General features: G+C 67.5%; 213 protein-coding genes (2 of these 213 only partly in view). 122 read left to right on the top strand and 91 right to left on the bottom strand.

The annotated features are described in order from the left end of the window. The 4 genes from ACIA8C_RS14530 to ACIA8C_RS14515 all read right to left on the bottom strand — a co-directional run. Positions 1–417: the start of a TIGR02680 family protein gene (locus ACIA8C_RS14530; protein ID WP_397134632.1), read on the bottom strand. The gene continues 3,768 nt to the left of window position 1, outside the view; 417 of the gene's 4,185 nt are visible here — the first part of the coding sequence; it begins with the start codon at positions 415–417; its stop codon lies off the left edge, out of view. 4 nt (positions 418–421) lie between these two features. Then, entirely contained in the window at positions 422–1,831 is a 1,410-nt protein-coding gene (locus ACIA8C_RS14525; RefSeq protein WP_397134775.1) for a TIGR02678 family protein, read from the bottom strand. Continuing rightward, the gene (locus ACIA8C_RS14520) at positions 1,831–3,492 is read right to left on the bottom strand and encodes a TIGR02677 family protein (RefSeq protein ID WP_397134773.1); all 1,662 of its coding nucleotides are present in this window, start codon (positions 3,490–3,492) and stop codon (positions 1,831–1,833) included. The genes ACIA8C_RS14525 and ACIA8C_RS14520 overlap by 1 nt, the downstream gene beginning before the upstream one ends. Before the next feature lie 205 nt (positions 3,493–3,697). Continuing rightward, on the bottom strand, positions 3,698–4,837 hold the full coding sequence (locus tag ACIA8C_RS14515) for an XRE family transcriptional regulator (protein WP_397134630.1): 1,140 nt from the start codon (positions 4,835–4,837) through the stop codon (positions 3,698–3,700). A gap of 328 nt (positions 4,838–5,165) precedes the next feature. Here ACIA8C_RS14515 and ACIA8C_RS14510 point away from each other — a divergent pair, with 328 nt between their 5' ends. Beyond that, a complete protein-coding gene (locus ACIA8C_RS14510; RefSeq protein ID WP_397134628.1) occupies positions 5,166–5,471 on the top strand; it encodes a hypothetical protein in 306 nt (101 codons plus the stop codon). Here ACIA8C_RS14510 and ACIA8C_RS14505 read toward each other — a convergent pair. Then, positions 5,418–8,006: an AMP-binding protein gene (locus ACIA8C_RS14505; protein WP_397134626.1), complete on the bottom strand. Its 2,589-nt coding sequence runs from the start codon at positions 8,004–8,006 to the stop codon at positions 5,418–5,420. The genes ACIA8C_RS14510 and ACIA8C_RS14505 overlap by 54 nt on opposite strands. Positions 8,007–8,084: 78 nt before the next feature. Next, a complete protein-coding gene (locus ACIA8C_RS14500) occupies positions 8,085–8,969 on the bottom strand; it encodes a PAC2 family protein (RefSeq protein WP_396990781.1) in 885 nt (294 codons plus the stop codon). 149 nt (positions 8,970–9,118) lie between these two features. On the opposite strand from ACIA8C_RS14500, the gene metH reads away from it, so the two are divergent. From metH to ACIA8C_RS14470, 6 genes are all read left to right on the top strand, one after another. Continuing rightward, positions 9,119–12,748: a methionine synthase gene (gene metH / locus ACIA8C_RS14495; RefSeq protein ID WP_397134624.1), complete on the top strand. Its 3,630-nt coding sequence runs from the start codon at positions 9,119–9,121 to the stop codon at positions 12,746–12,748. 476 nt (positions 12,749–13,224) lie between these two features. Continuing rightward, positions 13,225–14,958, top strand: a complete 1,734-nt coding sequence (locus ACIA8C_RS14490) for a protein kinase (protein ID WP_397134622.1) — start codon at positions 13,225–13,227, stop codon at positions 14,956–14,958. Next, positions 14,955–15,647, top strand: a complete 693-nt coding sequence (locus tag ACIA8C_RS14485; RefSeq protein ID WP_397134620.1) for an HAD family hydrolase — start codon at positions 14,955–14,957, stop codon at positions 15,645–15,647. The genes ACIA8C_RS14490 and ACIA8C_RS14485 overlap by 4 nt, the downstream gene beginning before the upstream one ends. Before the next feature lie 149 nt (positions 15,648–15,796). After that, positions 15,797–16,660: an arpA protein gene (locus tag ACIA8C_RS14480; protein WP_397134618.1), complete on the top strand. Its 864-nt coding sequence runs from the start codon at positions 15,797–15,799 to the stop codon at positions 16,658–16,660. A 57-nt stretch (positions 16,661–16,717) separates the two neighbouring features. Then, a complete protein-coding gene (locus ACIA8C_RS14475; RefSeq protein ID WP_397134616.1) occupies positions 16,718–17,554 on the top strand; it encodes a class I SAM-dependent methyltransferase in 837 nt (278 codons plus the stop codon). After that, on the top strand, positions 17,551–19,365 hold the full coding sequence (locus ACIA8C_RS14470) for a choline/carnitine O-acyltransferase (RefSeq protein WP_397134614.1): 1,815 nt from the start codon (positions 17,551–17,553) through the stop codon (positions 19,363–19,365). Before ACIA8C_RS14475 ends, ACIA8C_RS14470 begins: the two co-directional genes overlap by 4 nt. Here ACIA8C_RS14470 and ACIA8C_RS14465 read toward each other — a convergent pair whose 3' ends face one another. Further along, the gene (locus ACIA8C_RS14465) at positions 19,366–20,340 is read right to left on the bottom strand and encodes an NAD(P)H-dependent flavin oxidoreductase (RefSeq protein WP_397134611.1); all 975 of its coding nucleotides are present in this window, start codon (positions 20,338–20,340) and stop codon (positions 19,366–19,368) included. Between the two features lie 71 nt (positions 20,341–20,411). Here ACIA8C_RS14465 and ACIA8C_RS14460 point away from each other — a divergent pair, with 71 nt between their 5' ends. The 4 genes from ACIA8C_RS14460 to ACIA8C_RS14445 all read left to right on the top strand — a co-directional run bounded on the left by ACIA8C_RS14460 (position 20,412) and on the right by ACIA8C_RS14445 (position 23,023). Beyond that, positions 20,412–20,693, top strand: coding sequence for a phosphoribosyl-ATP diphosphatase (locus tag ACIA8C_RS14460; RefSeq protein WP_174412539.1), 282 nt, complete (start codon positions 20,412–20,414; stop codon positions 20,691–20,693). A 48-nt stretch (positions 20,694–20,741) separates the two neighbouring features. Next, on the top strand, positions 20,742–21,593 hold the full coding sequence (gene hisG, locus ACIA8C_RS14455) for an ATP phosphoribosyltransferase (protein WP_397134609.1): 852 nt from the start codon (positions 20,742–20,744) through the stop codon (positions 21,591–21,593). 99 nt (positions 21,594–21,692) lie between these two features. Further along, complete coding sequence (locus ACIA8C_RS14450; RefSeq protein ID WP_379290350.1) at positions 21,693–21,827, top strand: hypothetical protein; 135 nt, start codon at positions 21,693–21,695, stop codon at positions 21,825–21,827. Next, a complete protein-coding gene (locus tag ACIA8C_RS14445) occupies positions 21,827–23,023 on the top strand; it encodes a YeiH family protein (protein WP_397134606.1) in 1,197 nt (398 codons plus the stop codon). The genes ACIA8C_RS14450 and ACIA8C_RS14445 overlap by 1 nt, the downstream gene beginning before the upstream one ends. Here ACIA8C_RS14445 and ACIA8C_RS14440 read toward each other — a convergent pair. From ACIA8C_RS14440 to ACIA8C_RS14430, 3 genes are read right to left on the bottom strand one after another with little or no spacing between them, the layout of a single operon-like run. Then, positions 23,013–24,173 (bottom strand): oxygenase MpaB family protein, encoded by a 1,161-nt coding sequence (locus ACIA8C_RS14440; RefSeq protein WP_397134604.1) that lies wholly within the window; start codon positions 24,171–24,173, stop codon positions 23,013–23,015. The two genes, ACIA8C_RS14445 and ACIA8C_RS14440, sit on opposite strands and share 11 nt — an antisense overlap. 53 nt (positions 24,174–24,226) lie before the next feature. After that, positions 24,227–25,279 carry a polyprenyl synthetase family protein gene (locus ACIA8C_RS14435; RefSeq protein ID WP_397134602.1) on the bottom strand — a complete coding sequence of 351 codons (1,053 nt, stop codon included), beginning with the start codon at positions 25,277–25,279 and terminating at the stop codon, positions 24,227–24,229. After that, positions 25,272–25,553: a hypothetical protein gene (locus ACIA8C_RS14430; RefSeq protein WP_397134599.1), complete on the bottom strand. Its 282-nt coding sequence runs from the start codon at positions 25,551–25,553 to the stop codon at positions 25,272–25,274. Before ACIA8C_RS14430 ends, ACIA8C_RS14435 begins: the two co-directional genes overlap by 8 nt. Positions 25,554–25,842: 289 nt before the next feature. On the opposite strand from ACIA8C_RS14430, the gene ACIA8C_RS14425 reads away from it, so the two are divergent. Next, positions 25,843–26,001 carry a hypothetical protein gene (locus ACIA8C_RS14425; RefSeq protein ID WP_397134597.1) on the top strand — a complete coding sequence of 53 codons (159 nt, stop codon included), beginning with the start codon at positions 25,843–25,845 and terminating at the stop codon, positions 25,999–26,001. 1 nt (position 26,002) lies between these two features. Here ACIA8C_RS14425 and ACIA8C_RS14420 read toward each other — a convergent pair whose 3' ends face one another. After that, a complete protein-coding gene (locus ACIA8C_RS14420) occupies positions 26,003–26,914 on the bottom strand; it encodes a RecB family exonuclease (protein WP_397134595.1) in 912 nt (303 codons plus the stop codon). A 99-nt stretch (positions 26,915–27,013) separates the two neighbouring features. Between ACIA8C_RS14420 and ACIA8C_RS14415 the strand changes: the two genes are divergently transcribed. Continuing rightward, complete coding sequence (locus tag ACIA8C_RS14415) at positions 27,014–27,847, top strand: tRNA (adenine-N1)-methyltransferase (RefSeq protein ID WP_357389253.1); 834 nt, start codon at positions 27,014–27,016, stop codon at positions 27,845–27,847. A gap of 47 nt (positions 27,848–27,894) precedes the next feature. Here ACIA8C_RS14415 and ACIA8C_RS14410 read toward each other — a convergent pair whose 3' ends face one another. Continuing rightward, positions 27,895–28,443 (bottom strand): hypothetical protein, encoded by a 549-nt coding sequence (locus tag ACIA8C_RS14410; protein ID WP_397134593.1) that lies wholly within the window; start codon positions 28,441–28,443, stop codon positions 27,895–27,897. A gap of 140 nt (positions 28,444–28,583) precedes the next feature. Between ACIA8C_RS14410 and arc the strand changes: the two genes are divergently transcribed. From arc to ACIA8C_RS14380, 6 genes are all read left to right on the top strand, one after another. Beyond that, entirely contained in the window at positions 28,584–30,344 is a 1,761-nt protein-coding gene (arc, locus tag ACIA8C_RS14405) for a proteasome ATPase (RefSeq protein WP_397134591.1), read from the top strand. A gap of 181 nt (positions 30,345–30,525) precedes the next feature. Beyond that, the gene (locus ACIA8C_RS14400) at positions 30,526–31,767 is read left to right on the top strand and encodes a carboxylesterase family protein (protein WP_397134589.1); all 1,242 of its coding nucleotides are present in this window, start codon (positions 30,526–30,528) and stop codon (positions 31,765–31,767) included. 18 nt (positions 31,768–31,785) lie between these two features. Then, positions 31,786–32,421 carry a TetR/AcrR family transcriptional regulator gene (locus tag ACIA8C_RS14395; RefSeq protein ID WP_397134587.1) on the top strand — a complete coding sequence of 212 codons (636 nt, stop codon included), beginning with the start codon at positions 31,786–31,788 and terminating at the stop codon, positions 32,419–32,421. Then, entirely contained in the window at positions 32,414–33,928 is a 1,515-nt protein-coding gene (locus tag ACIA8C_RS14390) for an ArnT family glycosyltransferase (protein WP_397134584.1), read from the top strand. The genes ACIA8C_RS14395 and ACIA8C_RS14390 overlap by 8 nt, the downstream gene beginning before the upstream one ends. Before the next feature lie 326 nt (positions 33,929–34,254). Beyond that, a complete protein-coding gene (locus ACIA8C_RS14385) occupies positions 34,255–34,995 on the top strand; it encodes a class I SAM-dependent DNA methyltransferase (protein ID WP_397134582.1) in 741 nt (246 codons plus the stop codon). A gap of 318 nt (positions 34,996–35,313) precedes the next feature. Continuing rightward, the gene (locus ACIA8C_RS14380) at positions 35,314–37,248 is read left to right on the top strand and encodes a CocE/NonD family hydrolase (protein ID WP_397134580.1); all 1,935 of its coding nucleotides are present in this window, start codon (positions 35,314–35,316) and stop codon (positions 37,246–37,248) included. A gap of 99 nt (positions 37,249–37,347) precedes the next feature. Here ACIA8C_RS14380 and ACIA8C_RS14375 read toward each other — a convergent pair whose 3' ends face one another. Both ACIA8C_RS14375 and ACIA8C_RS14370 read right to left on the bottom strand, forming a co-directional pair. Beyond that, positions 37,348–38,076, bottom strand: coding sequence for a peptidylprolyl isomerase (locus ACIA8C_RS14375; RefSeq protein ID WP_397134577.1), 729 nt, complete (start codon positions 38,074–38,076; stop codon positions 37,348–37,350). Positions 38,077–38,338: 262 nt separating this feature from the next. Then, positions 38,339–39,751, bottom strand: coding sequence for a PLP-dependent aminotransferase family protein (locus ACIA8C_RS14370; protein ID WP_397134574.1), 1,413 nt, complete (start codon positions 39,749–39,751; stop codon positions 38,339–38,341). A 320-nt stretch (positions 39,752–40,071) separates the two neighbouring features. Between ACIA8C_RS14370 and ACIA8C_RS14365 the strand changes: the two genes are divergently transcribed. The 7 genes from ACIA8C_RS14365 (at position 40,072) to ACIA8C_RS14335 (ending at position 47,424) form a co-directional block, all read left to right on the top strand. Next, positions 40,072–40,908: a nitrilase-related carbon-nitrogen hydrolase gene (locus tag ACIA8C_RS14365; protein ID WP_397134571.1), complete on the top strand. Its 837-nt coding sequence runs from the start codon at positions 40,072–40,074 to the stop codon at positions 40,906–40,908. 16 nt (positions 40,909–40,924) lie between these two features. Then, the gene (gene hydA, locus ACIA8C_RS14360; protein WP_397134569.1) at positions 40,925–42,346 is read left to right on the top strand and encodes a dihydropyrimidinase; all 1,422 of its coding nucleotides are present in this window, start codon (positions 40,925–40,927) and stop codon (positions 42,344–42,346) included. A gap of 39 nt (positions 42,347–42,385) precedes the next feature. Further along, a complete protein-coding gene (locus ACIA8C_RS14355) occupies positions 42,386–43,420 on the top strand; it encodes a TIGR03842 family LLM class F420-dependent oxidoreductase (protein ID WP_397134567.1) in 1,035 nt (344 codons plus the stop codon). A 151-nt stretch (positions 43,421–43,571) separates the two neighbouring features. Then, positions 43,572–44,453, top strand: a complete 882-nt coding sequence (locus ACIA8C_RS14350; protein WP_397134565.1) for an ABC transporter permease — start codon at positions 43,572–43,574, stop codon at positions 44,451–44,453. 186 nt (positions 44,454–44,639) lie between these two features. Next, positions 44,640–45,512: an ABC transporter ATP-binding protein gene (locus ACIA8C_RS14345; RefSeq protein WP_397134563.1), complete on the top strand. Its 873-nt coding sequence runs from the start codon at positions 44,640–44,642 to the stop codon at positions 45,510–45,512. Continuing rightward, positions 45,512–46,285, top strand: a complete 774-nt coding sequence (locus tag ACIA8C_RS14340) for an ABC transporter permease (protein WP_397134561.1) — start codon at positions 45,512–45,514, stop codon at positions 46,283–46,285. Before ACIA8C_RS14345 ends, ACIA8C_RS14340 begins: the two co-directional genes overlap by 1 nt. Next, positions 46,282–47,424 (top strand): ABC transporter substrate-binding protein, encoded by a 1,143-nt coding sequence (locus tag ACIA8C_RS14335; RefSeq protein ID WP_397134559.1) that lies wholly within the window; start codon positions 46,282–46,284, stop codon positions 47,422–47,424. Before ACIA8C_RS14340 ends, ACIA8C_RS14335 begins: the two co-directional genes overlap by 4 nt. 125 nt (positions 47,425–47,549) lie before the next feature. Here ACIA8C_RS14335 and ACIA8C_RS14330 read toward each other — a convergent pair whose 3' ends face one another. Further along, positions 47,550–49,031 carry a bifunctional phosphatase PAP2/diacylglycerol kinase family protein gene (locus ACIA8C_RS14330; protein ID WP_397134557.1) on the bottom strand — a complete coding sequence of 494 codons (1,482 nt, stop codon included), beginning with the start codon at positions 49,029–49,031 and terminating at the stop codon, positions 47,550–47,552. A gap of 91 nt (positions 49,032–49,122) precedes the next feature. Between ACIA8C_RS14330 and ACIA8C_RS14325 the strand changes: the two genes are divergently transcribed. Then, a complete protein-coding gene (locus tag ACIA8C_RS14325) occupies positions 49,123–49,491 on the top strand; it encodes an arsenate reductase family protein (protein ID WP_397134555.1) in 369 nt (122 codons plus the stop codon). 63 nt (positions 49,492–49,554) lie between these two features. After that, on the top strand, positions 49,555–50,235 hold the full coding sequence (locus ACIA8C_RS14320; protein ID WP_397134553.1) for a TIGR00266 family protein: 681 nt from the start codon (positions 49,555–49,557) through the stop codon (positions 50,233–50,235). 208 nt (positions 50,236–50,443) lie between these two features. Here ACIA8C_RS14320 and ACIA8C_RS14315 read toward each other — a convergent pair whose 3' ends face one another. Continuing rightward, positions 50,444–50,989, bottom strand: coding sequence for an NUDIX domain-containing protein (locus ACIA8C_RS14315; RefSeq protein ID WP_397134551.1), 546 nt, complete (start codon positions 50,987–50,989; stop codon positions 50,444–50,446). Between the two features lie 52 nt (positions 50,990–51,041). Between ACIA8C_RS14315 and ACIA8C_RS14310 the strand changes: the two genes are divergently transcribed. The 4 genes from ACIA8C_RS14310 (at position 51,042) to ACIA8C_RS14295 (ending at position 52,876) form a co-directional block, all read left to right on the top strand. Beyond that, positions 51,042–51,425 carry a nitroreductase family deazaflavin-dependent oxidoreductase gene (locus ACIA8C_RS14310; RefSeq protein ID WP_397134549.1) on the top strand — a complete coding sequence of 128 codons (384 nt, stop codon included), beginning with the start codon at positions 51,042–51,044 and terminating at the stop codon, positions 51,423–51,425. 82 nt (positions 51,426–51,507) lie between these two features. Next, positions 51,508–51,879 carry a VOC family protein gene (locus tag ACIA8C_RS14305; RefSeq protein WP_397134547.1) on the top strand — a complete coding sequence of 124 codons (372 nt, stop codon included), beginning with the start codon at positions 51,508–51,510 and terminating at the stop codon, positions 51,877–51,879. Between the two features lie 209 nt (positions 51,880–52,088). After that, positions 52,089–52,436, top strand: a complete 348-nt coding sequence (locus ACIA8C_RS14300; RefSeq protein ID WP_397134545.1) for an ArsR/SmtB family transcription factor — start codon at positions 52,089–52,091, stop codon at positions 52,434–52,436. After that, entirely contained in the window at positions 52,433–52,876 is a 444-nt protein-coding gene (locus tag ACIA8C_RS14295) for an SRPBCC domain-containing protein (RefSeq protein ID WP_397134543.1), read from the top strand. The genes ACIA8C_RS14300 and ACIA8C_RS14295 overlap by 4 nt, the downstream gene beginning before the upstream one ends. Before the next feature lie 38 nt (positions 52,877–52,914). On the opposite strand, the gene yidC is transcribed toward ACIA8C_RS14295, so the two are convergent. The 13 genes from yidC to ACIA8C_RS14230 all read right to left on the bottom strand — a co-directional run bounded on the left by yidC (position 52,915) and on the right by ACIA8C_RS14230 (position 68,737). After that, a complete protein-coding gene (gene yidC / locus ACIA8C_RS14290; protein ID WP_397134541.1) occupies positions 52,915–53,838 on the bottom strand; it encodes a membrane protein insertase YidC in 924 nt (307 codons plus the stop codon). Positions 53,839–53,935: 97 nt separating this feature from the next. Further along, positions 53,936–54,235, bottom strand: coding sequence for a DUF6412 domain-containing protein (locus ACIA8C_RS14285; protein WP_397134539.1), 300 nt, complete (start codon positions 54,233–54,235; stop codon positions 53,936–53,938). 136 nt (positions 54,236–54,371) lie between these two features. Beyond that, positions 54,372–55,163: a helix-turn-helix transcriptional regulator gene (locus ACIA8C_RS14280; protein WP_397134537.1), complete on the bottom strand. Its 792-nt coding sequence runs from the start codon at positions 55,161–55,163 to the stop codon at positions 54,372–54,374. Between the two features lie 196 nt (positions 55,164–55,359). After that, positions 55,360–56,739, bottom strand: a complete 1,380-nt coding sequence (locus ACIA8C_RS14275) for a condensation domain-containing protein (protein ID WP_397134535.1) — start codon at positions 56,737–56,739, stop codon at positions 55,360–55,362. Between the two features lie 2 nt (positions 56,740–56,741). After that, on the bottom strand, positions 56,742–58,193 hold the full coding sequence (locus tag ACIA8C_RS14270) for a condensation domain-containing protein (RefSeq protein ID WP_397134533.1): 1,452 nt from the start codon (positions 58,191–58,193) through the stop codon (positions 56,742–56,744). Then, complete coding sequence (locus tag ACIA8C_RS14265; RefSeq protein ID WP_397134531.1) at positions 58,187–59,632, bottom strand: condensation domain-containing protein; 1,446 nt, start codon at positions 59,630–59,632, stop codon at positions 58,187–58,189. The genes ACIA8C_RS14270 and ACIA8C_RS14265 overlap by 7 nt, the downstream gene beginning before the upstream one ends. Before the next feature lie 421 nt (positions 59,633–60,053). Continuing rightward, positions 60,054–60,422 (bottom strand): CocE/NonD family hydrolase, encoded by a 369-nt coding sequence (locus ACIA8C_RS14260; protein ID WP_397134529.1) that lies wholly within the window; start codon positions 60,420–60,422, stop codon positions 60,054–60,056. A gap of 168 nt (positions 60,423–60,590) precedes the next feature. Continuing rightward, positions 60,591–61,763, bottom strand: a complete 1,173-nt coding sequence (locus ACIA8C_RS14255; protein WP_397134527.1) for a PucR family transcriptional regulator — start codon at positions 61,761–61,763, stop codon at positions 60,591–60,593. Positions 61,764–61,783: 20 nt separating this feature from the next. Then, on the bottom strand, positions 61,784–63,589 hold the full coding sequence (locus tag ACIA8C_RS14250) for an AMP-dependent synthetase/ligase (RefSeq protein ID WP_397134525.1): 1,806 nt from the start codon (positions 63,587–63,589) through the stop codon (positions 61,784–61,786). A 333-nt stretch (positions 63,590–63,922) separates the two neighbouring features. Continuing rightward, positions 63,923–65,545 carry a hypothetical protein gene (locus ACIA8C_RS14245; protein ID WP_397134523.1) on the bottom strand — a complete coding sequence of 541 codons (1,623 nt, stop codon included), beginning with the start codon at positions 65,543–65,545 and terminating at the stop codon, positions 63,923–63,925. A gap of 217 nt (positions 65,546–65,762) precedes the next feature. Beyond that, on the bottom strand, positions 65,763–66,044 hold the full coding sequence (locus ACIA8C_RS14240; protein ID WP_379290415.1) for a DUF427 domain-containing protein: 282 nt from the start codon (positions 66,042–66,044) through the stop codon (positions 65,763–65,765). A 39-nt stretch (positions 66,045–66,083) separates the two neighbouring features. After that, positions 66,084–67,841: a DUF4873 domain-containing protein gene (locus ACIA8C_RS14235; RefSeq protein ID WP_397134520.1), complete on the bottom strand. Its 1,758-nt coding sequence runs from the start codon at positions 67,839–67,841 to the stop codon at positions 66,084–66,086. After that, a complete protein-coding gene (locus ACIA8C_RS14230; protein ID WP_397134518.1) occupies positions 67,838–68,737 on the bottom strand; it encodes a diiron oxygenase in 900 nt (299 codons plus the stop codon). Before ACIA8C_RS14230 ends, ACIA8C_RS14235 begins: the two co-directional genes overlap by 4 nt. Positions 68,738–68,837: 100 nt before the next feature. On the opposite strand from ACIA8C_RS14230, the gene ACIA8C_RS14225 reads away from it, so the two are divergent. Beyond that, the gene (locus ACIA8C_RS14225) at positions 68,838–69,548 is read left to right on the top strand and encodes a TetR/AcrR family transcriptional regulator (protein WP_397134516.1); all 711 of its coding nucleotides are present in this window, start codon (positions 68,838–68,840) and stop codon (positions 69,546–69,548) included. A gap of 5 nt (positions 69,549–69,553) precedes the next feature. Here ACIA8C_RS14225 and ACIA8C_RS14220 read toward each other — a convergent pair whose 3' ends face one another. Continuing rightward, a complete protein-coding gene (locus ACIA8C_RS14220; RefSeq protein WP_397134771.1) occupies positions 69,554–70,087 on the bottom strand; it encodes an NUDIX hydrolase in 534 nt (177 codons plus the stop codon). Between the two features lie 70 nt (positions 70,088–70,157). Between ACIA8C_RS14220 and ACIA8C_RS14215 the strand changes: the two genes are divergently transcribed. After that, positions 70,158–70,913 (top strand): DUF6882 domain-containing protein, encoded by a 756-nt coding sequence (locus ACIA8C_RS14215; RefSeq protein WP_397134514.1) that lies wholly within the window; start codon positions 70,158–70,160, stop codon positions 70,911–70,913. Between the two features lie 9 nt (positions 70,914–70,922). On the opposite strand, the gene ACIA8C_RS14210 is transcribed toward ACIA8C_RS14215, so the two are convergent. Continuing rightward, the gene (locus ACIA8C_RS14210; RefSeq protein ID WP_397134512.1) at positions 70,923–72,134 is read right to left on the bottom strand and encodes a DUF418 domain-containing protein; all 1,212 of its coding nucleotides are present in this window, start codon (positions 72,132–72,134) and stop codon (positions 70,923–70,925) included. Positions 72,135–72,291: 157 nt separating this feature from the next. On the opposite strand from ACIA8C_RS14210, the gene dop reads away from it, so the two are divergent. The 6 genes from dop to ACIA8C_RS14180 all read left to right on the top strand — a co-directional run bounded on the left by dop (position 72,292) and on the right by ACIA8C_RS14180 (position 77,988). Continuing rightward, on the top strand, positions 72,292–73,791 hold the full coding sequence (gene dop, locus ACIA8C_RS14205; protein ID WP_397134510.1) for a depupylase/deamidase Dop: 1,500 nt from the start codon (positions 72,292–72,294) through the stop codon (positions 73,789–73,791). A gap of 315 nt (positions 73,792–74,106) precedes the next feature. Then, the gene (locus ACIA8C_RS14200; protein WP_150404595.1) at positions 74,107–74,301 is read left to right on the top strand and encodes a ubiquitin-like protein Pup; all 195 of its coding nucleotides are present in this window, start codon (positions 74,107–74,109) and stop codon (positions 74,299–74,301) included. Further along, the gene (gene prcB, locus ACIA8C_RS14195) at positions 74,298–75,158 is read left to right on the top strand and encodes a proteasome subunit beta (RefSeq protein ID WP_397134508.1); all 861 of its coding nucleotides are present in this window, start codon (positions 74,298–74,300) and stop codon (positions 75,156–75,158) included. The genes ACIA8C_RS14200 and prcB overlap by 4 nt, the downstream gene beginning before the upstream one ends. Further along, complete coding sequence (gene prcA, locus ACIA8C_RS14190) at positions 75,155–75,925, top strand: proteasome subunit alpha (protein WP_397134506.1); 771 nt, start codon at positions 75,155–75,157, stop codon at positions 75,923–75,925. Before prcB ends, prcA begins: the two co-directional genes overlap by 4 nt. A 210-nt stretch (positions 75,926–76,135) precedes the next feature. After that, on the top strand, positions 76,136–77,494 hold the full coding sequence (gene pafA, locus ACIA8C_RS14185) for a Pup--protein ligase (RefSeq protein WP_397134504.1): 1,359 nt from the start codon (positions 76,136–76,138) through the stop codon (positions 77,492–77,494). A gap of 101 nt (positions 77,495–77,595) precedes the next feature. Further along, positions 77,596–77,988, top strand: coding sequence for a nuclear transport factor 2 family protein (locus tag ACIA8C_RS14180; RefSeq protein ID WP_397134502.1), 393 nt, complete (start codon positions 77,596–77,598; stop codon positions 77,986–77,988). Here ACIA8C_RS14180 and ACIA8C_RS14175 read toward each other — a convergent pair. Beyond that, positions 77,970–78,266: an MTH1187 family thiamine-binding protein gene (locus ACIA8C_RS14175; protein WP_364730859.1), complete on the bottom strand. Its 297-nt coding sequence runs from the start codon at positions 78,264–78,266 to the stop codon at positions 77,970–77,972. The two genes, ACIA8C_RS14180 and ACIA8C_RS14175, sit on opposite strands and share 19 nt — an antisense overlap. A 112-nt stretch (positions 78,267–78,378) precedes the next feature. Between ACIA8C_RS14175 and ACIA8C_RS14170 the strand changes: the two genes are divergently transcribed. From ACIA8C_RS14170 to ACIA8C_RS14140, 7 genes are all read left to right on the top strand, one after another. Beyond that, a complete protein-coding gene (locus tag ACIA8C_RS14170; protein ID WP_397134499.1) occupies positions 78,379–79,374 on the top strand; it encodes a helix-turn-helix transcriptional regulator in 996 nt (331 codons plus the stop codon). A 108-nt stretch (positions 79,375–79,482) separates the two neighbouring features. Then, complete coding sequence (locus tag ACIA8C_RS14165) at positions 79,483–80,460, top strand: helix-turn-helix transcriptional regulator (RefSeq protein WP_397134497.1); 978 nt, start codon at positions 79,483–79,485, stop codon at positions 80,458–80,460. Then, positions 80,457–81,482, top strand: a complete 1,026-nt coding sequence (locus tag ACIA8C_RS14160) for a 2-dehydropantoate 2-reductase (protein ID WP_397134495.1) — start codon at positions 80,457–80,459, stop codon at positions 81,480–81,482. Before ACIA8C_RS14165 ends, ACIA8C_RS14160 begins: the two co-directional genes overlap by 4 nt. Before the next feature lie 112 nt (positions 81,483–81,594). Then, positions 81,595–81,870: a Sec-independent protein translocase subunit TatA gene (tatA, locus tag ACIA8C_RS14155; RefSeq protein WP_397134493.1), complete on the top strand. Its 276-nt coding sequence runs from the start codon at positions 81,595–81,597 to the stop codon at positions 81,868–81,870. A 123-nt stretch (positions 81,871–81,993) separates the two neighbouring features. Then, on the top strand, positions 81,994–82,947 hold the full coding sequence (gene tatC / locus ACIA8C_RS14150) for a twin-arginine translocase subunit TatC (protein WP_397134491.1): 954 nt from the start codon (positions 81,994–81,996) through the stop codon (positions 82,945–82,947). 2 nt (positions 82,948–82,949) lie between these two features. Beyond that, positions 82,950–85,694: a DEAD/DEAH box helicase gene (locus tag ACIA8C_RS14145; RefSeq protein WP_397134489.1), complete on the top strand. Its 2,745-nt coding sequence runs from the start codon at positions 82,950–82,952 to the stop codon at positions 85,692–85,694. 152 nt (positions 85,695–85,846) lie between these two features. Next, positions 85,847–86,536, top strand: coding sequence for a DUF4333 domain-containing protein (locus ACIA8C_RS14140; RefSeq protein WP_397134487.1), 690 nt, complete (start codon positions 85,847–85,849; stop codon positions 86,534–86,536). Positions 86,537–86,742: 206 nt separating this feature from the next. Here the strand turns inward: ACIA8C_RS14140 and ACIA8C_RS14135 are convergent, their stop codons facing one another. After that, complete coding sequence (locus ACIA8C_RS14135) at positions 86,743–87,711, bottom strand: 5'-3' exonuclease H3TH domain-containing protein (RefSeq protein ID WP_397134485.1); 969 nt, start codon at positions 87,709–87,711, stop codon at positions 86,743–86,745. A 254-nt stretch (positions 87,712–87,965) separates the two neighbouring features. On the opposite strand from ACIA8C_RS14135, the gene ACIA8C_RS14130 reads away from it, so the two are divergent. Next, the gene (locus ACIA8C_RS14130) at positions 87,966–89,093 is read left to right on the top strand and encodes a M24 family metallopeptidase (protein ID WP_397134483.1); all 1,128 of its coding nucleotides are present in this window, start codon (positions 87,966–87,968) and stop codon (positions 89,091–89,093) included. A gap of 122 nt (positions 89,094–89,215) precedes the next feature. Here ACIA8C_RS14130 and ACIA8C_RS14125 read toward each other — a convergent pair whose 3' ends face one another. Next, positions 89,216–89,644: a PPOX class F420-dependent oxidoreductase gene (locus ACIA8C_RS14125; protein WP_397134481.1), complete on the bottom strand. Its 429-nt coding sequence runs from the start codon at positions 89,642–89,644 to the stop codon at positions 89,216–89,218. Between the two features lie 63 nt (positions 89,645–89,707). Here ACIA8C_RS14125 and ACIA8C_RS14120 point away from each other — a divergent pair, with 63 nt between their 5' ends. From ACIA8C_RS14120 to ACIA8C_RS14105, 4 genes are all read left to right on the top strand, one after another. After that, the gene (locus tag ACIA8C_RS14120) at positions 89,708–90,463 is read left to right on the top strand and encodes an SDR family NAD(P)-dependent oxidoreductase (protein ID WP_397134479.1); all 756 of its coding nucleotides are present in this window, start codon (positions 89,708–89,710) and stop codon (positions 90,461–90,463) included. A 316-nt stretch (positions 90,464–90,779) separates the two neighbouring features. Continuing rightward, positions 90,780–92,024, top strand: coding sequence for a precorrin-6y C5,15-methyltransferase (decarboxylating) subunit CbiE (cbiE, locus tag ACIA8C_RS14115; RefSeq protein WP_397134477.1), 1,245 nt, complete (start codon positions 90,780–90,782; stop codon positions 92,022–92,024). A gap of 102 nt (positions 92,025–92,126) precedes the next feature. Beyond that, positions 92,127–92,750, top strand: coding sequence for a DUF6861 domain-containing protein (locus ACIA8C_RS14110; protein WP_397134475.1), 624 nt, complete (start codon positions 92,127–92,129; stop codon positions 92,748–92,750). Further along, the gene (locus ACIA8C_RS14105) at positions 92,747–93,490 is read left to right on the top strand and encodes a cobalt-precorrin-6A reductase (protein ID WP_397134769.1); all 744 of its coding nucleotides are present in this window, start codon (positions 92,747–92,749) and stop codon (positions 93,488–93,490) included. Before ACIA8C_RS14110 ends, ACIA8C_RS14105 begins: the two co-directional genes overlap by 4 nt. Here the strand turns inward: ACIA8C_RS14105 and ACIA8C_RS14100 are convergent. From ACIA8C_RS14100 to ACIA8C_RS14080, 5 genes are all read right to left on the bottom strand, one after another. Next, complete coding sequence (locus tag ACIA8C_RS14100) at positions 93,467–93,997, bottom strand: PadR family transcriptional regulator (RefSeq protein ID WP_397134473.1); 531 nt, start codon at positions 93,995–93,997, stop codon at positions 93,467–93,469. The two genes, ACIA8C_RS14105 and ACIA8C_RS14100, sit on opposite strands and share 24 nt — an antisense overlap. Positions 93,998–94,069: 72 nt before the next feature. After that, positions 94,070–94,336, bottom strand: a complete 267-nt coding sequence (locus ACIA8C_RS14095; protein WP_396990708.1) for a hypothetical protein — start codon at positions 94,334–94,336, stop codon at positions 94,070–94,072. 32 nt (positions 94,337–94,368) lie between these two features. Next, the gene (locus ACIA8C_RS14090; protein WP_397134471.1) at positions 94,369–96,114 is read right to left on the bottom strand and encodes a precorrin-2 C(20)-methyltransferase; all 1,746 of its coding nucleotides are present in this window, start codon (positions 96,112–96,114) and stop codon (positions 94,369–94,371) included. Beyond that, entirely contained in the window at positions 96,111–96,746 is a 636-nt protein-coding gene (locus tag ACIA8C_RS14085) for a precorrin-8X methylmutase (protein ID WP_397134469.1), read from the bottom strand. Before ACIA8C_RS14085 ends, ACIA8C_RS14090 begins: the two co-directional genes overlap by 4 nt. A 178-nt stretch (positions 96,747–96,924) precedes the next feature. Then, entirely contained in the window at positions 96,925–97,362 is a 438-nt protein-coding gene (locus tag ACIA8C_RS14080) for an Lrp/AsnC family transcriptional regulator (protein ID WP_396990704.1), read from the bottom strand. A 138-nt stretch (positions 97,363–97,500) separates the two neighbouring features. Between ACIA8C_RS14080 and ddaH the strand changes: the two genes are divergently transcribed. After that, positions 97,501–98,343: a dimethylargininase gene (ddaH, locus tag ACIA8C_RS14075; RefSeq protein WP_397134467.1), complete on the top strand. Its 843-nt coding sequence runs from the start codon at positions 97,501–97,503 to the stop codon at positions 98,341–98,343. 96 nt (positions 98,344–98,439) lie between these two features. Here the strand turns inward: ddaH and ACIA8C_RS14070 are convergent, their stop codons facing one another. Beyond that, positions 98,440–99,675 (bottom strand): precorrin-3B synthase, encoded by a 1,236-nt coding sequence (locus ACIA8C_RS14070; protein ID WP_397134465.1) that lies wholly within the window; start codon positions 99,673–99,675, stop codon positions 98,440–98,442. 142 nt (positions 99,676–99,817) lie between these two features. On the opposite strand from ACIA8C_RS14070, the gene ACIA8C_RS14065 reads away from it, so the two are divergent. From ACIA8C_RS14065 to ACIA8C_RS14055, 3 genes are all read left to right on the top strand, one after another. Beyond that, complete coding sequence (locus ACIA8C_RS14065; protein ID WP_397134463.1) at positions 99,818–100,258, top strand: nuclear transport factor 2 family protein; 441 nt, start codon at positions 99,818–99,820, stop codon at positions 100,256–100,258. 243 nt (positions 100,259–100,501) lie between these two features. Continuing rightward, positions 100,502–104,317 (top strand): cobaltochelatase subunit CobN, encoded by a 3,816-nt coding sequence (cobN, locus tag ACIA8C_RS14060; protein WP_397134461.1) that lies wholly within the window; start codon positions 100,502–100,504, stop codon positions 104,315–104,317. A 173-nt stretch (positions 104,318–104,490) separates the two neighbouring features. Continuing rightward, positions 104,491–105,021, top strand: coding sequence for a hypothetical protein (locus ACIA8C_RS14055; RefSeq protein ID WP_397134459.1), 531 nt, complete (start codon positions 104,491–104,493; stop codon positions 105,019–105,021). Positions 105,022–105,118: 97 nt separating this feature from the next. Here ACIA8C_RS14055 and ACIA8C_RS14050 read toward each other — a convergent pair whose 3' ends face one another. The 8 genes from ACIA8C_RS14050 to ACIA8C_RS14015 form a co-directional block, all read right to left on the bottom strand. After that, positions 105,119–105,763 (bottom strand): helix-turn-helix transcriptional regulator, encoded by a 645-nt coding sequence (locus ACIA8C_RS14050; protein ID WP_397134457.1) that lies wholly within the window; start codon positions 105,761–105,763, stop codon positions 105,119–105,121. 52 nt (positions 105,764–105,815) lie between these two features. Then, positions 105,816–106,094 carry a hypothetical protein gene (locus ACIA8C_RS14045; protein WP_397134455.1) on the bottom strand — a complete coding sequence of 93 codons (279 nt, stop codon included), beginning with the start codon at positions 106,092–106,094 and terminating at the stop codon, positions 105,816–105,818. Positions 106,095–106,241: 147 nt separating this feature from the next. Then, complete coding sequence (locus ACIA8C_RS14040) at positions 106,242–107,201, bottom strand: RimK family alpha-L-glutamate ligase (protein ID WP_397134453.1); 960 nt, start codon at positions 107,199–107,201, stop codon at positions 106,242–106,244. 197 nt (positions 107,202–107,398) lie between these two features. Beyond that, on the bottom strand, positions 107,399–108,043 hold the full coding sequence (locus ACIA8C_RS14035; RefSeq protein ID WP_397134767.1) for a formylglycine-generating enzyme family protein: 645 nt from the start codon (positions 108,041–108,043) through the stop codon (positions 107,399–107,401). A gap of 5 nt (positions 108,044–108,048) precedes the next feature. Further along, entirely contained in the window at positions 108,049–108,579 is a 531-nt protein-coding gene (locus ACIA8C_RS14030; protein WP_397134451.1) for a GtrA family protein, read from the bottom strand. Between the two features lie 558 nt (positions 108,580–109,137). After that, positions 109,138–110,055 carry an esterase/lipase family protein gene (locus ACIA8C_RS14025; RefSeq protein WP_397134449.1) on the bottom strand — a complete coding sequence of 306 codons (918 nt, stop codon included), beginning with the start codon at positions 110,053–110,055 and terminating at the stop codon, positions 109,138–109,140. A gap of 24 nt (positions 110,056–110,079) precedes the next feature. Further along, positions 110,080–110,505 carry a VOC family protein gene (locus ACIA8C_RS14020; RefSeq protein WP_397134447.1) on the bottom strand — a complete coding sequence of 142 codons (426 nt, stop codon included), beginning with the start codon at positions 110,503–110,505 and terminating at the stop codon, positions 110,080–110,082. Between the two features lie 213 nt (positions 110,506–110,718). After that, complete coding sequence (locus ACIA8C_RS14015; protein WP_397134445.1) at positions 110,719–111,087, bottom strand: hypothetical protein; 369 nt, start codon at positions 111,085–111,087, stop codon at positions 110,719–110,721. Positions 111,088–111,340: 253 nt separating this feature from the next. Between ACIA8C_RS14015 and ACIA8C_RS14010 the strand changes: the two genes are divergently transcribed. Further along, on the top strand, positions 111,341–111,727 hold the full coding sequence (locus tag ACIA8C_RS14010; RefSeq protein WP_397134444.1) for a PPOX class F420-dependent oxidoreductase: 387 nt from the start codon (positions 111,341–111,343) through the stop codon (positions 111,725–111,727). A gap of 18 nt (positions 111,728–111,745) precedes the next feature. Here ACIA8C_RS14010 and ACIA8C_RS14005 read toward each other — a convergent pair whose 3' ends face one another. Beyond that, entirely contained in the window at positions 111,746–112,009 is a 264-nt protein-coding gene (locus ACIA8C_RS14005; RefSeq protein ID WP_397134442.1) for a helix-turn-helix transcriptional regulator, read from the bottom strand. A gap of 204 nt (positions 112,010–112,213) precedes the next feature. Here ACIA8C_RS14005 and map point away from each other — a divergent pair, with 204 nt between their 5' ends. After that, positions 112,214–113,011, top strand: coding sequence for a type I methionyl aminopeptidase (map, locus tag ACIA8C_RS14000; protein ID WP_397134439.1), 798 nt, complete (start codon positions 112,214–112,216; stop codon positions 113,009–113,011). Positions 113,012–113,161: 150 nt separating this feature from the next. Here map and ACIA8C_RS13995 read toward each other — a convergent pair whose 3' ends face one another. Then, entirely contained in the window at positions 113,162–113,881 is a 720-nt protein-coding gene (locus tag ACIA8C_RS13995; RefSeq protein WP_397134437.1) for a VOC family protein, read from the bottom strand. Positions 113,882–113,996: 115 nt separating this feature from the next. Between ACIA8C_RS13995 and ACIA8C_RS13990 the strand changes: the two genes are divergently transcribed. Both ACIA8C_RS13990 and ACIA8C_RS13985 read left to right on the top strand, forming a co-directional pair. Beyond that, positions 113,997–114,548: a PadR family transcriptional regulator gene (locus ACIA8C_RS13990; protein WP_397134435.1), complete on the top strand. Its 552-nt coding sequence runs from the start codon at positions 113,997–113,999 to the stop codon at positions 114,546–114,548. Between the two features lie 24 nt (positions 114,549–114,572). Then, positions 114,573–114,956, top strand: coding sequence for a PPOX class F420-dependent oxidoreductase (locus ACIA8C_RS13985; RefSeq protein WP_397134433.1), 384 nt, complete (start codon positions 114,573–114,575; stop codon positions 114,954–114,956). A 70-nt stretch (positions 114,957–115,026) separates the two neighbouring features. On the opposite strand, the gene ACIA8C_RS13980 is transcribed toward ACIA8C_RS13985, so the two are convergent. Then, positions 115,027–116,439 carry a metallopeptidase TldD-related protein gene (locus ACIA8C_RS13980; protein WP_397134765.1) on the bottom strand — a complete coding sequence of 471 codons (1,413 nt, stop codon included), beginning with the start codon at positions 116,437–116,439 and terminating at the stop codon, positions 115,027–115,029. Positions 116,440–116,450: 11 nt separating this feature from the next. After that, complete coding sequence (locus ACIA8C_RS13975; RefSeq protein WP_397134431.1) at positions 116,451–117,980, bottom strand: TldD/PmbA family protein; 1,530 nt, start codon at positions 117,978–117,980, stop codon at positions 116,451–116,453. 303 nt (positions 117,981–118,283) lie between these two features. Here ACIA8C_RS13975 and ACIA8C_RS13970 point away from each other — a divergent pair, with 303 nt between their 5' ends. Next, positions 118,284–118,823 carry a TetR/AcrR family transcriptional regulator gene (locus ACIA8C_RS13970; RefSeq protein ID WP_397134429.1) on the top strand — a complete coding sequence of 180 codons (540 nt, stop codon included), beginning with the start codon at positions 118,284–118,286 and terminating at the stop codon, positions 118,821–118,823. On the opposite strand, the gene ACIA8C_RS13965 is transcribed toward ACIA8C_RS13970, so the two are convergent. After that, on the bottom strand, positions 118,824–119,591 hold the full coding sequence (locus ACIA8C_RS13965) for a TSUP family transporter (protein WP_397134763.1): 768 nt from the start codon (positions 119,589–119,591) through the stop codon (positions 118,824–118,826). Positions 119,592–119,742: 151 nt separating this feature from the next. Here ACIA8C_RS13965 and ACIA8C_RS13960 point away from each other — a divergent pair, with 151 nt between their 5' ends. The 11 genes from ACIA8C_RS13960 (at position 119,743) to ACIA8C_RS13910 (ending at position 144,323) form a co-directional block, all read left to right on the top strand. Further along, positions 119,743–120,915, top strand: coding sequence for a sensor histidine kinase (locus tag ACIA8C_RS13960; protein ID WP_397134427.1), 1,173 nt, complete (start codon positions 119,743–119,745; stop codon positions 120,913–120,915). A 34-nt stretch (positions 120,916–120,949) separates the two neighbouring features. Further along, a complete protein-coding gene (locus ACIA8C_RS13955; RefSeq protein WP_396990680.1) occupies positions 120,950–121,609 on the top strand; it encodes a response regulator in 660 nt (219 codons plus the stop codon). 140 nt (positions 121,610–121,749) lie between these two features. Then, a complete protein-coding gene (locus ACIA8C_RS13950) occupies positions 121,750–122,448 on the top strand; it encodes a TetR/AcrR family transcriptional regulator (protein WP_397134425.1) in 699 nt (232 codons plus the stop codon). A gap of 9 nt (positions 122,449–122,457) precedes the next feature. Beyond that, entirely contained in the window at positions 122,458–123,597 is a 1,140-nt protein-coding gene (locus ACIA8C_RS13945; RefSeq protein ID WP_397134423.1) for an FAD-dependent oxidoreductase, read from the top strand. A gap of 88 nt (positions 123,598–123,685) precedes the next feature. Then, on the top strand, positions 123,686–124,168 hold the full coding sequence (locus tag ACIA8C_RS13940) for an FxsA family protein (protein WP_397134421.1): 483 nt from the start codon (positions 123,686–123,688) through the stop codon (positions 124,166–124,168). A 77-nt stretch (positions 124,169–124,245) separates the two neighbouring features. Beyond that, complete coding sequence (locus ACIA8C_RS13935) at positions 124,246–124,488, top strand: hypothetical protein (protein ID WP_397134419.1); 243 nt, start codon at positions 124,246–124,248, stop codon at positions 124,486–124,488. 117 nt (positions 124,489–124,605) lie between these two features. Next, the gene (locus ACIA8C_RS13930; protein WP_397134417.1) at positions 124,606–126,201 is read left to right on the top strand and encodes an amidohydrolase; all 1,596 of its coding nucleotides are present in this window, start codon (positions 124,606–124,608) and stop codon (positions 126,199–126,201) included. Between the two features lie 131 nt (positions 126,202–126,332). Next, positions 126,333–127,943, top strand: a complete 1,611-nt coding sequence (gene lnt / locus ACIA8C_RS13925) for an apolipoprotein N-acyltransferase (RefSeq protein WP_397134415.1) — start codon at positions 126,333–126,335, stop codon at positions 127,941–127,943. A gap of 360 nt (positions 127,944–128,303) precedes the next feature. Next, complete coding sequence (locus ACIA8C_RS13920) at positions 128,304–142,169, top strand: amino acid adenylation domain-containing protein (protein ID WP_397134413.1); 13,866 nt, start codon at positions 128,304–128,306, stop codon at positions 142,167–142,169. A gap of 313 nt (positions 142,170–142,482) precedes the next feature. After that, complete coding sequence (locus ACIA8C_RS13915; protein ID WP_397134411.1) at positions 142,483–143,478, top strand: ATP-binding cassette domain-containing protein; 996 nt, start codon at positions 142,483–142,485, stop codon at positions 143,476–143,478. A gap of 62 nt (positions 143,479–143,540) precedes the next feature. After that, positions 143,541–144,323, top strand: a complete 783-nt coding sequence (locus ACIA8C_RS13910) for an ABC transporter permease (protein ID WP_397134761.1) — start codon at positions 143,541–143,543, stop codon at positions 144,321–144,323. A gap of 292 nt (positions 144,324–144,615) precedes the next feature. Here ACIA8C_RS13910 and ACIA8C_RS13905 read toward each other — a convergent pair whose 3' ends face one another. Beyond that, entirely contained in the window at positions 144,616–144,951 is a 336-nt protein-coding gene (locus ACIA8C_RS13905) for an RNA polymerase-binding protein RbpA (protein WP_040731279.1), read from the bottom strand. Between the two features lie 268 nt (positions 144,952–145,219). Here ACIA8C_RS13905 and ACIA8C_RS13900 point away from each other — a divergent pair, with 268 nt between their 5' ends. Then, positions 145,220–145,555, top strand: coding sequence for a hypothetical protein (locus tag ACIA8C_RS13900; RefSeq protein ID WP_397134759.1), 336 nt, complete (start codon positions 145,220–145,222; stop codon positions 145,553–145,555). Positions 145,556–145,664: 109 nt separating this feature from the next. On the opposite strand, the gene ACIA8C_RS13895 is transcribed toward ACIA8C_RS13900, so the two are convergent. From ACIA8C_RS13895 to ACIA8C_RS13865, 7 genes are all read right to left on the bottom strand, one after another. Further along, the gene (locus ACIA8C_RS13895; RefSeq protein ID WP_397134409.1) at positions 145,665–146,753 is read right to left on the bottom strand and encodes a hypothetical protein; all 1,089 of its coding nucleotides are present in this window, start codon (positions 146,751–146,753) and stop codon (positions 145,665–145,667) included. Between the two features lie 369 nt (positions 146,754–147,122). Beyond that, positions 147,123–147,533 carry a YybH family protein gene (locus tag ACIA8C_RS13890; RefSeq protein ID WP_397134407.1) on the bottom strand — a complete coding sequence of 137 codons (411 nt, stop codon included), beginning with the start codon at positions 147,531–147,533 and terminating at the stop codon, positions 147,123–147,125. Positions 147,534–147,720: 187 nt separating this feature from the next. Then, positions 147,721–149,124, bottom strand: a complete 1,404-nt coding sequence (locus tag ACIA8C_RS13885) for an APC family permease (RefSeq protein WP_397134405.1) — start codon at positions 149,122–149,124, stop codon at positions 147,721–147,723. Between the two features lie 159 nt (positions 149,125–149,283). Continuing rightward, the gene (locus ACIA8C_RS13880; RefSeq protein WP_397134403.1) at positions 149,284–150,429 is read right to left on the bottom strand and encodes an LLM class flavin-dependent oxidoreductase; all 1,146 of its coding nucleotides are present in this window, start codon (positions 150,427–150,429) and stop codon (positions 149,284–149,286) included. 11 nt (positions 150,430–150,440) lie between these two features. Beyond that, a complete protein-coding gene (locus tag ACIA8C_RS13875) occupies positions 150,441–151,445 on the bottom strand; it encodes an ABC transporter substrate-binding protein (protein WP_397134402.1) in 1,005 nt (334 codons plus the stop codon). Continuing rightward, a complete protein-coding gene (locus ACIA8C_RS13870; protein WP_397134400.1) occupies positions 151,442–152,284 on the bottom strand; it encodes an ABC transporter ATP-binding protein in 843 nt (280 codons plus the stop codon). Before ACIA8C_RS13870 ends, ACIA8C_RS13875 begins: the two co-directional genes overlap by 4 nt. Then, positions 152,257–152,994: an ABC transporter permease gene (locus tag ACIA8C_RS13865; protein WP_397134757.1), complete on the bottom strand. Its 738-nt coding sequence runs from the start codon at positions 152,992–152,994 to the stop codon at positions 152,257–152,259. The genes ACIA8C_RS13870 and ACIA8C_RS13865 overlap by 28 nt, the downstream gene beginning before the upstream one ends. Positions 152,995–153,313: 319 nt before the next feature. Between ACIA8C_RS13865 and ACIA8C_RS13860 the strand changes: the two genes are divergently transcribed. Beyond that, the gene (locus tag ACIA8C_RS13860; protein ID WP_397134398.1) at positions 153,314–154,819 is read left to right on the top strand and encodes a flavin-containing monooxygenase; all 1,506 of its coding nucleotides are present in this window, start codon (positions 153,314–153,316) and stop codon (positions 154,817–154,819) included. Between the two features lie 58 nt (positions 154,820–154,877). On the opposite strand, the gene ACIA8C_RS13855 is transcribed toward ACIA8C_RS13860, so the two are convergent. Further along, positions 154,878–155,591: a TioE family transcriptional regulator gene (locus ACIA8C_RS13855; RefSeq protein ID WP_397134396.1), complete on the bottom strand. Its 714-nt coding sequence runs from the start codon at positions 155,589–155,591 to the stop codon at positions 154,878–154,880. 82 nt (positions 155,592–155,673) lie between these two features. Here ACIA8C_RS13855 and ACIA8C_RS13850 point away from each other — a divergent pair, with 82 nt between their 5' ends. Next, a complete protein-coding gene (locus ACIA8C_RS13850) occupies positions 155,674–156,837 on the top strand; it encodes an erythromycin esterase family protein (protein WP_397134394.1) in 1,164 nt (387 codons plus the stop codon). Here ACIA8C_RS13850 and ACIA8C_RS13845 read toward each other — a convergent pair. Beyond that, positions 156,818–157,384: a TetR/AcrR family transcriptional regulator gene (locus ACIA8C_RS13845; RefSeq protein WP_397134392.1), complete on the bottom strand. Its 567-nt coding sequence runs from the start codon at positions 157,382–157,384 to the stop codon at positions 156,818–156,820. The two genes, ACIA8C_RS13850 and ACIA8C_RS13845, sit on opposite strands and share 20 nt — an antisense overlap. A 143-nt stretch (positions 157,385–157,527) precedes the next feature. Here ACIA8C_RS13845 and ACIA8C_RS13840 point away from each other — a divergent pair, with 143 nt between their 5' ends. Together ACIA8C_RS13840 and ACIA8C_RS13835 are read left to right on the top strand one after the other, a co-directional pair. Then, complete coding sequence (locus tag ACIA8C_RS13840; protein ID WP_397134390.1) at positions 157,528–158,547, top strand: NAD-dependent epimerase/dehydratase family protein; 1,020 nt, start codon at positions 157,528–157,530, stop codon at positions 158,545–158,547. A 111-nt stretch (positions 158,548–158,658) separates the two neighbouring features. Beyond that, on the top strand, positions 158,659–161,832 hold the full coding sequence (locus tag ACIA8C_RS13835; protein WP_397134388.1) for a carboxyl transferase domain-containing protein: 3,174 nt from the start codon (positions 158,659–158,661) through the stop codon (positions 161,830–161,832). A 107-nt stretch (positions 161,833–161,939) separates the two neighbouring features. On the opposite strand, the gene ACIA8C_RS13830 is transcribed toward ACIA8C_RS13835, so the two are convergent. Beyond that, on the bottom strand, positions 161,940–163,106 hold the full coding sequence (locus ACIA8C_RS13830) for a serine hydrolase domain-containing protein (protein WP_397134386.1): 1,167 nt from the start codon (positions 163,104–163,106) through the stop codon (positions 161,940–161,942). Positions 163,107–163,282: 176 nt separating this feature from the next. Here ACIA8C_RS13830 and ACIA8C_RS13825 point away from each other — a divergent pair, with 176 nt between their 5' ends. The 3 genes from ACIA8C_RS13825 to ACIA8C_RS13815 all read left to right on the top strand — a co-directional run bounded on the left by ACIA8C_RS13825 (position 163,283) and on the right by ACIA8C_RS13815 (position 165,654). Continuing rightward, on the top strand, positions 163,283–163,684 hold the full coding sequence (locus ACIA8C_RS13825) for a YciI family protein (protein WP_397134755.1): 402 nt from the start codon (positions 163,283–163,285) through the stop codon (positions 163,682–163,684). Between the two features lies 1 nt (position 163,685). After that, positions 163,686–164,939 carry an RNA polymerase sigma factor gene (locus ACIA8C_RS13820; protein WP_397134384.1) on the top strand — a complete coding sequence of 418 codons (1,254 nt, stop codon included), beginning with the start codon at positions 163,686–163,688 and terminating at the stop codon, positions 164,937–164,939. 67 nt (positions 164,940–165,006) lie between these two features. Further along, positions 165,007–165,654: a pentapeptide repeat-containing protein gene (locus ACIA8C_RS13815; protein ID WP_397134382.1), complete on the top strand. Its 648-nt coding sequence runs from the start codon at positions 165,007–165,009 to the stop codon at positions 165,652–165,654. A gap of 29 nt (positions 165,655–165,683) precedes the next feature. Here the strand turns inward: ACIA8C_RS13815 and ACIA8C_RS13810 are convergent, their stop codons facing one another. Beyond that, positions 165,684–166,451, bottom strand: coding sequence for a TetR/AcrR family transcriptional regulator (locus ACIA8C_RS13810; RefSeq protein WP_397134380.1), 768 nt, complete (start codon positions 166,449–166,451; stop codon positions 165,684–165,686). A 228-nt stretch (positions 166,452–166,679) separates the two neighbouring features. On the opposite strand from ACIA8C_RS13810, the gene ACIA8C_RS13805 reads away from it, so the two are divergent. The 11 genes from ACIA8C_RS13805 to ACIA8C_RS13755 all read left to right on the top strand — a co-directional run bounded on the left by ACIA8C_RS13805 (position 166,680) and on the right by ACIA8C_RS13755 (position 180,915). After that, the gene (locus ACIA8C_RS13805) at positions 166,680–167,681 is read left to right on the top strand and encodes an AraC family transcriptional regulator (RefSeq protein WP_397134378.1); all 1,002 of its coding nucleotides are present in this window, start codon (positions 166,680–166,682) and stop codon (positions 167,679–167,681) included. 89 nt (positions 167,682–167,770) lie between these two features. Further along, the gene (locus ACIA8C_RS13800) at positions 167,771–169,189 is read left to right on the top strand and encodes an MFS transporter (protein ID WP_397134376.1); all 1,419 of its coding nucleotides are present in this window, start codon (positions 167,771–167,773) and stop codon (positions 169,187–169,189) included. A 103-nt stretch (positions 169,190–169,292) separates the two neighbouring features. Further along, entirely contained in the window at positions 169,293–170,540 is a 1,248-nt protein-coding gene (locus ACIA8C_RS13795; protein WP_397134374.1) for a hypothetical protein, read from the top strand. Beyond that, positions 170,537–171,502: a glutamate ABC transporter substrate-binding protein gene (locus ACIA8C_RS13790; protein WP_397134372.1), complete on the top strand. Its 966-nt coding sequence runs from the start codon at positions 170,537–170,539 to the stop codon at positions 171,500–171,502. Before ACIA8C_RS13795 ends, ACIA8C_RS13790 begins: the two co-directional genes overlap by 4 nt. Further along, on the top strand, positions 171,499–172,683 hold the full coding sequence (locus tag ACIA8C_RS13785; protein ID WP_397134370.1) for a hypothetical protein: 1,185 nt from the start codon (positions 171,499–171,501) through the stop codon (positions 172,681–172,683). Before ACIA8C_RS13790 ends, ACIA8C_RS13785 begins: the two co-directional genes overlap by 4 nt. Then, positions 172,680–175,076 (top strand): tetratricopeptide repeat protein, encoded by a 2,397-nt coding sequence (locus ACIA8C_RS13780; protein ID WP_397134368.1) that lies wholly within the window; start codon positions 172,680–172,682, stop codon positions 175,074–175,076. Before ACIA8C_RS13785 ends, ACIA8C_RS13780 begins: the two co-directional genes overlap by 4 nt. Further along, positions 175,073–176,101, top strand: a complete 1,029-nt coding sequence (locus tag ACIA8C_RS13775; protein WP_397134366.1) for a protein phosphatase 2C domain-containing protein — start codon at positions 175,073–175,075, stop codon at positions 176,099–176,101. Before ACIA8C_RS13780 ends, ACIA8C_RS13775 begins: the two co-directional genes overlap by 4 nt. Further along, positions 176,098–177,384 (top strand): VWA domain-containing protein, encoded by a 1,287-nt coding sequence (locus ACIA8C_RS13770; protein ID WP_397134364.1) that lies wholly within the window; start codon positions 176,098–176,100, stop codon positions 177,382–177,384. Before ACIA8C_RS13775 ends, ACIA8C_RS13770 begins: the two co-directional genes overlap by 4 nt. Beyond that, on the top strand, positions 177,384–178,052 hold the full coding sequence (locus ACIA8C_RS13765) for an FHA domain-containing protein (RefSeq protein ID WP_397134362.1): 669 nt from the start codon (positions 177,384–177,386) through the stop codon (positions 178,050–178,052). Before ACIA8C_RS13770 ends, ACIA8C_RS13765 begins: the two co-directional genes overlap by 1 nt. Before the next feature lie 79 nt (positions 178,053–178,131). Next, entirely contained in the window at positions 178,132–178,995 is an 864-nt protein-coding gene (locus tag ACIA8C_RS13760) for an SDR family oxidoreductase (protein WP_397134360.1), read from the top strand. 18 nt (positions 178,996–179,013) lie between these two features. Next, positions 179,014–180,915, top strand: coding sequence for a CocE/NonD family hydrolase (locus ACIA8C_RS13755; protein ID WP_397134358.1), 1,902 nt, complete (start codon positions 179,014–179,016; stop codon positions 180,913–180,915). Between the two features lie 80 nt (positions 180,916–180,995). Here the strand turns inward: ACIA8C_RS13755 and ACIA8C_RS13750 are convergent, their stop codons facing one another. Continuing rightward, positions 180,996–181,457, bottom strand: a complete 462-nt coding sequence (locus ACIA8C_RS13750) for an NUDIX domain-containing protein (RefSeq protein WP_397134356.1) — start codon at positions 181,455–181,457, stop codon at positions 180,996–180,998. A gap of 236 nt (positions 181,458–181,693) precedes the next feature. On the opposite strand from ACIA8C_RS13750, the gene ACIA8C_RS13745 reads away from it, so the two are divergent. The 3 genes from ACIA8C_RS13745 (at position 181,694) to ACIA8C_RS13735 (ending at position 183,575) form a co-directional block, all read left to right on the top strand. Beyond that, positions 181,694–181,981: a muconolactone Delta-isomerase family protein gene (locus ACIA8C_RS13745; RefSeq protein WP_397134354.1), complete on the top strand. Its 288-nt coding sequence runs from the start codon at positions 181,694–181,696 to the stop codon at positions 181,979–181,981. A 163-nt stretch (positions 181,982–182,144) separates the two neighbouring features. Then, positions 182,145–183,323: a hydroxylase gene (locus tag ACIA8C_RS13740; RefSeq protein ID WP_397134352.1), complete on the top strand. Its 1,179-nt coding sequence runs from the start codon at positions 182,145–182,147 to the stop codon at positions 183,321–183,323. A gap of 42 nt (positions 183,324–183,365) precedes the next feature. Then, positions 183,366–183,575 (top strand): hypothetical protein, encoded by a 210-nt coding sequence (locus tag ACIA8C_RS13735; RefSeq protein ID WP_397134350.1) that lies wholly within the window; start codon positions 183,366–183,368, stop codon positions 183,573–183,575. A 67-nt stretch (positions 183,576–183,642) separates the two neighbouring features. Here the strand turns inward: ACIA8C_RS13735 and ACIA8C_RS13730 are convergent, their stop codons facing one another. Together ACIA8C_RS13730 and ACIA8C_RS13725 are read right to left on the bottom strand one after the other, a co-directional pair. Continuing rightward, entirely contained in the window at positions 183,643–184,251 is a 609-nt protein-coding gene (locus ACIA8C_RS13730) for an HAD family hydrolase (protein WP_397134348.1), read from the bottom strand. 35 nt (positions 184,252–184,286) lie between these two features. Next, positions 184,287–184,676 (bottom strand): VOC family protein, encoded by a 390-nt coding sequence (locus ACIA8C_RS13725; protein WP_397134346.1) that lies wholly within the window; start codon positions 184,674–184,676, stop codon positions 184,287–184,289. Between the two features lie 98 nt (positions 184,677–184,774). Between ACIA8C_RS13725 and ACIA8C_RS13720 the strand changes: the two genes are divergently transcribed. Further along, a complete protein-coding gene (locus tag ACIA8C_RS13720) occupies positions 184,775–185,299 on the top strand; it encodes an AAA family ATPase (RefSeq protein ID WP_397134344.1) in 525 nt (174 codons plus the stop codon). Positions 185,300–185,331: 32 nt separating this feature from the next. On the opposite strand, the gene ACIA8C_RS13715 is transcribed toward ACIA8C_RS13720, so the two are convergent. Beyond that, positions 185,332–186,843 (bottom strand): FAD-dependent oxidoreductase, encoded by a 1,512-nt coding sequence (locus tag ACIA8C_RS13715; protein ID WP_397134342.1) that lies wholly within the window; start codon positions 186,841–186,843, stop codon positions 185,332–185,334. Between the two features lie 117 nt (positions 186,844–186,960). Between ACIA8C_RS13715 and ACIA8C_RS13710 the strand changes: the two genes are divergently transcribed. Beyond that, complete coding sequence (locus ACIA8C_RS13710; protein ID WP_397134340.1) at positions 186,961–188,037, top strand: P1 family peptidase; 1,077 nt, start codon at positions 186,961–186,963, stop codon at positions 188,035–188,037. On the opposite strand, the gene ACIA8C_RS13705 is transcribed toward ACIA8C_RS13710, so the two are convergent. From ACIA8C_RS13705 to ACIA8C_RS13685, 5 genes are all read right to left on the bottom strand, one after another. Then, on the bottom strand, positions 188,030–188,191 hold the full coding sequence (locus tag ACIA8C_RS13705; RefSeq protein ID WP_396990633.1) for a hypothetical protein: 162 nt from the start codon (positions 188,189–188,191) through the stop codon (positions 188,030–188,032). The two genes, ACIA8C_RS13710 and ACIA8C_RS13705, sit on opposite strands and share 8 nt — an antisense overlap. A 50-nt stretch (positions 188,192–188,241) precedes the next feature. After that, a complete protein-coding gene (locus ACIA8C_RS13700; RefSeq protein WP_397134338.1) occupies positions 188,242–188,559 on the bottom strand; it encodes a hypothetical protein in 318 nt (105 codons plus the stop codon). 2 nt (positions 188,560–188,561) lie between these two features. Continuing rightward, positions 188,562–188,999, bottom strand: a complete 438-nt coding sequence (locus tag ACIA8C_RS13695) for a hypothetical protein (RefSeq protein WP_397134336.1) — start codon at positions 188,997–188,999, stop codon at positions 188,562–188,564. 25 nt (positions 189,000–189,024) lie between these two features. Then, positions 189,025–189,366 carry a hypothetical protein gene (locus ACIA8C_RS13690; protein ID WP_397134334.1) on the bottom strand — a complete coding sequence of 114 codons (342 nt, stop codon included), beginning with the start codon at positions 189,364–189,366 and terminating at the stop codon, positions 189,025–189,027. Between the two features lie 65 nt (positions 189,367–189,431). After that, positions 189,432–190,406: a glycosyltransferase family 9 protein gene (locus ACIA8C_RS13685; protein ID WP_397134332.1), complete on the bottom strand. Its 975-nt coding sequence runs from the start codon at positions 190,404–190,406 to the stop codon at positions 189,432–189,434. 294 nt (positions 190,407–190,700) lie between these two features. Between ACIA8C_RS13685 and ACIA8C_RS13680 the strand changes: the two genes are divergently transcribed. Further along, positions 190,701–191,201 (top strand): DUF6328 family protein, encoded by a 501-nt coding sequence (locus tag ACIA8C_RS13680; protein ID WP_397134330.1) that lies wholly within the window; start codon positions 190,701–190,703, stop codon positions 191,199–191,201. Between the two features lie 10 nt (positions 191,202–191,211). Here ACIA8C_RS13680 and ACIA8C_RS13675 read toward each other — a convergent pair whose 3' ends face one another. Together ACIA8C_RS13675 and ACIA8C_RS13670 are read right to left on the bottom strand one after the other, a co-directional pair. Further along, entirely contained in the window at positions 191,212–192,432 is a 1,221-nt protein-coding gene (locus ACIA8C_RS13675; RefSeq protein WP_397134328.1) for a glycosyltransferase, read from the bottom strand. A 158-nt stretch (positions 192,433–192,590) separates the two neighbouring features. Further along, entirely contained in the window at positions 192,591–192,836 is a 246-nt protein-coding gene (locus ACIA8C_RS13670; protein WP_397134326.1) for a DUF6480 family protein, read from the bottom strand. A gap of 336 nt (positions 192,837–193,172) precedes the next feature. Between ACIA8C_RS13670 and ACIA8C_RS13665 the strand changes: the two genes are divergently transcribed. From ACIA8C_RS13665 to ACIA8C_RS13650, 4 genes are all read left to right on the top strand, one after another. Next, positions 193,173–193,580 (top strand): STAS domain-containing protein, encoded by a 408-nt coding sequence (locus ACIA8C_RS13665; protein ID WP_397134324.1) that lies wholly within the window; start codon positions 193,173–193,175, stop codon positions 193,578–193,580. A 98-nt stretch (positions 193,581–193,678) separates the two neighbouring features. Next, positions 193,679–194,353 carry a PAS and ANTAR domain-containing protein gene (locus ACIA8C_RS13660; protein ID WP_397134753.1) on the top strand — a complete coding sequence of 225 codons (675 nt, stop codon included), beginning with the start codon at positions 193,679–193,681 and terminating at the stop codon, positions 194,351–194,353. 187 nt (positions 194,354–194,540) lie between these two features. After that, entirely contained in the window at positions 194,541–194,972 is a 432-nt protein-coding gene (locus tag ACIA8C_RS13655; protein ID WP_397134322.1) for an ATP-binding protein, read from the top strand. Next, on the top strand, positions 194,962–195,747 hold the full coding sequence (locus ACIA8C_RS13650) for an RNA polymerase sigma factor SigF (protein ID WP_397134320.1): 786 nt from the start codon (positions 194,962–194,964) through the stop codon (positions 195,745–195,747). Before ACIA8C_RS13655 ends, ACIA8C_RS13650 begins: the two co-directional genes overlap by 11 nt. Positions 195,748–195,766: 19 nt before the next feature. Here ACIA8C_RS13650 and ACIA8C_RS13645 read toward each other — a convergent pair whose 3' ends face one another. Continuing rightward, positions 195,767–196,033, bottom strand: coding sequence for a hypothetical protein (locus ACIA8C_RS13645; RefSeq protein WP_397134318.1), 267 nt, complete (start codon positions 196,031–196,033; stop codon positions 195,767–195,769). 229 nt (positions 196,034–196,262) lie between these two features. On the opposite strand from ACIA8C_RS13645, the gene ACIA8C_RS13640 reads away from it, so the two are divergent. From ACIA8C_RS13640 to ACIA8C_RS13605, 8 genes are all read left to right on the top strand, one after another. Then, positions 196,263–196,670 carry a hypothetical protein gene (locus ACIA8C_RS13640; protein ID WP_397134316.1) on the top strand — a complete coding sequence of 136 codons (408 nt, stop codon included), beginning with the start codon at positions 196,263–196,265 and terminating at the stop codon, positions 196,668–196,670. 398 nt (positions 196,671–197,068) lie between these two features. Then, positions 197,069–197,779 carry a response regulator transcription factor gene (locus tag ACIA8C_RS13635; protein ID WP_397134314.1) on the top strand — a complete coding sequence of 237 codons (711 nt, stop codon included), beginning with the start codon at positions 197,069–197,071 and terminating at the stop codon, positions 197,777–197,779. Next, a complete protein-coding gene (locus ACIA8C_RS13630; protein ID WP_397134312.1) occupies positions 197,766–198,845 on the top strand; it encodes an ATP-binding protein in 1,080 nt (359 codons plus the stop codon). The genes ACIA8C_RS13635 and ACIA8C_RS13630 overlap by 14 nt, the downstream gene beginning before the upstream one ends. Positions 198,846–198,923: 78 nt before the next feature. Further along, positions 198,924–199,526 (top strand): diaminobutyrate acetyltransferase, encoded by a 603-nt coding sequence (ectA, locus tag ACIA8C_RS13625; RefSeq protein ID WP_397134310.1) that lies wholly within the window; start codon positions 198,924–198,926, stop codon positions 199,524–199,526. Next, entirely contained in the window at positions 199,523–200,800 is a 1,278-nt protein-coding gene (ectB, locus tag ACIA8C_RS13620; RefSeq protein ID WP_397134308.1) for a diaminobutyrate--2-oxoglutarate transaminase, read from the top strand. Before ectA ends, ectB begins: the two co-directional genes overlap by 4 nt. Next, a complete protein-coding gene (locus ACIA8C_RS13615) occupies positions 200,797–201,195 on the top strand; it encodes an ectoine synthase (RefSeq protein ID WP_150404705.1) in 399 nt (132 codons plus the stop codon). The genes ectB and ACIA8C_RS13615 overlap by 4 nt, the downstream gene beginning before the upstream one ends. A gap of 8 nt (positions 201,196–201,203) precedes the next feature. Continuing rightward, on the top strand, positions 201,204–202,109 hold the full coding sequence (gene thpD / locus ACIA8C_RS13610) for an ectoine hydroxylase (RefSeq protein ID WP_397134307.1): 906 nt from the start codon (positions 201,204–201,206) through the stop codon (positions 202,107–202,109). A gap of 541 nt (positions 202,110–202,650) precedes the next feature. Next, positions 202,651–204,702: an AMP-binding protein gene (locus ACIA8C_RS13605; RefSeq protein ID WP_397134751.1), complete on the top strand. Its 2,052-nt coding sequence runs from the start codon at positions 202,651–202,653 to the stop codon at positions 204,700–204,702. A 25-nt stretch (positions 204,703–204,727) separates the two neighbouring features. On the opposite strand, the gene ACIA8C_RS13600 is transcribed toward ACIA8C_RS13605, so the two are convergent. The 3 genes from ACIA8C_RS13600 to ACIA8C_RS13590 form a co-directional block, all read right to left on the bottom strand. Then, on the bottom strand, positions 204,728–205,894 hold the full coding sequence (locus ACIA8C_RS13600; protein ID WP_397134305.1) for a lactate 2-monooxygenase: 1,167 nt from the start codon (positions 205,892–205,894) through the stop codon (positions 204,728–204,730). Next, a complete protein-coding gene (erm, locus tag ACIA8C_RS13595) occupies positions 205,891–206,742 on the bottom strand; it encodes a 23S ribosomal RNA methyltransferase Erm (RefSeq protein WP_397134303.1) in 852 nt (283 codons plus the stop codon). Before erm ends, ACIA8C_RS13600 begins: the two co-directional genes overlap by 4 nt. A 262-nt stretch (positions 206,743–207,004) precedes the next feature. Continuing rightward, positions 207,005–207,751, bottom strand: a complete 747-nt coding sequence (locus tag ACIA8C_RS13590) for a tyrosine-protein phosphatase (RefSeq protein WP_397134301.1) — start codon at positions 207,749–207,751, stop codon at positions 207,005–207,007. A gap of 86 nt (positions 207,752–207,837) precedes the next feature. Between ACIA8C_RS13590 and ACIA8C_RS13585 the strand changes: the two genes are divergently transcribed. Further along, a complete protein-coding gene (locus ACIA8C_RS13585; protein ID WP_397134299.1) occupies positions 207,838–208,404 on the top strand; it encodes an NADAR family protein in 567 nt (188 codons plus the stop codon). On the opposite strand, the gene ACIA8C_RS13580 is transcribed toward ACIA8C_RS13585, so the two are convergent. From ACIA8C_RS13580 to ACIA8C_RS13565, 4 genes are all read right to left on the bottom strand, one after another. Continuing rightward, positions 208,389–209,729 carry a hypothetical protein gene (locus tag ACIA8C_RS13580; protein ID WP_397134297.1) on the bottom strand — a complete coding sequence of 447 codons (1,341 nt, stop codon included), beginning with the start codon at positions 209,727–209,729 and terminating at the stop codon, positions 208,389–208,391. The two genes, ACIA8C_RS13585 and ACIA8C_RS13580, sit on opposite strands and share 16 nt — an antisense overlap. Before the next feature lie 233 nt (positions 209,730–209,962). Further along, the gene (locus ACIA8C_RS13575) at positions 209,963–212,215 is read right to left on the bottom strand and encodes a serine/threonine-protein kinase (RefSeq protein ID WP_397134295.1); all 2,253 of its coding nucleotides are present in this window, start codon (positions 212,213–212,215) and stop codon (positions 209,963–209,965) included. A gap of 79 nt (positions 212,216–212,294) precedes the next feature. Next, complete coding sequence (locus tag ACIA8C_RS13570; protein WP_397134294.1) at positions 212,295–212,627, bottom strand: hypothetical protein; 333 nt, start codon at positions 212,625–212,627, stop codon at positions 212,295–212,297. A gap of 236 nt (positions 212,628–212,863) precedes the next feature. Then, the gene (locus ACIA8C_RS13565; protein ID WP_397134292.1) at positions 212,864–213,070 is read right to left on the bottom strand and encodes a hypothetical protein; all 207 of its coding nucleotides are present in this window, start codon (positions 213,068–213,070) and stop codon (positions 212,864–212,866) included. A gap of 261 nt (positions 213,071–213,331) precedes the next feature. On the opposite strand from ACIA8C_RS13565, the gene ACIA8C_RS13560 reads away from it, so the two are divergent. Together ACIA8C_RS13560 and ACIA8C_RS13555 are read left to right on the top strand one after the other, a co-directional pair. Then, complete coding sequence (locus tag ACIA8C_RS13560) at positions 213,332–214,411, top strand: dihydrodipicolinate reductase (RefSeq protein WP_397134290.1); 1,080 nt, start codon at positions 213,332–213,334, stop codon at positions 214,409–214,411. Then, entirely contained in the window at positions 214,408–214,896 is a 489-nt protein-coding gene (locus ACIA8C_RS13555) for a carboxymuconolactone decarboxylase family protein (RefSeq protein WP_397134288.1), read from the top strand. The genes ACIA8C_RS13560 and ACIA8C_RS13555 overlap by 4 nt, the downstream gene beginning before the upstream one ends. A 7-nt stretch (positions 214,897–214,903) precedes the next feature. Here the strand turns inward: ACIA8C_RS13555 and ACIA8C_RS13550 are convergent, their stop codons facing one another. Continuing rightward, on the bottom strand, positions 214,904–215,614 hold the full coding sequence (locus tag ACIA8C_RS13550) for a hypothetical protein (RefSeq protein WP_397134286.1): 711 nt from the start codon (positions 215,612–215,614) through the stop codon (positions 214,904–214,906). A 62-nt stretch (positions 215,615–215,676) separates the two neighbouring features. Further along, positions 215,677–217,233, bottom strand: coding sequence for an amino acid permease (locus tag ACIA8C_RS13545; protein WP_397134284.1), 1,557 nt, complete (start codon positions 217,231–217,233; stop codon positions 215,677–215,679). A 158-nt stretch (positions 217,234–217,391) separates the two neighbouring features. Between ACIA8C_RS13545 and ACIA8C_RS13540 the strand changes: the two genes are divergently transcribed. Further along, a complete protein-coding gene (locus tag ACIA8C_RS13540; RefSeq protein ID WP_397134282.1) occupies positions 217,392–218,762 on the top strand; it encodes an FAD-dependent oxidoreductase in 1,371 nt (456 codons plus the stop codon). Between the two features lie 3 nt (positions 218,763–218,765). Here ACIA8C_RS13540 and ACIA8C_RS13535 read toward each other — a convergent pair whose 3' ends face one another. Genes ACIA8C_RS13535 through ACIA8C_RS13525 form a run of 3 tightly spaced genes read right to left on the bottom strand, consistent with a single transcriptional unit; the run spans position 218,766 to position 220,447 of the window. After that, positions 218,766–219,158 (bottom strand): ankyrin repeat domain-containing protein, encoded by a 393-nt coding sequence (locus ACIA8C_RS13535; RefSeq protein WP_397134280.1) that lies wholly within the window; start codon positions 219,156–219,158, stop codon positions 218,766–218,768. 30 nt (positions 219,159–219,188) lie between these two features. Then, positions 219,189–219,818 (bottom strand): UdgX family uracil-DNA binding protein, encoded by a 630-nt coding sequence (locus ACIA8C_RS13530; protein WP_397134278.1) that lies wholly within the window; start codon positions 219,816–219,818, stop codon positions 219,189–219,191. After that, complete coding sequence (locus tag ACIA8C_RS13525; protein WP_397134276.1) at positions 219,818–220,447, bottom strand: flavodoxin family protein; 630 nt, start codon at positions 220,445–220,447, stop codon at positions 219,818–219,820. The genes ACIA8C_RS13530 and ACIA8C_RS13525 overlap by 1 nt, the downstream gene beginning before the upstream one ends. A gap of 128 nt (positions 220,448–220,575) precedes the next feature. On the opposite strand from ACIA8C_RS13525, the gene ACIA8C_RS13520 reads away from it, so the two are divergent. The 4 genes from ACIA8C_RS13520 (at position 220,576) to ACIA8C_RS13505 (ending at position 224,818) form a co-directional block, all read left to right on the top strand. Continuing rightward, complete coding sequence (locus ACIA8C_RS13520) at positions 220,576–221,844, top strand: glycosyltransferase 87 family protein (protein ID WP_397134274.1); 1,269 nt, start codon at positions 220,576–220,578, stop codon at positions 221,842–221,844. 100 nt (positions 221,845–221,944) lie between these two features. Further along, complete coding sequence (locus ACIA8C_RS13515) at positions 221,945–222,139, top strand: general stress protein (RefSeq protein ID WP_378725710.1); 195 nt, start codon at positions 221,945–221,947, stop codon at positions 222,137–222,139. Between the two features lie 67 nt (positions 222,140–222,206). Continuing rightward, a complete protein-coding gene (locus ACIA8C_RS13510) occupies positions 222,207–223,217 on the top strand; it encodes a DNA topoisomerase IB (protein ID WP_397134272.1) in 1,011 nt (336 codons plus the stop codon). Between the two features lie 71 nt (positions 223,218–223,288). After that, a complete protein-coding gene (locus tag ACIA8C_RS13505; RefSeq protein WP_397134270.1) occupies positions 223,289–224,818 on the top strand; it encodes an FAD-dependent oxidoreductase in 1,530 nt (509 codons plus the stop codon). A gap of 1 nt (position 224,819) precedes the next feature. Here the strand turns inward: ACIA8C_RS13505 and ACIA8C_RS13500 are convergent, their stop codons facing one another. After that, positions 224,820–225,935 carry a hypothetical protein gene (locus tag ACIA8C_RS13500; protein WP_397134268.1) on the bottom strand — a complete coding sequence of 372 codons (1,116 nt, stop codon included), beginning with the start codon at positions 225,933–225,935 and terminating at the stop codon, positions 224,820–224,822. Positions 225,936–226,154: 219 nt separating this feature from the next. Continuing rightward, positions 226,155–226,817, bottom strand: coding sequence for a TetR/AcrR family transcriptional regulator (locus ACIA8C_RS13495; RefSeq protein WP_397134266.1), 663 nt, complete (start codon positions 226,815–226,817; stop codon positions 226,155–226,157). A gap of 103 nt (positions 226,818–226,920) precedes the next feature. On the opposite strand from ACIA8C_RS13495, the gene ACIA8C_RS13490 reads away from it, so the two are divergent. From ACIA8C_RS13490 to ACIA8C_RS13470, 5 genes are all read left to right on the top strand, one after another. Beyond that, positions 226,921–228,390 (top strand): cytochrome P450, encoded by a 1,470-nt coding sequence (locus ACIA8C_RS13490; RefSeq protein ID WP_397134264.1) that lies wholly within the window; start codon positions 226,921–226,923, stop codon positions 228,388–228,390. Next, positions 228,387–228,569, top strand: a complete 183-nt coding sequence (locus tag ACIA8C_RS13485) for a ferredoxin (protein WP_397134262.1) — start codon at positions 228,387–228,389, stop codon at positions 228,567–228,569. The genes ACIA8C_RS13490 and ACIA8C_RS13485 overlap by 4 nt, the downstream gene beginning before the upstream one ends. Positions 228,570–228,685: 116 nt before the next feature. Then, positions 228,686–229,276: a hypothetical protein gene (locus tag ACIA8C_RS13480; protein ID WP_397134260.1), complete on the top strand. Its 591-nt coding sequence runs from the start codon at positions 228,686–228,688 to the stop codon at positions 229,274–229,276. After that, entirely contained in the window at positions 229,273–230,049 is a 777-nt protein-coding gene (locus tag ACIA8C_RS13475) for a hypothetical protein (protein WP_397134258.1), read from the top strand. Before ACIA8C_RS13480 ends, ACIA8C_RS13475 begins: the two co-directional genes overlap by 4 nt. A 25-nt stretch (positions 230,050–230,074) precedes the next feature. Next, positions 230,075–230,686: the 5' portion of a lysophospholipid acyltransferase family protein gene (locus ACIA8C_RS13470; protein ID WP_397134256.1), read on the top strand. It continues 264 nt past the right edge of the window; the window shows 612 of its 876 coding nt (coding positions 1–612); it begins with the start codon at positions 230,075–230,077; the stop codon falls past the right edge of the window.

Genomic DNA, 230,686 nt, shown 5'->3' with positions numbered 1-230,686 from the left:
CAGCGAGAAATCGATGCCGACCCGGCCGTCCGCGACGAAGTACCAGCGCGTCACCTTGTCCGAGGAGCGGGTGGCGCGCATGCCGATGCCGACGGTCACCGCCTCCGCGTCGTCCCAGTCGCCGCGCGCGAACTCCATCCAGACATAGGAGTAGGCCGATTCCTGCTTGCGGTACAGCAGGTTCGACTTCATGGTGCGCTCTTCACCGGCGAACGGGTTGAGCCTGCGCGGCTCGATCCGCCCGTCCAGCACGAACGGGAACAGCACCTCCAGGGCCTTGGTCTTGCCGGACCCGTTGGGGCCGCGCAGCACCAATCTGCCGTCGGCGAAGCAGAATTCCTGGTCGCGGTAGTCCCACAGGTTGACGATTCCGGCGCGGGTCGGGATGAACCGCACTCCGCCGTGAATGAGCGACATCGCCTCAGTTCCCTTCCGTGCCAGTGCTGTAGGTATCGGCCGCGGTGACGAACAGTTCCTCGGTGCGCTTGGTACGTACCGTGACGACCGCGCCGCGATAACGGGCGAGGGCGGGCATGATCAGCAGCCCGTCCTCGACCGCACGCACCAGGCGCAGCCGCTCCAGCAGGGCAACCACCTCGGTGGTCAGGCCGGGCACATCGGCCTGCCACTGGGCGGCGAAGGTCGCGCCGTATCGATCGGCGAGCGCCTGCACGGTCTCGCGCACCCACGCCGAGTCGAGCAGCGGGTAGGTGGTCTCGGCCGGTTCTTCCGCGTTGTCCTCGAACGTCGAATCCGACTGTGCCGAAAGGTCATCCAGCGCCCGGAGTTCGGCCAGCGGCGCGAAAACGCTGGACTCCGGGATGGCGCCGTCGAGTTGCGCCGCGAGCGCCTCACCCGGGTCCGGCGCGGCCGTCCGCCGTGCTACCGGATTGTCGATGTCCAGGACCCGGTCGGCGATCTCACCGGCCAGCAGCAACCCCACCTGCGCCAGCGTTCCGGTGCTCGGGAATCGAATGTCGGAGAGCCGTCCGGAGGTGTCGATCAACGCGACCCCTTCCGCTCGGCGTTCGGCCTTCAGCCCGGTGAACAGCTCGACCTCGGCGACGATCCGATCCTGCGCGAGCACCGGCCGTTCCGCAGGCGTGAGGTCGTCGAGATACACCACCGGCCGCTCGACCAAGGTCCGGCGCACCCGCCGCGCCAGGTCGGCCACGGTCGGCGCGTGCGCGGGACCGGTTGCGCCAGCGGCGTCTTCGGTGAGCAGCCCGCGCACGCTGTGCAGATGTTGCAGCGCCCGCGGCGGCCGGAACAGCGCGAACACCACCGGCCGGTCGATGTCGTAGAGCGCCTCGCCCGCCTCGGGATCGCTGGCCCAGCCACCCGCGTCGCCGTCGGCCAGGGTAAGCGCACCGCGATGGGTCAGCCAGCCGACCGCGTCGACGAAGGCATCCCGGTCGGCCGCGCGATCGGTGGACAGCTCCAGGCCCTCGACCCGGCCCGCGTAGGCGGCGACCTGATCGGCCAACTCCGACAACGTGATCTGGTCGCCCGCCCGGCCGAGCGCGGCGATAGACAGCGCCAGGTAGGCGTAGCGGCGGCGATCGAAGAGGCGGTCGGCGGGCGTGCGCGCGGGCTTGCCCGCGTCCAGACGGTCGATGATCGGGAACACCCTTGCGGTGGTCTCGGTGACCTCCAGCCGGTAGCCGAACAGTTCGGCCAGGTCCTCGCGCAACTCGGTGGCCCACCGGCGGATCAGCGGCAACGCGATCCGATCCGGATAGGTCCTGGTCACCAGGTGATTGGCGAGGATGACCCTGGCGGCGCGCTGATAGTTGTCCAGCGCAAGGGAATCGATCTTGCGTCCGTGCATCATGCGCGTCCCCCGTTGCCGCGCGGCCGAGTCCGGGTGGTCTGGCGCACCTCTAGTCTGCGGTTGTTCAGGTGCAACAGTCCATGCGCGGTCCGCACGATGGTCGAACCGTCGTGTTCGGAGACGGTCAGGGTGACGCCGCTGTCGGATCCGGTGGTCCCGGCGACCCGCCCGCTCACCGGCACCCACGCGGTGGACGCCGCGTCGAGCAGCCGCAGCAGCACCTCGGTCTCTCGTTCATCTAGCACCCGGTCGTGCACGTCGGCGGACGCCAGGGACTTGGCCGCGTCGGCGCGGGCGCGCTGCGCGTCCAGCTGTACCTCACGCAGCCGCCGAATGCTCGCGTCGTTGCGGTGGATCCGCGCGGGCGCTCCGGCAGACGGCGGCCGCCCGGTCTCGGCCAGCGTGCGGGATATCTCCAATGGCGGTGCCTCCCACCAGGATCGCTGCGCCGGGATCAGGTCCGCGTCCGGATGTTCCATCGCGAGGTGGCGCGGCCTGCCGAGGCCGAACACCGCGTCGAAGAGCGCGTGCGCGCTGTCCGCGGACGGCGCGGCGGTGAACCAGCCCGCCAGATGCCGCAGCGCGGACTCCCGGCTCACCCCGCCGCGCCGGGTCTCGGTTACTCGACGCAGCAGCGAGAGCACGGCGGCGATGGCGCTCATCGTCGCCTCGCGCAGCCGTTCCGCCTCGGTGGTGCCCGCGTGCTCGCCGGTGCCCGCCGCGACGAACCAGGTCCGCAGCCCGTCCCAGCGCGCGTGCCAATCCGCCTGCCGCTCCGCGACACTCAGCAGCACGCGTTCGTCGCATCCGGCGGCGCGTTCGATCAGCTCGTCGACGCCGGTCTCCTCGATCTCGGCGATCGCGCCTGCCAGCCGCGGCACGAATCTGGCCAGGTCGAGGCTGAATTCGCGCATGTGCGCGAGCAGCGCGTCCTTGTGCGCCAGAAATGATTCCGGGGTGATCTCGGTGGTCCGCACCAGGTCGCCGAGGGAGAGATAGAAGTGCGCGGCGCGGGCGGCCATGTCGGTCAACGCGGCGTCGAGGCGGCGCAGCGTGCGATAGACCCGCTCGGCGTCGCCCTCGCGATTGGCCGCGGCCAGGGTGTGTAGATCGGCCAGCAACTCCGGCAGCACCAGCCGCGACAGTGACGCCTCGTCGAGCCGGGCGTTGAGCACGCCCGCGACCGCGCGGTAGGCCTGGAACCCGGCCTGGGAGAACTGGTAGACGAAGTGCCGGTTGCGATATTCGGCCAGCGTGGCGGCCCTGGTTCCGTCGTAACTGCGTTCCAGCACGCCCCATTGGTGCAATTGATCGAGTAGCGGGCCGATTTCGGCGGCGGTGAGCCGAGGGGCGCTCTGGCGGGTGCCGTGTTCGCTCGACCAGGCCTGCGCGCTCGCGGGACCGTCGTCGGTCTGCGCTTTCGAAGCAGACTGACTGGTCTCCTTGTCCTCTGTATGTTGCTGGCCCTCGACGTCAGGCGTGGCGGTCGGCTCGGGCAGGTCGGGCGTGCGCAGGCTGTGCCCGTTGCGCTCGATCCATTCCGCCACATCGTCGGCGTGCAGCAACACCACATAGGCGGCCCGCGCGCTGTCGAAGGCGCGCAGCACCCACAGGTAGTCGGCGCGGCGCTCGGCGGTGGCGAAGGAGAACAGCCGCAGCCGGTCGTCCCACAGGACGGAGGCGCTCGCGGCGGCGTCGACGGAGTCGGTCACCGGGAACAGGGTAGTAGCGGGCCGGTCGCCGACAGCGGGTACGTGCCCGATTCGGCGTGGCCGTGTCCTGTTTGCCGGGTGTTCGCCGATGAAACGGGCTGTGTCAGTTGGGGATGACAGCCGGCGGGGTGGTTCAAAACAACGGTACTGGTCACTCGCTCGACAGTGAACGCAGCTGGTCGAGGTACACGCGGGCGCGCGGATCGCCGGGGTAGCGGGCGATGATTTCACGCGCGGTCTCGCCCGCGATCCACATCAGCGAGGGCAGCGAACGGCGTTTACCCGCGAACGCGCGCAGTCCCTCATCGACCGCGAGTTCCAGATCGCGGTTGCGGACCGCGACCACCGCGAGTGTCAGATGCGCCTCGGACACCCGCATCGGATTGCGGACGGTGCCGTCGGCCCGCGTCGAGTGGCGGATCACCTCGTTGGCGTAGGTCTCGGCGAGCCGGTCCTCGCCCGCGACGCGGCAGCAGTCCATCGCGTAGAAGTCGAACTTCTGCGGATCGACCACGAAATGGTTGTCCAGGTTGATCGGATGGTCGAGTCGCTGCAAAATTGCCCGGCCCTCGTCGAGTGCCGTTTCGACCTCCTGCCGGTCGCCGAGACGCGCCCATGCCTTGGCCCGCTGCGCGGCGAGTTGCACTCCGACACCGAGGTTCTGGCTGGTCTCCAGCACCTGGTCGACCGCGTCGATCGCGCCCCGGTAGTTGCCCTGGGTGAGCGCGAACCAGGCCGCCATTTCCGCACTCCAGCCGGTGATTTCGGCGTTCTCCGCCTCCTGGCCGAGCGACAGTGCCGCGCGCCGGGTCGCTTCGGCGGCGGTGCGCCGGCCTAGGTCGTAGTCCACGCAACCCACCAGCAGCGCAACCCATCCCGCGAGAACCAGGATGTCGCGATGCTGCGCCAAAGTCAGTCGGCCGTCCAGCAGTGAGGTAATCCGCCGCAACCACCCGGTTCCCTCGGCGTGCAGCTCGTGCGGATCGGCGTAGGAGTACTCGCAGCACAGGCGTTCCGCGGTGATCCGGATGGCGTCCAGGGTGGCGGGGGAGACGTCCGACATGCGCAGGCGCCCGATGAATTCCAGCGTGTCCATGCCGGTTGCCGAGAGCACTTCGTCGTCCCGATTCGGCCTGGCTTTGGGGAAGAACGCCGCCGTGACTGTGTCGAAGGCGGCGGAGATGATCGGTGCGTAAAAATCATCCGGCCGCGACTCGCCCGATTCCCAGCGGCGCCAGTTACGCAGCAGTGTACTGTCTGTCGGCAGGTTGTGGGATGACTTGGCGCGCATCACGCGGACGGCATCGGCTTGTGACCACCCCCGCGCATCGCGTTCAGAACGCATCCGGACAGCCCAGACGGGTCGATCGTCTCCAGCGGCCACGTCAGTAGTATCGCACCAGTTAACGCCCGGTGGCCGAGATAGGGCAGATAGATGTCAGTGGGTTGACATCTACATTCGCAAGTTGGCGTTGTACATGCTGGACATGAGAGCGGAAAGTTAGCCGGACACATCTCGTCTCAACCAGATGCAATTGCATCTGTCCTTGCAAGGCGCAGTACCCCACAATGGGGAGATCCACATAAGGACAGCGGTACCCAATCCAACGGAGGTTCGGGTGGAAGCGTTGATCTATGGATACTTGCGTGACGATTTGGCCGATGGCCACAGCGAAGAGCTAGAGGATGCGATGAGCAGCCTCGCCCGGGAAGAGGGGCTCTGCTTCGCCGCAACGTTCCATGAATCGACTTCCGGCGACGGCACGGCGTTTGTCGAGCTGACCCAGGAGCTCAAGCGAGCCGACGCGCACCACGTGGTGGTTCCGTCGCTCGATCACCTTGCCGGCCAGACGATCCCGCGGGATATTCTGCTAGCGAAACTGGCGCGCGAGGCGGCGGCGCAGATCTGGACCATCGAGACCTGATCGCCACGACGGCAGGCCAGATCGCAGGGACACCACCAAGCGCTGGGGCATTTCGCACCGCCGTCGCGCTCCCGCAAGCATCCTCGTCGCGGCCACACCGGCCAGCAGCGAGGCGAGCAACGCCGCAACATGGTGTTGCCCGAACAGCGGATATACCTGCCAATGCAGGAGATACACGAACAACGAGCTGTCGGCGAGCACCGCCGCGACGATGGCAACCAGGGCAGGCACCCGGATCGCGGGCAGCCAGATCAGCATCAGCAGCCCGGCCATGACCAGTCGTTCCCGGTCCGGTACGCCGAAATAGCCCGGCACACAAGCAAGTAAGACGGCACTCACCAGCAGTCGCTGCCACGCCGACGTCGCCTTCGCGGCCGCCAAGCCGAGGGCGAAGAACCAGGCGGCCAGCGGCGAGAACGGCACGTCCCGCGCGGGATACAGCCCGAACGGCTGATAGCGAAGCACCAGGGTGAGCGCGAGCAGGCCCATGGCGAACCAGAACGGTTCGCGCCGCTCGAGCATGTCCACCAGCGGAATCCGGATGAGCAGTGCCGTGGCGATCATAAAATAGACGAGAACCTCGATGAACCAGAGGTGCCCCGCGGTGTCGCTGTCGAACGGCCCCAGGATCTTGTTGAGCAGCAACACGTTCTGCCAGCGGTAGTAGTCGGTGAACAGCAACGTGACGGCTACCCACGCGGCGGTCGGCATGGCGATCAGCGCGACCGTGCGCAGCGCGTGTCGCAACCGTTCGGCACGCGGCGCGGTGGTTACCGCGAACCTGGCGAAGTTGAATCCGGCGACGCCGAGCAGCACGTGCGCGGCGCCCCACAGCACGTAGAGACCGATGTGCGAACTCACGATCAGCACGATGGCGGCGGCGCGCAAGAGGGTGCCGGTGTCGAGGGCGCGGCCGAACCGGCTGCCGCCGTGCGGGATCCGGTCGAGCTCGGCGATCGTCATGGTCGGCCAGTCGGCCGGGAGGGTGCCGAGCGCGCGTTCCACTCTGGCCGCGGTGGTCACGTAGGTCAGCGAATTGCCGCCGAGATCGACGAAGGTGCGGTCCTGGCGGATCAGTGCCGGGTCGATGCCGAGGGTAGTGGCGTAGAGCGCGCGGATGTTTCGGGCCTGCGGCGCGGGCGCGGGCAGCGTGCGGACCGCGGGGTAGTCCGGCTTGCCGTTGGCCAGTCGCGGTAATTCCTCGACGGGGCAGACCCGGACGGACGCGGCGGGTAGCCCGGCAAGCCGGGCCGCGGTGTCGGTCGGATCGGTGGCGGGGCTTTGCACGGCGACGACGAGCAGTTCGTCGTCGTCGGTGCAGCAGACGGTGAAACCCGCTGCGGTCAGGCCGGATTCGAGCCGTTGCAGATCGATGCGCAGGCCGAATATCTTCGCGAACCGGCTGCGCCTGCCGATCACCTGATACAAACCCGCGGGGGTGCGACGCGCGAGATCCCCGGTGCGCAAGGCGGTTACGGTGCGGCCGAGTGCCAGATCGGCGGGGCAGGTGGCGTAACCGAGCATGACGTTCGGCCCGTGATAGATCAGCTCGTGCGGCCCATCGGTACCGTTGCCGCGCCCGCCGAGGGCTATCCCGCGCTCGTGTCCGCCCGTTTCCTCGATCGGTTCGAGGCTGAATTCGCCACCGGGGATCGGTATGCCGATGCAGTCCGGATTATCGGCGGCCAAATCCGGTGGCAGATAGGCCATTCGGGCGGTCGCCTCGGTCTGGCCGTACATGACGACGAAGTCCCAGCCCGAGGCCGCGCCGAGCCGGGCGTACTCGTGAACCCGATCGGGGGCGAGCCTGCCGCCCGCCTGGGTGAGGTAGCGCAGGTCCGGTAACGCCATGTCGGCGAAGCCGATTCGGTCCAGCAGGTCGATGGTGTAGGGGACAGCGGCGAAAGATGTTGCGCGGCAGGCGCGGAACTCGTCCCAGAAGGCGTCGTCGAGTACCGATCGTTCGGTGAGCAGCAGGCTCGCGCCGCGCAGCAGATAGCTGTGCACGACCGACAGCCCGTAGCAGTAGTACATCGGCAGCGTCGTCGCCGCCCGGTCGTCGGGGCCGACGGTCAGGTATTCGGCGATGGCGGCGGCATTGGCCAGTAGGTTCGCCGAGGACAGTCGGACCAGTTTCGGTGACCCGGTGGAACCCGAGGTGCTCAGCAGCAGCGCGAGATCCGGATGCAAGGTGTGCGCGGAGGTTTCGCGCCGCACGTGCGGCCTGCCGTCCTCGACGACGACATCGGGATCGTAGGTCGCCACCAACTCGTCGGTGACCGCCGCGGTGAGGAGCACGACGCAGCCCGCGCTGAGCGCGCCGAGATACCCGACGAGCGAAGGGAGGTCGTTGCGGGCCGCGAGCGCGACGAGCCGCCGGTTCGGTCCGAGCGCGGCCGCGAACTCCTCGACGAGCGTCGCCAGCTGCGCGTAGCTGACCTGTCGCAAATCTTCCGCCACCGATGCCGCCGCCACGAGGACGGCGATCCGGTCGTCGAAACTACGAAGATGAGCGACGATCCGGGGAGCGGTCACCGGAAAAAGGATAGGGGGCAGCCACTTTCCGGCCGACAAGCGACCCCCCGGTGAACACCGGGCAAACCGTGCCCGTGCTCAGAGTCCGAAGCTGCCCGGTCCGCGCCTGCGCAGGTACTTCTCGAATTCGGCGGCGATGGCATCGCCGTCGATCTTGGCCATCGCCTCGTTCACGTCGACCGCCGCGTCGCCGCGCTCCTCGAGCGAGCGCACGTATTCGCTGACCTCGTCGTCGCCGTCGGTCATCTCGTTGACCGCGGTCTCCCATTCCTCGGCCTGCGTGGGCAGTTCGCCGAGCGGCACCTCGATATCGAGCACGTCCTCGACCCGGTGCAGCAGCGCGATGGTTGCCTTCGGGTTCGGCGGCTGCGAAACGTAGTGCGGCACGGCCGCCCAGAACGACACCGCGGGCACCCCCGCCTTGACGCACTGGTCTTGCAGGACGCCGGTGATGCCGGTCGGTCCCTCGTATCGGGTCTGTTCGAGGTTGAAGCGTTCGGCCGCTTCCTTGCTATAAGCGGATCCGGTGACCGGAACTGGACGGGTGTGCGGGGTATCGGCCAGCAGCGCACCGAGGATGACCACCGTTTGCACGCCGAGTTGTTCGATGAACTCCAGCAGGTCCTCGCAGAACGAGCGCCAGCGCATATTGGGCTCGATGCCGCGCAACAACACGATGTCGCGCTCGCTGCCGGGGGGCGAGCAGACCGACAGCATGGTGGATGGCCACTGGATTTCCCTGGTCACGCCGTCCACCTGCCGGACCGTCGGCCGGTTGACCTGATAGTCGTAGTAGTCCTCGGAATCGAGTTCGGCTAGCGGCTCGGCGTCCCAGATCAATTCCAGATGCTCTACGGCGCCGCTTGCGGCATCGCCCGCGTCGTTCCAGCCTTCGAAGGCCGCAACCAGCACCGGTTCCCGCAATGTAGGCAGTTCCGGATCGGGAGTTTCACTGGGGTTCACTCGGTCAGCCTAATGTGTGCGGGGAACTGGCGTGTCGTATGCCGTGGCCGGGCCCGGCGTGTTCGACGGCGGCGGTGCTGACCAGGTGTGTCGACGCACACGCGACGCGGCGAGCTGCACTGTCTCACCCGACCATTACGCTTGAACGCATGTCTGCGCCTGTCCCCGCCGAGTTCGATACCACGCTACTCGACACGTTGCGCCGCCGTGTCGTGATCGGTGACGGTGCGATGGGCACGATGTTGCAGGCGGCCGATCTCACCCTCGACGACTTCCTAGGGTTAGAGGGCTGCAACGAAATCCTCAACGACACCCGTCCCGACGTGCTGCGCAGCATTCACCGCGCGTATTTCGAGGCGGGCGCCGACGCGGTCGAGACCAACACCTTCGGCTGCAACCTGCCGAACCTCGCCGACTACGACATCGCCGATCGCATCCGCGACCTGTCCGAGCGCGGTACCCGGCTGGCTCGTGAGGTGGCCGACGAGATGGGACCGTCCGCCGACGGAACCCCGCGCTATGTACTCGGCTCGATGGGCCCTGGCACGAAGCTGCCAACGCTGGGCCACGCTCCCTATGCCAGGTTGCGCGACGCGTACACCGAATCCGCGCTCGGCATGCTCGAGGGCGGCGCCGACGCGATTCTGATCGAGACCTGTCAAGACCTGTTGCAGGTCAAGGCGGCGGTGACCGGCAGCCGGGCGGCCATGCGTCAGCTCGGCCGTCGCATTCCGATCATCACGCACGTCACCGTGGAGACCACCGGCACCATGCTGGTCGGCAGCGAGATCGGCGCGGCGCTCACCGCGCTGGAACCGCTCGGCATCGACATGATCGGGCTGAACTGCGCCACCGGCCCGGCCGAGATGAGCGAGCATCTGCGGCATCTGTCCCGGCACGCGCAGGTGCCGGTGTCGGTGATGCCCAACGCCGGTCTGCCGGTGCTCGGCAAGAACGGCGCCGAATACCCGCTCACCCCGGAGGAGCTGGCGGTCGCGCTCAGCGGCTTCGTCTCCGAGTTCGGGCTCGCGCTGGTCGGCGGCTGCTGCGGCACCACCCCCGAGCACATCCGGCAGGTGACCGCGGCGGTCCGCGAGATCGAGCCGAAGCTGCCGCCGCTGGACGAGCGGCGCAGCCCGGTGCACGAGCCCGCGGTCTCCAGTATGTACACGGCGGTGCCGTTCGAGCAGGAAGCGTCGGTCATGATGATCGGCGAGCGCACGAATGCCAACGGCTCCAAGGCATTCCGCGACGCGATGCTGGCCGAGGACTGGCAGAAGTGCCTCGACATCGCCAAGGACCAGACCCGCGACGGCGCGCACATGCTTGATTTGTGCGTCGACTACGTCGGCCGCGACGGTGCCAAGGATATGGAGGCACTCGCCGCCAGGCTGGCCACCTCCTCGACGCTGCCGATCATGCTCGACTCCACCGAAACCCCGGTGCTGAAGGCGGGTTTGGAGCACCTCGGCGGCCGCTGCGCGGTGAACTCGGTGAACTACGAGGACGGCGACGGCCCGGAATCCCGTTTCCAGCAGACCATGCAGTTGGTCGCCGAGCACGGCGCCGCCGTGGTCGCGCTGACCATCGACGAGGAGGGCCAGGCCCGCACCGCCGCGAAGAAGGTGGAGATTGCCGAGCGGCTCATCGCGGACATCACCGGCAACTGGGGTGTGCTGGAAAGCGACATCATCATCGACACGCTGACCTTCACCCTCGGCACCGGCCAGGAGGAGTCGCGCAGGGACGGCATCGAAACCATCGAAGCCATTCGGTTGCTCAAGAGCAGGCACCCGGAGGTGCAGACCACCCTCGGTCTGTCCAACATCTCGTTCGGCCTGAATCCCGCGGCCCGTCAGGTGCTGAACTCGGTGTTCATGCACGAGTGCGTGCAGGCCGGCCTGGATTCCGCGATCGTGCACGCGTCGAAGATCCTGCCGATCGCGCGCATCCCGGACGAGCAGCGCGAGACCGCGCTGGATCTGGTGTACGACCGCCGCGGCGAGGACTACGACCCGCTGCAGAAGCTGATGGGTCTGTTCGAGGGCGTGTCGACGTCGTCGTCGCGGGCCTCGCGGGCCGAGGAAATGGCATTGCTGCCGCTGTTCGAGCGGTTGGCGCGGCGGATCGTGGACGGCGAGCGCAACGGCATGGAGGCCGATCTCGACGAGGCGATGCAGCAGGTGCCGCCGCTGCAGATCATCAACGAGACGCTGTTGTCCGGCATGAAGACCGTCGGTGAGCTGTTCGGTTCCGGCCAGATGCAGCTGCCGTTCGTGCTGCAGTCGGCCGAGGTGATGAAGGCCGCGGTCGCTTACCTGGAGCCGCACATGGAGGCCACCGACGACAGCGGCAAGGGCCGCATCGTGCTGGCCACGGTCAAGGGCGACGTGCACGACATCGGCAAGAACCTGGTCGACATCATCCTGTCGAACAACGGCTACGAGGTGGTGAACCTGGGCATCAAGCAGCCCATCGCGACCATTCTCGACGCGGCCGTGGACAAGAAGGCCGACGTCATCGGCATGTCCGGGCTGCTGGTGAAGTCGACCGTGATCATGAAAGAGAACCTGCAGGAGCTCAACACCAAGGGTGTGGCCGAGCAGTTCCCGGTGCTGCTCGGTGGCGCGGCGCTCACCCGAGGCTATGTGGAGAACGACCTGACCGAGGTGTACGAGGGCGACGTGCACTACGCCCGCGACGCCTTCGAGGGCCTGCGGTTGATGGACGACATCATGACCCGCAAGCGCGGCGGCGGCATCGACCCGGACAGCCCCGAGGCGATCGCCGAGCGGGAGAAGGCGGCCCAGCGCAAGGCGCGCCACGAACGGTCCAAGCGCATCGCCGAGCAGCGCAAGGCCGAAGAGGTGCCGATCGAGGTGCCCGCGCGTTCCGACGTCGCCGCCGATGTGCCGGTGCCGACGCCGCCGTTCTGGGGCACCCGGGTGGTGAAAGGCCTGGCGCTGCACGAGTATTCGGGGCTGCTGGACGAGCGGGCGCTGTTCCTCGGGCAGTGGGGCCTGCGCGGCCAGCGTGGCGGCGAGGGGCCGAGCTACGAGGAGCTGGTGGAGACCGAGGGCAGGCCGCGGTTCCGCGCCTGGCTCGATCGGCTGAGCACCGAGGGTGTTTTGCAGCACGCCGCGGTGGTGTACGGCTACTTTCCCGCGGTGTCCGAGGGCGACGACGTGATCGTGCTCACCGACCCCGCAGTGTTCGATCGTCGCTCCGCAAGCTACGCGAACGGCGCTGCGCCCGAACGCTATCGGTTCACCTTCCCGCGCCAGCAGCGCGATCGCTTCCTCTGCATCGCCGACTTCATCCGGTCGCGCGAGCAGGCCGAGGCGACCGGTCAGGTGGACGTGCTGCCCTTCCAGCTGGTCACCATGGGCCAGCCGATCGCCGACTTCGCCAACGAACTCTTCGCCGCCGACAACTACCGCGATTACCTCGAGGTGCACGGCATCGGCGTCCAGCTCACCGAGGCCCTCGCCGAATACTGGCACCGCCGGGTCCGCGAGGAACTGACCCTGGACGGGCACGCGGTCGCCGACGACGATCCAAGCGACGTCCTCGAATATTTCAAACTCGGCTACCGGGGCGCCCGCTACTCGTTCGGCTACGGCGCCTGCCCAGACCTGGACGACCGTGCCAAACTAGTCGACCTGCTCGAGGCCCACCGCATCGGCGTCGAGCTGTCCGAGGAACTGCAGCTGCATCCGGAACAGTCCACCGATGCGTTCGTCCTGCTGCATCCCGAGGCGAAGTACTTCAACGCCTGAGTTCCGCGGGCGAACCTGCTCGGGCGGCGCCGCCGTCGCGTTAGCCGCATACTCGCTACGGCGGTGTGCGGTCGAACGCGCGGGCGCTCGCCGCCGAATCAGTTATCGGACCGGTCGGTGAATAGTGATCGTGGTCACGGTGTGACGGAACACTGTTCGCGTACCGCAAGGGCCTTGGCTACCTGCTCGTATGCCATGATTTGGGCAAATCCCGACGCGCCGAGCGGATTTCGTGCCTCGGCGTGGCGGGTCGCTGACCTGGGGTATCACCCGGGGACGTTTGGTGAGGTGGATGTGTGTCGGGTGGGTATGCCATTGTCGGAAGCGTTGCAACTGCATCCGGGGCAGTCGGCGGGTGCGTCGCCATCGCTGCTTACGGGTGTAAAGAACTACGGCGCGTAGCGTTTTCGGGGATTTCCCGGCGTTGCGCGCCACTGCGGTACCAGCTCGGCGCGTAAGCAGGAAGGCACAACAGCATGACGGCGGACCGATTGATCGCGGGACGGTATCGACTCACGGATCCGATCGGCACAGGCGCGATGGGCGTCGTCTGGCGCGGCACCGACGTCCGCCTGCGGCGCACGGTCGCGGTGAAGCAGCTCATCCTCGGACCAGGATTGACGCGCACGGCCGCGCTGGAGGCAAAGCTGCGCGCCATGCGCGAGGGGCGCATCGCCGCCCGGCTGCATCATCCGCACGCGATCACCGTCTTCGACGTCGCCGAGGAAGACGGCCAGCCGTGGCTGGTCATGGAATACATGGACGCCCCGAGCCTGGCCGCCAAGCTCTCCGGCAAGCGCACCCTGGCCCCGGTGGAGGTCGCCCGGATCGGCGCGCAAGCCGCAGGCGCGCTGGCCGCCGCGCACGACGCGGGCATTATGCACCGCGACGTGAAACCCGCGAACCTGCTCGTCGGCGACGACGGCACCGTCAAGATCACCGACTTCGGCATCTCCCGCGCCGTCGGCGACGTCACCGTCACCGCCACCGGATTCCTCGCCGGCACCCCGGCCTACCTGGCGCCCGAGGTGGCGCGCGGCGAGAACCCGGAACCCGCCTCCGACGTATTCGCCCTCGGCTCAACGCTTTACGCCGCCGTCGAGGGTATGCCGCCGTTCGGCGAGGGCGACAATCCGCTGGCCGTGCTGCACGCCGTCGCGCGCGGACAGGTACCGGTGCCCGAGCACGCCGGCGCGCTCGGGCCGGTCCTGCTGCGGCTGCTCGCCCCGACCATCGACGCGCGCCCGACCATGCGGGAGGCGCAGAAGGCGCTGGAAGCCGTTGCGGAGGGCCGGGTTCCGGCCTTGGCCACACCCATGCTCACCAAGGCGCTACCCGCCCCCGGTGCCGACAACGCGACAACCGTGCTGCCGCAACCGAGTCCACCGCCAGGCACCGACGCCGCGGGCAGTACCGCGAACGCGAACGACGCCACGGCGCTGGTCTCGACCGCCGCGTTGACGAATCCCCCTGTCGCCGAGCCTGTTTCCGCGCAGCCGCCGCTGCCCCCGCGCGGTGCGTCCTCGACCATGCCCGGCGGCTCCGGGCCAGGACCCTCGCGCAACCGTTCATTGGCCATGGCAGCGGCGGCGTTCGTCGCGGTACTCGCCGTGATCGGTCTCGTCGCGTTCCTCACCACCGATCGCGACAAGGGGCAGACCGCGACACCGCCCGCGAACAGCCCGATCCCGTCTTCGGTAGCCGAGGTCCCGCCGTCGGCACCCGACGCGGCGGGCCCCGGTCAGCAGGAGCCCGCGGCACAGGTTCCGCCCTCCGCGTCGTCGGCGCCGCCGAGCTCGGCCCCGACGCCGACCTCAGGACCACCTACGCCGACACCAACGCCTACTCCGTCGACCAAGGCGCCGGCCACGACCATCACCGTGACCCCGTTCGGCGCACCCACCGCGGCGAATGTCGCCCAGTTCGTCCAGGGCTACTACGGCATGCTGCCAGGCAACACCGCCGGCGCCTGGTCCCAGCTGACGCCCTCCTACCAGTCGCAGGCCAGCGGCAGCGGCTACAACGGCTACGCCAGCTGGTGGAGCACGGTCAGTTCGGTCAGCGTCGGTAACGTCACGACGCAGGGAGAGAACCGAGCGGTCGTTTCGCTGACCTATCGCATGAAGAACGGTGAGATCAGGTCCGAGAGCCGATGGATCCAGGTGGTATCGGAGAATGGACGGATGTTGATCTCCGGTTCTGGCACATGAGTGGGCGAAGCGTGGACGGGACCGCTCGACTAGCCGCCGTGTTGTGGGACATGGACGGCACGCTGCTCGACTCGGAGAAGCTCTGGGACGTCGCCGTCCGGGAGCTGGCCCGCGAGCACGGCCACGAGATGACCGACGAGCTGCGGCACGCGCTGATCGGCGCGTCCGGGCCTGACGCGTTGCGGATGGTTTTCGACGGACTCGGCGTCGAGTCGACCCCCGAGGCGTTGCACGCGGCGGGGGAGTTCCTGGAGTGGCGGGTGACCGAGTTGATGACCGGTCCCATCCCGTGGCGGCCCGGCGCCAAGGAGGCGCTCGGGATGGTGCGGGAGGCGGGGCTGGCGTCGGCGCTCGTCACCAATACCAAGCGGTCGCTCACCGAGTTCGGCCTGAACACCCTCGGCCGCGACTTCTTCGACGCGTCGGTCTGCGGGGACGAGGTGGCGCGCGGCAAGCCGGAGCCGGACGTGTATCTGCGGGCTGCCGAGCTGCTCGGCGTCGAACCGCGCGACTGTGTCGCCGTGGAGGATTCGCCGACGGGTACCCGCGCGGCACAGGCGGCGGGCTGCGCGGTGATCGTGATCCCGTGCGAGATTCCGGTGCCGGACGGGCCGGGTCGCAGCTTCCGCGACACCCTGGTCGGCCTCACCGTCGATGACCTCGAACAAGCGCTGAAGCAGCGCGGCTGAGCGGACGCCGTTCGACACTCCCGACCACGCTCCATCGAGAGTTACTGTGCCGCAACGGGAGTGCGTGCTGCTAATAGGTGTGACCGCGATCACCGGTAATCTCGCCCAATCCCGGGCGTGTCGGCGGTCGGCTCTACCAGAATGTCGCCATGGCAGCGTTGGGTGTCCTCGACGAGATCGTTGATACCGCACGGTATCCCCTCGCGAATTCCGCGGACGCCGGCCGGCGCGCCGCGGTGGCCAACGCCAGGACGGAACTGGCAGCTAGCGGCTGCACGGTACTGCGGGGTTTCATTCGGCCGGAATTGACCGAAACGCTGCGGGCGCAGGGCGCCGCGATGGCCCCGCACGCGTACTACGAGGTCGAGCGGGTCAACGCCTACAACATCCCGCTGGATACCGAACTGCCAGAAGACCATCCGGGGCGCATCGTGCTCGATCGCGGCAACGCGTTCGTGCCGCGCGACCGCATCCCCGGCGACGCGCTGATCCATCAGCTCTACACCGACATCCGGTTCCAGCGTTTCGTCGCTGACTGTTTCGGCCTCGCCGAACTACACGAATTCGCCGACCCGCTGGCCGGCCTGAGCCTCAACGTGGTTGCCCCGGGCATGTCGCACCCGTGGCACTTCGATACCAACGAATTCACCGTCAGCATGCTCACCCAGCCCGCGGAGTCGGGCGGAATCTTCGAGTACTGCCCCAACATTCGCACACCGCAGGCCGAGCACCTCGACGACGTGCGCGCCGTGCTCACCGGCGCGGGCGAGTCGTCGATCCAGCGGCTCGACCTGCGCCCCGGCGACCTGCAGCTGTTCCAGGGTCGCTTCTCGCTGCATCGCGTGTCACCCGTCGCCGGTGCCACGCAACGACATTCGGCGATCTTCGCCTACACCGACCGGCCGGGCGTCATCGGCACGGTGGAGCGCACCCGTCAACTCTTCGGCCGTGTACTACCCGACCATGTGGCCGCCGCGGCCGACGTTGTCCGCGGCGACCGCTTGCTCGACTGAGCCGAACGGCCCGATCGAGCTGATCGGGAGTTACCGCTCGACCCGAGAGGAACGACTGTGGCAGTGCCGTTACACACGACCGGGAAAGCCTCCTTCGACGACATCTACGACCGCCCCGATCCACGCGACTACTACGCCCGCATGTCCGATCTCGACTATCGCATTCCGGAACTGGCGAAACCCGTTTTCCAGCAGCAGATTCGGGAGTACCGCGCCTCGGCCCGCGTCAGCACACTCACCGTGCTCGACATCGGCTGCTCCTACGGCGTCAACGCGGCACTGCTGCGCTTCGACACCACCATGCCGGAACTCGCCGAGCACTATCGCAGCGCCGACGGGGATCACGCGGCCCTCGTAGCCCGCGACCGCGAAGCTCTCGGCAGCAGAGACGGTCTCGCCGACGTCCGCTTCCTCGGCATGGACGCCTCCGCGCCCGCGCTCGCCTACGCGCGGGAGACCGGCCTGCTGCACGACACCGTGCACGCCGACCTCGAGTCCGGCGAGCCGACCGACGAACAGCGCGAGTTGCTCGCCACCGCCGACATCATCATCTCCACCGGCTGCATCGGCTACGTCACCGAGAAGACTCTGGCCCGAGTCGCCACCGCGCATCCGCGTCGGCGACCATGGATGGCACACTTCGTGCTGCGCATGTTCGACTTCGCGCCGATCGCCGCGGAACTCGCCGCGCTCGGCTACCGGACCGAGCAGGCGCCAGGGCTGTTCGAGCAGCGCAGGTTCGCCTCCGATGCCGAGCAGGCCCAGGTGCTGAACGCCCTGTCCGCCAAGGGAATCGACACCACCGACCGGGAAACCGAAGGCTGGCTCTATGCCGGTCTCTACCTATCGCGACCGTTGCCGAAGCACCACGCCGACACCGAGGACCAGCATTGACCGACCGCACGTTCGCCGCCGACGACAGCCTGCCCAGGGTGCCCCTGCCGACCCTGGAGGACAGCTGCGCCAGATTCCTGCGGTGGTGCGCACCGCTGCTGACCGCCGACGAGCTCGCCACCACCGAGGCGGCGGTCGACGAGCTGCTGCGCGCGGACGGCCCCGGCCGCACCTTGCACGCGGCGCTCGCCGAGTACGACGCCACACCGGGCGTCGGCAGCTGGCTCGACCTGTTCTGGCCGTCGCGATACCTGGGCAGGCGCGACCGCATCGCGTTGAACGCCAACTTCTTCTTCCTCTTCCGCGACGACACCACCCTGGCCGCGTCGACCGCCGCCACCCAGGTGGATCGGGCTGCCGGAATCATCTCCGCCGCCGTTGATTACAAGCTCTCCCTGGATGCCGAGGCGATCCCGCCGGTGCTGCAGCGCGGGCAAGCGCTGTCGATGTGGCAGAACAAATACCTGTTCTCCGAGACCCGCATTCCCGGCGAGACACAGGACAGCGTCCGGGTGCCCTACAGCGAGGAATGGCCGGGCCCGTCCGATGCCAAGCACGTGGTGGTGTTCTTCCGCGGCAGCATGTTCCGGATGGACGTGCTCGGCCAGGACGGCGCGCCGTACTCACTCGACGACCTGGCCTGCGGGCTGCGCGAGGTGCTGAAGGCGGGCGCGCGTTCGACCCGAACCGATTCCGCGGTAGGCCATCTCACCACCAAGGCGCGCGCCGAGTGGGCGGCGAGCAGGCAGGCGTTGCTCGCCGAGCCGACCAATGCCGCGGCGCTCGACACCATCGAGACCGCGCTGTTCTGCGTCTGCCTGGAGGACTTCGCCCCGCGCGACGAGCTGCACGCGTGTGATCAGCTGTTGCACGGCGACAGCGCGAACCGGTGGTTCGACAAGGCGGTGTCGTTCATCGTCTTCGCAGATGGCCAGGCGGGCATCAACATCGAGCACTGCGGACTGGACGGCACCACCATCCTGTCGTTCGTCGACGCGATGCTGGAGGTTTCGGCGCCGGAGCACGCCGCCCGATCCGGGGCGCGGGCGCAGGGTCTGCCCGCGGTCGAGCCGATCGAGTTCGTGCTGGATGCGGCGCAGCGCAACGACATTGCCGCCGCCGGTGCCGATTTCGCCCGCTATGCCGCCGAGAATGCCACGCAGACGGTGTCTTTCGAGGATTTCGGCACCACCAGGGCCAAGCAGCTCGGCATCTCCCCGGATGCCTTCGCGCAGTTGAGTTATCAGCTGGCGCACCGGCGTAGCAAGGGAATCACCGGCGCCACTTACGAATCCATCGCCACCCGGCAATATCGCAACGGTCGCACCGAGGCCATGCGGGTGATCACCCCGGAGATGGTGGCGTTCGTGGACGCGGTGCAGGACCCGGCGGTAGACCAGCCCGCCAAGCTCGCCGCCGCGCGCACCGCCGCCGCCGCGCACGTCGCGCGGGCCAAGGAATGCCAGGCGGGTGCCGCGCCCGAGCAGCACCTGTGGGAACTGCAGTGGATCCAACGCCGTCGCGGCGCGGAACTCGATGTCACCGAGCCGATTTCGCTCTACGACAGCCCCGGCTGGGTGATCATGCGCGACGACTACCTGAGCACCAGCTCGGCGCCGTCGGTCAACATCCGCTACTTCGGTTTCGGCTCGACCAGCCCCCGCTGCATCGGCGTCGCCTACGTGCTGCTGCCGGACCGCTGGAACCTGTACCTGGCCACCCCGACCACGGTCGCGGACCAGATGCACGCCTTCGCCGACCACCTGCGCACCGCGGTGGCCGACCTGGCGGCATTGCTCGGCGCGGAATAGTCAGTCGCCGCGGACGCGCTGCGTGTCGGCGCGTCCGAAGGCGGCGTCCGCCTCGGCGGTGATCCTGGCCAGCACGTCGGCGGCGTAGTCGATCGAGCTGATCAGATCGACGGCCTCGCCCGCCCAGACGGCCAGCGCCGCCGGATCGTCCTGCTCGACGGCGTCCAGGTAGCCCTGTTGCGCCGCGGTGTCGGTGCGCAGTTCGTCCTCGCGGTCCTGCCAGCTGTCGAAGAAGCGGTTGCGCAGCATGCGCGCGGTGTACCGCGCCGGCCACGGCGACCGGCGAGCGATGTCGTATACCCGGTTGCGCGAGGTCTCGTCGCCCGTCGCGGCCACGATCGCCTTCGCCTCCTCGGGCGCGAGCAGCGCCTCGTGCGTCGCCTCGAACCGGGTGCCGATCAGCGCACCCGCCGCGCCGAGCGTCAGCGCGGCGGCGAGCCCACGGCCGTCCGCGATTCCGCCCGCGGCGAGTACCGGCGTCGGATGCACCAGATCGACGACCGCGGGAACGATCGTCAAGGTCGACCGCCCGCCACCATGACCACCCGCCTCGGCGCCCTGCGCGATGATGACGTCCGCGCCGACATCGCGGGCCCGCTTCGCCTCGTCCAGATCGGTGACCTGCACCAGCACCTTCGCGCCCGCCTCGCGCACCGCCGCGACGAACGGGCTCGGGTCGCCGAACGACAGCGCCACCGCGCTCGGCCGATGCTCGTCGAGCACCCAGCGCAGCGTGTCGAGCTGCACCGCCCAGGACAAGAATCCGACACCCCAAGGTGCTCGAGCTTGCTTCGCGGCAATCGCGAGCTGTGGGCCGAGCCACGCCCAGTCCCCACCGCCAGCACCGATCAGCCCCAACCCACCGGCATTGGACACCGCGGCAGTGAGCTCGCCGCCCGCCACCCCGCCCATCGGCGCCAGCGCGATCGGGTGGCGCAGGGCGAACAACTCGGTCAGTGCTGTCTGAAAGGGCATGGCACCATCATGCCCACCACCGCGCTCCGCGAAAGCCGGGATGGGCCGGAGCAACGGTCCCGCACACCGGTCTGAAACAATGGCTCATCGTGAAGAACTTCGAAACCCTGTTCGCCGAGCTGCAGGATCGTGCGGTCACCCGCCCCGAGGGGTCCGGAACCGTTGCCGCGCTGGACGCGGGCGTGCATAGCCAGGGTAAGAAGGTGCTCGAGGAGGCAGGCGAGGTCTGGCTGGCCGCCGAGCACGAGAGCGACGAGTCGCTCGCCGAGGAGATCTCGCAGCTGCTGTATTGGGTGCAGGTGCTGATGGTGGGTCGTGGATTGAAGCTGGAAGACGTGTACCGACATCTGTGATGGCCGCGTCTTACTCCGTAGTTTCCACTCCCGAAAGGACCCCGTCCCATGCTGCGCGTAGCAGTTCCCAATAAAGGCGCCCTGTCCGAAGCCGCCACCGCCATCCTGGTCGAGGCCGGCTACCGCAAGCGGACCGATTCGCGCGACCTGACCGTGCTCGACCCGGCCAACCAGGTGGAATTCTTCTTCCTGCGGCCCAATGACATCGCCATCTATGTCGGCTCCGGCGAGCTCGACCTCGGCATCACCGGCCGCGATCTCGCGCTCGATTCCGGCGCGCCGGTCAGCGAACGGCTCGGCCTCGGCTTCGGCCGCTCCTCCTTCCGCTACGCCGCACCGGCCGGGCAGGCCTGGCGGGTCGAAGACCTCTACGACAAGCGCATCGCCACCTCCTACCCGAATCTGGTGCTCAGCGATCTGCAGCGGCGCGGCATCGAGGCCGAGGTGATCCGGCTGGACGGCGCGGTGGAGATCTCCATCCAGCTCGGCGTCGCCGACGCCATCGCGGATGTGGTCGGCTCGGGCCGCACGCTGCGTCAGCACAATCTGGTCGCGTTCGGTGAATCGCTGTGCGACTCGGAGGGCGTGCTGATCGAACGCACCGGTTCCGATCAGCAGGAGCGGGCGCGCAATCAGCTCATCGCGCGCGTGCAGGGCGTGGTGTTCGGCCAGCAATACATCATGCTGGACTACGACTGCCCGAAGGAGTTGCTCGAGGCGGCGGTCAAGATCACGCCGGGCCTGGAGTCGCCGACGGTATCGCCGTTGGCCGACGACGGCTGGGTGGCGATCCGCGCGATGGTGCCGCGCAAGCAGGGCAACGAGGTGATGGACCAGCTCGCCGAGCTCGGCGCCAAGGCCATTCTCGCCTTCGATATCCGCTCCTGCCGCGCCTTTTGAGCGGATTATGAATCATTCACGCTGAACACAACCGGTGTGCCTGCTGACCGGGTGTTGCTACCGTGCGGCCTCTCGATGAGGAACGCAAGGAGCACACCCGTGTCGCAGACATCGCCCGACGAACGGTCGGGAAGCACATTCGCCTGGAGTGAGGACTGGCTGGCCGCGGTCGCCGGACTGGCGCTGATCGCGCTGGTTTTGGTCGGCGCGATTCCGGATTGGCTGGTGCCGTGATGTCGGATACTGAAGCGCGCGAAGGTAATTCGGACGGCACCGTGGTGACCGAAACCGGTACGGACACCGGCACTTCCGCCCCGGTGAAGTCGGAAACGGCGGCACTGCAGGCGGTCTCGCGGCCGACGGTCAGCGCGATCGTGGCGGGCATCGCGGTCGTCCTCGTGCTCGGCGCGCTGACCCGCTTCTTCGACACCCATGTCCCGCGGTGGGCGGCGGACACGCCGTTCAAACGGGTGGCCAAGTCGATCGAGTTCCCGGTGTACGCCATCGTGATCGGCCTGCTCGGCAACGTCATCCTGGCCAAACTCGCGCTGCGCGACCGGCTTTCGGCCGGATTCCGCACCGAGTTCTTCATCAAGACCGGCGTGGTGCTGCTCGGTGCCTCGATCAATCTGAAGATCCTGGTGACCGCGGCGGGTCCGTCGATCCTGCAGGCGCTACTGCTGATCACCGCGGTGTTCGGGTTCACCTGGTGGCTCGGCGGGCGGCTCGGGCTCGACGACAAGCTGCGCGCGCTGCTGTCCTCGGCGGTGTCCATCTGCGGCGTCAGCGCGGCCATCGCGGCGGCCGGTGCGGTGCAGGCCAAGCGCGAGCAGATCGCCTACGCGGCCTCGCTGGTGATCATCTTCGCGTTGCCGTCGATCTTCGTATTGCCGTGGCTCGCCGACGCTTTCGGGCTGTCCGACGCGGTCGCCGGCGCCTGGATCGGCGGCAATATCGACACCACCGCGGCGGTCGCGGCGTCCGGCGCCATCGCGGGGGAGAAGGCGCTGCAGATCGCCACCATCGTGAAGACCACGCAGAACGCGCTGATCGGCATCGTCGCGATCGCGTTGACCGCGTACTTCACCCTGAAGGTGGAACGCACCGCCGGTGCGGTCCGGCCCTCGGCGCGGCAGTTCTGGGAGCGGTTCCCCAAGTTCGTGCTCGGTTTCGTCGCCGCGTCGGTCATCGGCACGCTCTACCTGCAATCGGCCGACAAGAAGTCCGGCGCCGCGCACATCGCCATCATCAACGACCTGCGCACTTGGTTCCTGATCTTCGCGTTCGTCTCCATCGGGCTGGAGTTCTCGCTGCGCGGCCTGCGCGAAGCCGGGTGGCGGCCGATCGTCGTCTTCGGCTCCGCCGTCGTGGTCAATCTGGCTGTCGGACTAGGCCTTTCAGTCTTGCTGTTCCACAACTTCACGCTCTGAGCGGCGGCGGTGGCGTCCACCGGCGGGTGCGCCCGAGCGTGGACGAGACACCGAAGTCCGCTTTGAGCTGTTCGGGAATGGCGTAGTGCATGACCCGGCCGCGGGTCAGCGAGCTGAGTTCGAACAGGGCGGTGAAGTGGCCGAGGCGGTCCAGCGCCCACGCGCCGAGCGGGGATCTGTCCTCGATGGTTTCCAGGATGCCGAGCAGGCTCGGCGCGGCCTTCACGGCGGTATCCCACGCGGTGCGGGGTACCTGCAGCCAGTCGGCGCTGGTATCACCGATGAGGTAGCGGATGAGGGCGGCGACGATGGGGTCGAAGACGGTGCCGGGGACGACCTCCTCGTAGAGGTCGATGAGCTGGCGAGTGAGGTTGACGCCCTCCTCGCTGGGACCCATGTACCGGGTCAGATAGGTGTCGAGGAACTCCCGGGCGCTGGCCAGGTCTTCGGGCGCGTGCGCTTGGTCCACGCCGAGCATCGCCCCGACCACCCGCCACGCGTAGTAGTACGCCTCGGCTCCGTCGACGCTCATGTGGATATTGAGCCGGTGCAGACTGTCGAGAACCAGGATGGAGAACAGCAATTGGCCGCCGATCATATCCTCCTGGCAGATCGGCGTACCGAAAGTAGCGGTGTCCCAAAGGTTTTCCCTGGACAGATGATGGCGAATCGAAGCGTGCAGCAGCCGGACCTTCTGCACGGCGGGCACGAAGCGACTGCCCGCTTCGAAGGCGTCGGGCTGCATCAGGTAGACGGTGAACTGCCCGGTCTCGGCCATCCGTCTGGACGGATACTCCAGTGAGTGCGTGGCCGACAACAGCTTCGCGACGTGCGGAACGAGGTAGCAGGCCGGCATCGAGGCGAACGACAAGGCCGTGGAGATGTGCACGTTGTTGTCGATGAAGAACAGCCGCGCCTTCTCCATCTCGCCCCAGTCCACCCAGGCGGGCGGCGTGCTCGTTTCGCGCAGGTATTCCCGGGCGACGTCCGGCAGGCCGTCCGGTAGGGGTGCACCGGCGGTGGAGACGTAACGCATGAGGGTGTTGAACTTGCCGACCTCGCCGCGCTCGAACAGGGTCGCGACGGTCGCGTCGGCGAGTTCGTCACCGTATTGCCGCAGTGCGTCCATCGACGTGGTGGTGTAGGTCATCGGGCGCTCCTAGTTTCGATGGTCCAGCCTTCGGAAGTGCTGCTGCCGCAAGGTCAGTGGTTTCGGGTGGTTGCGGTGTGCGCGAGCTCGCTCAGCGCGCCGGCGGCGTGCTGGGGCACGTCCAGGCCGGCCAATGCGCCAGTGGCCTGCTCGACCCGCTCGACGATCATCCGTTCGATCCGATCGGGCGCGCCGACCCGGTGCATCAAGTCGCACATCTCGCGCAACTCGTCCGGGCCAGGATCTGGTCGATCCAGTAAGGCGCCCAACTGTTTTCGTTGTCTGCGGTCGGCGACGCGCCACGTCTCGGCGAGCAGGGCGGTCGGACGGCGAGCGCGCAGGTCGTCGAGACTCGCCTTGCCGGTCCGGACCGGGTCACCGAACAGACCGAGCAGGTCGTCGCGCAGTTGGAAGGCCTCGCCGAGCGGTAATCCGTAGGCGGAGAACGCCTTCGACAACCGCGGGTGCGCACCCGCCAGCGCGCCGCCGATCAGTAACGGCTGTTCGACGGTGTATTTCGCTGTCTTGTACCGGACCACCTTCAACGATTCCCCGGTGTCCGGTGCCGCGCCGGTGCAGAGAATCTCCAGGCATTCACCCGCGATCAACTCGCGGGCCATCGCCATCCAGAGCGGACGCGCCCGCGAGAGATACGCCGCGGGCAACCCGCTGACGAGGAACAAGTGCCCGGCCGAAGCCACAAGCAGGTCCCCGACCAACATGGCGAGGGCTCTTGCGGATTTCTTCGCGCTCGGGCGTCCACACAGCGAGGTGCGTAGCGCGATTTGCGCGGTGGGCACACCGTGCCGCAGCGGGCTGTCGTCGATGATGTCGTCCTGCACGCTGGCCGCGGCGTGCACCAATTCCATTGCCGCCGCGGCACGTATCAGCGCGTCACTGTCCGGCTGCCCCGCCGCCCGCCAGCCCCAGTAGCAGAACGCCGCCCGCAACCGTTTGCCGTGCGCGGTCGCCACCACGATCTGCTCGGCTACCGGCCGCAATTTCGGGTCGACCATCAGCAACTGGTCGTTCTCCTGCGCGACGAACCGCGCGAGGGCGGTGTCTATGCGGGCCTTGAACGCGGCGGGGTCGTATCGGTCAGACATCGTCGGCGGCGGCACGTCGTGCCACTACCTGCTGGGCGAGGATTTCCAGGTGAGCTGGGGGAACGATGGCATACCGATCCAGTGCGAGCCTGCCGCGTGCCTTCAGATCCGTGTCCGCCTCGCCGAACAGCGCGGCCAGGTCCGACCGGCCTAGTAGCGCGCGCATCCGCCCGACCACCGGTCCGATCCGGCTGAGGGCCAATTCCGCTAGACCGGCCGCCAAGAGCACGGCGTCCTCGCCCCGAGATCCGTAAGATTCCGATTGTTGCGACATCCGATCACGCTCCCCATCCGTACGAGCGGTACCTGTCGCCGTGGGCGTCCCGAGAACAGGGTGGAATCGGCACGGCAAACTCAGTGTGACATCGGCGGCGGTCGGACACGCCGAGAATCTCCTCGGCTTTCGTTGCGGCACCGCAGTTGTCGGTATGTACGAATTCCGCGAGTCTTCACGATAACTTCATGGTGTGTCGGCGACACTGTGCGATGTGTCAGGCGAAATACACACGGAGAACGTCGGGGCGCCGCAACGGGCCCCCGTAGGGACGCAGGGAAGGACGTCGATGACGACGGAGGCCGAGCAGGTCAGCCGATGGCTCCGCATTCGGAACGCACTGATCCTGGTCGGTGACGTGGTGGGGGTTGTGGTGCTGATCGTCGCGGTGGCAATGATCGGATCTCATGGCACGTCATTGGATTTCATCTTGGGGGCCGGTCGATAGGTCAGTCCGCGACCGCGTCCGCGAGGGTCTCGTCCGGCGACTCGGCGGTGCCGCCGGCCGGCCAACCGGGGTAAGGCGGTGGCGTGCCACCGAATTCGGGGCACAGCGGCTGGTAATCGCAATAGGAGCAGAGCCAACTGGTGTTCGGCTGGAAGTCGCCGGTGCGCCCGGCCTCCAGGATGGCCTCCCACAGTGCGGACAGGGTGCGTTCGAAGCGGAGCAGCTCCTCCTCGTCGGGGGCGTAGGTGAGGATCTGCTCGTCGGCCAGGTAGATCAGCCGCAGCTGGGCGGGCAGGATGCCGCGGGTGCGCAACACCACCAGCGCGTAGAACTTCAGCTGGAACAGCGCCCTGGTTTCCTGCGTAGGCCCGGGGGCGCGGCCGGTCTTGTAATCGACCACCCGCAACTGTCCGGTCGGCGCGACATCGATCCGATCGACGAAGCCGCGCAACAGAACTCCGTCCGCGAGCTCGACCTCCACCCGCGCCTCGCGTGACTCCGGATCGAAACGCGTCGGATCTTCCAGCCGGTAGTACGCCCGCACCAGCGCGCGCACCTCGCCGAGGAAACCGTCCAGTTCGGCGTCGGTGATCAACTCGGTCACCGCGGGCCACCCGGCCGCGATCCGCGCCCACACGGGCACGATCAGCCCCTCTGCCCGCTGCGGCTGCCGTTGCGCCGCTGGCAGGCCGTACAGGTCCTCCAATACTCCGTGCACCACCGTGCCGCGCAGCGCGTTGCGATTCGGGGTCTCCGGGATCCGATCGATCGCCCGGAACCGGTACTTCAACGGGCACTGCTTGAAATCCATTGCCCGCGAAGGCGACAGCGCGGGCCGCGACCGACTCGCCGCCGCACCGGCATCGGACGCCTGCGCGCCGTCGGTAGGGGGCGTGGACACGGGCGAGCTCATACCTGGCAGGCTATCCGGCGGCACCGACACGCCGGTGCTCGACTATTCATCGCACTGCTCCGCAGTCGACAGCACTGCTCTTCCAGCGAACGGAGATTCATGACGGCCAGACGGACCGGGCCATTCACCCTCGGTGACCGGGTACAGCTGACCGATGCCAAAGGCCGCCTGTACACGGTGGTCTTGGAGGAGGGCAAGGAGTTCCACACCCATCGCGGCGGGATCAAGCACGACAGCTTGATCGGTGCCGACGAGGGCACCGTGGTGAACTCCACCAACGGCACCCCGTATCTGGCCTTGCGCCCGTTGCTGGTCGACTACGTGCTGTCCATGCCGCGCGGCGCGGCCGTGATCTACCCGAAAGACGCCGCCCAGATCGTGCACGAGGGCGATATGTTCCCCGGCGCGCGGGTCTTGGAGGCCGGCGCGGGCTCCGGCGCGCTGACATGTTCGCTGTTGCGTGCCGTCGGGCCGCAGGGCGAGGTCGTCTCGTACGAAATTCGCCAGGATCACGCCGATCACGCGATCCGCAACGTCGAAACCTTCTATGGCGAACGTCCGGCTAACTGGTCGTTGACGGTCGGCGACGTGGCCGATTACGAGGGCGAACCGGTGGATCGCGCCGTGCTGGACATGCTCGCGCCGTGGGACGCGCTACCCGCGGTGGCCAAGGCGCTGGTTCCCGGCGGCGTGCTGATCATCTACGTGGCAACGGTCACCCAGCTGTCGAAGGTCGTCGAAGCGTTGCGCGAACAGGAGTGCTGGACCGAGCCGCGCTCCTGGGAGTCGATCGTGCGCGGCTGGCACGTGGTCGGCCTAGCGGTCCGCCCCGAGCACCGCATGCAGGGCCACACGGCCTTCCTGGTGAGCGCCCGCAGGCTCGCCGAGGGCACAGTGACCCCCAAGCCCCAGCGCAGGCCCTCGAAGGGCTGACGCGCCCGTCCGAAGGCGCCCTTCAGCTGAAGGTCGCCTTCGGACGGTCAGGCGGGGACGCAGGGGGCCTGGGCGAAGCCGAGGAGGAGGCAGCCGCTCGCGTCGGACAGTTTCCAGGTGCCGTTGACGTTCTCCCAGCTGATGGGCATCGCGGGGGCGGCGCCGTGGGGGGAATTGATGGTGACCTGTGCGGTAGCCGTGTTGGCTTGTGCTGTGACATCCGCCACTGCGAAAGTCAGCGCGTAGCCTGCCAGCCCCTTGTTCATCTGATCGATGTTGGCCGTGCGCTTTTCGCCGTCGACGATCAGCTTGGTCTTGTCGGCCGTGGGTACCGCCGGATCGGACAATTTGACCAGCACCGCCTGCAGTGTCTCCGGGCTCGGCGCGCCCGCGGCGGCGGACGGCGCGGCGCTGGTCGAGGCCACTGCGCTGGAGGAAGAGACCTTGGCATCGGATTTGTTGTCGTCAGAGCTACAGCCGGCCAGCCCGGCGGTAACGACAAGGGCGGCAGCAGCGGTAGCAAGAGAAACGCGGAAGATTCTGGCGGGAAGGAGCATATTCAGCAACCTTTCGGCTCGGTCGGCGAGCTGGCTCACCGAGTGCGGGTTAGGGCAGGCTAACATGGTCATCCGGCGGTCGATCGCAGCCCAGATGTGATCACGACGAAACCATGTCGGAAAGCGAGAACGGTTCGCGCCCGGTAGCGTTGATAGACCGGGACTGGGAGGAGCAGCACATGAGCCCCATCGAGAATTCGGATTCGGCGGCCTGGAGAGAGCTCGAGGCGGTACGCGCCGAAGCGGCTGCACTCCGCAGGCAACTCGCCGATTCGCCGGATCGTGCACGGGAATTGGAAGCCCGCATCGATTCGCTGACGATTCGCAACACCAAGCTGATGGACACCCTCAAGGAGGCGCGCCAGCAGCTCGTCGCCTTGCGTGAGGAAGTCGATCGGCTCGGTCAGCCGCCGAGCGGATACGGAATCATGATCGGCGTATACGACGATCAGACCGTCGACGTGTTCACTTCGGGTCGCAAGATGAGATTGACGTGTTCACCGAACATCGAGACCTCGACCCTCGAATACGGTCAAACCGTCCGGCTCAACGAGGCACTCACGGTCGTCGAGGCCGGCGTCTTCGATGCGATCGGCGAGATCGGCACCCTGCGGGAGATCCTCGATGACGGCCGTCGTGCCCTTGTCGTCGGTCATGCCGACGAGGAGCGCGTGGTCTGGCTGGCGGGCCCGCTGGCCAAGGTCGCCGAGTACGACGACATGGACGACCCGGACTCCCCGATTCGTAAACTGCGCCCTGGTGATTCGCTGCTGGTGGACACCAAGGCCGGGTTCGCGTTCGAGCGTATTCCCAAGGCCGAGGTCGAAGACCTTGTGCTGGAAGAGGTTCCGGACGTCGACTACACCGACATCGGTGGCCTCGGTCGGCAGATCGAGCAGATCCGTGACGCGGTGGAACTGCCCTTCCTGCACAAGGACCTGTTCCGCGAGTACGCGCTGCGCCCGCCCAAGGGCGTGCTGCTCTACGGTCCGCCCGGTTGCGGTAAGACGCTGATCGCCAAGGCGGTGGCCAACTCGCTGGCCAAGAAGATCGCCGAGGCGCGCGGCGAGGATGCCAAGGAAGCCAAGTCGTTCTTCCTGAACATCAAGGGCCCCGAGCTGCTCAACAAGTTCGTCGGCGAGACCGAGCGCCACATCCGGATCATCTTCCAGCGCGCCCGCGAGAAGGCGTCCGAAGGTACGCCGGTGATCGTGTTCTTCGACGAGATGGACTCCATCTTCCGCACCCGTGGTTCGGGCGTGTCCTCCGACGTGGAGACCACGGTCGTGCCGCAGCTGCTTTCGGAGATCGACGGCGTCGAGGGACTCGAGAACGTCATCGTGATCGGTGCCTCCAACCGCGAGGACATGATCGACCCCGCGATCCTGCGGCCCGGCCGCCTGGACGTGAAGATCAAGATCGAGCGGCCGGACGCCGAATCGGCGCAGGACATCTTCTCCAAGTACCTCACGGAGACGCTACCCCTGCACGCCGACGATCTAGCCGAGTTCGGCGGCGACAAGCTGGCCTGCGTCCAGGCGATGATCGAACGGGTCGTCGACCGGATGTACGCCGAGAGCGAGGACAACCGCTTCCTGGAGGTCACCTACGCCAACGGTGACAAGGAAGTCCTGTACTTCAAGGACTTCAACTCCGGCGCCATGATCCAGAACATCGTGGACCGCTCCAAGAAGTACGCCATCAAGTCCGTCCTCGACACCGGCAACCCCGGCCTGCGCCTCCAGCATCTCTACGATTCGATCCAGGACGAGTTCTCCGAAAACGAGGACCTGCCCAACACCACGAATCCCGATGACTGGGCCCGCATCTCGGGCAAGAAGGGTGAGCGGATCGTCTACATCCGCACCTTGGTCACCGGCAAGAACGCCAGCGCGAGCAGGGCAATCGACACCGAGTCCAGCACAGGCCAGTACCTGTAGATTTCAGTACAAAAAGCCGCGCTCCCGTTGGGAGCGCGGCTTTTCGTGTTGCGGCGCACTACTCAATCGACGTGAGTCAAATGGTCGCCATCCAAGATCAGTAAGCGACCTTTTGACTCACGTCGATGGAGCAGGGCGGGGGTGGTGGCTCGGTGGGCGGGGGCGGGGCAGACTCGGACTCATGAGTAGTGAGATCAAGCAGTCGGTAGTTGTTGAGGCCGGGGGCGGGAAAGTTCGGGGGGTTGTCGAGGGGGCGGTGAGCGTCTTTCGGGGGATTCCGTATGCGCGGGCCGATCGGTTTGGGGAGCCGGAGGCGGTTGCGCCGTGGCAGGGGGTTCGGGAGGCACGGGAATTCGGGGTGGCGGCACCGCAATTGGCGTCGCGGTTGGATCGGGCGATGGGCGGGTTCGAGGTGGGGCAGGGGGAGGACTGTTTGTCGTTGAATGTGTGGGCGCCGGCGGGGGATGGGCATCCGGTGTTGGTGTTTATGCACGGGGGTGGGTTTTCCAGTGGGGCAGGCAGTCTCGGGTGGTATGACGGGGCCGAGATGGCGGCGCTGGGGGATGTCGTTGTGGTGACGGTGAACTATCGGCTTGGGCCGCTTGGGTTCTTGCGGTTGCCGGGGGTGAGTGCGGGCAACCTGGGTTTGCTGGATCAGATCGCGGCGCTCGGCTGGGTGCGGGACAACATTGCCGCGTTCGGTGGTGATCCCGGACGGGTGACCGCGGCGGGGCAGTCGGCGGGGGCGATTTCGCTGGTGGCGATGTTGTCGGGGGAGCGGGCGGAGGGGCTGTTTCAGCAGGTGATCTTGCAGAGTCCCCCGCTCGGGATGCTGCCCGATACGCCGGATGCGGCGGAGCGGACCGGCGCAAAGTTCTTGCAGGAGTTGGGTGTTACGGCGGGGGAACTCGGTCAGGTGCCGGTGGACGCGTTGCTGGCCGCGCAGGTGGCGGTCGCGAAGGGGGCCGGGGGGCAGGTAGTGCCGCCGTTCCAGTTGGTGGGCGATGGGGTAGTGGTTGCCGCCGACCCAGTTGCCGCGGTGAGCGGGCGTGCGGACGGCATGCCGATGGTGATGGGGACTACCAAGGACGAGGCGTCGGCGTTCTTCTCCGACGACTGGGATGTGGTGGCGGCAGTCTCGGAGCAGATCTTCCGGGGACCGACTCGGCGATTGAGTGAGTCGCGCGATACGGCCTGGCTGTTCGAGTTCGATTGGTATCCGGAAGGCAGTCCGTTCCGGGCGTGCCACTGCCTCGAGCTGCCGTTCCTCCTCGGCAACGCGGAGGCATGGCGGCACGCGCCGATGCTGCAGGGTGAGCGCCCGCAAAGGCTCGTCGACGAGATGCGTGGCAGCTGGCTGAGTTTCACCAAGGACGGTGATCCGGGGTGGGAGCGCGGCACCACTCGGCACTTCACTGGCTGATCGTGCTAATATTTGGCCGTGCGGTCAGAAAGTAGTACAGACGGCCAGCAAAGGTCGTTCATCGAAGAGGCGCGGCGTCGGCAGATCATCGCGTCGGCGGTGGAGGTGATCTCCGAGGTCGGGTACGGCAATGCGTCGCTGGCGCGCATCGCCAAGCATGCCGGGATCTCCAAGGGGGTCATCTCCTACCACTTCGCCGGTAAAGACGATCTGATGACACAGCTGGTGATCCAGCTGTACATATCGGGCGCGGAGCACATCGGGCCCAAGGTCGCCGCGGCGATCGGCCCGCGAAACATGTTGCTGGCCTACATCGAATCGAATCTCGCGTTCATCGCCGCGAACACCAACTACGTCGCGGCACTGATGGACGTGGTGCTGAATCTCCGCGATGCCGACGGCAAGCCGAAGTTCGCCTCGGCCGAAGGGGAGCGCGAGATCATCGTGCCGTTGATCGACATCATGCGGGAAGGCCAGCGCGCCGGGGACTTCGGCGAATTCGATCCACTGGCAATGGCGATGTCCATCCGCGACACGATCGACGGCGTGGCCGGGCGCGCGATCCGGGAGCCGGACTTCGATATGGACGGGTACACGGCACACATGTGCCGTTTGTTCGATTTGGCGACGCGAAAGGTGGGGGAAGATGACTGACACCGCGACAACCCAAGTGCGGCAACCGGATACGACCGAGCAGCAGGCGCCGTTCGCGCTCGTCGGCGTCGGTGCCATCGCGCTCGTCTCGGCGATCGCGCTGCTGGCCTCGGCGGGCCGGTACGGATTCTTCGGCGACGAACTGTATTTCATCTCGGCGGGCCGCAGGCTCGCGGTCAGCTACGCTGATCAGGGCCCGCTGTTGCCCGCGATCGCGCGGCTGATGGACTTGATCGCCCCGGAATCCTTAGTGGCCCAGCGCATTCCGGCGCTGCTGGTCACCGTCGCCGCGGTGCTGATCAGCGCGCAGATCGCCAGGGAATTCGGCGGATCACGCAACGCGCAACTGCTGACCGCGACCGCCTACGCTACTTCGCCTTTCCTGCTGGTTCAGGGAACTCAGTTGGCTACCAATACGGTCGACACCGCGTTGTGGGTGTTGATCAGCTGGCTGCTCATCCGCTGGGTGCGCACTAGGCACGACTCGCTCCTGCTGTCGGCGTCCCTGGTGACGGCGCTGGATATGCAGGTCAAATGGCTGATCCCGTTCTTCTGGATCGCGGTCGCCATCGGGGTGGCGATGTACGGCCCGCGCGACCTGTTCCGACGCCCGGCGCTGTGGTTGGGCGGGGTGCTGGTCATCTGCGTGACGCTGCCGAGCCTGATCTGGCAGGCCTCGCACGACTGGCCGCAGTTGCGTCTCGGCGCGGTGGTCGCCGAGGAACAGGCCACCGTCGGCGGTCGCTACACCTGGCTGCCGCTGGCCCTCGCCGCCGCGGGTCTGCTCGGCGGTGTGCTGCTGATCTACGGAATCGTGACCCTGTTCCGCTGGGAACCGTTGCGCCAGTACCGATTCCTCGCCCCGCTGCCGCTGCTGCTCGCCGTCGCCTTCATCGCCACCGACGGCAGGGCGTACTACGCCGCAGGCTGCTACGCCGCGCTGTTCGCCGCGGGCGCGGTGCGCTGGACCGAAAAAACGGGCAGGCTACGCATGATCCTGACCGCCACGATGATTGTCATATCCGTTGTGCTCGCGGCATTTACGATGCCATGGCGGCCAGAGTCCTCGATCGAACCCGCGGCGAGCGAGGCCGACGCGGGCCTGGCGATCGGCGTCTACGGCAGATTCGGCTGGCCCGAACTCGCCGCCGCCACCGCCGATGCTTACCATTCGCTCCCCGAGGCCGACCGAGCCGACGTCGCCATCATCACCGACTCCTACTGGCAGGCAAGCGCACTCGACGTCTACGGCACCGACCTCCCCGCCATCTACAGCCCCAACCGCGGTTTCGGCTACTTCGGCACCCCACCGGACTCCGCCACCACCATCCTCTGGGTAGGCAACGACGAATCCGACATCCGCCCGCTGTTCGGCTCGATAACCCCCATCGGCCACGCCAACACCCGCCTAGGCTTCCCCGGCTCCACCCGCGACGTAACCATCTGGCGCTGCGACAACCCCCGCGCCCCTTGGTCCCGAACCTGGCCCGGCCTGCTGAAATTGTGAGCGTCGGTTGCTCTAGCGTTAAGCTACGTCACTCGTTATCCAACCTTCGAGGCCTAAAGTTCAGTAACGTGCCTGCTTGCTTAACCTTATGCTGAGTTCGATTGACGGACTGAAGCGCAAGGTTCGCACGCCCACTGTCAGCCGCACACCGCGTGTACGGGTGTGCGGCTTACACAGTGAGTGTGCGGTTGAGTTCTGACCCGGCGATCGGGCTTCGGCTGCTTCCCGTGCGGGCCCTCGTCGAATTCGCCGATGGAATCCGCCGCGTGCGTGGCTGAGCTGGAAATCGGGTGGCGGTGGGGCTCGGCCTTTGACAATCTTCGGGAATGGTCGACAGGGCGTTCAGTGAGGCGCGGTTAGCCGCGGTGTATGACCGGTTCAATCCGTGGGAAGGGCGGGGGGACTTCACGTTTTATCTGCCGTTGGTCATGGGGGCACGGTCTGTGCTCGATGTCGGGTGCGGGACGGGTGAGCTGTTGCGGCGGGCTCGGCGGGACGGTCATTCCGGTCTGTTGTGTGGGGTGGATCCGGCGGTGGGGATGCTGGAAGTCGCACGGGAGCAAGGGGATATCGAGTGGGTGTTGGGGGAGGTGGGGGCGGTTCGGGGGCGGCAGTTCGAGTTGGTGGTGATGACCGGGCATGCGTTTCAAGTGCTTGTCGGTGATGCGGAGTTGCGATCGATGTTGGCGGTGGTCGCGTCGGTGTTGACCGACGATGGGCGGTTCGCGTTCGAGACGCGGAATCCGCTTGTGCGGGAATGGGAGACGTGGAATCGGCGGTACTCCGAGGTGGTGTCGGATGCGGCTGGGGAGATGGTGCGGTGCGTGTGTGAAGTTGCCGAACCTGTTGCGGGGGACCTGGTGTCGTTCACGCATACATTTACCAGTGCGGGGTGGGAGCGGCCCGAGGTCAGTCACAGCACGTTACGGTTTCTCGACTCGGACGCGCTGGCCAGGTTCTTGTCCGAGGCGGGGTTGGTCGTCGTCGAGCAGTTCGGGGATTGGGATCGGAGTCCGCTGACGGCGGCAAGTCCGGAGATCATCACCGTCGTACGTCGCGGTGGGTGAAAACGACTCGCCGGTGTCCGATTCATCCAAGACCAGGAGTCGGCGTGCGGGTTGACTGGGTCCGTACCCGGTCACGGTCGAGCGATACGTCTTGAAGCTCGACTCGGACAGTCGACCCGTCAGTCAATTCGGACGCGGGAGTGGCTGCCTGCCAACAGGATTCGATGTCATCAGCGCGACTCGAACGGTTGTGCGCATTCATGGGACGTCTGATAGTGGATCTTGGTAACATCTGCTTCGACAGAGGCGTCGCACAGCACGCGTCGAGTGTCCGATTGCGCCTCTCCTGGGAGGTGTTTCAGCTTGTCTGGTCACGGAATGGGCATAGGTCGCCTGCTCACCACGGTATTGTGCGTGGGAGTGCTGGTCGGCGGGTGTACTTCGAGCTCCGATACGAACACCGCGTCGAGTACGCAGACCCCGGCGCCGGGGCAGCCGGCGGCCTGGCCGCCGAGCGAAGGCCGGGGAAAATGCGAGGTCGACAAACAGACCGACGTGCCAGCAGCCATGCGGGACGGGACGGTGTTGCGGGCCGATGTGTATCGCCCCAAGACCAACGATCCGGTCCCGGTCATTCTGATGCGCACGCAGTACGGGAAAACGGCCGCACAGATCCAACCTTCGCGCTATCAGACCCCGGATTGGTTCGCCTCGCAGTGCTATCTCGTTGTGATTCAAGACATTCGGGGCCTCGGTAAGTCGGACGGCGTCTTCACCGAGTTCGACAACGACATGCGCGACGGCTACGACAGCGTCGAGTGGGCGGCCCAAATGCCGGGCACGAACGGCAAAGTGGGCATGTACGGCTCGTCCTACATCGGCGCGACCCAGTGGCTCGCCGCGGTAGAGACCCCGCCGCACCTGGCCGCCATCGTCCCGGCCAACACCGCCTCCGACTACTACGACGGCTGGACCTACGAGGGCGGCCAATTCCGGCTCGGCTTCGTCGAGCCTTGGGCGGTGGGCACGATCGGGCTGGAAGCGGCCCAGCAGCGCAACGACACCGCCGCGGTGAACCAGATCCAGGCGGCCACGCAGAACGCCACCCACTGGCTGAATTTCCGTCCGTACAAAGACTTTCCGCCGCTGCAGCCGGGTAATCCGGCCGTCGCGCCGTGGTACTTCGACTGGATCCGCAACTCGACCTACAACGACTCCTGGAAGAACCGGAGCATTCGCGAGCGCTACCAGAACGTGAAGGTGCCGGTGCTCGACATGGAGGGCTGGTACGACGCGTTCCTCGCGGGCGGCATCGAGAACTTCACCGGCATGGTCGACAAGGGCGGCACGCCGGAGGCGCGGCAGAACCAGCGGCTGGTGATCGGCCCGTGGGACCACCTCGGCTGGGGACGGCCGACCTCGACCATCGCCCCTCGGCTCGACCAACTGGGGCCGGTCGGCAACAGCCCGATCAACGAGCTGATGCTGGCCTGGTACGACCACTTCCTCAAGGGCGTGGACAACGGCGTCGCGGGCACGCCGCGGGTCGACTACTTCGTGATGGGCGCCAACCGGTGGAAGTCGGCACCGAGCTGGCCGCTGCCGCAAACCGAGTGGGAGACTTACTATTTGAGCGGTAGCGGCGCGAGTGGCGCTGCGGGTCGCACCGGCAAGCTGGTCGAGCAGGCACCTTCCGGTCCGGCCGACGCGGACCACTATCTTTATGATCCGACCGATCCGGCACCGAGTGTCGGCGGCCATTCCTGCTGCGGCGTCGGCACGGGTCCGCAGGGACCGTTCGATCAGGCCTCCGTCGAACAGCGATCCGACGTCCTCACCTACGACACCGAACCGCTCAGCGCCGACACCGAACTCACCGGCCCGACCACGGTGAAGCTGTGGGCCTCCTCGACCGCGCCCGACACCGACTTCGTCGCCCGCCTGGAAGTCCTTGCGCCGGACGGGTCCTCGGTCAACCTCAACAACGGCATCATCCGCGCCGCGTTCCGTGACTCGCTCACCAACCCAACGCCGATCGTGCCCGGCCAGCCCTACCAGTTCACCATCAAGATCTGGCCGACCAGCTACCAGTTCAAGAAGGGCGATCGCCTCCGAATCTCGGTGTCCAGCAGCGACTATCCGCAATACGCGCCGAACCCGAACACCGGCGAACCGTTCGGCGAGAGCACCCGCACCGAACCAGCGACCCAAACCATCTACAAGGACCCCGAGCACCCGTCCTCGGTAACCGTCCCCTTCATCCCCGCCGGCAACGAGGGCGCCACGAAGTTCGATCTCACCCCGCACAAATAGGTGGCACACAGTGGCGGAGTTATCGCCACTGTGCGCCACTCGATCTCGTGACACGACAATGGCGGCGTCGAGGGGACGCCGCCATTGCCTCGGGGGGTGTTAGTTCTTGAAGGTTTCGACCTTGTTGAGCACTACATCGTCGCGCGGGGCGCCGTCGGGGCTGCCGTCCCTGGTGCCCGCGGCGGCGACGGACTGCAGGACGTCGAGGCCGCCGGTGATGCGCCCGAACGGGGTGTAGCTCGGCGGCAGCGGGCTGTCCTTGTAGACCAGGAAGAACTGGCTGCCGTTGGTGTTCGGGCCCGAGTTCGCCATCGCGACGGTGCCCGCCGGGTAGGTGGCGCCCGCCAGGTTCTCGTCGGCGATCTGGTAGCCGGGGCCGCCGGTGCCGGTGGCCGTGGGATCACCGCATTGCAGGACGAAGATGCCGTTGGTGGTGATGCGATGGCACTTGGTGTGGTTGAAGTACTGCTCGTTGGACAGGAACGCGAACGAGTTGACCGTCTGCGGCGCCCGCGCGTCCAGCGCGATATCGATTGCCCCGCAGGTGGTGTCGAGCCTCGCTGCGTAGGTGGCGCCGGGCTCGGTGGCCGCGCCGGGTGCCGGGTAGTTGTTGCGGGCGGTCACCGCGCCTTCCTCGGGCGCATTGCACTGTGCGGGCTGCTGGGTGCGCACGCTGAAGGTGTTCGCCGAAACACCGCCGGACGCGAACGCCGCGAGCGCCGCGGCGACCGCCGCGACACCGACCACGCGTAGCACTCCGCGCGGCACCCCGAATCGCCACCCGTGCTTGCTGTCGCCGAACTGCCGCCCCTGCACTTCGCTGCTCACCGCTAGGAATCTCCTTCATTCGGATTGCGCACCGGCTGATGCCGAGCCGAATCATTCCATCTCTGCGCCGTGCGCGTACCGGGACTGCCTGGATCACCCTGAAATCCGCACATTGGCAGGTAAACAGGGGTACTTCGCATAACTCACGGGTTCGTCGGTCCACTGATAGATGTTTGTGGGCTATCGAATGCGGCAGAACAGCGCTGCCACCTCGACCACAGATGTCTCTGGGCTATGGGGGAAAGCGGCGAAGTACGCGATGTCACAGTCCGGCCCGACGGATGCGGCGATAGGTGGGGACGGCGACGGTGGCGGCCGCGAGTTCGGTAGCGAGCCAGTCGAGATCGTGGTCGGTGACGGGCGAGATGGTGATGCGGAGGTGGTCGGTGGGCGGGTGATCGCCGACCACGAACGGCCCGCCGGGAGCGGCCTTGATGCCCGCGGCGGCGAGGGAGATCATGGCGGCGTTCTCGTCGGCGACGGGGAGCCAGAGGTTGATGCCGTCGCCGCGCGGGACGGTGACGCCGCGGCGGGTCAGGGCGCGGCGGAGTTCGGCTGAGCGCCTGCGGTATTCGGCGCGGGCGGTGGTGACGCCGTGGCCGGCGGTTTCGTCGTCGAGCATGCTCAGCAGCACGCGCTGCAGCAGCCGGCTGGTCCAGCCCGCGCCGAGCATGCGGCGTTCGATGACCGGGTCGAGAAGCTCGGCGGCGCCGCCCGCGACGGCCAGGCGCAGGTCGGCACCGTGGGATTTGGAGTACGAGCGGATGTGCACGGTGCGGCGGGGAATGCGGCTGCCGAGGGAACGCAGTGGGGCGGCGGCGATTCCGGCGGAGTGGTCGTCCTCGACGACGAGCGTGCCCGCGTCGAGCAGGATGTCGGACAGTTCGCGGACGCGGCGGGCGGTGAGGGAGACGCCGGTGGGATTCTGTGCGCGCGGCTGCAGGATGAGCGCGGTGGCACCGTGTTCGGCGATGGCGCGCGCGAGTTCGGCTGGCAGCACACCGGATTCGTCCATCCGGACCGGAATGGGCCGGGCGCCGAGACCGGCGAGCAGATCGAGAAACGGTGGGAAACAAGGATCTTCGACCGCCACCGCGTCGCCGAGCCGGATGTGCGCGGTCAGCAGCCGGTCGACGGCGTCGAGCGCGCCGTCGAGGACCGCGATCCGTTCGGCGCGAAAGGGCCAGTCCGCCCGGACTTTGGCGGCCAGCTCCGGCAGTACGGCTTCGCCGAGGTAGTCGGCGGCGAGGTCACTGGCCCCGTCTCGGGTCAGATCGCGCAGTGCCGCACCGAGATCAGGCAGCAGCTCGGGATCCGGGGTGCCACGGGAAAGGTCGATCCGAAAAGCACTGCTGGAGGGCGGATGCAGCCGCTGATAGCGGCCGACGGAGTTGACCGGCCCGTGGGTGGTCTGTGCGCCGACGAAGGTGCCCGCGCGTCCGCGCGCGACGATCACACCCGCCGCGGCCAGCGCCCGCCACGCCTGGTTCACTGTCGCGGGCGATACCTTCAGTTCCCGCGCGACCTCGCGCACGGTGGGCAGCCTGGCTCCTGCCGTCAAGACCCCTGAACGAATTTGTCGGCTGACCGCCGCCGCGATCCCCGCGGGCGTTCGATCTACCAACTCGGCGATGAACTGCCCCGCGCCGTCCCCGGCGACCCACGGTGTCGCCACCGGCTCGATCGTCACCGCGCCCCCCGAGGTCTACCGGCCGACTTCCCGCACTCTTCTCGATTTCCGGCACCGACAATCGCATGCGATTCCAGGTGCGGGAAATCACGAATGGTGCGGCTTGCCGAAGTGGTGTGCCGCGCAGCGGCCGACCGTATGCCGCCCGCATCGTCTGCTGACTCTCGGATTGCGTCGGTCACACGGTCATTCTGCGTCGGGCGCGGCACGGGAACCATGACCCCGCCGGAAGGTTTACGGCTACGAAACTGTTTCCGCAGTCTTGTAACACAACCGAATTGGTTCGGAGTGAAGTATAACAAAGCATGGGAATCGTTCGAGCCGCGCTCGTCCAGACGAACTGGACCGGCGACAAAGAGTCCATGATCAAAGCGCACGAGGATTACGCCCGTCAGGCGGCCGCGCAGGGCGCGAAGGTGATCTGCTTCCAGGAGCTGTTCTACGGCCCGTATTTCTGCCAGTTGCAGGACGCGAAGTTCTACGAGTACGCGGAGTCGGTGCCGGGTCCGACGACGGACCGATTCGCCGCGCTGGCAAAGGAATTGGGCATGGTGATGGTCCTGCCGGTGTACGAGCAGGAGCAGCCTGGCCTGCTCTACAACACCGCGGCGGTGATCGACGCCGACGGCAGCTACCTCGGCAAGTACCGTAAGCACCACATTCCGCACGTCAACGGCTTCTGGGAGAAATTTTACTTCCGGCCGGGCAATGTGGGCTGGCCGGTGTTCGATACCGCGGTCGGCAAGGTCGGCGTCTATATCTGTTACGACCGGCATTTCCCGGAGGGCTGGCGCGCGCTCGGCCTGGCGGGCGCGGAAATCGTGTTCAACCCGTCCGCGACCTCACGCGGCCTGTCGGCCTATCTGTGGAAGCTGGAGCAGCCTGCCGCCGCGGTGGCCAACGAGTACTACATCGGCGCGATCAACCGGGTCGGCATCGAGGAGTACGGCGACGACGACTTCTACGGCACCAGCTACTTCGTCGACCCCGAGGGTAAGTTCGTCGGCGAGGTCGCCTCGGACACCGATCCCGAACTGGTGATCCGCGACCTGGACCTGGATCTGATCAAGACGGTGCGCGACCGGTGGGCCTTCTATCGAGACCGCCGACCGGACGCCTATGGCCCGCTGGTAGCTCCCTGAGGCCGGCGGCGATCACATGACACTGACATTCATCTATGGCGGCACGGTGGTCTCGGCCACCGGATCGCAACTGCTCGACGTGCTGGTGGACGGCGAAACCATTGTCGCCGTAGTGCAACCCGGCTCGACCGCCCTCGGCGCCGACCTCACCGCCGCCGCCGAGGTGGCCATCGACGCCACCGGAAAATACGTGATTCCCGGTGGCGTGGACGGACATACGCACATGCAGATGCCGTTCGGCGGCACCGAGGCGTCCGACACCTTCGAGACCGGCACCCGCGCCGCCGCGTGGGGTGGCACCACGACGATCGTCGACTTCGTGGTCCAGACGCCGGGGGAGCGGCTGCAGGACACGCTCGGCGCGTGGCATCAGAAGGCCGCGGGCAAGTGCGCGATCGACTACGGCTTCCACCAGATCATCGGTGAGGTCAACGACGAATCCCTCAAGGGCATGAGCGAATTGGTGTCCGAGGGCGTCACCAGCTTCAAGCTGTTCATGGCCTATCCCGGCGTCTTCTACTCCACCGACGGCCAGATCCTGCGCGCCATGCAGTCGGCGGGCGATCTCGGCGCGCTACTGATGATGCACGCGGAGAACGGGATCGCCATCGACGTACTCGTCGAGCAGTCCATCGCGCGCGGCGACACCGCCCCCTACTTCCACGGCACCAGTCGCCCGTGGCAAATGGAGGAGGAGGCCACCCATCGCGCGATCATGTTGGCGCAGTTGACCGGTGCGCCACTGTACGTCGTGCATGTATCGGCGAAACAGGCGCTGGAACAGATCGCGACCGCACGGGGCAACGGCCAGAACGTCTTCGGCGAAACCTGCCCGCAGTACCTGTATCTCTCGCTCGAAGAACAGTTGGGCGCACCGGGTTTTGAAGGCGCCAAGTGGGTGTGCTCGACGCCGCTGCGGTCCAGGGCCGAGGGGCATCAGGACGAGCTGTGGCGTTACCTGCGCACCGGCGACGTGACGACGGTCAGCACCGACCACTGCCCGTTCTGCATGAAGGACCAGAAAGAGCTGGGCATCGGCGATTTCAGCAAGATCCCGAATGGGATCGGCGGCGTCGAGCATCGGATGGACCTGATGTTCCAGGGCGTCAAGAGCGGCCAGATCTCGCTCGAACGCTGGGTCGAGGTCTGCTGCACCACGCCGGCCAGAATGTTCGGCATGTACCCGCGCAAGGGCGTGATCAGTCCCGGCGCGGACGCCGACATCGTGATCTACGACCCCGACGGGCACACCAGCATCGGCCTCGGCAAGACCCATCACATGAACATGGACTACTCGGCCTACGAGGGCTTCGAGATCGACGGCCATGTCGACACCGTGCTCTCCCGCGGCCGGGTGGTCATCGACAACGGCGCGTACCTCGGCAGCGCAGGGCACGGCCGGTTCGTCAAACGTGAACTGTCGCAGAACCTGATCTGACAGCACAGCTGTCGCCGACTTCGAAACGGAGAGTGCCGCATGGACATCGGTGTGGTGCTGCAATGCACACCCCCCGCCTCCCGGGTGGTCGAACTGGCCAGACAGGCCGAGACCCACGGGTTCTCGCACGTCTGGACGTTCGACTCGCACCTGCTGTGGCAGGAGCCGTACGTCATCTACAGCCAGATCCTCGCCGCCACCAGGAAAGTCGTGGTCGGTCCGATGGTGACCAACCCGGCCACCAGGGACTGGACGGTGACCGCGTCCACCTTCGCCACCCTGAACGACATGTTCGGCAATCGCACCGTCTGCGGCATCGGCCGCGGCGACTCGGCGGTCCGCACGCTCGGTGGTAAGCCGACCACCCTCGCCACCCTGCGCGAATCCATCGAGGTGATCCGGGAACTCGGAAACGGCCGCAGCGCCCGCGTCGGTGACACCATCGTGCGGTTCCCCTGGGCCGCAGCCTCCCGGCTGGAGGTCTGGATGGCCGGATACGGGCCGCGCGCACTGGATCTCACCGGCGAGGTGGCCGACGGGTTCATCCTGCAGCTGGCCGACCCGGACATCACCGCGTGGACCATCGCTCGGGTGCGAGCCGCGGCCGAGCGTGCCGGGCGAGACCCAGGCGCGGTGCAGATCTGTGTCGCCGCACCGGCTTACGTCACCGACGGATCGGACGCAGCGTTGGCGCACGCTCGCGAACAGTGCCGCTGGTTCGGCGGCATGGTCGGCAACCACGTGGCCGATATCGTGGCGAAATACGGTGCGGGCAGCGATGTTCCGGCCGCGCTCACCGAGTACATCGCGGGCAGGCAAGGTTACGACTACAACCAGCACGGCCGCGCGGGCAACACACACGCCGACTTCGTGCCCGACACCATCGTGGACCGCTTCTGCCTGCTCGGCACGCCCGACGACCAGCTGACCCGGCTGCGTGAGCTGGAAAAGCTCGGGGTAGACCAGTTCGCGGTCTACCTGCAGCACGACGCGAAAACCGCGACACTCGAGGCATACGGCGAATCGGTCCTGCCCCGGCTGGCGCACCCCGTCACCGCCACGGAAGGCGCCTGATGTCGACACGCGCTGGCCGGTCGGCGGCGTCGCGCGCGCTGATCGAGGCGCCACAGCTCGCCCCGCGCACGAACTATTCCGCTGCGCGTGGAATCGCTAGCATTTTCGTGCGCGGTGCGCGGCGGGTGTGCTCGGTGTCCTTGGCGGCCAGATGAGATTACGGACGGCCCGCGTGGTCTATGCGGTGACCGTGCTGGTACTGGTGCTTGCGCTCTGGGAGTTGGTGAAACTCGTTGTGCCGGAACGTGGTGTGAGCATCGGTGACCAGCGGGTGCTACCGCGCACCGGCGATGGCGCGCTGCCGCACGTGTGGTCGGTGGTGACGGTGCTCGGCGAGCGGGACAATTCCGGCACGGTCGGGGAAACCTTGCTCCGGACAGCGGGATTCACCTTCGGGCTGGCCATGCTCGCGCTGCTCATCGGCACCGTGGTCGGGGTGGCGCTGGCCGTCCTCATGCAGCGTTTCGCCTGGGTCGAACGCGGACTGTTGCCCTATATCATTGTCTCGCAGACGGTTCCGTTGATCGCGCTGGCCCCGCTCGTGGCCGGCTGGGGCGGCAAAATCGTGATCGCGGGCGAGCCGTGGCGGCCGTGGATGAGCATCGCGGTGATCGCGTCGTACCTGGCGTTCTTCCCGGTGGCGGTCGGCATGCTGCGCGGGTTGCAGGCGCCGTCGAAGGCGTCGGTGGAACTGCTGCACAGTTATTCGGCCAGCTGGTGGGAAACCTTGGTGCACTTGCGGTTACCCTCCGCGGTCCCACACTTCCTGCCTGCCTTGCGATTGGCCGCGGCCGCCTCGGTGATCGGCGCGGTGGTGGCGGAGATCTCCACGGGCACCGCGGGCGGCATCGGCCGCCAGATCATCGTGTTCGCCCAGCAAGCCACCGGCGACGCCGCCCGGCTCTACGCGGCGGTACTGGCCGCCGCGCTGCTCGGTGTCGCGGTCACCGGCATCGTCGGCCTTGCCGAACTGGGCTTGCGCCGCTACAGCCGACCCGCAGGCGCGTCCCGTTCGCCGGGCGGCACCCGATGAACCGCCGCGCCCGAATCGTCGAGCCAGGATCGCGCATCGTCCTAATCGTGCGCCCCGCCGGTTCTGCTCGTTTTCCGAGGGGCGACCGATGAGCGCGCGTCGGCTGATCGCAGTTCGGCCGCACGAGTCGATACATCGCCACACCCGTCCGCCCGCCCGGGTTGGCAGCTTTCCAGGAGGTATCCGTTGACCGCCAAAGCACAACCGGCCGTCGCCACGGCGGCGCCGGAGCAGGTGGGTGCCGTCGATCTCGCCGGCCAAGCCGCCGAGCGCATCGCCGCGGTGGAACTCGCGGGCGTGGGCAAGATCTACGCCGCGGGCTCGGTCACCGCACTGATGGATGTCTCGCTGACCGTCGCCGCGGGCGAATTCGTCTCGCTCATCGGCCCTTCCGGCTGCGGCAAGTCGACTTTGCTTCGCATCATCGCCGATCTGGAGCAGCCGACCGGTGGCACCGTCACGGTGCACGGCAAGTCCGCCAGGCAGGCGCGGATCAACCAGGACTACGGCATCGCCTTCCAGCAATCCGGACTCCTGGATTGGCGCACCATTCAGGCGAATGTCGAACTGCCGCTGGAACTGCACAAGGTGCCGAGGAGTGAAAGGCGCTCGCGCAGTGCCGAACTGCTCGAGATGGCGGGACTGACCGATTTCGCCAAGCGCTATCCCGCCGAGCTGTCCGGCGGCATGCAGCAGCGGGTCGCGATCGTGCGGGCGCTGGCGCCCAAGCCTTCCCTGTTGCTGATGGACGAGCCCTTCGGCGCCCTCGACGAGATGACGCGCGAACGAATGCAGGGGGAGCTGCTGCGGATCGCGGGGGAGACCGAGGCCGCCGTGGTCTTTGTGACGCACTCGATTCCGGAGGCGGTGTTCCTGTCCGACCGGGTGGTGGTCATGTCGCCGCGGCCGGGCCGCATTACCGAGATCGTGCCGACCGGCGGCTGGGGCAGGCGCGACGCGGCCGAGGCGGGCGACAATATTCGCTCCAGCCCAGCGTTTTTCGCGGCGGTGGCGGCCGTACGCGCGGCGCTGCGCGGCGGCCACGACGGGTCGGCGTGATGACCGCATCATGGAAAACGGTGTTGCCGCCGTTGCTGTTCGGCGTCGGCGGGCTCGCGCTGTGGCAGCTGTTGACCGTCGTGGCCGGGGTGCCGTCGTTCCTGCTCCCCGCGCCCACCGCGATCGCGAGTGAATTCACCGAGAACTTCGGCCGCATCGCCGACGCCGCGACCGCCACCGGAACCAACGCGTTCATCGGCCTCGTGGTCGGCGCGGTGCTCGGTATCGTGGCCGCGATGCTGGCCGTCCGGTTCCATTTGGTCGAGGGACTGCTGACGCCGCTGTCCGCCGCCGCGGCCGCCGTGCCGATCGTTGCCCTTGCGCCCCTGCTGAATTCGATGTATTCGACCACCACGGACACCCCGCGCCGGATGGTCGTCACCATCGTGGTGTTCTTCCCGATGTTCGTCAGCACGGCCAGGGGCCTGCGTCAGGTCCCGCAGGTCCACACGGACCTGATGACGTCGTACGCGGCGGGCGGCTGGCAGATCACCCGCACCGTCCGGCTGCCCGCGGCGCTGCCGTACCTGTTCACCGGCCTGCGCATCGCCGCACCGGGCGCGGTGATCGCGGCCATCATCGCCGAATACTTCGGCGGGCTGCAGAACGGCCTCGGCAGCCGCATCACCTCCGCCGCGGCCAATACCGCATACCCAAGGGCGTGGGCCTACGTGGCGGGCGCCGTGCTCGTCGGCCTGATCTTCTTGGCCGCCGTCCTACTCCTCGAACAGCTCACCCGTAGACCCCGCAGCACCTTCTGGAGATCTAGATGACACAGTCCACCAAGCGATTCCGTACCTGTCTGGCGCTCGCCGCGCTGGTCGCGGCGGCGCTCACCGGTTGCAGCACCACCGACAGCGGCTCGGGCACCACCGCCGACGGGCTCACCAAGGTGCGCCTGCAACTGCAATGGTTCAAACAGGGACAGTTCGCGGGCTACCTGGCCGCGGTCGACCAGGGTTACTACAAGGAACAGGGCTTGTCCGTCGAAATCCTCGACGGCGGAACGGATATCGTCCCGCAGACGGTACTCGCACAGGGCCAGGCCGACTACGCCATCGCCTGGGTGCCGAAGGCGCTGGCCTCCCGCGAGGCGGGCGCTGGCATCACCGACGTGGCACAGATCTTCCAGCGCTCCGGCACCAAACAGGTGTCGTTCACCTCGGAGAACATCGCCAACGCGGCCGCCCTGCGCGGCAAGACGGTCGGAAACTGGGGCTACGGCAATGAATTCGAGCTCTTCGCGGGCATGACGAAGGCGGGCATCGACCCGGCCAAGGACGTCAAGCTGGTGCAGCAGCAGTTCGACATGAACGCCTTCCTCGCCAAAGACATCGCCGCCGCCCAGGCCATGTCGTACAACGAGTACGCCCAGCTGCTGGAAACCAAGAACCCGGCAACCGGAAAGCTCTACACCGCAGACGATTTCGCGACCATCGATTGGAACCGCGAGGGCGTCGCCATGTTGCAGGACGCCATCTGGGCCAACACCGAGAAGCTGAAAGACGCCAAATACCAAGACCAGACGGTGAAGTTCATCGCGGCCTCGCTGAAAGGCTGGGTCTTCTGCCGCGACCACCTGGACAAGTGCCGCGACATCACCGTCGCCGCGGGCAGCACGCTCGGCGCGTCGCATCAGCAGTGGCAGATCAACGAGGTGAACAAGCTGATCTGGCCCTCGCCCGCGGGCATCGGCATGGTCGACAGCGCGGCCTGGGCGCGGACCGTGCAGATCGCCAAGGACACCAAGAACCAAGAGGGCGCAACGGTCCTGAAGAAGAATCCCGACGCGGACGCCTACACGAGCGACTACGTGATGAAGGCGCTGGAGCTGCTGATGGCCAATGGCGTCGACGTAACCGGTCCGGGATACGCGCCGCAGCAAGTCACGCTCACCGAAGGGGGTAAATGACCCGGCCGAGTAGGTCCGGCCTGGACGGACATTCCCCGCCCTGAACGAGGAGACACGGCAGGCAATCGGCCCGATATTGTCCGCGCAGGCCGGGGCGGACCACCAGCTCTCGCCGCGCCGAGCTGCTATTCGTCGTCGGCCGGCAGCTCCCGGAACACGGCCAGCGCGGCCGGCTGACTGGCGAAGTCCAAGTGCTGTGCCGTGTGGTTGACTTCGCCGTCGGTGGCCAGTGAGACCCGGGCGCCGTTGACCTGGACGTCGAGGTGGTCGACGCGTCGGTGCACGTAGGTGTCCGAGCGGTTCAGCGTTCCGGTGAAGGTCGCGAAGATCAGGCGGAGGCGGGAAAAGCGAAGGTCCGCACGGAGATACCGGACGTCGAGGGTGCCGTCGTGCATGCGAGGCCGCGACATCGGGATCTGGTCGGCCGGGTCGTACGCGCCGTTGCCGAGGAACAGCATCCAGAGGTCGCTGGGGGTGCCGTCGATCGTGGCGTGTAGTGGTTGCGCGCGAAACAGCACGCACAGCATGGCGAATCCGGCCGCGGGCCATTTGCCAATCCGTCGTTCCCACCGTTCGCGCAGGCGAACGAAGTCGGGGTAGCCGCCGAGGCTCGCGGTGTTGATGAAGGTGCGTTCCTCGGCGTCGTCCAACCGCACCCGGGCGGTGTCGGTGAGTACGAGCTGACCGGAATCGAGTGCGGCAAGGGTGGTTACGGGATTCTCCACGCCGATATCGCGCGCGAAGTGGTTGAGCGTCCCGCCGGCGAACACCGCCAACGGAAGATTGTGTCGCACAGCGGCTTCCGCAACGGTCGACACCGTCCCGTCGCCGCCGAGCACGCCGAGCGCCGCGATATCGTCGCGCCGCACCCGCGCATCGATCTCCGCGACGAGGTCGATGTCGCCGTCGAGTTCGAGGATCTGCGCGGCGGGCAACCGATCGCGCAACAGCTGCGCCAGTTCGCCGCCGTCGTCGGTGCCCGAGGACGGGTTGACCACGAATAGCAGCCCGCGCCCCTCGGGCAGCGGTTCGGTGCGCTTGGCCGCACCCAGCGTGGCGGGTTCGTCGTCGCGCACCGCCCACCATCGCCTGGTCGCCAGCGCGACCCCGGAGCCGAGCGCCGCGCCGACCACCACGTCGGAGGGCCAGTGCACGCCGATGTGCACCCGCGAATAGGCGACCGCGACCGCGAGCGGCGCGATCACCGCGGCCGTCCCCGGCGACTCCAACGCCACCGCGGTGGTGAACGCCGCCGCCGACGCGGCGTGGCCGGACGGGAACGAGGAGGACACCGGCGGTTTGACCAGCCGCCGCAGCAGCGGCACCGCCTCCACCGGCGGCCGTCGCCGCGGGAACAACGGCTTGGCGACACCGTTGGCCAGGCCGCTCGCCATGCCCACCGCCGCGAGACCGCGCACCGCACCGCGCCGCTGCGCCCGGCCGCCCGCCACGAAGAGCCCGGCGGCGATCGCCATCCAGAGGCGACTGTGGTTGGCGCTCATGCTGAGGGAACGCAGGGCATGGTCGGCGGGCGTCGGTCGCAAACGCGCGGTGCGCTGCACGAGGCGGCGATCCAGGGCGTTGATCCGGTTCAGTCGTTTACGCATCGAATCGAGCTTATCCAGCAAAACCGCCGTCAAACGGTGCCGCCACGCCTATGTCGGCAGCGGCACACCGGCGGCTCGGTACCCTGCTTACATGACATCTGGGCAGACGGAGATCTGGCACAACCCGCAGTGCTCCAAGAGCCGCACTGCCACCGCGTTTCTGGACGAGGCAGGCGTCGAGTACTCGGTGCGGCGCTACCTCGACGCGCCGCCGACCGCGGACGAGTTGCGGTCCGTGCTGCAGCGACTCGGCGCCGAACCGTGGGACATCACCCGCACCGGCGAGCAGATCGCCAAGGATCTAGGGATGTCGAAGTGGGGCCGCACGGCCGCCGATCGGGACCGGTGGATCGAGGCGCTCGCCGAGCACCCGAGGCTGATCCAGCGGCCCATCGTGCTGACCGCGGACGGCGGCGCGGTGGTCGCCCGCGACGACGCCGCATTGCGGTCGCTCGAGTAAGCGGTCACACCCCCGGATAGTGGTGTTCCTGCCGCCGCGAATCAGCCGGTAGGGTCGCGGAATATGAAGGTACAACTGCGCCACAACCCCGCCTCGACGATCGCGCGGTGCTTCCTCGCCGGCGGCGAGCCGATGCGGGTCGAGAGCGGCGCCATGGTCGCCCACTCGGCGGGAGTCACATTGGCGGCCAAGGCCGAAGGCGGCATCCTGGCCGGACTGAAGCGCTCGGTGCTCGCCGGTGAATCGTTCTTCGTCTCGACGTTCACCGCGCCGCAGCAGGGCGGCTGGGTGGATGTGGCGCCCGCGCTGCCCGGCGACATGCTGAATTTGCAGATCGCCCAGGACCGCCCGTTCTTCATCAGCCGCGGCGGCTGGATCGCGAATTCCCATGGGGTGCAGGTGGAAAGCAAGTGGGGCGGCTTCGCGAACCTGTTCGGCGGCGAGGGTGGCTTCGGTCTGCGCGCGCACGGCGAGGGCGAGATCGTGGTCGGGGTGTTCGGCGCGATCGACGTCATCGATCTGCAGCCGGGGGAGCCGATCACCATCGACACCGGCCATGTCGTCGCCTACGACCTGGCGATGAACTTCACTATCCGCCGCGCGGTGGTCGGCAGGTCCATCCAATCGCTGAAGTCCGGTGAGGGTTTCGTCTTCGACTTCGTCGGGCCGGGCCGGGTGCTGCTGCAGACGAGGAACCCTGGCGCTTTCGCCGCGTGGGCAAGTTCGGTAGCCTCCTCCGGGTAATCCGGCGCGGCGACATCGATGTGCACTCGGTGTTCAGGCCTCGGCCAGGTCGGTCGTCAAAGCTCCGGTGCCCATCGATAAAGCCAACTTACGGAGAACCATGGAATTGCTCGAAGTTGTTGCCAATCTCGTTTCCTCCATCCTGTCGCTGGGTAGCGGCAGCGCGGCCTGATCGGTTGCTGCGGACGAGCGCCCGACCGTAGGGCGCTCAGGTGAGTAGATCGTCGACGAGTACCCGGGTATCCGGCACGAACGGCCAGTCCGGGTCGGCCAGGTGGGCGCGCAGTTCCGCGTCGGTCCACCACCAGCCGTCGGCGATCTCCTCTTTCTGGTGGTGGATCGGTCCGTCGTAGCGCAGTTCGTAGGCGAACAGGTGGCAGCGCATCGGTTTTCCCAGCCACTCGCCATCCCAAGACGCCTTGGCCGCGAGTCGCAGCGCTTCGGGGCCGGTCACCGTGATGCCGAGTTCCTCGGCGAGTTCCCGCACGGCCGTCGCTTCCGGCGCTTCCCCCGGGTCGACCACGCCGCCCGCCAGGCAGTCGTGCATGCCCGCGAACACCATCTTGGTGTCGGTGCGGCGGTGCACGTAGATCCGCGCGCCGTCGCCGGAGCGGACCAGCACACCGGCACTGGCATGCCACATTCCGTCCCGGTAGACCGCGGCCCGATCGGCGGCGCCGACCACCCGACCCGCCGCGTCGTAGACGGCGATGGTCTCGGACTTCTGCTGGGCTCGTTCCGGCTGCGCTGACACCGGTCGAGAGTAACCTTGGGCGCGCACGCCGACTCGAGAGAGGACCGCGCCGATGGTGCTTCCCCGCGCACTGGCGAAATTCAACCGGTATGCCACCAATCCCGTCGCAGGACTGTTCGCGGGCCGCGCGCCCGGCTTCGCCATACTGCGGCACCAGGGCCGAAAGTCCGGGCGCGAGTATCGAACTCCGGTGGCGGTGTTCCATCCCGACGGGGTATACCGCATCGCGCTGACGTACGGTCGCAATGTCGACTGGGTCAAAAACATCAGTGCCGCAGGCGGTTTCGCCTTGCATACTCGTGGCGAGACCATCGAGCTGACCGATCCCGCTGTGCTGCATGATCCGTCGGGGCGGTGGGCACCGGCGGCGGTTCGTCCGTGGCTGAAGGCCTTGTCTGCGGAGTATTACGTCGAAGCGCGGCCTGCGTCCGAGTAGCGGTCGGCGATTTTCCCTGGTTCAACGGGCTGTGCATGGGGCGGGTTTGACAGGTAGGAAAAATCCTACTTATAGTCGGATCATGACGATTACACAGATCAACACCATCACGGCTTTTGTCGCTGACCAGGACAAAGCCAAGGAGTTCTACGCCACGGTGCTCGGCTTCGCCGTCCGCACCGACCGGCTCATGGGCGACAATCGCTGGCTCGAGGTCGCACCGGCCGAGACGGGCACCTCGATCGTGTTGCACAAGCCGTTCCCCGGCACGAGTCCGGGCACGCTGTCCGGCGTGATCCTCGGCAGCGACGACGTGGACGCGGCCGCCGCCCGGTTGCGCGACGCGGGTGCGCAGGTGGACGGGCCGAACGAGCTGCCGTGGGGACGGCAGGCGACATTCGTCGATCCAGACGGCAATTCCTTTGTGCTGCAAGCACATCCGGTTCAGGGGTGACGCCGCGGCTTGCCGCGCACGGCGTGCTCCGCGCGCACGGCGCTCTGGACCTGGTCACCGTGCGTGGCACGTCGGCCGACCGCTACCTCAGGCGACACACTCCGCCTTCGCGGCGGTTGCCGGAGGCCTCGGTATTCTCATCGGTGCCGCGTCGGCCGCGTTCCCGCTGTTCGGCCGGCGCTGACCGTTTCGACCTCTGGAAAGCGACGATGCCGCAGCGAACCAAAGCCAGCACGGTCGACCTCCTGTTCGGCGCGCTGGCCAACCCGACCCGCCGGGACATCCTGGACGGACTGCTCGACGGCGAGCAGACCGTGCAGGCCATCGCCGAGCGCTTCGACATGGCCCGGCCCAGCGTGTCCGAGCATCTGAAGGTGTTGCGCGACTGCGGATTGGTCACCGAGGAGAAGCAGGGGCGGTTCCGCTACTACCGGCTGTCGGCGGATCCCTTGCTCGCACTGCGCAGCTGGCTCAATCCGTACGAGCGGTACTGGCGCGACAGCTTGACCGAGCTCGGCAAGGTACTCGACGAGATGGACGACGGGACGCAACCATGACCGAGGACCTGACGGCGATCGAGGTCGACCAGTTCTACCCGCACCCGCCGGCGAAGGTGTGGCGGGCACTGACCACGCCCGAGCTGATGGGCCAGTGGCTGATGGAGCCGGACGGCTTCGAGCCGGTGCTCGGCTGCCGTTTCAGCATGCGCGCCAAACCCATTCCGGCCGTGAACTTCTCCGGCGAGGTGGCTTGTGAGGTGCTCGACGTGATCGAAGCCGAGCGGTTGCAGATCAGCTGGGCCGATGCCACCGCCGCCGACCCCGCCGACTGGCGGATCACCTGGAGTCTGCACCCGGAAGGGCGCGGCACCCGGGTGTTGTTGCGGCACAGCGGCTTCGATCCAGACGATCCGCTGCAGCAGCTGTCTCGCCGGATGATGGGCGGCGGTTGGCCGACCGTCGCTCGCAACCTCGGTAAGGCGCTCGACGCGATCTGATCGAGGGTGGGCGCGCGAGGGCACGCCCACCCCCTCGGTCATCTCCGGCGGCTCGGTTTGGCTCCGACCTTCGGGGTCGATTGGGCGCGGGTGGGTTTGGCACCGGGCTTGGGGGCCAACTCCGCGCGGGCAGTGGCGGCCCGCTGCGCCTCGGCGGCGGCTTCGGCGTCGAGGCGGTGATAGACGAAGTGTTGTTGGGCCAATGTCCATGCGTTGTTGGTGACGAAGTAGAGCAGGATCGCCACCGGGACCAGGGCACCGCCGACCAGCGCGAACGCGGGGAAGGCCCACAGGGTGAGCGGGCGCATCAGCGGCAGTTGAGCGGTGCTGTCCTGGCGGGCCATCGACGCGCGTGCGGTGAAATGCGTTGCGACGGCGGCGATCAGCATCAGCGGGACGGCAACGACGGCGACCGTTGCCAGCAGGTCGCCCGCACCACCGAGGATGGCCGACAGCGGCGCGCCGAAGAGCTTCGCGTGCAGGAACGACTGGACGTCGGTGGCGCTGAACACGTAATTGGGCGTCGCGGCGTTCTGTTCCGGCGTCATCGGGGTCGGGGTGGCCTGGAAGGGCAGGTGGCTGAGTCCGGCGGTGCGGTCGAACGAGCGAAGCACATGGAACAGGCCGATGAATACGAAACCCTGACCGATCACCGGAATCAGTGTCGCGAAGCTATTGATGCCGTTGTCTTTATACAGTTTCTGTAGTTCGGTCGCCTGCCGCCGACGATCGTTTGTGTATTTTTGTTTCAGCCTGGAAACATCCGGTTGCAATTTTTTGACAATTGCTTGAGTGCGCGCTTGTTTCAGGAAGGGCACAAAAAGGACGGCGCGGAGCGTGAGGACGAGAAAAATTACCGATAGCACCCAGGCGAGACCGCTGGCGGGTCCGAAGGCGGCGGCGAACACGTAGTGCCAGAGCCACAGAATGGCGGACACGGGGTAATAGACGAAGTCGAGCATGGACAGCACCTGACTGTGGGCGTGCGTGCGCGCACGAGAACGGAAGGGTTCGACGACAACGCCGACGACACCCCGCAGCAGGTGCGGGAAGTGGTCGTCAGGCGGTCGGGAACCCTGGTGCTCGTGGGCGCGGGCGCCCGGGGGTGTCCGGATTGCTCTGGCGCAGGAAAGAGCCACGTCGGCGGCGTTGCGCGGACGGTGGCGGGCCGGAACCGACCTGGGGCAGCGGCAACGCGGCGGCGGTGTGCAGCGTGGCCAGCGCGACGAACAGCGACGCCGCGACCATGCCGACCACGGCCACCGAACCGGGCTCGCCCGCCGGGATCGCGAAGAGCAGCAGCGCGGGCAGCACGAATGCGACAACCGCATACGCCATCAGCTGTACCCGCGAGATCATGACCCGAGCATACTGCCCGGCACGTCGACCGGCCCCCGCCATCCCGGACGAACGCCGGACCGAGTCGTGAGATGAGGTCACCACTCGGTTCCGGCGTTCGCCGGCATGGCGGGGGCCGGTCCGGATCGACGTCAGCTCAGAGGCTGATGTCCCAGTCGACGTCGCGGTTCATCATCGACGGCGGCAGCCCGAAGGTGCGCCGACAGGTCCGGGTGAGATGCGAGCTGTCCGCGAACCCGGCCGCGGCCGACGCGGTCGTGACGTCGTCGCCGGCCATCACGCCGTTCATCGCGATGTGCAGCCGCAGCCAGAGGATGTACCGGCGCAACGGAATACCGACCTGTTCGGTGAACAGATGGGTCAGCCGGGTCGCCGAAATCCCCAGTTGCCGGGCCACATCCGAGCCGCGGACCGACCCGCCCTTGACCATGTCGGGCAGCAGTTGCAGCGCCGCGGTCACCACACCGTGCCGATCGTCCTGGCCTGCCGCCGCGTTGTCGCGCAGCAGATCCGCGAGGACATCGGCGACGTGGTCGGCCAGTCGGCCGTGCGCCGGATCGACGCTGAGCGTGTGCACCCAGCCGTGCAGGTGCGCCCGCCGATCGGCGGCCGCACCGGCGACGGTTTCCGGATCCAGGTAGATCGCGATGCCGTGTCTGGCACCGCCGCAAACCCGGTGTGGCGCGTCGGTAGGCACCACGATGTGGGTGCCCTGCTGCCGTACCCCGCTGCCGTCCACGATGGAGATCGGGGTGCAGGCGGCCATCACCTGCACCGCGTGATGGGCGTGTAGTTCGGTCGGTAGGATTTCGCCTTCGAAGGCGAGGATGCCCGGCCGGAGCAGGGCGGTGCCCCGCCACTGTGCCGCGGCGGTGTCTTCGGCGCCCGGTGACGTCGAGAAGTCGTTGCTGACCAGAGCCTTCATCATCGGACGCTCCCGGCTTTCACGAGGAATTCCTCGCTGGATCCTGTGCTGAGACTATCGGGTTCGGCCACCCGGCAGTCGTAGTTTGTCGATCGTTGGGGCCCAAACAATTCCGCCTGCCCGCGACGCGACACCCTCGTCCTCGAGGGCGTTGCGTCGGCGGGTCGAGACGGGCGAACGGCGGGCGAGTAACGGCCCCTCATACCCGCACCGAGATCGCCGCGGACAGGGTCCCGGCGACCTTGTCGAGGAACTCACCGATCAGCGGTCCCGCGGTGGGTGTCGCCGGGAAACGGGTGCGCAGGGCGAGCCCGTCGTCGGTGCGGGTGAACCACAGCTGCACGTCGTCCAGTGGCGCGCTGCGACTGAGCTGGGCCGGATTCCGGGGCACCGTGCGGGTGGTGTCGCTGCGCGAACCGCCCGGTAGGCGCCGGTAGTCGGTGTAGGAGACGCTGAACAGATCCTGCTTTGTTCGGCGCAGATCACTGCCCATCGCGGCCAGCACCCGGTTCGCCGGAACCTGGGCCAGCCGCTGCCCAGATCGCACCGCGTCGTCGGCACCCTGCGCGGTGGCGCAGAAGTCGTGCGCCACCGGCACATGCGCGGGCGCGTTCGACACCAGCCAGCCGAAGGTGTTGTGATGCCGTGCCTCTCGCCGGGTGTGCACCGGGAACACCAGGTCGGTCCCGCTTGGCCCGCCGAGTGCGGCCGCGGCCATCGCGACCGCGGCCAGCAATGCGGCGAACATCGAATGCCCGTCGGCCCGCGACTTGCGATGCAGCGCGTCGGTGGCCATGGCGCCGAGCAGCAGGCGAACGTCGCTGCCGAACGGAGCGACCGACCCCGGCGGCAGGCCGAGGTCGAGCGGGAAGTGCGGCAGATCGTTGCCCGCGGCATGCAGGAAGTCGCGCCATGCGCGGATCAGTGGGCCGGTGGCCGCCGCGGGAATTGCGGCCTCGCGGGTCGCGTAGGTCAGGAAACTGCCAGGCTCGGGCAGCCGGTCGGCGGCCGCGACGGCACCGTCGTTGCCGTCCTCGCAGGCCGCCCGATACAGCTCGTCCAGTTCGGCCACCGCGATGGTGATCGACCAGGCGTCGCACACCGCGTGGTCGAATCCGCAGACCACGGTGGAGGTTTCGGGCCTGCTGATCGCGCCGAGGAAGTACGGCGCGAAGGTGAACGGTGAGCACGCCTGATCGAGCCTGCCGCCGAGGACGGTGCGCAGGTCCTCGGTGGTCGTGATCTCGGTGGCGGGCTGCGGGACGAGTCGGATGTCGGTGTCCACCACCACGTGCACCGACGGCGCCTTGCCATCGGTCGGCGGTTCGAAACTGCAGTGCAGCGCGTCGTGGCGTGGCAACCACACCGAGAAGGCCGTCTGCAGCGCGGATTCGTCGATCGGGCCCGCCACGTCGAAGCTCGCGGCGAGCCAGGTCGTCGGCCCGCTCGAGGACAGGTGGATGGTCTGGTTGGCGGAGGGAGGTGTCGCATCGGGCGTCGGTCCGGGTTCGGCGACCGCGGCCCATTCGAGCAGGGTGCCCGGGGGTGCATTCAGTTGGTCGAGAAAAAGCAACTGCATCATTACCTCGCGAGAGCTGGTGCGGTGACCGCGAAATCACCGGTTTCGGCGATGGCGCGCAACGTGGTGCGGATCTGCTCGAGATAGTCGGCGGCCGACTTGTGCGCGACCGGCGTGTCCGGGTACATCATCGTGACGTGCAGCCGTTCGAGCTCGCGGTTGAACCAGATGGGCGAGGTCTGCCCGATCTTGCTGCGTGAGCCGAGACCGTTGATCTCGGAGACGCCGGGCATCGCGGCCTCCAGTGCCGGACCGGACACCGCGCGCATGTCCAGGTAGGACACCCACGGCCAGTCCGTCGTGACCGGCAGCGGCGCTCCGGTGAGCTCGGCCGCCCGGTCGAGTGCGGCGTGGATCGGGACGTTGGCCAGCGGCTTCGTCCAATCCAGTGCGACACCGGCTCGACCGATCACCTCGGTGAACCGCTGCGCGCCGTCGAGATCGAACGCGATCGGCATCAGGTTGATGAACCAGCCCTGCGCGAGCTGATACTGCGGCTCGCTTCGGGTGCCGACCACATTCATGCCCAGATAGCTTGTCCGGCCGGCGAATGCGAGCTCGGCCAGGGCGACCGCGGCGTACAGCCCCGCGGAGAACGAACCGCCCGCGTTCTTACACGCCGCCGCGAACGCGTCGATTTCGGCCGCGTCGAGCATGTCGACCTTGGTGCCGAAGCTGTCGGCCACCGCACCGGGCGCGAGGCCGAGCTCGATCGGCAGCGGGCGGACCCCGTGCGCTTTCTCAGCAAGCAAGCTTGCCAGCTGCTCCAACTCCGGCGGCCGTGCGGCGGCTGCGGCGCGCTCGGACTTCGCGAACTCGACGTAGCTGCCGACCGGCGGCAACACGGGCTCCTGGCCGGTGCTGAACGCGGTGTAGAGCGCGTGGAATTCGTAGGTGGACGTGAGCACCGACATGCCGTCGGTGAACGCGTGGTCGGCGCTGTAGACGACGGTGAATCCGTCCGCACCGTGATCGATCGCGCAGCAGACGATCGCGGGCCAGCGCGTCGGATCGGCGTTGGCCTTGAACTTCGCGACCAGGGTGTCGCGGAGCTCGCCGCTGTCGGTGAAGGTGGCCAGGGTATGGGTTTCCAGGTCGACCGCCGCCGGGTCGAGCAGGTACCTGGTCAGCGCGAACCCGCCATCGGACTCGTCGATCCGGAACCACGAGCGCAAGGTCTCGTGGCGCTGCAGGAACGCGATATAGGTCCGGCGCAGCGCGTCCGCGTCGAGCGGACGCGCGACCGAGAAGCAGAACGAGAGCTCGGAGGCGAGCGGGTCGTTGGTCTGCCTGCGCGCCGACCAGCGGCGGATGTGCGATTCCTGCAGGTAGGTCGCGGGAATGTCGGAGGGCGCGGTGGTTGCGGTGGCCGCCTGGCTCGCCGCGGTGGTGGTGAACTCGAGTAGCACGCCGGGTTTCGGCTGCCAGTGCTCGGTGAGGGTCATCTCTACCATGACAGCGGCGCTCCTTCGATCGGACGAATTCGGGCATCGCCGTAGCGGGTGAGCTCGGCGAGGAGATCGCGCATCCGCAGCACATGGCGATGGACGTCGCGGGTGGCCTTGGTGGTGCCCGGATAACGCATGTTGAGGGTCACGCCCAAGGGGGTGCGGGCGATCCAGAAGTAGAACTCGTTGGTCGACACGTTGCTGCTGCGCAGGCAGCAGGTGCCGGTCTCGGTCCAGGTCGCCGCGCAGGGTGCGGAGCGAATATCCATGTAGGACACCATGAACGAGATGCTGGGCTGGGTGCCGAGCAGTTCGCACACCCTGGCGAACGGCACCGTCGCCGCGCCGTTGGTGCGGCGCAGTTCCTCGCCCGCCGGGGTGATCAACTCGGCGAGCGTGCGAGCCGTTCCGCAATCGAGCTGGAACGGGGCGAGCCCGACGAACCAGCCGAGTGTCTCGGCCCACTGCGGGTCGGAACGGGTGTGCAGGGGGATCACGGTGCGGAAATCGCGGCCCGCACCGAGCTCCGTGGTGGTCACCGCGAACGCGGCGAGCAACAGGGCGAACAAACCCTGACCGTGCTCGCGGGCTATCCGTGCGGCGGCATCGGCGGCATCGGCGTCCAGCACCTCGACGGACAGGGTGCGTTGGGTCCCTCGACGTGGTGTCTCGGCGGTGTCGATGAGATCGATCGGCGCCGCCGCGACCCTGCTGAGGGTGCCTGCCGGACTGTCGTTGTCGGTGTCTTCCAGGAAGAACGTCCGCCAGGTGTCGACCGCGGGATGGTCGGCGGTGGTCGCCGCGGCGCGGATGCGTTCGTCCTGGCTGAAGTCGACGTAACTGCCGGTGTCGCGCAGCTGTGCGGGTTGACCGGCGCGGGCGGCGTTATAGAGCGCGAGCAGTTCGCCGCTGGTCGAGACGCTGGAGTAGCCGTCCATGATCGAGTGGTCGGCGGCGAAGATGACGGTGACGCCGTTGCGACCGGCGATGGTCACGCAGACGTAGGACGGCCACCGCAGCGGTGACGTTCCGTCGTCGAGTAAGCCGTTGACCAGGCGGTATGTCGCCATAGTCGAGGTCGGCGCGCCCGCGTCGACTGGTTGTACCCGGATCTCACCGGCCGGCAAGGTGTACCTGGCAGGCTGGCCGCCCTCGATGGCGACATGCGAGCGCAGCCCCTCGTGCCGGTCGATCCAGGCGTCCAGGGCGGTACGCCAGGCTTGCGGGTCGAGCGGTCCGTCGATCTGGAATGCGTGCCCGAGCCAGTAGTGGCGCCGGTCCCGTATTCGACTGTGTTCCACCGCATCTCGGAGATGATGCTCGTGGTTATAGGAAACGGCGCGAGTATCTCGCGGCCAGTCGGCCCAGTGCGAAGTGGCGGTCGGGAGCCACTCGATCACACGGCCGCTCGGCAACGGATAATCGGCCAGTTCGATGAATTCCATGACACACCTTCAGCTGCCCATCGGCGTTTCCCGTGCGGGGTACGGGAAATGCCGATCCGAATAGTGACAAGAATTTCGGCCTGCATCCGAGAACTTTGTCCGAACGGTTCCGGGACGTCATCGTCGGACCGGAACGAGACAAACTGTAGAAGAAATTTTCAGTGAATGTGACGGTGAGCCTGATCACCGGTATTTGCCCCGGAATCGCGGACAACGGCGTTGCGGGCGGTGCAATGACCCAGTGCAACGCCGCTGCCAGCGGGGATGTGAAACACTTAGTGTTCAGGTAGCTGATAGATTGCTGGACAATGTGTCTCAATGCACCTGGAATTCATCCCAGGTTTGCATGATCTTTACAGGTCCCGCAGGTGAAGTCGGGCTAAAAGTGACCTGTGACGCACCCGAATCGGACGATTCCGGCCTATCGTGCGCCCGCTGTCTCAGCCGCCAAACGTCGAGGCCGGTGCGAGCGGAACGACCAGGCTGGACGGCCGGGCGGCGTCCTGGTGCGGCTGTTGGGACGAACCGAGCAAACGCGGCAAGTTCGGCATGACCGTCGCCTTTCAGCGTTCAGCCTGGGTGACTCCGATCCGGCGGTGCGCCACGCGGACAGCGCCGGGAACGAGTACCCGTACATGCCGACCTTGCCGTTGGCGCCGGGCAGCTTCGCGGCCCAGTCGACCAGCTGCGAGGCCGTCCTGCTGAGACGCGGGGGTCCGCGCGCAGGTCGACCCGCCGCCGTCGCGCCCGTCGGCGATCCACCTCGAGGTAACCCGCACCGCACCAGCATGTCCTGAGCGCTGATGGCCCGGGTGAAGCATGCAGCGGCGGCGGGCCCGCACCCGGGATGCGATTCTCAACTACCTGAACCTTTGCTGGCTAGGGTCGAACCCGAGTGGTCGGCTCCCCGTCTGTCAGCCGATACCGCGGTGCCTAAAAGTTGTTTTGCCGCAGCCGATTACGGAGCGAACGCGGCGGATTCGAGTCGTCTGGCCAGCCGCGCGGCGGACAGGGTCATCGCGTCGGCGGGGCGATGCGGGTCCAGCCCGGTCAGTTCGTGCACCCGGGAAAGCCGGTAGGTCACCGTATTTCGGTGCACGTTGAGTTGGCGCGCCGTCGCCAGCTGATTGAAACCGCTGTCGACGAACACCTCCAGGGTCTCGGCCAGCATCGGCTGCGCGTCGAGCGGCGCGAGCACCGACGCCAAACCCGGGCGGGCCGCGTCGCTCACCGCGACCGTGTACTCGAACTGCAAATCCTGTCTGCGACAAAGGATGTCGCGCCGATTGAGGCAGCGGCCCAGCTCGGCGAGCACCCGCGCCTCGGCGTACATCGTCGGGATCGCGTCCTTGCTGCGGGCCGCGCCGACGCCCACCCAATAGGGCGGCGGCTCGGCCGGTTCCTGCGCGGGCAGCCGGGAGGTGAGCCCGGACAGCGTGGCCGATCCGTCGTCGCCGGGCTGCAGCGGGATCAGCGCGGTCCAGCCGCCCGCGTCCAGCCGCAGAAACACCCCGGGAATCGCCTCGACCCGGTGCCGCAGCGCCGACGCCGGGCCGCCGCGGGTGCCGCACAGGCGGAACACCGCGACGAGGAAGGCGTCGGCCACCGGGATCACCGGGTCGTTCGCCCACTCCACCGGGTCGCGGCCGGTGAGCAGCGCGTCGGCGATGCCGCGCCTGCGCTCCAGCAGCTCCCAGCGTGGGTCGTGCACCCGCTGGGTGGCCGCGGTGGCGATCCGCGAGACCACCAGCGTGACGTATTGCAGCAGCATGAGCGAGGCGTCGAAGAGCAGCTCGCGCTCGGCCGGGTTGGCCGAGGCGCGCAGCCGCTCCCAGATGAACGCCGCGCCGAACCGGTAGCGCTCCAGCACCTCCGGTAGCGGGGTGCCGTCGCGCAGCCGGTCCATCGCGAGCTCGACGAGTTCCCTGGTGTCCTCCTCCGTCGGCTCCTCGCCGCGGCGCAGGTACTCGAAGAACAGGTCGACATTGAGCTTGGTGCCTCGGGCGAAGTCGGACTCCACCAACGATTGCGGCAGCCGTTGGTACGGCGGCAGCGCGGCGTAGAACGCTTCGAGCATCGACGCGGTCCGCCGATGGAGATCGTCGAACACCCGAGTCCGCGATGGCATCATGCTGGTTCTTCTTCCCGGACTTAGGTCGAGTACAAGGCCTCGATGGTATCTGTGTAGCCGCTGGAGATGGGCTTGCGCTTGAGTTTGCCAGTAGCGGTCAGGTAGTCGCTGCCGTTCTCCCAGACCTCCGGGAGCACGATGTACTTCCTGATCTGCTCGACCCTGGACAGTTTGCTGTTCGCCGCGGCGATGCCCTGCTCGATGACGGTCAGGATCTCCGGGTCCTTCGCCAGCTCCGCGACGGTCTTGCCAGGCAGGTTGTGCCGCTGCGCGTAGGCGGCGGCCAGATCGGGGTCGAGGATCAGCAGCGCGGTGTTGAACGGCCGCTGTTCGCCGATGACGACCACGGTGCCGATCAGCGAGCAGTTGTCGGTGACCGTGTTCTCGATGTTGGCAGGCGACATGTTCTTGCCCGAGGCGTTGATGATGAGCTCTTTTTTGCGGTCGATGATCGACAGGTAGCCGTCGCTGTCGAAGGTGCCGATGTCACCGGAGTGCAGCCAGCCGTCGCTGTCGATGGTCTCCGCGGTCTTGGCCGGGTCGTCCCGGTAGCCGCGCATCACCATCTTGCCGCGGATCAGCACCTCGCCGTCGTCGGCGAGCTTGACCTCGGCGCCGGGCAGCGGGGTGCCGACCGTGCCGATCTTGACCCGCTCCGGCGGGTTGAGCGTGGCACCCGCGGTGCATTCGCTCATGCCGTAGCCCTCGCACAGCGGGATGCCGAGCCCGAGGAAGAACTCGTGCACCTCCGGCGGGATGGCGTTCGAGCCGGTGACCGCGATGCGGACCTTGTCGAGGCCGAGTCCGTCGCGGATCGAGGCGAGCACCAGACGATCCGCGAGCGCGTACTGGAGGCGGTCGACGGCGCCGAGGGTGCGGCCGTCGGAGGTGGCGCGGGCCTTCTTGCGGCCGACATCGATCGCCCAGTTGATCAGGCGGCGCTTGACCGGCGACTCGGTGGCGAAGCGTTCCTCCAGTGCGCCTTTGACTTTCACCCACACCCGGGGCACGCCGAGGAACACGCTCGGGTGCACCTCGGCCAAAGCCGTTGCGACCAGCTTGAAGTCGGCAACGGTGGTGATCTGACAACCCTCGAGCAAGGTCAGGTAGTGCGCGAACCAGCGGTTGGCGGCGTGCGCGTCGGGCAGGTAGGAGATCACCCGGTCGTCCGGGCCGCCACCGCCGAATGTGTCGAGGACTCGGGCGTTTTCGATGAAGTTGGTGTGCGTCAGCTCGACGCCCTTCGGCGGGCCGGTGGTGCCGGAGGTGTAGACGATGGTGAGCAGGTCGTCGGGCTTGACCTGACGCCAGGTGGCGTCGAAATCGAAGGTGCCCGCGGTGGTCCGCTCGACATCGGTGAGCGCGATGGCGCCATCGGGTGCCTCGTCCACGCAGATCACGTGCTCGACGTGCACGCCCTGCTCGGCCGCCTTGGCGACCGCCTCCAGGATCTTCGGGGCGAACTGGCTCTCGCAGATGACGGCCTTGTTGCGCGAGTTGCTGAACTGATAGACCAGCAGGTCGACCGGGTTGGTGTTGTACACCGAGAACGGCGTCGCGCCGGTGTGCAGCACGGCGGTGTCGCAGAGGTGGAACTCGGGGCGGTTGGTCAGCATGATCGCCACCGTGTCGCCCGGTTCGATGCCGAGCGCGGCGAGACCCGTTGCGATGGTCTCGACGCGTTCGCCGTACTCCCGCCAGGTGATCGAGACGGCGCCGCCGAGGGTGCGCAGCGCGACCGAGTCCGGGTATTTCGCGACGTTTGACTGGAACGCCGCACAAAGCGTGTCCGGGCGGGCGGTCGCCGGGACTGTCGATGAAACCAAGAACCTAACCTCTGCTAGCGAAGGGCTGAGGTCATGCCCGGTCAGGGTGGGGACGGGGCTGACCTCATCGTCATCTATCAGCAGAACGCATGAGTGAGTGTGTGCGCTAGCGGCAAACGCGCAGAGTGTGGCGCGCGACATTGTGCATTCGACCAAATTCGGTGTTCCGGTGTCACCGATGTCCCGTCCGGATCGGCCGGGTGCCGTGCCCCGACAGTGCGCTGCGATCCCGCCCCAGCCGCACACTCCCTGACCTCCCGCACACCGACTTGCCGCACAAACACTCGTGCGTATGTCAAAGGCTGTGCGTTTGCGGCGAAGGCGGGCGCGGGTTCAGCCGCATACCGGCCAGGAGCCAGGCTGGTCCAGCGGCAAGGCCGCGGTGGCCATGGTGGCGGCGGTGGTCGGCGCGAAGCAGTTGTTTCCGGTGCTGCCGAGGCGGCCGCCGCCGAAGTCGATGACCGAGCCGGCACCGAGGGTGCTGTTGCTCTTGGTCAGCACGATGTCGCCGCCGAATCGGGATCGTTCGACCTTGCCGGTGAGCCTGGCCAGGTCGCCGACAGCGTGTACGTGCAGGTCGGCCACCACGGCGTCGGCGACGGTGGTGTCGGCGATGTCGAAGCTCATGGTCGCCGTCGCGGGCGCGGGCCCGCTGGGCGAGTAGGCGTAGACGCCGATGCCGTCGGCGCTGCACCGGCTCAGGTGCGCGTTGCGCAGAGTCAGCGCGGTCGTGTTGTCGCGGCCGAAGCTGGCGGAGAACAGGCAGCTGCCAAGATTGCCAGGCACGTACGGATTGAGCACCGCGGCCAGGAAGCTGGAACGAGACGCGGTGAGGCCGTCGATCGTCATGACGTGCCTGGCGCCCTCGGCGCTGAGATCGAGGTTCTCCACGATATCGCCGGGTACGTCGATGAATTCGCTGTTGGTGAGGGTGACTTCGCTGTCCGGGGTGCCGTTGCTGGTGACGAATTCGATGCCATTGGCGGAGAAGTGGCCGCCGCCGTGCCGATAGCTGTTGCGGTCGACGGTGATTCGCATGCGGGCGCGGTCGGCGGCATTGACGAAGATGCCTTCGCTGTCGGCGACGGCGTTGAGCGGGTCGTTCTCCGGAACGGCGATGTTGCGCTGGGTATTGCCGCGCACCGTTGCGGTGAGGGAGGACGTTCCAGTGCTCTGCATGCCAATGGCGAGGACCGAGAGTTTGGCGATGCCCTCGTTGATGTTCTCGGTCAGGTTCTCGGTGATGGTGGCGGTTACCTGTGCGGAGCCCATGCTGCGGACATCGATGCCGTCGCCACATGCGGTGTCGTGCACAGTGTTTCGTTCGATGGTGGGCAAACTCACGTCGGCATCCGAGTCGATCATGATGCCCGCCCAGCCGTTGTTCAGCGCCACCACGTTCGGGGTCGCCGGGAGCGACATACCGAACGGGACGCCGATCATCGGCGGAAACGGCTGCACCACGAAACCGTCGTGGCAGGCGCGGTTGGTGGCGGCGACCGTATTGCCCGCGAGGACCGTCGTGCCGACATTGTGGCCGTAGATGCCGCCGCGCATGGCGCTGGTGACGGTGAGGTCGCGGACCTCCGTGTCCGGGGCAAGGCGGACCGCGTCGCCGTCGTTGGCTGCGGTCGTATTGGCCACGGCCGCAATGCCTCCGGGGACCTGGCGGCCGAGGAGATGCTGCCCCGGCTTGAGGGCGATGCCGCCGTCGAGCGGTGGGGTGCCGACGGGAGCGGCCAGCACGATGATCGTGTCACCGTCGCCGGAGGCTTGCTGAACGGCCTGCAAGGTATTGAAAGGCGTTGCTTCCGTACCGTTTCCACCTGCCGCGGCAGTGGCGCTCAGGTACCAGGTCTGGCCGGGATCGGCGCTCGCGTGCAGCGGAGCCATGCCTGCGGCGAGCGCGCAGCAGAGCACGCTGGCCGCGGCGAACCGCGGTGACGACAGTGTCATGGGGGCCTTCCGGAAAGTTCGCGACGATGCCGCGCACCGCCGTGATCTCCAGCCCACCCCACGATCCGGCCGCATGGTATCGACAGAATGCCGAACCTGCCGCCGATTCTTTGTGTGAACGACAAGTCCCGCATCCCGCCGCACACCTGCTGATTTCTCGCACAGCGAATCGCCGCTCTGACACGCGTGTGGACGTCAGAAGGTATGCGGCTGCATGTCAGGCGACGTCCACGCCCCGCCAGAACGCCACGTAGTCCTTTATCTCGGCCGCCTCGGGTTTCGGGTCCGGGTAGTACCAGGCGGCGTCGGGGTTGGTTTGGCCGTCGACGACGACTGTGTAGTAGCTGGCGGTGCCCTTCCATGGGCAGAACGAGTCGGTCTGCGACGGCTGAAAGAACTCGGTGTGTACGGAATCGGGTGGGAAGTAGTGATTGCCTTCGACGATGATCGTGTCGTCGCTGCTCGCGAGGACACGACCCTGCCAGGTTGCCGTTGCCATCACTCAATTCTGCCGGAGCTACCGAAGTAGTCCCAGTGATTAATGGACCTCGGCGGGTTCCAGGGGGTACGGCGGGTCGCCGATGCCGACGATGCGCAGGTTGCCCCAGGGGTCGCGCTCCTGGAGCCGGCCCGCGGTGGGGAAGCGGCCGGGGAGGGTGAGGAAAACCTCGGCGCGACCCGGGTCGGGCAGGTCGGTCCCGCTGATTCGGCCGTACCAGTGGTAGCTGCCGTCGATGGGGTCGGCGTGCCCGCTGAGCGCGACGGTCACCGAGAGCAGTGAGCCGGGGGAGTCGAGGGTGGCCGGGCCCGAATACTCGTGTGCCGGTTCACGATCGGCCGCCACGGTGAGATCGTAGTGGCCCGGATCGGGATGCCGCATGGTGCGCCAGTAAGAGACGCTGGAGCCGGGCCACGCGGCGCGGTTGACGCCGTGCTCGTCCAGGTACCAGCTGTTGCAGCCGCCCGCGTTCCATACGGTGCCCGCCAGTTTCTGCTGGGTGCGACGATTGAACTCGTGCTGGGTGGCCGCGCGCACCTCCATCCGGGTGCTGGAGGTCTTGCGCAGCAGTTCGACGCATTGGCGGATGTAGCGGGCCTGCGCCTCGATCATGAAGACGATCGACTGGTGTCCGCCACCGGAATTCGGGCCGACGATGAGGAACATATTGGGGAACCCGTGCACGGCGACGCCGAGGAAACCTTCCACGCCGTCGCGCCAAGCCTGTTGCAGGGCAAGGCCGTTGGCGCCGACGATATGCTGGCCGGCGAACCGGTCGGAGATCTTGAAGCCGGTGCCGTAGACGATCGCGTCGAACGAAGTCTCGGCACCGTCGACGGTGGCGATGCCGGACTCGGTGAGGCTCGCGATGGGCGTGGTCGCCAGCTCTACATTGTCGCGCTGCAACGCGGGATAGAAGTTGTTGGACACCAGGATCCGCTTACAACCGAGCCGGTAGTCGGGGGTGAGCCGATCGCGCAGCTCCGGGTCGCGCACCTGGCGGCGCAGGTGGCCGCGGGCGACCGTCTCCACCCGGCGCATCAGCTCGGGGTTCATGAACGCGGGGATCATCGCCTCGTAGCCCCAGTAGACCGCCCAGCGGTAAAGCCGTTGCGCGCCGGGCAGATACCGGAACATTCCGTGCTCCACCGAAGTCAGCGGGCGGTCCGGTTTCGGCACGATCCAGTGCGGGGTGCGCTGGAAAACCGTCACCTGCGCGGCCTCTTTGGCGATCTGCGGCACGAATTGCACCGCGCTGGCGCCAGTTCCGATGACCGCGATTCGTTTGCCACGGACATCGAAGTCGTGGTCCCACTGCGCCGAGTGGAAACTCGTGCCGCGGAACGTGTCCCGGCCAGGAAATTCCGGCACGGCGGGTTCGTGCAGCGGGCCGGGTGCCATTACGACCAGACGCGGACGATACTGCCGCCCGTCCGCGAGGCCGACATTCCAGCGATCCGCCGCGTCGTCGAAGTCGAGAGTGACGACCTCGGAATGCAACCGGATGTGCCTGCGCAGGTCGTACTTGTCGACGGTGCGACGCAGATAGTCCAGAATCTCCGGCTGGCGGGCGAACATTCGCGTCCACCGCTTGTTCGGCTCGAACGAGTATGAATACATCAGCGACATCACATCGCAACCTGCGCCGGGATAGGTGTTCTCCCGCCAGGTGCCGCCGATCTCGTCGGCCTTCTCCAGCACCACGAAATCGTCGATGCCCGCCTTGCGCAACTCGATGGCCATGCCGAGCCCGCCGAAACCGGCACCGACAATGACGATTTCGGGATTCTCGGTCATGCGAGCAGCCCCCGTCGCCGCCAGATCCACTCGCCGACCGGGCCGATGAGCCCCTGCTTCTGCAGGAACACACCGAGATTCGCGGCACCGATACCGAGCGCCTTCTTGGCGTCCGGGTTGTTGGTAGCGATCCGTCGTGCGGCGCGCCCGTCCAACCCGGCGCGGTCGTACATGTGCCGATTGGTCAGCAGATAGACGAACAACGGTGCGGCGACCGCGACACACAGCCTGGTGTAGGCGAGTTCGGCACGCGACATGGTCGGCACCATCCTGGCCAGCGCGTCCCGCGCGAAACCGATGTGGCGCGCCTCCTCGGTGACGTGGATGCGCATCGCGCGAGAAACCAAGGGCTGCAACTCCGGATCGTCCAGGGTGCGCCGCTGGATCGCGTCGAAGATCTCCTCGCCGACCAGCGCGCCGACCCAGGTCATGGAGCCGCGCAAGAAGATCGGCAGCACGCCGATGGCCAGCCTGCCCGCGCGCCGCGGCCAGTACGGACGGGCCTCGATGCGGTCGATCAGCTTGCCGAACATCATCATGTGCCTGCACTCGTCACCCATTTCGACGAGCGTGTAGTGCGAATGGCGGGTGGTCGGGTCGTCGGCGAGCAACTCGCGCAACAACAGTCGATTGAGCAGGTTCTCGAACCAGATGCCGACCGACAGCACGTTCGCCAGTTCTTGCCGGGACAGTTCGCGCTGTTGCTGCGGCGTCATCGACTCCCACAACTCGGTCCCGTACAGCGAAACGACCGCAGCCGGAAGGAAGAGTTTGTCAGGATCGAGCGGCGCGTCCCAATCCATATCGACCACCGGGTCGTAGGACTTCTTGACCGATCCGGTCAATAGGCGCTGCGCGAAGGACTCTTGCGGGATCAGTGCGGCTTCGTTGCCCATGACTGCTCTCCAACATTGTCGAGTAACCGATACAAGCTGTTACATATAGATTAGTGAGACGAACTGTCGCAGTCAACCGTCGTGCGGGTATCGTGATTCTGTGACCACGACCAGCGGAAACCCCGAGCCTCCCGTCGCCGACGGTCGCGCCACCCGCTGGAACGGGCACAAGGCCCAGCGCCGCGCCGACGTGATCGACGCCGCCATCACCGTCATCGAGGAGCACGGCGTCGAGGTGTCGGTGCAGCAGATCGCCGACCGGCTCGCGCTGCCGCGCCCGGTCGTCTACCGGCATTTCGAAGGCCGCACCGACCTGGACGAGCAGATCCGCCGCCAGATCCTGGAATCGCTACTGGCGCAGATCATGCCGAAACTCGACCCGGAGGGCACGGTGCGCGACGCCGTCGGTGGCGCCGTCGGCACCTACGTCCGCTGGGTCGAACGCCACCCGAATCTGCACCGCTTCATCGGCGGCGCCGCGCCGCAGGGTGATTCGTCGCTGGCCGGCGCCCGCGATCGCATCGGCGGTCGGCTGGCCGACCTGTTCGCGATCTGGCTGTCCAGCTTCGGCGTCGACCCGGGCCGGGCGCGCCCGATGGCGTTCGGCATCATCGGCTTCGTCGATGGTGTGGTGAACAGCTGGCGTGCCGACCCCGCCACCACCCTCTGCTCGGATCAGGTCGAGGGCATTCTCACCGAGTCGGTGCTGGCGCTTTTCGAGGGCAACGCGCGCAGTCTCGGCGTTCCGCTGGAACGGGACGTGGTCGTCGGCGACCTGCTGGCCAGGCCGGAATCGTTGCGCGTGCGGTAGTTCGGTCAGCCCTCGCGCGCCGGTCGATGCAATTCGACTGCCAGGGCAATCAATTCGGCGAGGTAATCGCCGTCGGTGCGGGCCAGACGTAGCGCCTCCGGTAGCGGGACGGCGCGGACCTCCAGGATTTGCTCGGCGTCGTCGGGATTGGTCGGCGCGGCATCGAGCACGACATCGGCGGCACACCACAGCCAGGCCTTGTGCGGATGCGGCTGCCAATCCCGAAAGGGCGCAGCCAGATTGCTGGTGGCGTAGTGCGCGCCGAGCCAGCGGACCGGGCCGGTAGGGTAGGCGCCTGCTTCTTCGCGGAGCTCGCGGCGCAGGCACTCGTCGATGGACTCGTCTCGCTCGCGGGTGCCGCCGGGAAGTAGCCAGATATCGCGATCGTCGCGGCACAGCACGATATCGTCGCCGACGAAGCAGACGACATGGATGTTGGTGACCAGTTCGTCGGGTGGTGCTTCGGTGGAGAACTGGACGTCCATATCACCCCACGCCCAGTGGGTCGGGGTGTGCAACAACGGATAACGGTCGGCCATGGTCACCTCATGAAACTAGCGGCAGGCGACGATACATACGAGGGGGATTGTGTTGACTACGCTCATGCCGGTGTCCGAACCTGTGCCCTTGACGAGGCTGCTCGACGACGCGGGGTTACTGTCGCTCGAGCACCGGCTACACGTCGAGGAATTGCTCGGTTCGCACCGGTGGCAGGCCGACATGGAGGCGGGGCGGCTCGAATTCGTCGGCGATGAGCAGACATTCGTGTGCGAGGACTTTCACCTGCTCGGCACCGTCGACGCCGAGTCATGGCTATGGGCGTGGGCGAATCCGTGGGGCTTCCCCAAGCCGCTGATCTCGGTGGCCCGGATGGTGCGTGAGTTCGGCTTTCGCTACGGCGTCGCCGAATTGTGCGCCGCGGAAATGCCGGTCAGGCTCGGGCGGGCGGCGCCGGAGCCGCACCAGGTGGCGGAGCTGCTCGCCGACGCCGCGAAAGTGATTTCCGGGCATTGGAGTTCGTACTGCGGCGTCACCGACGGCACCTGTGTGGCGTTTCTCGTCGAGCATCCGGCGTTCGAACTGCCGTTGCCGAGCGCGTCCGTTATCGCGCGCGTACTCGCCCATGGCATAAACGCATTACCGCTGGTCGACCATCGGCGAGCTACCCAAAGTTACCTGAGCAGGCGGGGCCTGGTCACCGGTTTCGTCGACGACAAGCACGCGCTCGAATTCAGCGGTTCCGGCTTGGCGGGGACCATCGAATTCGATGACGAAGGGGTGGTCTCGAACCTCGACGTCGGGGTGGTCGTGGACCGTATCGAGTTGCCGTCGGAGACGAAAGCCCAGTCGGCCAACTCGTTTTGAGCTCTCCAGTCAGCCTTTTCCGGCCAGCGCCTGGTAACTGAGATGCCAGGCCCATTCGACCGGCCCACGCTCGAAGCGGCGTAACCAGAAGTGGGCCCCGGTCACGATGATCAGCGAAACCAGCAGATAGATCCCGACGGTGAAGGGGACACGCGCGTCGGGGGAGACGCGGGCCGCGAGCCCGAAACCCCAGCCGTAGCACAGGATCGACGCCACCAGGTTCTGCAGGATGTAGCAACTGAGCGCGGCCCGCCCGACCTCGGTGAGGCGGCGGCCGAGGAAACCGACCTGCGGCCTGCGCAGGTAGCAGTGCGCGACCAGGGCCAAAATGCCCAGTGAGACAACGGGAGCGGTGCCGTACCGGGTCAGCACGAAGTAAGCACCGTTGCCCGCGATACCGGCGATCAGGTCGATCGGCGCCGCGACACCGAAGCCGATGATCATCAGCCACTTGCGAATCCGCGCACCCGCGGGCCGGAAGACCCCGGCCTGGAACAGCCTGGCGCCCAGCAGGAACAACGCCACCGACATGGCGAACACGAACACCGTCTCCGAGCGGAACTCGCCCACATTCTGTAAGCGGAACACCACCAGGTCCCAGAATGACCCGTCCGCATAAGGATTCGGATCCAGCGGTTTGTGCGGCGCCGGCGTATGCGGGTCGAACACCATGGCCAGCCCGATCAGGGTGAGCATCGCGAGGTGGATCCCCGCCGCGAGGATCAGCCAGCGACGTTGCGCGCGTTCGCTTGTCGCGAGGACGAACGCGACGACCAGTCCGGTGATCGCGTACCCCATCAGCACGTCGAACTCCGCGACGAACACGAAGTTCAGCAGCCCGTCCAGCAGCAAGAGCCCGGCCCGGATCGGATACTTGCCCGGCCAGCGTCGGCCGCCGCGCTGCGCCGAGGCCTGCTGGATGGCAAGCCCGATGCCGAACATGATGGTGAGCAGCCCGAGGAACTTGCCCTGCGCCAGCTGCTGCAACACCCGCTCGGCCCACAGCCAGCCGGTCGCGGGGTACTTGATCTCGGCGATATAGCCGACCAGCCCCTCGCGGTTGGTCATGATCCAGATATTGGTGCCGAGCGTGCCGAGGATCGCGATACCGCGCAGCACATCCAGCGCGACCAATCGCGAAGGTCCGGCCGTGGCCGTGGCGTCCGCCGCGCGATGCCGCGCCGCGGTGCCGATTTGCGGATCGGCGAGAGATTCGGTCATGCCCCGACTATCACGCCGACCAGCTGTCCGACGGGTCCTCCGGAAGTACCACCGGCAGTATGAGATCGACCTCGACCGGGGTCTATCGCGTCGCCACTCGGCCCGGTGGCGGGCAGCGGACGGACTTCCGCCTGCGCTGCCCGTTAGGCTCGACCCTATGCAGCGCATCATCGGAATCGAGGTCGAGTACGGCATTTCGACCCCAACCGAGCCGTCGGCCAACCCGATCCTCACCTCAACCCAGGCCGTGCTCGCCTACGCCGCGGCCGAGGGTGTGCCGCGGGCGAAGCGCACCCGCTGGGATTACGAGGTGGAGTCGCCGCTGCGCGACGCGCGCGGCTTCGACCTGAGCCGGATGAACGGCCCAGCGCCCGTGATCGACGCCGACGAGGTCGGCGCGGCCAACATGATCCTCACCAACGGCGCCCGGTTGTATGTCGATCACGCCCACCCCGAATACTCCGCGCCGGAGGTGACCGATCCACTGGACGCGGTCATTTGGGACAAAGCGGGCGAGCGGGTGATGGAGGCCGCCGCGCGGCACGCGTCGAGCGTGCCCGGCGCCCCGCGCCTGCAGCTGTACAAGAACAACGTCGACGGCAAGGGCGCCTCCTACGGCACCCACGAGAACTACCTGATGAGCCGCGACACCCCGTTCAACCAGATCATCCTCGGGCTCACCCCGTTCTTCGTGTCGCGCCAGGTGATCACCGGCTCCGGCCGGGTCGGGATCGGGCAGTCCGGCGACCACGCCGGCTTCCAGCTGTCCCAGCGCGCCGACTACATCGAGGTCGAGGTCGGCCTGGAGACCACGCTCAAGCGCGGCATCATCAACACTCGCGACGAGCCGCACGCCGACGCGGACAAATACCGCAGGCTGCACGTCATCATCGGCGACGCCAACCTGGCCGAAATGTCCACCTACCTCAAGGTCGGCACCACCGCGCTGGTGCTCGACCTGATCGAGGCAGGCGAGGACCTGTCCGAATTCCAGCTGGCCCGCCCGGTCACCGCCGTGCACACCATCAGCCACGACCCGACGCTGCGCGCCACCGTCGCGCTCACCGACGGCCGCGAGCTGACCGGCCTTGCGCTGCAACGGATGTACCTGGACCGGGTGATCAAGTTCGTGGATCGCACCGGCAACGACGACAAGCGCGTGCACGACATCATCGAGAACTGGGCCATGGTGCTCGATCTGCTCGAGCGCGACCCGATGGAGTGCGCGAGCCTGCTCGACTGGCCCGCCAAGCTGCGCCTGCTCGAGGGCATGCGCCAGCGCGAGGGACTCGGCTGGGCCGCGCCGAAGCTGCACCTGATGGATCTGCAGTACTCCGACGTGCGCCTGGACAAGGGCCTCTACAACCGGCTGGTGGCCCGTGGCTCGATGAAACGGCTCGTCACCGAGCAGCAGGTGCTCGACGCGATGACCAACCCGCCCACCGACACTCGCGCCTACTTCCGCGGCGAATGCCTGCGCCGCTTCGGCGCCGACATCGCGGCGGCGAGCTGGGATTCGGTGATCTTCGACCTCGGCGGCGATTCGCTGGTCCGCATCCCAACCCTGGAACCGCGCCGCGGCACAAAGGCGCACGTAGGCAAGCTGCTGGACGGCGTGACCTCCGCCGCCGATCTTGTGGAACAGCTCACAACCTAGCGACGTCCGTCACAGACCCGACCACCAGGCGCGAGGCTTTCGAGCGCCGTTCGTGGCCCGGCTCGCGTCCGAGTGGCCGCAGCGCATGCGACGAAGTCGCTAGTCGCGGCCGCTCGGACGCGAGCCACAAAGGGGCCACGAACACGCAGCGCCGCAGGCGCTGCAGATACCAACACAGTCCACATCAGAGGGGAATACGACATCGTGTCGGTTCGGCTGGGTAGTGTTGAAGAACGAGCACGGACATTGCTCATGATCGGGGCCGTGCTCAGAATTGAGCTCCGGTCATGATGAAAACAGAGGAGGTCGGCTGCCATGGCACAAGAGCAGACCAAGCGCGCCGGGGGCGGCGACGAGGATGATGGTCCGGAGGGTGCGGACGCCGCCGGTCAGGAGCGCCGCGAAAAGCTGGCGGAGGACACCGACGACCTGCTCGACGAGATCGATGATGTGCTCGAGGAGAACGCCGAAGACTTCGTCCGTGCGTACGTTCAGAAAGGCGGCCAGTGACAGTAGGTGACCCCTCGCGTCTCCACCTGGGGTACGCCCTCTCGTCCTTCTCCGAATACCTTCGCATGCACGCTCCGGAAATGTTGCCAGGCAACAAGTTCGGACCGATCGATGGCGCGCCTATGAGCGCCACCAATGCGAAGGACATCGCGCCGCATGGCACCACCATCGTCGCGATCAGCTACCGCGGTGGCGTGCTCATCGCCGGTGACCGGCGGGCCACTCAGGGAAACCTGTTGGCCAGCAGGGACATCGAGAAGGTCTACATCACCGACAGCTTCTCCGCGGCGGGCATCGCAGGCACCGCGGGCATGGCCGTCGAGATGGTGCGGATCTTCGCGGTGGAGCTGGAGCACTACGAGAAGCTCGAGGGCGTATCCCTGACCTTCGACGGCAAGTCCAACAAGCTGTCGAAGATGGTGCGCGAGAACTTGCCCGCCGCCCTGCAGGGGCTGGCGGTGGTGCCGATGTTGGTCGGTTACGACGTGAACGCCACCGACCCGGACAAGGTCGGTCGCATCGTGTCGTATGACGTGGTGGGTGGACGCAGCGAGGAGCGGTTCGGCTACGCCGCGGTGGGATCGGGTTCGGTCTTCGCCAAGGGGTCGCTGAAGAAGCTGTACGCCAAGGGAATTGATCAGGAACGCGCGCTACGCATCGCCGTCGAGGCGCTGTTCGACGCGGCCGACGACGACACCGCGACGGGTGGTCCCGATCTGCTGCGCGGGATCTATCCGACGGCGATCGTCATCGACGAGGAGGGCGCGGTCGAGGTGACCGAGGACCGCCTCGCGGTGATCGCCCGCGGGATCGTGGCCGATCGTGAGGCCGCCGAAGAGGGGAGTGCCCGCGCATGACACTGCCTTATTACGCGTCCGCCGAGCAGATCATGCGGGACAAGACCGAGCTCGCTCGCAAGGGCATCGGCCGGGGTCGCAGCGTGGTTGTCCTGGTGTACGACAAGGGTGTGCTGTTCGTCGCGGAGAACCCGTCCGCGACGCTGCACAAGGTGAGTGAGCTCTACGACCGGGTCGGTTTCGCCGCGGTCGGCAAATACAACGAGTTCGAGAATCTGCGCCGCAGCGGAATCCTGCAGGCCGACATTCGCGGTTATCAATACGACCGCCGCGACGTGACCGGCCGGGCACTGGCCAATGCTTACGCCCAGGTACTCGGGTCGATCTTCACCGATCAGCTCAAGCCCTACGAGGTGGAGATCTGTGTGGCGGAGGTCGGCTATCCGGAGCAGCAGCCCACCTCGGTGCTGTATCGGATCACCTTCGACGGGTCGATCGTGGACGAGCGCGAATACGTGGTGATGGGCGGCACGACCGAGCCGATCCTCACCGCGTTGAAGGGGTCCTACAAGCCGGGTCTCGACCTGGCCGGCGCGATCAAGGTCGCGGTGGAGGCGCTGCAGGCGGGCGTCCCCGAGGGCACCGAGAAGGAAAAGCGGGTGCTCGACGTGAACTCGCTCGAGGTGGCCGCGCTGGAGCAGGCCCGACCGCGGCGGGCCTTCCGCCGGGTCACCAACTCCGCGCTGGAGCAGTTGCTGAGCCCGGCCAAGAAGGGCAAGGCCAAGGCGGCGGAACCGGCCGCGACGGAGACTCCCGAAACGGAGTAACCACCGACGAGAACTCGGGCCCGTGTAGGGGCATACCGCCATCGCGCGGGAGGCCCGCACACGGGCCCGAACTTTGTTTGCCGCCGCTGTTCGCGAGGGTGATACGGCCCACTCCGTTCCGCGTGCCGGACCGAATCGTTGTGAAGACGTATGCGTTCGTGTTGTCCGCAGCCCCACGCGAGCGCATGACATGGCTGTAATGTCGATAGTGTGCAGCGACGAATCATGGGGATCGAGACCGAGTTCGGTGTGACATGCACCTTCCACGGTCACCGTCGGCTGTCCCCCGACGAGGTAGCCCGGTACCTTTTCCGCCGGGTGGTGTCCTGGGGCCGCAGCTCGAACGTGTTCCTCCGCAACGGTGCTCGGCTCTATCTCGACGTCGGGTCCCATCCGGAGTACGCGACTGCCGAATGCGACAGCTTGCACCAACTGGTGACCCACGACCGAGCGGGCGAGCGGGTCCTCGAAGAGCTGCTGATCGACGCCGAGCAGCGGCTCGCCGAAGAAGGCATCGGCGGCGACATCTACCTGTTCAAGAACAACACCGACTCCGCGGGCAACTCCTACGGCTGCCACGAGAACTTCCTCGTGGTGCGTGCCGGTGAGTTCTCCAGGATCTCCGACGTGCTGTTGCCGTTCCTGGTGACCCGTCAGCTGATCTGCGGGGCGGGCAAGATCCTGCAGACGCCGAAGGCGGCCACCTTCTGCCTGTCGCAGCGCGCGGAACACATCTGGGAGGGTGTCTCGTCCGCGACCACCCGTTCGCGGCCGATCATCAACACCCGCGACGAGCCGCACGCCGACGCGGAGAAGTACCGCCGCCTGCACGTCATCGTCGGCGACTCGAACATGGCCGAGCCGACCACCATGCTCAAGGTCGGCACCGCCGCCCTGGTGCTGGAGATGATCGAGGCGGGCGTCTCGTTCCGGGACTTCGCCCTGGACAACCCGATTCGGGCGATTCGCGAGGTAAGTCACGATCTCACCGGTCGTCGTCCGGTGCGACTCGCCGGCGGTCGCCAGGCCAGCGCGCTCGACATCCAGCGCGAGTACTACACCCGCGCGGTCGAGCACCTGCGCAACCGCGACCGCGACCCGCAGATCGACCAGGTCGTCGACCTGTGGGGACGCACCCTCGACGCCGTCGAGGCGCAGGACTTCGCCAAGGTCGACACCGAGATCGACTGGGTGATCAAGCGCAAGCTCTTCCAGCGCTACCAGGACCGCTACAGCATGGAGCTGTCCGACCCGAAGATCGCCCAGCTCGACCTCGCCTACCACGACATCAAGCGCGGCCGCGGCGTCTTCGACCTGCTGCAGCGCAAGGGCCTGGCCAAGCGCATCACCGAGGACGAGGCGGTAGACGCCGCCGTCGACACCCCGCCCCAGACCACGAGGGCCAAACTCCGCGGCGACTTCATCACCGCCGCCCAGGAAGCAGGCCGCGACTTCACCGTCGACTGGGTCCACCTCAAGCTGAACGACCAGGCCCAACGCACAGTCCTGTGCAAGGACCCGTTCCGCTCGGTCGACGAACGCGTGGATCGGCTCATCGCGTCGATGTAAGTCCAGTTAAGGCGGGGCGACCGATACCTTCGGGTGTCGGTCGTCGTCGGTTTATCCGGCAGGTTCGTGTCGAATGCGGCGCTCGTGCTTACCGTGGAGGTATGGCAGACACGGAGCTTTTGAACGAGCTGCTCGAGGTCGAGCGTAGGGGTTGGGACTCGCTGTGTGATGGCAGCGGGGCGGATTTCTACGGTTCTCTGATGACCGGTGATGCGGTGATGGTCCTTGCGAACGGGATGGTGCTGGGCAGGGCCGAAGTTGTTGCCGCACTCAAAGATTCACCGCCGTGGCGGACTTACGAGATTCTCCAGCCCAGGGTCGTCGATGCCGATGTAGACAGCAAGATTCTGGTCTACACCGGCGTCGCGTATGGCGATGCGGAGGCGCCCGCGTTCCGCGGCATCATGTCGAGCGTCTACCTGCGGGCGGGTGGCGAATGGAAGATGGCGCTCTATCAGCAGACGCCGATTCCGGATCAACCCTCGGCGAGGTAGCGCTCGACGGTCTCGACCTTTGAGGTCATTCCGTTGGTGACGCCGGGGCGGATGTCGGCCTTGAGGACAAGGCTGCAGCGGGGGGCGGCGGCTAGGACGGCGTCGGTGGCCTGTTTGACGACGGCCATCACCTCGTCCCATTCGCCCTCGATGGTGGTGAACATGGCATCGGTGTGGTTCGGCAGGCCGCTGGCGCGCACGACGCGGACGGCCTCGGCTACCGCGCGGCCGACGTCGACGCCGGTGCCGAGTGGGGTGACGGAGAAAGCGATGATCATGTGTTCAATACTGCCGCCCCGCGCAGCGGGTATCGGGTGACACGGCACATGTGATCGAGTGAATCGCGCGCCGACGCGCACGCGCGCAGCCCGGCCGATTACCCTCTATCGGGTGGCGATATCCAAGGTCGAGCGGCTGATGAATCTGGTCATCGCGCTGCTGTCGACCCGGCAGTTCCTGACCGCGGAGCGGATCCGGGACAGCGTCGCCGGATACGAGGATTCGGCCAGCGACGAGGCGTTCAGCCGAATGTTCGAACGGGACAAGAATGAGCTGCGTGACCTGGGCATACCCCTGGAGATCGGGCCGGTCGGCCGGTACTCGTCGGTGGAGGGCTATCGGATCAACCGGGACGCCTACGAGCTGCCCGAGATCGATCTGACCGATCAGGAAGCCGCCGCGGTCGCGGTGGCCGTGCAGATGTGGGAGTCGCCGGAACTGGCCGCCGCCGCCGACGGCGCGCTGCTCAAACTGCGCGCCGCGGGCATTCACGTGGAGACCGACGCCGCCGTGGCCTCGGTACCCGCGGTGCCCGCGCGGACCCGCGGCTCGGAGCCGGTGCTCGGCAAACTGCTCGCCGCGATCGACGCGGGCCAAGCGGTGCGGTTCGAACATCGCGGCGCGATCAATGCCCCCTATCTGATGCGTGACGTGGAGCCGTGGGGCGTGGTGACCAGGCACGGCCGCTGGTATCTGGTCGGACATGATCGGGCCCGGGACGCGGTACGCAGCTTCCGGTTGTCCAGGATCGGCGACGACGTAACCGCCTACGGGCCGGAAAACGCCGTCAGCAAACCGGACGGTATCGACCTGCGCAAGATCGTCGACACGGTCACCAGCTCGGCGCCGGTCAGCGGCACTGCCACGGTGTGGGTGGCCGACGGACGCGGGCGAGAGCTGCGCAGGATCGGCCAGGTGACCGGCGAACGCACCATCGGCGGCCGGGTCGGCGCCGTGATCGAGCTACCGGTGCGCTCCCGCGACTGGATCGCCCGCCTGATCACCGGCCTCGGCCCGGACGCGGTCGTGCTCGCGCCGGAGGAACTGCGCACGGATGTGGTCGCCCGCCTGCGCTCGGTCTTCGATCGCACGGAGGTCACGGCGTGAGTGGGTTGAGCACGGTCAGCGAGGTGGAGGCGTGAGGGAGCGTAGCGAGCGAACCATCGACGCAGCGTCGGAACTTACGCCGGAACCGAGCGTCAGCGAGGTGCAGGCGTGAGTTCTCGGCTCTCCGTTCGTCTTTCGCGACTGCTGAACATGATTCCGTACTTCATCGCGCACCCGGGCATCAGTGCCGCGGAGGCGGCGGCGGATCTCGGCGTCACCACCAAACAGCTGATGAGCGACCTGAACCAGCTGTGGATGTGCGGCCTGCCCGGCTACGGCCCCGGCGACCTGATCGACCTGTCGTTCTCCGAGGAGAGCATCGAGGTCACCTTCTCCGCAGGCATCGACCGTCCGCTGCGCCTCACCTCCACCGAGGCGACCGCGCTGCTGGTGGCGTTGCGCTCGATCGTGGACATGCCGGGCATGGTCGACCCGACCGCGGCGCACGCGGCCATCGCGAAGATCGAATCGGCCATCGTCGGCGGCTCCGGCACCGAACAACTCGACGGCCATCGCGTCCCGCCCACCGAGGCACCCGCCGTCGCCACGGTGCGTTCGGCGCTGGCCAGGCAGCGTGCGTTGCGTCTGGTCTACTACTCGGCGAGTCGCGATGTGGTCACCGAACGGGTCGTCGATCCGATTCGGATTGTCTTGGTGGACAACAACAGTTACCTGCAGGCCTGGTGCAGGCAGGCCGAGGGCGTCCGCCTGTTCCGGTTCGACCGGATCGAGGCCGCCACCGAACTCGACGAACCGGCCAGGCCGCCGAGCCACGCCACCGAGGAGTCCGCGGCGCTCGACCTGTTCCAGGACGATCCCGCGGTTCCGTTGGCGCGCTTACGCATTCACGGCGACTACGCCTGGGTGCTCGATCAGTACCCGATGCATCGGGTCGCGGTACACGAAGACGGCAGCCTGGAGGCGACCATGCGGTTCGCCACCCTCGACTGGATGGCGCGGCTGCTACTCGGCTTCGGTTCGAGCGTCACGGTTCTCGGCCCGCCGGAATTGGTCGCCGCGGTGCGCGAGCGTTCCAACGCCGCACTGGCCGCTTACGCGGAGACCGGATTCGAGGCCGCCGGGTGACGAGCCGGATCATGGTGATCGGTGCGGGCAGCATCGGCCTTTTCGTCGGCGGCAAACTGGCCGTGGCGGGAGCCGACGTCACGTTCGTCGGCAGGCGGCGGATGCTCGACGAGATCACCGCGTCCGGTCTCCGGCTCACCGACCTCGACGGCGGCGACGATTCGCTGCCCACCGATCGATTCCACGTGACCACCGAGCCGGACGACGTCGGCTCGGCCGATCTGGTGCTGGTCGCGGTGAAATCGGCGGCGACCGCGGACGCGGTGCTCGAGCTCGCCGGCAAGATCCGGCCGGGCACGGTGGTGCTGAGTCTGCAGAACGGCATCGGCAACGACACCGTGATCAGGGAGATCCTGCCCAACTGCGTGGTGCTGGCAGGCATGGTGATGTTCAACGTGGTGCATCACGAGGGCGGCCGGTTCCATCGCGGCACCCAGGGCGTGCTCGCCGTACAGGACGATCCGGGGCTCGCCCCGTTCCTCGGCGTTTTCGAGCAGGCCGGGCTCGCGCTGCGCCGCTACCCCGACCTGCGGCCCGTGCAGTGGGCCAAACTGTTGCTGAACCTGAACAATCCGATCAACGCCCTGTCCGGGCGACCGCTGCGCGAGCAACTCACCGACCGCAACTATCGCCGCTGCTTGTCGCTGACCCAGCGGGAGGCGCTCGCGGTGATGAACAGGGCGCGAATCCACCCCGCCCGTCTCACGCCACTGCCGCCCGCGCTGATGGCTACGCTGTTGACCGTCCCCGACGGCATTTTCCGGCGCGTTTTCGGCCGGGTGCTCGCCGTAGACCCGATGGCCCGCTCGTCAATGGCGGACGATCTGGCACTCGGCCGGAAAACCGAAATCTCTTGGCTCTGTGGCGAAATCGTCGGTCTCGGTGCGATGGTCGGGCTGCCGACGCCGGTGAATCAGCGGCTGATCGAACTGATCGTCGCGGCGGAGCAGGGTGACCGGCGCACCTGGACCGGCGCGGAATTGTACGAACAACTGCGGGCCGCGCACGCGAGCGCTCGTTGAGAGAGTCAGCACGGCTTGGCGCAACGCCAAGCCATGGCGGCTGGAGGGTGCGTTCTCGCACGTCACCCTCCGGTAGCATCGGAACCATCACCAGTCTTGGGAGGTAACAATCATGGGCAGTCTGAGCATCTGGCACTGGCTGATCATTGCGGTCGTTTTCGTGATGTTCTTCGGTGCCAAGCGGATGCCCGACGCGGCCCGCAGCCTGGGTCGGTCGCTGCGCATCTTCAAGAGCGAGGTCAGTCAGATGCAGAACGAGGGCAAGGAGTCCGACCACGCGTCGGCCGCTCCGGTACAGCAGCCCGCGCAGCAACTGCCTGCCGCGCAGCCGGTGACCCCGTCGGTCACCCCGCAGCCCCAGCCGCAGGCCGAGCCGAAGACGCTCTGAGCGCGGTGTTCGTCCCCGGGGTGAGTTAGAACTCACTCCGGGCATAGTGCTGTTGCCGCGCGCATCAGCACTCGCAAGCGCTTCCCCGTAGCCGAGCTTCCAACCCAGGGGCACCCACCAGCCATGCGAATCCCGTTCGATCCCCGGCAGAGCAAGCGCCGGACCAATCCCGACGGCACCATGTCGTTGGTCGAGCATCTGCAGGAACTGCGCTATCGGTTGCTGGTCTCGATCGCCGCGATCATCGTCACCACCGTGCTGGGGTTCATCTGGTACGAGTACGGGTTCCTCGGCGTCGAGAGCCTCGGCGATATCCTGCGTGGCCCCTACTGTTCGCTGCCGGACTCGTCGCGCGCCGCGATCAGCCCGGACGGTACCTGCAAGCTGCTGGCCACCGCGCCGTTCGAACAGTTCACCTTGCGCTTGCAGGTCGGTATGACCGCAGGCATCGTGCTCGCCGCGCCGGTGTGGCTCTACCAGTTGTGGGCGTTCATCACACCCGGGCTGTACACGAAGGAGCGCAAGTACGCGTTCGGGTTCGTGTCGACCGGAACGGTGCTATTCGCGACTGGCGCCGCGTTGGCGTATTTCGTTGTCGCCCATGCGTTGAGCTTCCTGCTCTCGATCGGCAACAACGTCCAGATCACCGCGCTGAGCGGCTCACAATACTTCGGCTTCATCATCAAACTGCTCGTTATCTTCGGCGTCAGCTTCGAAACCCCGCTGCTGATTATCGGATTGAACCTCATCGGGGTGCTGACCTATGCGCGGCTCAAGGCGTGGCGGCGCGGAATCACCTTCGGGCTCTTCGTTTTCGCGGCGATCGTGACCCCGCAGGACCCGTTCTCGATGCTCGCGCTGGCGCTCGCGCTGACGGTACTGTTCGAGGTCGCGATCCAGTTCTCCCGGTTGAACGACCTCCGCAGGGCCCGCAGGGAAGAGGAGAACCTGGCCGCGCTGGCCGACGAAGAGGCCTCCTCGATCACCGGCCCCGACCCGATCGATCCCGCCGACTCGCTGGTGACACCCCCGGATAAAACCGGACGCTCGATGTCGGACTACTCCGATACCCTCTGACGGTGACACATCACCGGTCGCATACAGGCGAGCTAGCGAAGTTTTCCACCGAGCTGAAGTTCAGCCTCGATCCTTTTCAGCGCACCGCCTGTGCGGCACTCGAAGACGGGCACAGCGTCCTGGTATGCGCGCCGACCGGTGCGGGTAAAACCGTCGTCGGCGAGTTCGCTGTGCATCTCGCGCTCGCCGCGGGCGGAAAGTGCTTCTACACCACGCCGATCAAGGCGTTGTCCAACCAGAAGTTCGCCGATCTGACCGAGCGTTACGGGCGCGACAGCGTCGGCCTGCTCACCGGTGATCAGTCGATCAACCCCGGCGCGCCCGTGGTCGTGATGACCACCGAGGTGCTGCGCAACATGCTGTACGCGTCCTCGGACGCATTGCACGGACTGTCGTTCGTAGTGATGGACGAGGTGCACTACCTCGCCGACCGGTTCCGCGGCGCGGTGTGGGAGGAAGTGATCCTGCACCTGCCGCCGGACGTGAAGCTGGTCAGCCTGTCGGCGACGGTCAGCAACGCCGAGGAATTCGGCGCTTGGATGGAGACCGTGCGCGGCGACACCGCGGTGGTGGTGGACGAGACCAGGCCGGTGCCGCTGTGGCAGCACGTGATGGTCGGGCGGCGGATGTTCGATCTGTTCGACACCGACTCCACCGATCAGAAGGTGCTGGTCGACGAGGATCTGGTGCGGTTCATCCGGCAGCGCGAGGCCGCCGATCGGGCGAACAGCTGGGATCGGCCGCGGCACGGGCGTGGTGGTCCGCGGCGTGACTTCCGGCCATTGCCGCGACCCGAGGTGCTCGCCAAACTGGACGAAGAGGGCCTGCTGCCCGCGATCACATTCATCTTCAGTCGCGCGGGATGCGATGGCGCACTTGCTCAATGCCTGCGCGCACGGCTGGATCTCTCGGGGACGGCAGTCGGCGGAGCCGACGGGGCGGGTGAACGCAGCCGCGACGGCGACCGGGAACAGGTCGACGCCATCATCGAGAAGCACACCGGCGATCTGCCCAAGGCCGATCTGGAGGTGCTCGGCTACTGGGAGTGGCGCGAGGCGGTGCATCGCGGGCTGGCCGCGCACCACGCGGGCATGCTGCCCGCGTTCCGGCATACCGTCGAGGAACTGTTCGTCAAGGGCCTGGTGCGGGCCGTATTCGCTACGGAGACACTGGCTCTCGGCATCAACATGCCCGCGCGCACGGTGGTGCTGGAGCGGCTGGTCAAGTACAACGGTGAGTCGCACGCCGAGCTCACCCCCGGCGAATACACCCAGCTGACCGGTCGTGCCGGACGTCGCGGCATCGACGTCGAAGGGCACGCGGTGGTGCTGTGGCAGCCGGAGGTCGACACCAGTGCCGTCGCCGGTCTGGCCTCCACCAGGACCTATCCGCTGCGCAGTTCGTTCAAGCCTGGCTACAACATGTCGATCAACCTGATCGATCGGATGGGTTCGGCCGAATCGCGTCAGCTGCTCGAGCGGTCGTTCGCGCAGTTCCAGGCGGACCGCTCGGTGGTCGGGCTGGTGCGCGGCATCGAACGCAACGAGTCGCAGCTGCGTAAGCTGCGCGGTCAGCTCGGCGGCACCGATGGTGACTTCCTGGAATACATTTCGCTGCGCGAGCGGATCAAGCAGCGGGAACGGCAGATCGAACAGCAGGGCCGGTCCGACCGTCGCGGCGTGGCCGTTGCCGCGCTGACCGCGTTGCGGCGCGGTGATGTGGTGGCGATTCCGTCCGGGCGGCGGGCCGGTCTCGCGGTCATTCTGGAACCCGACGCGACGCCGGGGGATCCGCGGCCGTTGGTGCTCACCGAGGACAAGTGGGCCGGGCGGGTCTCGGTGGCGGACTTCCCCGTGCCCGCGGAGACATTGGGGCACATGCGGTTGCCGCGGCGGGTCGACCACCGGACCGCACAGGCCCGGCGCGATCTGGCTTCGGCGCTGCGCAGCACCGGGATTTCCGCGCCCGGCCGACCGCGCCGCGGCAAGCGGGCTTCCGCGGCCGACGATCGGGAATTGTCGACCTTGCGTCGCAGTCTGCGTTCGCATCCCGCGCATACGCGCGCCGATCGAGAGCAGATGTCGCGCATCGGCGAGCGCTACAACCGACTGGCCCGGGAAACCGAGACCATGCGCCAGAAGGTTGCCGCCACCACGAACTCGCTGGCCCGCACCTTCGATCGGATCGTCGGGCTGCTGGAAGAGCGCGGGTTCGTGCACGAGTCCGAGGTAACCGCCGACGGGCGCCGACTCGCCCGGATCTACTCCGAGAGCGACCTGCTGGTCGCGGAATGCCTGCGGCAGGGGTTGTGGCGTGGGCTCGGACCGGCCGAATTGGCCGGTGTCGTCTCGATTCTCGTGTTCGAATCCCGCCAGGACGGTGGCTATCTCGGCGTCACAGGTCCGACGGAGCCGATCCGGCGGGCCATCGGCGAGACCATCCGGGTGTGGAGCGAGCTGCGGTCCGACGAGTCGCGGCACAAGCTGCCGCCGACCAGGGAACCGGATCTGGGTTTCGTCACCGGCGTGCACAAATGGGCGCGCGGCGACGGGTTGGCCGAGTCGTTGCTCGCCAGCGGCGACCAGGCCGCGCCGCTGTCCGCGGGCGATTTCGTGCGCTGGTGCAGGCAGGTGATCGACCTGCTCGATCAGATCCACGGTAGTGCCGACGATCCGGAGGTCGCGTCGACCGCCGCGAAGGCGGTGCGAGCGATCCGGCGGGGTGTCGTCGCGGTGGACGCCGCGTAGCGGATTCGATTGTGATTTGATTTCTTTCGCGTACCGACCGTGGCGGAGGACTCGCATGCCGGAGCCGAGCATGAGCGAGGCGAAGGCATGCGTGCGACCGTTCCCACGCGGGGGGCTACCGTGTGTACAACGATGCGAGTGGAGGCAACCAGATGAGCGGCCCGTTTGGACCCAGCGAACCCGGGGAGGGACGCAACGATCCCACCCAGCAGTGGGGTGGACAGCAGGCACCCGGCGGGACGGGGTCGGCCCCCCAGTGGGGTCAGCCGCAGACGCCTGCCTCGGCACAGCCGACCCAGCAGTGGGGTGATCAGCCGCCGCAGCAACCGTGGGCGCCGCAGCCCCAGCAGCCCGCCCAGCCGCAATGGGGCCAGCAGCCAACTCCGCAGTGGGGCCAGCCCGGTCAGCCGAGTCAGCCGCAGTGGGGTCAGGCCCAGCCGCAGGATTGGCAGCAGGGTCAGCCGCAGCCGCAGTGGGGTCAGCAGCCCAACCCGCAGTGGGGTCAGCAGCAGCCACCCCCGCAGTCGGGCGGTAAGGGGAAAGGCCTGGTCATCGGCCTGGTCGTGCTCGGTGTCGTCGTCATCGGCGCCATCGTCGCCCTCGTCCTCGTGCTGACCTCCAAGGACAAACTGGACCAGTCCGCCGTCCAAGACGGCGTCAAGAAGGTCCTTACCGACTCCTACGGCATCCAAGACGTAGCCGACGTCTCCTGCCCCTCCGGCCAGGAAGTCAAGGTAGACGCCACCTTCGACTGCAACCTCAAGGTCAGCGGCGAAGCCAAAAAGGTGACCATCAAGATCACCAAGGAAGACGGCACCTACGAGGTCGGCCGCCCCAACTAGGTCTCTTTCGCTCGAGCTCCCCGGTCGGCCCACCCAAGGTGGGCCGGCCGTTGGCGTTTCCCACCCGCGCAGGCCCCGAATTCAAGATCATGGGGAACTGGTGCGGGTGCCTTCTCGGCCGATACCAACACCAGCTCCCCATGACCTAGGTCGTGCTTGGCCTCGCTGCGTGCGAATTGTGGAGCCGCGCACGGAATTGCTGGTGGCTAAGTGCGGGTGGCGACGGCTTTGATGAGGCGGGTGATCGGGCTTTCGGCGTTGTAGGCGGTGGCCAGTTCGCGGAGGCGGTCGGGGTCGGCGGGGGTGGTTGGGAGGGTGTCGGGGCGGGAGAATTCGACTTCGGCGTCGCAGACGACCCGGACGACGGGGGCCGCCGCCTTCAAATAGTCTTCTGCCGCACGGAGTTTGGCGCGGATGCCCTGGGCGAGGTCGGCTTCGGGGTCCTCGACCGCGGCGACAAGTGCTTCCAGGGAACCAAATCGGGAGATCAGCAGCGACGCGGACTTCTCGCCGATGCCCGCGACGCCGGGCAGGCCGTCCGAGGCGTCGCCGCGCAGGGTGGCGAGATCCGCGTAGGCGCGGCCCGCGTTCGCCAGCGGCACACCGTATTTGGTGGACACCTCGGCGGGGCCGAACAGCTCGGCTTTGGCCAGTCCGCGTCCCGCGTAGAGCACCCGCACCGGCGGCTTCGGTGTGTCGCGGACGAGCTGCAGCAGGTCGCGGTCGCCGCTGACGACCACCACGTCGTCGCTGGTCTCGCGGGTGGCCAGGGTGCCCAGCACGTCGTCGGCTTCTAGTCCCGCCGCGCCGCCGGTCGCGATCCCGGCGGCGGCGAGCACCTCGAGGATCATGTCGACCTGCGGGGTCAGCGTGTCCGGCACCGTCTCGGCGCCGGGCCCCGCGTCGTCGGACGTATCGAGCCGGTGCGCCTTGTACGACGGCACCAGTTCGACGCGGAACGTTGGCCGCCAATTCAAGTCCAGGCACACCACCAACCGGCTCGGCGCATGCTTGGTGATCAGCGACGCGACCATATCGGTGAACCCGCGCACCGCATTGACCGACCGCCCATCCGGCGCCGTGATCTTCTCGGGAATCGCGTGAAAGGCACGGAACCACAGGCTCGCCCCGTCCAGGAGCAACAGCGGTCCACCGGAAGTCGCAGCAGAAGTCACGCGCTGAGGCTACCTCCCACCCCCGACAAACCCGTGGTGATCCGGGTAGTCGGCCCAGACATCCCCAGTCGAGCCGATCGTCTCCCCACTCGCCAGTTTCTGTCTTCGCAGAGCCGGTTGTCCCTGCACATATCTTTCAACCGGTCGAGGGCTGTGCGAAGGACCGAGCACGTGTGTGAAGGCGGGGCGGATCCGCAGCGGGGGCGGGGGAGTTCGGGTTCGCCTGAGGGGGTCGGACAGGTAACGTCGGATGAATGAGCTCGCATACGGATTCCAGGTTCGCGGCGGACGTTTACGGTAAGCGGTTGGAGCGGGCGGTGGAGCTGATGCGGGCCGCCCATCAGGACGCTTTGCTGATCACGCCGGGCCCGGATCTTCGGTACCTGATCGGGTCGGCCGCCGAGTCGTTCGAACGGCTGACCTGCCTGGTGATCCCCGCCGATGGCGCGACCCCCTCGGTGGTGATTCCGAAACTGGAACTGGCCTCGCTGGCCGGATCCGCGGCCGGTGAACTCGGCTTGCAGGTCCTGGACTGGGTCGACGGCATCGATCCGTACGGCATCGTGAAGTCCGCGCTGCACGCCGGCTCGCGCGTTGCCGTCGCCGACGCCATGCCCGCGCTGCACCTGATCCCGTTGGCCAAGTCGTTCACCGGCTTGCCCGCCTCCGCCACGCCGGTGCTGCGCGAACTGCGCATGATCAAGGACGCCGCGGAGATCGACGCACTGCGCCGCGCGGGTGCCGCCATCGACCGCGTGCACGCGCGAATGAGCGAATTCCTGCAGGTCGGTCGCACCGAGGCCGAGGTCGGCGCGGACATCGCTGCCGCCATCGTCGAGGAGGGGCACACCGAAGCCGCGTTCGTCATCGTCGGCAGCGGCCCGCACGGCGCCGACCCGCACCACCACGACTCCGAGCGGCGCATCGAGTCCGGCGACGTCGTCGTCATCGACATCGGCGGCCCGGTCGACCCCGGCTACTACTCCGACTCGACCCGCACCTACGTTATGGGCGAACCCGACCCGAAGATCGCCGCCAGCTTCGCCGCCCTGGAGCGCGCCCAGGCGGCCTCGGTCGCGGCCGTCCGTCCCGGCGTCACCGCCGAATCCGTCGACGCGGCCGCCCGAAACCCGTTGATCGAAGCCGGTTTCGGCCCCGCCTTCGTGCACCGCACCGGCCACGGCATCGGTCTCTCGGTGCACGAGGAGCCCTACATCGTCGAGGGCAATGACCTGGTCCTGCAGCAGGGCATGGCCTTCAGCATCGAACCCGGCATCTACTTCCGTGGTGAGTGGGGCGCGCGCATCGAAGACATCGTCGTGGTCACCGAAGACGGCTGCGAGTCCATGAACCAGCGCCCGCACGGATTGACGGTTCTGTAACCGACCGGACCCACTCGTGGCGCTGGCCTGGCAGTCCACCGTCACCGAGCCTTTGTCGGATCCGCACTCGTTCTAGGAGTTCAGAGTGGGTGCGGATCTCCGAAACGGTGCAGCAAGTATTTTTACTGCTGCGTTGGGGCGTCGGTAGCCGGGGCGATCAGGGTGGAGCTGGACAGGACGCGGTGGACTTCGATCGCGATGACTACCCGAGTCGGGTTTTCGCGTGGGACTCGGTAGCGTCCTGCGTAGCGGGTCTCCGCCTCGGACACGGCGTCGGGGTCGTCGAGCACCGTGGCCGGGCCCTCGAGGGTGAGCCAGCGTCGTCCCTCGACCTGGCTCACCGCCGCGTAACCGCCCCGCCGCACGTTGCGCACCTTCGCCGACGCGCCGTCGGTGATCACCCTGGCGATCCCGGCCTCCGGGTCCCAGGTGAATCCCACCGCGACGACATGCGGTGTTCCGTTGCCGCGCAACGTAGTCAACGTCGCGAGGTGCCGTTCGGTGACGAATTCGAGCGCTGCGGGGAAAAGCTGCACGGTCTGGGTCGGCATCCCCCGACCGTAGCGGCAGGCCCGCGGGCACTCCGCGGGGGCTTGGAATGACAGACTTAGCGCATGGGATTGCGAGGGATTGCGGAGGGGACGGTGCTGCTGCTCGGTGGGCGCAGCGAGATCGGGCTCGAGGTGGCGCGGCGGCTGGCGCCGGGGCAGGTGGTCATCCTCGCGGCGCGGCGCAGTGGTGACCTAGCGGAGCAGACGGCGGCGCTCACCGACGGTGGGGCGGCGGCCGTGCACTGCGTGGAGTTCGATGCCGACGACACGGCGAACCATCCCGCCTTCTTCGAGAAGATCGCGGCCGAGTACGGGCAGATCGGGGTTGCGGTGCTCGCGTTCGGCGTGCTCGGCGATCAGGCGCGTGCCGAACACGATCCGGCGCATGCGATGGCCGTGGTGCACACCGACTACGTCGCCCAGGTCAGCGTGCTCACTACGCTCGCGAATCTGCTTCGCGCGCAAGGTGAGGGGCAACTCGTCGTGTTCAGCTCGATCGCAGGCGTTCGGGTCCGCCGCGCCAATTATGTGTACGGATCGGCGAAGGCGGGCCTTGACGGCTTCGCCAGCGGCCTCGCGGATGCGTTGCACGGCACCGGCGTTCATCTTTTGCTGGTGCGTTCCGGCTTCGTTATCGGCCGCATGACCGAGGGGATGGACCCGGCGCCATTCTCCAGCACCCCCGACCAAGTTGCCGCCGCGGTGGTCAAAGGACTGCACAAACGTGCGGGAACGGTCGCGACACCGGCCATCCTCCGGCCCATCTTCTTCGTGATGCATCTACTGCCTCAAGCGATCTGGCGCCGGATGCCGCGGTGAGCGGTCGTCGGCGCGACTCGATTCGGGCGGCAACACGCCGTGATTGCGCGATGGATCTCGCGCCACGAGCTGCTACCTGCGGAGTGCGCGCGGACGCCCGTAGAGCCGCTGGCCGCATTGACGTCCAGAGCACGGTATCGGGCGGTAGGCGCCTGCCGTCACAAACTCGCATTCGATCGACGAACCGGCCGTCACCAGGCCGCAGTGAGCGTGAGTCGGCATTGCGCATCGATGGTGCGGGAATGATCGAGGCAATAGGTGGGCGCGACGTTGCGGCCGATTGCCGTGTGCCGCGGGCCCTGCCGGGTGAACGCGGATGACGGCCATGTGGTCGGGGCCGCCGGTTGTGGTGGCGGGGATCGGGGCCGATGGGTGGGACGGGCTGGGGCGATCGGCGCGGGAGGCTATTGCTTGCGCTGAGGTGCTTTTCGGGTCGGCGCGGCAGCTTGCGCTTGTGCCGGAACGGGATTCGGTGGGGGAGCGGGTGGTGTGGCCGTCGCCGTTGGTGCCTGCGTTGCCTGGGTTGTTCGAGCGCTATGCCGGGGCGCGGGTGTGTGTGCTGGCCAGTGGTGATCCGATGTTCTATGGGATCGGGGTGACGTTGGCGCGGTTGTTGGGGGCGGCGGCGCTTCGGGTGCTGCCACAGCCGTCGTCGGCGTCGCTGGCGTGTGCGCGGTTGGGGTGGGGGTTGGCGGAGACGCCGGTGGTGAGCGTGGTGGGGCGGGCGCTGGAGACGGTGCTTCCGGAGTTGGTCGATGGGCGGCGGGTGCTGGTGCTCAGCGCTGATGAGCACACGCCGGGACAGCTGGCGGAGTTGTTGGAGCGCAATGGGTTCGGTGATTCGTCGTTGACAGTGCTGGAGCAGTTGGGTGGTCCGGCGGAGCGGCGCGAAGCGGGGATCGCGAACCAGTGGCAGCGGCCCGCGGGGGACCCGCTCAACATTGTCGCGATCGAATGCGCCGCAGATTTGAAGCATGTTCGAGCGACCCGGTTACCCGGCCTGCCCGACGAACTGTTCAGCGGCGATGGACAACTCACCAAAAACGAGGTGCGCGCCTTGACGCTGGCCGCCCTGGCGCCCGCACCGGGAGAACTCCTGTGGGACATCGGTGGTGGCTCGGGCAGCATCGCGATCGAATGGTGCCGCACGCATCCCAGCTGCCGCGCAGTCACTTTCGAACAACTCGACCAGCGGCGGCGGCAGATCGCCGACAATGCGGCCGCTTTGGGTGTCCCGCACGTCGCCGTACACGGCGAAGTACTCGCCGAATTGAAGAGTCCTGCCGAATTCCCCTCTCCGGACGCCATTTTCATCGGCGGCGGGCTAACCCACCCTGGCCTGTTCGAGACATGCTGGTCCCAGCTGCGACAGGGCGGCAGGCTCGTCGCGAACGCGGTGACCGCGGAATCCGAATCGCTCCTGCTCAGCTGGGCGGCCAGGCATGGCGGCACGTTGCGGAAGTTTCAGATCTACCGCGCGGAGCCGCTGGGATCTTTCACGACGTGGCGCCCGCAGCTGCCCGTGACGCAATGGTCAGTTGTGAAACTGCACAATGCATGACTGCAAAATGAGGTCCACGAATGAAACGAGTTCACCCCAGCGGGTAGGGTCGGGGCCGAGTTCCGGTCATGATCGGAAAACCGGTTCCTGATGGGGAGATAGATGAAATACAAGAAGTTCGCCGCCACCGCACTTTTGGCCATCGCCGCCACCGGCGTCAGCGCGGGTACCGCGTATGCCGCGCCGACACCCGCGCCGCCCGCGGTGCAGGATCAGACCGCCGCCGCGCCGACCGTCAAGGGTCAGGACCAAGGCGTCAGCTACGCACTGCAGCTGGCCGACGCGGGCAAGTCCGTGGTCACCAGCGTCACCGGCGGTGCGTTCAGCCTGGCCACCGACAAGCAGTCGGTCACCCTGACGAATGCCGCTGGCGCAACCGTCGCCACCATTCCGCTCACCCAGACCGCCAAGGGCGAGCAGGTGGAGATCGCCGCCGCCATCGCCGACGACGCCACCCGGCTGACGCTGACCCCGAAGGTCGCGCCGACCGCGAACGCCCCGGTCGCCGCCGAGTTCATCGGCGCGCAGGACTGGTTCTTCGCCGAACTGCAGCGCGCCTCGCTCGGCGCACTCGTCGGCGGCTTGATCGGCGCCGCTATCGGAATCCTGTTCTTCGGTGTCGGGATCCTGCCCGGTGCCGTGCTCGGCGCGATCATCGGCCTTGCCGTCGCGGGCGGGCCGTCGCTGCTGAACGCGGGCATCGCCTACTTCAGCGGTCAGCCCTGAAAACCCTGATTCTGGGCGGTACCCGGGAAGCCAGGGACCTGGCTGCCATCGCTTCCGGCGAGCAAGGATTCGACGTCGTCTCCTCGCTCGCCGGTCGCGTTCGTGACCCCCTGTTGCCGGTCGGCGCGGTCCGCGTCGGCGGCTTCGGTGGGGTCGACGGCCTGCGGGAATGGTTGGTGGCCAACGAGATCGAGGCCGTGGTCGACGCCACCCATCCGTTCGCGGGCATCATCAGCGCGCATGTCGCCGCAGCGGCGGCGGATCTGCCGCTCGTCCATCTCCGGCGACCCAGCTGGTCCGAACAGCCCGGTGACCGGTGGATTCGAGTACCTGATCTCCCCACCGCCGCGAAGACCGTTGCCGCGCAGGGCAATCGCGTGTTCCTGACCATCGGACGTCAGGGCGTCGGCGTTTTCGCCGGACTGACCCGTCCCTGGTTTCTGATCCGCGCCATCGACCCGCCCGAGGTCACACTCCCGCCGAAGCATGAATTACTGCTCGCCCGTGGGCCTTTCACGGTCGCCGACGAATCCCGGCTGCTGGCGGACCGGCGCATCGATCTGCTCGTCACCAAAGACAGCGGCGGCGACCAGACCGACGCCAAACTGACCGCCGCTCGTTCGGCGGGGCTGCCGGTCGTCATGGTCGACCGGCCGCCGCTGCCCGAGGGTGCCGTAGTGCTGGAAAATGTCGCGCAGGTGTGGGATTGGCTTCGGTCAGCCGCCGAGCAGTCCGGGTAGCCGGTCGAACCAATCGAGCACCGCGCGCTCATATCCGATGCCGAAATCCAGTGTCGCGCGGGCGAAGGCAGGCATGCAGGTGGGGTCCTCGTCAAGGTACTTGGTGAGTCGCTCCTGATGAATTTCCTTGTTGGCGGCGATGATTCGATCGAGGTGCGGTCGATCGAGATGGTCGCCGAAGGACAGCGTCAAGAGCAGCGGGAAGCGGATGTTTTCGCCGCCGGGGTCGCGGGCGATCCACTCCAGGAAGGCTTCTCGTCCCGCGTCGGTGATCAGATAGGGGGTGCGCTCGCGAGCGCCCGGCGCACCCTTTTCCACCAGGCCCGCGGCGTCCATCGTGCCGAGTTCCCGGTAGACCTGGCTTTGCGTGATCGTCCAGAAGTCGCCGATGCGTTCTTGGGCCTTGGCCACCAGATCCCAGCCGGACATGGGCCCTTCGTGCAGAAATCCGAGCAGCGACGCGGCCGTGGAGTTCAACGGCTTGCGGCTGGTCGCGGTCTTCGTCAACCGACTGCTCCCTTCGCTATCAACCTTCCATAGTGGAATGTTATACGAACGTTCGCCGGACCGCCGCGTGACCTACTTACCGGCCAGCTGATCGAGACGGGCCAGCACCAGCGCCATACCCTCTGCCAACCGCGCTTGCCCGAGGCGCAATTCGACGAGGTCCTCCTCGATTTTCCCGGTGCGCTCCTCGATCCGGTCGATGCCGTCGAGCGCCTTCCTCGTGAGAGCCGCGAGTTCGCCGAGGACGTCACCTTGCTCATCGAGTGCCTGTTCGCCGGCGGTGGCTCGGGCCTCGAGGGCTCGGGCGCGCAGTGTCAGCTCCGACAGTGTCGCGGCCAAGATCCCTCCAATCGTCAGTGCGTCAGGCGATCTTACGCGCCGGGCGAGGCCGCGTCGCCGGTGCGTGCGTAGCGTCGCGAGGTGTAAACGCGGACCCCCTGGTCGGTATCCATGGCCGTGGTGGTGGACGCGCCGATGATCAGCAGGGTGCGCATGTCGACCTCGGCCGGGTCGAGTTCGCCGAGCGGCACCACGCGCACCGACTCCGTCGGCCCGCCCACATCGCGGCCGAGCACCACGGGCGTGTCGGGCTTGCGATGCTCCAGCAGCAGGTCACGCATGGCGCCGACCTGCCAGGTGCGCTGCGACGAGGCCGGGTTGTAGACGGCGATCGCCATATCGGCGGCGGCCACGGCGGAAAGACGTTGGGCGACAACCTCCCACGGCTTGAGTCGATCGGAGAGGGAGATCATCGCGTAGTCGTGGCCGAGCGGTGCGCCGACCCGGCTGGCCACCGCGCTGGCCGCGGTGAGGCCCGGCAGCACCCGCACCGGCACGTCGCGCCACTGGGGATCGGCCGCTTCCTCCAGCACCGCCGCCGCCATCGCGAACACCCCGGGATCGCCCGACGACACCACCGCGACCCGCGCGCCACGCCTGGCCAGATCCAACGCCATGGCGGCGCGCTCCGACTCGACGCGATTGTCGCTGGCATGCCTGCGCTGGCCGGGGCGCGACGGCACTCGATTCAGGTAGGTGGTGTAGCCGACGAGATCTGTTGCGTCGGCGAGTGCTTCGTGTACCTCGGTGGTCGTCCACTCGGGTGCGCCGGGGCCGAGGCCGACGACGACGACCTGACCCGGTTGGTCATATTCCGCTGCACGAGGATTCGTATCCTCAGCGATCAGAGGGGGCTGGTTCGTCGATTCGGCCTGCCGCACCGCGGATTCGGTGCGGGGAAGCGGAGTGGTCGGGGTCGGGCCGGGAACGAGAGTGATGGAGAAGTACGGGACATCCGCGTCGGCGACATCGGCGGCACGCAGCACGCGCTGGCGAGTGCTGCTTGCGCGTTCGACGTAGTAGGCATCGGCGAGCCGACCGGAATCCGAAAGCGCCTGGCGCACACCGGGATAGGTGCGGCCGAGCTTCATGATGGCGGCGGCCTCGGTATCGCGGAGCCGCCGGGTGAGCTCGTCGACCGGCATGGTTCCGGGCAGGATGGTCAGCACCTGCTCACCCTCGACCAATGGGGTGCCGAGCGCCGCCGACGCCGCGCTCACCGAGGTGATGCCCGGGATGATCTCGGCCTCGAACCGGTCAGCCAACCGTCGGTGCATGTGCATGTAGGAGCTATAGAACAGCGGGTCACCCGCGGCCAGCAGCGCGACCGACCGCCCCGCCGCCAAATGTCCCGCCAGGCGCTGCGCCGCCTGCTCGTAGAACTCATCGATCGCGCCCTGATAGCCACCGGGGTGGTCGGTGGTCTCGGTGGTCACTGGGTAGACGAGATGCTCCTCCAGTTGCCCAGGCCGCATATACGGCGCGGCAATGCCTTTGGAGATGCTGCGCCCGTGCCGCGCGCTGTGGAACGCGATCACATCGGCCTCGGCGATGACCCGCGCGGCCTTCACCGTGACCAGCTCCGGATCGCCGGGACCGAGCCCGACGCCCCACAATTTGCCTGGCGCGGTTCGTGATTCGGTTTTCACCGTCGCTGCCCCAGGGGCACCCGTAGTCCGCGCATCGTGCCTCGTGCTCGGCTCGCCGTTGAGCTGCCTGCCATCGAAGTTGTCCGCATCGGTCCGTGCCGAGTCGTCGGTGGCTGTGCCGTCCGTCATTCCTGTTCGCTCGCAATCGCATTCAGTGCGGAGGCGGTGATGGCGCTACCGCCGCGCCGACCCCGAACGGTCAGGAACTCGATGCCGCCGAAATCGGCAAGCGCGTCCTTGGATTCCGCGGCACCGATGAAACCGACCGGGATGCCGAGGATGGCGGCGGGCCGCGGTGCGCCCGCGTCGAGCAGGTCGAGCAGGTGGAACAGCGCGGTCGGCGCGTTCCCGATGGCGACCACCGCGCCGTCGAGGTGATCGCGCCAGAGCTCGAGTGCCGCCGCCGACCGCGTATTGCCCATGCCCGCAGCGAGTTCCGGCACCCGAGGATCGGCGAGCGTGCAGATCACCGCGTTGTCGGCGGGCAACCGCTTGCGCGTCACACCGGACGCGACCATGTTCGCGTCACACAGAATCGGCGCCCCCGCCCGCAACGCCGCCCGTGCCGAAGCCACCACCCCCGGCGAAAACGCCACGTCCCCCGCCAAATCCACCTGACCGCACCCATGGATCATCCGCACCACCACCTGCGCCACATCCGGCGGAAACCCGCTGAGGTCCGCCTCGGCGCGGATCATCGCAAACGAGCGCCGATAGATCTCGGCCCCGTCGGTGAGGTAGCTGGCACGCACGTCGGACATGCGCTCCACCCTAAGAGGTGCGTGCCAGGCCGAGTCGGTGCGGGTAGCTGGGACAACATGCCCGGTCCATCGGCAGCGTGCGCGCGGCGGAGCTCGGGCGCCAGCGGTCGGATGGCCTGCCGAGGTGCCGTGGGCGACTCCGCTGGCCCGGACACATGCCGACCGCGGTGGCTCGGCGTTAGGTGCGGGGACGTTCGAGGATGCGGGACATCACGATCGAACTGCGGGTGCGGCCGACTCGGGCGTTCTCGCGGATCCGCTCGACGGTCACCTCGATCTCGGCCATATCGGTGGCCATCACGTGGATCAGCGCGTCGGCCTCGCCCGCGATGGTCCACACGCCGACGATCTGCGGAATCGGTTCCAGGGTGCGGCGCAGTTCGGCGGGGGAGATGTTGTCGCGGTAGTACACCTCGACGTAGGCCTCGGTCTTCCAGCCCATCGCGGCCGGGTTCACCAAGGCGGTGAAGCCGGTGATCTGTTTGCTCGCCACCATCTTGTCGACGCGCCGTTTCACCGCGGGTGCGGTGAGGCCGACGGCGCTGCCGATTTCCTGGAACGAGGCCCGTGCCTGTCTGAGCAGGTGCTCCAGAATCCGCCGGTCGATGTCGTCCACGTCACACCTCTCTTCTTGTCACACAATGATTCGATGTTTCAGGGCCGAAATGCACAACGATTCGTTGTTCCTGGTGCAATAGTAGGCGAATTACGGTCGTGTGAGCCGCAAGATCGCGCCGACCTACCGGGAGACACGTTGACGTCTGTAGCCACCCTCCGCGCCGAGTCCACCGCCCGTAAACCGTCGCCGCGACGGTTCGTCATGTGCCGTCCGGACTACTTCGAGGTCACCTACTGCATCAATCCATGGATGGATCCGGATGCGCCGGTCGATCGCGCCCTCGCCCTGCTGCAGTGGGAAACGCTGCGCGCCACCTATGAGGAGTGCGGGCACAAGGTCGACGTGGTGCCCGGCGTGCCAGGCCTGCCCGACATGGTGTTCGCCGCCAACGGTGGTCTCATCGTCGGCGACCGCGCGATGTCGGCCCGGTTCACCCACGTGCAGCGGGCCGCCGAGGGCCCGGCGTACCACAACTGGTTCGCCCAGCACGGCCTCGCCGGACTGGTCGACGCCAAGGAAATCAACGAGGGCGAGGGCGATTTCCTGCTGGTCGGCGAGCGGATGCTGGCAGGCATGGGCTTCCGCAGCTCGCTCGCCGCGCATCAAGAAGTGGCGCAGCACTTTTCGCGTGAGGTGGTGTCGCTGGAACTGGTCGACCCGCGCTTCTATCACCTCGACACCGTCCTGCTGCCCCTCGACGACACCACCATCGCCTACTTCCCACCGGCCTTCAGCGCCGCGAGCCAAGCGGTACTCGCCGAGCTGTTCCCGGACGCCATCGTCGCCACCGACGCCGACGCCGAGGTCCTCGGCTTGAACGGCGTCTCCGACGGCTTGAACGTCTTCCTCAGCAACAAAGCCACCGCCCTGACCGAAGCGCTGCGTGCCCGCGGCTACAACCCCATCGGCATCGACATGTCAGAACTCCTCAAGGCCGGCGGCAGCGTCAAATGCTGCACCCTGGAAGTCCACGAATAGTCCACCGCGAATCCGCACTGTCTCTCGGGATCGCACCCGCAATCCCTAGAGACAGTGCGGATTTGGTTGATAGCGGGCGGTCGCGAGTGGTGACGGTCAGGGTGTTGGTGGGGACTGGCGGTAGCCGGAGTCGGTGGCGACGACGTCGGTGACGCTGCCGCGCGGGCGGCCGCATCGGCGGTCGCAGCCGGACCAGTGTTGGCGACCGGCGACCGTTACCTCGTCTGCGGCGCGGATCGGGATGTCTTGGTGCGTAGGCGGATTCGAAGCGACGGCGCTGGCATGGGGCGCCGCCCCATCGGCAGGAAGGACGCGGCCCGATTCGACAGCGGCAGTCACGTCCGTGCGAACATCGGTGAGTGACTTCGCGCAACCCGGTCGTCCCGCGCAGGCGCTGACCTGTAGCCAGAGGGAGTTGGCGTCGAAGATGAGATCCATGGGGGCGAGCACGCGGACTACCTGCTCGGCGGTCCACTCGTCCATGTCGGTGATGACTAGGCTGCGCCACGGGGTGATGAAGACGGGGCGTTCGATGGCGGCGATGAATTCGGCCGTCCGGGCGGGTAGTGAGCCGAGTCGAACGCCGGCGCCGAGGCTGACCAATCCGTTGTCCTGATCCAGCCAGCCGATCGGAATATCCTGGGCCGCTGTGAATTCCAGGCGATCGGCGCCCCGATTGAGGGCGAGTAGGTCGGCCAGCCGCTCGGCGCCGCCCTCGATATCGTGCAGGCGCCATTGGCCCGCATCGTCGCCGCGCAGGTCGAGAAACCCGTGCGCGGCGGCGAGCATGACGTCCACCGCGTCGGCGGCCGAGACCCGGATCCCGGTGTCCCGTCTCGCCAGCAGGAGCGCGAATTCGTCTGTGCCCGTGGCGTGTACGCCGATATCCGCATTCAGCCCACTGACGTCCCCGCGCCCGTCATCCAGCGTGAACAGCACCCGCCCTGGCAGCTCGGCCAGGCGCGGCGCGGCCAGCAGTCCCGCGTCGAGGACCGGAACCAGCTCATGCACATTCGCCGAGCCTCCGATCCGGCCGGACAGCGGCGAGGCGACAATATTGCGCACCCGCTCGTGCGTATGGCTCGGTAACAATCCGGCCGCCTCGAGCAGGCCGGTCAGCGCGCCCGCATCCCGCACCTGCCGCAGCTGAACATTCCCCCGCGACGTCAGCTCGATATTCCCGTCCCCGAGCTCGCGCGCCGCCTCCGCCAGCACCTGCAACTGCCCCCGCTCCACCCGTCCGCCGGGCACTCTTATCCGCGCCAGCGGCCCATCGGCTGCCTCATGCAACCGCAGCACACCGGGGCAGGAATCGGGAACACGTCGAGTCATAGTCCACCCAGCGTACGGATCCCCATCGATCAGCCGTTCAGGGAGCAGTCGCTCGACTCGGCGTGATGCAACCGCCGCACGCCGGGGTAGGCTCCCGTCGGTCATCGAACGGCGAGCTCCGACTGCCGCTAGGGTGAGACATATGTCTGAAATCTCTACCTTGGCCGACCGTCTCGCGATCATCGACGTGGTCACCCGGATGTTCGTCTACACCGATCAGCGACGTTGGCACGACCTGGTCGACGTCGTTTTCACACCGAAGGTCGACTTCGACGGCGGATTCGGCGGACCGGTCGGTGAGCGCGACGCGGCCGATATCGCTGAGGGCTGGCGGGTGGGGCTCGGCGAGCTCGACGAGGTCCATCACCAGTCCGGAAACCACCTGGTCGACCTGGCGGGTGACGCGGCGAGCGTGCACGCGGACGCCATCGCCGTGCACGTGAAGAACTCCGCAACCTACGGAAAGACCCGGACCTTCATCGGCAGCTACGACATCGGCACCGAGCGGACCCCGAATGGCTGGCGGGTCAACAAGTTTCACTATCACCTCAAGGCCGTCGACGGAAACGCCGATCTGACCTGACCTCTCAGGAGTGCGTCGACGCCCGCTCCTGCTGCGGAGCGGCGTCCGCATTCGTGCGCCGCGACAGGTAGCATCTGCATGCTCGGCGGGCGACGAGGAAACCGGTGGAAATCCGGTGCGGTCGCGCCACTGTTGAAAGCCAGACCCTCTGGGTTCTACCCACCCGCCAGCTCCGCTGGCTGCCGACCCCGGCGGCGAGCAGCAACCCCCGATGGGCGCGTAACCCAAGGAAGGCCGTCACCTGTGATTCTGCTGCTGTCCACGTCCGACACCGATCTGCTGAGCGCCCGCGCGAGCGGCGCCGAGTACCGGTGGGGCAATCCCGCACGGCTGCTGGTTGACGACCTGCCCGCGCTGCTCGACGGCGCCGATCTGGTGATCGTGCGCATCCTCGGCGGCAAGCGCGCCTGGGCGGAGGGCCTCGACGCGATCCGCGCCAGCGGGGTGCCGATGGTGGCGCTCGGCGGCGAGAGCGCGCCGGACGCGGAGCTGATGGAATGCTCGACCGTGCCGGGCGGTGTCGCCGCCGACGCGCACAACTACCTGGCCGCGGGCGGGTCGGAAAACCTGCTGCAGCTGCACAATTTCCTCTCCGACACGGTCCTGCTGACCGGCCACGGCTTCGAGCCGCCGGTGCAGTTGCCGAGCTGGGGTGTGCTGGAGCGGGTTTCGGCTGAGCCGAGCGACGATCAGCCCGCCGTGGCGGTGATCTACTACCGCGCACAGCATCTCGCCGGGAACACCGGTTACATCGACGCACTCTGCCGCGCGATCGAAGACGCGGGCGCGCGCGCACTGCCGCTGTACTGCGCGTCGCTGCGCACCGCCGAGCCCGAACTGCTTGCCACGCTGCGGCAGGCCGACACCCTCGTGGTCACGGTGCTCGCCGCGGGCGGCACCAAGCCCGCGACCGCCTCGGCGGGCGGAGAAGACGAGGCATGGGATGTCGGCGCGCTCGCCGACCTGGACGTGCCTATCCTGCAAGGCTTGTGCCTCACCAGTGGCCGCGCACAGTGGGCGGCCAACGATGACGGGCTGTCCCCGTTGGACGTCGCCACCCAGGTCGCCGTGCCCGAGTTCGACGGCCGGATCATCACGGTTCCGTTCTCCTTCAAGGAGTTCGACGCCGACGGCCTGTCCACCTATGTCCCGGACGCGGAACGCGCGGCCAGGGTCGCGGGCATCGCGGTGCGTTACGCGCGGTTGCGGCACATCCCCGCCGAACGCAAGCGCGTCGTCCTGATGCTGTCGGCCTACCCGACCAAGCACGCCCGCATCGGCAACGCCGTCGGCCTCGACACTCCGGCGAGCGCCATCCGCCTGCTCACCGAAATGCGCGCCGCCGGTTACCACCTCGGCGAGCCGGGGGAGATCCCCGGGCTGGACGAGCAGGACGGTGACGCGCTCATCCACGCCCTCATCGCGGCGGGCGGCCAGGATCCGGACTGGCTGACCGCGGAACAGTTGGAGGGCAACCCGATTCGGATCGGCGCGGCCGCCTACACCGCGTGGTTCGACACGCTGCCCGAGGAGCTGCGCGAAGCCATCATCGAGGCGTGGGGCCCGCCGCCCGGCGAGCTCTACGTCGACCGATCCGCCGACCCGGAGGGCGAGATCGTCATCGCCGCATTGCGTTTCGGCAATGTGGTGCTGATGGTGCAGCCGCCCCGCGGTTTCGGCGAGAATCCGGTCGCGATCTACCACGATCCCGACCTGCCGCCCAGCCATCATTACCTCGCCGCCTATCAATGGGTCAGGTCTGCTGAAGGTTTCGGCGCGGACGCGATGGTGCACCTCGGCAAGCACGGCAACCTGGAATGGCTGCCGGGCAAGACGCTAGGCATGTCCGCCGCCTGCGGCACCGATGCCGCCCTCGGCGACCTGCCGCTGATCTACCCGTTCCTGGTGAACGACCCGGGCGAGGGCACCCAGGCCAAGCGCCGCGCGCACGCGACCCTGGTTGACCACCTGATCCCGCCGATGGCCCGTGCCGAAAGCTACGGCGACATCTCGCGTTTGGAGCAGTTGCTCGACGAGCATGCCAACATCTCCACCCTCGACCCGGCCAAACTGCCCGCGATCCGCCAGCAGATCTGGACGCTGATGCGGGCCGCCAAGATGGACCACGACCTCGGCCTCGCCGAACGCCCGGACGAGGACGTCTTCGACGACATGCTGCTGCACGTCGACGGCTGGCTGTGCGAGATCAAGGACGTGCAGATCCGCGACGGCCTGCACATCCTCGGTCAGGCACCGGCGGGGGAGAGCGAGGTCGACCTGGTGCTCGCCATGCTGCGCGCCCGTCAGCTGTGGGGCGGCGAGCGGAACGTGCCCGGCCTGCGAGAAGCGTTGGGGCTGGACGAATCCGGCACCGAGGTCCGCGGCCGAGTGGACGTGGTCGAGGGCCAAGCTCGCGGACTAGTTGCCGCTCTTCAATCGGCCGACTGGTCGGCGGACTCGGTCGACCGACTCGTCGACGAGTTCGCCGACTCGCTCCTCGCGACAGCGGGTGCCGCGCGGTCCACGGCGCAATCGCCGGCGAAGGCCGAGAGCCCCGGCGCCAGTCCTCAGTCATCTGCTGATCGCCCGGCCGAGTCGCCGGTGGTCGGTGCGCAATCAGCGGCCGAGAGTCCCCGCGAGACGGCCGCATCCGCCCCTGCCGCCGCGCATGCCGACCTGGCCGAGGCAGACGCAGTCCTGACCGCCGATCCCCGGCTTACCGCCGTACGTGACGTACTCCGTTTCGCCGCAACCGAAGTCGTCCCTCGGCTGCGTCAAACCGGCATCGAGGTCGACCGCGTCCTGCACGCCCTCAACGGCGGTTTCATCCCCGCGGGCCCCAGCGGCTCACCCCTGCGCGGCCTGATCAACGTGCTGCCGACCGGACGCAACTTCTACTCCGTCGACCCCAAGGCCGTCCCCTCGCGATTGGCCTGGGAAACCGGTCAGGCCATGGCGGATTCGCTGCTCGCCCGTTATCTCGCCGACCATGGCGAGTACCCGCGTTCGGTGGGGCTGTCGGTGTGGGGCACCTCGGCGATGCGCACCTCCGGCGACGACATCGCCGAAGTCCTTGCGCTGCTTGGCGTCCGGCCGGTGTGGGACGAGGCGAGCCGCCGCGTCACCACCCTCGAGGTGATCTCGCTCGACGAATTGTCCCGTCCCCGTGTCGATGTGACGGTGCGCATCAGCGGCTTCTTCCGGGACGCGTTCCCGCACGTGCTCGCCCTGCTCGACGACGCGGTGCGGATGGTCGCCGAACTCGACGAGCCCGCCGAGGCGAATTACGTTCGCGCACATGCCGAGGCGGATCTGGCCGAGCACGGTGACGCACGCCGCGCCACCACCCGCATCTTCGGTTCCAAGCCGGGCACCTACGGCGCGGGCCTGCTGCAGCTGATCGACTCCAAGAGCTGGCGCACCGACGACGACCTCGCGCAGGTCTACACCACCTGGGGCGGCTACGCCTACGGTCGCGACCTCGACGGCGCACCCGCCGCCGACGACATGCGCACCGCGTACCGCCGAATCGCGGTGGCGGCCAAGAACACCGACACCCGCGAGCACGACATCGCCGACTCCGACGACTACTTCCAGTTCCACGGCGGCATGGTCGCCACCGTGCGCGCGCTCACCGGCAAGAACCCCGAGGCCTACATCGGCGACAGCACTCGCCCCGACGCGGTGCGCACCCGCACGCTCTCCGAGGAGACCTCCCGGGTGTTCCGTGCCAGGGTGGTGAACCCGCGCTGGCTGGAGGCCATGCGCAGGCACGGCTACAAGGGCGCGTTCGAGATGGCCGCGACGGTCGATTACCTGTTCGGCTACGACGCCACCACCAATGTCGTCGCCGACTGGATGTACGAGAAGCTCGCGGAGAGCTACGTTTTCGACGACGTGAACCGCAAGTTCATGGAGCAGTCCAACCCGTGGGCGCTGCACGGCATTGCCGAACGGCTGCTGGAGGCCGCCGAGCGGGACTTGTGGGAGCACCCGGAGCAGGCGACACTGGATGGGTTGCGTCAGGTCTATCTGGAGACCGAAGGGGAATTGGAATAGCGTGAAAATCAACCCCCCAATTGTTGGGGAGTTTGAAATGCGTGATCTTGCAAGGCAATTCAATTTTCGCAATACTCTCGACAACGCTGTTGCCGAGAGCGCATGATCGATGGTGTTCCATGGCCGTTCCCGGGGAAACGCCAATCGAATCGGCTAGATGATTGGAAAGCCTTATGAATATCAGGAAGTTCGTAGCAACCGCGGTGCTCACCATCGCGGCAACAGGTGTCGCCGCCGCCACCGCGCATGGTCAGGCGCAGGTGGCCGACGCCGCGTTCAGTGGGGTCGATCAGGGCGTCGCCTATACGGCGGCGGTCGCGCCCGACCATTCGAGTGCGACCCTCACCCTCGCCTCCGGCAAGTTCGTGCTGACGCCCGATCAGGGCGTCTCCGTGCTGGCGCCGGACGGGTCGCTGGTCGCCAACGTGCCGACCACGATGCAGTCGGTGTCCGGCCAGCAGGTGCAGGTCGCGCCGGAAGTCAACGCCAGCGCAACCACATTGACGCTGACACCGGTCGCGGCCGCGACCCCGGAATTGGGGGCACCGCAGTTCATCGGTGACGCGGGTACCACCGTGGCGGGTGTGTTGATCGGCTGTGCGATCGGGTTCTTGATCGGCCTGATCTTCGCCATTGTCGGAGCCATCCCAGGCTGCATCATCGGCGGAATCATCGGCGGCATTGCGGGCGCCAACCAGCCCTGACGGGTAATTACGGAAGTGACGGCCCGGCCTCGATCAGCGTATTCCGCTCGGTCCGGCCGGGTTTCACTTTATCGCCGAATTCCGGTGGCTCGATGTTTCACTGGTGACCGGCCGCCCAGCGAAATCGCTCGGCGGTCGCCAGCAGCTGTTCAGCGAGTTCGGGAGCGTCCAGCACCTCGAACTCGACATCGGCCAGACCGCGGTAGCAGGTGAGCATCTGCGATGTGTCCGAACCCACTTGGACCACACAGTGATCCGGCCCATCCGGCTCGACGGACAGCGCCGCCGGAATCTTCGCCCGAATCTCGCTTTCGGACGCGGCCATCCGCACAGTCGCGCGGAAGCGCCAAGTGGCCGTGCCGACGCCGCGCTGCACCCGCTCGGCGATCTCGGCCTCCGGCACCATCCGCGGCGTGAACCGCGGGCCGTTCGGCGTTTTCGGCACGATCCGATCGACCCGGAAGGCGCGCCAGTCGCCGCGCTCCGGATCCCACCCGGCCAGATACCAGTGGCCGCGCCAGTACACGAGTCGGTGCGGCTCTATGTCGCGGCGTGACGTTGTGCCGGAACGCGTTTCGTAGTCGAAGCGCAATCGCTCGCCTGTCCCAATCGCGCCGGCGACCGCGGTGCGAACCGCCGCGTCCACCGTCGGCCTGCCGACGCCCGGCACGTGCACGGTGGCCGAGGTCAACGTCGCCACCCGGCTGCGCAGCCGCGAAGGCAGCACCTGCCGCAGCTTCACCAGCGCGGGAGCCCACACCCAGCGGTCGCGGAAGACAGCCTTCCGCGATTACTCAGCCGACAACGGCGTTCATGATCGTGCCAGCGCTCGTGGCGACCACACCGCCGATCATGGCGCCGGCGATCATCTTCGGCGAATCGATCGGCCCGCCCTGCCATTTCTCCCACGCGAATCGTCCACCGGCGTAGGTGATTCCGCACACCCCGGAGAGCAGCACCAGCCAGGTGAGGTAGCGGACCATCTGCAAGATCTTGTCCGAGACCGGCGGTGCCTCCGGCGTCGGATTGCCGATCTGCGCGAGGAGGGCGTCGTGCACAGCGATGATGACCATGAATACGCTCGCTTCGGGGGTCGATGTGTCACCTTCAAAAGGTGCCACTGGCGCGTTGTCTGGGTGATAGCCATGCTTGTACCGGACAGTATGTGCGGCGCTGACGTTTTCGTGGAGCGTACGGAAGAATCTGTCGGGAATGTCCGATCAGCGTTGCGGGTGCAGGGTTTCGTATCGCGTCCCTGCTCGAGTGGCTAGGTGTGTGAGCACGAAGGGAACTGCTACCGTTTCCAATCCCTGGGGAACGTCGAGCACGGGGTGCACATTCACCTCGAACACCCTGCCGCCGCGCTCGGCCACCAGATCTACCCCGCCGAACGATAGCCCGACCGATGCTGTGGCCCGGATAGCGAGTTCGAGGAGGTGCTGGGGGAGCGCGTCGGGCGCGAGCACCGTGGAGACCGCGCCCTGCGCCTCGTTGCAGGGAGCGTCCGGGTTGTCCTGAACGTGCTCGCACACGCGCAACACCCGGTCGCCGAGGACGACCACGCGGTACTGGTGGCGGCGGCCGTGCTCGTCGAAGTTGCGTGCGTCGCGGGTGAGCAGCCAACTGTGGCCGGACTCGTGGTAGCGGTCGCGCGCCGTGTGCAGTTGTGCCTCGGTGGTCACGTGGCAGACGTCACGCCCGCCGAAGCCGATGGCTGGCCGGGTCCACACATCGCGTCCGAGCCGATCGAACGCGGCCTGCGTCGCACGCCAGGTGGGACGGTTCAGTGCGAGCGATTCCTCTTGCGGAATGCCCTCGGCCCGGAATCGATCGACGGTGCGTCGCTTGTCGGTGGCGTTTCGCCAGGCTTGTGCGTCGGCACCGAGACAGGGGATGCCGCTGCGCGCGACAGCTGCTTGAAAGTGGGCGAATCGATGCCGATCGCCCGGCGGTATTTCATAGATGATGAGTGCCGCGGGTTGTACCTCGACATTCTCAGCCACGAGCGTCGGCCGAACGCCGAGTCGCAGCACGCCCTTGCCGCCGTCGTAGAAAGGTCTCGCGTCGACAATCAATGGCCTGGCACCGGTGACCAATTCGACGGCGCGGGCGAGCTGAGCCGAACTGCCCTCGGTGGAACCGTGGTCGGTCATCACAACGATGTCGCTGGAATTTCTCATCGTGCACCACCGTCCTGCAGCAGGGGCGAATCCACTATCGAGACAGTGTCACTCCGCGTCGGCGCGGCGAATCCGGTTCCAGCGCAAGCCGACCACTCGGCGACCATGGCCGGTGGTCGACCGGCTAGATCGTTATCCTACCGGACGGAGATGCCGGGAGTTGGCGAAAGCTCAACGGCCGCAACGGAAGTATTGGTTCAGGAGCGCAGCGAACGCGCGACGCGGAAGCCGACGTCGTCCAACCGCAGGGTCGGGTGGCTGCGGCGGCGCACCGACGCGCGGCAGCTCCAGTGTTCGTCGAACCAGCCGCCGCCGCGCAAAACCCGGTAGGAGCCGTAGATTTCGGCGTCGTAGATGTCCCAGCACCAGTCCCACGTGTTGCCGAGCATGTCGTACAGGCCCCACGCGTTGGGCCGCTTGCCGCCCACTTCGTGCATGTGCTCGTCCGAATTGCCCCGGTACCAGGCAATTTCATCGAGCTCGCCGTAGCGCGGGCCGGTGCTGCCCGCGCGGCACGCGTGCTCCCATTCCGCCTCGGTCGGCAGTCGGTAGCCGTCGGCGGCGTCGTCCCACTCGACGTTCTCCTCGTCGAGTCGATACGCGGGCGTCAGCCCTTCCGCGGCCGACAGGGAATTGCAGAATCGCAGCGTGTCCCACCAGGAGACGCTGTCGACCGGCAGTCGGTCGCCTCGACTGCTGCTCGGCCGCAGTCCGGTGACCAACTCGTACTGTTCCTGGGTGACCGGGACCGCCGCCATCTGGAATGGCGCGACCGGCACCGGCCAACTGCGCTGGGTCCGCCGATCCGACAGCGTCACCATTCCCGCCGGGATGGCAACCAGCATGTTCAGGCTCGCGTCTCGGAAACCGGCTCGTCGTGTTCCATGGCGGGCCGTACCGGATCGGGGAACACGAATTTACGCATGGCCCACCAGCGGAAAACCGTGGCCAGCAGGGTGCCGATCACCGTCGCGCTGATGAAGTCGGCGATGTTCTCCGTCAGCACCGAGACATGCGGTGCGCGCAGCTCGAAGAGGTAGCTCGATACCGCGAGCGGCAGCTGGTTGATCACCATGCCGACGCTCGCCACCAGGAAGAACAGCGCCGCTTCGTGACGGCGCTCACGTCCGCCGCGCGCGGTGAACGCCCACTCGCGGTTCAGCACGTAGGAGACCACGGTGGCGATCAGCACGGCGACCACGTTCGCGGTCACCGGCTTGCCCTCCAGCACAGTCCATTTCAATCCGAAGAAGAGCACCATGGTGGTGACGAAGGCGATCGCTCCGACGGTCAGGAATTTCAGCAACTCCGCGTTCCGCACGAACACGGACAGCATCCGGCTCGGTACGCGCGCTGCGACGATCTGGGCCAAGAACATCGGGCAAGGTTATCCGAGGGGCAAATAGGTAGTAGCGGGCGGACCGTTGCCGAGCGGCGGCTCACTGGCGAATTCTTGGTGCGCGGTAGGTGACGGCGAGCGGAACAGTTTGGGCACGATTCGGCAGCCGCGTTGCTAATTCGTTATCTGCGAACGGCTTTCGGTCGGCGATTCGCGGGGAAGATCATTGTCGCGGTGCTCGTACAGGTGCACGGGCACGCGAGCTCACCGATTGCGGCATCGCTCGGTGCGCCGATTCCCTAGAAGTATGAAAGCCTCTTGTATCGAGGCAGGGGCCCAGAGGAAATCACTCGGACACCGGTCGGCACAACCCGCGGGGCCTCAGCTACGTGCTGAGGCCCCCGCAGTGCGTCAGGGGGCGAGTTGCCAGGTCGGGGTCGTATTCGTAGTCGGGACCGTGTACGCGCGGTCTCAGGATGCGTCCAGGTGTTAGCAGTTCCCTCCACCAGGTGACTTTGCGCACAGCACGCGCATGGCGTCCAAAGGGGGCGTGGGTGGACCGGTGCCGACCAGCCCGGCCATCATGCAGGGTGGGGATCAGACGCCGGGCGGTGCTTGCGATGGAGCACAAGGGATCTGGCGCGGCGTGCCGGGGTCGAGGGCTCGTAGGGCGAGTGCGGTGACGGTGGGGTCGACCGAGACGGAGAGGTGTCCGGCCAGGTTCACCGGGCAGATGTCTTGCAGCACAATATTTGTCGCGTTCGGGGCGGTTCGGATGCCGCTGGTGTAGGGCTGCACCTGGATGTCGGTGGAGGTAACGATGTTGGTGTAGTGCACATTCGGCGCGTAGACGCCGCTGGCCTGCAGTCGATTGATGAAGTCGGACCCGGTCCGCAGTTCCGCGCAGGCGGCGCAGGTGGGATCGAGCGACTCGTAGAGGTCGCCGGGCAGGCCGAGGATCGACAGCGGCGAGTCGAGTGGGTCGGTGATCGCGGTGCCCGCCCAGATCGGGGCCAGATTGATCGCCTGGTCGACGGCTGCCGCGCCGTCTAGAAACCGCAGATATCCGGCGCTGACCAGGGTCCCCTCGGACCAGCTGAGCAGATCGACTCGATCGGTTCTCGTTGCGGCTCGTACCTGGTCGACGAATTGCCGTAGTTCCGAACTGGATTGGTCGATCGGTGCCCGGCCGCCGACGCCGGCCACGAGTCCGCGATCCGTCGGATAGACGCCGTAGGTGAGTGCGTAGACGCAATACCCTTCGTTCGCGAGTAGCGGAGCGAATGTCTGCCAACTGTTTTCGCCGTTGCCGCTGAGGCCGTGCACCAAGACGACCGGCCGCGGATGAGCCGCCGACGGGACGCATCCCCAGTCGTTCGCGCCAGGGGGCGCGCCCGGCGGCGCCGTGGTCACGCTCGCGGAAACCATGGCGGCCAAGGAATATGGCACCGGTAGTGGGGCGGCGGAGGCGGTGCCGAGCGTGAGCGGGATGGTGGCGACCATCGCCGCCGTCATGAGCATTAGTCGACGCATTGCTGCTTACTTCCTTTGATGGGGATCCTCGGCGGGCGCTGGGCCGTAGTCGACCGGGGCCCCGATCTCGACGATGACCCCATTGGGGTCGCGGACGACGGCGACCCGCTGCCCCCACGGCCGCGTCGTCGGCACCAGCGCGCTGTGCGCTCCTGCGGCGAGTGCGCTCCGGTAGGCCTCGTCCACGTCCGCCGTTTCGACGGCTACCCGAAAAGCGTTCGCGGGACCGGGTTCCGCGAAGTCCTCGATCTTCTTCCAGTGTTCGATGGTGAGGCTCGGGGCCGACGGGCCCGGGGACCACACGCCACGCCCCAGCACCACGAAGGTGCCATCAGGATCGGCGAACACCGTCCCGAGTCCGAACGCCTCCTCGTAGAACGCCGCCGTCGCGTTCACGTCGTCCACCATCAGGGTCACTCCGCCGAAGTGCATGGCTTGCCTCCTCGAGAGAACTTCCAGCTATTTGGTAAGAAGGATTACCATATAGCAGCCATGGTGTTATTCCTAGTGTTTTGGACGAAAAAAAGCCCTAGGCGGCAGGAATGCTCGCCTAGGGCGCGGCCATCTACGATGAATCGGTCGTTTCGGCTAACGGATGGCGAATGCTATCGGCCGAGGCCGACGTGACCGATCATCGATGGCTGATCAGTTGCGGTAAATCGCCACGTAAGCGTTGGTGGCGGTGCCGATGCTGGTGGGCCCGAGGCACGACGCCGAACCTTGACCGGACGGGCTGAAGGAACCGCCCCACGAGCCCCGGTACGGACCGATGGCCATGAGCGGGAAGGCGTTCGGCACACCGGCCAAGCCGAAGCATTCGACAACCACGGTGTACTCCCTGCCCGCGGGTGCGTCATCGTCATGGCACGTCGCCGTCGCGCTGACCAGGTCCCGCGTGACAACACAGTCCTGGGGCGCGGCCTGGGCGGTACCGGAGCCGACCACCGCGGCAAAACCCAGCACCGATGCCGCGGCGATCGTGACTCGCGCGGTAGCGACCATCGAATTTCTCATGTAGAGCCCTCCCTCTCAGCTTGGTCCTAGAACAGTCGGCGGCGAACACCACCTCGTTACAGCCTGCCTCGGGCGAACGGCGTAACGGGGCAGTTCGGAACCGCTAGCGGGGAACCGACGAAAAAGAACGTGGATGAATCGCGGCGGGGTGCGCCGGTCGGCGGCGCACCCCGCGCATACGTCGCGGTGCGCAGCGCGGATTTGCGCCCGCAGGCGGATGTCCGGCCACGCCCTGCGGCCTACCGTTTTCGCTATGACATGGAATGAGCTGGGCGCGAGCAAATTTGTGCTGTTGACGACTTACAAGAAGGACGGCACCCCGGTGGGGACGCCGGTCTGGGTCGCGCCGGGCGGCGATCGAATCGTCGTATGGACCAATCCGGCAACGTGGAAGGTCAAGCGCATCCGCCGCAACCCGGACGTGACGCTACAGGCTTCCGACGCTCGCGGGCGCCCGAAGGTCGACGGGATTTTCGCGGGCACCGCGACGGTCCTCGATGCCGACGGCACGCAGCGGGTGCGCGACCTGGTTTCGCGTAAGTATGGGCTCACCGGCACGCTGGTCATCAAGCTGCACAAGCTGTTTCGCGGCGCGGATGGCTCCATCGGCCTCGCCATCGCCCAGCGGGCGGCTGACTAACCGGTAGCGCCCAGCTGGTCAGGCGGATTCGGCGAGGCCTGCGGCGCGCCAGGTGTCGGCCAGGTCCTGGAGCGGGAAATCGAGGGCGAGGCTCAGGGCTACGACGGTGCCGAAGGCGGGGGAGGGGAGGCGGCCCGTCTCGATCTTGCGCAGGGTTTCCGGCGAAATGCCTGCTGAGCGGGCGACTTCGATGAGGTCGCGGTCGGCACGGGCGGCGCGCAGGGCGGTGCCGAGGCGGCGGCCTGCGTCGATTTGAGCCGGAGTCAGCGGAAGACGGACCATGCGAACAGGGTATTGGCGGTATTTAAATACCGCAAGTGTATGTATAGCCATGTTCTTACGTAGATATGCGCATTAAAAGATGTGATCGTTCCGCAGTCTAAGGCCCGTCGCGACCTGAACTACAAACTGCTGAGGAGAGGGGGTTTGGTATTAAAATACCGAGTGAGCTACCGTGGTATTAAAATACCGAGATAGGAGATGCTCATGGTGGAGCTGAAGTCGCCGGGTGAGATCGAGCGAATGCGGGTGACCGGCCAGTTCGTCGGCGAGGTGCTGGGGGAGTTGCGTGAGCTCGCCCGCGTCGGGGTGAACCTGCTGGAGCTGGAAGCCCATGTGCGCGAACGGATCAAGCAGCGTGGTGCAGTCTCGTGCTACTGGGATTACTCACCGTCGTTCGGTCGTGGCCCGTTCCGCAACACCGTCTGCCTCTCGGTCAACGACGCTGTCCTGCACGGACTTCCCTTCGACTACCCGCTCGCCGACGGTGACGTGCTGACCATGGACCTGGCCGTCGGCATCGACGGCTGGGTGGCGGACGCGGCGACCACCATCGTGGTCGGCACCGCGGCGGAAGAGGATCTGCGCCTGATCCGGGCCACCGAGGAGGCGCTCGCCGCCGCGATCGCGGTTTCGTTGCCCGGCAACCACATCGGCGACATCTCCGCCGCGATCTCGGCCGTCGCCCGCGACTACGGCTACCCGGTGAACAACGAGTTCGGCGGTCATGGACTGGGCCGTACGATGCACGAGGATCCGCACGTCTCCAACGTCGGCAGGCCGGGCCGCGGCTTCCGCCTTCGCCCCGGCCTGACCATTGCCATCGAGCCCTGGTTCGCCTGCACCACCGACCGCATCGTCACCGACCCCGACGGCTGGACCCTCCGCTCCGCCGACGGCTCCCGCACCGCCCACTCCGAACACACCATCGCCATCACCGCGGACGGCCCCGACGTCCTGACCTTGGCCCCGGTGAAAGTCCAAGTAACACACCCTCGTCCGTAACGACCCACCACCTGCGAACAGCCGCACCAACTCTCGGGATTCGCACCCATCCTGGGGAGCCGCACCCACACTCGGGATCCGCACTCGATATAACCCGCCCTATCCATGCGGATCCCGAAAAGGAGTGCGGCTGCTTGCGGTGATGGCGGGTTAGTCGGTTTCGGTCAGCCATTTCTCCAGGTCGGTGGCGATCTGGAGGTGGTTGTCGATCGCCGCGCGATCCTCCTCGGACAGGTCGAGGGCGGCGATCTCGGCGCGTAACTCGGTGACGCGTTGCGGTTCGTTGGTGGCGACCGCCAACTCGATGAGTTCGGCCAGCGCCCGTGCTTTGTCCACCGGAGCCGCCGTGTTGCCGAAGCGACGCAGCCCGGACTCCAGTGCCCTGCGGGCCGCCTTGTCGTCGAGCTTGGAGAACCGCAGGATCCGGGCATTGTCCAAAGTCCGTTGCAGCCCTTGAAGTTCGCGTGATCCGCCGTAATCCGGGTCGGGTTCGTGGCGCACGACGTAGACGACGGTGTTGCCGACCGGATCGAACACGGTGAATCTGGTCTGGCCAGGGCGGAACCTGGTGATGCGCGGTAGGCCGCTAGCGGGCACGCGCCCGAAGCGCTCACGCAACGCGGTAGTGAACCGTTGGTGCAGATCGGCGACTTCGTCGACGAAGACCACGCACGACACGTAGCACTCCTCTGCGGTGCCCCGGTCTTTCGGGGTGGGGCCGAAATGCAAGGAGTAGCCATTGCGGGCCACCGCGCCGTAGGTATAGGGCCGCGTCTGCTTCGCGGTCACCTCGTAGCCGAGCGTTTGGTAGAAGTCGAGCGTCTCGGACAGGTCGCCGCCCCACATCATCGGCACTGACACGTCGCCCATAAAAGCCTCCCATTACCAGCGGTAATCAATTTTGACTACCGAAGGTTAGGGCGGTCGCGCTGTAGAAGTCAAGTTTGACTACTATGGAAATTTCCTATCTGAGGGAGGTCCGTCGATGTCGGCTGTGCGCCTGTTGGTGCTGGGGGTGATGCGCTTGCGGCAGCCAACCTACGGCTACGCCGTGCGTCGCGAATTGCTGTCCTGGCGTGCCGAAACGTGGACAAACGTCAAGCCTGGCTCGATCTATCACGCGCTGAAGCAGCTGACCCAGGAAGGCAAGCTGACCGCCTACGGCACCGAGGGCAGCACCGAGGGGCCGGGCCGCACGTTGTTCAACCTCACCGACGAGGGCGAGGTCGAGTTCCGCAGGCTGATGGACGAGGCACTGGTCAGCGTCGACATGGAGGAACTCGGCGCGGGCATCGCGTTCATGGACGCGCTGCCCCGCGCGCACGTCATCGAGAAGTTGCGGGAACAGCGCCGCCGCAGCGACGAGGTCCGCGCCAGTCTGTTGGCGATGATCCCGGACTTCCCCGGCGGACGCGCCGAGCCGCCGCACACGACGGACCTCCTGGAACTATGGAGCAGCGTTTTCGGCACCCTGGCCGGCTGGACCGAGGGCCTGCTGGAACGACTGGAGGCAGGCGAGTACCGAATGCCCGAATAGCTGGCGCCCCGATACGCTGCCCTCATGACGAACACGCTGGGGGCCGTCGGTAAAGCCGATTACGTGCTGCTGACCACGTTCCGCAAGGACGGCACGCCCGTCGGCACCCCGGTGTGGGCGGTCGCCGACGCCGACAAGCTCTACGTATGGACGGTCGCGGACAGCTGGAAGGTGAAGCGCCTGCGCCGCAACACCGACGTCACCGTGCAGCCGTGCAGCGTGGCGGGCAAGCCGCGCGGCGACGTGGTCGCGGGTACCGGGCGCATCCTCGACCAAGACGGCACCGATCGGGTGCGCAAGCTGCTCATGCGCAAGTACTGGCTGATGGGCCCGATCACCATCCTCGGCAGCTATCTGCGCCGCGGCAAGAAGGGCACCCTCGCCGTCGAGATCACCTTTCACGCTTGACCGCCATCGAGGTGAGTCAAAGCGTCGCTGTTAGAGATCAACTAGCGACCATATGACTCACCTCGATGTGTCAGGTTGCTTGACTGACCGAGGACATGTGGAAGTCGGGAATGCGTAAGGGGGGCATGGCTGTTCGGGTGAACCAGTCCTTCCATTCGCGGGGTAGCGTGATTTCGGTGGCGCCTGCTTCGGTGACGCGGCGCAGGAGGTCCAGGGGGCTTTCGTTGAAGCGGAAGTTGTTGACTGCTGCGGTTACCTCGCCGTTTTCGATCAGGTAGACGCCGTCGCGGGTGAGGCCGGTGAGTAGCAGGCTGGCCGGGTCCACCTCGCGGATGTACCACAGGGTGGTGAGCAGTAGGCCGCGCTCGGTGCGGGCGATCATCTCGTCGAGCGAGGCGTCGGAGCCGCCGGTGAGCAGTAGGTTGCCGCCGGGAACCGTAGCGGCGGTGTCGAATTCGGCGGCGGTGGCGCGTGGGTAGACCAGCGATTCGATGACGCCGTCGCGTATCCAGTCGACTCGTTCGGCGGACAGGCCGTTGTCGAAGACCGACATCGCTTGCGAGGACGAGGATGTCGCGACGAACGGTCGATATTCGAGCCCAGCCGCGGTCGGGTCTGAGTAGAGCGTGAGCGGAATGTCGGTGAGCCGCTCGCCGATTCGAGTGCCGCCAGCGCGGGAGAACGCGGTGTGTCCCTCGTGCGCGCCGCGGCCCTCCATCTCCCAGTTCATGTAGATCATGAGGTCGGCGACCGTGGAGGGCGGCATCAGCGTTTCGTAGCGGCCCGCGGGCAGGTCGACCTTGCGCTTGGCCCAATCGAGCCGGCGGGACAGCTCGGTGAGCATGCCCGGCACGTCGACGTCGGCGAAATCGGCGGTGCCGACACCGACCCACGCGCTGGCGAGATCGGTTCCCTCGCCGCTCGGAGTGCTTGCGAGCCGCGAATGCGCGAGGCCACGCTTTCCGTTGATCTCCAGCGAACCGGTCGGCTGCACGAAGCGGCGGCGCAGTCCGGTGGAGGTGCCGAGCCAGGTGGTGTGCACGGTGTGGTGGGCGAACCCGTAGAGCCGGTCGCTGCCGTCGAAGCCGACGGACAGACCGTCGGCGAGATCGGTGAACACCTCGATGCCGGTGCTGCCCGGTGCGTCCGCCCAGTCGTCGGTGGTCCCGTCCGGTTCCAGCAATGGCATTGCGTCCCTTGCGGGCTCGGCGGTGCGCGCCGCCTCTTCGCTCTTGCGCACCACCGCTTCGATGTCGGCGGGATCGACGCTGGTGGAGCCGATGGTGCCGACGCGCGCGGACCGCGGTCCGTCGCGGAAGATCGACACGACGACCCAATCCCGCGACACCGACGACCCGTTGGTCGTCATCGAGTTCCCGGCCCAGCGTAGCGAGGCGTCGTGCGCGTCGGTGACGATCACCATCGCCTCGTCGGCGTTGGACAGCGCGAGCGCCCGTTCGACGACCTCGCCCGCGGCGATCACAGTCTGCGCGGTCATTGCCCCGCCTCCGTCCGGGTGTTGAGAATGTTGATGCCGCGCACCAGAACCGACGGGCAACCATGACTTACCGCCGCGACCTGACCGGGTTGCGCCTTGCCACAGTTGAACGCGCCGCCGAGCTGCCAGGTGGACTTCCCGCCGACCGCCTCCATGGCACCCCAGAAGTCGGTGGTGGTTGCCTGGTAGGCAACATCGCGCAGCTGGCCGTCCAGCTTCCCGTCGCGGATGCGGAAGAACCGCTGGCCGGTGAACTGGAAGTTGTAGCGCTGCATGTCGATCGACCAGGACTTGTCGCCGACGATGTAGATGCCGTTGTCGACCCGGGAGATGAGTTCCTCGGTGCTGGTGTCGCGCTCGGGGTCGGGTTGCAGCGAGACGTTCGCCATCCGCTGGATCGGCACGTGATGGGGGGAGTCCGCGTAGGAGCACCCGTTGGAGCGGTCCAGGCCGAGGCGCGGGGCGAAGACGCGGTCGAGCTGGTAGCCGACCAGGATGCCGTCGCGCACCAGATCCCAGCGTTGCCCGGCGACGCCCTCGTCGTCGTAGCCGACGCTGGCCAGGCCGTGTTCCTGGGTGCGGTCGCCGGTGACGTGCATGACCGGCGTGCCGTACTTCAGCGTGCCGAGCTTGTCGGGGGTGGCGAACGAGGTGCCCGCGTAGGCGGATTCGTAGCCGATGGCGCGGTCGTATTCGGTGGCGTGACCGATGGATTCGTGGATGGTCAGCCAAAGGTTGGTCGGATCGATCACGAGGTCGGTCGGGCCTGGGGTGACGGTGGGTGCCTTCACCTTCTCGGCGAGCCACTCGGGGATGCGCGCGAGTTCGCCCTGCCAGTCCCAGGTTTCGTCGGCGCCGGTGACGTACTCCCAGCCGCGGCCCACCGGCGGCGCCAGCGTGCGCATGGTCTCGAACACGCCCGCCGAGGAGTCGACCGTGGTCGCCTCGAATACCGGGTGCAGCCGGACCCGCTGCTGGGTGATGGACGAACCCGAGGTGTCGGCGTAGTAGGTCTGCTCCTTCACCTGCAGGACCGAGGCGGTGACGTGGTCGACGCCGTCGGAGCCGGACAGGCGTCCTGAATAGTCCTGCAGCAGTGCGACCTTGTCGGTGGTCGGCACCGTGAACGGGTCCAGGTCGTAGGCCGAGACCCAGTGCACGTTGTCGTAGCGGGGTTCGTCGGCGAGTACCACCCGCTCGCGGTTGAGCGCGCGCAAGGTGGTCGCCACCGTTACCGCGCGGCGGGCCACGTTCACCGCGGTCTCCGGCGTCAGCGCGGCGTGTGAGGCGAAGCCCCACGTGCCGTCGACGATCACCCGGACCGCGAAGCCGAGCTCCGCGTTGTCGGTGATCGACTCGACCCGCCCGTCGCGCAGCCGGATCGACTGGGTGACCAGCCGATGCACCCGCAGGTCGGCATGTTCGGCGCCCGCCGCCTTCGCCGCGGTCAACGCGGCCTCGGCGAGCGCGGCCAGTGGGAGGTCGAGGAACTCGGCGTCCACATCCTTGGAAGTCGCGATGCTCACCCGGTCCAACCTAGTCTGTTCCGTCCGAGAGCACTTGCGCCTGTCAGGAATACACGCGGTGCTTGTTTGCAGCGCGTGCAAACAAGCATGAAATGCACAGTGGCACACCAGGAAAGATAGGGTGTGAGCGGCGGGAACGGCACGCGCGAAACCGCCGCCTACCGCGTCTGCCTCGCGAAATGCCGTACTGTGCCCGCCGTGCCGCCATCCGCCCTTCGTGACCGCAAACGCGAACGTACCCGCCGAGCCCTGCTCCAGGCAGCCGTAGAGCTTTTCGAGACGAGAGGCTATGAAGAAACTACGGTGGCCGACATCGCCGCGGTGGCCGATGTCGGGACCCGCACCTTCTTCAACTACTTCGCCAGCAAGGAAGAACTGCTCTTTCCGGAGACCGACGAGCGGGTGCGAGCCGCGGTGGCCGCGATCGGCAGCCGGCGGCCGGGGGAGCGGCCGGTCGAGGTGTTGCTGCGGGCGTTACGCGCGGCCGGGGACAATCCCGGCGAGCATCTCGTCGACGATCTGAACGCGCGGATCGCCGCGTTGCGCGCGCAGGTGTCGCGCACCGTGCCGTCGGTGAGCGGCCGGGCCGCGCACGCGCAGTTGGTCGCGCAGCGGGAGATCGCCCGTCAGCTGCACATCGCGTTCCCGAACGAACTGGACGAGGTCGGCGCTGCTGCGCTGGTCGGTGCGGTCGTCGGTGCCGTGTCCGGCGCGCTCACCGTGCTGTTCCAGCAGCCGATCAGCGGCGCGGAGGACGGGGAGCGGTTGCACCGGCGCATCCACGAGACCACCTCGCGGGTGCTGAAGCCGTGGCTCGCCTCGCAGGTGGAAACCCGCGCCTGATCAACCGAACTGCTGCCAGCCCAACCGGATCACCATCCCGATCACCACCACGAGCAGCACGACCCGGACGAACTTCGCGCCATTGCGCAATGCCATGTGCGAGCCGACGATCGCACCCGCCACATTGCCCACGGCCATGGCCGCGCCGAGCGCCCAGATGATGTGACCGGTCGCGCCGAAGAAGATCAGCGCGCCGACGTTGGAGCCGCAGTTGATCACCTTCGCCATCGCGGCCGCGCGGACGAACTCCGTGCCGAGCAGGGTGGCGAAGGTGATGATGAGGAACGTTCCGGTGCCGGGGCCGAGCAGGCCGTCGTAGAGGCCGATGAGGCCCGCGGCCAGCGCGATCGTGAGGATGAACTTGCGCCGCGTCGGCGCGTGCGTGGCCAGGGTGACGCCGATCGACGGGCGCAGCGTGACGAACACCGCGACGGCGACGAGCACCACCATCACGATCGGGATGAACAGGTCGCGATCGATCAAAGACACGGCGGCAGCGCCGATTCCGGACGCCACCGCCGCGATCGCCGCCGCGGGCAGCAGCACCCGCCAGCGCAGCGGAACCTTCTTGGCGAAGGTCACCACCGAGGCGCTGGTGCCCGCGACCGCGGCCAGCTTGTTGGTGCCGAGCGCGGTCTGCGGTGCGATGGTCGGCGCGACGAGGAACAGGGTCGGCAGGATGATCAGTCCGCCGCCGCCGACTACCGCGTCCACCCAGCCCGCGGCGGTCGCCGCGGTCAACAACACCATCCAGTCACCGATCTGCACGTCGTCAGCCAACCAGATCCGCTGTCCAGGACCAGTGAGCGGTCCAGTGCGGCCGCACGCCTTCTGAACGCGTGCGGCTGTGTCGGCCATCTTCTCGACGCGCGCACTGGTCGGGCTCGTGGGTGGGTGCCGGGCGCTTTAGGGTGAAGCGATGCGTCGGTTCAGCTTGTGGCTTCGCGGGAAGCCCATCGTTGCGGATTCGATGCTGGCGTTTGTCCTGCTGGTGCTCGAGGTGCTCGGGGTCACCAATGCGGAGAACAAGGCCGCGGCGCTCGCGATCGGGTTGTTCTTGCCGCTGCCACTGGTGCTCCGGCGGGTGTATCCGCGGGCGATGGCGGTGGTGTCGCTGCTGCTGTCGTTCACGGTGACCGCGGTGCAATATGTGGTCGGCGACGAGAAGGTCGAGCACATCACGCTGTTCAGTCTCGGCATCATGCTGTACACGTTGGTCGCCTATGTCGGGCGGCGGGACGGACTGTGGTTCGCGGTCGGGCTGGTCGCCGACAGCGCGCTGTCGGCCTCGGCGGGCATCGTCGCGCCGAGCGATCTCATCTTCACCGCGATGTTCTTCGCATTGTGCTGGACCCTGGCGGAATTCATCGGCGCGCGCCACGCCTACGACACCGAGGTCGCGGCGCGGCTCGCGGTCGCCGACTACGACAAGGAGCGCCGCGCGCACGACGCGGTCTCCTCCGAGCGCACCCGCATCGCACGCGAACTGCACGACGTGGTCGCCCACGCGGTCAGCGTGATCATCGTGCAGGCCGATGGCGCGCGGTACGCGCTGCGCCGCGACCCCGACGCCGCCGAACAAGCCCTCGGCACCATCGCGGGCACCGGCCGTGAGGCGCTGCGCGAACTCCGCCGGACCGTCGCCTTGCTGCGCACCGAGCACGCCCCCGACCAACTGCCGCAACACGGCACCGCGGGCCTGGCGAAGGTGGTCGAGATGATGCGCGGCACCGGCCTCGCCGTCGAACTGGAACTGACCGGCGAACTCGACGACGTTGCCCCCGAGGTCAGCCTGGGCGTGCACCGCATCGTGCAGGAATCCCTCACCAACACCCTGCGTCACGCAGGCCCGCACCCGAAGGCCTGGGTCCAGGTCCGCCGCCGCGACACCGACGTCACCATCGACATCACCGACACCGGCGGCGTCCCGCTCGACGAGCCCGCCGTCCGGATCAAGGGCGGCGGCATGGGCCTGGTCGGCATGCGCGAGCGCATCGCCGTGCTCGGCGGCACGCTGGAAACCGGCCGGCACGCCGACGGGGCCTGGCGAGTCCGCGCCAGCATCCCCCTCGAACCCGGTTTCCCGGAGTAGCCGGTCCGCGGGTCCGGCACGTTAGATTAGGGGCGTGCCGATCACCGTTCTCGTTGTGGATGACCAGGAACTCATGCGTATGGGGCTGAAGATGGTGCTCGGTGCGCACCCGGACATCGAGGTGATCGGCGAGGCGGCGAATGGGGCGGCCGCGGTCAGCCGGGCGGCGGAAATGCGGCCCGATGTGGTGTTGATGGACGTGCGTATGCCCGTGGTGGACGGGGTGACCGCGACCGCGCGGATCGTCGAGGCCGGGCACGGCTGCCGGGTACTGGTGATGACCACCTTCGATCTCGATGAGCACGCACTCGGTGCGTTGCGCGCCGGAGCCAGTGGCTTCCTGTTGAAGGACACCCCGCCGGAGGATCTGATCTCCGCCATTCGCAGCGTCGCCGCGGGTGACGCGGTGGTCTCGCCGAAGGTGACCAAGCGCCTGCTGGACCGGCTCATCGCCGAGGATCCGGCGCGCATGCGCGATCCGGGCGTGCTCGACGTGCTCACCGCGCGCGAACGCGAGGTGCTGGAACAGATCGCCGCGGGTCGCTCGAATGCCGAAATCGCCGAGCAGCTCTTCCTTTCCGAGGCCACGGTGAAGACCCACGTCGGTCGCGTGCTGACGAAACTCGGTCTGCGCGACCGGGTTCAGGCTGTGGTGCTGGCCTACGAGACCGGGCTGGTCCGCCCCGGCGGCTGACGGACCGGAGCGAAAAGGCAGCACCTCGCCCGGTGCGGCTTTTACCGTTTGCGTGACTTTCACACGTCCTGAACTGGTGTTTTGGCATATCTACACTGAGCGAACTTGTTCGTAACGAACATGTTCGTTACGATGAAATCATGCCAACAGAGCCACACGGACCGCGAAGCCGCCGGGAGCGCCCGGCAAAACCCGCGCTGACTCGGCCCGGCATCATCGCGACCGCCGTCCGGCTGATGCGGGCCGAAGGTCTGGAGCGGGTCACCATGCGGCGTCTCGCGGCTGAATTGGACACCGGTCCGGCATCGCTGTACGTGTACCTCCGCAACACCGCGGAACTGCACGCGGCGGTGCTCGACGAGATGCTCGCCGCGGTCGACCGCACACCGGTCGACGCCTCGGGTGACTGGCAGAACCGGCTCGTGCGAGTGCTCACGTCGTACACGATGGTGCTCTACGACAACCCAGGCCTTGCGCAATCCGCACTCGTTGCCCGCCCGTCCGGCCCGGGCTACCTGAATCTCCTCGAAGCGATCCTCGCGCTGCTGAGCGAGGGCGGGGTCCCGGACGACCGCGCGGCCTGGCTCTGCGACGTCCTGTTGCTGTTCGCCACCGCGAACGCCGCCGAACATGCCACCCGAGATCGCGATACCGAGGAGCGGGATACCGACGCGCTCGTCGCGGCCATTCGCAACGCCTCGGCCGAAACCCACCCCAGGATCGCCACTTTGGGCGACGACCTGCTGTCCGGTCCCGGCTCCGACCGCCTCGACTGGGGCTTCCATCTGCTGATCAACGGTGCCGGGCACACCCCGCGCCCCGCCGGAAAGAACCCCTAGGAGAACGTCATGTCGGAACACCATCCCATCGCCGTGATCGGCGCGGGGCTCAGCGGCCTCGTGCTTGCCCGTGTCCTGCACACGCACGGAATACCAACGGCCATATACGAACTCGACGCCTCACCGACGGCGCGCAATCAAGGCGGCATGCTCGACATACACGTCGAATCGGGCCAGGCCGCACTGCGCGCGGCGGGCCTGTTCGAGGAGTTCCGCGCGCTCGTCCACCCGGGTGGCGAGGAAATGCGCATCATCGACAAGCACGGCAACGTCCGCATGCAAGAAGCGGGCGAGGACGGCGATCGACCCGAGATCGACCGCAACGACCTGCGGGGACTCCTGCTGAACTCGTTGCCCGACAACATCATTCGCTGGGGCGCCAAGGTAACCGAGGCGCGCGCCCTCGGCGACGGCAGGCATGAGGTGACCCTCGCCGATGGCGCCACCTTCACCACCGACCTGCTGATCGGCGCGGACGGTGCCTGGTCCAAGATCAGGCCGCTGCTGTCCACGGCCACCCCGGCCTACTCCGGCGTCTCCTTCGTCGAATGCGACCTGCCCGACGCCGCCACCCGGAACCCGGCCGCGGCCGAATTGGCCGGCGGCGGAATGATGTTCGCCCTAGCCGACGGCAAAGGCATGCTCGCCCACCGGGAAACCGACGGCTCCGTGCACACCTATGTCGCCTTCACCGTACCGGCGGAATGGCTGAGCGGCATCGACTTCACCGACACTCCGGCGGCGAAATCGGATGTCCTGCAACACTTCCCGGACTGGGACGACCGGCTTCGCGCCTTGGTCACCGACGCCGAAGGTCCGCTCGTCCCTCGCCTGATCCACGCGCTGCCGATCGGCCACCGCTGGGACCGCGCGCCCGGCGTGACCCTGCTCGGCGACGCCGCCCACCTCATGTCCCCGTTCGCGGGCGAAGGCGCCAACCTCGCCATGCTCGACGGCGCCGAACTCGCCGCCGCCCTCATCGCCCACCCCGACACCGAGCAAGCCCTGCACGCTTACGAACAAGCCCTCTTCCCACGCAGTGCGGAACTCGCCACCGAATCCGCCGACAACCAAGCCATGATGTTCGGCCAGGACGCGCTGGAGAAGCTGCTGGTCTGGATGAGTTCTTACGGCGAATCGGTCGCCTGACGCGGATCTCAGCGGGCTCTCAGGCTGATTCGGGAGAAAATTCGCGGCGCCGGACGTTGCAACAGGTAGATCGCCCGAAAGGATCGCCATGCCCGCCCTAGTATTCGTCCTCTACGTGATCACCGAGATCATCGCACTGGTCGCCGTCGGCCAGTGGCTCGGTGTGCTGCCCGCCATCCTGCTGCTGATCGCCGGATCCGCCGCGGGCATGCTGCTGATCGGTTCGCAGGGCCGGCGCGTGTTCGAGCAATTCCGGCGTGCCGGGCGCGGCGAGATCCCGCCGGGCACCGCGGTCGCCGACGGCGCGCTGGTCGCCGCGGGCGGGTTCCTGATGTTCGTGCCCGGCCTGGTCACGTCGCTGTTCGGGCTGCTTCTGCTGTTGCCGCCGACCAGGATGCTGGTGCGTCCGATGGTCACCGCGTTCGCCGCGCGCCGGTTCGGCAAGCTGGCCGCCGCGGTGCCGTATCGCGGCGTGGTGATCGACGGCGACGACGTGGTCGACGGGGTCGTGGTGCAGCAGTGGTACGACGACGGTCAAGGCAACGCGCGCCGCGCGATTACCAAGCCATAGTTTCGCTATTACCAACGGGTAGTAAAGGCGCGCGGGCGCGCTAGGGGATCCGCGCGAATGCGGGCTATGGTGGCGCGATGGCCACCGAGCAACTCACCATCACGGTGAGCGAGGAGCTAGCCGCAGCGGTCAAGAAAGCCGCGGCAGCTGCCGGACAGTCGATTTCTGGGTTCACCGCGGCGGCGCTGCGGCTGGAGCTCATCGCCGTCGAAGCGGGTTGCCGGTCCGGCTCGCACCTAGAGCCGTCCCGGTTCGCCGAGGTGATGACGGTGCTGGCGTGCCCCGAGGACACGGCCCCGCATCCCGTATTGAACGGCTGACCTGAAAGCCTGAATAGGGCATACGGCAGACTGGTCTCTCGTGAGTGAGCGCAGCGAGGGAACCATAGATACAGCGTGCGTGCACACGACGGAGCCGAGCGTCAGCGAGGCGCGGTCGTGAGTACGCGGTTGCTGATCGGCGGTCGTTTCTACAGTTCCAGTTCCCCCGACGCGACAGCGATGGCGGTGACCGACGGGACCGTGGTGTGGCTGGGTGCCGAGCAGCCGGGACGGGCGTTGCACCCTGATGCCGAGATCATCGATCTGGACGGTGCGTTCGTCGCGCCGGCCTTCGTCGATCCGCACGTGCACGTCACCGCGGTGGGGCTGAAGCTCACCGGACTCGACCTGTCCGTCGCTCGGTCGCTCGAACATTGCCTGACGCTGCTGAGTGACTTCGCCGCGGCCCGTCCCGAGGGCGCCATCCTCGGTGACGGCTGGGACGAGACCGCCTGGCCCGAAGGCCGCCCGCCCACCACCGCGGAGATCGACAAGGCCGCGGGCGCCAGGCACGTGTACCTGTCCAGGGTGGACGCGCATTCGGCCGTCGTGTCCTCGGCCCTGCTCGACACCCTGCCCCAGGTGAGCGCCGCCGACGGATTCACCCGTGGCGAACCGGTCCGCGCGACCGCCCACCACCTCGTCCGGACCGCCGTGCTCGCGGAACTCGATCGGGCACAACGGGATCGGGCCAGGACCGCCGCCCTCGACCATGCCGCCGCGCACGGCATCGTCGCGGTGCACGAATGCGCGGGCCCGGAAATCTCCGGCCGCGCCGACCTTCGCGAACTGCTCGACTTCCGGCACGGCGTCGAGGTGCGCGCCTACTGGGGTGCAGCGGTGCGCAGCGCGGACGAGGCTCGCGCGCTGCTCGATGAGCTCGGCGTGCACGCGCTCGGCGGCGACCTGTTCGTCGACGGCTCCATCGGCTCGCACACCGCCTGGTTGCGCGACCCGTACACCGACGCCCCCGGCACCGGCCGCGCTTACCTCGATGCCGACGCCATCGCCGCGCACGTCCGCGCCTGCACCGAGGCGGGCATCCAGGCAGGCTTCCACGTGATCGGCGATGCCGCCATGGACGCGATCATCGCCGGATTCGACCGTGTCGTCAGCGAATTCGGCGGCCCCGCCGTCGCCGCCCGCGGCCACCGCGTCGAACACGCCGAACTCCTCGACGCCGACCAGATCGCCCAACTAGCGTCCTGGGGCGTAATCGCCAGCGTCCAACCAGGATTCGACGCCGCATGGGGTGGACCCGACGGCATGTACGCGGCCCGCCTCGGCAATGAGCGCGCCGCCACCCTGAATCCCTTCGCCGCCATGGCGTCTGCGGGCATCTCCTTGGCGATCGGCTCCGACGCCCCCGTTACCCCTCTCGACCCTTGGTCGGCCGTCCGCGCCGCCGTCAACCACCGCACTCCGGGCCATTCCCTCTCGCCGCGTGCCGCTTTCGCCGCCGCCACTCGGGGGGCCTGGCGTGCGGGCGGGGTCCGCGACGGCATCGCGGGCACCCTGGTCCCCGGCGCCCCCGCCTCCTACGCCGTATGGGACGCCGACCAGCTCGTCGTCGCCGCGGCCGCCGACACCGTCCAGCGCTGGTCCACCGACCCGAGGTCCCGCGTCCCCGGATTGCCCCCGCTGACACCGGATTCCCCGCTGCCGAGCTGCCTGCGCACCGTGCACCGCGGAGTCACCATCTATGAAGCGTGACGGCGCTGCCGCGGTAGCGCGTCGGGACAGGCTGCGCGGCAATCTGATTCGCCGAGGTCAGCGGCTCGGCACGACATCTAGGCAGCGGGGAATCGCGGCATCGGCCGTATCGCATGGGAAGGCGACCACTCGTGGTGCGTGAACGACTGTCGGCTGTATCGACTCGCTACCCGGTGCTGTGGCGAGCGGTGGCGGCGATCGTGGCCGGGCTGTTGCTGTTCGGTAGTTTCCCGCCGCGGCCGTGGTGGTTCCTCGCGCCGCTCGGCATTACGGTCCTGACGCTGGTCGTGCGTGGGAGCGGTCGGCTGCGCGCGGGGTTCGGGTATGGATTCCTGGCCGGGCTCGCGTTTTTCGTTCCGCTGTTGCCGTGGACCGGAATCTACGTCGGACCGCTGCCGTGGCTGGCGCTGTCCACGGTGTGCGCGGTGTACATCGGCTTGTTCGGGCTGATGGCGCGGCTGGTGGGACGACTGCCCGGGTGGCCGCTGTGGGTGGCGTTGGCCTGGGTGACCGCGGAGTGGGTGCGGTCCAGTTTTCCGTTCGGTGGATTTCCGTGGGGTCGTTTGGCATTCGGGCAGGCCGACGGATGGTTTCTGTCGCTGGCCTCGATCGGCGGCGCACCGCTGGTCAGCTTTGCGGTGGCGCTCACCGGAACTGGCGCCGCGGCACTGATTCTGGCCGCGCTGTCGATGGGCGCCGACCAGTTCGCGACCAGCTCGCGAATCGCATCGGTCACCGCCGCAGTGACTTTGGTCATCATGCCGATCGCGGGCCTGATCCTCGGCGCCACCCTGCCCGATCCGGATCAAGGCGACCGCACCATCACCGTCGCCGCCATCCAGGGCAGCGTGCCGCGCCTCGGCCTCGACTTCAACTCGCAACGTCGCGCGGTATTGGACAACCACGTCCGCCGCACCAAGGAACTCGCTCGTGCGGTCGAGGCGGGTCAGGCGAAGAAGCCGGATGTGGTGATCTGGCCGGAGAATTCGTCCGACATCGACCCGCTGCGCAATGCCGACGCCGCCGCGCTGATCACCGAGGCCTCCGCGCAGATCGGCGCGCCGATCCTGGTCGGCGCGGTGCTGGTGAACAGCGATCGCACCACCACCAACTCGGTGATCGTGTGGAACGGCGCCGCAGGCCCGGGGGAGCGGCACGACAAGAAGATCATCCAGCCGTTCGGTGAGTACTTGCCGATGCGCTCGTTCTTCCGGCTGTTCTCCGAATACGCCGACCGCGCCGGATATTTCGTGCCGGGCCACGGCGACGGCGTTGTCCATGCCGATGGCATCCCGATCGGCGTCGCGACCTGCTACGAGGTCGCCTTCGACCGCGCCTTCGAGGACGCGATGCGCGCGGGTGCCCAGCTGCTCACCGCGCCAACCAACAACGCCACCTTCGGCGACAGCGAGATGACCTATCAGCAGCTGGCCATGTCGCGGCTCAGGGCGGTCGAGCACGGCCGCGCGCTGGTTGTCGCGGCGACCTCCGGGGTCAGCGCGATCATCGGCGCGGATGGCAGTGTGCGGCAAGAGAGTCCGCAGTTCGTGCCTGCCGCGTTGGTCGCGGACCTTCCGCTACGCACTAGCAACACTGTAGCAACTCGAGTGGGACCCGCGCCAGAACGCGTTTTCGTCGCCCTGACCGTCGTCGCCATGGTGGCCGCGTTGCGTCGGGGAAGGTCCTCGGGAGGCGTAAACGAGACCGACCGGAAGGTATTAAAGGCCGAAATCGTCGGCTGAAGGTCTCGGGGAGATAACCTGTCTCCCGGTTTCTTCTGTGGTTGCTGTGAGTGACTCGTCATGTAACGAATCGTTCGCAAGAGTGCGTTTGGGCGGCCGTAAGTGCTTGTCAGCGCACAAATATCCTGGCACTTCCGCTGTGCCATCTGGGCGGTTTGTGTAGTTAGCCAAAAGTTTGCTAGCCAAACACGGCTGCCGCCGTTAGCGTGCGATGTGAAACAAATCCGCCACGTTGGCAATCCGGCCGATCAGACGCTCCGAATCATAGGGCGTGGATCACGTTCCACGGTCGGCCTTGCGTGCCTGCTGTGGGGCGAGGCTCGGGGAGTTGCGTCAAACAGCGGCAGAACGGAGTGATTGATGAGTTCATTGGCCACGGACAGCGTCGACCAATGTTCATCGGGCGAATCTTCGGCACAACCATTCGTCTTGTCGCCGGCCCAAACGGCTCTGTGGTACGCGCAGCGGATACGTCCGGACGTGCCATTGACGATCGCCCAGTATGTGGAGATCCGCGGTGACCTGGACGTCGGCCGGCTGCTCTACGCGATCGAGCGCTTCGGCGCCGAGACCCAGGTCGGCCAGGTGCGGCTGCGGGAGATCGACGGAATCCCGCATCAGGTGGTGGATTCCACCCGTCGGCCGGGCTGGGCCCGGGTCGATCTGCGCGCGGAATCCGACCCGCACGCGGCGGCGATGCGCTGGATGCACGAGCACGCCAGCGCGCCGATCGATCTCGAACGCGACCCGCTCAGCACGAATGTGATACTGCGGACCGGGGATTCGGACTACATCTGGTACGCCCGCGCACATCACATCGTGATCGACGGCTACGGTGCGATGAACGCGCTCACCCGCACCGCGGAGATCTACACCGCGCTGGACAACCAGACCGAGCCGGTGGTGTCCAGGGCGACCCCGCTGGCCGAGATCTACGCCGACGAGGTGCGTTACCGCGACACCAGCCGGTTCCGCGCCGACCGCGACTACTGGCTCGAGCAGCTCGCCGGTGCAGGCGAGCCGATGAGCCTCGGCGGTGCCACCGTCACCGCGGCCAGCCACGACGTGGGCAGGCGCACCGCAACCGCGGTGCTCGACGACCGCTGCCAGGCCGCGGTGGACGCGGCGGTCACCGCCTTCGGCACCGCCAACTCCGCGCTGTTCGTCGCGGCGCTCGGCGCGTACGTGCGCAAGGTGACCGGCAATCCGGATGTGGTGCTCAGCCTGCCGGTGTCCGCGCGCACCACGGTCTCGCTGCGCCGCTCCGCGGGCGTGATCTCCAACGTGGTGCCGATCCGGTTGAAGTTCACCCCCGACACCACCGTCGCCGACGTGGTCAAGGCCACCGAGCTGCAGATCACCGGCGCGCTGCGCCATCAGCGCTACCGGCACGACGACATCCGCCGCGACTGCGGCTACTCCCGCGACGCGCGCGGCTTCTTCGGCCCGATGGTCAACATCATGTTGTTCCACAACGAGCTGAAGTTCGGCAACTTGGTCGGCTCGCTCAACGTGCTGGCCACCGGGCCCGTCGAGGACCTGTCGGTCAACCTGTACAACGGCGTCGGCAATCGCATCCACGTCGACTTCGAAGCCAACCCCCGGCTCTACAGCGAGACCGAGGTGACCACCCACCACGACCGCTACCTCGATTTCCTCACCCGCTTCCTCACCGCCGCGCCGGACACCCTCGCCGAGTCGCTCACCGCGATCACCGCGGCCGAACGCGACCGGGTGCTGCACGACTGGAATGCCACCGAGACCCCACCGCATACCGGCACTCTCGCCAGCCTGTTCGCCGAGCGCGCCGCGAGCTGCCCCGACACCGTCGCCCTCGAATTCGGCGACGAAATCCTGGCCCTCCCGTCGCCCGACCACCGCCCCTCGATGAGTCCCGCCGGGACGCTGACATATCGCGAACTGGACGACCGCGCCAACCGGCTCGCCCGGCTGCTCATCGCCCGTGGTGCGGGACCCGAGCGGGCCGTCGCCCTGTGCCTGCGCCGCAGTCTCGATCTCGTCGTCGGCATGTACGCGATCGTGAAGTCCGGCGCGGCATACCTGCCGTTGGACCCGGAGCATCCGGCCGAGCGCATCGAACAGATCGTGCGTCAGGCGGCACCGGTCTGCGTGCTGACCGCCGAGCGCGACGAGCTCATCCTGCCTGTGGACCGCCTCGACATCGACGTCGCCGACCTGTCCGGTTTCGACGGCGCCCCGATCACCGACGCCGACCGCACGGCCGCGCTGCGCCCCGACCACCTCGCCTACGTCATCTTCACCTCCGGCTCGACCGGAAAGCCCAAGGGCGTCGGCGTCACGCACGCCGCGATCGTCAACCGGCTGCGGTGGATGCAGCACGAATATCCACTCGACCAGACCGACGCGGTCCTGCAGAAGACCCCGGCCACCTTCGACGTCTCGGTGTGGGAGTTCTTCTGGCCCTTGCAGATCGGCGCGCGACTCGTCATCGCCGAGCACGACGGCCACCGCGACCCCGGCTATCTCGCCCGCCTGATCACCGAAAAGAAGATCACCACAGCGCATTTCGTGCCGTCCATGCTGTCGGTCTTCGTCACCGACACCGACGTGCGCGGCTGCACCGCCCTGCGTCAGGTGTTCTGCAGCGGCGAGGCGCTGCCCGCCGCGACCGTCCGCGACTTCCATGCCGCGTTGCATCATCCCGCGTTGCACAACCTCTACGGCCCGACCGAGGCCGCGGTCGATGTCACCTACTGGCCGTGCACGTCCGATCCGGCGAGCGTGCCGATCGGCTCGCCGGTCTGGAATACCCAGACCTACGTGCTGGATTCGCGCCTGCGACCGGTCCCGCCCGGCGTGGTCGGCGAGCTGTATCTGGCCGGCGTGCAGCTGGCCCGCGGGTACCTCGGCCAGCCCCGGCTCACCGCCGATCGCTTCGTGGCCAACCCGTTCACCCCTGGTGCCCGGATGTACCGCACCGGCGACCTGGCCCGCTGGCAGCTCTCGACCGGTCGCCCCGGCGTCCTGGAATACATGGGCCGCAGCGACTTCCAGGTCAAGATCCGCGGCCTGCGCATCGAACTCGGCGAGATCGAGGCGGCGCTGCTGGCCGACGACCGGGTGGCCAGGGCGGTCTGCGTGGCACACGCAGGCCGCAACGGCGACGAACTGGTCGCCTACGTGGTCGCGGCGCTGGACGCCGAGGAGTATCGGCCCGCGGTGCCGAGCAGCGGCCCGCCGCATCCGGTGTCCCGGCTCGACACGGCCGCCCTGCTCACCGCACTGCGTCGCAGGCTGCCCGCGTACATGGTGCCGTCCGTGGTGCTGGAGCTCGACGAGTTGCCACTCAGCGCCAACGGCAAGATCGACCGCAAGGCGCTGCCCGCGCCCGCGCTTGGTGCCCGCTCGGCCAACCGATCGATCGCCGAGCCGCGCACCGAGGTGGAGCGCGTGCTCGCAGGCATCTTCGCCGAGGTGCTGGACACCGACGACATCGGTGTCGAGGACAGCTTCTTCGACCTCGGCGGCAACTCGCTGATCGCCGCCCGCGCGGTGGCCAGGATCAATGCCGCCCTCGGCACCGGGCTGACCATCCGCGACCTGTTCGAGGCGTCCACCATCGCCGCGCTCACCCAGTGCTTCGCCACCCACACCACCGACGTCGCCTCGCCGAAACTCGTTGCGGGCGAGCGGCCGGAGCGGATCCCGCTGTCGCTGGCCCAGCAGCGGCTGTGGATTCTGAACCGGTTCGCCGAACACGCCGCGGCCTACAACATGCCCCTTGCCGTCCGGATCGAGGGCGCGCTCGACGTCGAGGCCCTGCGCGCCGGACTGGTCGACGTGATCGAACGGCACGAGAGCCTGCGCACCACGTTCCCGGAGTCCACGGATGGTCCATGCCAGCTGATCCATCCGGCCGCCGAGATCCCGCTCACCCTCGACCCGATCGACGCCACCGGCGCCGACGTCGCGGCACTGGCCACCGAGTTCGCCGGGTACGGTTTCGATCTGCGCATCCAGGCCCCGGTGCGGGTCGCGCTGTACAGCACCGGGCCCGACAGCTGGGTGTTCCTGCTTGTGCTGCACCACATCTGCGGTGACGGCTGGTCGATCGCGCCGCTGGCCAGGGATCTGATGGCCGCGGTATCGGCGAGAGCCGAAGGTGGCGTCCCCCAGTGGACACCGCTGCCCGTGCAGTACGCCGATTTCGCGCTGTGGCAGCGCGAACTGCTCGGTAACGAAGCCGATCCGGCCAGCGCGCTGAGTGGTCAACTGGCGCACTGGCGTTCGGCATTGGCCGGGCTGCCGGACCAGCTCGACCTGCCGCTCGACCGCCCGCGCCCGCTGCGCCGGTCCACCACTGGCGGCCGGGTCGAATTCACCATCGCGCCCGAAATCCGCCGCGCCGCAGGCGAACTGGCGGCCACCCGGGGCGTGAGCATGTTCATGGTGCTGCACGCCGCGCTGGCCACCCTGCTCTCGCGGCTGTGCGCGAGCACCGACATCGCCATCGGCACGCCCATCGCGGGCCGTTCCGACCCGGCGCTGGACGAGCTGGTCGGCATGTTCGTCAACACGCTGGTGCTGCGCACCGAGGTCGACCCCGCCGCAGGCTTCGACCGCATGCTCGACGTGGTGCGCGAGACCGACCTCAACGCCTTCGCCAACGCCGACGTGCCGTTCGAGCGGCTGGTCGAGGTGGTCAACCCGGAACGCTCCGCCGCCAGGCACCCGCTGTTCCAGGTGATGCTGTCCTACGACCGCGCGCCGGATCTGCGCGTGCGGCTGTCCGGCGTGCGGGCCGAGGTGCTGCCGATCGTCTCCGACATCGCCAAATTCGACCTGCAGCTCGTGGTGCACGACGACATCTCCGACGGGCCGCTGACCGCCGAATTCGGCTACGCCACCGATATTTTCGACGCCTCCACGGTCGAGTCGTTCGCCCGCCGCTTCGTCGCCGTGCTCAACGCGGTGGTCGCCGCGCCGAGCATGCCGATCGGTGACCTGACCATCCTGGACCGCCGCGAACTCGCCAACCTGGTGCCGATCGCGAGCTCACCCGCCGAGCCGTTCAGCACCCTGGCGCGGCTGCTCACCGACACCGCCGAACGGCTGCCCGACGCGGTCGCGGTGCGCTACCTCGGCATCGACACCACCTATCGCGAGCTCGACGAGACGTCGAACAAGCTGGCCCGCGCGCTGATCGAGCACGGCGCGGGCCCCGAGATGGTCGTCGCGATCGCGCTGCCGCGCGGCCTGGACGCCATCACCGCCGTGTGGGCCGTCGCGAAAACCGGTGCGGCCTATGTGCCGATCGATCCGGGTTACCCGGGCGAGCGGATCGCGCACATGATCGCCGACTCCGGCGCGCTGGTCGGCCTGACCGACGCCGAATGCCTTGCGGCCATGCCGGAATGGCCCGCGCCGCGCGGCAAGCACCGCAAGACCTATCTCGACTGGCTGGTGCTCGGCTCCGACGAGCTGGCCGCCGAATCCGTGGGCTACTCAACAGATCCCATCACCGACGCCGACCGGCACCACCCGCTGTGCACGGTGCATCCGGCCTACCTCATCTACACCTCCGGCTCGACCGGAACCCCGAAGGCCGTGATCATCACCCACGCGGGGTTGGCTTCCCTCGCGAACGAGCAGATGCACCTGTTCGGCGTCTCGGATTCGGCACGGACACTGCACTTCTCGTCGCCGAGCTTCGACGCGTCGGTGCTCGAGCTGCTGCTCGGTTTCGCGGCGGGCGCGACCATCGTGGTGGCGCCCGCGGGCCTGTACGGCGGCACCGAGCTCGCCGCGTTCCTGCGCGAGGAACGGGTCACCCATGCCTTCATCACCCCCGCCGCGCTGGCCACCGTGCCGACCGAGGGGCTCGACGAGCTCGAGGCGGTGATCGTCGGCGGTGAGGCCTGCTCGGAGGAGCTCGTCGAAACCTGGTCGGTCGAGCACCGCATGCACAACATGTACGGGCCGTCCGAGGCGACCGTCGCGGCCACCGCGACCGGCCCGATGGTGCCGGGGCGGCCGGTGCCGCTCGGCAGGCCGATTCGCGGCATGCGATTGTTCGTGCTGGACGGACGGCTGCACCCGGTGCCGCCGGGCACGCCGGGCGAGCTGTACCTGTCCGGACCCGGACTGGCGCGCGGCTATCACGGCCGTTACGGCCTTACCGCGCAACGGTTCCCGGCCAACCCGCACGGCAGGCGCGGCGAGCGCATGTACCGCACCGGCGATCTGGTGGTCGTCGAATCGACCGGGGGACCGCAGTCGGCGGAGCCCGCGGGGCGGGTAAGTACCGGCCAGCTGCGCTTCCTCGGCCGGGCCGACGATCAGATCAAGATCCGCGGATTCCGCATCGAGTTGCGCGAGATCGACCACGTGCTGCGCGGCCACCCCGGGGTGAGTTTCGCGCTCACCGTGGTGCACACCGACGAACAGGGGCAGCCGCGGCTCGCGTCATATGTCACCGCGGACGCGCCGGTGACGGCTGCGGAGCTGGTCGAGACTGCGCGTCAGCAGTTGCCCGGGTACATGGTGCCCGCGTCGGTCATCGTGCTGGACGAACTGCCGGTCACCCCGGCGGGCAAGCTGGATCGAAAGGCGTTCCCGGAACCCGTTTTCGCGGCCCTCGGTTCCTCGCGCGCGCCGAGCACCGACCTGGAGTTGCGGGTCGCGAACGTGTTCGGCGACATTCTCGGCCGCCCGATCACGGGAGCCGAGGACAGCTTCTTCGACGTCGGCGGCAACTCGCTGCTGGCCACCAGGCTCGCCGCGGCACTGCACGCGGAGTTCGGCGTGGACCTGCCGGTGCGGGTGATCTTCGAGGCGCCCACCGTCGCGGGTGTCGCCGAGCGGCTGACGGAAGCGCCCCGGACGCAGCGGTTGGCGCTGGCTGTGCAGACCACGCGTCCGGGACGCATTCCATTGTCGCTGCCGCAGCAGCGATTGTGGTTCCTCAACCGATTTTCGCCCGAATCGAGTGCTTATAACATCGCTTTCGTTATCCGGATCTCGGGCGATTTGGATGTGGCGGCATTGCGCGCGGCGCTCACCGACGTCGTCGAGCGGCACGAGGTGTTGCGCACGGTTTTCCCGGAGGACAACAACGGCGCACAGCAGTCGGTGCTGCCGACCTCGCGTGCGCTGCCGACGATCGACCCGATCGACATCGACGACGCGGGCGCCGCGGCAGCCCTGCGCACCCTCGCGCACACCGGTTTCGATCTGGTCCGCGACACACCGCTGCGAACGACGTTGCTGCGCACCGGATCCGAGCGCTACCTGCTCGGCATCGTGGTGCACCACATCGCCGCCGACGGCTGGTCGCTCGGCCCGCTGACCAGGGACCTGGCCGCCGCGTATGTGGCAAGGCACGAGGGCGCCACGCCCGCGTGGGCGCCACTTCCGGTGCAGTACGCGGACTTCGGGCTGTGGCAGCGCGCCTGCCTCGGCGACGAGAACGACAAGGACAGCCTCGCGGGCAACCAGTTGGCGTACTGGCGGGCCGCGCTGGCCGACCTGCCCGACGAGCTGCCCCTGCCCTACGACCGGCCGCGGCCAGCGGAACCGACGCAGCGGGCGGGCGCGGTGAAGTTCACGGTGCCCGAGCCGGTGCAGCGGGCCCTCGCCGACCTGGGCAAGGAACAGGGCGTCAGCATGTTCATGGTGCTGCGCTCGGCGCTTGCGGTGCTGCTCCGCGCGGTGACCGGCGGTCGCGACATCGTGATCGGCACCCCGGTCGCGGGTCGCACCGACACCAAGCTCGACGAGCTGGTCGGCATGTTCGTCAACACGCTGGTGCTGCGTTCCGATGTCGATCCCGACCGCAGCTTCGCGGGGCTGCTGCGCGCCGATCGGGACACCGAGCTGGCCGCGATGGCGCACGCGGACATACCGTTCGAGCGCATCGTGGAGGAACTGGGCCGCGACGCACGCGCGTCCGGCGGTGGCTATGCGAACTCCGCGACGCGCGGGCGGCATCCGCTGTTCCAAGTGGCGTTGAGCGTGCAGGACGGACCCGTCCCGGTGCTGGAGCTGCCGGGTCTGGCATTGCGTGCCGAGGAACTCGACGTCGCGCTGGCCAAGTTCGACCTGGAGCTGCGGGTCGCCCACATCGGCTGCGACGCCGGGCCGGGCGAACCCGGGCAGGCCTTCGAATTCGTCTACGCCGCCGAGCTTTTCGACGAGTCGACGATCCACACGCTGGCCGACCGGTTCCTGCGGGTGCTGGCCGCGGTCACCGCCGATCCGCGAGTGCTGGTGCGCGACATCGACGCTCGCACCGAGCGGGAGCGACGCCTGTTCGCGCCCGCCACCGGCGGGGCGACGATGCCGCAGTGCACGTTGTCCGCGTACTTCACCGCCACCGCGCACATGCACCCGCAGCGCATCGCCCTGCAGTCGGGCAGCACCACGCTGACCTACGCCGAGGTGGATCGCCGCTCGAATCGGCTGGCACGCGCGCTGCTCGCCCGGGACATCGGGATCGGGGACCGGGTCGCGCTCGGGCTCACCCGATCGGTCGAATCCATCGTCACCCAGCTCGCCGTCGTCAAGTCCGGCGCCGCGTTCGTGCCGGTCGACCCGAACTACCCGGCCGACCGGATCCGGCACATGCTCACCGACGCGGGCTGCTGGGTCGGCGTCACCGTCGCCGAGCACGCCGACCGGCTGCACGCGGTCGACGGTCCGGCGACCGAATGGCTGCTGCTCGACGATCCCGTCTTCGTGACCGAACTGGACGGCTACGACGACGCACTGGTCGACGACCTCGACCGGCTGTGCACCATCGAGGCGTCCGATCTCGCGTACCTGATCTACACCTCCGGCTCCACCGGAAAACCCAAGGGCGTCGCGGTCACCCACGCCGGACTGTCCAACTTCGCCGACGAGCTGCGCGACCGCATGCGCGTCGACCGCGACTCGCGCACGCTGCACTTCTCCTCGCCGAGCTTCGACGCGGCGATGCTGGACCTGCTGCTCGCGGTGGGTTCCGGTGCGGCCATGGTGATCTGCCCGCCGGAGGTCTACGGCGGCGACGAGCTCGCGGCTTTGCTGGAACGCGAGCGGATCACGCACACCTTCATGACCCCGGCCGCGCTGTCCACCATCGATCACCAACGCTGGCCGCTGCCGCACCTGCGGTCGCTGATGGTTGGCGGCGAGGCGTGCGGGCCGGATCTGGTGGCTCGCTGGGCGCCGGGACGAGCCATGTTCAACGGGTACGGGCCGACCGAGACGACCGTCGTCGTGTCCATCGCGACGCTCACCGCCGACCGGCCGGTCACCATCGGCACGCTGGTCCGCGGCGCGCGGGCGCTGGTGCTTGACGAGCGGCTGCGTCCGGTGCCGGTCGGCGTGCCAGGCGATCTGTACCTCGGCGGGTACGGCGTGGCACGCGGGTACTTCGACCGATTCGGGCTCACCGCACTGCGTTTCGTGGCCGATCCGTGCGGCCCCGCCGGTGCGCGGCTCTACCGCACCGGCGACGTGGTGCGCTGGAACGGCGCGGGCGAGCTGTGCTACCTCGGCCGCAGCGACCACCAGGTGAAGGTGCGTGGCTTCCGCATCGAGCTCGGCGAGATCACCGCCGCGCTCGGCGATCACCCCGGCGTGCGGTTCGCGCACACCGAGGTTCGCCAGATCGCGGGTGCGGATCGGATCGTTTCCTTTGTGCAGGCCGCCGACGAGCACGCGGGTGTGGATGTGGAGGCGGTGCGCGCCCATCTGGGCGCGCAGTTGCCGACGCACATGGTGCCCACGAGTATCACTGTGCTGGAACATATTCCGTTGACGCCGGTGGGCAAGCTGGATACCGCCGCGCTGCCCGAACCGCAGCTCGTCGCCGACGTCGCGGCGCGTGCCCCGGAGACCGAATCGGAGCTGCTGGTCGCCAGGGTGATGGCGGAGCTGGTCGGCGTCGACGCGGTGCGCGCCGACGACAGCTTCTTCGAGATCGGCGGAAACTCGCTGCTGGCAACCCAACTCGTCGCCCGGCTCGCGGCGGCGACGAACATCCGGCTGGAGGTGCGCACCGTGTTCGCCGCGCCGCGGGTGGCCGCGCTTGCCGCACTGCTCGACGCGGGCCCGGCGGGCTCGGACGCGCGCCCGGCGTTGACGCGACGCCACCGTCCCGACCGGATTCCGCTGTCGGCCGCGCAGCGTCGGCTCTGGTTCCTCAACCGGTTCAACGGATCCGGCGACACGGCCGACCACACGGCGGCCGCCTACAACGTGCCGGTCGTGCTGCGGATGAACGGCAGGCTCGACGTCGACGCGCTGGTGATGGCGCTGCACGCGGTGCAGGCCAGGCACGAGACCTTGCGGACCGTGTTCCCCGAGACCAATGGTGAACCGGCGCAGCAGATCCTCGATCTGGCCGCCGCCGCGCTCACGCTGTTCGTCGCGACGGTTACCCCGGCGGAGGTCGACGACGCGGTACGGCGTTTCGCCGCACCGGGATTCGACCTCGCGGGCATGGTGCCGATCCGGGCCGCGCTGATCTCGGTCTCGCCCGATGGCGACACCGGCGTGCAGAACCCGGCCGAGGTGTCCGACGAACACGTGCTTGTGCTGGTGGTGCACCACATCGCCATGGACGGCTGGTCGCTCGAGCCGATGGCGCTCGACGTGGCCACCGCCTACCGGGCGGCCTGTGCGGGACAGACGCCGCAGTGGACCGACCTCAGCGTCCAGTACGCGGATTACACCCTGTGGCAACAGGACACGCTCGGCGCCGAGAACGACCCCGACTCGGTGTTGAGCAGGCAGCTCGCCTACTGGCGGCGCACCCTCGACGGCAGCCCCGAGCTGCTCACCGTGCCCGCGGACCGCCGGCGTCCGCCGGTGCCGTCCTACCGGGGCGGGCTGGTCGAATGCACCGTCGACGCCTTCACCCATCGCGAACTGCGCACGGTCGCGACCAGCAACAACGTCAGCATGTTCATGGTGCTGCACGCCGCGCTCGCGGTGCTGCTGCACCGGATGAGCGCGACCGACGACATCACCGTCGGCACGCCCATCGCCGGACGCGGCCACCCCGCACTGGACCGGCTGATCGGCATGTTCGTCAACACCCTTGTGCTGCGCACCAAGATCGATCCGGACGCCAGGTTCACCGACCTGCTGCACACCGTCCGCGACACCGACCTCGACGCGTTCGCGCACGCCGACGTGCCGTTCGAGCGGCTCGTCGAGGTGCTCAATCCGGCACGGTCGCAAGCACATCACCCGATGTTCCAGGTGATGCTCTCGGTGCAGAACCAGCCGGTGCGCGGGCTGCACCTGCCCGAGCTGCGGATCGAGGCGGCCGACGTCGACACCGGCATCGCCAAGTTCGATCTGCAGTTCACGCTCACCGAATCGCAGACGCCCGAACGGGATCCGGCGGGCATCACGCTGTCGGTGAACTACGCGAGCGATCTGTTCGACGAGCAGACCGCGTTGCGGTTGGGCAAGCGGCTGGTCCGGCTGCTCGCCGCCGTCGCCGCGAATCCGACTACCGCCGTGGGTGATCTGGAGCTGCTCGATCCGGCCGAATGGTCCGGCCTCGCGCCGGTTCGCGGTGCGGAGGCGGACCGGCCGGTCACCTTCCCCGAGGTGTTCGAGGCGGCGGCGAATGTCGATCGCAAGGCGGTCGCGTTGCGGGCGGAGGACACCCAGGTCAGCTACGACGCGCTCGATCGGTGGACGAACCGGTTGGCGCGGGTGCTGATCCGCCGCGGGGTCGGTCCGGAAACGCTGGTGGCGCTGGGTATTCCGCGGTCGGTCGAATCGGTGGCCACGGTGCTCGCGGTGGCAAAGGCCGGTGCCGCGTTCGTGCCCGTCGACCCGCTGTATCCGGCCAACCGGATCGCGCACATGCTCTCGGATTCCGGTGCGGCGCTCGGTATCACGCTCGGCGACTATCGAGGCGAGTTGCCCGGCGGGGTGGAGTGGATCGTGCTGGACGACGCGCACTTCCGCGGGCTCGTGCTCGACGCGTCCGACGCGCCGATCACCGCCGCGGAGCGCACCGCGCCGCTGCGGATGGACAACCCGGCGTACGTGATCTACACCTCCGGCTCGACCGGTACGCCGAAGGGTGTGGTGGTCACGCACGGCGGTCTGTCCAACTTCGCCGCCGAGACCGCGCAGCGGTTCGACGTCCGACCCGGTTGCCGCGTACTGCATTTCGCGACACCGAGCTTCGACGCGGCGATGCTCGACCTGCTGCTCGCCCTCGGCGGCGCGGCCACCCTGGTGATCACGCCGCCCGGCGTGGTCGGTGGCGAAGACCTGGCCAGGGTGTTCATCGACGAGGCGATCACGCACGCGTTCATCACCACCTCGGCGCTCGGCACGGTCGACCCGGCCGGCGTCACCGAGTTGCGGCACGTGCTGGTCGGCGGCGAGGCGCTGCCGCCGGACCTGGTCACCCGATGGGCGCCGAACCGCAACCTGTACAACGTGTACGGGCCCACCGAGACGACCATCGTCACGGTGATCGGCCAGCCGTTGACGCCGGGCGGTCCGATCACCATCGGCGGGCCGATCCGCGGCGTCAGCGCGACCATCCTTGACACGCGCCTGCACCCGGCACCGGTGGGCGTCACCGGCGAATTGCATTTGTCCGGTGCCGCATTGGCGCGGGGTTACCTCAATCGGCCCGGTCTCACGGCGCAGCGATTCATCGCCAATCCGTATGGCAAGCCGGGCGAGCGGATGTATCGGACCGGCGATCTGGTGCGCTGGTGGTCCGGGCCGGGTTCGCTGGCGGCGGGCCGCAGCACCGGCGCCGGCCGGGAGATCGAATACGTCGGTCGCACCGATCATCAGGTCAAGATCCGTGGCTTCCGTATCGAACTCGGCGAGATCGACGCGGCGCTGGCGCGGCACGGTGCGGTGGAGTTCGCCACCACCATCGGGTATCGCACGCCTGCGGGGACGACCGCGCTGGTGTCCTATGTGAAGGCGCGCAACGGTTCCGAGGTGTCGGCGGGTGAGCTCACCGATCACGTCGCCGAGCTGGTGCCGAATTACATGGTGCCGCAATCGATCATGCTGCTCGGCGAGGTGCCGCTCAGCCCGGTCGGCAAGCTGGACCGAAAAGCGTTGCCGGAACCGGTGTTCACCGCCGCCCAGGGCTATCGGGCACCGTCGACACCGTCGGAGGCGGCGCTGTGCGCGGCCTTCGCCACGGTGCTCGGCATGGAATCGGTCGGCGCCGACGACGGATTCTTCGAACTCGGCGGCAACTCGCTGCTGGCCACGAAGGTTGTCGCGCAGGTGCGGGCCAACGGTCTCGACCTGCCGGTGCAGTTGATGTTCGGCGAGGCGACCCCGGCGGCCATCGCCGCCCGCCTCGACGGGTCGGGCGCAGGCATCGCGGCGGCGTTGGGGCCGGTGCTGCCGATCCGGCCGAATGGTGCTGAGCCACCGCTGTTCTGCGTCCATCCCGCGATCGGTCTGGCCTGGTGCTACTCGGGGCTGCTCACGCATCTCGCGCCGGACCGTCCGGTGTACGGGCTGCAGGCACCGCACGTCGCGGGCGAGGACGGCTTCGCCTCGATCGCCGAGGCCGCCGGACAGTATGTGGCGCATATCAAGTCGATCCAGCCGACCGGGCCTTACCATCTGCTCGGTTGGTCGCTCGGCGGCCTGATCGCGCACGAGGTGGCGGTGCGGTTGCAGGAGTCCGGCGACGAGGTCGCGCTGCTGTCGATGATGGACAGCTACCGGCTCTCCGATGCCTGGCTCGAACACGCGATCCCGAGCGTGGCCGAGATCATCGAGGAATTCGGCAGCGACCAGCTCGACACGCCGATCGATCCGGCCATGAACCTGCGCGACGCGGCAGAGTTGCTGCGCGCGCGGCCGGGGCCGTTCGCGGCGCTCACCGTCGAGCATCTCGAACGGCTCTACGCCGGATACACCAACGGCACCCTGCTCGCGCACAGCTTCCGGCCCCGCGTCTTCGACGGCGACCTGCTGTTCTTCACCGCCGCCGCGGACGAGATCAACCGGGCCGATCCGGAGCGCCGCGCGGCCGCGTGGCAGCCGTTCGTCACCGGCGCCGTCCATGACCACGAACTGCCGTGCAGGCACTCGGCGATGACCGCGCCCGAATCGCTCGCCGCGATCGGCCCGGTGCTGCGCAGACAGCTCGACGGTGCGCCCGCACAACCGCCGGCCAACGGGTCGCGCAGATCCGAGCGGCCTGCCATCGGGATCAGAAAGAAGGAGAAGCAAAGGTGAGTGGGCGAGAAGCGCAGGGGCCCGCCGACAGATCAGCCGCGCAGGCGGGGGAGTCACTCGTGGAGGTAAACCAGTGAGCGAGCGTCAGCGAGCGAGCCGAGGACACAGCGTGCCCGAGCGTGCGACGGAACCGGGCGCTAGCGAGGTGGAGTCGTGAGTGAGCGTCAGCGAGTGAACCAAAGACACAGCGTGCCCGAGCGTGCGACGGAACCGGGCGCTAGCGAGGTGGAGTCGTGAGTGAGCGTCAGCGAGTGAACCAAAGACACAGCGCGCACGAGCGTGCGACGGAACCGAGCGCTAGCGAGGTGGAGTCGTGAGCTTGGCAGTGGAAGTCCTCGGACTGGTCAAGAGCTACGGCAAGATCCGGGTGCTCGACAACATCGACCTGCAGATCCCGACCGGCACCGTGATGGGTCTGCTCGGGCCCAACGGCGCGGGCAAGACGACGACGGTCCGCATCGTCACCACGCTGCTCAGTCCGGACGCCGGGTCGGTCCGGGTGGCCGGGGTGGATGTGTTGCGCAATCCCGGTGCGGCACGACGGCGGATCGGGCTGTCCGGGCAGTACGCCGCGGTCGACGCGAACCTGTCCGGGTTCGAGAACCTGCGAATGGTGGCCCGGCTGTACGGGATGTCGCCGAGGGAGTCCACGGCACGGGCGGCCGAGCTGCTCAGCTCGTTCGGGTTGGAGCACGCGGCCGACCGCAGGGCGGGCACCTACTCCGGCGGCATGGCGCGGCGGCTCGACCTGGCCGGGGCGCTGGTCGCCCGGCCCGCGGTGGTGGTGCTGGACGAGCCGACCACCGGACTCGATCCGCGCGGCAGGCTCGACATGTGGCGTGTCATCGGCGATCTCGTCGACGACGGCACCACCGTGCTGCTCACCACCCAGTATCTGGAAGAAGCCGACCAGCTCGCGGACCGGATCACCGTCATCGACCGCGGCCGGGTGATCGCGCGCGGCTCCGCGGACGAGCTGAAGCTGTCCATCGGCGGCGACCGGCTCACCGTCACCCTCGCCGCCGGGCAGGACGCCACACCCGCGCTGCGGGTGCTGTCGCAGGTCGGTGTCGGCGAGCCGAGCCACGAGGAGGGCACCGACCTGGTGTCGATCGTGGTCGGTGACGGCTCGCGCACCATGGTCGAGGCGTTGCGCAGGCTCGATGACGCGGGCGTGTGCGTGGTGGACGCCGACGTCCATCGCCCCAGCCTCGACGACGTATTCCTTTCGCTCACCGGCACCGCGGCCCGTGATTCGGCCGAGCGCCAGCCAGAAACCGATGACGTACAAGAGGAGATCCTGTCGTGACCGCTGTTGTCGAGGTTCCGAAAATGCAAGTGGTCCAGTTCGATTCGGGGCCGCGGCTGCGGATCTTCCGGGACAGCGCGATCGTCGCGCACCGCAACCTGCTGACCATCCTGCGAGTGCCGACGTTATTGGTGACCGCGACAATTCAGCCGCTGATGTTCGTGTTCCTGTTCGCCTACATCTTCGGCGCGTCGCTGGGCGGCGGCCAGTACCGCGAATTCCTGCTGGCCGGAATCTTCACGCAGACAGTCGCTTTCAACGCGGCGTTCACCACCGTCGGCCTGGCCAGCGACCTGCAGAAGGGCATCATCGACCGGATGCGCACGCTGCCGATGTCGCGGCTCGCGGTGCTGATGGGCCGCACCCTGTCCGACCTGGTCGTCAACGTGCTCAGCCTGACCGTCATGGTCGGCTGCGGTTACGTCGTCGGCTGGCGGATCAACGGCGGAATCGCCGACGCCGCACTCGCTTTCGGCGTCATCCTGCTCTTCGCCTTCGCCATGTCCTGGGTCGGCGCACTCACCGGGCTGCTGGCACCGAACGTCGAAGTAGCCCAAAGCGCGGGCCTGATCTGGCTGTTCCCCCTGTCCTTCATCTCCTCGGCCTTCATCCCCGGCCAAACCCTGCCCGGCCCACTGCGCACCATCGCCGAATGGAACCCGATCACCGCCGTAGCAGGCGCGGGCCGCAAACTCTTCGACAACGACGCCCCACCCACCTTCGCCCCTGCCACCGGCTGGCCCGCCGACCACTGCGTCGGCTACGCCACCGCCTGCTCTCTGGCAATCCTCGCCATAGCCGTCCCCCTCGCCCTCCTCCAATACCGAAAGGTAGCCAGCCACTAGCCCGACCAGCCCAACGCCTGCACACCTTCTGTCAAGAGTTGCTGAGGACCTCTCCAGAGGTGAACAGTCCGGTGAGCTGAAGACTGGGCCTCGCGGGCTGGTTCCGATCAGCGCCGCTTCACGGGTACTGCCGGAAATCCGCACTCGCACTCGGGATTTGCACTGAAAATAGGGCCCTAAAGTCGGTGCGGGGCCCGAGTTGGGGAGCGGATTTTGCTGGGGGGTGTGATCTTAGGTATGCGGAAGGCCGCCTGCATCGGGGGATGTAGGCGGCCTTTCGGCTGGGTGCGTTTTAGACGCGGCGGCGGGTTTTGAGGAGGTCGAGGCGCTCCTTGAGGAGTTCCTCGAGCTCTTCCTTGCTGCGGCGTTCCAGGAGCATGTCCCAGTGGGTGCGCGGGGGCTTGACCTTTTTGGTCTCGACGGTGGTGCCCTCGATCAGCATGCCTTCCTGACCGTTGCGGCAAAGCCACGTCGGGGGGATTTCGGCGTCGTCAGCGAACGGGACGTCGAACTCTTCCCCGTTGTCGGTGCGGTACCGGGCGATCCGACGCGGAGCCAGGTCGTGGTCGCGATCGGTCTCGTAGCTCACCGCTCCGAGCCGACTGCCCCGGAGTACGCGATCTGCCATGGTGTGCCTCTCCCTGTGTGCTCGAGTCTTGTTGCTGCGACCGTACGAGCGTGTGGTGCTCGCTGGACCTTATGTGCAACGAACGGGCCTGCGCCGATAGTTCCCGACGGGCCGCGGAACCGTTCCAGTGTAGTGCCAACGGCGCGCCGACCTCGCCGCGCCCGCCGTCCGGCGGTTCTCGGGGGTCGCTGAGCGGGTTCGCGCCGTCTAGCGATTAAGGTTCTGCGTCATGTCGCGCCGCTCGCTGTCCCGCTAGGGGGTGTGTTCCATCTCTGATCGTCGTCATTCTCGCCAACTGTCCTGCCTGTGGTGTGGGCGGGAAATCGTGGAGTCCGAGGCCGGGCGTCGCCGCCGGTACTGCCGTCAGTCCTGCCGCCAACGCGCCTACGAAAACCGCAACAGTCTCAAAGGCACCGGCATCCCCGACGACTCCGTCGTCCTGAGCGCCCAAGAGGCCGCCGACCTAGCCGACCGCTGGTTCGCCGCCCGCTGCGCCGCCGAAGACGTAGCCACCGCCATCGAAGAAAACGCCACCTCCGAAGAACTCTCCACCCTAGGCAAAACCCTCCTCGAACTAACCCGAGAAGCCGAACGCCTCCGCTAACCCGCCCCCACCAAAACCCCTGCCCGACAACTGACTTGACGTAGGAAACGTTGTCTTGACGCATGTTGCGGCATCAGCCAAGAGGACGTTTCCTACGTCAAGTGTGGGGCTAGAGGTTGGCGGGGGACGAGGTGGTCGCTGCGCGGAGGGCGTGATTTGGCCGTTCGGGGTTTGGGGTGGTGCGGGCTCGCCAGTAGATGAGGGCGAGCAATAGGGCGGCGCCTGCGGTGAGCCCGGCTAGGGCGGTCAGGGTGGTGGTATCGGGGTGGATGAGGGACTGGGCGCGCATTGCTTGGGTGAAGACGATGGCGAGGAAGCCGGTGTAGGCGAGGGATAGGACGGTGATTATTGCGGCGCGGGTGCGGTCGGGGCGTAGCCAGTGGTAGCGGGGGGCCAGCCGGGAGAGGATGACGACGGCTAGTAGTAGGAATTGGATGGCGTGTAGGCCGAGGAAGTGGGGGACGCGGAGGTCGCCGCCGATGGTGCTCCAGTGGGTGATCGGCATGCCTGGCGCGGCGTCACGTGGTGATAGGTCGCGGTGGGCGGGGTCTAGGACGGTGTGGCCGGCGACCAACTCGACGACGTTGCCGTCGGCGTCACGGACTAGTTGTTTGCCGGTGAAACCCATCAGGTAGCCGAGCATCATGCCGACGACGGCCAGGAACAGGCCGGCGTGGATCGCCCGCGCGGTCGGCCGATCCACCAGGCGCTGCCAGGACAGGATCAGCACGATGATCAGGTTCGCCAGGAACAGCCCGGGCACACCGGACTGGAACACCTGCTGGCCGATCTGGTTCACCGCGTCGGTTTCGGTGTTGAAATGGCTGAAGGTGCCGCGGGCGGCCTGCACCGCGATGAAGCCGACATCGACGAAGCCGGTCACCGCGAACACCGTGCCCAGCCACCAAGTCGCGCGACTTCCCTTGTGCGGCAACGACAGCAGCCACGCGAGCGTGAGCCCGTAGAGTGCGAACGCGAGCCCGAACTTCATCGGCTTCAGCCAGACCGACTCGCCGAGCAGCATCCGGTCGTCTACGACCATCGCGACGAGACTGACGACGACCAGCCCGGTCATCGTGAGCGTCATCCAGGTCAGCGGCCGATGCAGCCGACCGGCGGCGTCGGCGAGTACGCCGCCGCGGCGATGCCGCGCCGACGACCGATGGTCGAGCGCGGCGGCGAAATGTGTTGTTGGCATGAACCGACGGTAGGAATCGGACCACGCGGAACACGTCCCGCCGCAGTGCTATTCGCGTCTAATACCGGGGTACTGACGCATCGACGATCGTGGCCGATGACCAGATGGCGCTAGCGCCGCGGTACTACATTCACCTCGGTGGCGAGCTCCGAGTCCGCACTAGTTCTTCATCCCAGCCGCGGAATGATTCGGCGATCTGATCGGCCCTCCGCCGAGGACGATCGGCCATCCTGTCCGCCGGTCCATTCGCAGATGTCCGCGCCTACGTTCAGTCGCCGCCGCGGATGGGTTCGGCGGCCGGGTCGGCACTGCCGCGGATGGGGTCGGCGCTACCGCCGTGGAGTGACCCGGCACTCGACCCGTCGACGATCAGATGGCGGGCAAGCTGGCGTCCGGGAACGAGTGGTGTTCGTGCGACACGACCCACCGCCCGTTTTCCTTACGCAGGCCGAGGGTGAGGCGCAGGCGCCGCCCCGGGTCCTTGGCGAAGTCCTCGGCGGTGCCGCACAGCAGGAGGGCGTGGGCGAAGGCGACGTCGGTGCCTGCCGTGACGTCCAGCGAGACGATCTCGAACGTCGCGCCCTGGGCCTGCCATTCGAAGAAGCCGGGCCAGGCGGACTGGTAGGCGTCGATGCCGCGCAGGCCCTCGTCCGGCGGCGGCACATCGAACATGACGATGTCGGGTGCGTGATCGGCGAGGACGGCGGCCAGGTCGCCCGCGTGCACGGCGGCAGCCCACCGCTCGATCAGAACCCGGATCGTCTTCTCGTCGTCCGACATCAATCATCGTCCCTTCATACGGCGCCTCACCAGTACGTTCGGCATCTAGTGAGCCTGCCGAAAACACGCATGGGGCGCAATGGATTCCACATCATGTGTGATATATCCCGATGCCTTCTCGTCGTCCGGGGCTCGCGTCACGACAGAACTCGCACGTCGCGACCCGTTCGCCGGGAAGGCTGGGGGATCAGGCGTCCACGGCGGACGGGGCGAGGGTGGAGCGCTTACGTCCGTACCCGAGGTAGACGACGACGCCGACGACCACCCACACGGCGAACCGCACCCAGGTCAACCCGTCCAACGTCGTCGCGAGCAACACGCACCCGATCAGCGCGAGCACCGGAACCACCGGCACGAATGGCGTCCGGAACGGCCGCTCCCGCTCCGGCTCGGCCCGGCGCAGCACCAGCACGCCGACGCACACCACCGCGAACGCCGACAGCGCCCCGATATTCACCAGCTCCACCACGATGTCGATCGGCAGCAGCCCGGCGATCGTGGCACACACCGCCCCGAGCAGCAGCGTCAGCCGGACGGGGGTGGACCGCTTACCGGTCTGCGCGAAACCATAGGGCAGCAATCGATCTCGGCACATCGCGAAGCCAAGCCGCACCTGTGCGTAGACGATCATGAGCAGTCCCTTGGTCAGCGCGATGATCGAGGCGATCACGATGACATTGCCGATCCAGCCGATCTTCAACCCGCCGAACGCCGTGGCGATCGGCGCCCCGTTGTTCAGTGACGCGAACGGCGCGATCCCGGTGAGCACGGCACTGACCAGCGCGTAGAGCACGGTCGCGACGAGCACCGTTGCGATGATCGCGAACGGCACGTCCTTGCGCGGGTTGCGTGCCTCCTCCGCCGAGGCCGCGACGACGTCGAAGCCGAGGAACGCGAAGAACGCGATCGCCGCGCCGCCGACGATGCCACCGAAACCGAAGGGCGCGAACGGAGTCCAGTTGTTTACGTCGATGTGCGGCGCACCGACCGCGACCACGAGCACCAGCACGCCGATCGTCACCCCGACCAGCACCTTGGTGATCCGGGCGGTCAGCGACACCTCGCCGACCAGCACCGCGACGATCACCGCAATGATCAGCACCGCGGGCAGATTCACGATCCCGCCCTCGCTTGGACCCGCCGCGATGGCCTTGGGCACAGTGATCCCGAAGATCGAATCCAGCGCCGACACCGTGGTTCCGGACCAGCCGATCGCGACCGCGGCCCCCGCGATCACGAACTCCAGCAACAGATTCCACCCGACCAGGAACGCGGGCCCCTCGCCGAGCGTGGCATAGGTATAGGTGTAGGCACTGCCGGAAACCGGCACCATCGCCGCCAGCTCGCTGTAGCACAGCGCGACCAGTACGCACACGGTCCCGGCCAGCAGGAACGACAGCACGATCGACGGCCCGGCCTTTTCCGCCGCGGCTACACCGGTGATGACGAAGATGCCCGCGCCGACAATCGTGCCGACCCCCATCGCCGTGAGGTCGATGCGTCCGAGTCTGCGCGCCAGCGTTGGCGCTCCGTCGGTGGTCGCGGTGTCGGGCAGGCGGCGACGCCATCGCTGGGCGGCTGGGGTGGTCATGACTCCCTTATGAGCTCGTCTAGAGGTCCAGCCTCGGGGCCGGACCGATAGATCATTCTCGTTGAAGTGAGTCAGTCACCGTTAACTGGGTGCAACTGGGTAACGCGCGCCGCTCGCGTTCGCACGTCCGAAACCACAGGTAAAACGGGTGCGCGACGATCAGCTGCTGGACGACGACGCGAAGGGTGTCGACACCGGCGCGGTGACCGGCCTGGACGGATGACTCCACAGCCCCTTGCGCTCCAGGATCGGCAGCACGCCCTCGCCGAACCAGTACGCCTCCTCCAGGTGCGGATACCCGGACAGGATGAAGTGGCTGATGCCAAGCTTCGAGTACTCGATCAGCCGCTCGGCGACTTCGGCGTGCGAGCCGACCAGCGCGGTACCCGCGCCGCCGCGGACGAGGCCGACCCCGGCCCACAGATTGGGCGCGATCTCCAGCCGATCGGTGCTGCCGCCGTGCAACTCGGACATCCGCCGCTGCCCCTCCGATTCGCTGCGCGCCAAACTCGCCTGCACCCGCTCGACATCGGCCGGATCGATGCCCTGCAGCAGCCGATCCGCCTCCGCCCACGCCTCTTCGGAGCTGTCGCGGCTGATCACGTGGATGCGCAGCCCGTAGTCGAGGACACGGCCCTGGTCTACGGCCAGTCGCCGGATCCACTCCAGCTTCCTGCTCACCGCGAGCAACGGTTCACCCCAGGTGAGATAGGTGTCGGCGTAGCGGGCCGCGATCGGTCCGGCCGGTGCCGAGGAACCGCCGAAGAACACGGGCGGAATCGGATCGGGCCGGTTGCTCAGCAGCGCGTCGCGGACGTGAATGTGCTCGCCCTCGAAGGTGATCGGCTCGTGTGAGTGCCACAGCTCCCGCACCACGTGCAGGAATTCGCCGGTGCGCGCGTAGCGCTGCTCCTTGTCCAGGAAGTCGCCGTAGGCCTGCTGCTCGTGCGGCTCGCCGCCGGTCACCACGTTGAGCAGCAGCCTGCCCTGCGAATGCCGCTGGAAGGTGCCCGCCATCTGCGCGGCAAGGGTCGGGCTGACCAGTCCGGGCCGCAGCGCGACGAGGAACTTCAGCGTCTGGGTGGTGTCGACCATCATCGCCGTGGTGAGCCACGCGTCCTCGCACCACGCGCCGGTCGGGGTGAGCACGGCCTCGAAGCCGTTGTCCTCGGCGGCCGCGCCGATCTGGTTCAGGTAGCGCAGCGTCGCGGGACGGTCACCGGACATGAAGGTGCCGTGCCCGCCCGCGACCAGGCCGCGCGAATCACCATAGGTGGGCAGGAACCAATGGAAAGACAAAGTCATGAGCCAACTCCTTAGGCCGGGGGAAGCAGGTCGTTGAAGCGGGTGTCGGTGTAGTCGGAGATGGTGACCTTGCGGGGGATGAGCCCGGCGTCGGCGAACGCGTCCGCGACACCCTGTTCGGCGGCGATGGTGGCGGTGTCGAGCGGATGGTCTTGGTACGGGCCACGTTTGACGACGGTGAGGATGACGTCATAGGGGAGTCCGGTCAGCTCGGCGTAGGTCTTGGCCCACTGTTCGGGATGATCGTTGACCCAGGCATGGGCCCTGGCGGTGCGGGCGAGCAGGTCGCGCAGGGCGGCGGTGGTCGCCTTGTTGCCCAGTGCCTTGTCACCGGCGACGTAGAACGCGTCGCCGGGTATGTAACCCTTGCCGTCCACCAGGATTCGCGCGTTCGCCTGCTGCTCCGCCTGCGCGGTGTACGGATCCCAGATGGCCCACGCGTCCACCCGTCCGGTGGTCAGCGCGGCCAGCGCGTCCGGCGGTTGCAGGTATTGCGGTTCGATCTGATCCCATTTGATGCCCGCCTTGTTCAGCACGGCGAGCAGGTGCTGGTGCGCCGAGCTGCCCTTGGTGACGGCGATCTTCTTGCCGCGCAAGTCTTCCGGGGTGCGCAATGGCGAATCCTTGGGCACCACGATGCCCTGCCCCTCCTTGCCCGACTGGTAGCCTGCGACGATCTTGATGGCAGACTTGGCCGCCGCCGCGAAGATCGGCGGGCTGTTGCCGACACCGCCGAAATCGACCGCGCCGGAGTTGATCGCCTCCAACATCGGCGGGCCCGCTTGATACTGTGACCAGGTGATCTTGTACGGCGTCTTGTCCAGTTCGCCCGCGGCGGTGAGCAGCGCCTGCAGCCCGGTGCCCTTCTGATCACCGACCCGCAACGTCACCTGGGACAGGTCGATCGAACCGTCGGGGCGGACCGCCGCGTCCTCGGCTTTGTCGGACCCGCAGGCTGAGCCGACCGCCACGACCAATGCGAGAGTCGTTGCGAGCAGCAGCCTTCTGGCTTTCATTCGGTTCCTTCCGGGGCAACGCCGAGTGCGGCGAGCAGGGTTTCGCGCAGGGAGAGCAGGCGCGGATGGTCGCCGCGACGCGGACGCGGCAGGTCGATGCGGGATTCGTAGGCGATGCGGCCGTCGCCGAGCACCAGCACCCGGTCGGCCAGCCGCAGCGCCTCGTCGACGTCGTGGGTGACCAGCAGGACACCGGGTCGGCGGCGCTGCCACAGGTCGATGACGAGGCGGTGGATGGTGATCCGGGTCAACGCGTCGAGGGCACTGAAGGGCTCGTCGAGCAGCAGCAGATCCGGCTCGCGGACCAGCGCGCGGGCCAGGCTGGCCCGTTGCGCTTCGCCACCGGACAGGGTGAGCGGCCAGGCATTCGCGCGCTCGCCGAGGCCGACCTCGGCCAGTGCGGCACGGGCGGCGGCCTTCGGGTCGTGGTGGCGCAGTCCGAGAAATACGTTGGCCAGCACTCGTTTCCACGGCACGAGACGGGGTTCCTGGAAGGCGACGGCGATGGTGCCCTGCGTGCTGAGCTCGCCTTGCACGTCGGGATCGAGACCCGCGAGTGCGCGCAGCAGGGTGGACTTGCCAGAGCCGCTGCGACCGAGCAACGCGACGAATTCGCCTGGCGCGATGTCGAGATCGAGTCCGTCCAGGACCCGGCGTCCGTCGAAATCGCGGATCAGGCCGCGTACCCGGGCAACCGGTGTCTCATCAGGAGTCGTTGTGGCCGAACGGACTTCGGGAGCATTGCGAACCGAAGTCGAGCCGTTTGCCGTTATCGTTTCCGCGCGCGTGTCGTCGATCAGATCTTCGGTGATCACTGTCCCAGGAATCCGCGTCGCCATGCCAGCGCCTTCCGCTCGATCAATCGGACGAACGCGTCGGTCAGCAGACCGAGCACGCAGTACACCAGCAGCCCGACGACGATCACGTCGGTACGCAGGAATTCGCGGGCGTCGTTGATCAGAAAGCCCAGTCCCGCATCGGCATTGACCTGCTCGGCGACGATCAACGCCAGCCACGCGACGCCAAGCGACTGGCGCAGCCCGACCAGGGTCTGCGGCAGTGCTCCCGGCAGCACGATGTGCCCGATCAGCGCGAGCCTGCCGAGCTGCTGCACCTGGGCGAGCTCGACCAGTTTGGCGTCCACGCCGCGGATTCCGGCGAAGGTGTTGAGGTACAACGGAATCGCCGCGCCGAACGCGACAAGCACCACCTTCGGCAGCTCACCGATGCCGAACCACAGAATGAGCAGCGGAATGAGCCCGTAGAACGGCACCGTGCGCAGCATCTGCATCGGCGGATCGACGACGTACTCGCCGACCGTGCTCGATCCGGCCAGAATGGCCAGTCCGATGCCGAGCACGGCACCGATCACGAATCCGGTCGCCGCCCGGCCGAGCGATACCGTGATCGCCTCCTGCAACGTGCCGTCCCGCAGCAGTTCCCCGGTGGTCCGCACGATCGCCACCGGCGAGGCCAGCAGTCGTTCCGGCAGTACGCCGCTGACGCTGGCCAGCTGCCACGCCAGCACGATGACCAGCGGGCTGACCACCCGCAACCAGGTCTTGCGCGGCCGCCACCGAGCCGCCGACCGAACCCGAATCGGTGTCGGCTCCAAGACAATTGATGACACGCGACACCTCGGGTAGGGGACAAGATCTCCGGCGCGCCGCTGGGCGCCCCGCAGTCATCCATGCTGTGCGCGCGGCGCGGCGGAGTCACCGGTTGAAACCAGCGAGGTTTTAATTGGGCGCCGTCGCGAGCATGTTTTCAGCTACCGCTACTAGACGTAACCTCAAATAACACGTAACCTCGACCGGAAACCTCGGTCGCGGATGATCGAGGCGTGAGCAGACGAAACGAGTTCCTCAATGACGCGGCATGTCGACGTACTGATCATCGGCGCCGGCCTCTCCGGTATCGGCATGGCCTGCCACCTCACCCGTGAGCACACCGGCCGCAGCTACGCCATCCTCGAGCGCCGCACGGCGATCGGCGGCACCTGGGACCTGTTCCGGTACCCGGGCATCCGTTCCGACTCGGACATGTTCACCTTCGGCTACGGCTTCCGCCCCTGGACCGGCACAAAGGTGCTCGCCGACGGCCCGCACATCCGCCAGTACGTCGAGGACACGGCCGTCGAGTACGGCGTCAAGGAACACATCCACTTCGGCCGTAAGGTCACCACCGCCCGCTGGTCGAGCGAGTCGGGCACCTGGACCGTCGAGGCACTCGACGAGCAGACCGGCGTCACCGAGACCTTCACCAGCAACTTCCTCGTCGGCTGCACCGGCTACTACGACTACGACAACGGCTACCGCCCGGAATTCCCCGGCGAGGCGGACTTCGGCGGGCAGATCGTGCACCCGCAGCACTGGCCCGAGGATCTCGACTACCGCGGCAAGCGCGTTGTCGTGATCGGCAGCGGCGCCACCGCGATCACCCTGATCCCCGCGATGAGCGACGACGCCGCGCACGTCACCATGCTGCAGCGCTCGCCGACCTACATCACCGCGCTGCCCGCCGACGACCCGGTCGCCGTCGGCATGAAGATGGCGCGCGTGCCGGCCAAGGCGGCTTATCGCGTCGGGCGCGCACGTAATATCGCGTTGCAGCGCGCCAGTTTTCAGCTGTCCCGCACCAATCCCGGCGCGTCCCGCAAGGTGCTGCTCAGCGCGGTGCGGATGTGGCTCGGCCCGAACATCGACATGCGCCACTTCACGCCGTCCTACAACCCGTGGGACCAGCGACTGTGCGTGGTGCCCAACGGTGATCTGTTCAAGGTGCTGCGCAGCGGCAAGGCATCCATCGTCACCGACCGCATCGAGTCCTTCACCGAGACCGGCATTCGCCTCGCCTCGGGCGAGGAACTGCCCGCCGACATCGTGATCAGCGCGACCGGCCTGCGGGTGCAGATGCTCGGCGGCGCCACCCTGGAACTGGACGGCGAGCCGGTGGTCACCCGCGACCGGGTCGTCTACAAGGGCGCGATGCTCGACGGCGTCCCCAACGCGATGATGATCCTCGGCTACACCAACGCTTCGTGGACGCTCAAGGCCGACCTCGCCGCCGAGTACTTCTGCCGCGTGCTCAACCACATGAAGTCGCACGGCTTCACGAAAGTGGTTGCGGTGGCCGAAGAGGGCGACCGTTCCACCGACTCGGTCATGGGCGGCGCCCTCACCTCCGGCTACATCGCGCGCGGCGACGCGGTGATGCCCCGGCAGGGCACGCGCGGCCCCTGGCAGGTCATCAACAACTACTTCCGTGACCGCAAGATGCTGCGCAAGGGCCCGATCGAGGACGGCGTCCTCACCTTCACCCGCGCCGCGGACGAAGCCGAGGACCGTCCGCTGGCGGCGGTCCGCACCGCCTGAGACGCACTGTTCCTGATTTCCCGCACCTGGAATCGCATGCGAATTCCGGTGCCGGAAATCAGGAACCGTGCGTGTGGACGTTCAGGTAGCGATCGAGCTGGGCGGCGGCGTTGAGCATCGCCAGGCCTTGCGCGGTGAGCTTTCGCTGCCAATCGGCCAGGGTGGCAGCCAATGCGTCTGTGCCGCCCGCTGTTCGGATCTGCTGGATCACGGTGCGGATGGGGTCCAGCGGGTAGCCGCCGCGGCGAAGCAGGTCGGCGAGGTGGGCGTCGCGGATATCGCTCGCGTCGTAGCGGCGGTAGCCGGTGGCCGGGTCGCGCGCTGGGGCGAGGATGCCCGCGTTCTCCCAGTTGCGCAGGGTCGCCGGGGTCACCCGGAGTTGGTGTGCCAGTTCGCCGATGGTGCGGGTTTCCCCGGATGTGACTGCGCCGGTGCCGGATTCGCTGGTCAGGTGCGCTACGGCTTTCCGTACGGCATCGAGAGTGTCTCTGTCGCGCAGTAATTGGCTGTGGCCGCGATCGATGGTCACCAGCACGCCCTCGACTCCGTCGTGGTGGAGTGCGTTCATGATCTGGCCGCTGGCCGCGTGCCCGTAGGCTGGGATGAGCGCGAGATAAGTGCGCAGCGCGGCCGCGTGCACCTCGGTGTAGATCCGGTAGCCGCTCGGTGTGCGCTCGGCGGGTGGGATGCACCCGTCCTGCTCGTAATTGCGGATGGCTTGGGTCGAGAGGCCGTGCTCGCGGGCTAGGTCGGCTGGTCGCAGGGTGATCACCGGTTTGAGACTTTACCGCATGTCTGATCGGTCAGCGCTCGTGAAAGTCTCAACCGTTCTTTCAATGATACGATTTAGACACATGAGTCAGAACATTCGAGACTTCGTCCCTACCCCCTGTGACCTGGTAGCGCTCGGCGAGCCGACCCATCAGGAACCGGCCTTCCGGCTGGTCCGCAACCGACTGTTCGCGCAACTGGTCGACCTCGGCTTCCGGTCGATCGCCCTCGAAACCGATCGGGTGGCAGCGCTCACCGTCGATGACTTCGTCCGCGAGGGCATCGGTTCCCTCGACACCGCGATGAGCACAGGCTTCACCCACAACTTCGGAAACCTGGACGGCAACAGGCAACTGGTGAGCTGGCTGCGTGAATACAACCAGCATCGACCGCCGGAAGAGCGAATCGCCTTCTACGGCTTCGACACTCAAACTGAAAACACCACCGCCCCCAGCCCGCGCCGCTACCTCGAATACGCCAGGGACTACCTGCGACTCGACCTCGACCTCGCGAGTCTCCTCGGCGACGACGAACGGTGGAATCGAGAGGAGGCCATCCTGGACGCGACCAAGTCGATCGGCGCAACGGCGGCGGCCGAGCGGCTGCGGGTAGTCGCCAATGACATGCTCATCGCGCTGGAGGCACGCGCGCCAGCATTGTCCGCTACCACCTCGTACGCTGAATGGCGCAGGGCCAGAACATATCTCACCGCCGGTATCGGTCTGCTCCGCTACCACAAGCAAGCGGCGCGACAGCTCGAACTCGACGTCCGGATATCCCTGCTTTCGTCCACCCGGGATGCGCTCATGGCGCAGAACCTCATCGATATCCGCGCGATCGAGGCCGGTCGCGGCGCGACGCTGGTCCACGCGCACAACCTGCACCTGCGGCGGCATCCCGGCACCATGCGCGTGGCGGGCATGGTGCTCGACTGGGTGGGCGTCGGCGCCATCATCGGGGCGCTATGGGGTGAGCAGTACACCTTCATCGCGGGCACTTTGGGCCGCAGCGACGGTCTCGGGATTCCGGAGCCGAAAGCGGGCACGTACGAGGGTCTACTGCAAAGCCGTATCGGCACTTGGGGTTTGGCCGACGCCGCTACCGTCGCCACTGGTCGAACGCGCGCTGCCACCCCGCCGGAGAAGGGCTACTTCCCGCTCGATCAGGCAACCCTCGATACCGCCGACGCGGTCCTGCACATCGGCGACGCCGCAGCCGTCGCACCGGCTAGCCGGACTGCGGGTTGACCTGAAGCCCGTCGACGATGAGGTCGAGGATGCGGGCGGCCCGCTCGGCGCCGCCGTTGCCGGGATTGATCCGCCACAGCACGCTCAGCTGGAGCAGTACATCCTCGGGGTCGAGGTCGGGCTTGAGCGCGCCCGCCGCGATGCCGCGTTCGAGGAGCAGGGCGATCGCCTCGACGAAGGGCCGGTAGTGCTCGTCGTCGAGGCCGCCGTTGGTCGCCGCGTGAATGACCTCGGCGACACCGTATTTCAGCTGTCCGTAGCGAGCGACCTCGTCGAACCATAGTCGCAGCGCGGTCAGGGGTGGATGTGCGGCGAGCAGCGTCGGTGCGAGGTCGATCAGTTCCTGGATGTCGTGGCGATAAAGCGCGACGATCAGCGATTCCCTATTCGGGAAGTGCCGGTACAGCGTGCCGATGCCGACGCCCGCCTGCTTGGCGATCGTCGTCAGTGACGTGCCACCGGACCCGGTGAACGCGTCCCTGGCGGCGACGAGCACGCGTTCACGATTCGTTCGGGCATCGGCTCTGGCCTGCTTCGGCGTGTCCACCAATGTCGGCGCTCCATCCATACACACTGTGCCGTACACACACTTTTGCTAAACGGAGGACCCTCCGGTACGCTCACGGCCATTAACGGAGGGGCCTCCGTTTCATTCTCGCACAGGCGTTCCGAACACATTGGAGGACGACGATGGGTGAGTTGGTTCTGGTAACCGGGGGGAGTGGTTATGTCGCCGGATGGTGCGTCGTCGAGCTGCTCGAACGCGGCTACGACGTGCGCACCACCGTGCGCGGCAGCGATAAAGAGGCTGCGGTCATCGCGGCCGTGTCCACCGCGGTCGACCCGGCCGGGCGGCTGAGTTTCGCGGTTGCCGACCTCACCGCCGACGAGGGCTGGGACGCCGCGGTGAAGGACGTCGACTACGTGCTGCACGTCGCCTCGCCGCTCGGCCGCAACTCCGACGACCCGGACGCGCTGATCGACGCGGCCCGCGGCGGCGCGCTGCGGGTGCTGCGCGCGGCCACCGCCGCCGGGGTGAAACGCGTGGTGCTGACCTCCGCGGCGAATGCCGCGAGCCCCGCGTCCTATGCGACCGACGGCATCACCGACGAGACGTTGTGGACCGATCCCGACGATCCCACCCTCATCCCGTACCGCCGATCCAAGACCCTCGCCGAGCGCGCGGCTTGGGACTTCATGGCCGACTACGACGGTCCCACCGAGCTCACCACCATCCTGCCCGGCGCGGTCTTCGGACCCGTCCTCACCACAGGCACCACCGGATCGGTCGACATCGTCGCCCGCATGGTCTCCGGCAAACTGCCCGGCGTCCCGCGTATCGGACTCGAAATCGTCGACGTCCGCGACCTCGCCGACATCCACATCAAGGCCATGACCGAACCCGCCGCCGCGGGCGAACGCTTCCTCGCCACCGGCGAATTCATGTGGATGCGCGACATGGCCCGCACCCTGCACGACGGCCTCGGCGCGCGCGGCAAGCAGGTCTCGACCCGTCAGCTGCCCGACTTCGCGGTCAAGCTCGCCGCCCGCCTCAGCGACGCGTCGCTCGGCGAGGTCATCCCCGCCCTCGGCCGCCGCAACCGGCACAGCACCGACAAGGCCAAGCGCCTCCTCGGCTGGGCACCTCGACCCGCGAGCCGGGCCGTCCTCGACTGCGCCAACAGCTTGATCGAGCACGACGCAGCCTGATCACCGACCCGCTCACCTCGTAGCCGCCCGCTACCTGACATCGCCTGCAGTGTTGACAGTTTCGGGCGGCTCGTGTGGAGCGTTGATGCGTTGATACAGGAGACTGGCGGCATGCGCGTGGTGGTGGTCAACCGGGGTGAGGTGGCGGTTCGGGTTTTGCGGACCGCTCGGGAGCGTGGGTACGCGACGTTGGCGGTGTATACCGCCGAGGAACGCGACGCTCTGCATGTTCGGTTGGCGGATGACGCCGTGCAACTGCCCGGGGCAGGAGCCGCTGCCTATCTGGATGTGCGTGCCGTGGTGGCGGCGGCCCGTAAGGCAGGCCCGGCTGCCGTGGTGCATCCGGGATACGGATTCCTCAGCGAGAGTGCCGATCTCGCTTCCGCCTGCGCGGCGGCCGAGCTTGTTTTCGTGGGTCCGGCGCCGGAGGTGTTGCGGACGTTCGGTGACAAAGTGGCCGCCAGGGCCGCGGCGGAGCGGGCCGGGGTGCCGGTGCTGGCGGCGACGTCGGCGGGTGCGGGGGTCGGCGAGATGGCCGCGCTGCTCGCCGCGCATCCGACGGGGGTGATGGTGAAGGCCGCGGCGGGGGGCGGCGGGCGTGGGATGCGCGTGGTGCGGGAGTTGGCCTCGCTGGGGGAGGCGTATGAGCGGTGCCGGGCGGAGGCGTTGGCGGGTTTCGGGGACGCCGCGGTCTACGCGGAAGCCCTGGTGGCCGACGCGCGGCATATCGAGGTGCAGGTGGTGGCGGACGGCGTGCGTGCGGTTGCCCTCGGCGACCGGGATTGCAGTGTGCAGCGGCGGCATCAGAAGCTGATCGAAGTGGCTCCAGCGCCGAATCTCGCTGCGGCACTGCGGGAACGGCTGCACGGTGACGCGGTGCGCCTCGCGGAATCGGTGGCTTGTCGCGGGGTGATCACCGTCGAATTCCTCGTGCGGGGTGATGATGCGTGGTTCCTCGAGGTGAACCCGCGACTGCAAGTCGAGCACACCGTCACCGAGGAGGTGACGGGTGTGGATCTCGTGGCGATCCAGCTGGATCTGGCGCAAGGACGCACCCTCGCGGACCTCGAATTGCCCGGTGGTGCACCGCGCGGCTACGCCGTGCAGGCCCGGGTGAATGCCGAAATCGTCACCGCGGGTGGAGATGTGCTGCCGAGCACCGGCACCTTGGCACAGTTCGCCGCGCCGACCGGCGTCGGTGTGCGCGTCGACACGGCGGCCTACGCCGGTATACGGCAAGGGGCACAGTTCGATTCGCTGCTGGCCAAGGTGATCGCCCGCGGTCCGTCGTATCCGGCCGCGCTGCGCCGGTGTTCGGACGCGCTGGCCGAAACCGTGGTGGTCGGCGTCGATACGAACGCGGCACTCTTGCGCGCGGTACTCGATCAGCTGTCCGGCGGAGTTACGGTATCGACCGAGTGGTTCGAACGGAACCTGCCCGAACTCATCGCCCGGGCAAGCGATTACGCACCCGCGCCGCACGCCGCATCGACCGCCGCCGTCGAGGATGTTGTCCTGCATGACGACGAACAGACCTTGCGCTCGCCCATGGGCGGCACCGTGGTCAGCCTCGTCGAACCGGGCACCGTCGTCGCGGCCGGTGCCGAGGTCGCCGTCCTGGAAGCGATGAAGATGCAGCACGTGCTGCGCGCCGAACAATCGCTGCGCATCCGGCGGCACCTGGCGGCGCCGGGCGCGACAGTGGATCCGCATGCGCCGCTGCTGATCTGGACCGAGGCCGAGCACGACGGGACCGTCGCGGATATCGCGGCGATCGACCTCGACGCGGTCCGCCCCGATCTCGCCGAAGTCCGCGAACGCCACCGCATCGGCCTCGACGCGGGCCGCCCCGCCGCCGTCGCCAAACGGCACCGGCTCGGTAGGCGCACCGCCCGCGAGAACATCACCGACCTCGTCGACGACGGTAGCTTCGTCGAATACGGCGCACTGGCGGTCGCCGCCCAGCGACTGCGCCGCAGTCCGGAAGACCTGATCGCGAACACCCCCGCCGACGGCCTGATCGGGGGCGTCGCCACCATCAACGCGGACCGCTTCGGCGCCGACCGCACCAAGGTGGTCGTCATGTCCTACGACTACACCGTTCTGGCGGGCACCCAGGGCTACCGCGGTCACGCCAAAACCGACCGCCTGCTCGAAATGGCAGGCGCCCAACGCCTTCCGGTGGTCTTCTGGACCGAAGGCGGCGGTGGTCGCCCCGGCGACACCGACACCGGCGGCGTCTCGGGCCTGGACTTCACCACCTTCCACACCATGGGCGCGCTGTCCGGCCGAGTTCCGTTGATCGGCCTCGTGTCCGGCCGCTGCTTCGCGGGCAACGCCGCCCTGCTCGGCATGTGCGACGTCGTGATCGCCACCCCCGACGCGAACATCGGCATGGGCGGTCCAGCCATGATCGAAGGCGGCGGACTCGGCGTCTACGCCCCCGAGGACATCGGCCCGATCGAGGTGCAGCGCCGCAACGGCGTCGTGCACCTCGTCGCCGCCGACGAAGCCGACGCGGTGCGCATCGCCAAGCGCTACCTCGCCTATTTCCAAGGGCCAGTGGATGATTGGACCGCACCGGACCCGCGCCTGGCCCGCCATGTGGTCCCGGAGAACCGGCTGCACGCCTTCGACATCCGCGCCGCGATCGAAGCCGTCGCCGACGTCGATTCCGTCCTCGAACTACGCCGCGACTGGGCTGTCGGCGTCGTCACGGCGCTGATCCGCGTCGAGGGCCACCCTTATGGCCTCATCGCCAACAACTGTCACCACCTCGGCGGCGCCATCGACGCGCCCGCCGCCGACAAGCTCAGCGCTTTCCTGCGCCTGTGCGGGGCGCACGGCCTCTCGATCGTCTCCCTCTGCGACACACCGGGTTTCATGGTCGGCCCGGACGCCGAAAAAGAGGCCACCGTCACCAGATTCAGCCGCCTCTTCATCGATGCGGCCGCCATGTCCGTCCCCTGGGGCACAGTCATCCTGCGCAAGGGCTACGGCCTCGGCGCCCAAGCCATGGCCGCGGGCTCCTTTCTCGCGCCCCGCTTCGTTATCGCCTGGCCCACCGGCGAAATCGGCGGAATGGGCCTGGAAGGCGCTGTGCGCCTTGGCTTCGCGAAGGAACTCGCCGCCATCGAAGACCCAACCAAACGCCAGGAAGCCTTCGACAACCTCGTCGGCATCGCCTACGCCAGCGGCAAAGCCCTGACCGCCGCCACTCTCCTGGAACTGGACGACGTCATCGACCCCGCCGACACCCGCCGCTGGATCCGCACCCTGCGCTGAGCCGCCGCGCACGCCTCGCCGACGCCGCGCACGTTCTGTCGCCGCGCGCAAGCCGTTGTGCGCGAGACAATTCCGTGCGCGGAGTGCGATGGTTGTGCGCGGCAATGTTATCCGAGCGCGGTCTCCAGGGCGTCGACGAGGTTGCGGGCGCGTAGGTCTACGGCGCCTTCGATGATGTAGTTCGTGACGTAGGCGAAGGCGATGCCTCGGCCCGGATCGGCGTAACCCAGTGATCCGCCGCGTCCAGGGTGGCCGAACGAATTCGGGCCGCCGAGGGTGAGATCGGCAATGGGCAGCATGAAGCCGGTGGCGTAGCGGTCCGGCAGCATGATGACTCGGTCGATGCCGCTGGTCTGCTCGCGGAGAGCGGCATCAAGGGTCGCCGGGCTGAGTAACCGGTTGCCGTCGACCTCGCCGACCAGCGACGCATACAGCCGGGCCAGCCCACGGGCGGTGCCGATGCCGTTGCTCGCGGGTATTTCCGCGGCGTGCACCGCTGGGGAGTTGAAGTCGATGTCGGGCGGGTCGGTGATCTGGAAGGCCCGGTTCGCCAGCGACTCCGGATCACGCATCGCCGCCACCATCGGCCGGAGCTGCTCGGGGATCAGCTCGTCGGGCACCGAATCCAGATCCGGCTTCGGCGCGAACACCAGCTGGCTGACCCGATCCCGTTGGGCGGCAGGCAAACCGATGAAGAAGTCGATGCCGTACGGCCCGGCGATCTCCTCGGCCAGGAACTGCCCGACGGTGCGCCCGGTGATGCGCCGGATCACCTCGCCGACCAGCCAGCCGAAGGTGCGCCCGTGGTAGCCGTGATCGGTGCCCGGCGTCCAGTTCGGCGCCTGCGCGGCAAGCGCGTCGACCATCGGCGTCCACGCCAGCGCGTCGGCCAGCGGCACCGGCTTGTCGATCGCCGCGAGCCCGGCCTGATGAGTCAGCAGCCAGCGCACCGGAATCTCGGCTTTGCCCGCCGCCGCGAACTCCGGCCAATACTGTGCGACCGGCGCATCGAGGTCGAGCAGACCGCGCTGCACCAGCAGGTGGGTCGCCGCGGCAACCACCCCTTTGGTCGCCGAGTAGACCAGCTGAAGGGTGTCGCGCTCCCACACCCGCCCGCTGTCGGGGTCGGCGAGCCCACCCCACAGATCGACCACCGGCCGCCCGTCGAGGTACACGCACACGGCCGCCCCGATATCGCCCTGGTCGTCGAAATTCGCGGCGAATGCCGCCCGGACCGCCTCGAACCCGGGCGCCACCGTTCCGTCAATACTCATGCGGCCAAGCATGTCACGCGCCGGGGAGGCCTGCCGGTGACCGGGTCGCAGGCAGCGGATCGGCCTGCTTCGAGATTCTTTCGGTTCGGATGTCCGAGAATGGTCAGCGGCTCCGACGTTCCTGACGAGCGGCGCCACCGCGGTGCCGACTACCAAGAGGAGTTGCCGTGAAATACATGATCCTGAGCTACGGCTCGCAGCAGGACTACGACGGCTTGGCAGGCAAAGACACCGGCAAGCCCGCCTGGACGGCCGCGGAGGTGGCGGCGATGGTCCAGTTCATGACCGACTTCAATGCCGGGCTCGAGGAGTCCGGCGAGCTGGTGGAGACCCGCGGGCTGGCCGACCCCGTGCACACCCGGCGGATCGGCGGCAAGGACGGCGCCTTCGTCACCGACGGACCGTACGCGGAGACCCAGGAGGTGCTCGCGGGCTACTGGATCGTCGACTGCGAAAGCTTCGACCGCGCCACCGAAATCGCGGCCCGCCTGGGCAAGTGCCCCGCGCCGGCACACATCGCCGACACGGCCTACGCGGATGTGCGGCCGATCGCCGAGGCGCCGCCCGAGTTCGGCTGACATGTCGGCTGATCAGGTGGCTGGCCTGCTGCGCCAGTCGGCGCCGCAGGTCCTCGCCGCGCTGGTGCGCCGCTACGGCCATTTCGATTCCGCCGAGGACGCGGTGCAGGAAGCGCTGCTCGCCGCGGCGACGCAATGGCCGGTGCACGGCGTTCCCGATAATCCGCGTGCCTGGCTGATCACGGTCGCGTCCCGCCGGCTGACCGATCTGCTGCGCAGCGAGCAGGCCCGCAAGCAGCGCGAGGAGACGGTGGCGCGGAGGGCGCTGCCGCAGGATTGGCTGACCCCGGCCGCCGATCGGCAGCCGACGGATTCCGACGACACCTTGATCCTGCTGTTCCTGTGCTGCCACCCGTCGCTCTCGCCACCGTCGCAGGTCGCGCTCACCTTGCGGGCGGTCGGCGGCCTGACCACCGCCGAGATCGCCCGCGCCTTCCTGGTCCCCGAGCCGACGATGACCAAGCGCATCGGCCGAGCCAAGAAGACGATCAAGGACAGCGGCGTGCCCTTCGCGCCCCCGGGCCCCGGCGACCGCGACGCGCGCCTCGCCGCGGTGCTGCGCGTGCTCTACCTGATCTTCACCGAGGGTTATGCGGCCACCGCCGGTGCGCGCCTGCATCGCGTCGAATTGTCTACCGAGGCAATCAGACTCACCCGCCTGGTGCATCGGCTGCTGCCCGACGATGCCGAGGTGGCCGGTCTGCTCGCGCTGCTTTTGCTCACCGACGCCCGCCGGGAGTCGCGCACCGGGCCCGGCGGCGAACTCGTCCCGATGCAAGAGCAGGACCGCGGCCGCTGGCACGCCGAGTTCATCGCCGAGGGCATCGCGCTGCTCACCGCGGCCCTGCCGCGCGGTGTCCCAGGGCCGTATCAACTCCAGGCCGCGATCGCCGCGCTGCACGACGAGGCGCCGAGCTACCCGGACACCGACTGGCCGCAGATCATGCTGCTCTACGAACGCCTGCTCGCCCTCGTCGACAACCCGATGATCGCGCTCAACCACGCCGTCGCGGTCGCCATGGCCCGAGGTCCGCAGGCGGGCCTGAAACTGGTCGACGGCCTCGAAGCCGACGCCCGCATCGCCGACGACCACCGCCTGCACGCCGTCCGCGCCCACCTGCTGGAGACCACCGGCGACGTCGCGGCCGCCCGCGCCGCGTATCTCCTTGCCGCACAAAAGACTATGAGCCTCCCGCAGCAGCGCTACTTGAACACCCGTGCCGCCCGCCTCGGCGATCTACCGACCTCGGGATGAACCTGTCGGTACCGACCGGAATACTCGACCGCTGTCGCACCACGAACCGTCACCAGGAGGATCCCGCATGCCCAGCGAGCTCGAAGACCTGCCCTACGCGCGCCATCTCGCGGCACTGGAGGGCGACCTCGAGCCGGAAGGCGACTACGACTGCGTGCATCTGGACGGCGGTGAGCTCGACGAGGTCGACGTGCAGAACGCCCGGTTCAGCGAGTCCGCCTTCACCTCGATGGCCTTCACCAGGGGCAGCATGCGGCACACCAGATTCGCCGACGTCTGGCTGCGCAACGTCCGCTGGATCGGCACCGAACTCGCCGACACCGGCTGGATCGACAGCGAAGTCATCGCGGGCGCCATGTCCGGCGTCGACCTGGCGGGTTCCCGCCTGCGCCGGGTGCGCTTCGAGGGATGCAAGTTCGACTCCGTCAACTTCCGCACCGCACAACTACGCGATGTCACCTTCGTCGAATGTGTCTTGCGCGACTGCGATTTCGGCGACGCCACGCTCACCGACGTGACCTTCCCCGGCTCGATCCTGGAAAACATGGTGCTGAACCGGGTCAAGCTGACCAAGGTCGACCTGCGCGGCGCCCGCGCCCTCGACATCACCGACGGCCTGGACTCGCTCCGCGGTGCGACCATCGACAGCGGCCAATTGATGGAGCTGGCACCGGCTTTCGCCCGCCACCTCGGCATCGTGGTCCGAAACTCCTGATTAAGCACCAGGTTCGACGGGAGTGCGGGTTAACCGCCTGAACCGGTGCGGGCGATCGTCGCGGCAACGCCGTCGAGCACGACCTCGAGTCCGAACTCGAAATCGTCCTGGGCGGGGTCGGGGGTCGACGGTGGTGGGGCCGATTCGAACAGGCCGGAGTCGAAGAGTGCGGCCGCGTCGGGGAAGCGTTGCGGATCGACCAGTCGGGCCATCTGCCGGGCGTAGTGGCGATTGGTCTCGGACTCGTCGAGACCGGTTGCGCGCCTGCCCTGTTCGAGTTGCTGGGCGAGCAGGTCGGCCTGGCGGACGTAGCCGCTGACGACCATCACCACGCCGACCTTCGCGCCGATATCGAGACCGGCGGGTCGCAGGGCGCGCAAGCCCGCGTCCATCCAGCCGATGGTGCCGGGCCCGCTGGGTGGGCCCGCGATCGGCAATTGGGTCAGCCAGGGGCGCTGCCGGTGCACAGACCAGAGGCTGACGGCCCACTCACGCAGTGCTGAGCGCCAATCCGCTACTGGCGCAGGAAAGGCCGGGGGCGGACCGGTGGCGGCGTCGCTCATGAGGACGAGTAACTCTTCCTTGGATCCGATGTGGCGATAGAGCGACATCGGTGTGACGCCGAGGGTTTCGGCGATCTTCGGCAAGGTGGCCCCCGGCAATCCGTCGCGATCGGCCAGTCGCACGGCGGTACGGACGACCAGTTCGACGTCGAGCCCGGCCGGGCGGCCGAGTCGCTGACCGACGGGCAGGCGCCAGAGGCGGACCAGCTCGTTCGGCGTGGTGTCGTCGACCATCGTGCGTTCGCCTCCTCAGCGCTTCTGCTCGAACGGCCGGAACATTAGCATGCGACTTATAGTATAAGAGATATACCGCTGCGCGCACCCTGACCAGTTGGTCGTTTTGCCCCACTGACCGGCCGGGCATTGATAGATTTCGCCAAGCCGTCTGGCGCGGCGAATTCGATGAGGGAATGCGAGTACATGTACGACCGGAATTTTCGCCGTAGCACTTCCAGTGTTCGCGTGCTGATCACGCTCGCCGAGGAACGCGGAATGTCCAGTGCGGACTGCCTATCCGGCACCATGTTGTCGCCGAACGATATCGAGTGCACCGCTACTCAGGAACTGCTGGCCGTGCGTAATCTGCTCGAACGATTCGGCGCCGAACCAGGTCTCGGCGCGGAAGCGGGTAGCAGCGCCGATATTCCGCTGTCCGGCCCGTGGGGGCTCGCGCTGCTCAGCAGCCGCACAATGGGCGACGCGGTCGATGTCATGGTGCGCTATCTCGATCGATTCTCGGTGTCCGGGCGACTCTTGGCCGAGGAATCCGGCGGTGTGACTCGGGTGCGGTTCGACGATGCCGAAGGCCCGCCGGACCTGCGTGTTTTTCTCGCCGAGCGAATCATCGCCGGTATCAAGACAATCGGTAGCGGGGTTTTCGAATCCGGAATTCCGGCTACCCGAGTCGAATTCCGGCACCCGGCTCCCGCGAGCACCGGCAGGTATCGCGAGATATACGGACTGGAGCCCCTTTTCGGCGCCGAGACCGACGCGGTGTCATTCGACGGTCGCGTCCTCGATCTTCCGGTGCCGGCAACCGGCGAACGGGCGCGCGGCGCCTGCGTGCAGTTCTGCCGGGACCTGCTGGACCGGCATCGCACCCGCTCCGGCGTCGCGGGCGCGGTCCGCGATCTGCTCGTCCGCACCCCCGGCACCATTCCCGATCAGATCGCGGTCGCCAACGAGTTGTTCATGAGCCCGCGCACCCTGTCGCGGCGGCTCAACGAGGAGGACACCTCCTTTCGCGGCTTGCTCGACGAGGTCAGGCAGCTGATGTCGGAGCAGCTGCTGGCCTATACCGATCTGAGCACCGAGCAGGTCGCCGCCCGCCTCGGTTACGCGGAAGCCGCGTCGTTCATTCGCGCCTTCCGGCGCTGGAAAGGGTGCCCCCCGCAGGAATTCCGGCTGCATGGCGGCCGATCGCCCGCGCCGACCAGGGCGCCGGTGCCCGCGGGCGCCCATTAGATCGTTCACACGGAGTTCCAACCGGAACCAGTCGCACCACACGGTGTGTTGGGCGCCGAAGACGGTCCAGATGCTGCAAGTATGCTGGCATGTCGATCAGCGCCCCTGTCGCGCCGAGTGTCCCGAAGACGATCCGGCAGGCCACGGTATTGGCCGTCTGCTGCACCGCCGTGGTGATGACGAATGTGGACACCACCGCGGTCAACGTCGCGCTACCGGTGATCGGCCGTGGGCTGGACGGTTCGGTGGCGGGAGCGCAGTGGGTGGTCGCCGCCTACACGTTGACCCTGGCCTGTCTGCTGACGCTGTCCGGCTCGCTGGCCGACCGGATTGGTCGCCGGACCATCTTCCAGATCGGCCTTGCCATATTCGCCGTGGGTTCGCTGGCATGTAGTCTCGCGTCCTCGGTCGGCTGGCTCATCGCGTTCCGGGTGTTGCAGGCGGTCGGCGGGTCGATGCTCACTCCGGTAGCGATGGCGATCATTTCGGCGGTATTCACCGAACCGGGGCAGCGGATCAGGGCCATCGGCATCTGGAGCGGGTCGATCGGGATCGGCATGGCGGCCGGGCCGGTGGTCGGCGGATTCCTGGTCGACGCGATCGGCTGGGAGGCGGTGTTCTGGATCAATGTACCGATCGCGGTCATCGCGCTCGCACTGACCTTCGTTGTTGTTCCGCAGTCGAAGTCGGATCGGCCGCACGCGCTCGATCCGCTGGGGCAGCTGCTGGTGATCGGCCTGCTCGGGCTGCTGGTATTCGCGATTATCGAAGGGCCGCATCGGGGTTGGCTCGCGCCGCTGACGGTCGGCTGCTTCGCCGGGTCGGCGGCCTGCCTCGGCGCGATACTGCGGTACGCGCCGCGGCACCCGCACCCGCTGATCGATCTGCGGGTGTTCCGGTCGATCCCGTTCACCGGCGCGTTCGTGATCGCGATCCTCGCGTTCGCCGCGATGGGCGGGTTCCTGTTCCTGAATACGTTCTACCTGCAGGAGATTCGGCGGGACTCGCCGCTGACGGCCGGGCTCGCGCTGGTGCCGATGGCGGTCGCCATGTTCGTGTTCGGGCCGATGTCGGGCCGGATCGTCGCGCGCCGCGGCGCCCGCACCGCGCTGAGCGTCGGTGCGGTGGTGGCCACCGCCGCGGCGGCGGTGCTGACGGCCACCTTCGACGGCAGCGGAAACCTATTGCTGCTCATCGGTTACGCGATGTTCGGTGCGGGCATCGGGCTGATCTACACGCCCATCACGGCGACGGCGGTGGCCGGACTGCCCGCCGCGCAGTCCGGGGTCGCGGCCAGCCTGGCGACCACGTCGCGCCAGATCGGCCAGTCGCTCGGCGTCGCGGTGATCGGGTCACTGATCGCCAGCCATCCCGACGCCCTGACCTCGGCCGCGGCCTTCCGGCCACCGGCCCATCTCGGCTGGCTGACCATCACCGGCCTGTGTGCCGCAGCCTTGATCGTCGCCCGAATCAGCACCGCTCCCAAGCTGGTTCGCGCCGGCATCTGAAACCGTGATTGTCCACTACCTGGGCAATCGGTCGGCACACGTAATCCTGCTCCCGTACTATCGCGATCGAATACACCGGCCGGGGAGATGTTAGGAGGACGGTGTGGGACCTCGCATCCGCAACGGGACCCTGTGGTTGCGACGCTTCGCCGGAACGACGCCGGGGGTGATCGCCGTTGTTGTCGTCGTTTCCGTCCTGCTGTGCCTGCTCGCCGGTTTCGCCTGCGCGAACCAGATGAGCGACAAGAGCGCGCGTCGTGACGTCGCGCTCGACCGGACCGAGCCGCTCGCGTTCGCCGCACAGGGGTTGTACGTGGCGCTTTCGGCCGCCGACGCCGCTGCGGCCGCCGAGTTCCTGTCCCCGGGCAACGAGGCAGCCGCACCGCGCCAGCGGTACCAGCAAGCACTGGCCGACGCCGCCGCCGCGCTCGCGGCGGCCACCGCGGGCGCGTCCGACGAGCAGACCAGGCAGATCGTGGCCCGTGTCGCCGCGGACCTGCCCGCCTATACCGGCCTGGTCGAGACGGCGCGGGCGAACAATCGGCAGGGTTTCCCGGTGGGCTCGTCCTATCTGAGTGAGGCGTCGGAGGTGATGCAGAAGTCCTTGCTGCCCAACGCCGAACGGCTCACCGCCGACCGATTCGCCGCGGTGCGCACCGACCAGCGGGCCATCGCCGCGACGCCGATCGTGAGCGTCGCGCTGGTCGTCCTGGTGCTGATCAGCTGTGCGGTGGGATCGTGGATCCTGGTGCGCCGCACCAACCGGCTGGCCAACCTCGGCATGGCGGGTGCGGCGGCCGCGGCGGTGCTCGCGCTGCTGTGGCTGGTCGTCGCGACGGGTGTGGCGGCAAACGCGCTCGACACCGGCGCGTCCGGCGCGAGTAACCGGTTCGAGTCGCTGGCGAAGGCGCGCATCGCGGCGCAGCAGGCCCGTACCCAGGAAACGCTGGAACTGATCACCCGCGGCGATATCGCGGCCGGTGAGGACATGTACAACAAGCACGCCGCCGACCTGCGCGACCGGCTCGGCACCGATTCCGTTGCCGGGCAAGAGCTCACCAAATGGTCGGCCGGGCACCAGGCACAGGTTGCGGCGTATCAGGCGGCGAACTATCCGGCGGCGGTCGCGCAGGCCATCGGCACCGAGCCAACCTCGTCGGCCACCCAGTTCGCCGCGCTGGACCGCTCGTTGAACGACAACCTGGTCCAGGCCCGCCGCGATCTCCGGGACGGTCTGCGGACGGCGGGCACGGCGTTGCTCCTCAGCCCGTCCGGCACGCTGGTCCTGCTGGTTGTCGCGGCGGCCGCCGTGGTCGCCGGGGTGTGGCCGCGGCTGAAGGAGTTCCTGTGAACACACGCCTGGTGCTTGCCGCGCTGCTGGTGACCGCGGCGGCCGCGCTGACCGGCTGCGGCTCGGGCGAGCTGCCCGCGCCGAACACCATGGCGGCGGTGAACCCGGAACCCGCGGGTGCCGGCGAGATCACCGAGCCGCCGCCGATCGAGAGTTCCTGTGACACGGAGGCAAGCCTGCGGCCCGGCCCGCTGCCGAGACCCGGTGCGATGCCGCAGGGTTCGGCGATGGCGGCGATCGTCGCCAACGGCAAGCTGAAGGTCGGCGTCGATCAGAACACCTATCTGTTCGGCTTCCGCAACCCCGGCACCGGCGAGCTCGAGGGCTTCGACATCGACATCGCGCACGAGATCGCCAACGCGCTGTTCGGCGACCCGAACAAGATCGAACTGCGCTCGGTGACCGCCGCCGAACGGCTGCCCGCGCTGCGGGACAAGAAGGTCGACATGATCGTGCGCACCTTCTCGGCGACCTGCGAACGACGCAAGGAAGTCGACTTCTCCTCCGTCTATTACGGTGCGGCACAACGCATCCTGGCGCAACGCGACTCGGGCATCAACTCCGGCGCCGACCTGACGGGTAAGCGGGTGTGCGTCGCCCGCGGCACCACGGCGTCCACGCCGCTGTTCGCGATGGCCAACCGCCCCACCGTCATCGGCGTCACCAACTGGACCGATTGCCTTGTCGCGCTGCAGCAGCGGCTGGTCGACGCGATCAGCGGCGACGCGCCGATTCTGTTCGGCCTGGTCGAGCAGGACCGCAACCTCCAGGTGGTCGGGGACCCCATCGGTGTCGGCGGTTACGCGGTCGGCCTGCCGAAGGGCAGCGACGATCTGGTGCGCTTCGTCAACGGCGTGCTCGAGCGGATGCGCTCCGACGGCACCTGGGAGCGGATCTACGCGACCCGACTGAGCGCACTCGGCCCCTCGCCGGGCCAGCCCGCGCCGCGGTATGTGGGATGAGCCAGACCATCATGGAGCCGCTCACCCTCATCGAGATCGATCGCGAAATATCCCGGCGCGCAAGCGAAGCCGATTCGATCGTGGCCACCCTGCTCGAGCTCGACCAACATCCCGGGCTCAATCTGGTACGTAGCTATCCGCCGTCCGGGGTCACCGAGGCGCGCTGGCTGCCGGTCCGGGACGCGCTCGCGCTGATGTGGGAGGACTTCGGCCGGATGCGCGCGATCCTGGATTCGGCGCGTGCGGTGCGCGGCAACCGCGCCAGGCTGGACGACGGCCAGCGCGCGCAGCTGACCGAGTTGCTGCGCGGCAGGCCCCATGAGGTCTCGCGCACGCCGATCCCGCTGGCCGAGCGTTCGCTGACCGGTCCGAGCGAATACGTGCTGTTCGTCGGGCTCGCCGATACGCTTGATCGCATGCGGGCGACCTTCCCGGTGATCGCCGAATTCCTCGACGCGGTGGACAAGGTGAACACCCGCGTGATGGCCGGCCTCGCGCCGCTACAGGACCAACTCGACAAGGCCGGGGGAGCGACCCCTGAGCTGCGCGCCATCAGCGCGGGCATCGCCGAACTGCTGCGGCGCTCGGCGACCGATCCGCTCGCGCTGACCGCCGCCGAGATCGATGCCCGCCTCGCCGAACTCAGCGGTGCGGTGCGCAGGGAGGCGGCCGTGCTCGCCGAACATGCCGCGGTCGTGGCGGATTGGCCCGCCGCGCTCGCCGGTGTGCGCGGGCGATTGGACGCACTGCGGGAAACGCGGGAGCGGGCAGCGCAGGCGCGGGTGAAAGTCGAGCGCACCATCCTGTCCGGTCCGCTGCCGATACCCGCGGACGATATCGACGAACTGCGCGCGCAACTGGACGCCGTCCCGGCCGAGCCGGGTGCGGCGGCGGTGCTCCTGGAACTCGGCCGCCGCATCGACGCGGCCACCGCCGCCGCGGCCACCGCGGAAAACCTGGCGCAGGGCCTGCTCGACCGTCGCGGTGAACTGCGCGGCAGGCTGGCCGCCTACCAGGCCAAGGCGGCGCGCCTCGGCGTCGGCGAGGACCGGGACCTGCTCGCCTCGCATCAGATCGCCACCGGGCTGCTCGCCCGCACGCCGTGTGATCTGGCGGCGGTCACCCGGGCGGTCGCCGACTATCAGCAACTCATCGCGGAGAAATCGGGGAGGCGACCGTGACGACATGCACCGAACCCGGCTGCACGGGCACCATCGAAGACGGCTACTGCGCGGTGTGCGGGACCGCGCCTGCCGAGGCGACGACCGTGCATTCGACTGCCGCCCAGGCCAAGAAGGCGGCAGCGGCGAGCACCGAGGTGACCACGGCCGAGTCCGCGCATCGGGAATGCGCCGAACCCGGTTGCGGTGGAACGGTTATCGACGGCTACTGCGAGGTGTGCGGCACCGCGCCCGCCCAGGAGACCGTCGCGACGGTGTCCGGCAGCACCCGCAGTGCCCGAAGTGGCTCGCGTTCGGTGCGCACCGGTCGATCCTCGTCCAAGTCGAGCAGGCGCGGCCGGCTCGGTGCGGGCATGGTCGAGGTGCCCCGCGTGCCGCGCATCGATCCGAGCACCGCGATCATGACCGACCCGCAGGTGCCGGAGAACAAGCGGTTCTGTGGCAAATGCGAGAAGCCGGTCGGCCGGGGCCGCGACGGAAAGCCCGGCCGCAGTGCGGGTTTCTGTGCCAACTGCGGCACTCCATTCTCTTTCGCGCCCAAGCTGGCCAAGGGCGATCTGGTCGCCGGTCAGTACGAGGTCGCCGGGTGCCTCGCGCACGGTGGGCTCGGCTGGATCTACCTGGCGATCGACCGCAATGTCAGCGACCGCTGGGTGGTGCTGAAGGGCCTGCTCAACTCGGGCGACGCCGACGCGATGCTGGCCGCGGTGGCGGAGAAGCGCTTCCTCGCCGAGGTGGAGCATCCGAGCATCGTCAAGATCCACAACTTCGTCGAGCACGCCGGGGCGGACGGGGTCGCGGTCGGCTACATCGTGATGGAGTACGTCGGCGGCACCTCGCTCAAGCAGATCCTGCGCGCCCACCGCGACGCGGGCGGCGGATTCCTGCCGCCGGCCCAGGCGATCGCCTATGTGCTGGAGATGCTGCCCGCGCTCGGCTATCTGCATTCGCTCGGCCTGGCCTACTGTGACTTCAAGCCCGACAACGTGATGCAGACCGACGAGCAGCTCAAGCTCATCGACCTGGGCGCGGTGATCGCCATGGACGACCAGGACAGTCCCATTTACGGCACCATCGGCTACCAGGCACCCGAGATCGCCGAGACCGGGCCGACCGTGACCACCGAGGTCTATACGGTCGGGCGCACGCTGGCCGTGCTGCTCATGGACGTACCGCAGCGGGGTGGCCATTTCGCCGAGCTGCCAGGGCCGGACACCGAACCGCTGCTGGTCACCTACGACTCGCTCTACCGATTCCTGCTGCGGGCCACCGACGACGACCCGGATGTGCGGTTCGCCTCGATGGAGGAGATGACCGACCAGCTCACCGGGGTGCTGCGCGAGGTGCTGTCGACCGAGGACGGCGTGCCGCGGCCGGGGATGTCGACCTACTTCGGGCCGCCCCGTGGTGTATTCGGCGTGGACGCGCCCGTGGATGCGACGAATATCGTTGCCGCCCTGCCTGTTCCGCTGGTCGATCCGACCGACAGCGCGGCCGCGTTGCTCGCCACGACGAGCGGCACCACGCCCGCGGAACTGGAGCAGGCGTTCGAGGCCGGACTGCGCTCGGTCGTCACCGGGCGCAGCGCGTCGACCGAGATTCCGTTGCGGCTCATCCGGGCCGCGCTGGAGACCGGCGATACCGCCGAGGCGGATCGGCGGCTGGCCGAGGTCGCCGCGACGCTGCCCGGCGATTGGCGACTCGCCTGGTATCGCGGCGAAAGTCGGCTGCTCGCCGGCGATTTCCCGGCGGCGGCCGCCGAATTCGACGCGGTGTATGCCGCGCTGCCTGGCGAAGGGGCGCCCAAACTCGCGCTGGCCGCCGTCGCTGAGCTGTCCGGTGCCGCGGCACCCGATTCCGAAGGCTTCCAGGCCGCAGAGGAGAAGCGCAGGGCCGCTAGCTATTACGAGACGGTGTGGCGCACCGATCGGACGTATCTCAGCGCGGTGTTCGGGCTGGCCAGGTTGCGTGCGTCCGTCGGCGATCGCGACGGCGCGGTAGCCGCACTCGATCAGGTCGACGCGGGTTCTTCGCTGTTCACCGAGGCCAGGATCGCGGCGGTCGAGACGAAACTGAACGGGCGGTCACCGGCCGAGTTCACCGAGCTGATCGTGCGCGACGCGGGCGAGCGGGTCGGCCGGTTGCGACTGGATTCCAAACGCCGTGGCGCACAGGTGCGTTTGCGAGTGCTGACCGCCGCGTTGGACTGGCTACGGGCGGGCGGAGTCGCCAGCGCACTCGATCCGCTGCTCGGCGCGAGGCTGGATCAAGACGGTGTCCGCACCGGATTGGAGCGTTGTTATCGGGACTTGGCCCGGGAAACCGACGACATGTGGGAGCGATTCGCATTGGTAGAGCAGGCGAACACCGTCCGGCCAAGGACTAGATTATGAGTACCGGGGTCGGGTTGCACTGTCCCGGTTGCGATGCGGAGGTGCACCAGCAGGATCGCTTCTGCGAGAACTGCGGCCAGGAATTGGGCGGCAAGCGAATCGCGTTGCCGAACAACGAGCCAGGGCCGCCCGGCGCCTGCGACGGGTGCGGTGGGCTGCGGTACGACGGCGATGGTTACTGCGTCGGGTGCGGGCAGTTGCGCGGGGCACCTGACCGATTCGCCGCCGACCTCGGCGCCGTCGCGGTGGCCACCGATCGCGGAATCTCGCACGCGCGCAACGAGGATGCCGTCGCCGCGGCGGTACTGGACGGTCTGGGCGGCGCGACGGTGATCGTGGTCGCCGACGGGGTGTCCTCCTCGGAAGATCCGCAGGTGGCCTCGGGGACGGCGGCCAGGACGGGTGTCGATGCCTGCCGCACGGCGCTGCTCGACGGACTGCCCGCGGCCGAAGCCGCGATGGCGGGCCTCGCGGCGGCGGCACAGGCGGTCCGCGATATCGCGGTGGCCGACGGTCACGCGCCGTCGTGCACCTACGTGTCGGCCGTGGTGCGCACCGACGCCGACGGCACCGAGATCACCATCGCGAATGTCGGCGACAGCAGGGCGTATTGGCTGCACGCCGACGCACCCGACGACCCGGGCAACCCGCCGTCGCAGCGGCTCACCTCGGACGACTCCTGGGCGCAGGCCCTGGTCGACGCGGGCGCGATGGACGAGCAGGCCGCGATGAACGACCCGAGGGCGCACACCCTGATCCGCTGGCTCGGCGCGGACGGACCGGCAAAACCGTGGTCGGACAGCTGCATTCGGACGCTGCGCACCACCGGGCCCGGCGTGCTGCTGCTGTGCAGCGACGGTCTCTGGAACTACCTGTCCGACGCGACCGCGCTCGCCGAGGTGGCCACCGCGACCGCCCCCGCCGTCGCCGCGCGCGAACTCGTCGAGTTCGCGCTGCGTTGCGGCGGCAGCGACAACATCACCGTCGCGATCGTTCCCGTTCCACAGCCAGGAGAAGTGCAGTGAGTTCCGTTGCAGGCAATGGCATTTCGGTAGCCATCGATCAGAACGAGTATCTGGCCGACGGCGTCGGCACGGTGGACGCGGTGGTCACCGTCGAGACCGCCGCCGATCTGGTGGTGGCGACCGCGCCGCAGGAGCGGCTGGAAATCCTCATCCTGGACTGCTCCGGATCGATGGCCACCGGCCGCAAGTTCCCCGGTGCGCGCCAGGCCGCGCTGGCCGCGCTCGATGTCATGGCCGACGGCACGAAATTCGCGATCATCGAGGGAACGGCGATGGCGCGGTTGGCTTTTCCGTCGAACGTGCCGTCCATGGTGGTGAATCGGGAATCCCGCGCGGCCGCGCGGCGCGCACTCGACAAGCTGACGCCCGGCGGCGGTACCGCGATGGGCACCTGGCTCGGCCTGACCAGGCAGCTGGCCAAGAAGCATCCCGGCGCCATGGTGCACGCCATCCTGCTCACCGACGGCAAGAACGAGCACGAGGAGCCCGCCGCGCTCGCCGCGGAGATCAAACAGTCCGAGGGCGTGTTCACCTGTGACTGTCGCGGCGTCGGAACCGATTGGCGGGTCGACGAATTGCGCACCATCGCCTCGGCGCTGCACGGCACCGTCGACATCGTCGCCGACCCGGCCAAGCTGGCCGACGACTTCGCCACGATGATCCGGGGCTCGATGGCGAAGGCGATTCCGGAACTGACGCTGCGGATCTGGACCCCGGCGGGTGCCAAGGTGCGGTTCGTCAAACAGGTCGCCCCGGCCATCGAGGATCTCACCGGGCGGCGGGTGGAGTCCGCGGCGCAGGTCGGGGAGTACCCGCTCGGCGCGTGGGGTGCGGAGGACCGCGACTATCACGTGCAGGTCGAGGTGGAACCCGCCGCGCCAGGTCGGGAGAAGCTGGCCGCGCGGGTGAGCGTGGTGAGTGGCGACGAGGTGCTCGGGCAGGGTCTGGTGAAGGCGGTGTGGACCACCGATACCGAGCTGTCGACCCGAATCAGCAGGCGGGTGGCGCATTACACCGGTCAGGCGGAATTGGCGCAGGTGGTGCAGGAGGGCCTGGCAGCGCGCAAGAGCGGCGATACCGACACCGCGACGGCCAAACTGCGGCGCGCGGTCGAGCTCGCGGCGGAGTCGGGGAACGAGAGCACGGCGAAGCTGCTGCGCGGTGTGGTCGAGGTCGACGAGCGCAACGGGACGGTGCGATTGCGGGCCAGCGTCGCGGCCGCCGACGAGATGGCCTTGGACGCTCGCTCGACCAAGACCGCCAGGGTCCGGAAGGAGGGATAGTGGGCATTACCTGTCCCGAGGGGCATCAGTCGAGCGCGACCGACTACTGCGACGTGTGCGGAGCGCCGATCGGAACGGCGCAGGCGACGGTTGCCGCGGCACCGGTCGCGCTGTGCCCGTCCTGCGGTGCACCGAGCAGCGGGCGCTTTTGTGAAGTGTGCGGGCATGATTCGGCGTTGCCGACGCCGGTCGTCCGGCCCGATCTGCTGATCGCGGAGGCCTCGAGCGCGGTGTCCGCCCCCTCGGCCGCCTGGGTGGCTACCATCACCGCGGATCGTGCGTTCTACGATCGGGTGATCGCCCGCAAGGGCCCCGATGCCGACCAGGTCGGTTTTCCCGCATTCTATCCGGAACGTCGAATCATCTTGCGTGGCAACGACATCCTGATCGGTAAGCGCAGCGTCTCGCAGGGATTGACGCCCGATATCGATCTCGGCATCGCGCCCGCCGACGTGGGTGTGTCCCGGGCGCACGCGATGATCCACCTCGACGGCGCGGAGTTGACCGTCACCGATCTCGGCTCGACGAACGGCACCAGCGTCAACGGCAGTGACGAGCTCATCCCCGCGAAGGTGCCGGTTCCGTTGCGCAGCGGCGATCGGATCCATCTCGGTGGCTGGACAACCATCGTGTTCGCCCTCGATCCGGCCGAGAGTGAACCCGCTTGAGCGCCAGCCCTTTTGCGTCTGGGACAGCATCGGGCGTTTTGTAGACAACAATGTTCATTTGCGCCTATCGTCGTGAGTCATGACCACGTTCGGCGGCAAGAGCTGCTTGATCACCGGTGCGGCCGGCGGTCTCGGCCGCAGTACCGCCCTCGCCGTCGCGGCCAAGGGCGCCTCGCTGATCCTGACCGATATCGATGCGCAGGGTCTGCAGCAGACCGCGACGCTGGCGCGAGCGGCGGGCGCGAATGTGCACCTCGCGGCGACCGCGGATGTCAGCGACCATGATCAGGTGGTCGCGTTGGCGGCCAGGGCGCACGACGAGGTGGACAGCGTCGACATCATCATGAACGTGGCCGGAATCGCGACCTGGGGCACCGTCGACCGGCTGACCCACACGCAGTGGCGGCGCACCATCGACGTCGATCTGATGGGCCCGATCCATGTCATCGAGGAATTCCTGCCGCCGATGATCGCGGCGGGCCGCGGTGGGCACCTGGTGAACGTGTCCTCCGCCGCCGGACTGTTCGGGCTGCCGTGGCACGCGCCCTACAGCGCGGGCAAATTCGGCCTGCGCGGGGTGTCGGAGGTGCTGCGGTTCGATCTGCGCAGGCACCGGATCGGGGTCAGCCTCGTGTGTCCCGGCGCGATGGCGACGCCGATGGTCGACCGGGTCGACATCGCGGGCATCGATCGCAACGCCGACGTCGTGCAGCGCGCGCTGGCACTGTTCCTGAAGGGCGCGGTGACGCCGGAGGCCGCGGCGCGCTCGATCGTGCGTGGGGTCGAGCGCGATACCTATCTGGTCTACACCTCCAACGACATTCGCATCGGGCACTGGGCGCAACGGTATTTCCCGCCGTCCTACCACCTCGCCATGCGCGGCCTGAACTGGGCGATGAGCCGCTATATCGATCAACCGGCCACGACGACCACCGTGCGCTGACGCCGAGAGGACCCCACCATGGCCCAGCCGCTGACCACCACCGCGGCGACGGTGTCGCCGCATCATCGATTCGATATCGGGCCGGTCCGGTACCCGAAGTTGTTCGGCGCCACCACCGTTCCCATCGCGATGTCCGATGGCGCGATCCTGACCGCCGACATCCTGCGCCCCGGGGACGGAGCCGGGCCCGCCCGCGAACCGTTGCCCGCGATCATCAATTTCACCCCGTACAACAAGATGTTCAGCCGTCAGGGCATGCGCTGGCACCACACGTTGCGCGGGCTGGCCGCGCGGGTCGGCTCCTCGGATCGGCGACGGTTCACCGCGCGCGACGTGCTGCACACGCCCGCGGGCGGGATCCTGGAACCGTTCGTGATCAACCGCACCGCGGTGCGCCGCGGCTACGTCGGGCTGATGATCGACGTGCGCGGCACCGGAACCGCCACCGGGAGTTGGGATTTCTTCCAGTCGCGCGAGCAGCAGGACTATCTGGAGGCGATCGCGTGGGTGCGCGAACAGCCTTGGTGCAACGGCGATTTCGCGGTGACCGGGGTGTCCTACGGGGCGATCTCCGCGCTGATCACCGCCGGCCTGCGGCCGGCGGGCTTGCGCGCCGTGTTCGCCATCGAGGCGGGCGAGGACCCGATGCGCGAACTCGGCCTGACCGGCGGGGTGCCGACGCCGGGGATGCTGCTGTGGATCCTGGCCGTCACCGGCTCCAAATGGTTACCGTCGGTGCCCGGTCTGCTGCGCGCCGGGATCACCAGGCAGTTCCTGCGCGATCGGATCGCCGACCCGGCGGGCTGGGTGCGGCACGCGATCGAGATCGGGCTCACCGAGAACCATCCCGACAGCTTCCTCAACCCGATGTGGGCGAGCAAGCTGGCGCGCTTCGAGGACATCACCGCGCCGACCTGGATTCACGGCGGGTGGCACGATGTCTACAACCGCTCCAACTTCCGGATGTTCGATCGAATCCCGTTGTCCGGCGGCGCGAAACAGGTGCTGGTCGATGATTCCTACCACCTCACCGTCGGGTCGGGTCTCGGCGCTCCGGACAGCCCGCAGGCGATCGACGAGCTGCAATGCGCCTGGTTCGATCGGTGGGTCAAGGACATCGACAACGGCATCGACCGCTACGGTCCGATCACCGTCCGCCGGCAAGGCGACGGACAGTGGTTGCGGCACAATGAGTTCCCGGATCCGGCGGCCACGCTGCAACGGCTCTACCTGAACTCCGAAATCACCGGTGCCGCACCGCATGCCGGGACCGACGCCGGGTTGTCAGCCGAGGCCAGCGAGATCGAGTCCCGACTACCGTTGCCCACTGGGCGAATCCGGATGGCTTCCAACAACACCGGGGTGATGAGCATGGGGGTGACCCTGCTCTTCGGTCGTCGGTTCGGTACCGATGACCGGCATGCGGAGGCCGGGGCGGTCACGTTCACCACCGAGCCCTTTGCCGAAGACATCGTGGTGTCCGGCCCGATGAACCTGCACCTGAACGTGGAAGCCGAAGGGACGGACGCGTTCTGGTCGGTGACGGTGTGCGATGTGGAGCCCGGCGGTGCCTCCGTGCCGCTCACCCGCGGTGCGTTGCTGTCCAGTCTGCGGGCGATCGATACCGCGGGTAGTGACTACGTCGACGGTGAGCTGCTGTTCCCCCTGCACACCCTCACCGCCGAATCCGTGCTCCCGGTGATCCCCGGTGAGCCGTTCGTCATCGACATCGAAATAAACCCCACCGAGGCGGTGCTGCGCGCCGGTCACCGATTGCGAGTAGCGGTGAGCCGCACCAGCTTTCCGCGTCATCTGATTCCACCGTGGAAGCAGCGCGAGATGACCGGCCAGACCATCGTCCTCGACCCCGACCAGCCGAGCTACCTCACCTTGCGGACGGGGCGTGCCGACCAGGGCTAGTCGTAGGCGTGCCTGCGACGACTCCCGCTGGATCACCTGGTCCTACCTCGACGCCGGCGGTGGAACCCTGCTCTGAGCTGTCAGTTCTTGGCGCCGAGCGACGCGTGCTCTGGCCAGCCGTACAGCCCGAAATGCTGGTTGCGCCGGAACATGTCGATGCCGGCGCGGGTGCTGAGAATCGTCTCTTCCGGGATGTCGTCGAAGGCGAACCAGCGCAGGTCCGAACAGCGGTCGGGTTCGAGGTTGCGCGGTTCGCCGGACCAGGTGTCGGTATGGAAGATGAACACGATCAGCGCCTGTCCCGGCGGCGATTGGATGTGCATCGACGCCACCATCCGCACGTCCTCGCGATCGACCCGCACCCCGATCTCTTCCTCGGCCTCGCGAATGACCGCGGTGAGCACATCCTCCCCGTCATCGAGCCTGCCGCCGGGTGCATTCCACTCCCCGTCCCCGAAACTGGTGTTCCGCCGGCGCGCAAGCAACACACGTTCGCCCCGGCTCATCAACAGCTGCACACCGACCACACTGCGGAACGTCAACTGGTCTCCTGATCAGATTCGGGCAAACGGCCGCCGCGCAAGGCCAGGACCGCGATATCGGCTCGATCGTAGCCACCAAAGACCGGTACGTCGTCCCGGCCGTCGGGGGATTTTCACGCCAATCGGATGTTGTGGACACATCGGACGCGGGCGCACGATTAACGCAACGCTCTCCTTCGCGCCGCAACGATGCCCCCGATGACCGGACCGAGCACGACCACCGAACGGAGCAAGGCATGCAGGAATTCCTCGTCGAAATCGCCACCACCATCCCCGACGACGCCGACCCGGCCGACGTCGACGCCCGCCGCGCCGCCGAAGCGGTCCGAGCCAAAGAGCTAGCCGCCACCGGCAACCTGGGCCGCCTCTGGCGTCCCGTAGGCGAACTCCGCAGCATCGGCCTCTGGCGCGCCACCGACGAAGCCGACCTCCGCACCAACATCCTCGACTCCCTCCCCCTACGAGCCTGGATGACCTTCACCATCACCCCCCTGCAACCCCACCCCAACGACCCGGGCCGCTAACCGATCCCACAGACCCCCCACGCCTTCCGCCAGGCCCCTGCGGAAGGTGTGCAGACTCTGTGACTCCGTCCGTATGCCAGTCGTGATGGGCGTTTTGCTGCACGCATACTGGAACGTGTTCTAGTTTGGAGATCGCGGATTATCACTGTGGATGGGGTACATCATGGGACACGTTTTGGATCGGGTCGAGCAGCATGCGGAGGAGATCCGGGCGGCTGGTGCTGAGGGGGACAAGCTGATGCGGTTGGCGGAGGGGACGGCGGATCGGCTGCGGGCCAGCGGAGCGATCCGGATGTTGCAGCCGAAGCAGTATGGGGGGCTCGAGGTGCATCCGCGGGAGTTCGCGGAGACCACGATGGCGATCGGGGCGATGGACGGTGCCGCCGGGTGGGTTACCGGGATCGTTGGCGTGCATCCGTGGGAGCTGGCGTTTTTCGACACCAAGGCGCAGGACGAGGTGTGGGGGCGGGATCCGGATACGTGGATGGCGTCGCCGTACGCGCCGATGGGGGTCGCGCGGCCGGTGGACGGCGGGTATCTGCTCAGTGGGCGCTGGTCGTTCTCGTCCGGCACGGATCATTGCCAGTGGGTGATGATCGGCGCGGCCGTCGGCGACGAGCGGGGGAAGCGGTTGATGCCACCGCAGACGATGCATGTGTTGGTGCCGCGCAGCGACTATGAGATCGATCAGGAAAGCTGGGACGTCGTCGGGCTGCGCGGCACCGGGAGCAAGGATCTGATCGTCAAGGACGCGTTCGTTCCGGCGTACCGCACCATCGACGCCGCGAAGGTGTTCGACGGCACCGCGCCGAAGGACGCGGGGCGCACCGAGACGCTCTACAACTTCCCGTTCTCGTGCATCTTCCCGCTCGGCATCACCTCGTCGCTGATCGGAATTGCCGAGGGCGCGTTGGCATGTCACATCGCCGCGCAAAAATCGCGAGTGGCGATCACCGGCGTCGCGATCAAAGAAGATCCGTACGTGCTGTACGCGATCGGTGACGCTGCCGCCGAGATCGCGGCGTCGCGGGCCGCGATCCTCGAAACGGTGGACCGGTTCTGGGACATGGTCGAGCGAGGACACGACGTCACCTTCGAAATGCGCGCGATCGGTCGCCGCACCCAAACCGCCGCCGCATGGCGGGTAGTCCGCGCCGTCGACGAAATCTTCGCCCGCTCGGGCGGCGGCGCGCTGCAAATGAAGACGCCGCTGCAACGGTTCTGGCGCGACGCACACGCGGGACTGTCCCACGCCATCCACGTCCCGGGCTCGATCTTCCATTCCTCGGCACTGACCCAACTCGGCGGTGAGCCACAGGGAATCCACCGCTCGATGATCTGATCGATCGCACGGCACGCGCTCACCCGGACCTAGACTTCCGACATGGCAGACACCTCTGGCCCATCCATGACAGAAGCAGAGATTCGCCAGTTCTTCGTTCTGCTGCAACGATATTGCGACACCGAACTCGACCAGTTCGAGCACCTGATCATCCCCACTCCATGGGGTGATGTATACCTCGATCTGACTCGCAGATGCCCACCCGACGATTTACTGCAGGTGTACAACCGGCTGCCCGAAGCAGGCCCGTAACACTCCGATTGAACTCGGTTCACCCCGAGCCTCAACGTTCGGACCGTCGATGCACGCAGCCGAGTGATTATCGCTTCGATAGCAACGTGTCCAGCGCCGAGGTTGTTGACGCATTGCTCAGGTGGCGGATTGCGGTGATCCCCACGGACTCGGCCCCGGCCACCGCTACCTCCGCGTCGTCTACGAAAACGGTCTCGCAAGGGGCGACGTCCAGGCGCGCGCACGCTAGGAGGTAGATCCGTGGGTCGGGTTTGGCCATGCCGACCTCGTGGGAGTAAACGATGTCGTCGACGAGGTGCTCGAAACCGTAGGCGGCTCTTTCGCGTTCGCGTGCGCCGACGAAGCTGTTGCTCACCAGACCGGTTCGGTACCGCGGACGTAACCCGCCGAGATACTCGATCAGTTCTGTGTTGGCGATCCCGAGATACTGTGTCCACATGTCGGCGATTACCGCGTCGGCGACCGTCTGATCGATGACCAGACCGATCCGGATCGCCTCGCTCACCTGTGCTTCGGTGACCCTGCCGAGCTCGCCGGCCGCCCAGATGTCGAACAACGACGGCCCGATCTCATTGGCCGACAACCCGAGTCGACGCAGCCAATCGGCGAGAAAGGTCAGGGGCGGCGTGACTTCGAGGACCCCGCCGATGTCGAAAAGTACCGCGCGTACCCCCATACCGCTCCACTGTAGAGGCCGAGTGGCCGACCTAACTATTGGATCACTTCGGCGATGCCGAGCATGTTGCCCTCGCTGTCGCGGAACCAGGCGGCGCGCTCGCCGCGGCCCTTGCTGGGATAGTTGCCCTCGATGTCCATGATGCCGTTCACGGCACCGGCGTACTCCTCGAAGACCACACCGCGGCTACGCAGGTCGGCGACGGTGGACTCGATATCGTCTACGTAGAAACCCATTTGGGTGAACGAGCCGTCGGACGCACCGGCGGAGGTGAACAGGCAGAAGACGCCCGACGCCCCCTCGTAGCGGAGTCCGCCGTCGCGTTCCTCGGCCGGTTCGAGGCCGAGCTTCTCGGCGTACCAGCGCCGCGCTCGCGCCAGGTCCTGGGTGGGTATGCGTGCTTCGATCCGCCAATTGGTCCGCATCGTCGCCATATTAGGGATAGTCGCGCGTATTCGGGGGAACGGCGGCCGTTTTGGATGTCGGCGGGCACTTGGTTGCCGCTAGTGCAATCATGATCGCCATGACACCTTCGGTCTACCTCATCTCCGGCATTCAGGCGGCTGGGAAGTCGACGGTGGCGCAGGCGCTGGCCGAGCGGTTGCCTCGGTCGGCGCATGTGCGGGGCGATACGTTTCGGCGGTTTGTCGTCGGGGGCAGGGAGGAGATGAGTCAGGAGCCGTCGCAGGAGGCGCTGCGGCAGCTGTGCCTGCGACATCGGCTGGCCGCGCAGGCCGCCGATGCCTATGCGGCGGAGGGGTTTACGGCGGTCGTGCAGGACACGGTGCTCGGCGAGTTGTTGCAGTACACCATCGATCAGATCGAGACGCGACCGCTGTTCGTGGTGGTGCTCGCGCCGCGGCCGGACATTGTCGCCGCGCGGGAGGCGGGGCGGGGCAAGCATGCCTATGGGGCGTTCAGCGTCGCGGAGCTGGACGCGGCGCTGTGGCAGAGCACGCCGCGGATCGGACTGTGGCTGGACACTTCGTATCTCACCGTTCAGCAGACGGTCGATGAAATATTGGCCCGCGCGCAGCCGCTGACGTAGCGACCCGCGCGCGGTTCAGCGGCGGGAATTCGCTAAGCCAGGTCGTGCGTCCGCGGCGGGCTCAGCGGGGTGAGTGGTTTGGTGGCAGGCCCTTCGAGCAGCGTGCCGTCGGGCGCGAAGCGGGAACCGTGCAGCGGGCAATCCCACGAGCGTTCGGCGTCGTTCCAGCGGACGATGCCGTAGAGATGCGGGCACACGGCAGACAGTTCGGTGGTGGTGCCGTTGACCGTGCAGGTAGCGGTGGGGCGCACACCGTGTCGTTCGACTGTGCCACACCCTTCCGCGGGCGGCTGTTCGGAGGTGTGGGTGGCCATGCGCAACCATCCGGCCGTGAGTTGCTGGGCCACCGCGGTATTCGTGCGGGTGGCCGACGGCAGCGCCTTGAGTTCGCCCGGCCGCCAACTGGCCAGCGCGCCGCTCCAACTCGGCGGCTTACCGGTGATGCGCCCGGCCAGCGCCAAGGCTGCGGCAACACCGTTGGTAAGGCCCCATTTCGCGTAACCCGTGCCGACCAGAATTTTGTCCTGTCCAGGCAGCAGCGGACCGACATAGGGCAGTTCGCCGACCGGCGAATAGTCCTGAGCCGACCACTGCTGCATGAGTTCCGCTGTGGGAAACCAGGTTTGCGTCCATCGCAGCAGCTCGTCGGCCTGCTCGCGTTCCGACCTGGTGCGTCCGACGACGTGCCCGTTCCCGCCGACGAGCAGCACGTCGCCGTCCGGCGTCGGCGCGTAACGCAGTGAGCGAGTGGGTTGTCCCGCACTGAGGTACATATCCCGCGGAAACGGCTCGTCGACGCGGAAGGCCGCAAGGTAGGAGCGCTGCGCCGTCAGTCGTGCGAAGAAGCCGCCGCGATCGAGTATCGGTGTGCCCGTGGCCAACACGACGGTCCCCGCACCGAGATCACCATGCTCGGTCTCCACCGTGAGGTCTCCGTTCACCCCAGCGCGCACCCCGTGCACCATCGTCGACTCATAGATCGGCGCGGCATGCGATTCTACCTCGGCGGCGAGCGCGGCCAGCACGGCCATCGGATCGACCTGAGCCTGATCGTCGAGCCGCACCGCGCCGTACGACGGGAACGGCATGTCTGACTTGGCCACCAGCTCGGTCGACAGCCCCGCCTCCTTCGTCGCCTCGAATTCCGCACGCACCTTGCCGATTTCGGCCTCCGACTGCGCATAGGTGAACGCGGCGGCATGCTGCACCGGCACCCCGTGTTCCGCACAGAACCGCAACAACCATTGCTGCCCAGCACGATTCGCCTCGACATAGTCGCGCACCGTGCCCGCGGTATGTCGCCGGCGAATCTGCTGGGCCCGAGTTCCCTGCAGCAGGCTGATCTTTCCGGTGGTGGCGCCGGTGGTGCCCGCGCCGACCCGTCGGCCTTCGACCACCGCCACCTCGACGCCGTTCTGCGCCAACAGCAGCGCGGTGCTCAGGCCGGTGAGGCCGCCGCCGATCACGACGGTGTCGAAGCGCGATCCTGGCGTTAATCGCAGACGTGCCGGGACCTCTGCGTCGTTCAACCAAAGTGACGTCATAACCACGGCATAGCCAGTGTGCGGATCGGCAAACCCGCCGGTTGTTGTACGGAAATCGAGTATCTGAACCGTAGAAGTTTCCGAGCGGAAGACCGTTTCCTTGCCTAAGATCATCCCATGAATGTGCGCGCAAGGGAGTATGGGCTGCAATTCCCTGGGGCCACGGGCGAATTGAACGCGATTACCGACGTTCCCGGTGTCGAAGTCGGCTACACCACCCTTATCCGGGGCGAGGACGTGCGCACCGGCGTGACGGCGATCCTGCCGCGCGGCCGCGATCGGGTATTCACTCCCTGTGCGGCAGGCTGGTATTCGCTCAACGGCAACGGTGAGATGACCGGAACCACCTGGCTCACCGAAACGGGTTCGCTGGCATTGCCGATCCTGATCACCAACACCCATGCGGTCGGCACCTGCCATCGCGGGATCATCGACTGGCTGATCGGCGCGTTTCCCGAATTGCCCGACGACTGGTCACTTCCGGTAGTCGCCGAGACCTGGGACGGCTATCTCAACGACATCAACGGCACCCATGTCACCTCCGCCGACGCGGTGGCCGCGATCGATGCCGCGGCGGGCGGCCCGATCGCCGAGGGCAGCGTCGGCGGCGGCACCGGCATGAACTGTTACGGCTTCAAGGGCGGCAGCGGAACCGCTTCTCGCCGAGTCGGTTACGGCAGGGACACCTATACGGTCGGCGCGTTCGTGCAGGCGAATTTCGGCTCTCGCAAAGAACTGACGATCCGCGGCGTCCCGCTCGGTCCGCTACTGGCCGAGGACAATCCGCTGGAGGAGTGGAGTCCGCCGTCGGGCGCCGGCTCGGTCATCGTCGTCATCGCGACGGACGCGCCGCTGCTGCCCGGTCAGCTGACCGCGTTGACCCGCCGGGTGCCACTCGGCTTGGCCCGCACCGGAACCAGCGGCTCGCACTTCTCCGGCGACATCTTCCTCGCCTTCTCCACCGCCAACGAGGGCGCGCTGACCAGCACCTTCCCGAACGCCGAAACCCCTTACGAACAACTGACATTCATCCCATGGGGTCAGCTCAACCCGTTCTACGACGCGGTCGTGCAGGTCGTCGAGGAAGCCGTGGTCAACGTGCTGTTCGCCGGTGAGACGATGATCGGCCGCTGCGGTCATCGCTCACCGGCGCTGCCGGTGGATCAGGTGCTGCGGCTGCTCACCGCTAGTTGACGGTGTCCGCCATCAATTCCGCCTCGGTGGCCTCGTGCACGGCGAGCCAGCGCGCCAGCTCCTCGAACGACTCCCTGCGGTCGGGTCCCGCCGTCGACTGCAGGTCGTCGAGTAGCTCACGCATCCGATTGTGTTGCAGAACAAGGAGTTCCACGACGTTTCTGTAGTGACGCGATGTCATGTTCGCCCTCGTTCGACTGCGATTTACTTCGGGACCAGGATGCCGGTCAGATCGGCCTTGTTGATCGGGGTGTCCGGGTTCGCCTGTGCCGCGCACATCAGCTTGATCGAGGCGATGGCCGCGTCGGTGGTCCCGTCGTTGGTGGCCGGCGCGTCATTGTTGCGTTCCTGTTCCAGGAACTTGGTGACGGTGATCCGTTGCTTGTCGGGATCCTGCGCCGTGAACTCGCTGCACGGCGTGCTACCGCCCTTGTTGACGATCTTCTTCGGCTCATCCCCACAGCCGCCGACGAAGAACGCCGCGATGAGCACGAACGCGAAGAACTTGATGGTCTTGATCATGGTCAGCCTCCGAATCCGACAAGTGCACTGGCAAGGTCAGCGGTGTCGAGCGCCTCGAGTGCCTGCTGCCGCACATCGGGACAGTTCTGCTTTGTGATCTGGTCGACGACGCCACGGTCCTTGATCACCGTGTCGTTGAGGCCGCCGTTGCGGGCGGCCCAGTTCTGCACGGTGCCGTTGAAGGCGACTCGGCCGAGGGCCGCGCCTTCGGTGTGCCACTTGTCGATGTCCGGGCGCATCATGTCGCACAACTGTTTGGCCGCCGCGCCGGAAATCTGCTTGTCGGGATCGGGCACCTGAGCCGTGGTCGATGGCATCGAGAAGACGATGGTGCTGTTCGTCGCGGTGGCCGGGGCCGCCGGGTCCTTGTCGTTGCTCGAACACGCGGCGACCAGCGGGGCGGCGGCGAGGACGCCGGCGATCAGCAGTGCACGCAGCATCGGCCGATGGTGATCTCGGGTCATCTCAATGACCTGCCTGATCGGTGAGGTCCAAGCCCTCACGCTGCTTCAGCCGACGATGTTCGAGGACCACCAGCAAAATACCGAGCGCGATGCACACCACGGTCGCGATGGCGCCGATGATGACCCAGCCTTCGAACCCGTAGCCGGCCGCCGTGAGCGTCAGACCCAGGCCGACCAGGCCGAGCGCGACCAGAATGATGCCGGGCCAGTTGCGCGCGTCCTCGATGGATTCCCCGACGTGGGCGCGTGAGGTCCGGGTGTAATCCGGGAAATTGTCATCCGGGCGTCCGTGGTGCTCGGCACCGCCGTGTCCCGCGGTCGTCTCGTCCGGTCCGGGAAGCATGGGGATCCTTTCTGGTCCTACCACCGAAGAGGGGGCATTCGACCGCATACCCGGCCAGCCGGGGATCAATCGCCGGCGCGCAGCACCTGCTCGGTGGCGGAGACGATCGCGTTGTCCGGAATGGCGTCGAGGCCGTAGCGCCCGCACGGTGTGCGCTGATCGCCGAGCACGATGGTCGGTACGCCGTAGGGCGCCCAGTGCCGGGCGGGGACGACCGGTGCGAACAGCGACACCACCGGTGTCGCCACCGCCGCGGCCAGCGGGGCGGCGCCGGTGTTCGGGGCGACCACCGCGTCGGCGTCGCGCAGCACGGCGGCAAAGCAGGCCAGGTCGGTGGCCCCGCCCAGATCGCGGGCGTGACCGCCGGCGACGGCGTCGGTGAGTGCCCGCTCGGCCGCGCTGCCGGTCACCACTACCCGGTGCCCCGCCTCGGCCAGTGCCGCGGCCACCTGCCTGCTGCGCGGTGCCGACATCCGGCGGGCGGGCTCGGTGGCACCGGGGTGCAGCACGACATAGCCTGGGCCGCCGGTCAATTCGGTGACCTCGGGCAGATCGTCGCGCACCCGCAGCCGGTGACCGCCGGGCGGATAGCCGGCCGCGACGGCCAACGACAGCGCCCGAATCTGTTCCGGCATATCGTCGTTCACGCGATGACGGACATCGAGCAGCGATCCGGCGTGGTCGGTGGTGATCGCGCTGATGCGCGGCACACCTGCCATCCGCAGGAGCATCGCGAGCGGCAACGGAGACTGATGCGCCGAGGTGCTGATCAGCGCCTCGTCCGGCGCCAGCATGCGCACGCATTCGACAAGGGCGCGCACGGCCGCGTCGGTCAGCGCCGGTGGCTCGGCTTCGACCCAGGCGGCCTCGAATTGCAGCACCCGGTCGACGCCGGGTAGCAGCGCGGCGGCCGAGCTACCGCGCGGACCGGCGAGAAAGGTGACCGTATCGGCTCGGCGCGCGACGGCGCGCACGGCAGGCCCCGCGAGGAGCACATCACCGGCGCTGTCCAGTCGCGCCACCAGGACGTGCCCGGTCATCGGGTCGGCAACGCTCGGAGCGCGGCGGTCAGGGGTGGATTCGTATCAGTCGTCGGCGCATCCATAGGGCACGGGTGCCCGGGTCGGCACATCCGAAACGCACGCCCAACTCTCTCCGTCTTCAATGGGCTGGACGCCTACATCCGGGCGCGCATTGCGGTGGCGCCCGGCAGATACCTGGTTAATCGCGGTGTCAGCGGGTATTCGCTGCTGTGCGCAACGGCCTGTGCCGGAAAGGGCGGTGGGAGATGACTCAGGACCGACTCGTCTCGATCGAGGAGACGGGGACCGCTCGTGCCCCGCAGTGACGAAGCCTGGAACCAGGATGCGCGTGGCGAGACCGAAACCGAACGGCTGGACCGCAATTGGAGCACGCTCATCCAGGAGCTGCGGGTGGTGCAGACCGGGGTGCAGTTCCTCATCTCGGCACTGCTGATCGTGCCGTTCCAGGCGTCGTTCGGGACGCTGTCGCACCCGCTTCGGGTGCTCTACCTGGTCACCCTCTGCGCCGCCATCGGAGCGACCGTGTTCCTGGTCGCGCCGGTGTCCTGGCATCGAATCCTGTTCCGGCGGCATCGTCTCGGCAACGTGGTCGCCGCGGCGCACCGGTGTGCGATCGCCGGTGTCAGCCTGCTCGGTGTCGCACTGACCGGGTCCCTGGTATTGGTGGTGACCATGGTCACCGGGACGATAGGCGGAGTGATCGCCGGTGTGACGATCGCGGCGCTGTTCCTGGTGGCGTGGCTGTTCGCGCCATTGTTCTGGCGTGGGCCGAGCCAGCCCGACGATAGGTGACGGTACGTCGTCAGCGGGCCGAGACGACCTCCGCCGCGTGCGCGGGTGCGGCCCGGTGGTAGGCGGTCAGCGTCTCGAGGGCGACCTGATCCCAGGCGTAGCGGCTCGCGGCGCGTTGATATCCGGCCGCACCCCAGGTGTCGCGCAGGGTCTTGTCTTCGAGCAGCTGACGGACGGCCCTGGCGACGGTGAGCGGCTCCGGCGGCGCGACGAGCCTGCCGGTGACCCCGTCGACGACGGTGTCGAGCAGGCCGCCGACCGCGGCGGCCACCACCGGTTTCCGGCAGGCCATCGCTTCCAGCGCGACCATGCCGAACGGCTCGTACCACGGAGTGCTGAGCACCACGTCGGCCGATCGATACCAGCGCGGCAACTCCGCCCGGCGGACCGGTCCCAGCATCCGAAGCCGTTCCTGCACACCGTATTCCATCGCGAGCCTGCGCAGTCGCCGACCTTCGCTGTCGTCCTCGATATCGTCGCCGACCGGCCCGCCCGCGATCACCAGTTCGGTTTCGGGCAGTTCTTGCAGCGCCTTGATAGCGACGTCGAATCCCTTGCGCGGCACCAACCTTCCGACGGAGAGCACGCGGTGCAGGCGGTGTCGCTGGTTGCGATCGGCGGCCGGACCCTCCGGGGTGAAGACGGACAGGTCGACCCCGCTCGGCACGACCGAGATGCGGAACCGGGGGACGCCCATTCTGGTCAGCTCCATCACCTCGTCCGAGCTGGTCGCCACGATATGCGCCGCGCGACCGGCGATCAACCGCTCGAAACGGATGCGTGAGCGGGGGCTGGTGTCGGCCAGACCCTGATGGCGGCGGCGCACGGTGCCGAGTGCGTGGAAGGTGACCACCACCGGAATCCCGTGTGCGCGTGCGGCCAATTCCGCGGCGAGCCCGGACATCCAGAAGTGCGCGTGCACGATGTCGGGGGTGTCGAGGCCCCACTGGCGCTGCAGATAAGTGCCGAAATCGCCTAGGTACGGCAGACTTTGGTCGCGCGGCAGCGGTTCGACCGGACCGGCGGTCACGTGCACAACGCGGTAGCCCGCGTCGGTGACCACCTCCGCGGGCAGCTTCGAATTCTCGCGACGGGTGTACACGGTGACGTCGTGTCCGCGCCGTACATACGCCGCCGCCAACTCCGCGACGTGGATGTGCTGGCCGGTCGCGGTGGTTCCGCCGAGCCCGGTCAGCGGGCTGGCATGTTCGGAAACCATGGCAATCTTCACGATGTGCTCCGTTCTCACCACGGGTGACGGGCACACGGCGCTGCGGCAGGGCCCGCGACCAGGCATCGCGTGACATGTGTTGAATTCGGATATGTCCCAGTTATGCCCGTGCGCACGAGAACGAAACCCCTGATCCCGCTACGTAATACGGAACGGGGTCAGAACATCGACACGATGATGCCGACCGCGACCGCGGTAAAGACGACCACGAGCAGCACCGTAGCGATCATCGCGGCGACGCCGGTGCCGGGGAAGTGGTGGCTGGTCGATGGCTCCGGCGCGGATAGGCCCGAGGTCTGCGAAGTCTCCGGCGGGGTCGAGCCGGGCGGCACACCACCGCCGGCCTCCAGGTCGGGGGTGCTCACCGGGTCGGGGTCCATGGTGTTGATCGGGTCGGAATCCATGGATATGGCGTACCCGACGGCGGAAGCGGCAATCCGGCGTCGGTTTGCCGTCCGCATGGCGGGGATTCGACATCCGCGCTCACTGAACAGCGCCTGGTATCCGCGGGTCGCCCGCGACTTTGTGACATCGGCGACGGTCCGTGCAACACTATAGGGAGGTTGAGACTACAGCCGACCCCGGTTCGACGCAGGCGCACCACACCCGCCGAAAACCGGTCGATGGAACCGTAGCGGCAAACCATTCGCACAGTTGCGACAGTTGTTCGCTCCCCTATCTCCCATCGGCCGAACCTGTCGCGTAGAACTGGAATCCCCCCTAATACGGGAGGCTCAGTTATGTCCGTTAGTTCCGCTCTGCATGAGCACGCCGAAGGCGTGCACCAGAACGGCTCAGGGCCCCACGCCAGCCATGCCTGGGCCCAACGCGTAGACCGCCGCCACGAATGTGTCGTGGTCCGCGTCGAAGGCGAATTGGACGCGGCCGCGTCGCCGCAATTCCTTGCCACTGTCGAACGGGCGGTCCGTTCGAACTGCCGGGCGGTGGTGATTGATCTGCGCGCGGCGCGATTCCTCAGTCTCCGAACGGCCGACGCGCTCGGCTCGGTCAAACAGCGCGCCGAGGGCGACGGCACTGATGTGCGCATCGTCGCCGGTCGGCAGGCGATCGAGCGGTCGCTCGAGGTCTCCGGCGTGCGGCCGCTGTTCAGCAGCTATCCGTCGATGCAAGCGGCACTGGACGCGTAAGGAGCAGCCGATTTCACCGGGTCGCCGATTCCGGCGTGGCGAGTGCTGATCTGGTCGCGTGGCGCTGGTTTACGACGGATACTTGCGCTGTGACTGAAATGGGGCCGATCCAGCCCGAGGATTCCCTCGCGCTGGACCGGGTGATCGGATTAGGGACACCACAGAGTGTCGGTAGTTTTCGTTTCTGGTTCGCCGATCAGCGTTGGGAATGGTCGGACGAGGTCTCGACGATGCACGGCTATTCGCCGGGTACGGTCACACCGACCACCGATCTGCTGCTGACGCACAAGCACCCCGACGATCGTGCCCAGGTGGCCAACGCACTGGCCAAGTCCATCGATGAGGGCGCACCGTTCTCCAGCAGGCACCGGATCATCGATACCTCGGGCGGTATCCACCACGTCATCGTCGTCGCCGACCACCTGTTCGACCACGAGGGCGAGGTTGCGGGCACCGCCGGCTATTACATCGACGTGACCGACACCCTCGAACACCATCGGCAGGAAGCCCTGGACGACGCGTTGCCCGAACTGTGGGCCTCCCGTGCGGTGATCGAGCAGGCCAAAGGCGCGGTGATGCTGGTCTACGGCGTCAGTGCGGAACAGGCGTTCCGGGTGCTCAGCTGGCGCTCGCAGGAGACCAACATCAAGCTGCGCACCCTGGCTTCGCGCCTCGTCGCCGACCTCGGTTCGCTGACCGGTTCGACCGTGGGATTACGTACGCAGTTCGACCACCTGCTGCTCACCGCGCACCAGCGCATCGACGCCTGCTGATCTCGCGCACCCGTTTCGCGCGCACGTTTCGGGTGCGGCGCGGCGGGTACGCCGGTACCGATGAGGAGCGCTGCGACCTCGGAGTTCTGGCCTGTCGCGGCGCTGGGCACCGGGCGGCCCGGAAGAACTCGGATCGACGAGTAACGACGTCTCCGAAGTTGGCTGCGAGAGCAAGGTGGTGATGGGCATGGGGGAATGGACTTCCCGATCCTCAACGGAAACAACAACTATCGGCGTCCGAATCCCCGCGCAGCTGGAACAGTTGACGATGCTGCGCGCGCTCGCCGAGACCGTCGCCCTCATCGCCGATTTCGCGCTGGATGAGGTCACCGACATCCGTCTCGCGTTGGACGAGGTCGCCACCTCGTTGATCTTGGACGCGGTGCCAGGCTCCACCCTCGACTGCGAATTCACCTATGACAGCAACCAGATGTTCGTCCATGTCGCGTCGGTGACCACTACGGAGTCGATAGTGGGGCAGGCCGGGTTCGGCTGGCATATCGTGCGCACGCTTACCCATTCGATCGCCGCCGCGCAGGCCCCGTTCGATGGCGTCATTTCCGGGTATCCGACTGTCGTCGACTTCAGTTGGATACGAGGGGCTTCGGATGGCGGGTGAATCGAGATCACGCGGCGACAGCTACGACAATATCGAGCCACTCTTCGAGAAAATCACCGCGCTGACCGAGGACGATCCACGGCGCGAGCCGATGCGCGAGGAACTGATCCGGCGCTGTCTGCCGCTCGCCGAGCACATCGCGCGTAAATTCGCCGGGCGCGGTGAGAATTTCGATGATCTGCTGCAGGTCGCCCGGCTCGGTCTGGTGCAGGCGACGGACCGGTTCGACGTCACCCGCGGCTCGTCGTTTCTGGCATTCGCGGTGCCGACCATCATGGGCGAGGTGCGCAGGCACTTCCGGGACAACACCTGGTCGGTGCGCGTGCCGCGCCGCACCAAGGAGATTCAGCTCAGCATCGGCGCGACCGTGGAGGCGCTGTCGCAACGGCTCGGCCGGATACCGCGGGCCAGGGAGATCGCCGCGGAATTGGACGTCGACCTGGTCGAGGTCACCCAGGCGCTGATCGCGGGCAATGCCTATCAGTCGTCGTCCATCGACGCGGTGGCCGGCGACGACATCGAGAACGCGCCGCTGCCGCTGCTGGAAAGCCTTGGGGCAGAGGAGCCCTCCTACCATCTGGTGGAGGACTACCTCGCCGTTCGGCCGCTGATCGAAGAGCTGCCCGAGCGTGAGCGTCAGGTGCTGATCATGCGGTTCTTCGAGAACAAGACGCAGACTCAGATCGCGGACGTGCTCGGCGTCTCGCAGATGCACGTCTCGCGGATTCTGTCGCGCACCCTGAATCAGCTGCGCGAGCAGGCCTTACGGGACTGAGCGCCCGGAACGCCTTGGTTCACAGCGGATTGGGTGGCGTCGGCTGTGTCGGCGGAAACGGCCCGCCGGGTTCCGGCACCGGCGGCAGTGGGCTCGGATCGCCGGGGCTCGGCGGGGCCGGTGCCGGATCGGGACCGGGAATCGGTGGTACCGGGTCCGGCGGAGCGGGCGCCGGATCGGGCCCCGGTACCGGCGGCACCGGATCGGGATTCGGATTCGGCGCAGGGGGGACCGGATTCGGCGGCGGCGGGATCGGGCTCGGATCGGGTGACACTGGAGTGGTCATCGTTTTCCTCCTCGGCGGGGGAGTTACCCACCCGCGTGCGCCTGAATCGGCCGCGGTCGCCGCCTCGCCGCGAGTGATTCGGCGCACAGACGTACTGCCGGTCAGGGCTTTTCGCCGGACTTTGCCCCGATTCGACAGTCGAGTGACCTGCAGCCGGTTTGCCCGAAGTTCACGTCGGGTACGTGAAAGGGAACCGGACATACGATGCCGATGGCTCAGGAGCTCGTTGATGAACGATCACCGACTAGGCACCCGGAATCCGTACGCCGGATCGGGGAGCACGAGGTCGCCGAAATACTCGCAAGAAATTCAGTCCCAGCAGCGGTTGGACCGGCTGCGCGCCGCGAATGTGGAGCGCACCAGGGTTACCAGGAACCATGACATCATCCGGCAGTGGGCGGAGCGGCGTGGTGCCCGCCCCGCGACCATGCCGGGCAGCGAATACGACGGACAACTCCGGGTGCTGCGCTTCGATTTTCCGGGCTACGGCGGCGCGGTGCTGCGGCCGGTGGACTGGGACGACTGGTTCGCCACCTTCGACGCGAAGCATATGCATTTTCGCTACCAGGATCGGCGCGCGGACGGGACACCGAGCAACTTCAATCGCCTGGAACGGCCGTCTCCCGAGGACCGCTGAGTTCGGCTGGCTCTGCTCGATAATCGCCCGCTGAAGCAGCCCCGATACACCATCGCGGCGAGGCGGATGAACAGCTGGTGGCCCCAATGTGTCAGGCGTCACGTAACGGTTGCGTAACGGGCGCGATCGGGGCAAGAGTGGAGAGTAGCCAGAGCTCAACGGCTATTGATCGGGCGTCCAGTCGACGTTTACCGAACAGTCTGTTCGGGTAATCGTGGCTTCGGCAAGGTGCTCGAACAGCGGAATGTCGTGTCGGTATGGGGATGCGAAATTCCGTACCGGCGACGTGCGTCCCGCGCGTCTGCAAAGGATAGGTATTTGAGCGAGCGCAGCGAGCGACTAAAGGGCACAGCCGCCCTCGCGGTCATGGTGGAACCGAGCGCCAGCGAGGTGGAGGCATGAGCGCGAACCTAATGATCGTTGAAGACGACGATAGGGTCCGTGGTGCGCTGCGGCTGGCCATGGAAGACGAAGGCTATGACGTCGAGGAGGCGGAAGAGGCCGAGGACGCGCTCACCCATCTGCGCAGCAACGGTGTTCCCGATGTGATGATCGTCGATCTGATGCTCGGCGGCATGGATGGTTTCGACTGCATTCGCGAGATCCGTCGCGAGCACGACGTGCCGATCATTGTGGTCAGTGCCCGCGACGATACCCACGATGTGGTGGCCGCGCTGGAAGCCGGCGCGGACGATTTCGTGACGAAGCCGTTCGAGATCAAGGAGATCACCGCGCGGATGCGTGCGGTGCGCCGCCGCGCCCGGTCTACCGCCGAGCGCGACGCGCCGCAGGAGATGGTGCTCGACGCCGACCCGGACAGCCCGCTGGTGCTCGCGCAGGACGGCGGCGTTGTCCGTCGCGGCGACGAGGAGATCCGCCTGACGCTCACCGAGTTCCGCCTGCTGTGTGAGCTGGCCGAGGCGCCGGGCCGGGTCCTCAGTCGCACCGTGCTGCTCGAACGCGTATGGGACCAAGGGTTTTTCGGTGACGAGCGGATCGTCGACGTGCACATGCGCAGGCTGCGCACCAAGATCGAACGGGATCCGTCCGATCCACACATTGTGGTCACTGTGCGTGGGCTCGGCTATCGCCTCGATGTTCAGCGCTGAGCGCTGGTTCGATCCGAAACGCTGGAGTCTGCGCGGCCGGGTGACGGCCATGTTCGCGGCGATCGCCGCGCTCATGTCGCTGGTGCTCGTGGTGTCGGTGTTCACCATCAGCCGCAGCTATCTTGAACACGCGCAGGCCGGCGGCACCGACCTGCAGTCGAATCTGAATCTGCTGCGCAATGTGCTGATCGGCTGTGCCGTGGTGGTGACGCTGATCGGCGCCGCCGTCGGCTGGTGGGCGAGCAGGCGGGTGCTGACGCCGCTGCATCAGCTGGCCGGTGCGGCGGCTCAGATCGCCTCCGGTGACCTGGATCTGCGCCTGGCCGCCACCCGCGATCAGGATCTGGCCACCACGGTGGAGTCGTTCAACAGCATGGTCGACTCGCTACAGCGCCGGATCGAGCGCGAGCACCGGTTGTTCGGCGATGTCAGTCACGAATTGCGTACGCCACTAACCACTTTGATGGCCAGCGTGGACGTGCTCAATCGGCACAGCGCGGATCTACCGGAACGTTCCCAGCGGGCGCTCGGACTGGTCACCGTCGAGGTGGACCATCTGCGGCGGCTGCTCGACGATCTGCTGGCCTTGGCGCGGGTCGAGGCGGGCATGCATCGCGGCGACATGGAACCGCTGTCGGTGCGCGATCTGCTGACGCACACCCTCGCCGAGCGGCGGTATCCGCCGGGCCTGCTGACCATCGCCGACGACGTGGTGGTGCGCGGCCGCAAGCTCGAGCTGGAGCGCGCGGTGGGCAACCTGCTGCGCAATGCCGATCTGCACGGCGGCGGCGTCGTCGCGGTCACCGCGGACCGGCGCGGCCGCGACGCGGTGATCGTGGTGGACGACACGGGGCCGGGCGTGCCGCCGCTGGACCGCGTCCGCATCTTCGAGCGTTTCGCGACCGCACGCAGCGGGCGGCGCTCCGCGACGGGCACCGGCATCGGCCTCGCGCTGGTGTCCGAGACCGTCGCCAAGCACGGTGGCCAGGTCGAATGCGCCGATCGCCCGGGCGGCGGCGCCCGGTTTGTCGTCATCCTGCCAGGACTCGACGCAATCGAGTCGTAACACGACCGTAATGAAGTCGACCAGGCCACCTCAAAGTTGATTCGTAAGCCTGGATAAGTACTACCGAGAGGGAGTTGTATGCCACTGCCAACGTTGAACACCGCGGAGATCGAACGATCCCGTGTTGTCCAGGCCGCAGCCGCACTTGGCTCCACCCAGGCTCGCACCCAGGCCGGACCCGCCTTGGTCCTGCGTACGCCGCGCATCGGCGACGGCGCCGAGCTGTGGCGGATCGCGAAGGACTCGGCCGTGCTCGACACCAATTCGAGCTACGCCTACGTGCTCTGGTGTCGCGACTTCGCGGCCACCTCGGTGGTCGCCGAGCTGGCCGGCCGCGTGGTCGGCTACGTGATCGGCTTCGTCCGGCCGCAGGCGCCGGACACCGTGTTCGTCTGGCAGGTGGCCGTCAACCGGGCGCACAAGGGCAAGGGAATCGGTGCGCAGCTGCTGCACGCCTTGCTCAACAATGTTGCCGCCCAAGGCGTTTCCAAGCTGGAGACCACGATTTCGCCGGACAACGCCGCATCGATCGCCTTGTTCAGCTCGGTGGCACGGCGTCGCGACGCCGAAATCACCAAGCGCCCCTTGTTCGACGCGGGCGTCTTCCCGGACAGCCACGCGCCCGAGGATCTGTATCTCATCGCACCGACCGCTCGCACAACGCAGGAGGACCACCGATGATCAACGCTGATACGAGCATTTTCGAAAGTCTGGAATCGAATGTCCGCGGCTACTGCCGCAATTGGCCGACCGTGTTCACCAAGGCCAAGGGCAGCTGGTTACGTGACGAAGCAGGCAACGACTATCTCGACTTCTTCGCGGGCGCGGGCGCGCTGAACTACGGCCACAACAACGACGTGCTCAAGCAGCCGCTGCTCGACTACATCGCGGGCGACGGCATCACGCACGGCCTCGACATGTCCACCACCGCCAAGCGTGAGCTGCTGACCACCTTGCGCGACACCCTGTTCGCGCCCCGCGGCCTGGACTACAAGGTCCAGTTCCCCGGCCCGACCGGCGCCAACGCCGTCGAGGCCGCGCTCAAGCTTGCCCGCAAGATCACCGGGCGCGAGACGATCGTCAGCTTCACCAACGCCTTCCACGGCATGACGCTCGGCGCGCTGTCGGTCACCGGCAACGCCGCCAAGCGGGCCGGCGCGGGGGTGCCGCTGGTGCACGCCGCGCACATGCCCTACGACGGCTACTTCGACGGCACCACGGCCGACTTCCAGTGGATGGAAAAGGTTTTGGACGACACGTCGTCGGGTTTCGACCGTCCCGCCGCGGTGATCGTCGAGACGGTGCAGGGCGAGGGCGGCGTCAATGTCGCTCGCGCCGAATGGCTTCGGCATCTGGCCGGGCTGTGCGAGGCCAGGGAGATCCTGCTGATCGTCGACGACGTCCAAATGGGTTGCGGCCGTACGGGTCCGTTCTTCTCGTTCGAGCTGGCCGGGATCACCCCGGACATCGTCACGCTGTCCAAGTCGATCGGCGGCTACGGCCTGCCGATGGCGCTGGTGCTGTTCAAGTCCGAGCTCGACCAGTGGTCGCCGGGCGAGCACAACGGCACCTTCCGCGGCAACAACCCCGCGTTCGTCACCGCGTCGGTCGCGTTGCGGCACTACTGGTCCGACGGTGCGCTGCAGGACTCGACGCTGGCCAAGGGTGAGCGCGTCGCGCGGACGCTGGGCGAGCTCGCCGACAATATCCCCGGCCTCTCGACCCGCGGTCGCGGGCTGGTGCAGGGCGTGGTGTTCGACGACGCCTCACAGGCGGGCAAGGTCTGCCAGGTCGCCTTCGAACGCGGCCTGCTGGTGGAGACCTCCGGCTCCACCGACGAAGTGGTGAAGTTGTTGCCGCCGTTGACCGTTACCGATCAGGAACTCGACCACGGCCTCGGCATCCTCACCGGCGCCATCGACACCGTCTGCAGTGGAATGGGGGCGATCGCATGATCGTGCGTAGCACCGAAGAGATCACCGGTACCGAACGTGATGTGGCGGGCGAGGGTTGGCGCAGCAAGCGCATCATCCTCGGCGGCGACGGCGTCGGCTTCTCGTTCCACGAGACGACCATCGACGCGGGCACCACCCACGAGTTTCATTATCGTTATCATGTAGAAGCGGTATGGCTGATCGAGGGAACGGGCAGCCTCACCGATCTCGACAACAACGTCACCTACGTGCTCGAGCCCGGTTCGATGTATCTGCTGGACGAACACGAACGGCACCGTCTGGAAGCCCGCACCAAGATGCGGATGATGTGCGTGTTCAATCCGCCGGTCACCGGGCAGGAGGTCCACGACAGCAGCGGCGCGTACCCATTGGTCGCCGCGACGATCGGGGGATAGAGGTAGTAATGGTTTTGCTGCACACCGAAACTCGACCCGAGACCGGCCCGGTGGATCGTTACCCGACCCGGCTCAGCACGCCGAGCACCCATCTGGATCGCAAGGATCCGACGGTGTGGGGGCGGGTCGAGTCCCCGGCGCTGGCGAGCTTCGAGACCGACGGTTTCGCCAGCGTCGACGACCTGCTCACGCCCACCGAGGTCGCCGACTTCAGCGCCGAAATCGGCCGTCTCGCAGGCGATCCGTCGCTGCGCGACGACGAGCGGGTGATCGTGGAGAAGTCCTCGAAGCGGGTGCGGTCGGTCTTCGAGGTGCACCGGCTCAGCGCCGCGATCGCCGAACTGACCCGGGAATCCCGGGTCGCCGGGTTGGCCAGGCAGATCCTCGGTTCCGAGGTCTACATCCACCAGAGCCGGGTGAACTACATGCCCGGGTTCCGCGGCACCGGCTTCTACTGGCACTCGGATTTCGAGACCTGGCACGCCGAGGACGGCATGCCCGCGCCGCGAGCGGTCAGCCTGTCCATCGCGCTGACCGACAACTATCCGATCAACGGCAGCCTGATGGTGATGCCAGGCTCGCATCGGACATTCGTGCCCTGCCTGGGCAGCACGCCCGCCGAGCACTATCGGGAGTCGTTGCAGGAGCAGGAAATCGGCGTGCCGACCCAGGATGACATCACCACCCTGGCGAACACCTACGGCATCCGCCAGTTCACCGGCCGAGCCGGCTCTGCGCTGCTGTTCGACTCGAACCTGATGCACGGCTCGTCGAACAACATCACCCCATTCCCGCGCTCGAACATCTTCCTGGTATTCAACAGCGTGGAAAACACCCTGGCAGAACCGTTCGCGGCCCCCGCCCCCCGCCCGGGCTACATCGCCAGCCGCGACTTCACGCCCCTGTCGCCATAGATCCGCCGACCGAAGGCGACCTGCAGTCCGTCTGACGGGCTGAAGGGCGCCTTCGGTCGGGTGGAAGTGGGGGTGTGCTCGCCGCGCGCGGCGGGGGGATCGGCGGTACGATCCTGTCGGCCATCCGCTGTTGCCGCCCCACACGGCTGGATTCGTGCCCAGTTCCGGTTCTCCCGTCAAAAGTTCTTCTGGCGTGCGCAATGTTCTGGACAACATGAGAGGGTTGGCGTTCGCCACAAGATGACTCATCGCCCCGGTGCCGCGTGATCGCGACCGCGTGCCGATCCGGTTACTGACCGACGGTGTGCGCGTGGTCTTCTCGATCCGATACCCGATCACGGCTGGCCCGGCGACGTTTTCGAACGAATTGTGCAAAGTGCTGTCAGCTGCCAGCATCGTGCACAAACATGGGCGTTTGACCAATTAATTGGCAAATCATCGGCAACGGGCCAAGCCCTTGACCTAATTGTTACCGGTGGGTACAACTACGTAACCATGCCGACGCATACCGCTCGGTCGGCCCATGAAGAAATGCACGCAGTTGGTAACGGACGTCATCACTATCGATGCGGAGTTCGCAGCCGCACGCAAAGCGTTGTGGGACTTTTTCATGGACCCACAGACCTACACCCGGATGTTCCTCGGAATCGGAGATTGTGATCGCGCGGAAACCTCGGATACGCACCCCGTTCTCCTGATCCGGGCGCGGCACGCCGGCCATGAGCTGACCGTGCCCGCGCTCCGGCTCGTTGTCGGCAAGGAGCTGGAAACCTTCGAGCTACAGTGCCCTGGGCTGGGCAGTTTCGCCGCGATCCGACTACGCGGCGAAGAGGAACAGACCCGGGTCACCATCACCTATTTCGGCGCGGCGCGGATCCATCCGTGGATCGCCGAGCAGGACAACGCCGACGTGATCGACTGGACCATGGCCGGGCTGGACCGGATCGTCGACGCCATCATCGGCGCGCCGACCTCGGTGCTGGTCAACGGCGAGGAATCGGGCACGAAACAGCAGGTCGGCACGCTGAAACAGATGGTGTCGACCGGTGTCGTGCGTACCTTCCGGCCCGATCGCGCGCTCAAGCAGATGGGCGGACTGGCCAAGTGGGGATTTACCCTGGCCGGTGGTTACGCGGCCGCCGCGGGGCACTCGCCGCATCGTTTGGCCGTGGTGGACGAGGTGTCCGCCTACACGTTCGGTCAAATGCATGATCGCACACATAAACTCGCGTCGGCGCTGACCTTGCTCGGCATCGGCGCGCGCGACAAAGTAGGGCTACTGTCACGCAATCGCGTCGCAATGGTCGAATGCATGGTCGCCACCGGCAAACTCGGCGTGGATACCGTGCTGCTGAACACCGGGCTTTCGGCCAGGCAGATCGAGGACGTCGCCGATCGGCACGGGCTGTCCGCGCTCTTCCTCGACGACGAATACGACGCGCAGACCAAGTATGTCGGGTCCGGGGTGCCGCGCTTCGCGACCGGGCGTGAGTCGGTGTTCGAGCGCAACACCGTCGACGATCTGATCGCGCTGGACGCGCCGACGTTCGCCCGGCCGTCGCATCCCGGCCGGCTCATCGTGCTCACCTCCGGCACCAGCGGCACGCCCAAGAGCGCACAACGCCCGCAGCCCAAGGGATTCGGCACCGTCGCCGCGCTGCTGTCCCGGATTCCGCTGCGGATGGACGAGACCATGCTCATCCCCGCGCCGCTGTTCCACACCTGGGGGCTGGCGGCCTTGCAGATCAGCACCCCGATCCGGGCCAGTGTCGTACTGCCGGAACGGTTCGACGCCGAGGACTGCCTGCGGCTGATCGAGGAACACGCCGTCACCTCGCTGATCGTGGTGCCGGTGATGGTGAACCGGATCCTGGATCTGCCCGCGCACGTCCGGGATCGCTACGACACGTCGAGCCTGCGGGTGGTCGCGAGTTGCGGTGCGCCCCTTGCCGGTCCGACGGTGCTCAAGTTCATGGACAGCTTCGGCGATGTGCTCTACAACGTGTACGGCTCGACCGAGGTGTCCTGGGCCACCATCGCCGATCCGGCCGACCTGCGCGCGGCACCCACCACCGCGGGCCGGCCGCCACTCGGCACGAAACTCGCTGTGCTGGATAAGGATCTGCGTCCGGTGCCGCGCGGTGTCACCGGACGTATCTTCGTGCTGAACCACATGCTGTTCGACGGCTACACCGACGCCAAGCCGCCCACCGAGTCGGGCGGCATGCTCGACACCGGCGATCTGGGCTATCTCGACGCCGACGGGCTGTTGTTCGTGGCGGGCCGGGACGACGAGATGATCATCTCCGGCGGCGAGAACGTCTTCCCGCGACCGGTGGAGGAGGCGTTGTCGCACCTGCCGCAGGTGAGCGAGGTCGCCGTGGTCGGCGTGCCGGACAAGGAGTACGGCCAGCGGCTCGCGGCGTTCGTGGTGACACGGGAGGGCTTCGGGCTCGATCGCGACATGGTGCGCAACTACATCCGCCACCGGCTCAGCCGGTTCTCGGTGCCGCGCGACGTGACCTTCCTGGAGGCGTTGCCGCGCAACGCGACCGGAAAGATCCTGAAGCGCACGCTGATTCAGCCGAGCTGAGCGCGGGCTCAGCTCGGCTGACGGGTCAGTTCGACCGGCGGATGGTTTCCGGGGTCAGGTCGGCGATCGTCGGATAGCCGTCAACGGCCATCAGCAGATCCGCCTCGGCGAGCAGCGTGCGCAGCACGTGCACGATGCCGTCGGCACCGCCGAGCGCCAGGCCGTAGGAGTACGGGCGACCGATGCCGACGGCGGTCGCGCCCAGCGCCAGTGCCTTGACAATGTCTGCGCCGGAACGGATTCCGGAGTCGAACAGCACGGGCAGCCCGTCCGCGGCCGCGACCACGTCGGGCAGGTGCTCGATCGCCGGGATGCCGCCGTTGGCCTGTCTACCGCCGTGATTGGAACAGTAGATGCCGTCCACGCCAGCGTCTTTGGCACGGCGGGCGTCGTCCGGATGGCAGATTCCCTTGAGTACCAACGGCAGCTCGGTCAGCGAGCGAAGCCAGGACAGGTCGTCCCAGGTGACCGCATTACCGAACTGCGAAACCCAGGTCAAGATGGCGGTTTTCGGGTCTTCCTCGGGGCTCTTCGCGAGCATCGCGCGGAATACCGGGTCGCTGAAGTAGTTCGCCAGGCAGTGGCCGCGCAGCTGTGGAAAGTTCGAGGTGCTCAGGTCGCGGGGACGCCAGCCGGGGACCCACGTATCCAGCGTCACCACAATGGCTTTGAAGCCCGCGGCCTCGGCACGGCTCACCAGGCTCTGCGCGAAGTCACGGTCGGTCGGCGTGTACAGCTGGAATATCCCTGGGGTGTCGCCGAATTCGGCGGCTACGTCCTCGAGCGGGTCGACCATCAGCGTGGACGCCATCATGGGCACGCCGGTGCGCGCGGCGGCCTTGGCGGTCGCGAGGTCGCCGTGGCCGTCCTGCGCGCACAGCCCGATCACGCCGATCGGGGCCATGAAGATCGGCGACGGCAGCTTCATGCCGAAGAGATCGACGGTGAGATCGCGCTCCTTCGTGGCGCGCAGCATCCGCGGGACCAGGCCGAGCCTCTCGAAGGCCGTCGCGTTGATGCGCTGGGTGAGCTCGTCACCGGCACCGCCCGCCACGTAGGACCAGATGCCCGGCGGCAGCGCGGCCTGCGCCCGCGCCTCCAGGTCGGCGAAGGTCATCGGCAGGTTGGGCTGGACACCGCCGAGGCCCTGGAAGTAGATCTCGTACTGGTAGTCACCGAAGTTGCCGGTCACGACGCTCCCTTCCTCGTTTGATACATGAATGTATCCGATACATTTGTGTAGCGGTGTGAGTTGGCGTCTGTTCGCAGCGCGCCGTAGAGGGTCAGCCAGCGGTTCGGATCGATCAGTCCGACCGGTTCGTCGAGCGCGATTTCCGCGGCGGCGCAGGCGGCCCGCACGGTGCGCGCCGGAAACTCCCGCCGCAACGAGCTCGCCAGCGAACCGCCCACCCCGGAGAAGCCGAGTTCCACCACCCGCCGGTAGTCGGCCAGCGCTGAGCCGGCCAGGAGCGGCCGAGGACGGCGGCGCAGATGCAGGATCGCGGTGTCGACCCGCGGCACCGGATCGAAGCTGTGCCGCCCGATGCGCGCGCCCAATTCCATTGCGACAGTAGGCCAATGAGCCACGGTGAGCTTTGTCCATCGGTCATAGTCGCCGGAATGCTTACGCGCGAACTCGTATTGGGTGAGCAGGGTGGCCGAGGTGAGCTGCCGGGCGGCCAGGCACCAGCGCACCAGGTCGGTGGTGACGGCGAAGGGCACATTGGCCACCACCGCGAACGGCTCATCCGGTTCGCGCACCGACCGGAAATCCTTGTGGTACAGCCGTATTCGGTCGTTGCCAAGATATCGCCTGCGCAGGCGGTCGGCATAGACGGCGTCTTTCTCATAGGCGCGTACCCGGCCTGCCGAGCTCAGCAGTTGTCTGGTCAGCATGCCGTCGCCGGGACCGATCTCGAGCACCAAATCGTCGGCCGTGACGCCCGACGAGCGCACGATCAACCGGGCGGCACCGACATCGGTGAGAAAGTTCTGGGACAGGCGCTTACGGGCGCGCGGCAGCGAACGATTGCGGGACATGGGTGTCCTCCGAACGGAGTGGTCGAATCAGAACAAGTGATTCGCCCGGACCCATGCCAGGGCACAGAAAATCCGACGGTCAACGACCGCAGGCGCAGTTCCCGATCAGAACGGTCGGGACACCGGAGCGTGACGGTGCACTGGCAGAGCCCAGGCCTCCGCGCGCAGCCGCAGGTAGTACACGCTGGCCGCGCACGCTCCGTTCATCTCCAAAGTGCCCATGTCCGCAAGATAACGCATCGCCAACGTGCCCCGCGACCGATTATTCACCGACGGATTGAGCCGGTTCGAGCAGATTCCGGCGCAGCGCGGCGATCAAGTCGGCGTCGACGCCGAGCAGATCCGTCGTATATCCGTGCACAGAGCCATGTTCGGCCGTCAAGGCGTCCAGGAACAACCGCATTACCTCGGCGGGTGCCCGCCCGTACCCTGGCCACGTCAGCTCCTTGCCGGGATACGCGGCCCGCCAGTCCGCGACGAGGCGTTCGGTGGCCAGTTCGGTCAGCGTGAAGTCCTCGATGATTCGTTCTTCGGAGACGCCGAGCAGGGTCAGCACGAGTGCGGCGAGCAGCCCGGTTCGGTCCTTTCCGGACGCGCAGTGGAAGACCGTCGGGCCGTCGGCTTCGGCGATAACCTCGAGGGCTCGGCGGATTTCGGCGACGCCGTCATTGGCGACCTCCACGAAACGCTCGGCAAGATAGGGCCCCGTCTCGATTTCCGGACCGAGCGCCGCCTGATCGTACGGGCGATGCTCGATGCTGAGGTTGTGGTAGGCGAGCGACGGGTGGTGGCGGACCTGGCCTGCCCGGTCGATCTCCCAGGGGTAGCGCAAATCGATGACGGTCGTGACTCCCAGGTTCAGAAAGCTTGTCCAGTCCTCGTCGCGCAGCTTGCTCAGGGAGTCGGAGCGAAACAGACGCTGCCATCGCACTACCTGTCCGTCCTCGGTCGGGTAGCCGCCCAGATCGCGGAAATTGTGTAGTCGTTCGAAGTGGATGTGTCTGTTCACCACACGAACCCTATGTCGGCCGCCCACAACGGCGTTCACGGATATTCGGGCGGCATCGCCAACACACCATAGGGCACACTATGATCATGAACCTGCGTTCGGTAGCCGAGCTGGTCAGGGTGACAGCGGCGGGTGAGAAGGTGGACTATCTGCTGTTCTGGGGGCATCAGCCGGAGCGGAGCGGACGGATCGGGGCCAGCTGCCTGAGTCAGTGGTGGCCCGCGTTGTTCGTCGTCGACGGGACGGAGTTCGCGTCGGCCGAGCACTACATGATGTGGGGCAAGGCCCAGTTGTTCGGGGACGCGGAGAATGCCGAGCGGGTATTGGCGGCGCCGACACCGAAGGACGCGAAGCGGCTCGGGCGGGAAGTCCGTGGCTTCGACGGCAACCTGTGGAGCGAGCATCGATACGACGTGGTGGTGCGTGGGAACGTCGCGAAGTTCGGACAGCACGCGCAGTTGCGGGAGTATCTGCTCGGCACCGGCGATCGGGTACTGGTGGAAGCCAGTCCGGCAGACCGGATCTGGGGGATCGGGCTGGCCGCCGACAGTCCGAAGGCCGAGGATCCCGCACGGTGGCCGGGGCTGAACCTGCTCGGCTTCGCGCTGATGGACGCGCGCGCGGAACTACGTGGCGGTCAGCCGACCGACTGATCGGCGTTCGTGACGCGCTCCTCGTCGGCACACGCGCGCCAGACGCGAGCCTCGGCGTAATTGCCTTGGCGGTCAAGGAGTTCGGCGAGCCCGGCCATCGCGCGCGGCTCGCGGCGTTCCGCCGCGGTCCGCCACCAGCGTTCGGCGTCGGCCAGATCGCCGCGGCGGAAGCGAACGACGCCCAGGTCGTAAGCCGCGCCGGGATGGCCCGCGTCGGCGGCCTGTGTCCACAGTCCGCACGCCTGGTCTTCCTCGCCGCGGCCGTACATGGCGACGCCCAGGTCGTAGAGGGCGGTCCGGTAGCTGGTGTCCTGCGCGGGCTCCGCCTCGGCGGGTCTCGTCTGCATGGGACGGGTCGGCGCGGACTGCACGCCGGGGCCGTACTTGGCGTCGGAGCCGAGGTGCGGCGTCGGGCCGGGTTGTGCTCCGCTGGGTGGGTTCGGTTCCGGCTGTGGGTTCGGTGCGGGCTGTGCGCTTGGGCCGGGCTGTTGGCTCGGTGCCTCATGTGGGTTGGGTGCGGGCTGTTGGCTCGCACCGTTATGCGGATTCGGTGCCTTGTGCTGATTCGATGCGGGTTGGGGGTTCGCAGCGGGCACCGGGTTCGGCACCGGCGGTGGATTCGATGCAGCCTGCGGTGCGCTGGCATTCGGGCTCGGGCCGCCGGGTTTGGTCTGTGCCGACTGCATGGTCGGGTGGTGCGAGTTGTGCTGTGTCGTCGACGGATAAGCGCCGGTCGGATTTGTCGGCAGGTTCGGCATCGAGCGCAGCGGGTGAGTGTGCTGGGCATCCGGCACGGGTTGCGGTTCCGCCTGTGCGGCCGCCGGAGTGGCCTGCACCTCGACGACGAGGTTGGCGAAGTTGGCGGGGCCCTCGCCGATGCTGCACCACAGGACGATTCGGCCATCCGGTGTGTTCTCGATGACGATGCCGTAATTGCCGATCCAGGACTTCTGCTCGCCGAAGCCGTCGACCCAGACGGGCGTCAGCGTCACCAGGGTGCCGGGGGCGGTGCCGATGATGTCGAAGCTGATGCCGCCGACCAGGGCGTCGGACCACACGTCGACGCCGGCCAGGCGGCGACCGTTCAGGGCGACGTAGCCGTCGACGACCGACAGGCCCATGCCGAGCCCGCGCAGCCCGGCCGGGGGAGCGGCGGACAGCAGCGTCACCGTAAGGGTGGTCGGCTCGGGCCCGACCTGCTCGGTGTACATCGGATAGACCTTGCTGCCACGCAAGACGATGGGTTCGGCGCTCTGATAGCGAGCGGAAAGCGGCCGGTCGTCGGGCGAATTCCGAGCCACCCATGACGAATAGGGCTCGTTCATCGATGCCCGCCTTTCCGCCGAATGCGTCGTGCCGTCCTTGCGCTGTGCGGCGGGGTATACCGTACCTGCCGTAGCCGGGAAAGGCGCAGCGATCCGACGGCCCCCAATGTTAGGGTGGCGTTCCTGCCAAGGCCAGGGTTCGCGCCGTAGAAATTATTCGCCCAGTGGCAAAAACGTTGTTTGTCCGAATTGGCGTGCTGTCGCATCAGCGTCAGGCACAGCGTGTCCGGTGATCACACCGAGCGGGCGACGATGCGTTCCAACGCGGCCAGGTCCTGCTCCAACATGCGGAACAGCCAATACGCCCCGACGAACGCGAGCGCGCTACCCACACACAGCACCCGCACCGCCACGATAACCGCCGGAATGTCCTCGGGCGGAATGAACGTCGCGCCCGCGACACCGAGCAGCGGAACGGCGGCGGCGATCGCCAGGAAATAGGTGCTGCGGCGATCGAGCTGGCGCAGTCGGCGCGCGTCCGGTGCGCCGAGCCCGCCGTGCCGCAGAAACATCGGATACAGCGAGCGCACCGCGTAAAAGTTGACCATGAAATACGGGTACGCCATGGCGATGGCACCGCACACGATCTGCGTGATGAAGAAGTGCAGGTACGACGCCGAGGTGATCTGGTTACCGGATGCCCGCACCGAAACCGGGACTACCACGCCCGCGATAACCCACAGTGCGAAGCAGGTCAGCACATTTCGCTTGCCGAGCTGCAGAGTGTCGCTGCGCGCGCGGGCGAGAATGGCCGCGTCGTAGGACTTTCCCTTGCGCAGCCCGCGCGAAATCGACCACAGGTTCGCGAGGAGCACATTGGTGACCACAAAGCCGATCAGGAAGCACAACCCGTAAGTGGTGACGGCGATCTGGTCGAACCGGTGCTGCGCCGGCGCGTCGAGCTTGTTGATGATCAGTGTCCGATTGTGGTTGTAGCTGTACCAGATCGCCAGCGCGTTCGGCACCGCGATGGCGAGCGCCATGATCGGGTGCATGAGCTGGCGCGCCCGCAGCCGGCAGCTGGTCGGTGGCGGGTCGACCAGGTCGCGGGCGCGTGCGTCGAGGCAGACCTCCAGTTGCTGGGCCATGTCCGCGCCGCGCGGCCAGCGGTTGCCGGGTTCCGGGTCGAGCGCGCGAACCAACGCGCGTTCCAGCGCCGCCGGACAGTCCGCCGGAAGGTCTTGATACGGCAGTGCTTTCGGGCTGCCGGAGCGGCGCTCCAGCATGCCGTCCAGCGCCGTGCGGTCGCCGCCGGTCACCGAGTCGTCGTCGAAAGGCTTGCGGCCGGTGAGTAATTCCCACAGCACCACCGCGAGCGCGTAGAGGTCGCTTCGGGTGTCGAGATCCGCGGCCGTGCCCGTGCGATCCGGATGCACCGCAGCCAGCTGCTCGGGCGACATATAGGCCAGCGACCCGCCGAAATAGGCAACCGGGCTGTCGCCAGAGACATTGCCGCTGAAGCTGATATTGAAGTCGGCGAGCTTGGGAATGCCGTCCGCGGTGAGCAAAACATTCGCCGGTTTGATATCGCGGTGCAGCACACCGACATTGCCCGCGTAATCGAGCGCCTCGGCCAGCCTGCGGCCGAGCCAGGCAATGGTTTCCGGCCAGGACAGTTGGGCCAGTTCCGCGCGCAGCGGTGATTCGCTCGGCCTGATCTCGCCCTTGTCGGCCAGCACCGTGTCGATCACGTCGAGCAGCAACGTGCCGTCGCGCTGTTCTTGCGGTGTCACCCGAACCCGTTCGAGCACGGTGAACAACGTTCCGCCCGGCACGTACTGCATGTACAGCAGCCGCAGCCCGCGGCTCTCCAGCACGCGCTGATCGAAGACTCGAACGATGTAGTCGTGATCCAGCTGTGCCAATGTCTGCGGCTCGGTGCTTTTGTCGCGGGAGATCTTCACCGCGACCAGCCGCTGCATCGACCGTTGCCGCGCCAGGAACACCCGCGCGAACGCGCCGCGCCCGAGCCCGGTCATCAGATCGAAGTCGTCGATCTTCTGCCCGACCTCGATATCGTCGAGATTCACCGGCTCGGCGGCCGAGAGCATCGTGCTGTGATAGTCGTCGGTCGCCAGCATCTCCGAAAGGTGTTCGGCCTGTTCGGGATACGCCGCGGTGTACTCAGCGACCCGCACCGACGTGCCCGCCCGCCGCCGGACGTGGAACTCCTCGTAGATGAGATCCGGCGGCAACGGCCAGGTCCGCAATTCGGGCAGCTCCGCCACATACTCCGCGAGCCGTTTCGGCGCCGCGCCGCGTCCCCAGCGATGGGCAAGATCGACCTTGATCAACTCGATCAACGAGACCCGTCGAATGCCGGGCGAGTCCGGCAGATAAGCCAGCAGATCCGGCGGCTCAGCACCCTCGCGCCACGCCTCGGCAAACCGTTCGACCACCTCGGCGACACCACCCCCGCGCGATAGGCCGGGCGAACGATCCGATGCGACCGTCGCCCCCGAAACCGCCGGGGCAGGGTGCGCCATCTGCGCATCGTAGCCCCGCCGCCCGCCGGAAACCCGATGTTTGCCCTACTCGGTAATCCGCCGGACGGCGAATAGCGATTTACCCGTCGCCATGGGCTTTGGGGAAGGCCCAGCGGGCGTAGGTGTTTTCGGGGCGCACGGTGATGACGTCGCAGGATTTGACGAGGGGGTCCGCGGCGCCGTCGAGATGGTCGAGCGTCGGTGTTATTACCGCCTCGGCCTGGTTTATCTGGACCGCGGTCTCCAGTTGGTCGAGGCGGTATTCGGTGTCCGCGTCGAAGACAATGGTTTTGCGCAGATCGTAACCGAGTCGCTTTGCGAGGCTTCGGATCTGGGTTTCATCCCAGGCCTGCTGCGCGCCAGAGATATCGCGCCGCAGGTAACCGAGCGCGGTCGCCCTTTCTGTCATCATCACCACCCCTTCTCGCAGTACGAAGTTGACCTGACGCGCATCACACCACCCTGTAGCCCGCCCCCGAGCCTCCTAAACCTAACTCGCTATTGCCATGGAGAGCACCGGTTTCGGGTACCGGAACCCTCGACTGGGGAACGCCTCTACCGGAAGGGTGCTGGATGGGTAATTCCGGGTGTGCGATTGGCTGCTGTGATGTGTTGTGCGGCAGTCGATTACGGGGGTTTATCGGCTGGTCAAGCCTGCCCGGTGTCGAAGCGTGCGACCTGCCCGCCGTCCACGGTGAAGCGCCACTTGCGCTGGTGTAGGTCTTCGGCACTGCCGTCGTCGGACATGGTGGCGTCCGGGGTGCGGGTGCCGTGCAACGCGCTGGGGTCGTCGCTGTTGACGGCGGTCGCGAAGGCGCGCACGGCAGGGTCGGTCAGCTGATCCGTGGGAATCATCAACCCAGTCTCCCACCCGTGCCTGCGGGACAGTGGCCGAAACTGGTAACCGTACGGCTACCGATCGCACCTGCGGGAGTTATCTGTAACCGACGGTTACAGATAACTTTGGGAGGATTGCGGGAGGGATTTCAGTCGCGGATCAATCACGCGGCCCCCCGAGATGTAGCTAGCGTACCCGCTGCGTCGGACGGCCGCTACCGTGCCCCGGGCTTTGCGATAACTCCGTGAAACCGACCAAGCGCTTGCTACGCTCGCCGCATGATCTCCACGACGGTGTGGGGCACCGGCAATGTCGGCCGGGCGGCCATTCGAGCCGTCGAGGCACATCCGGCGCTGCAACTCACCAGTGTGCTCGTGCACAACCCGGACAAGGTCGGGCGCGACGCCGGGGAGTTGAGCGGTCTCGACTACCGGGTCGGCGTCGCGGCCGTCGCCGACATCGACGCGGTGCTCGCGACGAAACCGCGCGCGATCGTCTACGCGGCATCCGGCGATATCCGCCCCGACGACGCGCTCGCCGACATCGTCCGTGCCCTGCGCGCGGGCGCGATAGTCGTCACGCCCGCGCTGTACGCGCTCTACGACCCGCGCAACGCACCGGCGGAGATCCGCGACCCGGTGCTCGCCGCGATCGCCGAAGGCGGCGGCTCGCTGTTCGTCTCCGGCGTCGACCCCGGCTGGGGCAACGACGTGCTGCCGCTGCTGATCAGCGGACTCGGCGGCACCGTCGACGTGATCCGCTGCCAGGAGATCTTCGACTACGCCACCTACGACCAGCCGGACTCGGTCCGCTACCTGGTCGGCATGGGTCAGCCGATGGACTATCAACCACCCATGCTCGCGCCGACGGTGCCGACCATGGTGTGGGGCGGCCAGATTCGGCTGATGGCGCGGGCGCTCGGCGTCGAACTGGACGAGATCCGCGAAACGCTGGAGCGGCGCCACCTCGACACCACGATCACCACCCCGTCGATGGGGGAGTTCGCGGCGGGCACCCAGGGCGCGGTGCGGTTCGAGGTGCAGGGCATCGTCGCGGGCGAGCCGCGCATCATCGTCGAACACATCACCCGCATCCACGCGTCCTGCGCGCCGGACTGGCCCGCGCCGGCCGACGGCGACGGCGCGCACCGGGTGATCATCGAGGGTCGCCCGCGCATCGAGGTCACCATCGAGGCGTCGGACGAGAACGGCAATCGCGCCGCGGGCGGAAACGCCACTGCCGTAGGCCGTTTGGTGAGCGCCATCGATTGGCTCGCCGACGCCGAACCCGGACTCTATGACGCGCTCGATATTCCGCTGCGTCCGGCAGTCGGCAAACTCGGAAGGAAGAATCCATGATCATCGATATCCCCGAGGGCAAGGACCCGATCGGTTACGTCTGGGGCGAAATGGTGCCCGGTATCGGCGTTGCCGCGGCACAGTTCTCGATGTCGGTGTATTCGCACAGCACCCTCGGGCTGCGCGAATTCGAGGCGGCTCGGCTGCGCATCGCGCAAATCAACGGCTGTATCTTCTGTCAGGACTGGCGCACCGAACGCGACGGCAAGAAGGTGGAGCCGGAGTTCGCCGACGCCGTCACCGACTGGCGCCTGACCGAAGCTTTCGACGAACGCACCAGGCTCGCCGCCGAATACGCCGAGCGCTATGCCCTCGATCATCACGGCATCGATGACGAGTTCTTGACTCGGATGCTCACCGAGTACTCCCAGGTCGAACTCGTGGAACTCAGCATGAGTATCGGTTCCTGGCTGGCCTTCGGCCGATTGAATCGCGTGCTCGGCCTCGACACCGTTTGTGTGCTGCCCGGCCATTCGGCCGCCTGACAAACGATTAGCGCTGTCCGGTCGTTCGCTTCGGCACCCAGGCGGGTTGGCCGTCTACCAGCCCGGTCTCGAACAACTCGGGCGCGTCGACGACAGCCTGGAGATGGTCGTGTGCCTCCTCGAGGGAAAGGCTGGCCGGGTATCGGATGTATTCGAGTGACGCGGCGATGCGGGCCTCGAATTCATGGCGAAAGTCATTGTCGCCGACGTAGGTCAGCGCGATGCGTCCCCGCCAGGCGATGGCGTGGGTGCCGTCGGGGCGGCGGGTGAAAACGACCTCCTGGTCGGCCACCGAATCGTGGCCGAGCAGGTAGATGTTGAAGGCGAGATATTCGAGCTGATCGAGCTCGATGAGCGGCAGCGGATCGGCCGTCAACCGTTGTGGCGTCAACTTTTTCAGCTGGAATGGATTACCGGGCGTGGCGGCGAGCAATCCGGTGCCGTCGTCCTCGCCCCAGTAGGTGGACGACAACGTGCAACTGCGGTAGTTCTGCCACACCTCAGGCGACGACCAATCCCCGGCCCCCATGCCACTTTCCGGCTCTCCCGCGGCCACATACTCCGCCGACCGCAGGTGCAGGTCGAACCATAAATTGCCGTTCTCGTCGATCCGCCCGGTCCACGCGAACTCCTCGATCGCATGTCCGTCCGGCCACGGGTTTCCCGGAAAAACAATCCAACCGATGGTCGGATTGTCTTCCAGGTCGATCCTTTCCATGTGACGAACCTAGCGACCGGCACCGACACACCGCGAACCAGTAGTCGTTAGTTGCCGTCCACTCAGGCGTTGACCACCGTTTCGTCACCGGCGTCGGGGGCCTGCTCGACCGTGCGCTTCGGCCCGGTGAACCAGGTGCGCGCCGATACCAGCCACCAGATGCCGATCGCGCCGACCACGCCGACCAGCGCGATCGGCGCGTAGTTGACCGTGTTCCAGGTGAACTCGCTGTTCCATGGATAACCGCGGTCGTCGGTGGGCAGGATGAACAGGACGCTGATCAGGACGATCCAGATCAGCGCAACGATGCCGATCGGGCGATACCAGCGGCCGAGTTGCCAAGGGCCGGTGCGGAATCGGGTCCCGTGCAGCTGCCGAAGCAGGATGGGTATCCCGTAGGCGATGTAGAGACCGATGGTCGCCACCGAGGTGGCGGCCGCGTAGGCGGTCGGCGCGTTCTCGGCGGGCACCAGCATCGACGGAATCAACAGCACGAACGCGAAGACCGAGATGAACAACACCGCGTTCACCGGCACCCGCTTGGCCGAAAGTTTCGACCAGAGCGCCGATCCCGGTACCGCGCCGTCGCGGGCGAACGCGAACAGCATGCGCGAGGCCGAGGTGACCGAGGCATATCCGCAGAACAACTGCGCGATCGCGGCGATGACCAGCAGCAGCCCGGACCAGAACGACGTGAGCGAGTTCTCCAGGATGTAGATCACCGGATAGCCGCTGTTCTTCGTCGGATCGAGGGTGTCGTCGAGATTCGGAATCGCGAAGGTCACCGCCATGATGAGCAGATATCCGGCGATCGCCGACACCACGATGGTGTTGATGATGCCTTTCGCCGCCATCCGCGAGGCGTCGTGGGTTTCCTCGGACATGTGCGCGGACGCGTCGTAGCCGGTGAAGGTGTATTGCGCGTGCAGCAGGCCGAGCAGGAAGCTGAAGGCGACGCCGCCGAACCCGACCCCGGCGTTGTCGACGGTTTTGGTGAACACGAACTCGACGCTCTGATGATGATTCGCGCCGAACGCGAGCACCAGCACGAATATCGCCACCCCGCCGACGTGCCACCACGCGGAAATGTTGTTGATCACCGCGGACAGATGCGGCCCGATCGCGTTCAGCACCGCGTGCAGCACCAGGATCACCAGGAAAACCAGGAAGATCGCGGTGCGGTCGGTGCCGATATCGATGCCGATCACATTCAAGACCACGGTGGTGAAGATCGCGGCCCCGTAATCGATGGCCGCGGTGACCGCGATCTGGCCGATCAGGTTGAACCACCCGGTGAACCAGCCCCAGACCGGCCCGCCGAGCTGCGACGCCCACCAATACAGGCCGCCGGAGGTGGGATAGGCGGACGCCAATTCCGCCATCGCCATGCCGATGAACAGCACCATGATCGAGACAAGCGGCCAGCCCCAGGCCATGGTGATCGGGCCGCCATTGGCCAAACCGATTCCGTAACTGGCCAATCCGCCGGTCAGGATGGAGACGATGGTGAAACTGATGGCGAAGTTCGAGAATCCGGACCAGGATCGGGCCAATTCTTGCTTGTAGCCGAGTTCGGCGAGCCGGCGTTCATCGTCGGACGGAGACGGGGTATCACTCATATACAGCTCCCGGGTGTAAACGCTGCCCTCACACAGCGTTTGCCAGAAGATCAGTCTGCGGTAAACCCGGGTCGACCGCACGGCAACCAGGAATACCGCGGCAAATCGCGCCGACCCCCTGCCAGGGCCCGTCGGCCGTCGGCCGTAGCGTGAGACGTATGGAGCGACTGGTGGTCATCGGTGGTGACGCGGCAGGCATGTCGGCGGCCTCGCAGGCACGCAGGCTGCGGGGCGCGAGCGAGCTGGAGATCGTGGTGTTCGAACGCGGCCGGTTCACCTCGTTCTCCGCGTGCGGCATCCCGTACTGGGTTGGCGGCGCGGTGCTCGAACGGGACGCGCTGATCGCCCGCACGCCAGAGGAGCATCGATCCCGCGACATCGACCTTCGGCTGCGCACCGAGGCGACCGAGATCGACGTCACCGGCCGCCGGGTACGCGCCCGTGACCTCGAGTCCGGCACCGAATCATGGACGGACTACGACAAACTCGTCATCGCCACCGGTGCCCGCCCGATCCGTCCGCCGCTGCCCGGCATCGACGCACCTGGCGTGCACGGCGTGCAGACACTCGACGACGGGCAAGCGCTGATCGACACCCTCGAACGCACCGAGGGCAAGCGCGCGGTAGTGGTCGGCGCGGGCTACATCGGGGTCGAGATGGCGGAGGCGCTGATTCAGCGCGGCTACGACGTCACGATGGTGCACCGCGGCCCTGAGCCGATGTCGACGATGGACCCGGATATGGGTGCGCTGGTCCGAGATGCCATGTGCGGCATGGGGATCAAGGTGGTCGGCAATGCCGAGGTGAGCGAGATTCGCACCGACGCACAGGGTCTGGTCCGCGCGGTGGTCGCCGACGGTGCCGAATACGGCGCGGATGTCGTGGTGCTCGGGATCGGCGTGCGCCCGGACACGGAACTGGCCCGCGCGGCGGGCCTGCCGCTGGGGGAGCACGGCGGACTGCTCACCGATCTGGCGATGCGCGTGCGTGGCCACGAAAACATTTGGGCGGGTGGCGATTGCGTCGAGGTGCTCGACCTGGTGTCCGGGCGTGAACGCCATATCGCCCTTGGCACCCACGCCAACAAGCACGGGCAGATCATCGGCACCGGTGCCGGTGGAGGTTACGCGACCTTCCCTGGCGTCGTCGGCACCGCGGTCAGCAAGGTCTGCGACCTCGAGGTAGCGCGAACCGGCCTGCGCGAGAAGGACGCCCAGGCCGCGGGGCTGCAGTTCGTCACCGTCACCATCGAATCCACCAGCCGCGCGGGCTATTACCCCGACGCCGCGACGATGACGGTGAAGTTGCTCGCCGAGCGCCGCACCGGTCGCCTGCTCGGCGCGCAGATCGTCGGCCGCGAGGGCGCGGGCAAACGCGTCGACATCGCCGCCGTCGCGCTCACCGCGCGGATGACGGTCGAGCAGATGATCGCCCTCGATCTCGGCTACGCGCCGCCGTTCTCCCCGGTGTGGGATCCCGTCCTGGTGGCCGCGCGCAAGGCGGTCACCGCGGTGCGCGAGCGCGAGTAGCGCTCAGTAGTCGGCCATCAGCTCCAGCAGCTCCGCCTTGCCGAACATGACGGCGGCCTCGCGGGCCGACGGGGTGCCCCCGTCCGGGTCGGCCCCCGATTCGATGAGCAGCCGGGCGATCTCGTTCTCGCCCTTGAAAACCGCACCGGCCAACGGGGTTTGGCCCTTGTCGTTGGCCCGGTTCGGGTCCGCGTCCCGATCGAGCAGCGCCGCGACGGCATCGCGATGGCCGTGGTATGCGGCCAGCATGAGCAGTGTGTCACCCGATTCGTTGGTCAGGTCTGGGGAGACCCCGGCGTCCACGTAGCTGGCCAGCGAGGCGGCGTCCCCCTGCTGCGCGAAGCCGAACAGCTTGGTGGCCAGTTCGATGATCTCCGGATCCATGTCAGCGCCCATTGGCCCATTCCTACCATGCCCCGATGACACTCAGCCCGAGGTCGTGCGCTTGCTCATTTCGGCGCGCACCTTCTTCAGGTCGGCGACGAAGGCGGCATAGGCCTCCGCCCGATCGGGCGCGCGCAGCACCGCCGACGGATGCACCGTGGCGATCGCCCGGTAGTCCGGCATCGAAACGACGTGTCCGCGTTGCTTACTCACCTTGAAGGCCGGGTCGATCACCGCCTGCGCCGCGATCGCGCCGAGGCAGACGACCAGCTCGGGCCGAATCAGTGCCAATTCGGCGGTGATCCAGGCCGAGCAGGCGACGATCTCGGTGCGGCCCGGTGCCTTGTGGATCCGCCGCTTGCCGCGCTCGACGAACTTGAAGTGCTTGACGGCGTTGGTCAGATAGAGGGTCTCGCGATCGAGTCCGGCGTCGGCCAGCGCACGGTCGAGCAGGTGCCCGGCGGGTCCGACGAAGGGGTGCCCCTGCTGATCCTCCTGATCGCCGGGCTGCTCACCGACCAGCACGACAGCCGCGTCCGCCGGACCCTCCCCGAAGACGGTTTGCGTCGCGTGCCGGTACAGGTCGCAGCCCCGGCAGCCGCAGGACGCGGTGCGCAGCGTCGCCAGATCGGGGGTGTCGGGGACGAACTCGTCCGCGCCCGGGGCCTTCATCACGCCTCCTGGGTTTCCCGCGCGTAGGCCGGATAGACCTCGGCGCGCAGCAACCCGGCCAGGTGCGCGGCATTGCGGGCCACCGCCGCGGTGGCCTGCTGGACGGCGTCGGGGACCTGGTACAGATCCTTGTAGTCGACCGAACCCATCGCCTGCCCGTTCCAGTAGGTGCCGCCCTGCGCGGGGACGGTGAACCCGATGTCGTTGAGCGCCTGGAACAGATCCGCGACGATCTTGTGTGCGCCGTCCTCGTTGCCGACCACCGCGGCGATCGCGACCTTGCCGACCATGCTCGGCCTGCCCTCGTCGTCGGTCTCCGATAGTTCCGCGTCCAGCCGTTCGAGCACGCGCTGCGCCACCGACGACATATGCCCGACCCAGGTTGGTGTCGCGATGAGGACGATATCGGCGCTCGCGATCATCTCGCGCAGCATCGGCCAGGCATCCCCGTCGCCCTCGTCGGCGCTCACCCCGGGCCGCACGTCGTAGTCGACCACCCGGACCACCCGGCCGTCCACGCCGTGGCGTTCGAGCTCGTCGAGCACCTGCCCGGCCAGCAGTTCACTGCTCGACGGTTCGGGCGACTTCTTCAAACTGCACACCAGCGCAACAGCCGTCAACGCGGTCATCGGGTCGACCTCCTTCGGGTGGGAGCGTGCTGGCGAGGTACCCGTTTTGCGAGGGATCACTCGGCAGGCCGCCGAAGGGCCCTCCCACCTGGTGTACCGGACGGGATAGGTCGGTATAGTCGCCGCGGATGAGTAGTGTGACCACCCGCGTTGAGCCGGAAGCCAAGAACCGTCGACTCGGCGTCGCTGGGTGGCTGGCACCGGTCCTCTGTATCGCGTTCGCCGCGTTCTGCTTGCTGCTGCCGACCTGGCCCTTCCACAAGATCACCGGTGGGTTCATCGACCTGCAGGTGTATCGCCTCGGTGTGGACGCGCTACGGCATGGCCACGACATGTACGGACAGCTGCCGCAGACCACCATCGGCGCCGGGCTGCCGTTCATCTATCCACCGTTCGCCGCGCTGGCGCTGAGCCCGTTCGCGCTGCTGCCCTGGCACGCGGCCGCGTTCACCTTCTTCGTGTCCTCGGTGCTCGCGCTGGCCCTCACCATGTACCTGGTCGCCCGGCGGGTGTGGCCCGGCGAGGATCAGCGCAGGCTGGCCCTGGTGGCGACCGCGTGCGCGACACCGCTGGCGCTGCTACTCGAGCCGGTGCACTCGACGCTGGACTTCGGTCAGGTGAACCTGCTGCTGATGGCGCTGGTGGTGGCCGACTGCCTGGCGATAAAACCGCGCTGGCGGCGCGGCATGCTGATCGGCGTCGCCGCGGCCATCAAGCTGACGCCCGCGGCGTTCGTGCTGTATTTCCTGGTGCGTCGCGACTACAAGTCGGCGGCAACGGCGGCGGCGACCGGCGCGGCGGCCACCGCGCTCGGCTTCGCCGTGCTGCCGCACGAGTCCGCGAAGTACTGGTTCGGCGGCATGGGCAATGTGTCCGGCTTGAGCGGATCGGCGTTCCACACGAACCAGTCGATCCAGGCGGTGCTGTCCCGGTTGCAGGTGCCCAAGCCGCTGTTCACCATCGTGTGGCTGGTTCTCGGTGCCGCGCTGCTGGTGCTCGTGGTCGCGGCCATGCGGCGGGCCGCCGACTTCCCGCCGCTCGCGCTCGCCATCAACGCGGTCTTCACCCTGCTGCTGTCCCCGATTTCCTGGTCGCACCACTGGGTCTGGATCGCCCCGGCGCTGGCAGGCGCGGTCGGCTACGCCACGCTGTTGCCGCGCAGGCAGGCCATCGGCTGGTGGATCACCATCGCTGTCATGACCGCGGTCTTCGTGTACGGCCCGCAGAACTGGCTGCCCGACGGCGAACATCGCGAAACCCAGTGGACGCCATGGCAACACATCATCGGCAACACCTATGTCTGGTTCAGCGTGCTGCTCGTCGCGCTGTACTTCGTCGCGGGTCGCCGCGCGGCACGGGTGCCGGAACCCGTCCCCGCGCTCGTCCCGCAGCACTAATTCTGACCACCTAGTGTTTGCTGCCGGAATCCCCGGGTAGGGCCGTCAGTGACGGCACCCTGCCGTCGCCGACAGAATTACTCGAGGCAAGGAGGGATTCATGGCCGCCCGACGTGGCTTTGCCGCCATGGACGCGGAGCAGCAGCGCAAGATCGCCAGCCAGGGTGGCAAGGCGAGTAGCGGCAGCTTCGACAACGACCCGAAACGCGCGAGCGAGGCAGGCAAAAAGGGCGCGGCGGCGCAACCGACCGCGGCCAAGCGCCTCGGCGGCGAACGCAGCCACCTGAACCGATAGTCGAAAACAGCCGATGGGCGGGGCACTTGCCCCGCCCATCGCCCGTCCCGGAAGGGATAACAGTTCGATGCGCTTGCGCCGCAGTACGGTGTACGGCCCCGGCTTGACCCGGGTCAGACGTGGCCGCGGGTTTTCCTACGCGACCACCGACGGTGACGCGGTGTCCGACGACGAAACCCTGGACCGCATCAAGGCTTTGGTTATCCCGCCCGCGTGGCGCAAGGTGTGGATCTGCCCGCACCCCAACGGCCATGTGCAGGCGGTCGGTGTGGACGCGGCCGGCCGGCGGCAGTACCTGTATCACGAGCAGTGGCGCCGGGAACGGGACGAGGAGAAGTTCGACCGTGTGCTCGAACTCGCCGCCCGGCTGCCCGAGGTGCGGCGGCAGGTCAGGGCCGATCTTTCGGAACAGCGGCTCAGCAAGCGACGTGCCGAGGCGGTGGCGATCGAACTGCTGGATCGCGGCGTCTTCCGGGTCGGCGGTGAGGAATACGCCGAGGAGCACGGGACTCGCGGGGTCGCAACGCTATTGCGCGAGCAAGTCCGATTGTCGGGCGACGAAATGCTGTTCGACTATCCGGCCAAGGGCGGTATCCGGCGGCGGGTGTCCATTCGGGAACCTTTGGTGGCCAAGACTATTCGGGCGCTGCGGCGCTGCAAGTCCGGCTCGGAGCGGTTGCTCGTTTACCGTGCTGGCGCCGGTTATCGGGAACTGCACGCCGACGACATCAATCTCCGGTTCAAGGAACTGGCGTGCTGCGAGTGCAGCGCCAAGGACCTGCGTACCTGGCAGGCAACGGTTTTGGCGGCGGCGGACTTCGCCTCGACCGAACGCCCGGCGTCGAAGACCGGGCGCAAGGCAGTGGTGAAGAAGGTCATGGAAGACGTCGCGACGGCACTGGGCAATACGCCGACCGTCGCGCGTAACTCGTATGTTGATCCGCGCGTGGTGACGGCTTTCGAGAACGGGTCGACCATCGCGTCCGCGCTGCGCCGCGCGCGCCGGGCCGATTCCGACGATGCCCGCCGAGAGCTGGTCGATCAGGCGGTCATCCGGCTGCTTCGCAAAGTGAAGTAGATCCGCCGCGCGAGACGTCGCGCAAGGGCGGTGCAAGGGTGCCGCAATCGGCCGACGGCACAATCGGATTCATGAACGAGACATGTGATGTAGTAGTAGCCGGGGCCGGTCCAGTGGGGCTGATGCTGGCTTGCGAATTGCGGCTCGCCGGGGTGGATGTGCTCGTGGTCGAGCGGCTCGACGAGATCGATCCGACACTCAAGGCGGCGGGGGTCAATGTGCAGACCGCGCAAGCGCTCTACCGGCGTGGGCTGCTGCCGGAACTGATCGCCGATCAGGAGCAGGCGCGCAAGCGGATGGGGCTGTTCGTGCGGTCCCGCGGCGAATCGACCGGTGCCGAGCAGCCCAAGCTGCAGTTCGCCGGGCACTTCGCGGGCATCATGCTCGACATAGACCTCATCGACACCGACAATTCCGCTTTCGCGGACGTGGGCCCCGCCGGCGAGGTGTTCTTTGTGCCGCAGCAGAACATCGAGGCCACCCTCGGGCGGTACGCCGCCGAGCTGGGCGTAACCGTGCGACGCGGCGTCGAGCTCACCGATTTCACCGAAGACGGCGACGGCGTCACGATCCGGCTCGGCGACAGCGCTATTCGGGCAGGCTGGCTGGTCGGTTGCGACGGTGGCCGCAGCATCGTGCGCAAGCTGTCCGGCTTCGACTTTCCCGGCCTCGACCCGGAACTGACAGGTCATCAAGCGCTGGTGGAGATGAACGGAGCCGAAGGGCTGACGCCCGGCTGGACGACGACCGACACCGGCATGTACGTCTATAACCCGACGATGGGCCGCATCCTCACGGTGGAGCTCGACGGACCGCCCGCCGACCGCACCGCGCCGATCACCGCCGCGGACCTGCAGGCGAGTTTGCGTGCCGTGTCGGGTGTTCCGGTAGAGGTCACCGCCGTGCACTCGGCCACCCGGTTCACCGACAACACCCGTCAGGTCACCGAGTATCGCAAGGGCCGGGTCCTGCTGGCAGGCGATGCGGCACACGTACATTCGCCGTTCGGTGGGCAGGGACTCAACCTCGGCGTCGGTGACGCGGTGAACCTCGGCTGGAAGCTGGCCGCGGTGGTGCGGGGCCGGGCGCGGGAAGACCTGCTCGACACCTACACCACCGAGCGGCATCCGATCGGCGCCTGGGTGTTGGACTGGACCAGGGCGCAGGTCGCCCTGATGCGAACGGACAAGCGCAGCAGGGAACTTCGCGCGGTGATGGCCGAACTGCTGGCCACCCGCGACGCCGCGACCATGGTGCTCCGGAAGATATCCGGCGTGCTGCACCGCTACGACCTCGGCGGCGGTCACGACCGCGTCGGTGCCGCGGTGCCGGACTTCGAGCTGTCGGACGGAACCAGGCTCGGTGAGCACTTCGTCGACGGCGGCGCGGTACTGTTCGACCTGGCCGATTCCGCGGGATTGCGTGCGGCGGCGGCACCTTGGGCGTCGTCGGTCCGGGTGGTCACCGCAAAGGCTGCTCGACCGAGGAAGCTGTCGGCGATGCTCGTTCGGCCCGACGGGTTCGTGGCGTGGGCCGCGGACTCGGGTAGCCGAGATGGCCTGGAGGCGGCCTTGATTCGCTGGTTCGGTGCTGCGGCGTAGTTCATGCGAGCTCCAGCCGTGGGCCGAGGTGGATCGCGAGATACACCTGATTGCGCAGTGCGTTGGCTTCCTCGTCGGTGAGGGTGCGGGTCAGCGGCCGAAGAATCAGTCGCACAACGGCATTCGTCTGGCCGGGGACGATACCGAGCCGGTACCTGGCCTTTTCGGAGAGCTCGGCCCACGGCGTCCGTGCCGTGACGAGTACCGACTCGATGTCGTCGACCCGATCGTGCAGCACCTTTCGCACCGTGTCGCCGAGGGTTTCGTCGTCGGTGTCGTCGGCGATCACCACCGACAGGTCGCGGCGGATCGGCGGCAGCATCGAAACCGGCCGCCACGGTGACAGATCCCGCAGCTGATCGGCGATGCGCGGATTGGTGGACCGCAGATAACGGATATCGGGAATTCCCTTGCGCAGCATCAGCGCTCGGTCCAAGCCCATGCCGAGCGCGGTGCCGGACCAATGCGAGGGATCGAGCCCGGCCCCCGCGAGGACATGGTCGGCGATGAGACCGCATTCGGCGAGTTCCAGCCACTCGTCGCCGAGTCGCACATCTACTTGCCGTCCGAGGGCGGTGTAGGGGTGCCGGGCGGGCGTCGTGCGCCACTCGGCGCCTGGAAGCACCGCCTCGACCAGGTGGGCGACCATCTCCCGCACATCGCCGTCGCCGGTATCCGGGCGTGACCGCAGCCGCCACAGGTCGACCTGATGTGGTTCGCCCACGTGGATTCGATCGACGACGTCCCTGCGGTAGACCAGGCCCGGGATGACGATGAGGTCGTCGACCTCGGTGGTCACCCCGGTATAGCAACGCAGGGTTTCGGGGATGTCGGCGCTGGTGTGGCTGCGCAACATGGTGGTCGGGCTGACGTAGCGGGTGTAGCGCGTATCGCGGGTGACGTCGGCCGGGTCGTAACCCAGCTTGTCGTAGTTGTCCACGACGGCGACGAGCGGCGAATTGCGCACCACGCGCGCCGTCGACGCCCACGCGCGGATCAGTGCGTCGACGGTCCCGTCGAGCAGTGCCTGCATGGCGTGCGGGCCCTGCGCGGCGTCGCTCAGGTCGCGCACGGTCAGCGCGCGCGACAGATCCAGCGGAGTGAGATAGGTAGGCATGCGTAATTCCTTTGGTAGCCAGTCGGATTCGGTGAAACCCCCGAACCGGCGACGGCCACAGGAACTACGTGTTCAGGCGCACGCAGCGAACCCCGCGGCCGACTGACGGCCCGGGGTGCGGAAATCGCGTGCGCGTGTTCATGAACAAAAGCGTAAGGGATCGACGCCTGGTGCGGTAGTCGGCTCCAGGAGTTCGCGGTGTCGCAACGGGTTCCGGGGTCAACGCCCGTGGCCCGCCGACAGGCGCTGAGCGACGTCGGGGAGCCGGCCGACCATCGAGATGGTGAATTCGACCAGTAGATCGATGAGACCGTCACGGTCGACATCGAGGCCGCCGTCGAGCCAGACCAGGACCAGTTCCGCGGCGCCGCCGGTGATCAGCTGCGAGGTCGCGGCGACGGCGGTGTCGTGGCCCGCGGGGAGGTCGAGCACCAGGCGGGTCTGCTCGATGATGACGTCGGCGACCCGGCGCATGCCGTCGAAGCGGCTGCGCATCAAGACTTCGCTGCCGTAGGCCTGGGCGAACACGACCTGCGCCCGCCGAGGGTCGTCGGTGAGTTCGACGATGAGGGCGGCGACCCCGGCGCGGATCTTGTCCGGCGGCGCGCCATCGGTGCCTGCGACGGCCGCGCGTGCGGTGTCGAGCGCGGCGTCCTGGATCTCCAGCAGTAGCTCCGAGGCGAGCGTGTCCAGATCGGGGAACGCCTCGTAGAAGAAACGGGGCCCGACCTTGGCCTGTTCGCAGAGCCCGCGCACGGTGAGCGCGGAAAGGCCCTGGGTGCCGACGATGTCGAGTGCGGTGTCCAGTAGCCGCCTGCGCCGATCTTCCCGGCGTTCGGCGGTCGAGGTGCCGCGGTAGGTGCCGCTGAATGCTCGGGTCACCCGAGCAGCCTTGCACAAGAGAAGTCGGGAAACAAATGTTTACGGAAACGCGTGTTTCCGATATGGTCTGAAGGGATCGCAGCGTCGCGAAGGGACGGCCGTCATGAGTCTTCTGGTTCCCCCGAAAGTCACCGATGTCCAAGGGGATGTCCGTCGCTTACGTGCGCGAGTCGCCAAACGTGCGCAAACGTGGGGCGCTCGCGTCGCCGGTCAGTACCCGTCCGCCGCGCTCGCGCTGGCCGATCCGCCGCCGGGCAGTGGATTGCGGCCGGTGCCCGGCGATTTCGGTGCGCCGGGAATCGGCTACACTCTGCACGCGCTGAGCGATCCGATCGCCCTGACACGCAAGCGCTTTCAGCGCTACGGGCCGGTGAACTGGATGGGTATCCTCGGCCGTAAGACGGTCGGCGTCGGCAGTCCCGTGGCCATCGAGGCCGTGCTCATGGATCGTGACAAGGTCTTCTCGGCGCAACGCGGCTGGGAGTTCTTGATCGGCCCGTTCTTTCGCGGCGGATTGCTGCTGCGGGATTTCGACGAGCATCTGTTTCATCGCCGGATCATGCAGCAGGCATTCACCCGGCCCCGGCTGGTCGGCTACCTGGACCTGACGACCCCGCGGATCACCCGCGACGTCGCCGGGTGGCGGCCGAGCGAGCATTTCCCGGTCTTCGACGCGATCAAGCAGATTCTGCTCGCGCAGGCCACCGAGGTGTTCGCCGGTGCCGAACTAGGTCCCGAAAGTGTGGTGCTGGAACGGGCTTTCGAGGACGCGGTGCACGGCGCGACCGCGCTCATCCGCACCAACGTGCCCGGCGGGGCGTGGTCGCGCGGCAGGCGCGGACGGCGGATTCTCGGCGACTACTTCCGCCGCGAGCTGCCAGCCAAGCGTGCGGGCGCGGGCACCGACCTGTTCAGCGTGCTGTGTCATGCCGAAACCGAAGAGGGACATGCCTTCTCGGACGCGGAGGTGATCGAGCACATGATCTTCGTGATGATGGCCGCGCACGACACCAGCACCATCGCCGCGTCCATGCTCGTCTACGAACTCGCTCGCCATCCGGAATGGCAGGATCGGCTGCGCGCGGAATCCCGCGCCCTCGGCAAGCCCGCCCTCGACTACGGCGACCTCGATCAGCTGCCCGGCCTGGACCTGGCATTCAAAGAGACGCTGCGCCTGTACTCGCCGGTGGCGCAGCAGGTGCGCGAAACCACCCGGGACACCGCCATTCTCGGCTACTACGTGCCGGCGGGCACGCTGGTCATGATCGGCGCGTACCCGATGATGCGCACCGAGGATTACTGGCACCACGCCGACGTCTTCGATCCGGAGCGATTCGCCGCCGACCGACGGGAGGACAAATCCCACCGACTCGCCTGGGCGCCGTTCGGCGGCGGCGCGCACAAGTGCATCGGCCTGTACTTCGGCGGCATGACCGTCAAAGCCCTTCTGCACCAGATGTTGTTGCAATACAGCTGGTCCATCCGGCCGGGCTACGAGGTCCCGCTGGTATCGGGCACCGGCCCCATGCCCGCCGACGGCCTGCCCATCCGCCTGGAACGGCTGCCCGCATGAGGATCACCGCCGACCGCACCCGCTGCGAAGGCCACGGTATGTGTGAAGCCTTGGCGCCCAACCTGTTCCGTGTCGGCGACGACGGCATCGTCGAGCCGCCCACCGACACCGTCGGCGACAACGACCTCCTTCAGCTCGTCGTGGACAGCTGCCCGGTCGAGGCCCTGCGCCTGACCTGAGTGCCGAGCCGCAGTTGGCTTCGTATTTGCGGAGATCCAGGCGAGATCAAGAGTTTGGAACCTTGGCGGCGAGGCATTCCCTGTCCGAATACGACAGGCTCGGCAAGGAGGTACAGATGTCGTCTGGAGTGTTGATCATTGTGATCGTTCTGGTCGTCGTCGCGGCGTTGTTCGTCGCGTTATTGGTGTGGCCCATGGTGCGCAGGCAGCGGCTGCGCGGCAAGTTCGGACCCGAGTACGACCGGACGGTCGAGGAACACGACGACCGCCGGGCGGCCGAACGTGAACTGGCCGAACGGGAAAAGCGCCACGCCGAACTGGAACTGCGTGCGCTGACCCCGGAGCAGAAGCAGCTGTACACCGCGGAGTGGGTCGAGGTGCAGGAGCGGTTCATCGACGATCCGGCCGAGGCGCTGCAGGCCGCCGATCGGCTACTGACGACGGTGATGGGCCAACGCGGTTATCCCACCGAGAATTTCGACCAGCAGGTCGCCGATCTCTCCGTGGAACACGCGGCGCCGCTCGGCCACTATCGCGCCGCCCACGAGATCGCGACCAGGGCGACCGGCACCGAGGTATCCACCGAGGACCGGCGCACCGCCATCGTGCACTACCGAGAGCTGTTCCAGGACTTGCTCAATGGCGCGGGCGACGACAAGAAGACAGCTGACAAGAAGTCCGAGCACGACAAGAAAGCACTGTCATGAGTACCGAATACGAGCGCACCGTGCATTCCGATAAATCCACCGAAGGTATCCCGCTGAGCGAGCAGGAGGCGAGTTCGTCGTCCTGGCAGGGCGACACCGAGAGCGACCGGGTGGCAAGCGAATCGGAGACCGACGCGAGCACGACAGCGGCGGACACCGAATCCCAGCATGCGAGCACTACGGATTCGGATGTCGAACCGGAGGGTGCGAGCGCGACGGAGTACGGCGCGGAGGCGGAGCGCGCGACCACGGCGAACGCGGGCGGGGAGGGGGCCACCAAGGCGGACTTCGACGCGCAGCCCGCGGCGACGAGCACCGCTGACTACGACTACGACGCCCAACCGACCGCGGCCAGCGATGCCGACGACGGTGGTGTCTCCGCCGCGACCGAAGCGGACCAGAGCGCCGCGCCGGATCAGGTCACGCCCGCGACGCCGGAACGGTCGACCGCCACGGACAATGGTGCTGAGCGGCAACAGTCTTCGCTCGACGACGTCGGCGCCCCACTGTTCGCCGACACCGATCTCGACCAACTACGCACCAAATGGCGTGAGGTGCAGGGCACCTTCGTCGACAACCCCAGGGACGCGGTCACTCAGGCGGACCAGATCGTCACCGACATCATCTACCAGTTGACCACCGCCATCGCGGAGCGCAAGCGGGTGCTCGAGGAGCGGACTTCCGGTGTGCAGGACGCGGATACCGAGGAGCTGCGCCAGGCGCTACGCGGCTATCGGGGCTTCTTCCACCGGTTGCTGTCGATCGAGTCGTAAGCGGCCCTAGCGGAAGGCGTTGTCCATGAACTTGTTTCGATTGCCGACCGACCGGATCGACCAGCTGGCCGACTGGGTGTCCAAGCAGGTGAACGCGCGGGTCCCCGCGGCCGACCCGGCCGAACGGGATCCCGAATTCATCATCGACACCGTGGGTCCCGGCTGGTTGTTCGCGCGGCTGTACTTCCGCGCGGAGGTCAGGGGTCTCGACCGGATCCCGGCCGAGGGCCCGGTCCTGTTGGTCGGCAATCATTCCGGGGGCAACGTCTCACCGGAGGTCATGGTCGCCACGTTGGCCTTCGTGCGCCGGTTCGGTCCGCACCGCCCGTTCTTCCAGTTGGCGCACGACATGGTGATGGCCTATCCGGTCATCGGTACGTTGTTGCGCCGCTTCGGCACGGTCGGTGCGGACCCGGACAGCGCTCGTCAGGTACTCCGGGACGGGGCGGTGGTGCTGGTGTATCCCGGTGGTGACTGGGAGGTGCACCGCCCGACCTGGAAAGAGGACGAGATCGACTTCGCCGGGCGCACCGGATTTCTCCAATTGGCGTGGGACGAAAACGTTCCCATCGTGCCGATGGTCAACATGGGTGCCCAGCAGACCGCGTTGATGCTGTCGCGCGGGGACCGGCTGGCC

Source organism: Nocardia sp. NPDC051321, assembly GCF_044455225.1.
Taxonomy (GTDB): domain Bacteria; phylum Actinomycetota; class Actinomycetes; order Mycobacteriales; family Mycobacteriaceae; genus Nocardia.
This window is presented reverse-complemented; position numbering and strand designations above follow the sequence as displayed.

Coding starts and splice junctions, on each gene's coding strand:
- ACIA8C_RS14430 (WP_397134599.1), bottom strand. CDS start 25,553: ATGTCGCAACAATCGGAATCTTACGGATCTCGGGGCGAGGACGCCGTG.
- ACIA8C_RS13570 (WP_397134294.1), bottom strand. CDS start 212,627: ATGATGACAGAAAGGGCGACCGCGCTCGGTTACCTGCGGCGCGATATC.
- tatA (WP_397134493.1), top strand. CDS start 81,595: ATGGGCAGTCTGAGCATCTGGCACTGGCTGATCATTGCGGTCGTTTTC.
- ACIA8C_RS13755 (WP_397134358.1), top strand. CDS start 179,014: ATGGCCCAGCCGCTGACCACCACCGCGGCGACGGTGTCGCCGCATCAT.
- ACIA8C_RS13895 (WP_397134409.1), bottom strand. CDS start 146,753: ATGCCAACAACACATTTCGCCGCCGCGCTCGACCATCGGTCGTCGGCG.
- ACIA8C_RS13800 (WP_397134376.1), top strand. CDS start 167,771: ATGTCGATCAGCGCCCCTGTCGCGCCGAGTGTCCCGAAGACGATCCGG.
- ACIA8C_RS14400 (WP_397134589.1), top strand. CDS start 30,526: ATGAGTAGTGAGATCAAGCAGTCGGTAGTTGTTGAGGCCGGGGGCGGG.
- map (WP_397134439.1), top strand. CDS start 112,214: ATGGTGGAGCTGAAGTCGCCGGGTGAGATCGAGCGAATGCGGGTGACC.
- ACIA8C_RS13710 (WP_397134340.1), top strand. CDS start 186,961: ATGAATGTGCGCGCAAGGGAGTATGGGCTGCAATTCCCTGGGGCCACG.
- ACIA8C_RS14220 (WP_397134771.1), bottom strand. CDS start 70,087: ATGGCCGACCGTTATCCGTTGTTGCACACCCCGACCCACTGGGCGTGG.
- ACIA8C_RS14310 (WP_397134549.1), top strand. CDS start 51,042: ATGGTGCTTCCCCGCGCACTGGCGAAATTCAACCGGTATGCCACCAAT.
- ACIA8C_RS13575 (WP_397134295.1), bottom strand. CDS start 212,215: ATGGCGCACCCTGCCCCGGCGGTTTCGGGGGCGACGGTCGCATCGGAT.
- ACIA8C_RS14280 (WP_397134537.1), bottom strand. CDS start 55,163: ATGATGAAGGCTCTGGTCAGCAACGACTTCTCGACGTCACCGGGCGCC.
- ACIA8C_RS14285 (WP_397134539.1), bottom strand. CDS start 54,235: ATGATCTCGCGGGTACAGCTGATGGCGTATGCGGTTGTCGCATTCGTG.
- ACIA8C_RS14335 (WP_397134559.1), top strand. CDS start 46,282: ATGACACAGTCCACCAAGCGATTCCGTACCTGTCTGGCGCTCGCCGCG.
- ACIA8C_RS13660 (WP_397134753.1), top strand. CDS start 193,679: ATGGGGCCGATCCAGCCCGAGGATTCCCTCGCGCTGGACCGGGTGATC.
- ACIA8C_RS13840 (WP_397134390.1), top strand. CDS start 157,528: ATGGGTGAGTTGGTTCTGGTAACCGGGGGGAGTGGTTATGTCGCCGGA.
- ACIA8C_RS14070 (WP_397134465.1), bottom strand. CDS start 99,675: ATGACTCGACGTGTTCCCGATTCCTGCCCCGGTGTGCTGCGGTTGCAT.
- ACIA8C_RS13835 (WP_397134388.1), top strand. CDS start 158,659: ATGCGCGTGGTGGTGGTCAACCGGGGTGAGGTGGCGGTTCGGGTTTTG.
- ACIA8C_RS13490 (WP_397134264.1), top strand. CDS start 226,921: ATGAGTCTTCTGGTTCCCCCGAAAGTCACCGATGTCCAAGGGGATGTC.
- ACIA8C_RS14480 (WP_397134618.1), top strand. CDS start 15,797: ATGGCAGCGTTGGGTGTCCTCGACGAGATCGTTGATACCGCACGGTAT.
- prcA (WP_397134506.1), top strand. CDS start 75,155: ATGACACTGCCTTATTACGCGTCCGCCGAGCAGATCATGCGGGACAAG.
- ACIA8C_RS13480 (WP_397134260.1), top strand. CDS start 228,686: ATGTCGTCTGGAGTGTTGATCATTGTGATCGTTCTGGTCGTCGTCGCG.
- ACIA8C_RS13715 (WP_397134342.1), bottom strand. CDS start 186,843: ATGACGTCACTTTGGTTGAACGACGCAGAGGTCCCGGCACGTCTGCGA.
- ACIA8C_RS14065 (WP_397134463.1), top strand. CDS start 99,818: ATGTCTGAAATCTCTACCTTGGCCGACCGTCTCGCGATCATCGACGTG.
- hisG (WP_397134609.1), top strand. CDS start 20,742: ATGCTGCGCGTAGCAGTTCCCAATAAAGGCGCCCTGTCCGAAGCCGCC.
- ACIA8C_RS13615 (WP_150404705.1), top strand. CDS start 200,797: ATGATCGTGCGTAGCACCGAAGAGATCACCGGTACCGAACGTGATGTG.
- ACIA8C_RS13935 (WP_397134419.1), top strand. CDS start 124,246: ATGGCCACCGAGCAACTCACCATCACGGTGAGCGAGGAGCTAGCCGCA.
- ACIA8C_RS14030 (WP_397134451.1), bottom strand. CDS start 108,579: ATGTTCTTGGCCCAGATCGTCGCAGCGCGCGTACCGAGCCGGATGCTG.
- ACIA8C_RS14140 (WP_397134487.1), top strand. CDS start 85,847: ATGAGCGGCCCGTTTGGACCCAGCGAACCCGGGGAGGGACGCAACGAT.
- thpD (WP_397134307.1), top strand. CDS start 201,204: ATGGTTTTGCTGCACACCGAAACTCGACCCGAGACCGGCCCGGTGGAT.
- ACIA8C_RS13985 (WP_397134433.1), top strand. CDS start 114,573: ATGACGAACACGCTGGGGGCCGTCGGTAAAGCCGATTACGTGCTGCTG.
- ACIA8C_RS13740 (WP_397134352.1), top strand. CDS start 182,145: ATGGGACACGTTTTGGATCGGGTCGAGCAGCATGCGGAGGAGATCCGG.
- ACIA8C_RS14350 (WP_397134565.1), top strand. CDS start 43,572: ATGAGATTACGGACGGCCCGCGTGGTCTATGCGGTGACCGTGCTGGTA.
- ACIA8C_RS13940 (WP_397134421.1), top strand. CDS start 123,686: ATGCCCGCCCTAGTATTCGTCCTCTACGTGATCACCGAGATCATCGCA.
- ACIA8C_RS13655 (WP_397134322.1), top strand. CDS start 194,541: ATGGGGGAATGGACTTCCCGATCCTCAACGGAAACAACAACTATCGGC.
- ACIA8C_RS14090 (WP_397134471.1), bottom strand. CDS start 96,114: ATGACGGACGGCACAGCCACCGACGACTCGGCACGGACCGATGCGGAC.
- ACIA8C_RS13920 (WP_397134413.1), top strand. CDS start 128,304: ATGAGTTCATTGGCCACGGACAGCGTCGACCAATGTTCATCGGGCGAA.
- ACIA8C_RS14040 (WP_397134453.1), bottom strand. CDS start 107,201: ATGAGAAATTCCAGCGACATCGTTGTGATGACCGACCACGGTTCCACC.
- ectA (WP_397134310.1), top strand. CDS start 198,924: ATGCCACTGCCAACGTTGAACACCGCGGAGATCGAACGATCCCGTGTT.
- ACIA8C_RS14125 (WP_397134481.1), bottom strand. CDS start 89,644: ATGCCGACCCAGACCGTGCAGCTTTTCCCCGCAGCGCTCGAATTCGTC.
- ACIA8C_RS13820 (WP_397134384.1), top strand. CDS start 163,686: ATGTCGGCTGATCAGGTGGCTGGCCTGCTGCGCCAGTCGGCGCCGCAG.
- ACIA8C_RS13500 (WP_397134268.1), bottom strand. CDS start 225,935: ATGCCTACCTATCTCACTCCGCTGGATCTGTCGCGCGCGCTGACCGTG.
- ACIA8C_RS14110 (WP_397134475.1), top strand. CDS start 92,127: ATGAAATACAAGAAGTTCGCCGCCACCGCACTTTTGGCCATCGCCGCC.
- ACIA8C_RS13555 (WP_397134288.1), top strand. CDS start 214,408: ATGATCATCGATATCCCCGAGGGCAAGGACCCGATCGGTTACGTCTGG.
- ACIA8C_RS13745 (WP_397134354.1), top strand. CDS start 181,694: ATGCAGGAATTCCTCGTCGAAATCGCCACCACCATCCCCGACGACGCC.
- ACIA8C_RS14385 (WP_397134582.1), top strand. CDS start 34,255: ATGGTCGACAGGGCGTTCAGTGAGGCGCGGTTAGCCGCGGTGTATGAC.
- ACIA8C_RS13725 (WP_397134346.1), bottom strand. CDS start 184,676: ATGCGGACCAATTGGCGGATCGAAGCACGCATACCCACCCAGGACCTG.
- ACIA8C_RS14200 (WP_150404595.1), top strand. CDS start 74,107: ATGGCACAAGAGCAGACCAAGCGCGCCGGGGGCGGCGACGAGGATGAT.
- ACIA8C_RS13960 (WP_397134427.1), top strand. CDS start 119,743: ATGCGTCGGTTCAGCTTGTGGCTTCGCGGGAAGCCCATCGTTGCGGAT.
- ACIA8C_RS13585 (WP_397134299.1), top strand. CDS start 207,838: ATGAACCTGCGTTCGGTAGCCGAGCTGGTCAGGGTGACAGCGGCGGGT.
- ACIA8C_RS13690 (WP_397134334.1), bottom strand. CDS start 189,366: ATGCTTCCCGGACCGGACGAGACGACCGCGGGACACGGCGGTGCCGAG.
- ACIA8C_RS14515 (WP_397134630.1), bottom strand. CDS start 4,837: ATGCGCGCCAAGTCATCCCACAACCTGCCGACAGACAGTACACTGCTG.
- ACIA8C_RS14175 (WP_364730859.1), bottom strand. CDS start 78,266: ATGATCATCGCTTTCTCCGTCACCCCACTCGGCACCGGCGTCGACGTC.
- yidC (WP_397134541.1), bottom strand. CDS start 53,838: ATGCTCGACTTCGTCTATTACCCCGTGTCCGCCATTCTGTGGCTCTGG.
- ACIA8C_RS13880 (WP_397134403.1), bottom strand. CDS start 150,429: ATGACTTTGTCTTTCCATTGGTTCCTGCCCACCTATGGTGATTCGCGC.
- ACIA8C_RS14005 (WP_397134442.1), bottom strand. CDS start 112,009: ATGGTCCGTCTTCCGCTGACTCCGGCTCAAATCGACGCAGGCCGCCGC.
- tatC (WP_397134491.1), top strand. CDS start 81,994: ATGCGAATCCCGTTCGATCCCCGGCAGAGCAAGCGCCGGACCAATCCC.
- ACIA8C_RS14525 (WP_397134775.1), bottom strand. CDS start 1,831: ATGCACGGACGCAAGATCGATTCCCTTGCGCTGGACAACTATCAGCGC.
- ACIA8C_RS13950 (WP_397134425.1), top strand. CDS start 121,750: ATGCCAACAGAGCCACACGGACCGCGAAGCCGCCGGGAGCGCCCGGCA.
- ACIA8C_RS13540 (WP_397134282.1), top strand. CDS start 217,392: ATGGAGCGACTGGTGGTCATCGGTGGTGACGCGGCAGGCATGTCGGCG.
- ectB (WP_397134308.1), top strand. CDS start 199,523: ATGATCAACGCTGATACGAGCATTTTCGAAAGTCTGGAATCGAATGTC.
- ACIA8C_RS13520 (WP_397134274.1), top strand. CDS start 220,576: ATGAGTAGTGTGACCACCCGCGTTGAGCCGGAAGCCAAGAACCGTCGA.
- ACIA8C_RS13785 (WP_397134370.1), top strand. CDS start 171,499: ATGAGCCAGACCATCATGGAGCCGCTCACCCTCATCGAGATCGATCGC.
- ACIA8C_RS14255 (WP_397134527.1), bottom strand. CDS start 61,763: ATGATGCCATCGCGGACTCGGGTGTTCGACGATCTCCATCGGCGGACC.
- ACIA8C_RS14210 (WP_397134512.1), bottom strand. CDS start 72,134: ATGACCGAATCTCTCGCCGATCCGCAAATCGGCACCGCGGCGCGGCAT.
- ACIA8C_RS14180 (WP_397134502.1), top strand. CDS start 77,596: ATGGCAGACACGGAGCTTTTGAACGAGCTGCTCGAGGTCGAGCGTAGG.
- metH (WP_397134624.1), top strand. CDS start 9,119: ATGTCTGCGCCTGTCCCCGCCGAGTTCGATACCACGCTACTCGACACG.
- ACIA8C_RS14025 (WP_397134449.1), bottom strand. CDS start 110,055: ATGACGGCGGCGATGGTCGCCACCATCCCGCTCACGCTCGGCACCGCC.
- ACIA8C_RS14325 (WP_397134555.1), top strand. CDS start 49,123: ATGACATCTGGGCAGACGGAGATCTGGCACAACCCGCAGTGCTCCAAG.
- ACIA8C_RS14380 (WP_397134580.1), top strand. CDS start 35,314: ATGGGCATAGGTCGCCTGCTCACCACGGTATTGTGCGTGGGAGTGCTG.
- ACIA8C_RS14445 (WP_397134606.1), top strand. CDS start 21,827: ATGTCGGATACTGAAGCGCGCGAAGGTAATTCGGACGGCACCGTGGTG.
- ACIA8C_RS14485 (WP_397134620.1), top strand. CDS start 14,955: ATGAGTGGGCGAAGCGTGGACGGGACCGCTCGACTAGCCGCCGTGTTG.
- ACIA8C_RS13550 (WP_397134286.1), bottom strand. CDS start 215,614: ATGGAAAGGATCGACCTGGAAGACAATCCGACCATCGGTTGGATTGTT.
- arc (WP_397134591.1), top strand. CDS start 28,584: ATGAGCCCCATCGAGAATTCGGATTCGGCGGCCTGGAGAGAGCTCGAG.
- ACIA8C_RS14305 (WP_397134547.1), top strand. CDS start 51,508: ATGACGATTACACAGATCAACACCATCACGGCTTTTGTCGCTGACCAG.
- ACIA8C_RS13645 (WP_397134318.1), bottom strand. CDS start 196,033: ATGACCACTCCAGTGTCACCCGATCCGAGCCCGATCCCGCCGCCGCCG.
- ACIA8C_RS13700 (WP_397134338.1), bottom strand. CDS start 188,559: ATGATCAAGACCATCAAGTTCTTCGCGTTCGTGCTCATCGCGGCGTTC.
- ACIA8C_RS13735 (WP_397134350.1), top strand. CDS start 183,366: ATGGCAGACACCTCTGGCCCATCCATGACAGAAGCAGAGATTCGCCAG.
- ACIA8C_RS14330 (WP_397134557.1), bottom strand. CDS start 49,031: ATGCGTAAACGACTGAACCGGATCAACGCCCTGGATCGCCGCCTCGTG.
- ACIA8C_RS13635 (WP_397134314.1), top strand. CDS start 197,069: ATGAGCGCGAACCTAATGATCGTTGAAGACGACGATAGGGTCCGTGGT.
- ACIA8C_RS13995 (WP_397134437.1), bottom strand. CDS start 113,881: ATGGGCGACGTGTCAGTGCCGATGATGTGGGGCGGCGACCTGTCCGAG.
- ACIA8C_RS13825 (WP_397134755.1), top strand. CDS start 163,283: ATGATCCTGAGCTACGGCTCGCAGCAGGACTACGACGGCTTGGCAGGC.
- ACIA8C_RS14010 (WP_397134444.1), top strand. CDS start 111,341: ATGACATGGAATGAGCTGGGCGCGAGCAAATTTGTGCTGTTGACGACT.
- ACIA8C_RS13870 (WP_397134400.1), bottom strand. CDS start 152,284: ATGGCGACGCGGATTCCTGGGACAGTGATCACCGAAGATCTGATCGAC.
- ACIA8C_RS13630 (WP_397134312.1), top strand. CDS start 197,766: ATGTTCAGCGCTGAGCGCTGGTTCGATCCGAAACGCTGGAGTCTGCGC.
- hydA (WP_397134569.1), top strand. CDS start 40,925: ATGACACTGACATTCATCTATGGCGGCACGGTGGTCTCGGCCACCGGA.
- ACIA8C_RS14245 (WP_397134523.1), bottom strand. CDS start 65,545: ATGACACTGTCGTCACCGCGGTTCGCCGCGGCCAGCGTGCTCTGCTGC.
- ACIA8C_RS13565 (WP_397134292.1), bottom strand. CDS start 213,070: ATGATTCCCACGGATCAGCTGACCGACCCTGCCGTGCGCGCCTTCGCG.
- ACIA8C_RS13775 (WP_397134366.1), top strand. CDS start 175,073: ATGAGTACCGGGGTCGGGTTGCACTGTCCCGGTTGCGATGCGGAGGTG.
- ACIA8C_RS13650 (WP_397134320.1), top strand. CDS start 194,962: ATGGCGGGTGAATCGAGATCACGCGGCGACAGCTACGACAATATCGAG.
- ACIA8C_RS13830 (WP_397134386.1), bottom strand. CDS start 163,106: ATGAGTATTGACGGAACGGTGGCGCCCGGGTTCGAGGCGGTCCGGGCG.
- ACIA8C_RS14085 (WP_397134469.1), bottom strand. CDS start 96,746: ATGTCCGACGTGCGTGCCAGCTACCTCACCGACGGGGCCGAGATCTAT.
- ACIA8C_RS14015 (WP_397134445.1), bottom strand. CDS start 111,087: ATGAGAAATTCGATGGTCGCTACCGCGCGAGTCACGATCGCCGCGGCA.
- ACIA8C_RS13505 (WP_397134270.1), top strand. CDS start 223,289: ATGAACGAGACATGTGATGTAGTAGTAGCCGGGGCCGGTCCAGTGGGG.
- ACIA8C_RS13665 (WP_397134324.1), top strand. CDS start 193,173: ATGTCCGTTAGTTCCGCTCTGCATGAGCACGCCGAAGGCGTGCACCAG.
- ACIA8C_RS13815 (WP_397134382.1), top strand. CDS start 165,007: ATGCCCAGCGAGCTCGAAGACCTGCCCTACGCGCGCCATCTCGCGGCA.
- dop (WP_397134510.1), top strand. CDS start 72,292: ATGCAGCGCATCATCGGAATCGAGGTCGAGTACGGCATTTCGACCCCA.
- ACIA8C_RS14420 (WP_397134595.1), bottom strand. CDS start 26,914: ATGAGCTCGCCCGTGTCCACGCCCCCTACCGACGGCGCGCAGGCGTCC.
- ACIA8C_RS14240 (WP_379290415.1), bottom strand. CDS start 66,044: ATGGCAACGGCAACCTGGCAGGGTCGTGTCCTCGCGAGCAGCGACGAC.
- ACIA8C_RS13905 (WP_040731279.1), bottom strand. CDS start 144,951: ATGGCAGATCGCGTACTCCGGGGCAGTCGGCTCGGAGCGGTGAGCTAC.
- ACIA8C_RS14055 (WP_397134459.1), top strand. CDS start 104,491: ATGAATATCAGGAAGTTCGTAGCAACCGCGGTGCTCACCATCGCGGCA.
- ACIA8C_RS13875 (WP_397134402.1), bottom strand. CDS start 151,445: ATGAAAGCCAGAAGGCTGCTGCTCGCAACGACTCTCGCATTGGTCGTG.
- ACIA8C_RS13525 (WP_397134276.1), bottom strand. CDS start 220,447: ATGACCGCGTTGACGGCTGTTGCGCTGGTGTGCAGTTTGAAGAAGTCG.
- ACIA8C_RS13580 (WP_397134297.1), bottom strand. CDS start 209,729: ATGAACGAGCCCTATTCGTCATGGGTGGCTCGGAATTCGCCCGACGAC.
- ACIA8C_RS13475 (WP_397134258.1), top strand. CDS start 229,273: ATGAGTACCGAATACGAGCGCACCGTGCATTCCGATAAATCCACCGAA.
- ACIA8C_RS14415 (WP_357389253.1), top strand. CDS start 27,014: ATGACGGCCAGACGGACCGGGCCATTCACCCTCGGTGACCGGGTACAG.
- ACIA8C_RS14265 (WP_397134531.1), bottom strand. CDS start 59,632: ATGGAATTCATCGAACTGGCCGATTATCCGTTGCCGAGCGGCCGTGTG.
- ACIA8C_RS13545 (WP_397134284.1), bottom strand. CDS start 217,233: ATGAGTGATACCCCGTCTCCGTCCGACGATGAACGCCGGCTCGCCGAA.
- ACIA8C_RS13885 (WP_397134405.1), bottom strand. CDS start 149,124: ATGACCACCCCAGCCGCCCAGCGATGGCGTCGCCGCCTGCCCGACACC.
- ACIA8C_RS14390 (WP_397134584.1), top strand. CDS start 32,414: ATGACTGACACCGCGACAACCCAAGTGCGGCAACCGGATACGACCGAG.
- ACIA8C_RS13860 (WP_397134398.1), top strand. CDS start 153,314: ATGACGCGGCATGTCGACGTACTGATCATCGGCGCCGGCCTCTCCGGT.
- ACIA8C_RS14295 (WP_397134543.1), top strand. CDS start 52,433: ATGACCGAGGACCTGACGGCGATCGAGGTCGACCAGTTCTACCCGCAC.
- ACIA8C_RS13990 (WP_397134435.1), top strand. CDS start 113,997: ATGTCGGCTGTGCGCCTGTTGGTGCTGGGGGTGATGCGCTTGCGGCAG.
- ACIA8C_RS14490 (WP_397134622.1), top strand. CDS start 13,225: ATGACGGCGGACCGATTGATCGCGGGACGGTATCGACTCACGGATCCG.
- ACIA8C_RS13730 (WP_397134348.1), bottom strand. CDS start 184,251: ATGGGGGTACGCGCGGTACTTTTCGACATCGGCGGGGTCCTCGAAGTC.
- ACIA8C_RS14440 (WP_397134604.1), bottom strand. CDS start 24,173: ATGACCTACACCACCACGTCGATGGACGCACTGCGGCAATACGGTGAC.
- ACIA8C_RS14340 (WP_397134561.1), top strand. CDS start 45,512: ATGACCGCATCATGGAAAACGGTGTTGCCGCCGTTGCTGTTCGGCGTC.
- cbiE (WP_397134477.1), top strand. CDS start 90,780: ATGACGGCCATGTGGTCGGGGCCGCCGGTTGTGGTGGCGGGGATCGGG.
- ACIA8C_RS13945 (WP_397134423.1), top strand. CDS start 122,458: ATGTCGGAACACCATCCCATCGCCGTGATCGGCGCGGGGCTCAGCGGC.
- ACIA8C_RS14230 (WP_397134518.1), bottom strand. CDS start 68,737: ATGGGCAACGAAGCCGCACTGATCCCGCAAGAGTCCTTCGCGCAGCGC.
- ACIA8C_RS14130 (WP_397134483.1), top strand. CDS start 87,966: ATGAGCTCGCATACGGATTCCAGGTTCGCGGCGGACGTTTACGGTAAG.
- ACIA8C_RS14260 (WP_397134529.1), bottom strand. CDS start 60,422: ATGCTGGTGCGGTGCGGGTTACCTCGAGGTGGATCGCCGACGGGCGCG.
- ACIA8C_RS13890 (WP_397134407.1), bottom strand. CDS start 147,533: ATGTCGGACGACGAGAAGACGATCCGGGTTCTGATCGAGCGGTGGGCT.
- erm (WP_397134303.1), bottom strand. CDS start 206,742: ATGTCCCGCAATCGTTCGCTGCCGCGCGCCCGTAAGCGCCTGTCCCAG.
- ACIA8C_RS14355 (WP_397134567.1), top strand. CDS start 42,386: ATGGACATCGGTGTGGTGCTGCAATGCACACCCCCCGCCTCCCGGGTG.
- ACIA8C_RS14270 (WP_397134533.1), bottom strand. CDS start 58,193: ATGGTAGAGATGACCCTCACCGAGCACTGGCAGCCGAAACCCGGCGTG.
- ACIA8C_RS14300 (WP_397134545.1), top strand. CDS start 52,089: ATGCCGCAGCGAACCAAAGCCAGCACGGTCGACCTCCTGTTCGGCGCG.
- ACIA8C_RS13695 (WP_397134336.1), bottom strand. CDS start 188,999: ATGCTGCGTGCACTGCTGATCGCCGGCGTCCTCGCCGCCGCCCCGCTG.
- ACIA8C_RS14320 (WP_397134553.1), top strand. CDS start 49,555: ATGAAGGTACAACTGCGCCACAACCCCGCCTCGACGATCGCGCGGTGC.
- ACIA8C_RS14120 (WP_397134479.1), top strand. CDS start 89,708: ATGGGATTGCGAGGGATTGCGGAGGGGACGGTGCTGCTGCTCGGTGGG.
- ACIA8C_RS14465 (WP_397134611.1), bottom strand. CDS start 20,340: ATGCCCTTTCAGACAGCACTGACCGAGTTGTTCGCCCTGCGCCACCCG.
- ACIA8C_RS13720 (WP_397134344.1), top strand. CDS start 184,775: ATGACACCTTCGGTCTACCTCATCTCCGGCATTCAGGCGGCTGGGAAG.
- ACIA8C_RS13515 (WP_378725710.1), top strand. CDS start 221,945: ATGGCCGCCCGACGTGGCTTTGCCGCCATGGACGCGGAGCAGCAGCGC.
- ACIA8C_RS13530 (WP_397134278.1), bottom strand. CDS start 219,818: ATGAAGGCCCCGGGCGCGGACGAGTTCGTCCCCGACACCCCCGATCTG.
- ACIA8C_RS14425 (WP_397134597.1), top strand. CDS start 25,843: ATGACGACGGAGGCCGAGCAGGTCAGCCGATGGCTCCGCATTCGGAAC.
- ACIA8C_RS13535 (WP_397134280.1), bottom strand. CDS start 219,158: ATGGGCGCTGACATGGATCCGGAGATCATCGAACTGGCCACCAAGCTG.
- ACIA8C_RS14365 (WP_397134571.1), top strand. CDS start 40,072: ATGGGAATCGTTCGAGCCGCGCTCGTCCAGACGAACTGGACCGGCGAC.
- ACIA8C_RS13760 (WP_397134360.1), top strand. CDS start 178,132: ATGACCACGTTCGGCGGCAAGAGCTGCTTGATCACCGGTGCGGCCGGC.
- ACIA8C_RS14045 (WP_397134455.1), bottom strand. CDS start 106,094: ATGGTCATCATCGCTGTGCACGACGCCCTCCTCGCGCAGATCGGCAAT.
- ACIA8C_RS14235 (WP_397134520.1), bottom strand. CDS start 67,841: ATGACCGAGAATCCCGAAATCGTCATTGTCGGTGCCGGTTTCGGCGGG.
- ACIA8C_RS13670 (WP_397134326.1), bottom strand. CDS start 192,836: ATGGATTCCGACCCGATCAACACCATGGACCCCGACCCGGTGAGCACC.
- ACIA8C_RS13810 (WP_397134380.1), bottom strand. CDS start 166,451: ATGGTCGACGACACCACGCCGAACGAGCTGGTCCGCCTCTGGCGCCTG.
- ACIA8C_RS13640 (WP_397134316.1), top strand. CDS start 196,263: ATGAACGATCACCGACTAGGCACCCGGAATCCGTACGCCGGATCGGGG.
- ACIA8C_RS13560 (WP_397134290.1), top strand. CDS start 213,332: ATGATCTCCACGACGGTGTGGGGCACCGGCAATGTCGGCCGGGCGGCC.
- ACIA8C_RS14435 (WP_397134602.1), bottom strand. CDS start 25,279: ATGTCTGACCGATACGACCCCGCCGCGTTCAAGGCCCGCATAGACACC.
- ACIA8C_RS14275 (WP_397134535.1), bottom strand. CDS start 56,739: ATGCAGTTGCTTTTTCTCGACCAACTGAATGCACCCCCGGGCACCCTG.
- ACIA8C_RS14020 (WP_397134447.1), bottom strand. CDS start 110,505: ATGCACTTCGGCGGAGTGACCCTGATGGTGGACGACGTGAACGCGACG.
- ACIA8C_RS13850 (WP_397134394.1), top strand. CDS start 155,674: ATGAGTCAGAACATTCGAGACTTCGTCCCTACCCCCTGTGACCTGGTA.
- ACIA8C_RS13485 (WP_397134262.1), top strand. CDS start 228,387: ATGAGGATCACCGCCGACCGCACCCGCTGCGAAGGCCACGGTATGTGT.
- ACIA8C_RS13510 (WP_397134272.1), top strand. CDS start 222,207: ATGCGCTTGCGCCGCAGTACGGTGTACGGCCCCGGCTTGACCCGGGTC.
- ACIA8C_RS13685 (WP_397134332.1), bottom strand. CDS start 190,406: ATGACCGGGCACGTCCTGGTGGCGCGACTGGACAGCGCCGGTGATGTG.